General features: G+C 61.1%; 207 protein-coding genes, 2 tRNA genes and 1 pseudogene. 116 read left to right on the top strand and 94 right to left on the bottom strand.

Going from position 1 to position 213,461, the window contains the following annotated elements; all coding sequences use genetic code 11:
• Nucleotides 1-136: 136 nt before the first annotated feature.
• On the bottom strand, nt 137-682 hold the full coding sequence (rplS, locus tag EDE05_RS13045) for a 50S ribosomal protein L19 (RefSeq protein ID WP_105374467.1): 546 nt from the start codon (nt 680-682) through the stop codon (nt 137-139).
• A 262-nt stretch (nt 683-944) separates the two neighbouring features.
• Between rplS and EDE05_RS13040 the strand changes: the two genes are divergently transcribed.
• The gene (locus tag EDE05_RS13040; protein ID WP_105374466.1) at nt 945-1,691 is read left to right on the top strand and encodes a sulfite exporter TauE/SafE family protein; all 747 of its coding nucleotides are present in this window, start codon (nt 945-947) and stop codon (nt 1,689-1,691) included.
• Here the strand turns inward: EDE05_RS13040 and trmD are convergent.
• From trmD to ffh, 5 genes are all read right to left on the bottom strand, one after another.
• Nucleotides 1,673-2,368: a tRNA (guanosine(37)-N1)-methyltransferase TrmD gene (trmD, locus tag EDE05_RS13035; RefSeq protein WP_132410739.1), complete on the bottom strand. Its 696-nt coding sequence runs from the start codon at nt 2,366-2,368 to the stop codon at nt 1,673-1,675. The genes EDE05_RS13040 and trmD overlap by 19 nt on opposite strands.
• Entirely contained in the window at nt 2,365-2,931 is a 567-nt protein-coding gene (rimM, locus tag EDE05_RS13030) for a ribosome maturation factor RimM (RefSeq protein WP_132410741.1), read from the bottom strand. The genes trmD and rimM overlap by 4 nt, the downstream gene beginning before the upstream one ends.
• Nucleotides 2,932-3,048: 117 nt before the next feature.
• A complete protein-coding gene (gene rpsP / locus EDE05_RS13025; RefSeq protein WP_112803462.1) occupies nt 3,049-3,414 on the bottom strand; it encodes a 30S ribosomal protein S16 in 366 nt (121 codons plus the stop codon).
• Between the two features lie 36 nt (nt 3,415-3,450).
• Nucleotides 3,451-3,768, bottom strand: coding sequence for a chorismate mutase (locus EDE05_RS13020; RefSeq protein ID WP_132410743.1), 318 nt, complete (start codon nt 3,766-3,768; stop codon nt 3,451-3,453).
• Nucleotides 3,769-3,782: 14 nt separating this feature from the next.
• Entirely contained in the window at nt 3,783-5,339 is a 1,557-nt protein-coding gene (gene ffh, locus EDE05_RS13015) for a signal recognition particle protein (protein WP_132410745.1), read from the bottom strand.
• Nucleotides 5,340-5,641: 302 nt separating this feature from the next.
• On the opposite strand from ffh, the gene EDE05_RS13010 reads away from it, so the two are divergent.
• Together EDE05_RS13010 and EDE05_RS13005 are read left to right on the top strand one after the other, a co-directional pair.
• Nucleotides 5,642-6,724 (top strand): MBL fold metallo-hydrolase, encoded by a 1,083-nt coding sequence (locus tag EDE05_RS13010; protein ID WP_132410747.1) that lies wholly within the window; start codon nt 5,642-5,644, stop codon nt 6,722-6,724.
• 53 nt (nt 6,725-6,777) lie between these two features.
• Nucleotides 6,778-7,365, top strand: a complete 588-nt coding sequence (locus EDE05_RS13005; RefSeq protein ID WP_132410749.1) for a biliverdin-producing heme oxygenase — start codon at nt 6,778-6,780, stop codon at nt 7,363-7,365.
• A 13-nt stretch (nt 7,366-7,378) separates the two neighbouring features.
• Here EDE05_RS13005 and EDE05_RS13000 read toward each other — a convergent pair whose 3' ends face one another.
• Both EDE05_RS13000 and EDE05_RS12995 read right to left on the bottom strand, forming a co-directional pair.
• Entirely contained in the window at nt 7,379-8,083 is a 705-nt protein-coding gene (locus EDE05_RS13000; RefSeq protein ID WP_132410751.1) for a hypothetical protein, read from the bottom strand.
• A gap of 153 nt (nt 8,084-8,236) precedes the next feature.
• Nucleotides 8,237-10,189, bottom strand: coding sequence for an elongation factor G (locus EDE05_RS12995; protein WP_132410753.1), 1,953 nt, complete (start codon nt 10,187-10,189; stop codon nt 8,237-8,239).
• Between the two features lie 209 nt (nt 10,190-10,398).
• Here EDE05_RS12995 and dapF point away from each other — a divergent pair, with 209 nt between their 5' ends.
• From dapF to EDE05_RS12970, 5 genes are read left to right on the top strand one after another with little or no spacing between them, the layout of a single operon-like run.
• On the top strand, nt 10,399-11,301 hold the full coding sequence (gene dapF, locus EDE05_RS12990) for a diaminopimelate epimerase (protein ID WP_132410755.1): 903 nt from the start codon (nt 10,399-10,401) through the stop codon (nt 11,299-11,301).
• On the top strand, nt 11,298-12,584 hold the full coding sequence (gene mtaB / locus EDE05_RS12985; RefSeq protein WP_132410757.1) for a tRNA (N(6)-L-threonylcarbamoyladenosine(37)-C(2))-methylthiotransferase MtaB: 1,287 nt from the start codon (nt 11,298-11,300) through the stop codon (nt 12,582-12,584). The genes dapF and mtaB overlap by 4 nt, the downstream gene beginning before the upstream one ends.
• 17 nt (nt 12,585-12,601) lie before the next feature.
• On the top strand, nt 12,602-14,020 hold the full coding sequence (gene ftsY, locus EDE05_RS12980) for a signal recognition particle-docking protein FtsY (protein ID WP_132410759.1): 1,419 nt from the start codon (nt 12,602-12,604) through the stop codon (nt 14,018-14,020).
• Between the two features lie 53 nt (nt 14,021-14,073).
• On the top strand, nt 14,074-14,724 hold the full coding sequence (locus EDE05_RS12975) for a septation protein A (RefSeq protein ID WP_132410761.1): 651 nt from the start codon (nt 14,074-14,076) through the stop codon (nt 14,722-14,724).
• A complete protein-coding gene (locus EDE05_RS12970; protein ID WP_134101244.1) occupies nt 14,721-15,311 on the top strand; it encodes a DUF2585 domain-containing protein in 591 nt (196 codons plus the stop codon). The genes EDE05_RS12975 and EDE05_RS12970 overlap by 4 nt, the downstream gene beginning before the upstream one ends.
• Here the strand turns inward: EDE05_RS12970 and EDE05_RS12965 are convergent, their stop codons facing one another.
• Genes EDE05_RS12965 through ccmA form a run of 5 tightly spaced genes read right to left on the bottom strand, consistent with a single transcriptional unit; the run spans nt 15,312 to nt 18,206 of the window.
• Nucleotides 15,312-15,914, bottom strand: a complete 603-nt coding sequence (locus EDE05_RS12965) for a DsbE family thiol:disulfide interchange protein (protein ID WP_132410765.1) — start codon at nt 15,912-15,914, stop codon at nt 15,312-15,314.
• On the bottom strand, nt 15,911-16,096 hold the full coding sequence (gene ccmD / locus EDE05_RS12960) for a heme exporter protein CcmD (protein ID WP_132410767.1): 186 nt from the start codon (nt 16,094-16,096) through the stop codon (nt 15,911-15,913). The genes EDE05_RS12965 and ccmD overlap by 4 nt, the downstream gene beginning before the upstream one ends.
• A 7-nt stretch (nt 16,097-16,103) precedes the next feature.
• Complete coding sequence (locus tag EDE05_RS12955; protein WP_105374452.1) at nt 16,104-16,862, bottom strand: heme ABC transporter permease; 759 nt, start codon at nt 16,860-16,862, stop codon at nt 16,104-16,106.
• A 43-nt stretch (nt 16,863-16,905) separates the two neighbouring features.
• On the bottom strand, nt 16,906-17,565 hold the full coding sequence (gene ccmB / locus EDE05_RS12950; protein WP_132410769.1) for a heme exporter protein CcmB: 660 nt from the start codon (nt 17,563-17,565) through the stop codon (nt 16,906-16,908).
• Nucleotides 17,562-18,206 carry a heme ABC exporter ATP-binding protein CcmA gene (ccmA, locus tag EDE05_RS12945; protein WP_132410771.1) on the bottom strand — a complete coding sequence of 215 codons (645 nt, stop codon included), beginning with the start codon at nt 18,204-18,206 and terminating at the stop codon, nt 17,562-17,564. Before ccmA ends, ccmB begins: the two co-directional genes overlap by 4 nt.
• Before the next feature lie 269 nt (nt 18,207-18,475).
• On the opposite strand from ccmA, the gene acnA reads away from it, so the two are divergent.
• The 4 genes from acnA (at nt 18,476) to EDE05_RS12925 (ending at nt 23,617) form a co-directional block, all read left to right on the top strand.
• Nucleotides 18,476-21,169, top strand: a complete 2,694-nt coding sequence (acnA, locus tag EDE05_RS12940) for an aconitate hydratase AcnA (RefSeq protein WP_132410773.1) — start codon at nt 18,476-18,478, stop codon at nt 21,167-21,169.
• Between the two features lie 90 nt (nt 21,170-21,259).
• Complete coding sequence (locus EDE05_RS12935; protein WP_207914841.1) at nt 21,260-21,997, top strand: TSUP family transporter; 738 nt, start codon at nt 21,260-21,262, stop codon at nt 21,995-21,997.
• Nucleotides 21,998-22,189: 192 nt separating this feature from the next.
• The gene (locus EDE05_RS12930) at nt 22,190-22,939 is read left to right on the top strand and encodes a thioredoxin family protein (protein ID WP_105374449.1); all 750 of its coding nucleotides are present in this window, start codon (nt 22,190-22,192) and stop codon (nt 22,937-22,939) included.
• A 291-nt stretch (nt 22,940-23,230) separates the two neighbouring features.
• Nucleotides 23,231-23,617 (top strand): DUF2794 domain-containing protein, encoded by a 387-nt coding sequence (locus tag EDE05_RS12925; protein ID WP_112803533.1) that lies wholly within the window; start codon nt 23,231-23,233, stop codon nt 23,615-23,617.
• 3 nt (nt 23,618-23,620) lie between these two features.
• Here EDE05_RS12925 and EDE05_RS12920 read toward each other — a convergent pair whose 3' ends face one another.
• The 4 genes from EDE05_RS12920 to EDE05_RS12905 all read right to left on the bottom strand — a co-directional run bounded on the left by EDE05_RS12920 (nt 23,621) and on the right by EDE05_RS12905 (nt 28,528).
• Complete coding sequence (locus EDE05_RS12920; protein WP_132410775.1) at nt 23,621-24,178, bottom strand: GNAT family N-acetyltransferase; 558 nt, start codon at nt 24,176-24,178, stop codon at nt 23,621-23,623.
• Nucleotides 24,179-24,297: 119 nt separating this feature from the next.
• Nucleotides 24,298-25,044 (bottom strand): Bax inhibitor-1/YccA family protein, encoded by a 747-nt coding sequence (locus EDE05_RS12915; RefSeq protein ID WP_132410777.1) that lies wholly within the window; start codon nt 25,042-25,044, stop codon nt 24,298-24,300.
• Nucleotides 25,045-25,277: 233 nt separating this feature from the next.
• Nucleotides 25,278-27,821: an ABC transporter permease gene (locus EDE05_RS12910; RefSeq protein WP_132410779.1), complete on the bottom strand. Its 2,544-nt coding sequence runs from the start codon at nt 27,819-27,821 to the stop codon at nt 25,278-25,280.
• Nucleotides 27,818-28,528, bottom strand: coding sequence for an ABC transporter ATP-binding protein (locus EDE05_RS12905; protein WP_112803492.1), 711 nt, complete (start codon nt 28,526-28,528; stop codon nt 27,818-27,820). Before EDE05_RS12905 ends, EDE05_RS12910 begins: the two co-directional genes overlap by 4 nt.
• Nucleotides 28,529-28,605: 77 nt before the next feature.
• On the opposite strand from EDE05_RS12905, the gene EDE05_RS12900 reads away from it, so the two are divergent.
• From EDE05_RS12900 to EDE05_RS12885, 4 genes are all read left to right on the top strand, one after another.
• Complete coding sequence (locus tag EDE05_RS12900) at nt 28,606-29,256, top strand: arylesterase (protein ID WP_132410781.1); 651 nt, start codon at nt 28,606-28,608, stop codon at nt 29,254-29,256.
• A gap of 65 nt (nt 29,257-29,321) precedes the next feature.
• Entirely contained in the window at nt 29,322-29,912 is a 591-nt protein-coding gene (thpR, locus tag EDE05_RS12895) for an RNA 2',3'-cyclic phosphodiesterase (protein WP_105374443.1), read from the top strand.
• Between the two features lie 13 nt (nt 29,913-29,925).
• Nucleotides 29,926-30,228, top strand: coding sequence for a 4a-hydroxytetrahydrobiopterin dehydratase (locus EDE05_RS12890; RefSeq protein WP_112803496.1), 303 nt, complete (start codon nt 29,926-29,928; stop codon nt 30,226-30,228).
• A 62-nt stretch (nt 30,229-30,290) separates the two neighbouring features.
• Entirely contained in the window at nt 30,291-30,689 is a 399-nt protein-coding gene (locus EDE05_RS12885; protein ID WP_132410783.1) for a YkvA family protein, read from the top strand.
• 11 nt (nt 30,690-30,700) lie between these two features.
• Here EDE05_RS12885 and EDE05_RS12880 read toward each other — a convergent pair whose 3' ends face one another.
• Nucleotides 30,701-31,267 carry a sigma-70 family RNA polymerase sigma factor gene (locus EDE05_RS12880; RefSeq protein ID WP_105374440.1) on the bottom strand — a complete coding sequence of 189 codons (567 nt, stop codon included), beginning with the start codon at nt 31,265-31,267 and terminating at the stop codon, nt 30,701-30,703.
• Nucleotides 31,268-31,602: 335 nt separating this feature from the next.
• Between EDE05_RS12880 and EDE05_RS12875 the strand changes: the two genes are divergently transcribed.
• Together EDE05_RS12875 and rlmN are read left to right on the top strand one after the other, a co-directional pair.
• Nucleotides 31,603-32,106 carry an invasion associated locus B family protein gene (locus tag EDE05_RS12875; protein ID WP_132410785.1) on the top strand — a complete coding sequence of 168 codons (504 nt, stop codon included), beginning with the start codon at nt 31,603-31,605 and terminating at the stop codon, nt 32,104-32,106.
• Between the two features lie 239 nt (nt 32,107-32,345).
• Nucleotides 32,346-33,560, top strand: coding sequence for a 23S rRNA (adenine(2503)-C(2))-methyltransferase RlmN (rlmN, locus tag EDE05_RS12870; RefSeq protein WP_132410977.1), 1,215 nt, complete (start codon nt 32,346-32,348; stop codon nt 33,558-33,560).
• Nucleotides 33,561-33,589: 29 nt separating this feature from the next.
• On the opposite strand, the gene EDE05_RS12865 is transcribed toward rlmN, so the two are convergent.
• The gene (locus EDE05_RS12865; RefSeq protein ID WP_132410787.1) at nt 33,590-34,231 is read right to left on the bottom strand and encodes a LysE family translocator; all 642 of its coding nucleotides are present in this window, start codon (nt 34,229-34,231) and stop codon (nt 33,590-33,592) included.
• Between the two features lie 66 nt (nt 34,232-34,297).
• Entirely contained in the window at nt 34,298-35,155 is an 858-nt protein-coding gene (locus tag EDE05_RS12860) for an SDR family NAD(P)-dependent oxidoreductase (RefSeq protein ID WP_132410789.1), read from the bottom strand.
• 199 nt (nt 35,156-35,354) lie between these two features.
• Here EDE05_RS12860 and EDE05_RS12855 point away from each other — a divergent pair, with 199 nt between their 5' ends.
• Complete coding sequence (locus EDE05_RS12855) at nt 35,355-36,578, top strand: argininosuccinate synthase (protein ID WP_132410791.1); 1,224 nt, start codon at nt 35,355-35,357, stop codon at nt 36,576-36,578.
• Nucleotides 36,579-36,631: 53 nt separating this feature from the next.
• On the opposite strand, the gene EDE05_RS12850 is transcribed toward EDE05_RS12855, so the two are convergent.
• Both EDE05_RS12850 and EDE05_RS12845 read right to left on the bottom strand, forming a co-directional pair.
• Complete coding sequence (locus EDE05_RS12850) at nt 36,632-37,828, bottom strand: multidrug effflux MFS transporter (RefSeq protein WP_245505132.1); 1,197 nt, start codon at nt 37,826-37,828, stop codon at nt 36,632-36,634.
• A gap of 1 nt (nt 37,829) precedes the next feature.
• Complete coding sequence (locus EDE05_RS12845) at nt 37,830-38,333, bottom strand: MarR family winged helix-turn-helix transcriptional regulator (RefSeq protein ID WP_245505133.1); 504 nt, start codon at nt 38,331-38,333, stop codon at nt 37,830-37,832.
• Between the two features lie 115 nt (nt 38,334-38,448).
• Between EDE05_RS12845 and EDE05_RS12840 the strand changes: the two genes are divergently transcribed.
• Nucleotides 38,449-39,090 carry a LysE family translocator gene (locus tag EDE05_RS12840; protein ID WP_132410983.1) on the top strand — a complete coding sequence of 214 codons (642 nt, stop codon included), beginning with the start codon at nt 38,449-38,451 and terminating at the stop codon, nt 39,088-39,090.
• A 16-nt stretch (nt 39,091-39,106) separates the two neighbouring features.
• Here EDE05_RS12840 and EDE05_RS12835 read toward each other — a convergent pair whose 3' ends face one another.
• Nucleotides 39,107-39,529, bottom strand: a complete 423-nt coding sequence (locus tag EDE05_RS12835) for a hypothetical protein (protein ID WP_132410793.1) — start codon at nt 39,527-39,529, stop codon at nt 39,107-39,109.
• A gap of 186 nt (nt 39,530-39,715) precedes the next feature.
• Here EDE05_RS12835 and EDE05_RS12830 point away from each other — a divergent pair, with 186 nt between their 5' ends.
• From EDE05_RS12830 to ppa, 4 genes are all read left to right on the top strand, one after another.
• Nucleotides 39,716-41,806 carry a M3 family metallopeptidase gene (locus EDE05_RS12830; protein WP_132410795.1) on the top strand — a complete coding sequence of 697 codons (2,091 nt, stop codon included), beginning with the start codon at nt 39,716-39,718 and terminating at the stop codon, nt 41,804-41,806.
• Between the two features lie 126 nt (nt 41,807-41,932).
• A complete protein-coding gene (gene typA / locus EDE05_RS12825) occupies nt 41,933-43,753 on the top strand; it encodes a translational GTPase TypA (RefSeq protein ID WP_112803511.1) in 1,821 nt (606 codons plus the stop codon).
• A gap of 202 nt (nt 43,754-43,955) precedes the next feature.
• Complete coding sequence (locus EDE05_RS12820; RefSeq protein WP_105372769.1) at nt 43,956-44,462, top strand: GNAT family N-acetyltransferase; 507 nt, start codon at nt 43,956-43,958, stop codon at nt 44,460-44,462.
• Nucleotides 44,463-44,596: 134 nt separating this feature from the next.
• A complete protein-coding gene (gene ppa, locus EDE05_RS12815; protein ID WP_132410797.1) occupies nt 44,597-45,130 on the top strand; it encodes an inorganic diphosphatase in 534 nt (177 codons plus the stop codon).
• Between the two features lie 3 nt (nt 45,131-45,133).
• On the opposite strand, the gene EDE05_RS12810 is transcribed toward ppa, so the two are convergent.
• Together EDE05_RS12810 and EDE05_RS12805 are read right to left on the bottom strand one after the other, a co-directional pair.
• Nucleotides 45,134-45,448 (bottom strand): DUF167 domain-containing protein, encoded by a 315-nt coding sequence (locus EDE05_RS12810; protein WP_132410799.1) that lies wholly within the window; start codon nt 45,446-45,448, stop codon nt 45,134-45,136.
• On the bottom strand, nt 45,445-45,735 hold the full coding sequence (locus EDE05_RS12805; RefSeq protein WP_245422905.1) for a YggT family protein: 291 nt from the start codon (nt 45,733-45,735) through the stop codon (nt 45,445-45,447). Before EDE05_RS12805 ends, EDE05_RS12810 begins: the two co-directional genes overlap by 4 nt.
• Nucleotides 45,736-45,876: 141 nt before the next feature.
• On the opposite strand from EDE05_RS12805, the gene EDE05_RS12800 reads away from it, so the two are divergent.
• Nucleotides 45,877-47,112: an MFS transporter gene (locus tag EDE05_RS12800; protein WP_112803517.1), complete on the top strand. Its 1,236-nt coding sequence runs from the start codon at nt 45,877-45,879 to the stop codon at nt 47,110-47,112.
• A 2-nt stretch (nt 47,113-47,114) separates the two neighbouring features.
• Here EDE05_RS12800 and EDE05_RS12795 read toward each other — a convergent pair whose 3' ends face one another.
• The 6 genes from EDE05_RS12795 to hemC all read right to left on the bottom strand — a co-directional run bounded on the left by EDE05_RS12795 (nt 47,115) and on the right by hemC (nt 52,993).
• Nucleotides 47,115-47,885 carry a glutamine amidotransferase gene (locus EDE05_RS12795; RefSeq protein ID WP_132410985.1) on the bottom strand — a complete coding sequence of 257 codons (771 nt, stop codon included), beginning with the start codon at nt 47,883-47,885 and terminating at the stop codon, nt 47,115-47,117.
• Between the two features lie 18 nt (nt 47,886-47,903).
• Entirely contained in the window at nt 47,904-48,383 is a 480-nt protein-coding gene (locus tag EDE05_RS12790; protein WP_105372764.1) for a TerB family tellurite resistance protein, read from the bottom strand.
• A gap of 23 nt (nt 48,384-48,406) precedes the next feature.
• Nucleotides 48,407-50,005: a heme biosynthesis protein HemY gene (locus EDE05_RS12785; RefSeq protein ID WP_132410801.1), complete on the bottom strand. Its 1,599-nt coding sequence runs from the start codon at nt 50,003-50,005 to the stop codon at nt 48,407-48,409.
• 14 nt (nt 50,006-50,019) lie between these two features.
• Nucleotides 50,020-51,213: a mitofilin family membrane protein gene (locus EDE05_RS12780; RefSeq protein WP_245505134.1), complete on the bottom strand. Its 1,194-nt coding sequence runs from the start codon at nt 51,211-51,213 to the stop codon at nt 50,020-50,022.
• 138 nt (nt 51,214-51,351) lie between these two features.
• Nucleotides 51,352-52,059: a uroporphyrinogen-III synthase gene (locus EDE05_RS12775; RefSeq protein ID WP_165924168.1), complete on the bottom strand. Its 708-nt coding sequence runs from the start codon at nt 52,057-52,059 to the stop codon at nt 51,352-51,354.
• Between the two features lie 4 nt (nt 52,060-52,063).
• A complete protein-coding gene (gene hemC, locus EDE05_RS12770) occupies nt 52,064-52,993 on the bottom strand; it encodes a hydroxymethylbilane synthase (protein ID WP_105372788.1) in 930 nt (309 codons plus the stop codon).
• A gap of 71 nt (nt 52,994-53,064) precedes the next feature.
• On the opposite strand from hemC, the gene tsaD reads away from it, so the two are divergent.
• The 6 genes from tsaD to EDE05_RS12740 all read left to right on the top strand — a co-directional run bounded on the left by tsaD (nt 53,065) and on the right by EDE05_RS12740 (nt 57,604).
• The gene (gene tsaD, locus EDE05_RS12765) at nt 53,065-54,162 is read left to right on the top strand and encodes a tRNA (adenosine(37)-N6)-threonylcarbamoyltransferase complex transferase subunit TsaD (RefSeq protein WP_105372760.1); all 1,098 of its coding nucleotides are present in this window, start codon (nt 53,065-53,067) and stop codon (nt 54,160-54,162) included.
• Entirely contained in the window at nt 54,159-55,151 is a 993-nt protein-coding gene (locus EDE05_RS12760; protein WP_132410807.1) for an NAD(P)H-dependent glycerol-3-phosphate dehydrogenase, read from the top strand. The genes tsaD and EDE05_RS12760 overlap by 4 nt, the downstream gene beginning before the upstream one ends.
• 26 nt (nt 55,152-55,177) lie before the next feature.
• Nucleotides 55,178-55,471, top strand: coding sequence for a YciI-like protein (locus EDE05_RS12755; protein ID WP_132410809.1), 294 nt, complete (start codon nt 55,178-55,180; stop codon nt 55,469-55,471).
• Between the two features lie 7 nt (nt 55,472-55,478).
• Nucleotides 55,479-55,919, top strand: a complete 441-nt coding sequence (locus EDE05_RS12750; protein ID WP_132410811.1) for an EVE domain-containing protein — start codon at nt 55,479-55,481, stop codon at nt 55,917-55,919.
• A gap of 7 nt (nt 55,920-55,926) precedes the next feature.
• Complete coding sequence (locus tag EDE05_RS12745; RefSeq protein WP_132410813.1) at nt 55,927-56,571, top strand: methyltransferase; 645 nt, start codon at nt 55,927-55,929, stop codon at nt 56,569-56,571.
• 730 nt (nt 56,572-57,301) lie between these two features.
• Entirely contained in the window at nt 57,302-57,604 is a 303-nt protein-coding gene (locus EDE05_RS12740; RefSeq protein WP_112795825.1) for a hypothetical protein, read from the top strand.
• A 23-nt stretch (nt 57,605-57,627) separates the two neighbouring features.
• Here EDE05_RS12740 and EDE05_RS12735 read toward each other — a convergent pair whose 3' ends face one another.
• Nucleotides 57,628-58,077, bottom strand: coding sequence for a hypothetical protein (locus EDE05_RS12735; RefSeq protein WP_132410815.1), 450 nt, complete (start codon nt 58,075-58,077; stop codon nt 57,628-57,630).
• Between the two features lie 284 nt (nt 58,078-58,361).
• On the opposite strand from EDE05_RS12735, the gene sdhC reads away from it, so the two are divergent.
• The 18 genes from sdhC (at nt 58,362) to EDE05_RS12645 (ending at nt 76,616) form a co-directional block, all read left to right on the top strand.
• Nucleotides 58,362-58,754, top strand: coding sequence for a succinate dehydrogenase, cytochrome b556 subunit (gene sdhC, locus EDE05_RS12730; protein ID WP_132410817.1), 393 nt, complete (start codon nt 58,362-58,364; stop codon nt 58,752-58,754).
• A gap of 13 nt (nt 58,755-58,767) precedes the next feature.
• Entirely contained in the window at nt 58,768-59,148 is a 381-nt protein-coding gene (gene sdhD, locus EDE05_RS12725; protein ID WP_134101241.1) for a succinate dehydrogenase, hydrophobic membrane anchor protein, read from the top strand.
• Nucleotides 59,149-59,154: 6 nt separating this feature from the next.
• Nucleotides 59,155-60,999, top strand: a complete 1,845-nt coding sequence (sdhA, locus tag EDE05_RS12720; RefSeq protein WP_132410819.1) for a succinate dehydrogenase flavoprotein subunit — start codon at nt 59,155-59,157, stop codon at nt 60,997-60,999.
• Between the two features lie 49 nt (nt 61,000-61,048).
• Nucleotides 61,049-61,930 carry a glycosyltransferase family 25 protein gene (locus tag EDE05_RS12715; protein ID WP_165924169.1) on the top strand — a complete coding sequence of 294 codons (882 nt, stop codon included), beginning with the start codon at nt 61,049-61,051 and terminating at the stop codon, nt 61,928-61,930.
• Nucleotides 61,923-62,702 carry a succinate dehydrogenase iron-sulfur subunit gene (locus EDE05_RS12710; RefSeq protein ID WP_105372749.1) on the top strand — a complete coding sequence of 260 codons (780 nt, stop codon included), beginning with the start codon at nt 61,923-61,925 and terminating at the stop codon, nt 62,700-62,702. Before EDE05_RS12715 ends, EDE05_RS12710 begins: the two co-directional genes overlap by 8 nt.
• Before the next feature lie 241 nt (nt 62,703-62,943).
• On the top strand, nt 62,944-63,471 hold the full coding sequence (locus EDE05_RS12705) for a protease inhibitor Inh/omp19 family protein (protein WP_132410987.1): 528 nt from the start codon (nt 62,944-62,946) through the stop codon (nt 63,469-63,471).
• 27 nt (nt 63,472-63,498) lie between these two features.
• Nucleotides 63,499-64,662, top strand: a complete 1,164-nt coding sequence (gene zapE, locus EDE05_RS12700) for a cell division protein ZapE (RefSeq protein WP_132410823.1) — start codon at nt 63,499-63,501, stop codon at nt 64,660-64,662.
• A gap of 175 nt (nt 64,663-64,837) precedes the next feature.
• Nucleotides 64,838-65,800 carry a malate dehydrogenase gene (gene mdh, locus EDE05_RS12695; RefSeq protein WP_105372747.1) on the top strand — a complete coding sequence of 321 codons (963 nt, stop codon included), beginning with the start codon at nt 64,838-64,840 and terminating at the stop codon, nt 65,798-65,800.
• A gap of 36 nt (nt 65,801-65,836) precedes the next feature.
• Nucleotides 65,837-67,030, top strand: coding sequence for an ADP-forming succinate--CoA ligase subunit beta (sucC, locus tag EDE05_RS12690; RefSeq protein ID WP_132410825.1), 1,194 nt, complete (start codon nt 65,837-65,839; stop codon nt 67,028-67,030).
• A 19-nt stretch (nt 67,031-67,049) separates the two neighbouring features.
• Nucleotides 67,050-67,955 carry a succinate--CoA ligase subunit alpha gene (gene sucD, locus EDE05_RS12685; RefSeq protein WP_105372745.1) on the top strand — a complete coding sequence of 302 codons (906 nt, stop codon included), beginning with the start codon at nt 67,050-67,052 and terminating at the stop codon, nt 67,953-67,955.
• 221 nt (nt 67,956-68,176) lie between these two features.
• Entirely contained in the window at nt 68,177-71,173 is a 2,997-nt protein-coding gene (locus EDE05_RS12680; protein ID WP_132410989.1) for a 2-oxoglutarate dehydrogenase E1 component, read from the top strand.
• A gap of 12 nt (nt 71,174-71,185) precedes the next feature.
• Complete coding sequence (locus EDE05_RS12675) at nt 71,186-71,512, top strand: YciI family protein (RefSeq protein ID WP_132410827.1); 327 nt, start codon at nt 71,186-71,188, stop codon at nt 71,510-71,512.
• Nucleotides 71,513-71,542: 30 nt separating this feature from the next.
• Nucleotides 71,543-72,787 (top strand): 2-oxoglutarate dehydrogenase complex dihydrolipoyllysine-residue succinyltransferase, encoded by a 1,245-nt coding sequence (gene odhB / locus EDE05_RS12670; protein ID WP_132410829.1) that lies wholly within the window; start codon nt 71,543-71,545, stop codon nt 72,785-72,787.
• Nucleotides 72,788-72,801: 14 nt separating this feature from the next.
• Nucleotides 72,802-73,218, top strand: coding sequence for an MAPEG family protein (locus tag EDE05_RS12665; protein ID WP_132410831.1), 417 nt, complete (start codon nt 72,802-72,804; stop codon nt 73,216-73,218).
• A 4-nt stretch (nt 73,219-73,222) separates the two neighbouring features.
• A complete protein-coding gene (locus EDE05_RS12660; protein ID WP_132410833.1) occupies nt 73,223-73,723 on the top strand; it encodes a hypothetical protein in 501 nt (166 codons plus the stop codon).
• Nucleotides 73,720-74,472, top strand: coding sequence for an SDR family oxidoreductase (locus EDE05_RS12655; protein WP_132410835.1), 753 nt, complete (start codon nt 73,720-73,722; stop codon nt 74,470-74,472). Before EDE05_RS12660 ends, EDE05_RS12655 begins: the two co-directional genes overlap by 4 nt.
• Nucleotides 74,473-74,497: 25 nt before the next feature.
• A complete protein-coding gene (gene lpdA / locus EDE05_RS12650; protein ID WP_132410837.1) occupies nt 74,498-75,904 on the top strand; it encodes a dihydrolipoyl dehydrogenase in 1,407 nt (468 codons plus the stop codon).
• Nucleotides 75,905-76,112: 208 nt separating this feature from the next.
• Complete coding sequence (locus EDE05_RS12645; protein WP_132410839.1) at nt 76,113-76,616, top strand: cytochrome b/b6 domain-containing protein; 504 nt, start codon at nt 76,113-76,115, stop codon at nt 76,614-76,616.
• Here the strand turns inward: EDE05_RS12645 and EDE05_RS12640 are convergent.
• Together EDE05_RS12640 and EDE05_RS12635 are read right to left on the bottom strand one after the other, a co-directional pair.
• Entirely contained in the window at nt 76,600-77,673 is a 1,074-nt protein-coding gene (locus tag EDE05_RS12640; RefSeq protein WP_132410841.1) for a TraB/GumN family protein, read from the bottom strand. The genes EDE05_RS12645 and EDE05_RS12640 overlap by 17 nt on opposite strands.
• A gap of 80 nt (nt 77,674-77,753) precedes the next feature.
• On the bottom strand, nt 77,754-78,689 hold the full coding sequence (locus EDE05_RS12635; protein WP_165924170.1) for a tyrosine recombinase XerC: 936 nt from the start codon (nt 78,687-78,689) through the stop codon (nt 77,754-77,756).
• A 141-nt stretch (nt 78,690-78,830) separates the two neighbouring features.
• Between EDE05_RS12635 and EDE05_RS12630 the strand changes: the two genes are divergently transcribed.
• The 9 genes from EDE05_RS12630 to EDE05_RS12590 all read left to right on the top strand — a co-directional run bounded on the left by EDE05_RS12630 (nt 78,831) and on the right by EDE05_RS12590 (nt 88,868).
• On the top strand, nt 78,831-79,736 hold the full coding sequence (locus EDE05_RS12630; protein WP_132410845.1) for a 1-acyl-sn-glycerol-3-phosphate acyltransferase: 906 nt from the start codon (nt 78,831-78,833) through the stop codon (nt 79,734-79,736).
• 27 nt (nt 79,737-79,763) lie between these two features.
• Complete coding sequence (locus tag EDE05_RS12625; protein WP_132410847.1) at nt 79,764-80,900, top strand: AAA family ATPase; 1,137 nt, start codon at nt 79,764-79,766, stop codon at nt 80,898-80,900.
• A gap of 49 nt (nt 80,901-80,949) precedes the next feature.
• Nucleotides 80,950-83,172, top strand: a complete 2,223-nt coding sequence (locus EDE05_RS12620) for a primosomal protein N' (protein ID WP_132410849.1) — start codon at nt 80,950-80,952, stop codon at nt 83,170-83,172.
• 68 nt (nt 83,173-83,240) lie between these two features.
• The gene (locus EDE05_RS12615; RefSeq protein WP_132410851.1) at nt 83,241-83,624 is read left to right on the top strand and encodes a DUF4345 domain-containing protein; all 384 of its coding nucleotides are present in this window, start codon (nt 83,241-83,243) and stop codon (nt 83,622-83,624) included.
• Between the two features lie 261 nt (nt 83,625-83,885).
• Complete coding sequence (locus EDE05_RS12610) at nt 83,886-84,452, top strand: F0F1 ATP synthase subunit delta (RefSeq protein ID WP_132410853.1); 567 nt, start codon at nt 83,886-83,888, stop codon at nt 84,450-84,452.
• Nucleotides 84,452-85,981 carry a F0F1 ATP synthase subunit alpha gene (gene atpA, locus EDE05_RS12605; RefSeq protein WP_105372732.1) on the top strand — a complete coding sequence of 510 codons (1,530 nt, stop codon included), beginning with the start codon at nt 84,452-84,454 and terminating at the stop codon, nt 85,979-85,981. Before EDE05_RS12610 ends, atpA begins: the two co-directional genes overlap by 1 nt.
• Before the next feature lie 42 nt (nt 85,982-86,023).
• Nucleotides 86,024-86,902, top strand: a complete 879-nt coding sequence (locus EDE05_RS12600) for a F0F1 ATP synthase subunit gamma (protein ID WP_132410855.1) — start codon at nt 86,024-86,026, stop codon at nt 86,900-86,902.
• A 23-nt stretch (nt 86,903-86,925) separates the two neighbouring features.
• Entirely contained in the window at nt 86,926-88,368 is a 1,443-nt protein-coding gene (gene atpD, locus EDE05_RS12595; protein WP_105372730.1) for a F0F1 ATP synthase subunit beta, read from the top strand.
• Nucleotides 88,369-88,460: 92 nt separating this feature from the next.
• Nucleotides 88,461-88,868, top strand: coding sequence for a F0F1 ATP synthase subunit epsilon (locus EDE05_RS12590; protein ID WP_132410857.1), 408 nt, complete (start codon nt 88,461-88,463; stop codon nt 88,866-88,868).
• A 100-nt stretch (nt 88,869-88,968) separates the two neighbouring features.
• Here EDE05_RS12590 and EDE05_RS12585 read toward each other — a convergent pair whose 3' ends face one another.
• Nucleotides 88,969-90,051, bottom strand: coding sequence for a PAS domain-containing sensor histidine kinase (locus EDE05_RS12585; protein ID WP_132410859.1), 1,083 nt, complete (start codon nt 90,049-90,051; stop codon nt 88,969-88,971).
• A gap of 193 nt (nt 90,052-90,244) precedes the next feature.
• Here EDE05_RS12585 and EDE05_RS12580 point away from each other — a divergent pair, with 193 nt between their 5' ends.
• From EDE05_RS12580 to EDE05_RS12545, 7 genes are all read left to right on the top strand, one after another.
• A complete protein-coding gene (locus EDE05_RS12580; protein ID WP_132410861.1) occupies nt 90,245-91,138 on the top strand; it encodes a LysR family transcriptional regulator in 894 nt (297 codons plus the stop codon).
• A 162-nt stretch (nt 91,139-91,300) separates the two neighbouring features.
• A complete protein-coding gene (locus tag EDE05_RS12575) occupies nt 91,301-91,780 on the top strand; it encodes a formate dehydrogenase subunit gamma (RefSeq protein WP_105372727.1) in 480 nt (159 codons plus the stop codon).
• Nucleotides 91,777-93,333, top strand: coding sequence for an NADH-quinone oxidoreductase subunit NuoF (locus EDE05_RS12570; RefSeq protein WP_132410863.1), 1,557 nt, complete (start codon nt 91,777-91,779; stop codon nt 93,331-93,333). The genes EDE05_RS12575 and EDE05_RS12570 overlap by 4 nt, the downstream gene beginning before the upstream one ends.
• 4 nt (nt 93,334-93,337) lie before the next feature.
• Complete coding sequence (fdhF, locus tag EDE05_RS12565; protein WP_132410865.1) at nt 93,338-96,217, top strand: formate dehydrogenase subunit alpha; 2,880 nt, start codon at nt 93,338-93,340, stop codon at nt 96,215-96,217.
• A 223-nt stretch (nt 96,218-96,440) separates the two neighbouring features.
• Nucleotides 96,441-97,268, top strand: coding sequence for a formate dehydrogenase accessory sulfurtransferase FdhD (fdhD, locus tag EDE05_RS12555; RefSeq protein WP_132410867.1), 828 nt, complete (start codon nt 96,441-96,443; stop codon nt 97,266-97,268).
• Entirely contained in the window at nt 97,258-97,617 is a 360-nt protein-coding gene (locus tag EDE05_RS12550; RefSeq protein ID WP_132410869.1) for a formate dehydrogenase subunit delta, read from the top strand. The genes fdhD and EDE05_RS12550 overlap by 11 nt, the downstream gene beginning before the upstream one ends.
• Nucleotides 97,618-97,692: 75 nt before the next feature.
• Nucleotides 97,693-99,351 carry an OFA family MFS transporter gene (locus tag EDE05_RS12545; protein WP_132410871.1) on the top strand — a complete coding sequence of 553 codons (1,659 nt, stop codon included), beginning with the start codon at nt 97,693-97,695 and terminating at the stop codon, nt 99,349-99,351.
• A 93-nt stretch (nt 99,352-99,444) separates the two neighbouring features.
• On the opposite strand, the gene EDE05_RS12540 is transcribed toward EDE05_RS12545, so the two are convergent.
• The 6 genes from EDE05_RS12540 to EDE05_RS12515 form a co-directional block, all read right to left on the bottom strand.
• The gene (locus EDE05_RS12540) at nt 99,445-99,924 is read right to left on the bottom strand and encodes a chemotaxis protein CheW (protein ID WP_105372721.1); all 480 of its coding nucleotides are present in this window, start codon (nt 99,922-99,924) and stop codon (nt 99,445-99,447) included.
• Nucleotides 99,924-101,705 carry a PAS domain-containing methyl-accepting chemotaxis protein gene (locus EDE05_RS12535; protein ID WP_132410991.1) on the bottom strand — a complete coding sequence of 594 codons (1,782 nt, stop codon included), beginning with the start codon at nt 101,703-101,705 and terminating at the stop codon, nt 99,924-99,926. Before EDE05_RS12535 ends, EDE05_RS12540 begins: the two co-directional genes overlap by 1 nt.
• 285 nt (nt 101,706-101,990) lie before the next feature.
• Nucleotides 101,991-102,920, bottom strand: coding sequence for an arginase (rocF, locus tag EDE05_RS12530; RefSeq protein ID WP_132410873.1), 930 nt, complete (start codon nt 102,918-102,920; stop codon nt 101,991-101,993).
• Between the two features lie 39 nt (nt 102,921-102,959).
• Nucleotides 102,960-107,450, bottom strand: coding sequence for a translocation/assembly module TamB domain-containing protein (locus EDE05_RS12525; protein ID WP_132410875.1), 4,491 nt, complete (start codon nt 107,448-107,450; stop codon nt 102,960-102,962).
• 29 nt (nt 107,451-107,479) lie between these two features.
• Nucleotides 107,480-109,402, bottom strand: coding sequence for an autotransporter assembly complex family protein (locus EDE05_RS12520; RefSeq protein ID WP_132410877.1), 1,923 nt, complete (start codon nt 109,400-109,402; stop codon nt 107,480-107,482).
• A 179-nt stretch (nt 109,403-109,581) separates the two neighbouring features.
• Nucleotides 109,582-109,845 (bottom strand): glycine zipper domain-containing protein, encoded by a 264-nt coding sequence (locus tag EDE05_RS12515; RefSeq protein WP_105372717.1) that lies wholly within the window; start codon nt 109,843-109,845, stop codon nt 109,582-109,584.
• Nucleotides 109,846-110,135: 290 nt separating this feature from the next.
• Between EDE05_RS12515 and EDE05_RS12510 the strand changes: the two genes are divergently transcribed.
• The 4 genes from EDE05_RS12510 (at nt 110,136) to hemA (ending at nt 115,336) form a co-directional block, all read left to right on the top strand.
• Nucleotides 110,136-110,624 (top strand): (2Fe-2S)-binding protein, encoded by a 489-nt coding sequence (locus EDE05_RS12510; protein WP_105372716.1) that lies wholly within the window; start codon nt 110,136-110,138, stop codon nt 110,622-110,624.
• Between the two features lie 117 nt (nt 110,625-110,741).
• Nucleotides 110,742-113,087: a xanthine dehydrogenase family protein molybdopterin-binding subunit gene (locus tag EDE05_RS12505; RefSeq protein WP_132410879.1), complete on the top strand. Its 2,346-nt coding sequence runs from the start codon at nt 110,742-110,744 to the stop codon at nt 113,085-113,087.
• Between the two features lie 14 nt (nt 113,088-113,101).
• Complete coding sequence (locus EDE05_RS12500; protein WP_132410881.1) at nt 113,102-113,899, top strand: xanthine dehydrogenase family protein subunit M; 798 nt, start codon at nt 113,102-113,104, stop codon at nt 113,897-113,899.
• A 222-nt stretch (nt 113,900-114,121) separates the two neighbouring features.
• The gene (hemA, locus tag EDE05_RS12495; RefSeq protein WP_105372713.1) at nt 114,122-115,336 is read left to right on the top strand and encodes a 5-aminolevulinate synthase; all 1,215 of its coding nucleotides are present in this window, start codon (nt 114,122-114,124) and stop codon (nt 115,334-115,336) included.
• 32 nt (nt 115,337-115,368) lie between these two features.
• Here the strand turns inward: hemA and dxr are convergent, their stop codons facing one another.
• Nucleotides 115,369-116,556 carry a 1-deoxy-D-xylulose-5-phosphate reductoisomerase gene (gene dxr / locus EDE05_RS12490; protein WP_132410882.1) on the bottom strand — a complete coding sequence of 396 codons (1,188 nt, stop codon included), beginning with the start codon at nt 116,554-116,556 and terminating at the stop codon, nt 115,369-115,371.
• Between the two features lie 134 nt (nt 116,557-116,690).
• Here dxr and EDE05_RS12485 point away from each other — a divergent pair, with 134 nt between their 5' ends.
• Complete coding sequence (locus EDE05_RS12485; RefSeq protein WP_132410884.1) at nt 116,691-117,908, top strand: FAD-dependent oxidoreductase; 1,218 nt, start codon at nt 116,691-116,693, stop codon at nt 117,906-117,908.
• A 6-nt stretch (nt 117,909-117,914) separates the two neighbouring features.
• Here the strand turns inward: EDE05_RS12485 and EDE05_RS12480 are convergent, their stop codons facing one another.
• Nucleotides 117,915-118,445, bottom strand: coding sequence for a hypothetical protein (locus EDE05_RS12480; protein WP_105372710.1), 531 nt, complete (start codon nt 118,443-118,445; stop codon nt 117,915-117,917).
• 177 nt (nt 118,446-118,622) lie between these two features.
• On the opposite strand from EDE05_RS12480, the gene EDE05_RS12475 reads away from it, so the two are divergent.
• A complete protein-coding gene (locus EDE05_RS12475; protein WP_132410888.1) occupies nt 118,623-119,159 on the top strand; it encodes a DUF2937 family protein in 537 nt (178 codons plus the stop codon).
• A gap of 23 nt (nt 119,160-119,182) precedes the next feature.
• Here EDE05_RS12475 and EDE05_RS12470 read toward each other — a convergent pair whose 3' ends face one another.
• The 3 genes from EDE05_RS12470 to EDE05_RS12460 all read right to left on the bottom strand — a co-directional run bounded on the left by EDE05_RS12470 (nt 119,183) and on the right by EDE05_RS12460 (nt 121,444).
• Nucleotides 119,183-119,971 carry a cell wall hydrolase gene (locus tag EDE05_RS12470; protein WP_132410890.1) on the bottom strand — a complete coding sequence of 263 codons (789 nt, stop codon included), beginning with the start codon at nt 119,969-119,971 and terminating at the stop codon, nt 119,183-119,185.
• A 178-nt stretch (nt 119,972-120,149) separates the two neighbouring features.
• Nucleotides 120,150-120,226, bottom strand: a tRNA-Arg gene (locus EDE05_RS12465).
• Nucleotides 120,227-120,280: 54 nt separating this feature from the next.
• On the bottom strand, nt 120,281-121,444 hold the full coding sequence (locus tag EDE05_RS12460; protein WP_132410892.1) for a M20 aminoacylase family protein: 1,164 nt from the start codon (nt 121,442-121,444) through the stop codon (nt 120,281-120,283).
• A 150-nt stretch (nt 121,445-121,594) separates the two neighbouring features.
• On the opposite strand from EDE05_RS12460, the gene EDE05_RS12455 reads away from it, so the two are divergent.
• Both EDE05_RS12455 and EDE05_RS12450 read left to right on the top strand, forming a co-directional pair.
• On the top strand, nt 121,595-122,698 hold the full coding sequence (locus EDE05_RS12455; protein WP_165924172.1) for a D-alanyl-D-alanine carboxypeptidase family protein: 1,104 nt from the start codon (nt 121,595-121,597) through the stop codon (nt 122,696-122,698).
• 15 nt (nt 122,699-122,713) lie between these two features.
• Nucleotides 122,714-123,868 carry a GTP-binding protein gene (locus EDE05_RS12450; RefSeq protein ID WP_132410894.1) on the top strand — a complete coding sequence of 385 codons (1,155 nt, stop codon included), beginning with the start codon at nt 122,714-122,716 and terminating at the stop codon, nt 123,866-123,868.
• A gap of 4 nt (nt 123,869-123,872) precedes the next feature.
• Here the strand turns inward: EDE05_RS12450 and EDE05_RS12445 are convergent, their stop codons facing one another.
• The 5 genes from EDE05_RS12445 to EDE05_RS12425 all read right to left on the bottom strand — a co-directional run bounded on the left by EDE05_RS12445 (nt 123,873) and on the right by EDE05_RS12425 (nt 127,699).
• The gene (locus EDE05_RS12445; protein WP_132410896.1) at nt 123,873-124,106 is read right to left on the bottom strand and encodes a sulfurtransferase TusA family protein; all 234 of its coding nucleotides are present in this window, start codon (nt 124,104-124,106) and stop codon (nt 123,873-123,875) included.
• Nucleotides 124,103-125,386 (bottom strand): murein L,D-transpeptidase family protein, encoded by a 1,284-nt coding sequence (locus EDE05_RS12440; protein ID WP_132410898.1) that lies wholly within the window; start codon nt 125,384-125,386, stop codon nt 124,103-124,105. Before EDE05_RS12440 ends, EDE05_RS12445 begins: the two co-directional genes overlap by 4 nt.
• 180 nt (nt 125,387-125,566) lie before the next feature.
• Nucleotides 125,567-126,520, bottom strand: coding sequence for an acetyl-CoA carboxylase carboxyltransferase subunit alpha (locus tag EDE05_RS12435; protein ID WP_132410900.1), 954 nt, complete (start codon nt 126,518-126,520; stop codon nt 125,567-125,569).
• 63 nt (nt 126,521-126,583) lie between these two features.
• Nucleotides 126,584-127,528, bottom strand: a complete 945-nt coding sequence (xerD, locus tag EDE05_RS12430) for a site-specific tyrosine recombinase XerD (protein ID WP_105372704.1) — start codon at nt 127,526-127,528, stop codon at nt 126,584-126,586.
• A gap of 12 nt (nt 127,529-127,540) precedes the next feature.
• Nucleotides 127,541-127,699, bottom strand: a complete 159-nt coding sequence (locus tag EDE05_RS12425; protein ID WP_105372703.1) for a hypothetical protein — start codon at nt 127,697-127,699, stop codon at nt 127,541-127,543.
• Between the two features lie 144 nt (nt 127,700-127,843).
• Between EDE05_RS12425 and EDE05_RS12420 the strand changes: the two genes are divergently transcribed.
• From EDE05_RS12420 to EDE05_RS12410, 3 genes and pseudogenes are all read left to right on the top strand, one after another.
• Nucleotides 127,844-128,443, top strand: coding sequence for a shikimate kinase (locus tag EDE05_RS12420; RefSeq protein WP_105372777.1), 600 nt, complete (start codon nt 127,844-127,846; stop codon nt 128,441-128,443).
• Nucleotides 128,440-129,582: a 3-dehydroquinate synthase gene (aroB, locus tag EDE05_RS12415; protein WP_205839342.1), complete on the top strand. Its 1,143-nt coding sequence runs from the start codon at nt 128,440-128,442 to the stop codon at nt 129,580-129,582. The genes EDE05_RS12420 and aroB overlap by 4 nt, the downstream gene beginning before the upstream one ends.
• Nucleotides 129,583-129,593: 11 nt before the next feature.
• Nucleotides 129,594-130,466 (top strand): annotated as a pseudogene (locus EDE05_RS12410) (transporter associated domain-containing protein); the annotation flags it as partial.
• A 57-nt stretch (nt 130,467-130,523) separates the two neighbouring features.
• Here EDE05_RS12410 and EDE05_RS12405 read toward each other — a convergent pair.
• Nucleotides 130,524-130,805: a BolA family transcriptional regulator gene (locus EDE05_RS12405; protein WP_105372701.1), complete on the bottom strand. Its 282-nt coding sequence runs from the start codon at nt 130,803-130,805 to the stop codon at nt 130,524-130,526.
• A 103-nt stretch (nt 130,806-130,908) separates the two neighbouring features.
• Between EDE05_RS12405 and EDE05_RS12400 the strand changes: the two genes are divergently transcribed.
• From EDE05_RS12400 to EDE05_RS12385, 4 genes are all read left to right on the top strand, one after another.
• Complete coding sequence (locus EDE05_RS12400; protein WP_105372700.1) at nt 130,909-131,538, top strand: J domain-containing protein; 630 nt, start codon at nt 130,909-130,911, stop codon at nt 131,536-131,538.
• A 62-nt stretch (nt 131,539-131,600) separates the two neighbouring features.
• Nucleotides 131,601-132,593: a cobaltochelatase subunit CobS gene (gene cobS, locus EDE05_RS12395; protein ID WP_105372699.1), complete on the top strand. Its 993-nt coding sequence runs from the start codon at nt 131,601-131,603 to the stop codon at nt 132,591-132,593.
• Between the two features lie 15 nt (nt 132,594-132,608).
• Nucleotides 132,609-134,507 carry a cobaltochelatase subunit CobT gene (cobT, locus tag EDE05_RS12390; protein WP_105372698.1) on the top strand — a complete coding sequence of 633 codons (1,899 nt, stop codon included), beginning with the start codon at nt 132,609-132,611 and terminating at the stop codon, nt 134,505-134,507.
• Nucleotides 134,508-134,515: 8 nt separating this feature from the next.
• Nucleotides 134,516-135,505, top strand: a complete 990-nt coding sequence (locus EDE05_RS12385) for an esterase-like activity of phytase family protein (RefSeq protein WP_105372697.1) — start codon at nt 134,516-134,518, stop codon at nt 135,503-135,505.
• A 21-nt stretch (nt 135,506-135,526) separates the two neighbouring features.
• On the opposite strand, the gene EDE05_RS12380 is transcribed toward EDE05_RS12385, so the two are convergent.
• Together EDE05_RS12380 and rpmB are read right to left on the bottom strand one after the other, a co-directional pair.
• Nucleotides 135,527-136,165: a VUT family protein gene (locus EDE05_RS12380; RefSeq protein WP_132410902.1), complete on the bottom strand. Its 639-nt coding sequence runs from the start codon at nt 136,163-136,165 to the stop codon at nt 135,527-135,529.
• Nucleotides 136,166-136,280: 115 nt separating this feature from the next.
• A complete protein-coding gene (rpmB, locus tag EDE05_RS12375; protein ID WP_105372695.1) occupies nt 136,281-136,571 on the bottom strand; it encodes a 50S ribosomal protein L28 in 291 nt (96 codons plus the stop codon).
• Between the two features lie 249 nt (nt 136,572-136,820).
• On the opposite strand from rpmB, the gene EDE05_RS12370 reads away from it, so the two are divergent.
• Genes EDE05_RS12370 through EDE05_RS12360 form a run of 3 tightly spaced genes read left to right on the top strand, consistent with a single transcriptional unit; the run spans nt 136,821 to nt 139,199 of the window.
• The gene (locus EDE05_RS12370) at nt 136,821-137,591 is read left to right on the top strand and encodes a DUF3108 domain-containing protein (protein WP_105372694.1); all 771 of its coding nucleotides are present in this window, start codon (nt 136,821-136,823) and stop codon (nt 137,589-137,591) included.
• Nucleotides 137,592-137,622: 31 nt separating this feature from the next.
• Nucleotides 137,623-138,510: an EamA family transporter gene (locus EDE05_RS12365; protein WP_105372775.1), complete on the top strand. Its 888-nt coding sequence runs from the start codon at nt 137,623-137,625 to the stop codon at nt 138,508-138,510.
• Nucleotides 138,511-138,545: 35 nt separating this feature from the next.
• Complete coding sequence (locus tag EDE05_RS12360) at nt 138,546-139,199, top strand: lysoplasmalogenase family protein (RefSeq protein WP_132410904.1); 654 nt, start codon at nt 138,546-138,548, stop codon at nt 139,197-139,199.
• Nucleotides 139,200-139,213: 14 nt separating this feature from the next.
• Here EDE05_RS12360 and EDE05_RS12355 read toward each other — a convergent pair whose 3' ends face one another.
• On the bottom strand, nt 139,214-139,630 hold the full coding sequence (locus EDE05_RS12355; protein ID WP_105372692.1) for a cupin domain-containing protein: 417 nt from the start codon (nt 139,628-139,630) through the stop codon (nt 139,214-139,216).
• The gene (gene gloB, locus EDE05_RS12350) at nt 139,631-140,401 is read right to left on the bottom strand and encodes a hydroxyacylglutathione hydrolase (RefSeq protein WP_134101238.1); all 771 of its coding nucleotides are present in this window, start codon (nt 140,399-140,401) and stop codon (nt 139,631-139,633) included. It abuts the gene before it with no gap.
• A gap of 82 nt (nt 140,402-140,483) precedes the next feature.
• Here gloB and EDE05_RS12345 point away from each other — a divergent pair, with 82 nt between their 5' ends.
• Nucleotides 140,484-141,224: a class I SAM-dependent methyltransferase gene (locus EDE05_RS12345; RefSeq protein WP_105372690.1), complete on the top strand. Its 741-nt coding sequence runs from the start codon at nt 140,484-140,486 to the stop codon at nt 141,222-141,224.
• A gap of 15 nt (nt 141,225-141,239) precedes the next feature.
• Here the strand turns inward: EDE05_RS12345 and EDE05_RS26805 are convergent, their stop codons facing one another.
• Nucleotides 141,240-141,668, bottom strand: coding sequence for a nuclear transport factor 2 family protein (locus tag EDE05_RS26805; RefSeq protein ID WP_157949049.1), 429 nt, complete (start codon nt 141,666-141,668; stop codon nt 141,240-141,242).
• Nucleotides 141,669-141,848: 180 nt separating this feature from the next.
• Here EDE05_RS26805 and hisC point away from each other — a divergent pair, with 180 nt between their 5' ends.
• The gene (hisC, locus tag EDE05_RS12335; protein ID WP_132410908.1) at nt 141,849-142,970 is read left to right on the top strand and encodes a histidinol-phosphate transaminase; all 1,122 of its coding nucleotides are present in this window, start codon (nt 141,849-141,851) and stop codon (nt 142,968-142,970) included.
• On the top strand, nt 142,967-143,893 hold the full coding sequence (locus EDE05_RS12330) for a prephenate/arogenate dehydrogenase family protein (protein ID WP_105372688.1): 927 nt from the start codon (nt 142,967-142,969) through the stop codon (nt 143,891-143,893). The genes hisC and EDE05_RS12330 overlap by 4 nt, the downstream gene beginning before the upstream one ends.
• Before the next feature lie 5 nt (nt 143,894-143,898).
• Here the strand turns inward: EDE05_RS12330 and EDE05_RS12325 are convergent, their stop codons facing one another.
• The gene (locus tag EDE05_RS12325; RefSeq protein ID WP_105372687.1) at nt 143,899-144,903 is read right to left on the bottom strand and encodes a DUF2125 domain-containing protein; all 1,005 of its coding nucleotides are present in this window, start codon (nt 144,901-144,903) and stop codon (nt 143,899-143,901) included.
• Nucleotides 144,904-144,957: 54 nt separating this feature from the next.
• Between EDE05_RS12325 and EDE05_RS12320 the strand changes: the two genes are divergently transcribed.
• The gene (locus tag EDE05_RS12320) at nt 144,958-145,506 is read left to right on the top strand and encodes a gamma-glutamylcyclotransferase (RefSeq protein WP_105372686.1); all 549 of its coding nucleotides are present in this window, start codon (nt 144,958-144,960) and stop codon (nt 145,504-145,506) included.
• On the opposite strand, the gene EDE05_RS12315 is transcribed toward EDE05_RS12320, so the two are convergent.
• The 4 genes from EDE05_RS12315 to ftsE form a co-directional block, all read right to left on the bottom strand.
• Complete coding sequence (locus EDE05_RS12315) at nt 145,491-146,282, bottom strand: 1-acyl-sn-glycerol-3-phosphate acyltransferase (protein ID WP_105372685.1); 792 nt, start codon at nt 146,280-146,282, stop codon at nt 145,491-145,493. The genes EDE05_RS12320 and EDE05_RS12315 overlap by 16 nt on opposite strands.
• Nucleotides 146,283-146,372: 90 nt before the next feature.
• Nucleotides 146,373-147,104: a YdcF family protein gene (locus EDE05_RS12310; protein ID WP_105372684.1), complete on the bottom strand. Its 732-nt coding sequence runs from the start codon at nt 147,102-147,104 to the stop codon at nt 146,373-146,375.
• 64 nt (nt 147,105-147,168) lie between these two features.
• Nucleotides 147,169-148,119 carry an ABC transporter permease gene (locus EDE05_RS12305; protein ID WP_162712178.1) on the bottom strand — a complete coding sequence of 317 codons (951 nt, stop codon included), beginning with the start codon at nt 148,117-148,119 and terminating at the stop codon, nt 147,169-147,171.
• 100 nt (nt 148,120-148,219) lie between these two features.
• A complete protein-coding gene (gene ftsE / locus EDE05_RS12300; protein WP_105372682.1) occupies nt 148,220-148,879 on the bottom strand; it encodes a cell division ATP-binding protein FtsE in 660 nt (219 codons plus the stop codon).
• Nucleotides 148,880-149,086: 207 nt separating this feature from the next.
• Here ftsE and EDE05_RS12295 point away from each other — a divergent pair, with 207 nt between their 5' ends.
• The 3 genes from EDE05_RS12295 to EDE05_RS12285 all read left to right on the top strand — a co-directional run bounded on the left by EDE05_RS12295 (nt 149,087) and on the right by EDE05_RS12285 (nt 150,845).
• Entirely contained in the window at nt 149,087-149,746 is a 660-nt protein-coding gene (locus EDE05_RS12295; protein ID WP_208325209.1) for a hypothetical protein, read from the top strand.
• 62 nt (nt 149,747-149,808) lie between these two features.
• A complete protein-coding gene (gene hpt / locus EDE05_RS12290) occupies nt 149,809-150,351 on the top strand; it encodes a hypoxanthine phosphoribosyltransferase (protein ID WP_105372681.1) in 543 nt (180 codons plus the stop codon).
• Between the two features lie 116 nt (nt 150,352-150,467).
• Nucleotides 150,468-150,845 carry a response regulator gene (locus EDE05_RS12285; RefSeq protein WP_105372772.1) on the top strand — a complete coding sequence of 126 codons (378 nt, stop codon included), beginning with the start codon at nt 150,468-150,470 and terminating at the stop codon, nt 150,843-150,845.
• 11 nt (nt 150,846-150,856) lie between these two features.
• Here the strand turns inward: EDE05_RS12285 and EDE05_RS12280 are convergent, their stop codons facing one another.
• The 4 genes from EDE05_RS12280 to argH form a co-directional block, all read right to left on the bottom strand.
• On the bottom strand, nt 150,857-153,571 hold the full coding sequence (locus tag EDE05_RS12280) for a TIGR02302 family protein (RefSeq protein WP_105372680.1): 2,715 nt from the start codon (nt 153,569-153,571) through the stop codon (nt 150,857-150,859).
• A 134-nt stretch (nt 153,572-153,705) separates the two neighbouring features.
• Nucleotides 153,706-154,974 (bottom strand): diaminopimelate decarboxylase, encoded by a 1,269-nt coding sequence (gene lysA, locus EDE05_RS12275; RefSeq protein ID WP_105372679.1) that lies wholly within the window; start codon nt 154,972-154,974, stop codon nt 153,706-153,708.
• A 13-nt stretch (nt 154,975-154,987) separates the two neighbouring features.
• Nucleotides 154,988-155,194 carry a hypothetical protein gene (locus EDE05_RS12270; RefSeq protein ID WP_105372678.1) on the bottom strand — a complete coding sequence of 69 codons (207 nt, stop codon included), beginning with the start codon at nt 155,192-155,194 and terminating at the stop codon, nt 154,988-154,990.
• Between the two features lie 86 nt (nt 155,195-155,280).
• On the bottom strand, nt 155,281-156,684 hold the full coding sequence (gene argH, locus EDE05_RS12265) for an argininosuccinate lyase (protein WP_105372677.1): 1,404 nt from the start codon (nt 156,682-156,684) through the stop codon (nt 155,281-155,283).
• 24 nt (nt 156,685-156,708) lie between these two features.
• Here argH and EDE05_RS12260 point away from each other — a divergent pair, with 24 nt between their 5' ends.
• Nucleotides 156,709-157,377 (top strand): TlpA disulfide reductase family protein, encoded by a 669-nt coding sequence (locus EDE05_RS12260; protein WP_132410911.1) that lies wholly within the window; start codon nt 156,709-156,711, stop codon nt 157,375-157,377.
• A gap of 12 nt (nt 157,378-157,389) precedes the next feature.
• Here the strand turns inward: EDE05_RS12260 and EDE05_RS12255 are convergent, their stop codons facing one another.
• From EDE05_RS12255 to EDE05_RS12225, 7 genes are all read right to left on the bottom strand, one after another.
• Nucleotides 157,390-158,271 carry a 3-hydroxybutyryl-CoA dehydrogenase gene (locus EDE05_RS12255; protein ID WP_105372675.1) on the bottom strand — a complete coding sequence of 294 codons (882 nt, stop codon included), beginning with the start codon at nt 158,269-158,271 and terminating at the stop codon, nt 157,390-157,392.
• A 149-nt stretch (nt 158,272-158,420) separates the two neighbouring features.
• A complete protein-coding gene (locus EDE05_RS12250) occupies nt 158,421-159,350 on the bottom strand; it encodes an electron transfer flavoprotein subunit alpha/FixB family protein (protein WP_132410913.1) in 930 nt (309 codons plus the stop codon).
• Between the two features lie 23 nt (nt 159,351-159,373).
• Nucleotides 159,374-160,120 carry an electron transfer flavoprotein subunit beta/FixA family protein gene (locus EDE05_RS12245; RefSeq protein ID WP_132410915.1) on the bottom strand — a complete coding sequence of 249 codons (747 nt, stop codon included), beginning with the start codon at nt 160,118-160,120 and terminating at the stop codon, nt 159,374-159,376.
• A gap of 177 nt (nt 160,121-160,297) precedes the next feature.
• Nucleotides 160,298-161,062, bottom strand: coding sequence for a rhomboid family intramembrane serine protease (locus tag EDE05_RS12240; RefSeq protein ID WP_132410917.1), 765 nt, complete (start codon nt 161,060-161,062; stop codon nt 160,298-160,300).
• Nucleotides 161,063-161,089: 27 nt separating this feature from the next.
• Nucleotides 161,090-161,662, bottom strand: a complete 573-nt coding sequence (locus tag EDE05_RS12235; protein ID WP_105372671.1) for a cob(I)yrinic acid a,c-diamide adenosyltransferase — start codon at nt 161,660-161,662, stop codon at nt 161,090-161,092.
• A gap of 20 nt (nt 161,663-161,682) precedes the next feature.
• Nucleotides 161,683-161,886: a twin transmembrane helix small protein gene (locus EDE05_RS12230; RefSeq protein WP_105372670.1), complete on the bottom strand. Its 204-nt coding sequence runs from the start codon at nt 161,884-161,886 to the stop codon at nt 161,683-161,685.
• A 17-nt stretch (nt 161,887-161,903) separates the two neighbouring features.
• Nucleotides 161,904-162,737: an SDR family oxidoreductase gene (locus EDE05_RS12225; protein ID WP_105372669.1), complete on the bottom strand. Its 834-nt coding sequence runs from the start codon at nt 162,735-162,737 to the stop codon at nt 161,904-161,906.
• 69 nt (nt 162,738-162,806) lie between these two features.
• Between EDE05_RS12225 and EDE05_RS12220 the strand changes: the two genes are divergently transcribed.
• On the top strand, nt 162,807-163,784 hold the full coding sequence (locus EDE05_RS12220) for a YihY/virulence factor BrkB family protein (protein ID WP_105372668.1): 978 nt from the start codon (nt 162,807-162,809) through the stop codon (nt 163,782-163,784).
• Here the strand turns inward: EDE05_RS12220 and gluQRS are convergent.
• A complete protein-coding gene (gluQRS, locus tag EDE05_RS12215) occupies nt 163,713-164,609 on the bottom strand; it encodes a tRNA glutamyl-Q(34) synthetase GluQRS (RefSeq protein WP_105372667.1) in 897 nt (298 codons plus the stop codon). The two genes, EDE05_RS12220 and gluQRS, sit on opposite strands and share 72 nt — an antisense overlap.
• Nucleotides 164,610-164,641: 32 nt before the next feature.
• Here gluQRS and EDE05_RS12210 point away from each other — a divergent pair, with 32 nt between their 5' ends.
• Nucleotides 164,642-165,283, top strand: a complete 642-nt coding sequence (locus EDE05_RS12210; RefSeq protein ID WP_105372666.1) for a DNA-3-methyladenine glycosylase — start codon at nt 164,642-164,644, stop codon at nt 165,281-165,283.
• A gap of 101 nt (nt 165,284-165,384) precedes the next feature.
• Entirely contained in the window at nt 165,385-165,942 is a 558-nt protein-coding gene (locus EDE05_RS12205; RefSeq protein ID WP_105372665.1) for an HNH endonuclease, read from the top strand.
• Between the two features lie 18 nt (nt 165,943-165,960).
• Here the strand turns inward: EDE05_RS12205 and EDE05_RS12200 are convergent, their stop codons facing one another.
• Nucleotides 165,961-166,476 (bottom strand): disulfide bond formation protein B, encoded by a 516-nt coding sequence (locus tag EDE05_RS12200; RefSeq protein WP_105372664.1) that lies wholly within the window; start codon nt 166,474-166,476, stop codon nt 165,961-165,963.
• A 164-nt stretch (nt 166,477-166,640) separates the two neighbouring features.
• Nucleotides 166,641-166,725: transfer RNA gene (locus EDE05_RS12195), tRNA-Leu, on the bottom strand.
• A gap of 140 nt (nt 166,726-166,865) precedes the next feature.
• Between EDE05_RS12195 and EDE05_RS12190 the strand changes: the two genes are divergently transcribed.
• Nucleotides 166,866-168,500, top strand: a complete 1,635-nt coding sequence (locus EDE05_RS12190; RefSeq protein WP_132410919.1) for an AMP-binding protein — start codon at nt 166,866-166,868, stop codon at nt 168,498-168,500.
• Here EDE05_RS12190 and EDE05_RS12185 read toward each other — a convergent pair whose 3' ends face one another.
• From EDE05_RS12185 to EDE05_RS12175, 3 genes are all read right to left on the bottom strand, one after another.
• A complete protein-coding gene (locus EDE05_RS12185) occupies nt 168,501-169,778 on the bottom strand; it encodes a GNAT family N-acetyltransferase (protein ID WP_132410921.1) in 1,278 nt (425 codons plus the stop codon).
• Nucleotides 169,779-169,780: 2 nt separating this feature from the next.
• Nucleotides 169,781-171,193, bottom strand: coding sequence for a lipopolysaccharide biosynthesis protein (locus EDE05_RS12180; protein WP_132410992.1), 1,413 nt, complete (start codon nt 171,191-171,193; stop codon nt 169,781-169,783).
• 112 nt (nt 171,194-171,305) lie between these two features.
• Complete coding sequence (locus tag EDE05_RS12175; RefSeq protein ID WP_132410923.1) at nt 171,306-172,757, bottom strand: MFS transporter; 1,452 nt, start codon at nt 172,755-172,757, stop codon at nt 171,306-171,308.
• 142 nt (nt 172,758-172,899) lie between these two features.
• Here EDE05_RS12175 and EDE05_RS12170 point away from each other — a divergent pair, with 142 nt between their 5' ends.
• Nucleotides 172,900-173,817, top strand: coding sequence for a LysR family transcriptional regulator (locus EDE05_RS12170; RefSeq protein ID WP_132410925.1), 918 nt, complete (start codon nt 172,900-172,902; stop codon nt 173,815-173,817).
• 19 nt (nt 173,818-173,836) lie between these two features.
• On the opposite strand, the gene secA is transcribed toward EDE05_RS12170, so the two are convergent.
• A complete protein-coding gene (secA, locus tag EDE05_RS12165) occupies nt 173,837-176,548 on the bottom strand; it encodes a preprotein translocase subunit SecA (RefSeq protein WP_132410927.1) in 2,712 nt (903 codons plus the stop codon).
• A gap of 249 nt (nt 176,549-176,797) precedes the next feature.
• Between secA and EDE05_RS12160 the strand changes: the two genes are divergently transcribed.
• The 6 genes from EDE05_RS12160 to EDE05_RS12135 all read left to right on the top strand — a co-directional run bounded on the left by EDE05_RS12160 (nt 176,798) and on the right by EDE05_RS12135 (nt 180,843).
• Complete coding sequence (locus tag EDE05_RS12160) at nt 176,798-177,679, top strand: peptidylprolyl isomerase (RefSeq protein ID WP_112795656.1); 882 nt, start codon at nt 176,798-176,800, stop codon at nt 177,677-177,679.
• Between the two features lie 65 nt (nt 177,680-177,744).
• Nucleotides 177,745-178,986: a bifunctional glutamate N-acetyltransferase/amino-acid acetyltransferase ArgJ gene (gene argJ, locus EDE05_RS12155; RefSeq protein ID WP_112795654.1), complete on the top strand. Its 1,242-nt coding sequence runs from the start codon at nt 177,745-177,747 to the stop codon at nt 178,984-178,986.
• A 5-nt stretch (nt 178,987-178,991) separates the two neighbouring features.
• Complete coding sequence (locus tag EDE05_RS12150) at nt 178,992-179,774, top strand: GNAT family N-acetyltransferase (RefSeq protein ID WP_132410929.1); 783 nt, start codon at nt 178,992-178,994, stop codon at nt 179,772-179,774.
• Nucleotides 179,771-180,184, top strand: a complete 414-nt coding sequence (gene mutT, locus EDE05_RS12145) for an 8-oxo-dGTP diphosphatase MutT (protein ID WP_112795650.1) — start codon at nt 179,771-179,773, stop codon at nt 180,182-180,184. Before EDE05_RS12150 ends, mutT begins: the two co-directional genes overlap by 4 nt.
• Nucleotides 180,185-180,292: 108 nt before the next feature.
• On the top strand, nt 180,293-180,610 hold the full coding sequence (locus EDE05_RS12140; protein ID WP_132410931.1) for a hypothetical protein: 318 nt from the start codon (nt 180,293-180,295) through the stop codon (nt 180,608-180,610).
• 59 nt (nt 180,611-180,669) lie between these two features.
• A complete protein-coding gene (locus EDE05_RS12135; RefSeq protein WP_132410933.1) occupies nt 180,670-180,843 on the top strand; it encodes a Flp family type IVb pilin in 174 nt (57 codons plus the stop codon).
• A 5-nt stretch (nt 180,844-180,848) separates the two neighbouring features.
• Here EDE05_RS12135 and EDE05_RS12130 read toward each other — a convergent pair whose 3' ends face one another.
• Nucleotides 180,849-181,721, bottom strand: a complete 873-nt coding sequence (locus EDE05_RS12130) for a methyltransferase domain-containing protein (protein ID WP_112795644.1) — start codon at nt 181,719-181,721, stop codon at nt 180,849-180,851.
• A gap of 59 nt (nt 181,722-181,780) precedes the next feature.
• On the opposite strand from EDE05_RS12130, the gene EDE05_RS12125 reads away from it, so the two are divergent.
• The 4 genes from EDE05_RS12125 to EDE05_RS12110 all read left to right on the top strand — a co-directional run bounded on the left by EDE05_RS12125 (nt 181,781) and on the right by EDE05_RS12110 (nt 184,176).
• A complete protein-coding gene (locus EDE05_RS12125) occupies nt 181,781-182,557 on the top strand; it encodes a ComF family protein (protein ID WP_132410935.1) in 777 nt (258 codons plus the stop codon).
• Between the two features lie 69 nt (nt 182,558-182,626).
• Nucleotides 182,627-182,884, top strand: coding sequence for a glutaredoxin 3 (gene grxC, locus EDE05_RS12120; RefSeq protein ID WP_132410937.1), 258 nt, complete (start codon nt 182,627-182,629; stop codon nt 182,882-182,884).
• A 12-nt stretch (nt 182,885-182,896) separates the two neighbouring features.
• Nucleotides 182,897-183,751, top strand: coding sequence for a carbon-nitrogen hydrolase family protein (locus EDE05_RS12115; RefSeq protein ID WP_132410939.1), 855 nt, complete (start codon nt 182,897-182,899; stop codon nt 183,749-183,751).
• Nucleotides 183,748-184,176, top strand: coding sequence for a DUF1178 family protein (locus EDE05_RS12110; RefSeq protein WP_132410941.1), 429 nt, complete (start codon nt 183,748-183,750; stop codon nt 184,174-184,176). The genes EDE05_RS12115 and EDE05_RS12110 overlap by 4 nt, the downstream gene beginning before the upstream one ends.
• 184 nt (nt 184,177-184,360) lie before the next feature.
• Here EDE05_RS12110 and ubiG read toward each other — a convergent pair whose 3' ends face one another.
• Nucleotides 184,361-185,107, bottom strand: a complete 747-nt coding sequence (gene ubiG, locus EDE05_RS12105) for a bifunctional 2-polyprenyl-6-hydroxyphenol methylase/3-demethylubiquinol 3-O-methyltransferase UbiG (RefSeq protein WP_132410943.1) — start codon at nt 185,105-185,107, stop codon at nt 184,361-184,363.
• An 18-nt stretch (nt 185,108-185,125) separates the two neighbouring features.
• The gene (locus tag EDE05_RS12100; RefSeq protein ID WP_132410945.1) at nt 185,126-185,545 is read right to left on the bottom strand and encodes a hypothetical protein; all 420 of its coding nucleotides are present in this window, start codon (nt 185,543-185,545) and stop codon (nt 185,126-185,128) included.
• 489 nt (nt 185,546-186,034) lie between these two features.
• Here EDE05_RS12100 and EDE05_RS12095 point away from each other — a divergent pair, with 489 nt between their 5' ends.
• Nucleotides 186,035-186,937: a dienelactone hydrolase family protein gene (locus tag EDE05_RS12095; protein WP_132410947.1), complete on the top strand. Its 903-nt coding sequence runs from the start codon at nt 186,035-186,037 to the stop codon at nt 186,935-186,937.
• Nucleotides 186,938-186,949: 12 nt separating this feature from the next.
• Here the strand turns inward: EDE05_RS12095 and EDE05_RS12090 are convergent, their stop codons facing one another.
• From EDE05_RS12090 to EDE05_RS12055, 8 genes are all read right to left on the bottom strand, one after another.
• Entirely contained in the window at nt 186,950-187,192 is a 243-nt protein-coding gene (locus tag EDE05_RS12090) for a DUF6719 family protein (RefSeq protein WP_132410949.1), read from the bottom strand.
• A gap of 98 nt (nt 187,193-187,290) precedes the next feature.
• Nucleotides 187,291-188,370, bottom strand: a complete 1,080-nt coding sequence (gene ugpC / locus EDE05_RS12085; RefSeq protein WP_132410951.1) for a sn-glycerol-3-phosphate ABC transporter ATP-binding protein UgpC — start codon at nt 188,368-188,370, stop codon at nt 187,291-187,293.
• Between the two features lie 13 nt (nt 188,371-188,383).
• A complete protein-coding gene (locus EDE05_RS12080) occupies nt 188,384-189,436 on the bottom strand; it encodes a carbohydrate ABC transporter permease (protein ID WP_132410953.1) in 1,053 nt (350 codons plus the stop codon).
• Nucleotides 189,436-190,452 carry a sugar ABC transporter permease gene (locus EDE05_RS12075; protein WP_112802940.1) on the bottom strand — a complete coding sequence of 339 codons (1,017 nt, stop codon included), beginning with the start codon at nt 190,450-190,452 and terminating at the stop codon, nt 189,436-189,438. The genes EDE05_RS12080 and EDE05_RS12075 overlap by 1 nt, the downstream gene beginning before the upstream one ends.
• Nucleotides 190,453-190,640: 188 nt before the next feature.
• A complete protein-coding gene (locus tag EDE05_RS12070) occupies nt 190,641-191,909 on the bottom strand; it encodes an ABC transporter substrate-binding protein (protein ID WP_132410993.1) in 1,269 nt (422 codons plus the stop codon).
• 50 nt (nt 191,910-191,959) lie between these two features.
• On the bottom strand, nt 191,960-194,443 hold the full coding sequence (locus EDE05_RS12065; protein WP_132410955.1) for a hypothetical protein: 2,484 nt from the start codon (nt 194,441-194,443) through the stop codon (nt 191,960-191,962).
• 7 nt (nt 194,444-194,450) lie between these two features.
• Complete coding sequence (kduI, locus tag EDE05_RS12060; protein WP_132410957.1) at nt 194,451-195,287, bottom strand: 5-dehydro-4-deoxy-D-glucuronate isomerase; 837 nt, start codon at nt 195,285-195,287, stop codon at nt 194,451-194,453.
• A complete protein-coding gene (locus EDE05_RS12055; RefSeq protein WP_132410959.1) occupies nt 195,284-196,384 on the bottom strand; it encodes a glycoside hydrolase family 88 protein in 1,101 nt (366 codons plus the stop codon). The genes kduI and EDE05_RS12055 overlap by 4 nt, the downstream gene beginning before the upstream one ends.
• Before the next feature lie 148 nt (nt 196,385-196,532).
• On the opposite strand from EDE05_RS12055, the gene EDE05_RS12050 reads away from it, so the two are divergent.
• From EDE05_RS12050 to EDE05_RS12020, 7 genes are all read left to right on the top strand, one after another.
• Entirely contained in the window at nt 196,533-197,588 is a 1,056-nt protein-coding gene (locus tag EDE05_RS12050) for a LacI family DNA-binding transcriptional regulator (RefSeq protein WP_132410961.1), read from the top strand.
• A gap of 137 nt (nt 197,589-197,725) precedes the next feature.
• On the top strand, nt 197,726-198,484 hold the full coding sequence (locus EDE05_RS12045) for an SH3 domain-containing protein (RefSeq protein WP_207914842.1): 759 nt from the start codon (nt 197,726-197,728) through the stop codon (nt 198,482-198,484).
• 228 nt (nt 198,485-198,712) lie between these two features.
• The gene (locus EDE05_RS12040; RefSeq protein ID WP_112802952.1) at nt 198,713-199,987 is read left to right on the top strand and encodes an aspartate kinase; all 1,275 of its coding nucleotides are present in this window, start codon (nt 198,713-198,715) and stop codon (nt 199,985-199,987) included.
• A gap of 79 nt (nt 199,988-200,066) precedes the next feature.
• On the top strand, nt 200,067-202,334 hold the full coding sequence (ptsP, locus tag EDE05_RS12035; protein WP_132410997.1) for a phosphoenolpyruvate--protein phosphotransferase: 2,268 nt from the start codon (nt 200,067-200,069) through the stop codon (nt 202,332-202,334).
• A gap of 31 nt (nt 202,335-202,365) precedes the next feature.
• Nucleotides 202,366-203,448: a peptide chain release factor 1 gene (prfA, locus tag EDE05_RS12030; protein ID WP_105372633.1), complete on the top strand. Its 1,083-nt coding sequence runs from the start codon at nt 202,366-202,368 to the stop codon at nt 203,446-203,448.
• Complete coding sequence (prmC, locus tag EDE05_RS12025) at nt 203,445-204,308, top strand: peptide chain release factor N(5)-glutamine methyltransferase (RefSeq protein ID WP_132410963.1); 864 nt, start codon at nt 203,445-203,447, stop codon at nt 204,306-204,308. Before prfA ends, prmC begins: the two co-directional genes overlap by 4 nt.
• A gap of 303 nt (nt 204,309-204,611) precedes the next feature.
• Complete coding sequence (locus tag EDE05_RS12020; RefSeq protein WP_132410965.1) at nt 204,612-205,403, top strand: DUF4167 domain-containing protein; 792 nt, start codon at nt 204,612-204,614, stop codon at nt 205,401-205,403.
• A 70-nt stretch (nt 205,404-205,473) separates the two neighbouring features.
• On the opposite strand, the gene EDE05_RS12015 is transcribed toward EDE05_RS12020, so the two are convergent.
• Complete coding sequence (locus tag EDE05_RS12015) at nt 205,474-206,505, bottom strand: AraC family transcriptional regulator (protein WP_132410967.1); 1,032 nt, start codon at nt 206,503-206,505, stop codon at nt 205,474-205,476.
• 69 nt (nt 206,506-206,574) lie between these two features.
• Between EDE05_RS12015 and EDE05_RS12010 the strand changes: the two genes are divergently transcribed.
• Nucleotides 206,575-206,943, top strand: coding sequence for a DsrE family protein (locus EDE05_RS12010; RefSeq protein WP_132410969.1), 369 nt, complete (start codon nt 206,575-206,577; stop codon nt 206,941-206,943).
• Nucleotides 206,944-207,065: 122 nt separating this feature from the next.
• On the opposite strand, the gene bla is transcribed toward EDE05_RS12010, so the two are convergent.
• Nucleotides 207,066-208,061 carry a subclass B3 metallo-beta-lactamase gene (gene bla, locus EDE05_RS12005; protein ID WP_245505135.1) on the bottom strand — a complete coding sequence of 332 codons (996 nt, stop codon included), beginning with the start codon at nt 208,059-208,061 and terminating at the stop codon, nt 207,066-207,068.
• Nucleotides 208,062-208,402: 341 nt separating this feature from the next.
• Here bla and clpB point away from each other — a divergent pair, with 341 nt between their 5' ends.
• Entirely contained in the window at nt 208,403-211,003 is a 2,601-nt protein-coding gene (gene clpB / locus EDE05_RS12000) for an ATP-dependent chaperone ClpB (protein ID WP_132410971.1), read from the top strand.
• 68 nt (nt 211,004-211,071) lie between these two features.
• On the opposite strand, the gene EDE05_RS11995 is transcribed toward clpB, so the two are convergent.
• Complete coding sequence (locus EDE05_RS11995) at nt 211,072-213,015, bottom strand: M23 family metallopeptidase (RefSeq protein ID WP_132410973.1); 1,944 nt, start codon at nt 213,013-213,015, stop codon at nt 211,072-211,074.
• Between the last annotated feature and the right edge of the window lie 446 nt (nt 213,016-213,461).

The raw sequence follows: 213,461 nt of genomic DNA, 5'->3' as shown, positions 1-213,461 counted from the left end.
CGCTTTGCCCTCAGCCATTGCGGTGTTGCGATCACCCCAATGACAAACGAGGCCGGAGCATCATAACAGACGCTCCGGCCTCTCAATGTATAAGGCGGCCCGGAGGCCGCCTTTTCGAAATCAACGAGCAGAAAGCTTATTCTGCCGAAGCTTCGGCAGCCTTTGCGGCTTCGGCGGCTTCTGCAGCTGCCTTTGCTTCGGCGGCATCCGCTGCCGCCTTTTCGGCGGCAAGAGCCTGGGCTGCTGCAACCTTTTCGGCTTCGATACGTGCCTTCTCGTCGGCGACTGCCTGACGCTCGGCTTCGTTCAGCTTGCGGGCGCGGGTGCCGGTGTTCTCGACGATACGAGCCGACTTGCCGCGGCGGTCGCGGAGGTAGTAGAGCTTCGCACGACGGACCTTACCGCGACGAACGACTTCGACGCTCTCGACCATCGGGGAGTAAACCGGGAACACACGCTCGACGCCTTCGCCGTAGGAGATCTTGCGGACCGTGAAGCTTTCGTTCAGACCGCCACCGGAACGGGCGATGCAAACGCCTTCATAGGCCTGTACGCGGGTACGGTTGCCTTCCGTCACGCGAACGTTGACGCGGACCGTGTCGCCCGGAGAAAATTCTGGAAGCGTACGCTTGGCTGCAATCTTGGCGGCCTGTTCGGCCTCGAGCTGCTGAATGATGTTCATCGTCTCAAACCTTTGGTTCTTCTGAAACAGCCAGAGCGCTCGATGAATATTCCTTGGTCACGCCTCGGAATTTGCTATTAGGCAGAGCGGGTTCGCCATTCTTTGTTGCTGGTCGACGGGAGTTTTCCCATTTCCGGCTGCGCCAATACACGAAAGAGTCCCGTTTGTCATCCCGTTGATTGCGATTTTGTGACGGAAATGCCGCCTGCTTGCCGCCCGGCACCTCTGCCGTTATGTGGGGCTACGGGATGAGGAAACATCAATGACAATCACAATGATCATATTGCTCGCTGCGGCGGGTTTTCTGTCAGGCGCGGTGAATGCGATCGCCGGCGGCGGTACGTTCTTGACCTTCGGGGCCATGACGCTTGCCGGGGTGCCGCCGATTTCCGCCAATGCGACCTCCTCGATCGTTCAATTCCCGGGCTATATTACCTCGACCATCGCCTATTGGGACGAGATATCTCACCGCTGGCGTAGCGCCCTAATACTCGCCATCATATCCGTCGTCGGCGCATTCGCCGGCTCCTTCCTGCTCCTGTCGCTCGATAATCCATCTTTCCGTGAGATTGTGCCCTGGCTGCTCGCGGCCGCGACGGCCGTCTTTGCCGCCGGTCCGTGGCTGAAGCCGAAGGCATCGGCGGAACGGTCGGCCAACTCGCCGGCCTGCATCATCGGTCAGTTCCTGACGTCGATCTATGGCGGTTTCTTCGGCGCCGGCATGGGCATCATGATGCTGGCTGTGCTCGGCATCACGACCGGCGGCAGCTATCATCATCTCAACGCGCTGAAGAATATGCTGGCGGTATTGATCGCCGCCGTCGCCATCGTGGTCTTCGTCGGCGGCGGGGTCATCGCGTGGCCGGAAGCACTGGTGATGATTCCTGCCGGCGCACTTGGCGGTTACGCCGGGGTCTGGATGGCGCGGCGTATCTCGCAAGCCGTCTTGCGCTGGTGCGTGGTAGCCGTCGGGGTCGGGCTGACGGTCTATTATTTCGCGACCGGCTGATCGGAAAGGAGATCGGGGCGGCGTTCGGCGGTCAGCTTCCGCGCTTCCTCCAGCCGCCATTTCTCGATCGCGGCGTGGTTTCCGGAGGTCAGCACCGAGGGGATCTCGCGTCCTTCGAAGACCTGCGGCCGCGTATATTGCGGATGCTCCAGCAGCCCGTCCTCGAAACTCTCATGGGTGCCGGAAAGCGCATTTCCCATGACGCCGGGAAGCATACGGATCACCGCATCGAGCAGCGTCAGCGCCGCGGGTTCTCCGCCGGAAAGAATATAGTCGCCGATCGAAACCTCTTCGAGATTGCGCGCATCGATCACCCGCTGGTCGACGCCTTCGAACCGGCCGCAGACGATCACCACGCCATCTCCGGAAGCGAGTTCTCGAACTCTTTGCTGTGTCAGCGGTTTTCCGCGCGGGCTCATCAGCAGGCGAGGGCGGTTGTCGCCTCCCGAAACATGGTCGATCGCTTTGGCGAGAATGTCCGGTTTCAGGACCATGCCCGCACCTCCCCCGGCCGGGGTGTCGTCCACCGTCCGGTGCCGATCCTCCGCAAAATCCCGGATCTGGACGGTTTCAATCGACCACTGGCTGCGCTCCATGGCCTTTCCCGCGAGCGAAAAGCCGAGATGTCCGGGAAACATTTCCGGGTAGAGCGTCAGGACCGTCGCGCGAAAGCTCATTTCTTGCCCTTGCGGGGAAGCCCAGGCGCTGAGCCTTCGTCGGGGTTCTCGATGAGGCCCGCCGCCTCCGGGTCGATAAGGATCTTGCCGCTTTCAAGATCGATCTCCAGCACCGCGGCTTCGGAGAACGGGATCAGGGCCGGGCGGAGGCCGGGCCCTTTCAGCTCCAGGAGATCGCCAGCGCCGAAGTCGTATACGCCGCTCACCGTACCATAGCTCTTGCCGTGCTGGTCGACCGCTTCGAGGCCTTCGAGATCGGCATAGTAGAACTCGTCTTCCTCCAGTTCCTCGTCCGGCAGATTGTCGCGCTCGATAAAGAGTTCGAGGCCGTTCAGGCTTTCCGCGGAGCTACGGTCGTTGACGCCGCGAAACCGCACGATTACGACGTTCTTGGCTTCGCGGACCTCGAGAATCTCGAAGGCCCGGCCGTCGGCGCTATGCAGCTTGCCATAATCTCCCAGCGCTGTCGGATCGGCCGTGTAGGAGCGCACGCGGACCTCTCCCCTCAGACCTTGGGCAGCGCCTATCGTCGCCATCAGAACGGGGTTTTCGAGCTTGGTCATGCGGGTCGTTCCGGTTCCATTTGCGTTTCATTTAATCTCTGGGAGGCCAAAAGCAAACAGCAAAAGGGCAGCGCGTTGCCGCGCTGCCCTTTTCACGAAAAAATGGCCCGGAAAAGCTTATGCTTCGGCAGAAGCAGCGGCTGCGTCGGCGGCCTTTTGGGCACGCTCGGCGGCGCGTTCCTGGGCCTTCTTGCCAGGCTTTGCCTTTTCCGGATTGCTGCGGGTGTCGCGCTTTGCAATGCCGGCTTCGGCGAGGAAGCGCAGGACGCGGTCGGTCGGCTGTGCGCCCTTTGCGATCCATTCCTGGATGCGCTCGGCGTTCAGTTCGACGCGCTTTGCGTCGTCCTTGGCGAGCATCGGGTTCCATGCGCCGAGCTTTTCGAGGAAACGGCCATCGCGGGGCGAGCGAGCATCAGCAACGACGATGTGGTAGTACGGGCGCTTCTTGGAGCCGCCGCGGGCGAGACGAATCTTCAGGGACATTTTCTTACTCCTTAGTCTTTCCGTTGTCCGCCGGTGTCAGGCGGATTGTTTGGTGCCGCCATGTTCGGCGGCGATGGCTTCATGATGCCGGATGACTTCCTTGATGACGAAGTTCAGGAACTTCTCGGCGAAATCCGGGTCCAGATGGGCTTCCTTCGCCAGCCGGCGGAGGCGTTCGATCTGAAATTCCTCGCGCGCCGGGTCAGCCGGCGGCAGATCGTATTGGGCCTTCAGAAGGCCCACTTCCTTGGTGCAGCGGAAACGCTCCGCCAGCATGTGCACCAGCGCCGCGTCGATGTTGTCGATCGACTGGCGGTAGCTCGAAAGCCTGGCTTTGACGTCGGGATCAACCACGAACTTCCTCCCTGTCACTTCTTTTTCGGCAAGCCGGGAAGACCCGGAAAACCGCCGCCGAGGCCGGGCAATCCGCCCATTCCGCCGCCTGGAAGACCCGGCATCGAGCCGGGCTTGATACCTGCGGCCTGCGCCTGCTTCTGCAGTGCTTCAAGTTGCTTCGGATCGAGCTTGGACAGATCGGGCATGCCGCCCATTCCACCCATTCCGCCGCCAAGCCCCATCTTGGAGGCAAGGCCGCCCATCATCTGCTTCATCATGCCGCCCTTGCCCTTGCCGCCCATCATTTTCATCATGTCGGCCATCTGGCGGTGCATCTTCAGAAGCTTGTTGATTTCGGCAGCGTCCGTGCCGGAGCCGGCTGCGATACGCTTCTTGCGGCTGTGCTTCAGCATATCAGGGTTGGCGCGCTCGGCCTTGGTCATCGACTGTATGATGGCGATCTGGCGATCGAACATCTTGTCGTTCATGCCCGACGCGGCGAGCTTGTCCTTCATGCCGGCCATGCCCGGCATCATGCCCATGATGCCGCCCATGCCGCCGAGCGATTTCATCTGGCGAAGCTGGTCGGCGAGGTCATTCAGGTCGAACTTGCCCTTGGCCATCTTCTCGGCCATGGCGCGCGCCTTTTCGGCGTCGATATTTTCCGCAGCCTTTTCGACCAGCGAGACGATGTCGCCCATGCCGAGGATGCGGTCGGCGATGCGGCGAGGATGGAATTCTTCCATCTCCGTCATCTTTTCGCCGGTACCGATGAGCTTGATCGGCTTGCCGGTCACGGCACGCATCGAAAGCGCCGCACCACCGCGGCCGTCGCCGTCCATGCGGGTCAGAACGAGGCCTGTGATGCCGACGCGTTCGTCGAAATTGCGGGCGAGATTGACGGCGTCCTGACCGGTGAGGCTATCGGCGACGAGCAGGATCTCGTGCGGATTGGACTTCCGCTTAATCTCCGCCATCTCCTGCATCAGCGGCTCATCGATATGGGTGCGGCCGGCGGTGTCGAGGATGACGACGTCATGACCGCCGAGTTTGGCTGCCTGCACGGCGCGTGCTGCAATATCGGTCGGCGACTGGCCGGCAATGATCGGCAGCGTGTCGACGCCCGTCTGCGTACCGAGCTGACGAAGCTGTTCCTGGGCTGCCGGGCGGCGCGTGTCGAGCGACGCCATCAGCACTTTCTTCTTTTCTCGATCGGTCAGCCGCTTGGCGATCTTGCCGGTCGTGGTGGTCTTGCCCGAGCCTTGGAGGCCGACCATCATGATGACGACGGGAGCTACCGCATGCAGGTCAATGCCCACACCTTCCGAACCGAGCATTTCAACAAGCTCGTCATGGACGATCTTGACGACCATCTGACCGGGCTTGATCGATTTCAGAACTTCGGCGCCGACGGCCTTTTCCCGCACCTTGTCGGTAAAGGAGCGGACGACTTCCAGCGCCACGTCCGCTTCGAGAAGCGCACGCCGAACCTCGCGCAAGGCGGCGGAGACGTCCGCTTCGCTCAATGCGCCACGGCCAGTCAGTCCACTCAAGATGGAGCCAAGACGGTCCTGGAGGCTTTCGAACATCGTTTCTTCCTTTTCCACGTTTCGGGAGTGCCCGAAACGTCGGGTTTCTCCGCGACAAAAACAAGGCGCCACAGGAGGCGCAAAGCCAAAAAGCACCCGAGGGCGCAACGCGCTGTCGGATGTTGACCTCCGGGCTCGGTAAAATCGGCCCCGGTCGGCGGCTCCAAGTTCTCGACTTGTCAGCAGATCGCCGGCTTAAACAGGAAAAGGCGGCGAAAGTCAAGCTACACAGGCGCTGTAACATTTCCGCGACCCGTTACTCGTCGCTTGAAGCCGGCCATTGCCAATCCTATAGCTTTGGCATGAACCGTCGAAAATTTCTCAAATGGTCCGGTATCGGAGCGATCGCAGCGCTTGCGGGCGGCTTTGCGGCAAGGGGAGCCATGGCTGCGAACAAGTATTACTCAGGCCCGATCTCCGATCATTTTGACGGAACGCATTTCTTCAATCCGAACGGGGAGGACCCCGAAGGATTGCTCAATCTCCTTCGCTGGCAGCTCGGTGGCGGCAGGGTCGATTGGCCGGCTGCGTTTGCAAGCCCGCTTCCGCAAGCCATGCCGGAAACGAGGATATCGGGCGAAAGGCTGGTGGTCACCATGGTCGGCCATGCGTCGCTGCTCATCCAGGTCGCCGGGCTGAACATCCTGACCGATCCCGTCTGGAGTGATCGCGCCAGCCCCGTCTCCTTTGCCGGCCCGAAGCGGGTCAATCCGCCCGGCATCCGCATCGGCGACCTGCCGCCGATCGATGTGGTGCTCGTCACGCATAATCATTACGACCATCTGGACCTGGAAACGCTTTGGGTGCTGCAGGGACGCGACAAGCCGCAGTTCATCACCCCGCTCGGCAATGATGCGATCATCCGGTCGCATGTGCCGGATGCGACGATCACTGTCATGGATTGGGATGGGCGTGAAAACATCACGCCTGACGTCACATTCCACTGCGAGCCCTGTCATCACTGGTCGGCGCGAGGCATGGGAGATCGGCGAATGGCACTCTGGGCCGCCTTCGTGATCGAAACGCCGGCAGGCAAGATTTATCACATCGGCGACACCGGCTTTCACCAGGGCATCAATTATCGGGCCGCCAAGGAAAAACATGGCGGATTCCGACTGGCCAACCTGCCTTTCGGGGCCTACGAGCCGCGCTGGTTCATGAAAGCGCAGCACCAAAATCCGGAAGAGGCGGTGGAGGGCATGCTTTTTTGTGGTGCAGCCTCGGTAGCCGGCCATCATTGGGGCACGTTCCAGCTCACCAATGAGGGCATAGAGGAGCCGGTCGCCGCGCTTTACGCCGCGCTTGATGCGCAACGCATTTCCCGCGACCGTTTCCGGCCTCTCCGGCCGGGCGAGGTGTTCGAAGTTCCTGCGGTTTCCGCCTGAGGCCTCGAGGAACGGTTTGACGGCATCTTCGAAAACGCCGATAGGGTCTGCTCATGAACATTCAGACGTCGACTGAACAGCAGACACGCATCCAGCGCCTCAAGGCGCTCACCGATGCCGCCCATCATGGGCTCGACCAGCGCATCATGGCGGCGGAGCCGTTCGCCAGCCGCGAGCGCTACGGATTGTTTCTGGAGGTACAGCATTGCTTTCATGCGGATGTATCGCCGCTTTATCACTCTCCCGAGCTTGGCTCGTTGCTGCCCGATCTCGCCAGCCGTTGCCGGCTCGATGCCCTGCGGCGGGACATAACCGATCTCGCCGGCAGCGCCCCGCCGATTCTGACCCCTCGGACCGGACCGCTCGGCGTACCGGCGGCGCTTGGCTGGCTCTATGTGGCGGAAGGTTCGAACCTCGGAGCCGCGTTCCTTCTGAAGGAAGCCGAAAAGCTCGACCTGTCGGAAAAATTCGGTGCGCGCCATCTCGCCGGCCATCCCGACGGACGCGGCCTGCACTGGCGAACCTTTGTCGCCGCTTTTAACGGCCTCACCCTCTCCGAGGCCGATGAGGCTGACGCGGCTGAAGGTGCCAGAGCAGCGTTTCGGCGCGTCCATGCGCTGGTGGAAGAGACTTTCGCCTGACGCCTGCTTCAGATCAGTGATCCCGTCGAGCTCCGGGTTTTGCGGGATCGGTGGCCGCGATCCAGATGACATGCCGGGCGCCGCCGCGTTTGCCATTGGCACGGATATTGACGACCTCGGTCGAAAAGCCGCTCTGTTTCAGGCGTCGGGTAAAGCCCTCGTCCGGCCCGGATGACCATACCGCCAGAACACCGCCTGGCCGCAAAGCGTCGCGTGCCGCCCGCAGGCCGTAAGCGTCATAGAGGCGGTCGTTCGATGCCCGGGTCAAGCCATCGGGACCATTGTCGACATCCAGGAGGATGGCGTCGAACCTGCCCTGCGCGCCGCGAATGACGTCGCCCACGTCCCCCTGATGGATAAGCGTGCGCGGATCGTCGAGACAGCCGTGGAAAACGCCGGCCATCGGTCCACGTGCCCAGCCGATGACCGCAGGCACAAGTTCGGCAACAGTCACGGAGGCGTCGGGAGGCAATACCGACAACGCGGCCCGCAAGGTGAAACCCATGCCGAGTCCACCAATGAGGATGGCCGGACGTGGGCGGCCTGCGATTTTCTGATGGGCCAGAGTAGCGAGCGCTTCTTCGGATCCGCTCAGCCGGCTGTTCATCAACTCGTTGGAGCCCAGCATGATCGAGAATTCCTGGCCACGCTGCTTGAGCCGCAGTTCGCCGCCATTGCCCGGTATCTCTGCGCGATCCAGCTGAATCCAAGGTAACATCGATCAAAGCCCTGTTTGTGACGGCTCCCCTATCATGAGGGGCGAGGCTGCGCCATCGCCGAGAACCAAGGGAGCATTCGGCATGGGATGAAATATGCAGCAGCACCGACATTCGCGATCCGAGGGCTGAAGGGCCGAACGCCAGAGCCGTCCTCAATGCCCGCCGGAGCCGTGAGCGTTGATGATGGCATCCGCCTCCTTCCCATAAAGTTCCTCGAAATGATCGAAGGTCTTGGAATAGTAGCCAATACCCTGGGTGGCCGACCGCAGCGACCGTGTCAGCTCTTCCAGCGCCCCGCCGGGCACAAGAGCCCTGAAAATGTCCCAGCCTTTGGCATTTTCGTCGCGATCGAAACCCAGGACCTGTCCTTTCAGGGACGACACGAGGGTTACTATGCCTCCCGAAAAGATCGAAGGGATGTGGATCTCGACCCGTGAAACCGGCTGCATCAGCACAGCCGACGCCTGGGACAGGGCCTGGCGTGTGCCCATTTTTGCGGCCGCCCGGAATGCGAAGTCGGAACTGTCCACGGAGTGATACTGTCCGTCGGTCAAGGTCACGCCGACGTCTATGACCTGAAAGCCTAAAGGTCCCTTCTCCATCGCCTCGCGCGCACCCATCTCCACCGCCGGTATATAGTTTCGCGGTACCGTGCCGCCTTTGACGGTTTCGGCGAAGGTGAAACCACCGCCCCGTTCGTTCGGCTTTACGTCCAGATGGACATCGGCGAACTGACCGGCTCCGCCGGTCTGCTTGCGGTGGCGATAGTGCACGGTCGAAGGCTTGGATATGGTCTCGCGGTAAATCGGGTTCGGAACCTCGTCGGTCACTTCCACGCGAAACACCTCCGAGAGAGTGTTGCGTAGCTCGCGCAGATGCACCGGCCCTTGCACGCAGACCAGCATTGCGCCGGTACCCTCTTCCTGCATGACCTTGAGCCCGCGATCCGTCTCGGCAAGTTTCGCCAACGTTGCCGAAAGCTTTGTTTCATCGCGCTCGTTGACGGGAACCAGGATACGCTCCAGCATCGGCGTGGGTGGCGTCGCCCAATTGGGCGGGACAGCGGCTTGTCCGGAAGTCAGCAGCGCCGGAATGGGAATATGGTCGGATTTGACTGCCGCGAAGATGGAGCCTGCCTTGCTGGCGGCGCCGGCCACCTTGCCGTTGCCGTTTTCCTGGATGGGTCCCAGACCGGCGCCGTTTAACGGCGAGCCCTGCTTCAGACCGTCGATCATCGACCGGACGACAATAGTCTTCCCGACATTGGCTCTATGAAATGCATGAAAGCTAACGGCAGAGAGTCTTTCATTCTCCAGTCCCGCTGCCGCGGCAAGCCGAGCCTGAAGGGCGGCGACCTGGGGTGCTTCGTGCCGCAGCGCCTTCATCAATCGCATGACGCCGTTCGTATGAGAGGCTGCACCGAACATGACCGGGATCACCCGGTTTTCCTTCAGGATACGGGAAGCGATGCTGAACAGGGTATCGCTGGCAGGCTCGCGATCCTCGACCAATTCTTCGAGCAACCAATCGTCGAATTCCGAAAACTGTTCCAGCATCTCGGCCCGCGCTTCGTGTTCCCGCTCGAGGATGTTTTGCGGCAGCTCGACCAGCGAGGACGGTTGGCCCTCGCGATAGCGCCAGGCCCGTTCCGAGATCAGGTCGCAGCTGCCGATGACCTTCTCACCTTCGCGTATAGGCACTTGCCGTAGAACGAGCGGATGGTTCGAATAAGCCTGGAGCGCCGCAATCACGTCACGCAGCCGCCCGCGGGGTTCGTCCATTCGGTTGACGAAGAGGATACAAGGCGTGGCCGAAGCCTCGATGGCGCGCAGATAAGGTGCGGCCAGTACAGCATCGTCGGGGGAGGGCGAAACGCAAAGAATGCAGGCGTCACTTGCCAGCAGTGAATCCTGCGCAATCGCGAGCGCCTCGTTGGCACCGGGCGTATCGATCGCGCACCATGGTTCGTTGATGAATTCAAATTCTGCCAGGCTTAGATGGTAAGGAGAGCTGTACTTTCGGGGGGAGCCTTCCAGTGAGGCGAGTTTGGCGACGAGCGTGGATTTGCCCGTCTGCGATGGTCCCAATACCGTAAAGCAGCGCATCGGCGATCCTCCATTGCCAAAGCATGCACCAGAACACCAAGAATGCCTTCAACCGGGATAGCGTTCTAGATGGTTGCATTCATTCTTAAATATGAAGGGCAGTGGCGAGGTCCATAGTCGATCGGTCGATGGTTGGCGCTTTTGGTTCCCACTGGTATTTCTAACGCGTTTCCGCCATATACAGCCCGAACAGAGATGGAACTGATCCAATGAGTGCAATGGTCGAATTCGCGAGGATGAACGGGCTTGGCAACAAGATCCTGGTTGTCGACATGCGCGGCCGCACCGACAAGGTTACGCCCGAGGCTGCGGTTGCGCTCAATGCTGATCCGGCGACCCAGTTCGACCAGATCATGGCGATCCACCATCCGAAGGCCCAGGGCACCGACGCCTGGATCGACATCCTTAATTCCGACGGATCTAAGGCGCAGGCCTGCGGCAACGGCACGCGCTGTGTCGTACAGGCGCTAGCCGCCGAGACCGGCCGCAAGGCCTTCACCTTCCAGACGGTCGCCGGCATCCTCAACGCCGTCGAACACGAGGACGGGACGGTTTCCGTCGACATGGGTCGCCCCGTTTTTGAGTGGAACAGGATCCCGCTCGCCGAAGAGTTCTTCGATACGAGCCGTATCGAGCTGCAGATCGGGCCGATCGACGCTCCGGTGCTGCATTCGCCTTCGGCCATGTCGATGGGCAATCCACACGCTATCTTCTGGGTGGATCGCGATCCGATGGAATTCGACCTGGAGCGTTTCGGGCCGCTTCTGGAAAACCATCCAATGTTTCCGGAAAAGGCCAATATTACGCTGGCTCAGGTCACGTCGAATTCCTCGCTGCGGACCCGCACCTGGGAACGCGGCGCAGGGCTGACGCTCGCCTGTGGCTCGGCCGCCTGCGCATCTGCCGTTTCCGCCGCTCGCACGGGCCGCACTGGCCGAACGGTGACGATCGACGTTGCTTCCAGCCCAATCCGCCAGCCGCTCATCATCGAATGGCGCGAGGACGATCATGTCGTCATGACCGGCCCGGCCGAATGGGAATGGTCGGGCAAGGTCGACCCGGAGACGGGTTCCTTCACGCGGGACGAAGAGCCGGGAGTCCTGGCAAAATGAGCGGCGTCGAGGTCATCACCTTCGGCTGTCGGCTCAACACCTATGAATCGGAAGTGATGCGGGCCGAGGCCGAAAAGGCTGGGCTCAACAACGCGATCCTCGTCAATACCTGCGCCGTCACCGGCGAGGCCGTTCGCCAGGCCCGCCAGGCGATCCGCCGCGCCCGGCGCGAAAATCCGCATGCCCGCATCATCGTCACCGGCTGCGCCGCCCAGACGGAAAAGCAGACCTTTGCTGACATGGCTGAAGTGGATGCCGTGCTCGGCAACGAGGAGAAGCTGAAAAGCACGTCCTATCGCAGCCTGCCGGACTTCGGTGTCTCGGCGGAAGAGAAGCTCCGCGTCAACGACATCATGAGCGTCAAGGCAACCGCACCGCAGATGGTGAAGCACATCGACGGGCATGTGCGCGCCTTCATTCAGGTACAGAACGGCTGCGACCACCGCTGCACCTTCTGCATCATCCCCTATGGCCGCGGCAATTCCCGCTCGGTGCCGATGGGCGCCGTCGTCGAACAGGCCCGCAAACTCACTGAAAGCGGCTACTGCGAGATCGTGCTCACCGGCGTCGATGCCACAAGTTATGGCACCGACCTGCCAGGCCAGCCGTCGCTCGGATATCTTGCGAAAACGCTATTGCGCCAGGTGCCGGAAATCCTCCGTCTGCGCCTGTCCTCCATCGACAGCATCGAGGCGGACAAGCATCTTTGGGATCTCATCGCCGACGAGCCGCGCTTCATGCCGCACCTGCATCTGTCGCTGCAGCACGGCGATGATCTGATCCTCAAGCGGATGAAGCGCCGCCATTCGCGCGCCGAGGCTCTGGCCTTCGCCGAGCAGGCGCGGCGCTTGAGACCTGAGATCGCGTTTGGTGCAGACATGATCGCGGGGTTCCCGACCGAGACGGAAGAAATGTTCGAGAACGCCGCGAGGCTGGCCGAGGAGGCGGGCATCTCCTTCCTGCATGTCTTCCCCTACAGTCCACGGCCCGGAACGCCGGCGGCCCGGATGTCGCAACTCGACCGGGGGTTGATCAAGGATCGTGCAGCGCGTCTGCGTGGACGCGGGGAGGCGCTGCACCGCGCTCATCTCGACCGTATGATCGGGACGGAGCAAGTCATTGTCGTCGAGAACAACGGCAAGGCGCATACGGAAAACTTTTCTCTGGTGGCAGCGCCCGGCCTTGTTCCCCGCGACCTCAAGCGCGTTATCATTACCGGGCACAACGGCAAGCACCTCGAAATGCAGGTCGCGCCGGCCCTTGCCTCATCTCGGGCAGCATAACGGAAGACGGATCTCTTATGGCATTAAGCTTCATCAAACGCGTCTTCACCTTCGGCAAACCAGGCGAAGAGCAGGCACCTGAAGCGGAACGTCCGGAGGATCTGCGTTCGGTTGAGGCCGAACTCGAGCCAAAGTCGCGGCATGAAGACCTGCCGGTTTCGCCCGTCGATCCGGTCGCGCCAACGGAGATCGAAACCGCGGGCGGTCCGTCTGCGGACCGGGCGAGCGAGAATATCACGGAGCCCGAAGCCGATGATGAAACAGCGGCCATTCTTCCGGGCGTCGAAGCGGCACCTGATATCGGCATGGTACCGTTATCTTTGCTGCAGGCGGAAGCCGAAGCTGAGGAAGAAGAGGGTGTCGCATCCGTGGAAACACCGTCCTCTGTCCTGCCGGACATCTCCCCTCCTGTGGGGGATATTGCATCGGAAGAGGTTCCCGCCGAACCCATCCTCCCCAAAGGCTTCTCCACTGCTCGCCACGAACTCCAGCCCGCTCCAGTCGCCCCCGCGCCAAAACTTACCTGGTTCCAGCGACTGCGCGCTGGCCTTGCCCGTACTTCCTCGCAGCTCACAGGCCAGATCACGGCGCTCTTCACCAAGCGCAAGCTTGATGAAGATACGTTGGAGGAGCTGGAAGATCTGCTGATCCAGGCGGACCTCGGCGTGGAGACGGCGATGCGTATTACCGGCGCGCTTTCGTCCGAACGCTACGGCAAGGATGTCACGGGCGAAGATGTGTCCCGTATCATGGCGGCCGAGATCACCAAGGTGTTGTCGCCGGTCGCCAAGCCGTTGCAGCTCGACCTCAACCACAAGCCGCATGTCGTCCTCGTTGTCGGTGTCAACGGAACCGGCAAGACCACGACGATCGGAAAGCTAGCGGCAAAACTCTCCGGCTCGGGGCTCAAGGTCATGCTCGCCGCCGGCGATACTTTTCGTGCAGCGGCCATCGAGCAGCTGAAAATCTGGGCAGACCGGACGGGGTCCGAATTCATCGGCACGAAACTCGGCGCGGACGCCGCCGGCCTTGCCTATGATGCCTACGAGCAGGCACGTGCGAAGAAAAGCGACGTGCTGATCATCGATACGGCCGGCCGGCTGCAAAATCGCGCGGAACTGATGGCGGAACTCGAAAAGATCGTCCGCGTTCTTGGGAAGCTCGATCCGGATGCACCGCATACCGTGCTGCAGACCCTCGATGCCACGACCGGGCAAAATGCCCTGCAGCAGGTCGAAATCTTCCGCAACGTCGCTGGCGTCAGCGGCCTGATCATGACGAAACTGGACGGCACGGCGCGCGGCGGCATTCTTGTGGCCATCGCCGCCAAGCACAAGCTGCCGGTTTATTTCATCGGTGTGGGTGAAGGCGTGGACGATCTGGAGCCTTTTGAGGCGGGAGATTTTGCGCAGGCCATTGCCGGTTTGACGCATTGATGACACAGAAAGACGATTTGGCTTCTCAAACGAAAGCCTCGAAGTTGGGACCCATGCAGAGTATCGAAAGCGACATCACGCCGACCAAGGAAGAAAAGCAGCATCCGATGCTGAAGCTGGCGCTCGAAATCGGTCCGCTACTCGTCTTCTTTTTCGGCAACCTTCGGGGCGAATGGCTGGTGTCGAAATTTCCGGCGCTTTCAGCGATCGGCGGCCCCTTGCTCGTCGCGACGGCGCTTTTCATGATTGCGACCGTTATCTCGCTGGTCATTTCGAAGATCGTCTTCCATCACCTGCCGGTCATGCCTTTCGTTTCCGGCATTGTGGTGCTGGTCTTCGGTTCGCTGTCGATCTGGCTGCAGGACGAGACCTTCATCAAGATGAAGCCGACGATCGTCAATTCGCTCTTCGGCGTGACGCTGCTCATCGGTCTTATGTTCGGCAAGTCATTGCTCGGTTATGTCTTCAACGCAGCCTTCCAGCTCGATGAAACGGGTTGGAAGAAGCTCACGTTTCGATGGGGCCTGTTCTTTCTGGTGCTTGCGGTCATGAACGAGGTGGTCTGGCGCAATTTTTCCGATGCCGTCTGGATCAATTTCAAGGTCTGGGGCACGATGCCCATCACCATCGCCTTCACACTCGCCCAGATGCCGCTCATCATGCGACACACCATTACCGAACCTGTCGCGGAAACCGAAAAGTGACGGCAGCCGATCTTTCCGATTCCGGGTCGTTCTCCAGGCGCTGGCTGTATGCTGCGCTTGCCCTTTTCCTGCTGCAGGTCGCCGTGCTCTATGCAATGGGCCGAATCCCGATTTGCGAATGCGGCTATGTGAAGCTCTGGGAAGGGGGCGTGAATTCCAGCGGGAACTCGCAGCATCTTTCGGACTGGTACACCCCGTCCCACATCATCCACGGATTCCTTTTTTACGGTCTCGGCTGGGTTCTTTTCCGGCGCGTGCCGCTTACCGCGCGGCTGTCGCTTGCCGTGCTGATCGAGGCCGCATGGGAAGTGCTGGAAAACACGCCGATGGTGATCGACCGCTATCGGACGGCGACCATGGCGCTCGGTTATACCGGCGACAGCATCCTGAATTCTGCAATGGACACGGTCTTCATGGCGCTCGGCTTTTTCGCCGCTGCGCGCCTGCCGGTCTGGCTAACGGTCGCGATCGCCATCTTCTTCGAGCTTGCGACCGGATATATCATCCGCGACAACCTGACGCTCAACGTGTTGATGCTCGTCTGGCCGATCGACGCGGTGCGGGAGTGGCAGGCGGCGATGCCCTGATCAGCTGCCGGCGGCGGCCTTCTCGATCGCCGGCATGAGATCCTGGGACATGCTGCGCTCGTCGAAGGGGCCGACCTTCTTGTAGAGGATCGTGCCGTCCGGCCCGACCAGATAACTTTCCGGAATGCCGTAGACGCCCCAGTCGATTGCCGCCTTGCCGTTCGGGTCGACACCGATCGCCTTATAGGGATTGCCGAGCTCACCGAGGAAACGCAGCGCGTTGTCGTTGCGGTCCTTGTAGTTAATGCCAACGATCGTCAGCCGCCCGTCCTTCGCCAGTTCCTTCAGGATGGGATGCTCCTGCCGGCAGGGTACGCACCAGGAAGCGAAGACGTTCACCAGCGTCAGTTTGCCGGCAATCGCGGCATTGGTGAGCGCTGCGGTGTTCGATCCTTCGAGCGGCGGCAGCGCAAGCGAGGGAGCCTTCTTTCCGATGAGCGCCGAAGGGATGGCAGAGATGTCGCGGCCGTTGACGTCCTGATCATAGAGCATCTTGCCGGCGACGGCCGCAAATCCCAAGAAAATTAAAAGCGGAAGAAGAGCGATTGCGTAACGTGTCAGACCCTTGCGCTGTGCCTGTCGGGTTTCGGTCTCGGTGCTCATGGTTTGTCACTCTGGGTCGCATCATCCCTGAGCTGTGAAGAGCGACGACGTATGCCGGAGGCTTCCAGTTCCGCCAGCTCGCCTCGCCGAGCGCGGCCGTCAAGCCAAACCCAGGCGATCAGACAGAGGGCCACCAGGGCCGTCAGGGCATAGGACAGGGCGATGTAGAATGTATGCGTCATCACCCTGTCATGCCTCCCGTCCGGCCGCGCGGGCGGCAAGCCGTCGCTGGGCGGCGACGCGGCGCCGCCAGATCTCGTTACGCATTGCCGCGATGTGCAGCGTGAAGAACAGCAGTGTGAAGGCGATGGCCATCACAAGCAGCGGCCAAAGGAATTCCCCGTCGATGGTGGGTCCGTCCAGACGAATGACGCTCGCCGGCTGGTGCAGCGTGTTCCACCAGTCGACCGAGAATTTGATGATCGGAATGTTGACGAAGCCGACAAGGATGAGGACGGCGGAAACGCGCGCTGCCTTGGACGGATCGTCCATCGCGCGGTTGAGCGCAATAAGGCCTAGATACATCAAAAAAAGCACAAAGACGGAGGTCAGCCGCGCGTCCCAGACCCACCAGGTGCCCCACATCGGCCTTCCCCAGAGCGAGCCTGTCGCAAGCGCAATCAGCGTGAAGGCAGCACCTAGCGGCGCGGCGGCCCGGTGGCTGACATCGGCAAGCGGATGTCGCCAAACCAGAGTCCCGATCGCCGAGAGCGCCATCACCGAGTAACACATCATCGACAGCCAGGCGGCCGGGACATGCACATACATGATGCGCACCGTCTGCCCCTGCTGATAGTCGCCTTCGGTTGCGAAGCTCAGATATAGGCCGATAGCAAACAGAACAGCGGTGACGGTTCCCATCCAGGGCAGGACGCGCGCGGCCAGTGCCAGGAAGCGCGTCGGGTTGGCAAGATCGCTCAGTTTGGTGATCGCGAGGCTTTGGGTCATGAGCGCTTTCTAATCTAAGTCGCGGGCAGCATATTGATTCTAGTCAATCGTTGGCGTTTCTCAAAGCCAGCGCCGCACCCAGCGGTCCTAGTACCGCAAAAAACATCGTGATCGCCACCAATATAAGAAAAGGCGGCATAAAGGGGGCGGGATCCTCGACGGCGGCGTAGGAGGCGCTGACACCGAAGATCAGCACTGGGATCGCCAAAGGAAGGACAAGGATCGAAACCAGCAATCCCCCACGGGGAAGAGCGACGGCAACTGCGGCGCCGACCGCACCGATGAAAGTCAGCGCCGGCGTGCCGATAAGGAGCGTCAGCATGGTTGCGCCGATCGCCGTCTCGTTCATGTTCATGAACAGCCCGAGCAGCGGCGAGGCGATCACCAGCGGCAGGCCGTTGCCCAGCCAGTGGGCCAGGCATTTGACGAGGACCGTCAGAACGAGCGGATGCTCCTGCATCAGGAGAAGATCGAGCGATCCGTCCTCGCGATCGGTCTGGAAAAGACGGTCCAGGCCGAGAAGGGCTGAGAGCAGCGCGCCGATCCAGACGATCGCCGGGCCGATGCGGGAGAGCAGGTTCAGATCCGGCCCGACGCCGAAGGGAATGACGGCGACGACGGTCATGAAGAACAAGACGCCGATCAACGCTCCGCCGCCGGCGCGGACTGAAAGCTTGAGATCGCGAAATAGGAGGGCGGTCACCATCTCTCTCCCATGATGCCGGAAAACCCTGTCATCCGTAACTCCTTCGCATTCTCCAGCCCGAGCGGCTGGTGAGTGGCTGCGAGCAGAATGCCACCTTTGGCGAGATGCGCCTTGATCAATGTCGTGAACACTCCCTCCGCATTCACGTCCAGCGCTGCTGTCGGTTCATCGAGAATCCAGACGGGGCGATAGGCGACGAGGAGCTTTGCGAAGGCCATGCGCCGTTGCTGGCCGGCCGACAGATAACCGAACGGCAGGTGGACGATGCTTCCGAGGCCCACCAGTTCGGCGGCTTCGTGTACCGGCAGGCCATGGCCGCCTTTGACGTCGCCGAAGAAATCTTTCCAGAATGCGAGGTTCTCGGTGACGGAGAGTTCCGCCTTCATGGCGTTGCGGTGGCCGAGGTAGTGACAGGCTTCCGCGGCGCGCATTCCCGATTCGGCTGATTCGGAATGCCACTCCACCCGTCCGCTCTCCGGACGAAGCAATCCGGCCACGACGCGCAGCAGGGTCGATTTTCCCGAACCATTGCGGCCGGTGAGCACGAGGCTTTCGCCCGTTTCCAGAGCAAAGGAGACGTCTTTGAAAATCAGGTCTTCACCGCGTCGTGCGGCCAAACCGTCGGCCGTCAGCCGCATACTCGATGCCTTTGTTAAGATTTTAACCACCCGACTGAAAAATTTTGCGCGATTGCCACTTTAGCAGTCTGGAACCCTTCTTAGAAATTATCTATAAGCACTGCAACCACGCCAGCGGCCGGCGTGATTTCCATCTTGCGCCGAACCTGAAGACCTAAAAGATCTTCTCGTGCGGACAGCGGAAATGGTCGCACCCGCATCCTGATGTGCATGAAGTGCATAGGCGTCCGCACGCGCGTGTTGGCTCTATATCAGCGGGGTTACTATCCGTGGCTAAATCTCTCGACAGTTTCAATTGTCGTTCTGTCCTCACCGTAGGCGGCAAGGACTATGTCTATTACAGCCTTCCCAAAGCCGAACAGAACGGCTTGGCCGGCGTCTCGAAACTCCCCTTCTCCATGAAGGTGCTGCTCGAGAACCTGCTCCGCTTTGAAGACGGTCAGTCGGTGACGAAGGAGCAGATTCTTGCGGTTGCCGAATGGCTGAACAACAAGGGTCTGGCTGAGGCGGAAATCGCCTACCGCCCGGCCCGCGTGCTGATGCAGGACTTCACCGGCGTTCCGGCCGTCGTCGACCTCGCGGCCATGCGCGACGGCATCAAGGCGCTCGGCGGCGATGCGGAAAAAATCAACCCGCTCGTTCCGGTCGATCTCGTCATCGACCATTCGGTCATCGTCGACGAATTCGGCACGCCGCAGGCGTTTGCCAGGAACGTCGAGCTGGAATACGAGCGCAACGGCGAGCGTTACCGCTTCCTGAAGTGGGGTCAGCAGGCGTTCAAGAATTTCCGCGTCGTTCCTCCGGGTACCGGCATCTGTCACCAGGTTAATCTCGAATATCTCGGCCAGACGGTCTGGACCAAGGACGAGGACGGCGAAACGATCGCCTATCCGGACACCTGCGTCGGCACCGACTCCCATACCACGATGATCAACGGCCTTGGCGTCTTGGGCTGGGGCGTTGGCGGGATCGAAGCCGAAGCGTCCATGCTCGGCCAGCCGGTCTCCATGCTGCTGCCTGAAGTGATCGGCTTCAAGCTCACCGGCAAGCTCAAGGAAGGCGTCACCGCGACCGACCTCGTGCTGACCGTCGTGCAGATGCTGCGCAAGAAGGGCGTGGTTTCCAAGTTCGTCGAATTCTTCGGTCCGGGCATGGACAACATGCCGCTCGCAGACCGCGCAACGATCGGCAACATGGGCCCGGAATACGGCGCGACCTGCGGCTTCTTCCCGGTCGACGGCGAAACCATCAACTACCTCACCATGTCCGGCCGCACGCATGAGCGTATTGCGCTGGTAGAGGCCTATTCCAAGGCTCAGGGCATGTGGCGCGAAGGCGACGGTTCCGACCTGGTCTTCACCGACACGCTGGAACTCGATCTCGGCGACGTCGTGCCGTCGATGGCAGGCCCGAAGCGTCCGGAAGGCCGCATCCCGCTTGAAAACATCGCGTCCGGCTTCGCCACTTCGCTCGAAGGCGAGTACAAGAAGCCGGGCCAGCTCAGCAACCGTTACGCTGTCGAGGGTACGGATTTCGATCTCGGCCATGGCGACGTGGCGATTGCCGCAATCACGTCCTGCACCAATACGTCCAACCCGTCGGTACTGATCGCTGCCGGCCTTCTCGCCCGCAATGCAGTCGCCAAGGGCCTTAAGTCCAAGCCATGGGTCAAGACCTCGCTCGCACCGGGATCCCAGGTTGTCGGCGAATATCTTGCCAAGTCGGGCCTGCAGGCAGATCTCGACAAGCTCGGCTTCAATCTCGTCGGCTTCGGCTGCACCACCTGCATCGGCAACTCCGGTCCCCTGCCGGCGCCGATCTCCAAGACGATCAACGACAAGGGTCTCATCGTTTCGGGCGTGCTTTCGGGCAACCGTAACTTCGAAGGCCGCATCTCGCCTGATGTCCAGGCCAACTACCTCGCTTCGCCGCCGCTCGTCGTTGCCTACGCGCTCGCCGGCACGGTGCAGAAGGACCTGACCAAGGAGCCGATCGGCGAAGACCAGAACGGCAACCCGGTCTATCTCAAGGACATCTGGCCGACCTCGCACGAAGTGCAGGAATTCATCCAGAAATACGTCACCCGCGAACTCTACGAAACCAAATATGCCGACGTCTTCAAGGGCGATGCGAACTGGCAGGCGGTCAAGGTTCCCCCGGGCGATACCTATGCATGGGACGACAAGTCGACCTACGTGCAGAACCCGCCCTATTTCGTAGGCATGGGCAAAAAAGGCGCTGGTCTCAAGGATATCAAGGGCGCCCGCGTCCTCGGTCTCTTCGGCGACAAGATCACCACCGACCATATTTCTCCGGCCGGTTCGATCAAGGCGGCATCGCCCGCCGGTGCCTATCTCACGGAAAACGGCGTCGCCGTTGCGGACTTCAACCAGTACGGCACGCGTCGCGGCAATCATGAAGTGATGATGCGCGGCACGTTCGCCAACATCCGCATCCGTAACCACATGCTCGGTCCGAACGGCAAGGAAGGTGGATACACCATCCACTATCCGTCGAAGGAAGAGATGTCGATCTACGATGCGGCCATGAAGTACAAGGAAGAGGGCGTTCCGCTCGTCATCTTCGCCGGTGTCGAATACGGCAACGGTTCATCGCGCGACTGGGCGGCAAAGGGCACTAATCTGCTTGGGGTCAAGGCCGTCATCGCCCAGTCCTTCGAACGTATCCATCGCTCAAACCTGGTCGGCATGGGCGTCGTCCCGTTCGTCTTCGAAGAAGGCACGACCTGGGCTTCGCTCGGCCTCAAGGGTGACGAGACTGTCACCATCGAAGGCCTGGAAGGCGACATCAAGCCGCGCGAGTGGAAGACCGCCAAGATCACCTATGGCGACGGCACGGTGAAGGAGATCAACATCCTTTGCCGTATCGATACGCTTGATGAGGTCGTCTACATGAACAACGGCGGCATTCTGCAGACCGTTCTGCGGGATCTTGCCGCTTAAAGGCGATTGATCTGCACCCGCCGGAGGTTTTCCGGCGGGTGCATTCCGCTCCTGAACTTTCCCGCGTTACCTTCCGAAGGTCCGGCTACCTTGGCCATCGTCATCTTCATCGGAATGGCCGTCACAGTTTTCCTGACATCCCTGCTTTCGGGAATTTTCGGGATGGCGGGCGGGCTGATCTTGCTCTGGGTCCTGCTTTTTCTCTATCCGGTCGGGACCGCGATCGCCATTCATGGCGTTATCCAGATGGTATCGAACGGGTCCCGCGCCTGGTTCTCGCGCGCCTATATCGACTACAAAATCCTTGGCATTCTCGGCTTGGGGCTGATCATCTCAAGCATTTTCCTGTTGATCGTCGACTACCAGCCGAACATCGTCGTCGTGCTGATCGCAATCGGCCTGATGCCGATCCTGGTGTGGCTGCCGGTCTCGAAGCTCCAGCTCGATGCCTCGAAACCGTCCCATGCGCTTTTCTGCGGCCTGATCGCCGGAGCCTTGACGGTCGGCGTCGGCGTTTCCGGACCGACTATCGACATCTTCTTCATCCGCACCATGATGGACCGGCGCAAGGTTATCGCCACCAAGGCGGCGATCCAGGTCGCCTCGCATGCCACCAAGGTCGTCTTCTACTGGAATGCGGCTTCGGTTCTGCCGCCGACCGATTGGATAGCTATTCTGGTCGCGGCGCCGATCGCAATTTTCGGGGCGCGCGCCGGCAATGGCATCCTGCAGCGGATAACGGATGCGAACTTCAGGGCCTGGACGCGCTGGATTGTGACGGGCGTGGGCGCGGTCTATTTCACCCAAGGCCTTTTGAAGCTGATCTGATCGCGGCTGACGGCCGAAAGAAGATCGGATTGGATTGGCGAAACAATGGCGATCAAATATCCGGTCTTCACCCCTTCGTGACTTTCTCTTGACGGGAGGGGGTGGTTACCTTCCGCCGTCCCACGCGTTAGGCTCTTGATCGCCGCGAGCAATAGTGGATAACAGATGCCCTGATAAGGAGGTCCACCGCCGATGCCGTTCCGCTCCATTTCTCTGGTCCTTCTTGCGAGCCTGGTCTCCGCCGGCGCTGCGTTTGGGGGCGAGGTGAGGGCTCCCAAGGGCGTCGTCGAGCTATTTACCTCGCAAGGTTGCTCCTCCTGTCCGCCGGCGGATGGGACGCTGCGCGATCTGGTCGTGCAGGGGGATGTGGTCGCGCTTTCCTATCACGTGGACTATTGGAATTATCTCGGCTGGACCGACACCTTGAGTTCCAGGGAAAATACCGAGCGTCAATATGGCTATGCGAAGACGTTGGGGCGAAGCGGCGTCTACACGCCGCAAGCGATCATCAACGGCCGCGAGCATGTAAAAGGCACCGATCTTGCCCTTATCAACGATAAGGTGAAGGGTCTGAACGACAGCGGCAACGGGCTGAACGTACCGGTGACTGCCGCCATGCGGGGAGACGAGATTGAGATCGAGATCGGTGAAGGCAAGGGTCAGGCGGACGTCGTCGTCGCTTACTTCACCAAGCGTCAGCAGGTGGATGTCACCAAGGGTGAGAACAGCGGCAAGACCATGGAATACTGGCACAGCGTCTACGACGTGCAATCCGTCGGCACCTGGAACGGCCAGAGCATGAAGCTCAATCTCCCGGGTAAACTGATGGGTAAATCGAAGAAGGACGGCTGCGCGATCCTCTTGCAGACTTCGGGTGCCGGAGGGGAGCCCGCGGCCATTCTCGGAGCTACAATTCTCATGGCTGGCCGCAAGAAATACTGATCCGCCGCAGCCGGGCTTCGTCCGTTCAGGGAGAATCGGTCGGCGGCCCGATCCAGGAACATTGGGGGGCTGGGGGTAAGGGTCAATGCACCGGATCGGGCCATATGGCGCTAGGAACGCGCCAACCGATAGGCGCCAATCTCGCTTTGAAATCTGGCGCTGTTTTGTCCGAAATAGGGCGAGAATAAAAAACGCCAAGTCCTCTCCACAGCTCGGCGATCCCCGGGGTTGCATTTTTCGGGCTCTCGGGCAGACTGTCACATCTCCGACATTTGTGATTTGGGAGCCTTGATGACCGATCAGCCGGAATTGCCGGGGGGCGAAAGAACGCAGGAAACCACCGTCGTCAATCTCCACGAATACCGGCAGAACCGCGATCCCGTTCCTGTTACCTTTCACAGACGCGAACTCGACGCGATTCTGAGGATCTACGGGCGCATGGTAGGCGAAGGAGAATGGAAGGACTACGCGATCGATCATCTCAGGGATCGGGCGGTTTTTTCCATCTTCAAGCGGGCGGGCGAGATGCCGCTTTACCGGATCGAAAAGAATCCCAAGCTAGCCGGGAAGCAGGGCGCCTATTGCGTGCTCAACACCCACGGAATGATCCTGAAGCGTGGCCATGAACTGCCGCAGGTGCTCAAGGTCTTCGACAAGGTTTTGAAACTGATTGACTGAGCCTTATCCGGCAAACAGAGTGCCGGGATAGGCACTTGGGTCTGGATCGGTTTCCTTGCCCTCACCGAGAGAGATCTGCATCAGAACCGTATCCAGCCATTTCCCATGCTTGAAGCCGGTGCCCTTGAGCGTGCCGGTCATTTCGAAGCCGAGACTGGCATGCACCGCTACGGAAGCCGGGCTCGCCCCGCCGATGACGGCGATCATCTGCCGGAAGCCGAGCGCCTCGCAGCGGATAAGGAGCTCCTTCAGAAGCGCCTTGCCCACTCCTCTGCCGCGCGCTTCCGGAGCGAGATAAATGGAATCCTCCACCAGCCACCTGTAGGCCGGCCGGGTCCGGAAGGCCGAGGCATAGGCATAACCGAGCAAGGCCCCGTTCTCGCCTTCTGCGGCGATGTAAGGATAGCCCTTCGCTTTGATCGCTTCGAAGCGGCTCGTCATCTCGACTTGGTCCGGCGGGACGATTTCGTAGCTGGCCGTACCGTTGAGGACGCTGTCGCAGTAAATTTCAGTAATGACTGGGAGATCGAAGGGAGAAGCATCGCGAATGCGGAAAGTCATGGAGGGAAATCACTGGCAGGTGAAAGAATGTCGTATCGCCCAGCCTATGCGGCGGCTTCCAGCGGGGCAACAAAAAAGGCGGCTGAGGAGCCGCCTTTTTCTATTCATGCCCTGCAGGCTTATTCGTCGCGGTTGCCCATGAACTGCAGCAGGAACGTGAAGAGGTTGATGAAGTCGAGGTAAAGCGTCAGTGCGCCCATGATTGCCTTGCGACCCATAACGGCAACGTCGTCGCCATCATAGTACATTTCCTTGATCTTCTGCGTATCGTAGGCGGTGAGGCCCGCGAAGATCAGCACGCCGATCACGGAGATCGCGAAGCCCATCGCAGAAGACTGCAGGAAGATGTTGACGATTGAGGCGATGATCAGGCCGAACAGACCCATGATCAGGAACGTGCCGAAGCCCGACAGATCCTTCTTGGTCGTGTAACCGTAGAGCGACAACGCGCCGAAGGAGGCGGCGGTCACGAAGAAGGTCTGCACGATGCTCTCGCCGGTGAAGACCAGGAAGATCGAGGACAGAGACAGGCCCATCAGCGCGGCATAGACCCAGAAGGTTGTCTGCGCGGCCGCGACGCTCATCGAATTGATGCGGAAGCTCAGGAAGAAGACCATCGCCAGCGGAGCCAGCATGACAACCCATTTCAGCGGGCTGGTATAAAGGAGCTGGCCGAAAGCCGTAAGCTGGCCGTCGGCAACCGCCATCTGCCATGTCAGGAAGGCCGCTACACCGGTGATCGCAAGCCCGAGCGCCATCAGGTTGTAAACCTTGAGCATATAGGCGCGAAGGCCTTCATCGATCATCGCGCCCGACTGGGCGCCAGCGCGCGCCATTCGGTTCTGGTAGTTGTTAAAGTCAGCCATTGTTTCCTCTTTAAGCTCCGGAATTATTCACGGTGTCGGGCCCCCTTATCTTCAGACCCAGGCGCCGCTGCGGAGCTCCAGCAAGCCTACCGGCAAATATGATGTGATATTGCTTTACATACAAGAGGTGTGGCGAGCGAAAACGCAAACCACTACGGCAATTTAGCAACCTGAAGACGTTATGACGGCAAGTTTATCGGCGAACATGGGCGTGCAATCATCCCAAGGTTGAATCACAGTTCGCGGAGCACAGGCGCAGCTTTCTGCCCAAGGATACGCCAGGTTCCTGCGAGGCCGATTCCGACCGTCAGAACGAGAGATACAGCGAGCGTAAGGACCGCGACATCCGGGAGGAACGTCGACGGCAGCCTCATGATGCGGCTGACGACGAACCAGGCGGAGATGCCGCCGGCAAGCAGCGCGAAGACGGCGGTTGCTGCGCCGAGCATCATATATTCGTAACTGAAGGCGCGCATCAGCATGCTGCGGGTTCCGCCCAGAGTCTTGAGGATGACGGCGTCGTGGGTTCGCGCCCGATTGCCCGCGGCGAGGGCGCCGGCAAGTACCAGAACGGAAGCGATGAGGGCTACAGCGGCCGCGGCGCGAATGGCTGTGGCGAGCTGGCCGATCAGCTGATCGACAATATCGATCGCATCCTTGACGCGAACGCTGGTGATTGTCGGATAGGCGTTTGTGACGGAGCGAAGGGTCGCGGCTTCCTGCCCAGGTGTCGCAGAAGGGTCGGTAAGGGTGGCAAGCCAGGCGTGCGGCGCGCCGCGGAACGTGTTGGGCGAGAAGACCATCACGAAATTGATGGCAAGCGATTCCCACTCGACGTTTCGGAAATTGGCGATGCGGGCGGTAATGTTGCGGCCGAGCACGTTGACGGTGACGGTGTCGCCGAGTTTCAGTCCCAGTTCGCTCGCCTCTTCGGCGGAAAACGAGACCAGCGGCTCTCCGCTATAGTCGGATGGCCACCACTGGCCGGCGGTCAATGTCGAGTTGGCAGGCAGCTTTTCCTCGTAGGTGATGCCGCGGTCGCCGCGCAACACCCAGCGACCGGCTGGGGGCACGTTCATTTGCGTGACGTCCTGGCCGTTGAAGGCCAGAATCCTGCCGCGAAGCATGGGCACCTGCGTGACGGAACCCTCTGGCGAATGCTGGTTGAGAATGTCCAGGAAGCCTTCGCGCTCGGAGCTCTGGATGTCGACGAAGAAGAAATTCGGAGCCTGCCTGGCGATCTGGCCCGTGAGCTGCCGGCGCATATTGCCGTCAATCAGGGCAAGCGTCACAAGGAGAGCGAGGCCAAGGCCCAGAGAGAGTACAACGGAAGGCGTCAGCGCACCGGGCCGATGGATATTGCCGATCGCAAGCCTCAATGCCGGCGAATTCATGCGCGGGCTCCGGCGCGCAAGGCCGGCAATCAGGACGGCGACGAGGCGAAGCAGAACGAAGGCTGCGGCGACGGCGGCAAGGAACACCGCTGCGACGAACCGGTCTTCGGCGGTGACGATCGACAAGGCTGCAAGAGCTGTCAGCGCAGCCGCCGCTGCTACGAGATAGGGCCAGGAAGGTAGCCGGACGTTGTCGAAGCTCTGCTCGCGAAAAAGCGCTGTTGCCGGTACTTCGCGAGCGTGGCCGAGCGGCAGGATTGCAAAGGCGAAGGTGATCAGCAGTCCGAAGAAGGCAGCATAGAGGAGAGCGGAGGGATAGAATGTCACCTCTTTCGGAACCGGAAGAACGCCCTCGAGAAACTGCAAGGCTATAAAAGGCGCGGCTGCGCCGATCGCCAGCCCGATCGCAATGCCGACGGTGGTCAGCATCAGGATCTGGATGAGGTATATCAGCGTCACCACCGAAGCCGGTGAGCCGAGGCATTTGAACGTGGCGATTGTCGTCCGCTTTGCATCGAGGAAAGCCCGCACGGCATTGGCGACACCGACGCCGCCGACGATGAGCGCGGTCAGGCCGACAAGCGTCAGGAACTGCGAGAAACGTTCGACATTTTCCGTCAGCGACGGTGCTGCGCGGTCGCTCGAACGGATCGACCAGCCGGCGCTCGGGAATTCGCGATTGGCACGGCCGGTCAGTGTCGCGCGAATTGACGGGTCGTTGAGTTTGACTTTGTAGGCATGCTCGACAAGGCTGCCGGTGGTGATGAGGCCGGACGCCAGGAGCGCCTCCCTTCCGATCAGCAGGCGGGGTGCAAATCCGAAACCGTCGGACAATGCATCGGGCTCGGCGGCGATCGTCCCGCGCAGCGTCAGCTTCACATTGCCGAGCAAGATCTGGTTGCCCTGGCGGAGTCCGAGGCGTTCCAGCAGCAAGGGGGCGGCCAATGCACCAAAACCATCGCCGTCTTTGGCGAGCAGATCGGGAAGCGGCGCCGAAGGTTCAGAGCGGAAGGTTCCGTAAAGCGGATAGAGGTCGTCAACCGCCTTGACCTCTGCAAGCGCCTGTTCCGAACCGTCCGGCTTGCGGGCCATCGAGCGCAGGCTGGTTGAAAGGCTTACCTCGCCCAAGCTGTCGAGGAAGGCACGCTCCGCTTGCGTCGCTTCCCGATTGTTGAGTTCGAAGCGAACGTCGCCCGCGAGGATTTCCTGCCCCTGGCTGGCAATGGCGCCCGTGATGGCGCGCGAAACCGAGTTTACCGCAGCAATCGCCCCCGTACCGAGCGCGATACAGGCGAGGAAAATATGAAACCCTGCCAGGCCGCCGCGCATTTCGCGCAGTGCCAGGCGGAAAGAAATGGAAAGGCGGGGGAAGACGCGGTTCATGCAAGAACCGCCTGAACCGGAGGATGGATCGCACTGTCGCCGACGATTTCACCGGAGCGGACCCGGATCTGCCTGGAGCAGCGGGCAGCGAGCGCATTGTCGTGGGTGACGAGCAGCATGGTCATGCCGCGCTCGGCCTGCTTGGCAAACAAAAGGTCGGCAATCTGCCGCCCGGTTTCCGCGTCGAGATTGCCGGTCGGCTCGTCGGCGATCAGCACGGAAGGCGACGGCGCGAGCGCGCGCGCTATTGCCACGCGTTGTTGCTCGCCGCCGGAAAGCTGACCGGGATAATGGCTGAGGCGTTCGCCGAGGCCGACGGCGGCAAGTTCCCGTTTGGCGATGTCGAACGGGTTCTTCACGTTCGCAAGCTCCAGCGGTACGGCGACGTTTTCCAGCGCAGTCATGTTGGCGATCAGGTGGAAGGACTGAAATACGATGCCGATCTTTCGGCCGCGAAATTCGGCGAGGGCGTCTTCGGAAAGCGCATGAAGAGGCGCGCCGTCGATGACGATCTCTCCGCTGTCCAGACGCTCCAGACCGGCGAGCACCATCAAAAGGGTGGATTTTCCCGAACCGGAGGGCCCAACGATGCCGACCGCCTCATTGGCCCGGATCTCCAGGTCGATGTTCTTCAACACATGCACGGAAGCCGCCGCGCTGCCGAGGGTGAGATCAGCCTTCTTCAGCGTGATGATGGTTTTAGTCAAAGCAAAGCTTCCTATATTGGCCTTGAAACGGGCATTCCGTGCCGCATGACAGTGGCGTTCAATCTAGGAGACGAACCGTGAGTTTTAAAGCAAGCGCCCTTCACTTCATCGTCATGTCGGCGCTTTGGCTTATCGGATTGCCGGCGGTCGCTGAGGACCGGTCGATTCAGCTCATCGGCTTCGGTGACAGCCTGATGGCGGGCTATCAGCTTGCGCCTTCGGAATCCTATACCGCCCAGCTCGAGGCGGCGCTCAGGGCAAAAGGCCACAATGTGGCGATAACCAATGCAGGCGTCTCGGGCGATACGACCTCCGGTGGCCTTTCGCGCATCGACTGGTCGGTGCCGGACGGGACAGACGGCGTCATCCTGGAACTCGGCGCCAACGATGCGCTTCGCGGCATCTCCCCGGAACAGTCGGAGCGAAACCTCGATCTCATGCTCGCCCGCCTGAAAGAACGGGGGATTGCGGTTTTTCTGGTCGGCATCCTTGCCCCTCCGAATATGGGCGGCGACTACGCCCAACGCTTCAATCCGATCTACCAGCGGCTTGCCGACAAATATGGCGTGCCGCTCTATCCATTTTTCCTCGACGGGGTGACGACAGTGGAGGGAATGCAGCTCGAAGATGGCATGCATCCCAACGCCAAGGGGGTTGCAGTAATGGTCGAGAAGACGATCCAGCCTGTCGAAAGCTTCCTGGGGGAGATTAAGGATAACGGCAAATAACATCTTGCACGGAACCCCGTTGCATGATTCGCTGTTAACATCTGCAAAGATTCGAGGAGGTCCCTATGCCGAGACTATTCACCGCCCTCGAAATTCCACGCAATGTAGCAATGAGCCTATCACTGCTGCGCGGCGGGCTTCCCGGAGCCCGATGGATCGATGTGGAGAATTATCACATCACCCTGCGCTTCATCGGAGATGTCGATGGCCGCACGGCCGATGAGATCGTCGACCGGCTGGACCGTATCGACCGACCGGAATTCCAGATGACCTTGACCGGGATCGGTTCGTTCGGGTCCAAGAAGCCTCATTCGGTGTGGGCCGGGGTTGCTCCATCGCCGGACATCTACGCACTTCAGGCGGAAATCGAACGGATCTGCCAGCGCATCGGCCTGCCGCCGGATCCGCGCAAGTTCACTCCGCACGTTACTCTGGCGCGGCTCAAGAACTGCCGGCTGGACGACATGGTGCAATATCTTTCCGGCCGCGGCAATTTCTACACCGCGCCATTTACCGTCTCACGCTTCGTGCTGCTGTCATCGAAGGAATCCGTCGGCGGTGGGCCGTATCTGACGGAAGAGGTCTTCCCGTTGCAGGATATCAGCTACGGCAACGCCCATGCCGCAGATCTGGAACCGGTGAAGGGCCTCCTTTAAGGAGCGCTTTCGCATGCACTACGAAAAGCTGGATACGGCCGCTGCTGAACGCGAGCTCGCCTCACTGGATGGATGGGAGCTGAAGGCGGAAGGTGACGCCATCTTCAGGAGCTTCAAGTTCAAGAACTTCATAGAGGCCTTCGGCTTCATGACGGAATGCGCCATGCGCGCCGAGAAGCTCAATCACCATCCGGAGTGGGCGAACGTTTATTCCCGGGTGGATGTGCTGCTGACGACGCACGACGCCGAAGGCCTGACGGACCTTGATTTCAAGCTGGCCAGAGCCATGGACAAGGCATTCTCCCGCCGCAATTGAACTGCATTTTCCGGGCGCCCATATTGGGTACACGCGGCAAATGCCGAGCGAAGGGAGAAACCATGGACAATGTGAAGATTGGTGAGATCCTCCTGCCGGGTGACGAGGAAACGCAAGAACGCCAGGAGCGGCAGGTGCGTGCGAAGTTCTGGCCGACGCTGAAGCGCGCCGTCAGGCAGGTTCCTTTCAGCCGCGACCTGGTTGCCGCCTATTACTGCGCCGTCGACCGTCGTACGCCGGCGCGGGTGCGCGGCGTATTACTTGCAGCTCTTGCCTATTTTGTCCTGCCACTCGATTTCGTGCCCGACGTCTTCGCGCTTGTCGGCTTTACGGACGATGTCGCCGTATTGGCCGTCGCTTTTCGGATGATCCAGGGACATATCGCCGATCGCCACTACGACGCCGCCGACGAGGCTCTCGCGGACAATCCGGAGACGACAGCCGGTGCGGGCGCGAAATAACGGCTCTACCCTCAAACCAGCGAGGCCGGCTCTTCGAGCGCTTTGCGGAGCCGTTCGAAAGCAAGCCTGATGCGCGATTTCACGGTACCAAGAGGGATGCCTGTCGAAGAGGCTATCTCCGAATGGGTCTGGCCGAGGAAAAAAGCCGCGCGCACGAGCTGCATCTGTTCATCGGGAATGTTCTCGAGCGCGGCCCGCACCCTTGCATCACTTTCTGCCCGTTCGAGCAGGATATCCGCACTCGGCACTTCGGGGGGGCAAAACCAGTATTCGCTGATCTCTATCTGCCGATGTTTAGCCCGGCGGTCCCTGTCGATGCGGCGGTTGCGTGCGATCCGATAAAGCCAGGTTGAAAGGGAGGACTGGCTGGGGTCATAAAGATGCGCTCGATGCCAAAGAACAGCCATGACCTCCTGCACCAGTTCCTCCGCCTCGTCCGGCTTCATCGAGCGTTTGACGAGCCATGACTTCAGACGAGGAGCGAAATGGTCGAACAGCGTTGCAAAAGCCGTCTGATCGCGGTTGTCGGCCACCGCCTTGGCCAAATTGGCGAAGTGGTCTTTCTCATCCAGGTCCATCTAATTTACGCAAACTTTCCCATAGGAGGCCCCGTCATATTCGCCCATTCTAATGTCATATAGGGACCGAGGAAAAGGACAAACTCTTGCCCCAATCCTTGTGTCACTGATTGACAAACCACATGAAAAATTCCCCGCCAGATGAGACTTGGAGATAGTTGCGAGGAGGATGTCCACGCAGGGGCGTGGCGGTGGATGGGACATTTACAGTATTTCAACGGTGCGATTGACGCTTTGGTAACCAGGATTAAGTCAAAATGAACCGAATCAGGATCATGCCTGGCAAAGGCTTGCCCGCTCGGGCCGTTGCAAGAAGACAAAACCGGCAGGAGACCATGTCTGTAAGAACAATCGCAACCGCACTGGCACTCACGCTGGCGAGCGCCAGCGTCGTTTTCGCTCAAACCCCAACGCGCATCCAGCAATTCAAGGCGTGGGGTGCCTATTCCTATAAATCGGGCAATAGTACCGTCTGCTATGTACTGTCGGTTCCGACCGCCAAGGAGCCAGCAAGCGTCGACCACGGCGATATCTTCTTCATCGTGACGCAGCGCCCGGGCCAGAACATCTCCTACGAGCCGCAGGTGATGGTGGGCTATCCGCTGCAGTCGAATTCCAAGGTCACCGTCACGATCGACAACAAGAACTTCGTGATGTTCACCAAGGACAAGGCCGCCTGGGTGGAGAATGCTGCCGAAGAGCCGGCGCTGGTCGCAGCCATGAAGACCGGTCAGAACATGAGCGTCAGCGCGGTCTCAGGCCGCGGTACCAAGACCTCCTACGCCTATTCGCTCTCGGGCATTTCCGCTGCGCTGAAGCAGATCGAAGCCTGCAAGTAAGCTCTGTTGCACCGATGGTTGAAGAAAGGCCGGCCTCTCGCCGGCCTTTCGCGTTTCAGCAAGAATGGACGCGGCGGCAATTTAATGATAAAGGCCCTGACAACGAAGGTCAGGCGCCAAAGCGCCCCTATGACCGAGATTGGTTTCACATACAGACATGCGCTCGCCGCTCCGCTTCAGAACCGGGGGCAAGGCCATGTGTTCGATGGGATAAGAGAATGTCGGTATCCGAGGCCGTTATGGCCCCCCTCAAGACGCCGCTCGTGGCGCGTCCGGACCTGATGTCAGGTAAGCCCTCCCTGATCGGGCTGACGCGCGAGATGATGGCGGATGCGCTGAAGGAGAAGGGCGTGCCGGAAAAGCAGGTGCGCATGCGCGTCAGCCAGCTCTGGCATTGGCTCTATATCCGCGGCGTTTCCGATTTCGACGCCATGACTAATGTGGCGAAGGACATGCGGGAGATGCTGAAGACGCATTTCACCATCTCCCGCCCCGAGATCGTCGAGGAGCAGATCTCAAGCGACGGCACCCGCAAATGGCTGCTGCGGTTTCCTCCGCGCGGCGCTGGTCGTCCGGTGGAGGTCGAGACGGTCTATATACCGGAGGAAGGCCGCGGGACGCTCTGCATTTCGAGCCAGGTCGGCTGTTCGCTTACCTGTTCATTCTGCCATACCGGCACACAGCGGCTGGTGCGCAACTTGACGGCAGAAGAGATATTGGCCCAGCTGCTGCTGGCGCGGGACCGTCTCGGCGATTTCCCGGGCACGGACACGCCGCCCGGCGCTTTCGTGCCGACCGGCGAGCGCAAGATCACCAATATCGTCATGATGGGTATGGGCGAGCCGCTCTATAATTTCGGGAGCGTCAAGACCGCATTGCTGATTGCGACCGACGGGGACGGCCTGTCACTGTCGAAACGGCGCGTCACGCTGTCGACCTCCGGCGTCGTTCCGGAAATCTACCGGACGGGCGAAGAGATCGGCGTCATGCTGGCGATCTCGCTGCATGCGGTGCGTGACGAACTGCGCGACATGCTGGTGCCGATCAACAAGAAGTATCCGCTAAAGGAACTCCTGGAAGCCTGCCGTAAATATCCGAGCCTGTCGAACGCCCGCCGCATCACCTTCGAATATGTGATGTTGAAGGACGTCAACGACAGCCTTGAGGACGCCAAGCTGCTGGTGCAGCTCCTGAAGGGCATTCCTGCCAAGATTAACCTGATCCCGTTCAATCCCTGGCCCGGAACAAACTACCAATGTTCCGATTGGGCCCAGATCGAGAAATTTGCCGATTTTATCAACCAGGCGGGTTACGCCTCGCCTATCCGCACGCCGCGCGGCCGAGATATCCTCGCAGCCTGCGGCCAGTTGAAGTCGGAATCGGAGCGGATGCGCAAGACCGAGCGGCTGGCCTTCGAGGCGATGATGATCGCCGGCCACGGCGAGGACGACTGAGAAAAGGCCGGTTCGACCGGCCTTTTTCTCTATCTGGCTTGGGTAAAAAAGATTTTTGCCGCGAAGATCGAAAAGACCCCGGCGAAGGTATAGTCGATGCCGCGCAGCACCTTGGGGTTGGCCTGCAGCCAGCCCGAAAGCCAGTCGGCGGCCAGGACCACGATCAGGTTCACCGGCATACCGATGACGATGAAATAGAAGCCGAAGAAGATCAGCTTGCCGGTGACGTGCGGATCACCCGCGGTGACGAACTGCGGCAGGAAGGTCATGAAGAATATGATGACCTTGGGATTGAGGATGTTGACCCAGAACCCGGTGGAGATATTGGCAAGCGGGCTGCTCATCGTCTGCTCGATCTTGTCCACCTTGAAATTGGAGCCGAAGCGGATCGCCTGGATCGCCAACCAGAGCAGGTAGGCAGCCCCGCCTGTCTTGAGAATGAAGAACGCGGTGGGCGAGGCGGTAATCAGCGCCGAGATGCCGAAGGCGACCAGCAGGGTGTGGCAGACGACGCCGAGGCTGGTACCGAACACGACGAAGAGCGCCGGCCGCCGTCCCTGCGCCAGCGCGCGGCTTATGGACAGCGTCATGTCCGGGCCGGGCGTCAAAGCGAGCAGGAGACCCGCAGCGGTGAAGGCGAGAAGGGTTGCGATGCTCGGTAGAAAATCCATAATGCGCTCGATAGCCGGACAGAGGGAGTTCCCATTTATCCGGCTTTCGAGGTGATGCCAAATCAATCAAGGCCTGGAGATGAAATCTTTCGCGGCGTCGGCGAAATCCGGATGCCAGCGGGAGAGCGGAGGACGGTTTTCGATGATGTCACCGACCGCCCAGGCCATGCGTCGCTCATCGGTGGCCCGGTCGACGTCGTTGTCCGGGCAGAGGATGTAGAAATCGCCGCGCTCCAGGCTCGTCAGCATGAACTCGACCGTTTGTTCCGGCGTCCAGGCGCCGTCGGGTTTTTCGGTGCGGTCGCCTTTCGTCAGACCGGTAAACACGAAGCCGGGGATCAGCAGATGCGCCGAGAGCTTGCAGTTGGGCGTGTTGCGCAATTCGTGCTGGAGCGCTTCGGTGAAGGCTTTGACGCCGGCCTTGGCGACATTGTAGGCCGGGTTGCCGGGCGGCGTGGTAATACCTTGTTTTGAGCCGGTATTGATGATGAGCGATGGTTCGCCATGGGCGATCATGGCCCGACCGAATGTCCGCGTGCCGTGGATCACCCCGAGCAGGTTGACGGCGAAAATGCTGTCCCAGTTTGCCTGTGGCCCGAATATCGTGCTTCCGGGGCTGATTCCGGCATTGTTCATCAGCACATGCACGCGGCCGAAGCGTTGCAGGACGGCCCGTTCGAGAGCCTCGATCTCGGCCGGTTTCGAGACGTCTGTACCGATCGCAGCGACATCTGTCTCGCCGTCCTCGGCAAGGGCGGCGACCTCGCGGCAGGCCTCCGCCAGTTTGTCTCCTTCCAGATCTGCAAGCACGACGGAGAGACCCATGCGGGCAAACTCTTTGGCGGCAGCCAGACCGATGCCGGATGCGGCTCCAGTGACGACGGCGACATTATCCTTTTTCAGAGCGGGATGAGTGATGGTCATTGCAGATCTCCTCTATGGCGCTGCTGTTCAAAGGTCCGGCGGGATATGGAGCCCGCAGCAAAGCGCGTCAACATGACACCATCGTTATGATTGCCCGGTTTTTCTTGCGTGCCCCAAGAAACTCGCTAAAAGTGCCGCAATTCCCGACCTGGCGGTTTTCCGAAAACCGCCACCACCCGCAGACGGACCTGAAATCGACATGGCACTTCCGAAAGACGTTAAGAAAGTCGTTCTCGCCTATTCCGGCGGTCTCGACACCTCGATCATCCTGAAATGGCTGCAGACCGAACTCGGCGCCGAAGTGGTGACGTTCACCGCCGACCTCGGCCAGGGCGAGGAGCTGGAGCCGGCCCGCAAGAAGGCCGAGATGCTGGGCATCAAGGAGATCTATATCGAGGACGTCCGGGAAGAATTCGTTCGCGACTTCGTCTTCCCGATGTTCCGTGCCAATGCCGTCTACGAGGGCGTCTACCTGCTTGGCACTTCGATCGCCCGTCCGCTGATCTCCAAGCATCTGATCGAGATCGCCAAGAAGACCGGTGCTGATGCGATCGCCCATGGCGCCACCGGCAAGGGTAACGACCAGGTCCGTTTCGAACTCTCGGCCTATGCGCTAAACCCGGATATCAAGGTGATCGCGCCTTGGCGCGACTGGGCCTTCAAGAGCCGCACGGACCTTCTCGAATTCGCCGAGAAGAACCAGATTCCCGTCGCCAAGGACAAGAAGGGCGAAGCGCCGTTCTCCGTCGACGCGAACCTTCTGCACTCGTCTTCCGAAGGCAAGGTTCTGGAGGACCCGGCCCAGGAAGCACCCGAATACGTGCATATGCGCACGATTTCCCCGGAAGCGGCGCCGGACAAGGCGACCGTCATCAAGGTCGGCTTCAAGCGCGGCGACGCAGTCTCGATCAACGGTGTCGAGATGTCTCCCGCAACGCTCTTGGCGACCCTCAACAACTACGGCCGGGACAACGGCATCGGCCGTCTCGACCTCGTCGAGAACCGCTTTGTCGGCATGAAATCGCGTGGCGTCTACGAAACGCCCGGCGGCACGATCCTCCTCGCGGCGCATCGGGCAATGGAGAGCATCACGCTCGACCGCGGTGCGGCACACCTCAAAGACGAGCTGATGCCGAAATATGCCGAGCTGATCTATTACGGCTTCTGGTTCTCGCCGGAGCGCGAAATGCTGCAGGCGCTGATCGACAAGAGTCAGGAGCATGTGGAAGGCGAAGTGACGCTGAAGCTCTACAAGGGCAATGTCATGGTCACCGGCCGCGAGAGCGAAAAGTCGCTCTATTCAGACCAATTGGTCACCTTCGAGGACGATCAGGGTGCTTACGACCAGAAGGATGCGGCAGGCTTCATCAAGCTCAATGCGCTGCGCCTCAGAACACTCGCCAAGCGCAATCTCCGTAAGTAGCGATACCGCACAATTCATCAAAGCCGGCCCGCCTCCGCCTGAGGCGGGCTTTTTTATTCGTTCCGGCTGGCCGCGAGGAAGCCCAAATATCCGAGCACCGCGATGATGTGCATGGCCGGGATGACGCTGCCAAACGCTACCAAGGGTGCACCGATCCAGGCGATGAGAACGCCTCCGACAAACCCCGCCCCCATCTGGATGAAGCCCATCAGCGCGGATGCCGAGCCGGCAATGTGCGGAAACGGGGCAAGGCCGGCGGTAGTGATATACGGCGAGATGAAAGCCGTGCCAAAGGTGCAGATTGCAACCGGTCCCATGATCGATAGAAAAGACGGTGGCAGGAAATAAACGGAAAGCGCCATGATGATGCCGCCCCCGCCGCTGAAAGCAAGACCGAAAACCGGCGCTCTGCGACCGGGCAGCCATTTCGACGTCAGGCGCAGGCAGAGCGACCCGATCAGATAGAACCCGGACTGCATCAGCATGCTCATCCCGTATTGGGTAGGGGTGAGCCCCACGTCATCAATCAGGATGAAAGGCAGGGCAGTCGCCTGCGCATAGAGCGCGCCTATACAACCTGCCAGGACGATCGCAGCAAAAAGAAATCTTACCTGCACGGCGATTTCGCAATAGGCGGAGATCAGCCGGAGCGGTCGAAGCCTGCTGCGGTCAGGGACCGTCGTCTCTTTCAGATAGACGGTTGAAAGAAAGACGAGGATTGCACCGAAGCCGACCATCAGCAGGAAAACGGATTTCCAGCCGAAGGCAGCGAGCGTGAGGCCGCCGATGGTCGGCCCTGCGGCGGGACCGATCGCCAGGATGATGCCCATCGTGTTCATGATGCGCGCTGCTTCCGCGCCAGTGAACTGGTCGCGAACGATGGCGCGCGAGACCGTAATGCCAACCGAGGCTCCAATGCCCTGGATCAGGCGGCCCGCGAGAATCCATTCGACCGTCGGAGCAAAGACGGCAAGCAATGAACCGCCGAGATAGATGGCCAGGAAGCTGAGCGCGGCGGATTTGCGGCCGAACGCATCCGATACCGGGCCGGCGACAAGCTGCGCCAGCGCAAAGCCTGCGAAATAGAGCGACAGCGACATCTTGATGGCGGCTTCGGTCGTGTCGAATGCCCGCACCAGCTCCGGCATGGCAGGCGTATAGATGGCCATGGAGATCGGCCCGATTGCCGTCAGCAGGGCGCCAATGACGGTCGTGCGGCGCTCGCTCATAAGCGCAGGCATGGGGGGCATGCTACCGGCTTTCATCGGACGAAAACTGCGGCGGCTGGGAAATGTTGATCGCCTGGAGCTTGGCATTGAAGACTGCCAGGGTGTCCCGTAGGACGCGGTTCTCCTCGCTGCTCAGGCCGTCGGTCGCCTGCGTCAAGATGATATTGAGTTCCTTGCGGATCGCGCAGATCATCCCATCGGAGGCGGGCGTCAGGTTTATCCGTTTCGCCCGGCGATCAGAGGAGCACTGCTGCCTTTCGATGAGGCCGCGCTCCTGCAGTTTATCGAGATAGGAGCAGACCGTCATCGGCTCGATACCCATGCGGGTTGCGATGTCGAGCTGCCGGCTGCCATCGGCGGCAGCGATGCTCATGAGAACCCGTGCTTCGCCGGGTGTGAGACCAAGACCCGCCTCGGCGATGCGACGCTCGAAGGCTGCTCGGAGAAGGCGGGCGCTGTCGACGATCAGAAAACCCAAGGGATCCATCTCAGGGCCAGCCTCCGCAATTGCATCGGAGAATTTCATAAGGCCCCCTTACTATCTTTTAGAGGGAAGGCAAATGAAAAACCCGTGTCCGCTCGCATTGACAGCGGCAAAGGGCGCGGCAAGACTGCGTAGAGCCATTGCATTGGAGCCCGCCATGTCCTCTTCGCTGCTTGCCGGCGCGTTTCTCGCGGCTCTGGCCTACACACTCATTCCCGGCCCTGCATTCCTGGCGCTTCTCGGCATCGGTGCCGGACAAGGACGTCAGGCGGGTGCCTTTTTCATGGGAGGACATCTGGCGGGAGATATCCTGTGGTCTGCCCTGGCGCTGGTGGCTATCATTGGAGCAAAGACTGTTGGCACCGCCGTCTTCGACATCCTCGGCGTTGTTTGCGGCCTCTATCTCGGCTGGATTGGCTGGAGTGCATTGCGGGCAAAGCCGAAAGAAGATGGCGGCGCTTTAATGGCTGTCGAGCGCCCCTTGAGGCGTGGCCTGATCTTCGGGCTGACCAATCCCAAGGGGTATCCAGTGGCTCTGGCGACGTTTACGGCACTGCTTGCCGGGTCGTCAGACGCGCTGGATTTTGCAGGGCTGCCGATCCTGCTGGCCGTCTCCCTTGTCGGATTCCTGACCGCAGACCTCGTGCTGATTGCTATTATCGGTGCAGGTTTCGTGCGGCGCTTCTACCGCAGGCATGAAAGGGTGATCGTGCGGCTTTCCGGGCTGCTGTTCATCGGATTTGCGCTGCAGGCACTCTGGCACTCGGCGCCAAATCTTTTCGGCTTTCGCAGGGCATGAGGCTGCCCCGAGCCGTTCAGATTTCGAGGAAGGCCATGACGGAGCGCAGGACGTCGGCACGGTGCGCATCTCCGAGCGATATCGCGATCTCGAGCTGGTTTCGGTAAAAGTCGTGGAAGTCGAACCCTGTCTCGTCGGTTACTTCAGACAGATCGACAACTTGCCCCTGGGCATCGACGGCATGCGTCGGAAGCTCCTCGGAAAGCGTGATATAGGTATCCTGGTCGATCTTGCCGGCCTGGTAGTTCTCCAGGGCCAAGGCACGCAAATCCCGTGGGGTGATAGCCGAGAAATTGATCGGCAAGTCACCCGCTTCGGGCACCTGAAAGATGATCTGGCCGTGCCGGCTTTCCTGCTGTGAAGGCTTCTCGATCTTGGCGTTTCGAGAATTCTCCCTTTGAAGAAAATGGGTAGACCAGCGCAAGGAACTGATTTCCATGGCTATATCCCGAGTCACCGGATATTGCGTTGAAGGTAGCCGTCCGCGCTGCACTGCGTCAAATAGTTAATATACGTTAATTATTGGGTGTGATTTTTTGCCGGCGGTCAAAAACGTCGGCGCGGATACCCAATTCGGCAAGCTTCTCCTATATGAATGGCGACCCATCTTTCGAAGGATATGCGCATGTCTTCAAATCCTCCCGTGAACCCTGCTTTGGTGGAATGGAACGGCCATTTTGGCCTGCCTCGTTTCGATCTGGTGAAAGATGAGGATTTCGCCCCGGCCTTCGATGCCGCGCTTTCGGCCCATGAGGGCGAGATCGAGGCCATCGCGAACAATCCCGAAGCCCCGAGCTTTGCCAATACCGTGGTTGCGCTGGAAACAGCGGGCGACGAACTCTCGCGGGTTTCGGCGCTTTTCTGGGGTAAGGCCGGCGCACATACCAACGAGACCATTCAGGGGCTCGAACGGGAAATGGCACCGAAGCTTTCCCGCCACTATTCGAAGATCGGCATGAACGCTGCCCTCTTTTCCCGCATCGACACGCTTTGGGAAAAACGCGGGGATCTGGGCTTGACCCTTGAGCAGGAGCGCGTGCTTGAGCGCCATTGGAAAGGGTTTGTCCGGGCTGGCGCCAAGCTGCCGAAGCCGCAGCAAGAGCGGCTGGCGGACATCAACGAGAAACTCGCCGGTCTTGGCGCGAAGTTCGGCCAGAACGTGCTGGCGGACGAAAAGAACTGGTCGCTGAAGCTCTCGGACGAAGCGGAACTCGAAGGGCTGCCCGAGATGTTGCGAGATGCCATGGCGGCAGCGGCCCGCGAGCGGGGGGAGGCTGACGGTTATGCGGTGACCCTGTCGCGTTCGATCATCGAGCCCTTCCTGACATTTTCGACGCGCCGGGATCTGCGGGAACAGGCCTTCAAGGCCTGGCTTGCGCGCGGCGCAAACGAAGGCGAAACGAACAATCTCGGCGTCGTGCGCGAGACATTGGCGCTGAGGGCCGAAAAAGCCAATCTTCTCGGATATGACAGTTTCGCGGCTCTCAAGCTGGACAACACCATGGCTAAAACGCCGAATGCGGTCAACACGCTGCTTCGCCAGGTCTGGGAAAAAGCACGAGCCAAAGCGCTGGAGGAAGAAGCGAGCCTCGGCCGCCTGATTGCAGAAGAAGGCAAGAACCATGAGGTGATGCCCTGGGACTGGCGTCATTACGCGGAAAAGCTTCGGCAGCGGATGTTCGATTTTTCCGAGACCGAACTGAAGCCGTATCTCCAGCTCGAAAAGATCATCGAGGCATGTTTCGACGTCGCGGAACGGCTCTTCGGCATCAAGGCAACAGAGGTAAAGGGCGTCGCTGCCTATCATACCGACGTGCGGGTCTTCGAGATCCGCGCCAAGGATGGCGCGCTGAAGGCGCTTTTCCTGGGTGACTATTTCGCCCGCGCCTCTAAACGATCCGGTGCCTGGATGAATTCGTTCCAGTCGCAGCACAAGCTGACGCTGAAAAACGGTAAGCAGGGCGAGTTGCCGATCATCTATAACGTCTGCAACTTCGCCAAACCTGCGGAGGGCAAGCCGGCCTTGCTGTCGCTGGACGATGCGAAAACCCTCTTCCATGAATTCGGCCATGCGTTGCACGGCATGCTGTCGGATGTGACCTATCCGTCCGTTTCCGGCACCGGCGTTGCGCGGGATTTCGTCGAACTGCCGTCGCAGCTTTACGAACACTGGCTGACCGTGCCCGAAATCCTCGAAAGATATGCCGTTCATTACGAAACCGGCCAACCGATGCCGAAGGCCCTGCTCGACAAGGTGCTGGCAGCCCGCACCTTCAACGCCGGCTTTGCCACCGTCGAGTTCACGTCCTCGGCCCTGGTCGACATGGCCTTCCATACGCGTGATGCCGTGGAAGACCCGATGGCGGTGCAGAAGCAGGTGCTGGACGAAATTGGCATGCCGGCTTCGATCGTCATGCGCCACGCTACGCCGCATTTCCAGCACGTCTTTGCAGGCGATGGTTATTCGGCCGGCTACTATTCCTACATGTGGTCGGAAGTGCTCGATGCGGACGCCTTCTCGGCTTTCGAGGAAACGGGCAACGTCTTCGACCCTGTGATGGCGCGCAAGCTGAAGAACAATATCTATTCGGTGGGCGGCTCGATCGACCCGGAGGATACCTACAAGGCGTTTCGCGGCAAGCTTCCCGACCCGCAGGCCATGCTGAAGAAAAAGGGTCTTGCGATGGTCGAGGAATTGGCCGGCAGCGACGCCTGAGCGTCTTTGCATAGCTGCCATCGACGCGGCCCCCTTTCGCAAATGCGAAAAAGCATGTAATAGCGCGCCAACGAAATTTGGCGCGCCTTGTCATTTTGCCGCGCCGCAGCCTCAGAGATACACCATATGGCAATTCGCAACATCGCGATTATCGCGCACGTTGACCATGGGAAAACGACCCTTGTCGACGAACTTCTGAAACAGTCCGGCTCGTTCCGCGACAACCAGCGCGTTGCAGAACGCGTCATGGACTCGAACGATCTGGAAAAGGAACGCGGCATCACCATCCTTGCCAAGGCGACCTCGGTCGAGTGGAAGGGCGTGCGCATCAACATCGTCGACACTCCCGGCCACGCCGATTTCGGCGGTGAGGTGGAACGTATCCTCTCGATGGTGGACGGCGCGATCGTTCTCGTCGACTCGTCCGAAGGACCGATGCCGCAGACCAAATTTGTGGTCGGCAAAGCGCTGAAGGTCGGACTTCGCCCGATCGTCGCGATCAACAAGATCGACCGTCCGGACGGCCGCCACGAGGAAGTCATCAACGAAGTCTTCGACCTGTTTGCCAATCTCGATGCAACGGACGAGCAGCTCGACTTCCCGATCCTTTACGGTTCCGGCCGCGACGGCTGGATGAACGTCAATCCGGAAGGCCCGAAGGACGAAGGCCTCGCGCCGTTGCTCGACCTCGTGCTCAAGCACGTTCCGGAGCCGACCGTCGAAGAAGGTCCGTTCCGTCTGATCGGTACGATCCTTGAAGCCAATCCGTTCCTTGGCCGCATCATCACCGGCCGCATCGCCTCGGGCTCGATCAAGCCGAACCAGGCTGTGAAGGTGCTTGGCCAGGATGGCAAGCTGATCGAAACTGGCCGTATTTCGAAGATCCTCGCATTCCGCGGCATCGAACGCCAGCCGATCGAGGAAGCGCATGCGGGCGACATCGTGGCGATCGCCGGTCTCTCCAAGGGCACCGTTGCCGATACCTTCTGCGATCCGTCCGTCACGGAAGCCATGAAGGCGCAGCCGATCGATCCGCCGACCGTCACCATGTCCTTCATCGTCAACGACAGCCCGCTTGCCGGCACCGAAGGCGACAAGGTTACCTCGCGCGTCATCCGCGACCGTCTCTTCAAGGAAGCGGAAGGCAATGTTGCGCTGAAGATCGAAGAAGCGGAAGGCAAGGATTCCTTCTACGTTTCGGGCCGCGGCGAATTGCAGCTTGCCGTTCTCATCGAGACCATGCGTCGCGAAGGCTTCGAGCTTGCCGTTTCGCGTCCGCGCGTCGTCATGCACAAGGATGAAAACGGCACCCTCATGGAGCCGATCGAAGAAGTCGTGATCGACGTCGACGAGGAGCATTCGGGCGTCGTCGTGCAGAAGATGTCGGAGCGCAAGGCCGAAATGGTCGAACTGCGCCCGTCCGGCGGCAATCGTATCCGCCTGCGGTTCTATGCGCCGACGCGCGGCCTGATCGGTTACCAGTCGGAGCTTCTGACCGACACGCGCGGCACGGCGATCATGAACCGCCTGTTCCACGATTATCAGCCCTTCAAGGGCCAGATCGGCGGCCGCGTCAACGGCGTGCTGCTCGCCAACGCCGCCGGCGAAGCCGTGGCCTATGCGATGTTCAACCTGGAAGACCGCGGTCCGATGATCATCGAGCCGGGCGAAAAGGTCTACCAGGGCATGATTATCGGCATTCACAGCCGCGACAACGACCTTGAGGTCAACGTGCTGAAGGGCAAGCAGCTCACTAACATCCGGGCTGCCGGCAAGGACGAAGCTGTCAAGCTTACGCCTCCGATCCGCATGACGCTCGACCGTGCGCTTTCCTGGATCCAGGACGACGAGCTGATGGAAGTGACGCCGAAGAACATCCGGCTTCGCAAGATGTATCTCGATCCGAACGACCGCAAGCGCTACGAAAAGTCGAAGCTCGCGGGGTGATCTCCTAACCTCACTTTGCAGACTTGAAACCCCGGTAGAGATACCGGGGTTTTTTCTGTGCCTTCGCACTGCGCAGGCTTGTCGCAAAGGTTAAAAACACGTTAACGTCTGCCTGTCGTCCACATCAGAAGCCTGTGGGCAATCCGTCCTACTCACAAAGGTGGAATAGCGGATTGCCTGCGTGAGGACCTAAAGTAGCGTTATGAAGACGTTGTCGATCGATGTCCGGCGAGCGGAACCGGAAGATGCGCGTGCCATCTCGGATGCACACCGGGAAGCATGGAAGCAGGCCTATGCCGGGCTCATTCCGCACAAGCCGTTGACGCAGATGCTGGAACGCCGGGGAGAAACCTGGTGGCGGAAGGCCGCGCGCGGACCGGCGACGCTTCTGGTTCTCGACGTCGCGGGCGATATTGCTGGTTATGCCACGATCGGCCTGAACCGGGCGCGGGCCTTGCCGCAGGACGGCGAAGTCTACGAAATCTATCTGCGCCCGGAGTTCCAGGGGATCGGCCTCGGCAGGCGGCTGTTCGGCGAGAGTCGCCGGCTTTTGCGCTCCCTCGGCTGCGAGGGATTGGTCGTCTGGTGCCTCGAAGACAGCGAGCACGCGACGCGATTCTTCCGCCGCCACGGCGGTGTCGACGTGGCCGAAGGCATGGAAGACTTCGGCGGGACCCAGCTCAGGAAGATCGGCTTCGTCTGGTCCTGAACCGCAGCCATGCGGTTCGAAAACCCTTCGCTTCGAACGCCCACGCTATCTAATATTCCTCCAATGTCTTGTTGCCTTGCAGCATGATTCCCGCTATCGACGCGTGACTTTGTCCACCTGATCGAGGAAAAAGAATGCGTATCGATGCGATTTCCGTTGGTAAAAATCCGCCTGAAGACGTCAACGTCATTGTTGAAGTGCCTGTCGGCGGCCATCCGATCAAGTATGAGATGGACAAGGAAGCCGGTGCGCTGGTGGTCGATCGCTTCCTCTACACGCCGATGACCTATCCGGGCAATTACGGCTTCGTGCCACATACGCTTTCGGAAGACGGCGACCCGATCGACGTCCTCATCTGCAATACCCGCCCGCTGGTTCCGGGCTGCGTCATCAATGTCCGGCCGATTGGCGTCATGGTCATGGAAGACGATGGCGGCAAGGACGAGAAGATCATCGCCGTGCCGGTGCCGAAGCTGACCCAGCGCTATGACAAGGTCAAGAACTACACCGACCTGCCTGAGATCACGCTGAAGCAGATCGAGCATTTCTTCGAGCACTACAAGGATCTGGAGCCCGGCAAGTGGGTGAAGATCGGCGGCTGGCAGGATGTCGAGGTCGCCAAGAAGCTAATCGTCGAAGCCATCGACCGTTACAAGGCGCAGAAGTAATTCTTACGGCTCAAGTAATTTCTTGAGCTTCTTTTCCAAATCCTCCGGGTCGCCATCGATCCGGAGGATTTTTTTGCGCGCCGTTTCGCCCGACACGATCGAAATGGAGGATTTCGGAAGCCGGAGCGTATCGGCAAGCAACAGGATCAGCGCCTTATTGGCTTTGCCGTCTTCGGGCACTGCAGTGACGCGGGCCTTGAGGTAAGCCTCGCCGGCGGCAGACGTTTCGATCCCCTCGACGCCATTGCGGCCAGCGTTCGGTGTCAGCCGGACTGCGAGCCGCATATGATCAGTATGCCTGCTGTAGGGGAAGCTCACGCAAACAGGGGGTAGATCGACGTCCACATCAGTGAACGGATGAAGAAGATGATCAGAAGCAGGATCACCGGAGAGATGTCGATGCCGCCTAGGTCCGGCATGATACGGCGGATCGGACGTAGTACCGGATCGGTGACATTGAAGAGGAAGCGGCCGACCGCATCGACGAACTGGTTCCTCGAATTGATGACATTGAAGGCATAGAGCCACGAGAATATGGCGCTGAAAATCAGCACCCAGGTATAAAGGTTCAAGGCCAAATCGATGGTCTGAAACAGGGCGAGCATCCACGTCTCCATTTCGTTGTTGACAGACATGTAGACATTGGCGAACTAACGAGCAAGTGCTGCGCCCGTACCTCGTCGGAATCATGTTTAATGGGCGGCGGGTGCAATGCCGGTTTCCGGTTTCGCTGAAAGTGCTGCTTCATGTCCATTCCCGCCTCCGGCGATCGGTTCGCCGCCTTCCGGCATTCCTCTTACTCGCGCTTCTTCTTTTCCCGGTTTCTCTCGGCTTTTGCGATCCAGATCATCAGCGTCGCCGTCGGCTGGCAGATGTATGACGAGACCGGCAACGCGCTCTATCTCGGCCTGATCGGGCTATTCCAGTTCCTGCCTTCTCTGTTGTTGATCCTGGTGACGGGATCGGTTGCCGACCGCTATAACCGGCGTGCGATCATGGCCATCTGCATGGTGGTGGGTGCGCTGTGTGCAGCGGCGCTTCTGGGGCTGACGATCGCGAATTCCTTTTCTCCCTGGCCGGTATTTGCGATCCTGATCCTGTTTGGTATCGAGCGCGCCTTCATGGGACCTGCCGTGCAGTCGCTCGGGCCCAACCTCGTGCCGGAGCAGGATCTGCCGAACGCCATTGCCTGGAATTCTTCGTCCTGGCAGACCGCATCCATCCTTGGTCCGGTAGTGGGCGGTCTGCTCTACGGCGCAAGCGCGGTCGTGGCCTATACCGTTGCCGTGATCTTTCTGATACTTGCCGCCATTCTCGTTTTCATGATCCCGAAGCCGGTCCAGAAAAACCCTGCCAACAAGGTGAGCTGGGGCGAGATCGTGGCCGGCTTCCGCTTCATCTTCGGGGAGAAGGTGGTGCTTGGAGCAATCTCGCTCGATCTCTTTGCGGTGCTGCTCGGCGGGGCCGTGGCGCTGATGCCGATCTTCGCGCGTGATATTCTGGAACTCGGTCCGTGGGGCCTCGGTATGCTGCGTGCCGCCCCGGGTGTCGGCGCCATCATCGTGGCCATCTGGCTGGCCTTTTATCCCATCCGCCATCACGCCGGCCTTGCCATGTTCGTCGGTGTCGCCCTGTTCGGCGCCGGGACGCTCGTGTTCGGGATTTCCGCGACCCCATGGCTTTCCATCTCGGCGCTGATGCTGATGGGGGCATCCGACATGATTTCGGTCTACGTGCGCGAGACGCTGATCGCGCTCTGGACGCCGGACGAGGTGCGAGGCCGCGTCAACGCTGTCAACATGGTCTTTGTCGGCGCGTCCAACGAGCTCGGTGAATTCCGGGCCGGCACCATGGCGTCGATCTTCGGAGCGGTACCGGCCGTAGTCATCGGCGGCGTCGGCACGCTCGCAGTGGCGGTCATCTGGTCACTTGGCTTCCCGAAGCTTCGGAAGATCGACAGCCTCGAGGCGCCGGACCGGTAGGTTCAATCGCCTCGCGAGGCAGGCTGGCGGCGGGCATCTGCCGCTGCGGCCCCTTTATCGGCAAGTTTGCCTTCGAATACCGTACCGAGGAAATTCCACAGCCACTCCTTGAGCGGCGCGTCGAAGATCATCCGCCCTTCCAGATGCTCGCGGCCTTTCTGGGCATTCGGCATGATGAAGCGGTGCTCACCATGCACCACCCACCGCTGCATCATGGCGCGTGTAAGCTCCGCATGGAACTGCAGGCCCCAGGCATTGTCGCCGTAACGAATTGCCTGGTTCGGATAGGCATCGCCCTGTGCAAGCAGTTGCGCACCATGCGGCAGTTCGAAACCCTCGCGGTGGAAATGGTAGACCATTTTCGGCCAATGCATCAGCAGGCGGCCGTGCTCGGTGGCCCGCAAGGGATACCAGCCGATCTCTGTCAGCCCCTCCTTGTCGGGTGCTACCGTGCCGCCGAGATGACGCACCATCATCTGCGCCCCCAGGCAGATGCCGAGATAAGGCTTGTTCTCTTTCAGCGGAACGCCAATCCAGTCTATCTCCGTCCTGATGTAGGGCTCGGGATCGTTGACGCTCATCGGCCCGCCGAAAATGACGGCGCCGGCGTGTCCGACAAGCGTTGAAGGCAGCGGGTCACCGAGCACGGGACGACGGATGTCGAGCGGAAAGCCCTTGTCGATCAGCATCTGCCCGACGCGGCCAGGGGAAGAGCGCTCCTGATGCAGGACGATGAGCACGGGAAGCTTTTTGGTATGGCGGGAAGGCTGCATCAACATGTCGGTACGTCCCTACTGCTCTCCCTCATCTCCTCCCGTTGAACGTGCCGCAGCTTGCTGACGCTGCAGAACCCTGTCGCGCGATGAAACCCCGAGAAGATCTGCGATTCTCCAGATCACGTGATCCTCGATCTCGCTGCGCTGGCCGTCCGCATAGACGATATCCCAGAGGATGCCGAGAAGTTCGACGCGGTCGTCTTCGTCGACAAGGTGTTTTTTAAGATCGGAAGTGAAACGGTAATAGTCAACTGCCTCGCGGCCGGCGTCGTGCCCGGCCTCGATCAGCGCCTTGAGGCGAGCTTCGCTCAGGTCGTAGCGTTCGCGCAGGAGATCGCGAAACGTCTGCTGCTCCTGTTCGGAGACGTTGCCGTCCGCCTCCATGACCTGGAAACAGAGGGCGACGAAAGCCACTCTCGGATCGTCGGGCGCGAATTCCCGGGCAGAATTGGATGATGTGAGAGTTTGGAGAAAGGCCTGAATTCGGTCCAACATTCTTTTTTCAGGCCTCGCCTTCTCTAGAAAAGCCGGAGCCTCGTCGCGGGCTGCCCGGCGTCCGGATCCTTCACGCCGGGATCATCCGGCGGCCGCCCGAAAAATGGAACTGGCTCCTCCTCGGTTTCGGTCAGTTTTTCATCCTTTGGCTTCACATTGGCAGGTGCTGGTGTTTTTGCTGCAACAGCTAACTCGCTTTTTTGTGTTTCCGGAGCAGGGGCTGGTTGAATGACGATCTGTTTCGGCGGCTCTTCCTCCTTTGGCGTCTCCACGGGCGGCAGGCTTGCAATCGCTTTGTCGGCCGCGAGTGTGCCCTCCTCGATCGGGCCTTGGAGCTGGCCGAAGGGCGCCTTCCATTCGAAGGCGTCGAGGCGGCCTGTCACGGGCGAGATGGGCAACCACTTCTCCGAAACGAAGCCATCGGCAACCCAAGCCGGATCCCGCGGAGCCCGCAGTGCCTGTGCCATCCAATGACGAACGCGGCCCTGGTCATTGGTTTCGGCTTCCTCGATGTCGGCGAGAAGGAGATAGACCTCCTCCCGCGGTTCCATGCGGGCTGCAGCTTCCGCTTTTGCCCGGGCCTTCCTGAATTCCTGAGCGTCGAGGGCGGCCTGGGCCACGGCGATGAGGGATTCGATATTGTTGGGCCGCAAGGCCTCCAGCTTTTCGGCGCGCTTCAGCCGGTCGGTGGTGCTGTCGCCGCTACGGGCGCGAACATAGGTCTGGGCGATCTCCGGATGAGGCTCGAGCTTCCAAACGGTTTCGAGAGTGGATGCCGCCTTGCGGATATTGTCCTCGCGCAGCCAAGCTTTTGCTGCAATGACGGCGGCTGGTACAAGATCCTTGGCGAGCTTCAACGCCGCCATAGCGTCGTCCCGGGCGCCTTTCGGGTCCCCTTCAAGCCGGTCGCCGGCTCTCGCGGTCAAGAGCACGGCCTTCCAGCGATCGGCCTGCGCCTTTTCCAGGATGTTGGCCATGCGCTGTTGGTCGAGAAGGCGGAGCGCGTCATCCCAGCGGCCCGACTGGCTGTGGGCCTCGAGCGTCGCTTGTGCCGCCCAGGGCAGATATGGCGCATGCTCCGCAGCCTTTTCCGCGTATTGGCGGGCTGCTTCGTTGGCGCCAAGCCGGCGGGCCTCCATGTAAAGACCCCGCAGGCCGAGTTCCCGCGTTTCCGGATCCTCGACCATCTCCTCGAATTTCTTGCGGGCGTCGTCGTGCCTGCCTTCGATCAGCGCCGTCTGCGCTTCGAGGAGGTGGATCAGCGGCTCCTGGTCCGAGCTGAGCAGGCCACGGGTGCGAAGGCTCATCTTGCGGGCGAGCAGCGCATTGCCGGCGCCAGCCGCGATCAAGCCGGTGGAGAGCGCCTGGTAACCGCGATCGCGCTTGCGGGCGCGGAAATAACGGCGGACGGAATAGGGCGAGGTCCAGATTACGCCGACGATCCACCAGAGGATCATGGCGGCGGCAACAAGCGCGACCACCATTGTGGCCGCGACCATGATGCTGGTCTCGATCAGGTGATCCTGCCAGGTGATGGAGATGAGGCCGGGCCGGTCGGCGAGCCAGGAGAAGCCCCAACCGAGAGCCAGAACGACGAGGAGGAAAATGAAAAGTCTGATCATTCGGGTCTTCGTCCTCAGCCTTGGGTACCGGTCACGGCGCGCGTCAGCGTGCCGCCAACGAGATCTTCCACCTGAATGCGAGCATCAAGCTTCTGCCTGAAGTCGCGGGAGGTGGCCTTTGCCGGCTCCGGCAGGGCCTCCCACTCCCGCACTGAAGCCTTGAGATCGCCGTTGCGAAGAGCTTCCTCGATGCGGGCGACGATAGCCTCGGGTGTGTCGCCCTCGACATTGCCCACCCGCCGCACTTTCACCACCGACATTGCGGAAGAGAGAAGCCGACCAGCAATTCCCTGATCGGGATCTGGCTGGATGGTGGCTTCCAGCATGGCGTCGGCCGCCTTTGGAAACTCCCGCTGCAGCTCGGCGCGCGACGGTACGCCCGTAGCGGCGAATTTCTGCAGGTCGGCAATCGCCGGATCGTCACCGGCAACACTTCCAAATGTCTGGAGCTCGGTTTCAAACGAGCCGCCCCTATCGATCGCGGCTTTGAGCGCTGCCGCCGCAATTGCCCGGGCCACCTGCTGCTCCGGTCCCCGATCGTTCACTTTGGCTTCGACGCCCTCAATCCGATCCTCGAGATGAACATTGTTGCCGGCTGTCGATTCCACGGCGGAACGAAGCAGTGCTATGTCCTCTTTTAGGGCGACAATTGCCTGCTCCGATGCGGCACCGTTCGAATTGCCTGTCGCAGCTTCAAGGGCCGCAACACGATTGGCGAGTCCTTCGTCTGCAGTTGGCGCAGGCCGGGATTGCAGCGCGGCGATCTCCTGGCGGAGTTGGTCGATTTGCGAAGATAGGGCAGTCGTGTCAGTTGCAGGTGCGGCTGGAGAGGCGCCTGGAAGATAGCCGGCATATTGCATGCTGCTCGCAAGCGCCAGTGCGACGATACCGCCGAAAATCCCTGCCGCGACGAGTGTGGATGCCGCAGGGCTCCTTTTCGCTGGCGGGGCGGGGACCGGCTCAGGTTCGGGAGCAACGGTGGCGGATTGCGGTTGTCTTGCATCGTCCGGTTCGGCGTCGGCAAGTGGTGCCTCGTCCTCGATGCCTGACGTTGTCGACACAGGTTCGTCAGCGATATCGGCTTCCACCGGCTTGTCGGTGTCGACGGATGTTTCCGCCTCCAGTTCCGCCGGTGTCACCGGCTCGTCGGAATCGATGCTGCGCACCGGCTCGGCGACGGCCTCCTCTGCCGTGAGGTCGATGGTCACGGGTTCTTTTTCTGCCTTTGACCGGCGCGGCGGTTTTTCCGATACCATCTCGACCTCTTTTTGCATGTGCTCTGGGGAAACTAGTCAGCGGGCGGGCGGAAGAAAAGGGGCGGGCGGGAATTTGCCGCCTCTCCTCGACTAAAGGAGAGCCAGAAGCCCGTTCTCGTCAGCATGCGCGGCGATCTTGATCTTTCTGTGAAATTCGGGAGGCACTGCGGCGGCGACATTGTCGCTGAGACAGATTATCTGCGCATTCGAGAGCGCGTCTGCAAATGGCGCCATAAGCTCAAAGAACAGCCGCGCATTTTCCCGTGAATAGAGAAGGACCGCGTCGACCGGCGGGTCCAGCACAGCGTCGCGGACAGATTCCCGATCATAAGGCAGAGGGGTCATCTCGTAGATTTCCGCTACGGCGAGAGGCATTTTCGCCGTTCGAAGCCCTTTCTCGAAACTGGCCGAACGCGGCCGACCGGCAAGATAGAGCAGGGGAGCGTCGAAGATCGGGGCGTCGGCTAGAACCAGCCGGGCAAGTTCAGAACCGGTCCCAGGTCCCTTCCGGATTTTTCGGAAGCCGGCTTCTTCCGCCGCCCTGGCCGTCGCTTCCCCGACAGCATAAAGCACCTCATCCAGATAGGGCGAGAGGCAGTCCACAGACGAGAGAACTCTGGCCGCTTCCGCACTCGTCAGCGCAAGGGCGGCGTGAGGTTTCTTCAGTGCAGTTTCGGCAATGTCCGGACGACGCAGCGCTCGCGTCAGCGGCAGCAGGATCGGCTGGTGTCCCAGGTTCACCAGCCGATCGGCAGTGCGTCCGGCCGATGGTTCAGGGCGGGTAACGACGACCCGCATGGGGTTAGGACCAGTCTTCGAAGAAATCACTGCCGGCGGTCGCCCGCACCGCCTCGCCGGCCTTGCGGCCAAGCGCTTCCGCATGCGCGCGTTTTCCCTCAACCGCGATCGAATGCTCCCGTTGTCCGTCCGGGGTGAGAATGAGGCCTGAAAATTTCAGGTGGTCTCCGTCGCAGACGGCATAACCGCCGATCGGCGTGCGGCAGGAGCCGTCGAGAGCGGCGAGGAAGGCGCGTTCGCAGGAGACAGCATCATAAGTCGGCCGGTCGTTGATCGGCTCCAGCAATTCATCGATGCGGCTGTCGCCGATGCGGCTTTCGACACAGATCGCGCCCTGCGCAGGAGCCGGCGGAAAATCAGCCGGATCGAGAAGTTCGGTGACGACCTCCTCCTTGGCAAGGCGCTTCAGGCCGGCGAAGGCCAAAAGTGTCGCATCCACCTGGCCTTCATCCAGCTTGCGCAGCCGCGTTTCGACAAGACCGCGGAAGGTTATGACATTGATGTCCGGCCGGATACGCTTGATCAGGGCCTGTCGGCGCAGCGAGGAGGAGCCGATAGTCGCATGGTCGGGCAATGCGGTGAGTGTCGGCGCGGTCCGGCCGATGAAGGCGTCACGAAAATCCTCGCGCGGCAGATAGGCCGACAAGCGGAGACCGTCCGGCAGTTTGGTCGGCATGTCCTTAGACGAATGCACGGCGAAGTCGAGGTCGCCGGAAAGCAGCTGTTCTTCCAGTTCCTGTGTGAAGAGCCCTTTGCCGCCGAGCTCGGTCAAAGCGCGGTCGGTGATGCGGTCGCCCTTGGTGGACAGCACGACGATCTCGAACATTTCCTCCGGAAGACCGTGTGCCGTCATCAGCCGGGCACGTGTTTCGGAGGCCTGGGCGAGCGCCAGCGGGCTGCCCCGCGTTCCGATCCGGAAAGGTTTTGTTTGCATCCGCGTCATTCCATTGTTACCGGAGGCTTTCGTAGACCGGATTATCCGGCATCGCAATCAACGATAGACCCATGGCGACCTTTCTTCGCATCCTCGGCATAGAAACAAGCTGCGACGAAACGGCGGCGGCGGTCGTTGCGCGCCATGAGGACGGACGTGGTGAAATCCTGTCCGATGTCGTTCTGTCTCAACTCGACGAGCATAGTGCCTACGGCGGCGTGGTGCCGGAAATCGCCGCACGGGCGCATGTCGAGGCGCTGGACGGGCTGGTGGAAGAAGCGCTCGACCGGGCAGGCGTTTCGCTCGATGAAATCGACGCCGTGGCCGCGACCTCGGGTCCGGGCCTGATCGGCGGGCTGATCGTCGGGCTCATGACCGCGAAGGCGATCGCGCGTGCGTCGGGCAAGCCGCTGCTGGCGATCAATCACCTCGAAGGCCATGCACTAACGGCGCGGCTGACGGACGGGCTTTCGTTTCCCTACCTGATGCTGCTCGTTTCGGGAGGACACACCCAACTGGTCCTGGTGCGAGGCGTGGGGGAATACGAGCGCTGGGGCACGACCATCGACGACGCGCTCGGTGAAGCTTTCGACAAGACGGCGAAACTGCTCGGCCTGCCCTACCCGGGTGGCCCAGCGGTGGAAAAGGCCGCACAAGCGGGCAATCCGGACCGTTTTTCGCTTCCGCGCCCTTTGGTCGGTGAAGCTCGGCTCGATTTTTCCTTTTCCGGCCTCAAGACTGCGGTGCGACAGGCGGCCACCGAAATCGCGCCTTTGAGCGATGAGGATATCGCCGATATCTGCGCCTCCTTCCAAAAGGCAATCTCGCGCACGCTGCGCGACCGGATCGGCAGGGGGCTGGCGCGCTTCAAGCAGGAGTTCGCAGCGCTCGATGTCGATCCGGCACTGGTGGTCGCTGGCGGCGTCGCCGCCAACCAGGAAATCCGCCGTACCCTGCAGGCTCTTTGCATCGAGAACGGGTTCCGGTTTATCGCGCCGCCGCTCAGGCTCTGCACGGACAACGCGGCTATGATCGCCTGGGCCGGACTTGAGCGGCTTGCGGGAGAGTTTCCGGCAGACGCGCTGGACGTGGCGCCGCGCTCGCGCTGGCCGCTCGACAAGCAGGCGCAGGCCGTTCTCGGTTCCGGAAAGCGGGGCGCCAAGGCATGAGCGGCAGAGAGCGGATCGTCGTCATCGGTGCCGGCGCCTTTGGTACTGCGCTCGCGGCCGTGGTCACTCTGGAAGGTCGCTATCCCGTCACCCTTATCGGCCGCGATCCCTCGCTGATGAGCGACCTTCGCGAGGATCGCGTGCATGACGCGGCATTGCCCGGGGTGCCGCTGCCGGATGCACTGGAATTTTCCGTCGAGCCGGACGCCATCGGTGAAGCGAGCATTGTCCTGTTTGCGATGCCTTCGCAGGCGCAGGCGGATGCGGCGCGGCATTATGGGCCTTATCTGACGAAGGACGCCGTTGTCGTCACCTGCGCCAAGGGGATCGACAGATCGTCCGGCAGTCTGCTCACCGACGTGCTCGAGCGGGAATTGCCTCGCTCTCGAATTGCGGTGCTTTCCGGCCCAGGTTTTGCCGCCGATATCGCGCGAGGCCTGCCGACCGCGATGGTGATTGCCGCTGAAGGCCATGATCTGGCGGACCGGCTTGCGAATGTCCTGTCGGGCCGCGCCTTTCGGCTCTATGCATCGACTGACCGCATCGGAGTCCAGCTCGGCGGTGCGCTGAAGAACGTGCTGGCAATCGCTTGCGGCATTGTCGAGGGTGCCGGGCTTGGCGAATCCGCCCGGGCCGCGCTGATTTCCCGTGGGCTGGCGGAAATGTCGCGGCTGGTCGAGGCCATGGGTGGCCGGGCGGACACGGTCAGCGGTCTTTCCGGCCTCGGCGATCTGGTGCTGACCGGCACGAGCCATCAGTCGAGAAACCTCCGCTTCGGCATTGCGCTTGGGCAGGGCGATCCGGCCGAAACGATCGGCGGCGGGCCTTTGGTCGAAGGGGCCTTTGCTGCCTCCGTTGCCGCAAGGCTCGGGGAAAGGTTTTCGGTCGAACTGCCGGTGACCGACGCGGTTGCAGCGATCATCGACGGAAAGCTCGATGTCATGGCAGCGATGGAACAGCTGATGACCCGGCCGATCAAAGCTGAGTAGAGCACTAGATATTCAAAGGAGAGACCATGCTGTTCGCCTTTCTCTGCACCGACAAGCCGGGGCATCTTGATGTCCGGATGGAGACCCGCCCGGCTCATCTGGAGCATCTAAACAAGCTCAACGAACAGGGAACGCTGAAGATAGCAGGTCCCTTTCTCGACGATGAAGGCAAGCCGAACGGCAGTCTGGTGATCGTCGAAGCCGCCGACATGGCCGCTGCGCGGACGATCGCGGAAGCAGATCCCTATTATCTCGCCGGCCTGTTCGAAAAGGTCGAGATCAAGCCTTACAACTGGGTCTTCAACAAGCCGGCTGAGTGAGGCATCGATGGCGTACTGGCTTTACAAATCCGAACCCTCCTCCTGGTCCTGGGAGCAGCAGAAGGCTGCCGGAGAGAAGGGCACCGAATGGACCGGCGTGCGTAATTATCTGGCACGCAACAACATGCGGGCGATGAAGCTCGGCGACAAGGGCTTCTTCTACCATTCCAACGAAGGGCTGGAGATCGTCGGGATCGTCGAGGTCTGCGCCCTGTCCCATCCGGATTCGAGCGCCAAGGGCGATCCGAAATGGGATTGCGTCGATATCCGCGCGGTCGCGGACGTGCCGAAGCCGGTGACGCTGAAGGATATCAAGGCTAACCCGAAGTTCGAGAAGATGTCGCTCGTGACGTCGATGCGGCTTTCGGTGCAGCCGGTGACGGATGAGGAATATTTCGAGATCTGCAGGCTCGGGGGGCTCGACAATCCTCCGCGTTCGCCGGACTGATCCCGTCTTGAAGACCGATCCCCGGACCTTCATCCTCCAGAACACCGAGCTGATGAGCCCGCCGCATGTGCCGGAAATCCGATTGCATCTGGCGAGCGAAGCGCATGATCTGTGGTTGAAGACGGAAGAGGATCTGGAGGAGATCGGCTTGCCACCGCCCTTCTGGGCTTTTGCCTGGGCAGGCGGGCAGGGGCTTGCCCGCCATATACTCGATCATCCGGAAACGGTAGCCGGCAAGAGGGTCCTTGATTTTGCCTGCGGTTCCGGGCTGGTGGCGATTGCGGCAAAGCTTGCCGGCGCCGAGGATGTGCTGGCTGCGGATATCGATCCGTGGACCCAAACCGCTGTCGCCCTGAACTCTGCCGAGAACGGCGTCGATCTCCGCTTCATCTCAAAAAATCAGATCGGCAAGCCGGTCGATGCGGATGTCATCCTCGCCGGCGATGTCTTCTACGACCGGGATTTTGCCGGGGTGCTGATCCCGTGGTTCACGCGGTTGGCGAGCGAGGGACGTCTGGTTCTGGTCGGCGATCCCGGGCGGAGTTATTGCCCGAAGGACCGCCTGGAGCAGCTCGCCGTCTATGAAGTGCCGGTAACGCGGGTGCTGGAGGACAGCGAGGTAAAGCGGACGACGGTCTGGCGATTCCGGTAGGCGCGCCAGAGTTTTCCCGCGCAGTCTCCTGCCGTGGTTTCAAAGATCGGAGAGCCCACACGAATGCGGAACCTCATGAGTAATATATGTGTGGCTCCGCATTCGCGTGGCCTTCGGCGTTCTCTCGGGACTTCCGGTCCCTACAGGTGATCACCTCGCCTCGCTGCGTGGCTTCATTTGCGATTTCCTTTCGGGAAACCTTGCCACTTGCACGGCTCAACCGAACCTGGCCCGGCAGCCAGGGGGAGGCTTGATAGGAAGAAGCCCGGTTGCCCGGTTCTCTTCCATGGCTTTCACCTCTTCCGCCATCCCCGCACGTTACGGGTCCGATGGAAGCGCCGGCTCCCGCCTGCCCGCGAACGTCTCGCGAAACACTCCGGCGACGGAAGCGGGAGGATTGTAGGCATGGGTTTGGAGGGTGGGGAAAATCCGGCATGCATTTTTTTTGGAAATCGGCGGCAGATGGCCCAATTGGACTGGCGACGAGCATGGGTGTTTTACGCTCACCCCTTGGCTTGGACAACGGCGCCACGACTCGAAACCGGCCAAGAGCTCTTCCCTAGCTTCGTACACGTGCGGAGGCGGTGCCGGTCTTTTGAGACCGGTGATCGCAAGCAAGAACGAGATGATGTGTTCTCATCACTCCAACTCCGGAGCCGGCCGATGAGAGTAGGAGTTGACTGCCTAGATTCGCGAGGTGACACTCGCGTTCATCAAGACGGAGACAACCATGGAAGAGCCAAGCTGGCGGCATATGCGATCCGCACCGAGGGACGGCAGTCGTATTCTCGTCACTATCCGTCCATCCGAACAAGGGCCGGGAGCAGTCGATCTCGTTTACTGGTCAAGAGGGGATCGATTCGGTGGAGAAGCCTGGCGCTCCTCTGATTCCGTCCCGGGCCGGATTATCGAATATGCGGAACCGGAACTGAAGTGCTGGATGCCCATGCCCGCCGCCAATGTCGATCAGTTGGCCTTCCCATCCGCGTGGGAGGGCAAGGACGAAGAGGAACTAGACGGATCGGGGATTTAATTTCCTAAAGGGTGCAGGCATTCTCAATTGCCGCCGCGGATGATGCAGACGCCGGCTTCGAAGGCGCAGGCGGTGGGCGAGGCGGAGACGTTGCCGCCCATTTCCTTTTCGACGTCGATGACTTTCGCTTTGGGCGCCGGAGCGATCCGTTCCTCACCGCGCAGAGGCCAGTAGTCGGCATCGCGCACGAAATAAACCCCGTGGCCGGGAACGCTATAGGCTTGGATGGAGCCTCCATAAAATCCGCCGGTCGAACGAGAGCGCCTTATCCAACGGTCGACAAAGCCGCCCATGCGGTCGATTTCGGGCGGACGGTTCCAGCGGCCATCGCCCTGGCGATCCCAGCGGCTGTTTTCGACGCGATGATGGCGATGGTCGCGGTCGTGCCGGCGATCGCCGGCATCTGCAGTGGAGGAAAAGAGCACGGCGAGGGCGGCGGCGAGAAGGACAGGGTTGATGCGATTCGCTGTCATGGCGAACTCCTGCGGTCAATCGTTAACAGAAGGTTAACACGAAACTGCAGCGGCCGTCGCGTGGGCAACGATTTCTTTGGCAATCGTGGTTAATGTGCAAAGCCCGATCCTGAGGAACCAGCCATGAGAAAGACACAATCGATTAAATTCAAAATCCCCTTGAATTGTTCTTGTCGACCGGCATCCGTCAGATTAAACCACGCCAATGATGCAATGCACATTTCTTTGGCATGCTGCATTGCGGGCAACCGCCCTTATACCGCATACGACGCCGCGAGGTTCTGATGGCGAATGTGACAAATAACCGGCCCCTGTCGCCGCATCTGCAGATCTACAAGTTTATTCCCACCATGGCGATGTCGATCGTCCACCGTATCACCGGTGGCGCGCTCTACTTCGGCACGCTGCTGGTCGCCGCCTGGCTTATCGCTGCGGCCTCGGGCGAGGAAAATTTCAACCAAGTGAACTGGCTGTTCGGATCGATCATCGGTCAGCTGGTGCTCTTCGGTTATACCTGGGCTCTCCTTCACCATCTGCTCGGCGGCCTGCGCCACATCATGTGGGATGTCGGCTACGGTTTCGAGAAGGAATTCTCGACCATGCTGGCCAAGGCCAATCTCGTCGCCTCCATCGCCCTGACCGTCCTGGTCTGGGTGATCGTGCTGATCGCCCGCTGAGGAGACTGAACTGATGGGCATGCGCACTCCTCTCGGGAAAGTCCGCGGGCTCGGCTCGGCCAAGAGCGGCACGGAACATTTCTGGCGGGTCCGGACCACGTCGCTGGCGCTGGTTCCGCTGCTCGTCTTCTATATCGTCTTCCTGATCATCTATGCCGGCAAGCCCTATGCCGAAGTGGTCGGCGCTCTTGCCAATCCCTTCGTTGCGACGATCAACGGCTTGACCGTCATCGCCAGCATCATCCACATGCGTCTCGGCATGGAAGAGATCATCCAGGACTACATCCATTCCGAAATCACGAAGCTCGTTCTTCTGATCCTCAACGCCTTCTTTTCCCTCGCGGTGGGCGGCCTCTGTCTTTTCGCCGTCCTGAAAATCGCATTTGCAGGATAATCCGTCATGGCATCCGTCACACCCATCGCCCAGAACGGCAAGGCCTATACCTATGTCGACCATTCCTATGACGTGATCGTCGTCGGCGCCGGCGGCGCCGGCCTCCGCGCCACGCTCGGGATGGCCGAACAGGGTTTCAAGACCGCCTGCATCACCAAGGTCTTCCCGACCCGCTCGCACACCGTCGCGGCACAGGGCGGCATCGCCGCCTCGCTGCAGAACATGACGCCGGACTCTTGGCAGTGGCACCTTTACGACACCGTCAAGGGTTCCGACTGGCTCGGCGACGTCGATGCCATGCAATACATGGTCATGGAAGCGCCTAAGGCCGTCTACGAACTCGAGCACTACGGCGTGCCCTTCTCGCGCAACGAGGAAGGCAAGATCTACCAGCGCCCGTTCGGCGGCCACATGCAGAATTTCGGCGCCGGCCCGCCGGTGCAGCGCACCTGCGCCGCCGCCGACCGTACCGGCCACGCCATCCTGCACACGCTCTACGGCCAGTCGCTGAAGAACAATGCGGAATTCTTCATCGAATATTTTGCTCTCGACCTGATCATGTCGGATGACGGCAGCCGCTGCACCGGCGTCGTCGCCTGGAACCTCGACGACGGCACGATCCATCGCTTCGCCGCCAAGATGGTGGTGCTGGCGACCGGCGGTTACGGCCGCGCCTATTTTTCGGCGACATCCGCCCATACCTGCACCGGCGACGGCGGCGGCATGGTGGCCCGCGCCGGCTTGCCCTTGCAGGACATGGAATTCGTGCAGTTCCATCCGACCGGCATCTATGGCTCCGGCTGTCTGATCACCGAAGGCGCACGCGGCGAAGGGGGTTACCTCGTCAACTCCGAGGGCGAGCGCTTCATGGAACGCTACGCCCCTTCGGCCAAGGACCTAGCCTCACGCGACGTCGTCTCGCGCTGCATGACGCTGGAAATCCGCGAGGGCCGCGGCGTCGGCAAGAATAAGGACCACATCTTCCTGCATCTCGACCATCTTGATCCGGCGGTTCTGCACGAACGCCTGCCGGGCATTTCCGAGAGCGCCAAGATCTTTGCGGGCGTCGACGTGACGCGGGAGCCGATCCCGGTCCTGCCGACGGTACACTACAACATGGGCGGTATTCCGACCAATTTCTGGGGCGAGGTGCTCAATGCCGACAGCGCTAATCCGGAGCGGCTGCTACCGGGCCTGATGGCCGTCGGCGAAGCGGGTTGCGCCTCGGTTCACGGTGCCAACCGCCTCGGCTCCAACTCGCTGATCGATCTCGTGGTCTTCGGCCGCGCCGCGGCGATCCGCGCCGGGGAGGTGATCAACAAGGCCGAGCCGATCCCGGCGCTCAACGTGGCCGCCTGCGACAAGATCATGGAGCGCTTCGATGGCCTGCGGCATGCGAACGGCTCGACGCCGACCGCGGTGCTGCGCGACAAGATGCAGCGCGCCATGCAGGAGGACGCAGCCGTTTTCCGCACCCAGGAATCGCTCGAATCCGGCTGCCGCCGCCTTTCGGAGATCTGGAAAGAGCTGCCAGACGTCAAGGTCACCGACCGCTCGATGATCTGGAATTCCGACCTTGTCGAGACGCTCGAACTTCATAACCTGATGGCAAACGCTATCACGACGGTTTACGGAGCCGAGGCACGCAAAGAAAGCCGCGGCAGCCACGCCCGCGAGGACTATACCGAAGGTCCTTTCGGCGGCCGCGACGACGTCAACTGGCGCAAGCATACGCTTGCCTGGGTCAACGAGGCGGGCGATGTAAAGCTGGACTATCGTCCGGTCCATACCGAACTGATTGCAGAGGGCATCGATCCGCATAAGATCGAGCCGAAGGCCCGCGTGTATTGATCCAATGACGATGAAGCCGCAAATCGCTGATGTCGCCGAGGGGGCTGCCATGGGCCGCTCCCTCGGCATATTCGCGATCAATCTCGATCGCTCGCCCGACCGGTGGACACAGATCGAGCGGCATTTCGGTCATCTGGCGTGGCCGCTTCAGAGGATTGCGGCTGTCGATGCACGCAAGGATCCTGCTGCCGTTCTATCGGTTCGAGGGCTTTCCCTGCAGTTTCCACCGGACGGGGTTGCCTGGAACAGCCATCGCAACCGGATCTTCATGCTGACGGAAGAGGCTTGCCTTGCCGGGCATGTGTTGACCTGGCGGCAGTTTTTGAAAACCGATCTCGCCCATGCGCTGGTGCTGGAAGATGATGCGGAGCCGCAGGCCGGCTTTGTTGAAACCCTGTCCGAACTGCTGCAGTCGGAACCAAGCGCGGATATCGTGAAGCTCGAAGGGGTGTTCCGGCCAGGTGGGCGGAAAGTTCTTCCGTTGCGGCGGTTCGGCGCCCATAGACTGGTGCGGTCGCTCCGTCCTGCATCGGGCTCGGCTGCCTATCTCGTCACCCGGCGTGGTGCGGAACGCTTGCTGGCGCGTGTCGATCACATCTGCGTGCCTGCCGACGATTTCCTTTGGAATCCGGCCTTTCACGGCTGCGATGTCGCTCATGTTTCGCCCTGGCTGATCATGCAGTCGGGCATGGCGAGCGTCATCGCCACCGATAAATCGGCAAAACGCGCGAGCGTCAGGGCTCCCTTTGGCCGGGCTGCGCTGATGCCGCTGCGCCGTGGCTTCGAGCGCTTGAAGCTCATCTGGGCTGTGACCGACGGCCGGCCCTGGAAACTCCTGAACACGATGGTCGCCCCATGGGCGCCTGATGACTATAACCTGAAAGACAGAATGTCGATTGCTGCCATAGATCGGAAGTCTAGCAATGGTTGAACTCGCTCTCCCCAAGAACTCCCAGATGACCGAAGGCAAGGTCTGGCCGAAACCGGCAGGCGCCAAGAACGTCAGGGAATACCGTGTCTATCGCTGGAATCCCGACGACGGCCAGAACCCGCGCATCGACACCTATTACATCGATGTCGACGACTGCGGGCCGATGGTTCTCGACGGCTTGCTCTACATCAAGAACAATATCGATCCGACGCTGACGCTTCGCCGTTCCTGTCGCGAGGGGATCTGCGGCTCCTGTGCGATGAACATCGACGGCACCAATACGCTCGCCTGCACCAAGGGCATGGACGATGTGACCGGAACGGTGAAGGTCTATCCGCTTCCGCATATGCCTGTCGTCAAGGACCTGGTTCCGGATCTTACGAACTTCTATGCGCAGCACCGCTCGATCGAGCCGTGGCTGAAGACCGTCTCTCCGCCGCCGGCCAAGGAATGGAAGCAGAGCCACGAAGACCGTCAGAAGCTCGACGGCCTCTATGAGTGCATCCTGTGCGCCTGCTGCTCTACCTCCTGTCCGAGCTACTGGTGGAACGGCGACCGTTACCTCGGCCCGGCCACCCTGCTGCAGGCCTATCGCTGGCTGATCGACAGCCGCGACGAAGCCAAGGGCGAACGCCTCGACAATCTCGAAGATCCGTTCCGGCTCTATCGCTGCCACACGATCATGAACTGCGCGCAGACCTGCCCGAAGGGTCTGAACCCGGCCAAGGCGATCGCCGAAATCAAGAAGATGATGGTCGAGCGCCGCGTCTAGGCGTTTCCGACAGCCGATCCGGTCCCCGACTACGGGGATCGGAAGGCGTGCCTTGACCGCCGGGGATCCTTACCTCTCGGCATCCGTTTTGTCGACTTCCTTCAGGGGTCGACAAAGAAGCGTTCGAGGGCGGGCATCATTTGTTCCAATACGACTTGATTAACCAAAGCGAATTACGGTAATTCCGTCTCAATTCGTTGGCATTGGTGGCGGCGTACCAACTGAAAGCGGGAGCTAGATGATGCAGTTCAGATATGTGGCGACGGGCCTTTTCCTCGTAACGGCGCTCGCCGGTTGCCAACGTACCTCCTACAGCCCCTATAGCGATCTTCCTTCGCAGCCTGCTCCGCTTCAGGCGCAACCCGTTCCATCCGTTCAGGGTGGACAGCTTCCGCCTCCCGGCGGCACATCGCAGTTTCCGACTGCGCCGACGGCAAATCCGAACATGGCCGCGGTCGATCCGAATGCGGCTGCCCCGGCGAGTGCCCTCGACATCAAGAAGGAAGCCATGGTCGGCAACTGGCGCGTCTCGAACGCCGGCCAGTCCTGCGACATGTTCCTGACGCTTACCAATCTAGGTAGCGGCTCGCGAGGCGGCACCCGCGGTTGCGCCGGCGAGTTGACCGCCATGGGCTCCTGGGAAGTGTCGGGCAAGATGGTTCAATTCAAGAATCGCGCGGGCGACGTGATCGGACGGGTTTACAAGACGGCCGAAAACCGTTTCGACGGCACCCTGAATTCCGGTCAGGCGGTCAGTTTGAGCCGCTAAAAGGCTTCGACCTTCGAGGACGCCCGGTTGGAACCTATTCCTGAATACACAACGAGCGTCACCGAAGAGCTGAAAGCTCTCACGGCATCAGGCGTGTTGACGGCCGATGCGGCGCAGTTCGCCGTGGCGGCAAAGCTCGATCACATCCTAATATGCCTGCGCGATACGAAGCCGGCCAAGAAGAAGAGCGCTCTCGGCTGGCTGTTCGCCAAGGGCGGCGGGCGTCCGCGGGAAATTCACGGGCTTTATGTGCACGGGAGCGTCGGGCGCGGCAAGACAATGCTGATGGACATGTTCTTCAAGAAAGCGTCCATCCGGAAGAAGCGTCGGGCCCATTTCCACGAGTTCATGGCCGACGTACACAACCGCATCCACGCGCACCGTCAGAAGCTGAAGCGCGGGGAGACGCGCGAGGCCGATCCGGTGCCGCCGGTCGCTGCGGCTATCTACGCGGAAGCGGAGCTCCTCTGCTTCGATGAATTCTCGGTAACCGACATCACCGACGCCATGATCCTGGCGCGCCTTTTTACCGAGCTTTTCGGCCTCGGCTGCATCCTGGTGGCGACGTCCAACGTGGCTCCTGACAACCTCTATAAAGACGGCCTGAACCGCGGGCTCTTCCTGCCGTTCATCGGCTTGCTGGCCAAGCATGTGGACGTGGTCACGCTGGGTTCTCCAACTGATTACCGCCTGCAGAAGCTTGCCACCCTGCCGGTTTACATAACTCCGCTCGATGGGCGCGCCGATGCTGCTATGGAGGCCGCCTGGCATCAGGTGACAGACGGAAAGAGGGTCCAGCCGCTTGAGATACCGATGAAAGGCCGCAGCATCCATGTGCCCGAAGCGACGGGCCGGGCGGCCAGGTTCGATTTCAGGGACATTTGTGGAAGGCCGCTCGGTGCCTCGGACTATCTGGCGATCGCCGAGCGGTTCGATACCGTTTTTGTCGAACGTATTCCGCGGCTTGGGCCAGAGAAGCGCAACGAGGCGAAGCGTCTGATCAATCTGGTCGATGCGCTGTACGATCAGAAGGTCCGTCTCTATGTCTCCGCGGCCGCCGCGCCGGAAGACATTCTTCTTGAACGCCGTGGCACTGAAGGCTTCGAGTTCGACCGCACGGTCTCCCGCCTATTCGAAATGCGGAGCTCGGATTATCTCGCAGCGCACCAGGAACTGCGGGCTCAAGCTTAACGATCTAGTGATATAAATTATTACGTTTACGTAAGAATTTTATGATCTAACCGATTGAAAAACCTGCTTCCAAAATAATCCATTGCCATTACAGCTGGATGAAGGTATGCGGTCTGGCACATTGGCAGGCTTGCCGTAGCTTGCCGTGGATTGGATCTCGAAAGGAAGCTTTTCGATGGCGCGCAAGAAGATCGCACTTATTGGTTCTGGCATGATTGGTGGCACGCTGGCGCATCTCGCCAGTCTGAAGGAACTGGGCGACATCGTCCTCTTCGACATCGCCGACGGCATTCCGCAAGGCAAGGGCCTCGACATCGCCCAGTCCGGCCCTGTTGAAGGCTTCAATGCGAAGCTTTCCGGCGCAAGCGATTACGCAGCCATTGAAGGAGCCGATGTCTGCATCGTCACCGCTGGCGTCGCCCGCAAGCCCGGAATGAGCCGCGACGATCTGCTCGGCATCAACCTCAAGGTTATGGAGCAGGTGGGTGCCGGCATCAAGAAATATGCCCCGAACGCCTTCGTGATCTGCATTACCAATCCGCTGGACGCGATGGTCTGGGCTCTGCAGAAGTTCTCCGGCCTGCCGAAGAACATGGTCGTCGGCATGGCCGGCGTGCTCGACTCCGCCCGCTTCCGCCTCTTCATTTCCGAAGAATTCAACGTTTCCGTTCAGGACGTTACAGCCTTCGTTCTCGGAGGTCATGGCGACACGATGGTGCCGCTCGCCCGTTATTCGACCGTCGGCGGCATCCCTCTGACTGATCTCGTGAAGATGGGCTGGACCACCAAGGAACGCCTTGAAGAGATCATCCAGCGCACCCGCGACGGCGGCGCCGAAATCGTCGGCCTGCTGAAGACCGGCTCGGCCTATTACGCCCCGGCTGCTTCCGCAATCGAAATGGCGGAATCCTACCTCAAGGACAAGAAGCGCGTCCTGCCGGTCGCAGCTCATCTGACCGGCCAGTACGGCGTCAAAGACATGTATGTCGGCGTTCCGGTTGTCCTCGGTGCCGGCGGTGTCGAGCGCGTCATCGAAGTCGAATTCAACAAGGACGAAGAAGCGGCTTTCCAGAAGTCCGTCGGTGCAGTTGCCGGCCTCTGCGAAGCCTGCATCAACATCGCCCCCGCTCTGAAGTAATGGGCGCGCTGAAGTAATAGAAACAGGGACAAACCCATGAACATTCATGAATATCAGGCCAAGGCTCTGCTGAAGGGTTATGGCGCGCCGGTTGCTGAAGGCGTTGCTATCCTGAAGGTCGAAGAGGCCGAAGCTGCTGCCAAGTCGCTTCCCGGCCCGCTCTACGTGGTCAAGAGTCAGATCCACGCCGGCGGCCGCGGCAAGGGCAAGTTCAAGGAGCTTTCTCCTGAAGCCAAGGGCGGCGTTCGTCTTGCCAAGTCGATCGACGAAGTGGTCGCCCATGCCAAGGAAATGCTCGGCAACACCCTGGTGACCGCGCAGACCGGTGAAGCAGGTAAGCAGGTCAACCGCCTTTATATCGAGGACGGCGCAGACATCGCCCGCGAACTCTACTGCTCGCTGCTTGTCGACCGCTCGGTCGGCCGCGTCGCCTTTGTGGTGTCCACCGAAGGCGGCATGGACATCGAAGCCGTCGCCCACGACACGCCCGAAAAGATCCACACGATCGCTATCGATCCGGAAGCCGGCGTGACCGCCGCCGACATCGCGGCGATCTCCAAGGCTCTGGCGCTCGAAGGCGCTGCTGCGGAAGACGCCAAGTCGCTCTTCCCGGCGCTCTACAAGGCCTTCAACGAGAAGGACATGGCCCTTCTGGAAGTCAATCCGCTGATCGTCATGCAGAATGGCCACCTGCGCGTGCTCGACGCGAAGATGTCATTCGACGGTAATGCGCTGTTCCGACACGACGACGTCAAGGCGCTGCGCGACGAGACGGAAGAAGACGCCAAGGAAATCGAGGCCTCCAAGTGGGACCTCGCCTATGTGGCGCTCGACGGCAATATCGGCTGCATGGTCAATGGTGCCGGTCTCGCCATGGCGACGATGGACATCATCAAGCTCTACGGCAAGGAGCCGGCGAACTTCTGTGACGTCGGTGGCGGCGCTGGCAAGGAAAAGGTCGCTGCGGCCTTCAAGATCATTACCGCCGACCCGAAGGTCGAGGGCATCCTCGTCAACATCTTCGGCGGCATCATGCGCTGCGACGTCATCGCCGAAGGCGTTGTCGCGGCGGTGCAGGAAGTGGGACTGAAGGTTCCGCTCGTCGTGCGCCTCGAAGGCACCAATGTCGAGCTCGGCAAGAAGATCCTGAACGAGTCTGGTCTCGCTATCACGGCGGCTGACGACCTTGACGACGCGGCGAAGAAGATCGTCGCGGCGATCGAAGCCTAACCTGGAAGGACCGGAACCAATGTCTATTCTCGTCAACAAAGACACAAAGGTCATCGTCCAGGGCCTGACCGGCAAGACCGGAACTTTCCATACGGAGCAGGCGCTCGCCTATTACGGCACCAAGATGGTGGGCGGCGTTCATCCCAAGAAGGGCGGCGAATCGTGGTCGTCCGGCGTCGACGGCACGTCGCTGCCGATCTTTACCTCGGTTGCGGAAGCCAAGGAAAAGACTGGTGCCGACGCGACCGTGATCTACGTGCCGCCGGCAGGCGCCGCAGACGCGATCATCGAAGCGATCGAAGCCGAGATTCCGTTCATCACCTGCATCACGGAAGGCATTCCGGTCATGGACATGGTGCGCGTCAAGGCTCGCCTCGACCGTTCGAAGTCCCGCCTGCTCGGACCGAACTGCCCAGGCATCCTGACGCCGGAAGAATGCAAGATCGGCATCATGCCGGGCTCCATCTTCCGCAAGGGTTCGGTCGGCATCGTTTCCCGTTCGGGCACGCTCACCTACGAAGCCGTGTTCCAGACCTCCAACGAGGGTCTCGGCCAGACGACAGCTGTCGGCATCGGCGGCGACCCGGTCAAGGGCACCGAGTTCATCGATGTGCTTGAAATGTTCCTCGCTGACGAAGCCACGCAGTCGATCATCATGATCGGCGAAATCGGCGGCTCGGCGGAGGAGGATGCCGCACAGTTCCTCAAGGACGAAGCCAAAAAGGGCCGCAAGAAGCCGATGGCTGGCTTCATCGCGGGCCGTACGGCGCCGAAGGGCCGCACCATGGGTCACGCCGGTGCGGTGGTTTCCGGCGGCAAGGGTGACGCGGAATCGAAGATTGCCGCCATGGAATCGGCAGGCATCAAGGTGTCGCCGTCTCCGGCCCGCCTCGGCAAGACCTTGGTTGAAGTCCTCAAGGGCTGACGCCACATAAGGGACAATCGCTGTCGATAGATAGGCGGCGATTGATCCGGCAAGTTTCAGACAGGCGAAGCAGTCCAAGCCTCGCCTGTCTGTTTCGCGCCTTAGGCGCGCGCCGCCCCGGCGGCTGAAAATAACAGACGAAGACCAGGAAAATGCGGATGCCGGAAGTTGTTTCGGTTTCCGATTACGTCAGGAGGCGGGCGCGGCGCCCGCAGGAAACCATGGCACGGCAAGAAGCCAACGAGCAGTTCCTCATCACTTCCTTCCTCGACGGCGCGAATGCGGCCTATATCGAGCAGCTTCATGCCCGGTATGAGGACGCCCCGAATTCGGTAGCCCCGGAATGGCAAGCCTTTTTCAAGGCACTGGCCGATAACCCGAATGACGTGAAGAGCGCGGCGCGTGGGGCCTCCTGGCAGCGCAAGAACTGGCCGATCGCTGCCAACGGCGAGCTGGTGTCGGCGTTGGACGGCAATTGGCCGGTCGTGGAAAAAGCCATCGAAAGCAAGGTCAAGGCGAAGGCCGAAGCTGCGGCAGTTGCCGCCGACAAGCCGGTCAACGAGGCTGACATCCTGCAGGCAACGCGCGACAGCGTCCGCGCCATCATGATGATCCGCGCCTATCGCATGCGCGGCCACCTGCATGCGAAGCTCGATCCTCTCGGTCTTGCCGCTCCGGTCGAGGATTACAACGAGCTTTCGCCGACGGCATACGGCTTCACGGAAGCCGACTACGATCGCAAAATCTTCATCGACAACGTGCTGGGTCTTGAATACGCGACCATCCGCGAGATGATCGCGATCCTCGAACGCACCTACTGCTCGACGCTCGGCGTCGAATTCATGCATATCTCCAACCCGGAAGAGAAGTCTTGGATTCAGGGCCGTATCGAAGGGCCGGACAAGGGCGTCGAATTCACGCCCGCCGGCAAGAAGGCGATCCTCCAGAAGCTGGTCGAGGGTGAAGGCTACGAGCAGTTCCTCGACGTCCGGTTCAAGGGCACCAAGCGCTTCGGCCTCGACGGCGGTGAATCGCTGATTCCGGCGCTCGAACAGATCATCAAGCGTGGCGGCCAAGAGGGGCTTGAGGAAGTCGTGCTCGGCATGGCGCACCGCGGTCGCCTCAACGTGCTCACCAACGTCATGGGCAAGCCGCACCGCGCCGTGTTCCACGAATTCAAGGGCGGCTCGTTCAAACCTGACGAAGTCGAAGGTTCGGGCGACGTGAAGTACCATCTCGGCGCTTCCTCGGACCGCGAGTTCGACGGCAACAAGGTCCATCTGTCGCTGACGGCCAACCCTTCGCATCTCGAAATCGTCAACCCGGTCGTCATGGGCAAGGCTCGCGCCAAGCAGGACCTGCTGGCGAAGGTGTGGGAAGGTGACGTCATTCCGCTCAAGGAGCGTGCCAAGGTTCTGCCGCTCTTGCTGCACGGCGATGCGGCCTTTGCCGGCCAGGGCGTCGTGGCGGAAATCCTCGGCTTGTCCGGTCTGCGCGGCCACCGCGTCGCCGGCACCATGCACTTCATCATCAACAACCAGATCGGCTTCACCACCAATCCGGCCTTCTCGCGCTCCTCGCCCTATCCGTCCGACGTTGCCAAGATGATCGAAGCCCCGATCTTCCACGTCAACGGCGACGATCCGGAAGCGGTCGTCTATGCGGCGAAGGTTGCAACCGAATACCGGATGAAGTTCCACAAGCCGGTCGTGATAGACATGTTCTGCTACCGCCGCTTCGGTCACAACGAAGGCGACGAGCCGGCGTTCACGCAGCCGAAGATGTACAAGGTGATCCGCGGCCACAAGACGGTTGCACAGCTTTACGCCGACCGCCTGATCTCGGAAGGGTTGCTTTCCGAGGGCGAATTCGAGAAGATGAAGGCCGATTGGCGCGCTCATCTCGAAGCGGAGTTCGAAGCCGGCCAGAGCTATAAGCCCAACAAGGCCGACTGGCTGGACGGCCAGTGGTCCGGCTTGCGCTCGGCCGACAATGCCGACGAACAGCGGCGCGGCAAGACCGCCATGCCGATGAAGCAGCTGAAGGAGATCGGCCGCAAGCTGTCGACGGTTCCGGACGGCTTCAACGCCCACCGCACGATCAAGCGCTTCATGGAAAACCGCGCGCAGATGGTCGAGACCGGCGAAGGCATCGACTGGGCGATGGCCGAAGCTCTCGCTTTCGGTTCGCTTGTCACGGAAGGCACAAAAATCCGTCTTTCCGGTCAGGATTGCGAACGCGGCACGTTCTCGCAGCGTCATTCGGTGCTCTACGATCAGGAGACCGAGGAGCGCTTCATTCCGCTCGCCAATCTGTCTCCCACCCAAGCCCGCTACGAAGTCATCAACTCGATGCTCTCGGAAGAGGCGGTGCTTGGCTTCGAATACGGCTATTCGCTGGCGCGTCCGAATGCGCTGACGCTTTGGGAAGCGCAGTTCGGGGACTTTGCAAATGGCGCGCAGGTGGTTTTCGACCAATTCATCTCGTCGGGCGAGCGCAAGTGGCTGCGCATGTCCGGTCTCGTCTGCCTTCTGCCGCATGGCTATGAAGGCCAGGGCCCGGAACATTCGTCCGCCCGTCTGGAGCGTTGGCTGCAGATGTGCGCCGAAGACAATATGCAGGTCGCCAATTGCACGACGCCGGCGAACTACTTCCACATTCTGCGCCGGCAGGTGAAGCGCGACTTCCGCAAGCCGCTGATCCTGATGACGCCGAAGTCGCTGTTGCGGCACAAGCGTGCAACCTCGACGCTGGCCGAAATGGCGGGCGAATCCTCCTTCCACCGCCTTTTGTGGGACGATGCGGAGGTCATCAAGGACGGCCCGATCAAGCTGCAGAAGGATGCCAAGATCCGCCGCGTCGTGCTCTGCACCGGCAAGGTCTATTACGACCTGCTCGAAGAGCGCGAAAAGCGCGGCATCGACGACATCTACCTGCTGCGCATCGAACAGCTTTATCCGTTCCCTGCCAAGGCGCTCATCAACGAGTTGTCCCGCTTCCGGAACGCGGAGATGGTCTGGTGCCAGGAAGAGCCGAAGAACATGGGCGCCTGGGCGTTCATCGATCCGTACCTGGAATGGGTGCTGGCGCATATCGATGCGAAGTATCAGCGGGTCCGTTATACGGGTCGCCCGGCTGCGGCTTCGCCGGCAACGGGTCTGATGTCCAAGCATCTGGCGCAGCTCGAGGCCTTCCTCGAAGACGCGCTCGGCGGCTAAGGAGAGAGGCCGATGGCCTATTTTCACCTGAAGCTCGTACCGCCAAGGCCGGGCTTTCCGTTCGATGCATCGCCGGAGGAAATGTCGGCGATGCAGCTTCATGCCGATTATTGGCGGGAGCTTGCGGAAACGGGCAGCGCGATCGCCGTCGGTCCGGTCTTTGCAGTGGACGGGGCTTTCGGCATCGCTGTGGTGGAGGCCGCCGACGAGCCCGCTGCCCAGGCGCTGGCGGACGGGGATCCGGTGATCAAGGCGGGCTTCGGCTTCCGGTTTGAAATTTCTCCCATGCCCTCCATCATTCTCCGGAAGTCAGCGGCAACCGCCGCGGCTGCCGAATAAACGAAAACAACCATTCAGGAACTCACAACAATGGCCACTGAAATCCGCGTTCCCACCCTCGGAGAATCCGTCAGCGAGGCAACCGTCGGCACCTGGTTCAAGAAGGTGGGCGACACGGTCAAGGCGGACGAGCCGCTTCTCGAACTCGAAACGGACAAGGTGACCGTCGAAGTTCCGGCTCCGGCTTCCGGCGTTCTGACCGAGATCGTCGCCAACAACGGTGAAACCGTGGGCCTCGGCGCCCTGCTCGGCCAGATTGCCGAAGGTGCTGCAGGTGCGGCTACTGCCACTCCGGCTGCCAAGCCCGCGGAAGCCGCGCCCGCCAAGGCTGCAGAACCCGCAGCTCCGGCTCCCGCTGCTGCCCCGGCCGCCGCATCCTCTATGCCGCCGGCTCCGGCCGCTGCGAAGATCGCCGCCGACAACAACATCTCCACCTCGGACATCGACGGTTCCGGCAAGCGTGGCCAGGTTCTGAAGGGTGACGTGATCGCAGCCGTCGCCAGGGGAGTTTCCGCCCCGGCCCAGGCACCTGCAGCTCCGGCCGCTCCCCGTCCGGTTTCCTCTGCCGACGATGCTGCCCGCGAAGAGCGCGTGAAGATGACGCGCCTGCGCCAGACTATCGCCCGTCGTCTGAAGGATGCGCAGAATACCGCCGCCATGCTGACCACCTATAACGAGGTGGACATGAAGGCCGTCATGGACCTGCGTAACAAGTACAAGGACATCTTCGAGAAGAAGCACGGCGTGAAGCTCGGCTTCATGGGCTTCTTCACGAAGGCTGTCACCCATGCCCTGAAGGAACTGCCGGCAGTCAATGCCGAGATCGACGGCACCGACATCATCTACAAGAACTATTGTCACGTCGGCGTTGCCGTCGGCACCGACAAGGGTCTGGTCGTTCCGGTCGTTCGCGATGCCGACCAGATGTCGATTGCAGAGATCGAAAAGGAGATCGGCCGCCTCGGAAAGCTTGCCCGCGACGGCCAGCTTTCGATGGCTGACATGCAGGGCGGGACCTTCACCATTTCCAACGGCGGCGTTTACGGATCGCTGATGTCCTCGCCGATCCTGAACGCTCCGCAATCCGGCATCCTCGGCATGCACAAGATCCAGGAGCGTCCGGTCGCGATCGGCGGTCAGGTCGTCATCCGTCCGATGATGTATCTGGCGCTGTCCTACGATCACCGCATGGTTGACGGCAAGGAAGCCGTAACCTTCCTCGTCCGTGTGAAGGAAAGCCTCGAAGATCCGGAACGGCTGGTCCTCGATCTCTAAGACGGGAGCCTGACATGGAGACGCTCGGGGTTACGGTCACGCCTTACATGGCGCTGCTTGCCCTGAGCGTGATCCTGCTCGTTTTCCATATCCTGCTCCAGGGTGTGCTTTCGACCCGTGAGCTTGGCTCGGCTTGGAACGCCGGTCCGCGGGACGATGGCCGCGAACCGAGCGGCAAATTTGCCGGTCGTGCCGCAAGGGCGTCCGGGAATTTCCGGGAGACCTATCCGGCCTTTGTAGGCTTGCTGCTCGGCGTCGCCTTTGCGGGCGACGACTCCTCGGGTTCCGGTCTTGCCGGCGGATGGATCTGGTTTGCCGCGCGGATCGTCTACGTGCCTCTCTATCTCGCAGGCATCCCTTATCTTCGATCTTTCGTCTGGCTGATCAGCATGTTCGGATTGCTGGCCATGATGATCGCGCTTTTCTGGTGACGCCATGAGCCTTTGCCTGAAGACATGGCTGCTGCCTTTATGCCTGATGCCGGCCGTGGCTTCGGCCGCAGACAGATGCGCGATCGAAAAGGCGGTGTTTGTCGAGGCGGAGGCCGGAACCGTCCTCTCCTTCAAGCCCGTGGGGTCCGATGCGGCGGCGGTCAGCCATCTGTTCACCGTGACCGGCGGCAAGCTGAAGCTCGACGGCAACGTCATGTATGACGAGGACTCCGCTCGCCCCGCCGGAATGGCAATGAACAATTGCCCTCAGGGAGATGCAACGGGGGCCGAATTGAGAGCCTGCACCGTTTGGACAGGCGTGCCTTATGCTCTGAACGTCGCGAGCGGCCATATCGACATATTAGGCCCCGAGGGCAGCCAGGCGCCGGATGCCGTCCTGATGTCTGGCCTCGGACCTGCAATCCGGCATTCAGGCTTGTGGGAGAAGAGCGGCCTCAAGTCGGTTCCGTGGGATCTCTACGAATTCAAGGAATGTACAAAATGACGGAAGCGTCCGTTCTACTGGTAACCGGCGGAAGCCGCGGTATCGGCGCGGCGGTTTCGCTTCTGGCAGCAAGCCGCGGCTGGCATGTGGCGGTGAACTACACGTCCAATCAGAAGGCCGCCGAAGAAGTCGTCGCCGCCATCGAGGCGGCAGGCGGCAAGGGTGTTGCAATCAAAGCCGATGTCGGCAACGCGGCCGAGATCGTTTCGATGTTCGAGGTCGTGGATAAGCATTTCGGTCGGCTCGACGGGCTGGTGAACAATGCCGGCATTGTCGACATACCGCAGCGCATTGACGAAATGAGCGCGGAACGTGTCGAACGCATGATGCGGATCAACGTGACCGGCTCGATCCTGTGTGCCGGCGAGGCCGTGCGTCGCATGTCCACGAAGCGCGGCGGCAGGGGCGGCGCGATCGTCAACATTTCCTCCATGGCTGCCAAGCTAGGTTCGCCAGGCCAATATGTTGACTATGCCGCCTCCAAGGCTGCGATCGATACCCTGACGATCGGGCTAGCGCGCGAGGTCGCGACCGAGGGCATACGCGTCAACGCAATTCGTCCGGGCGTCATCGACACGGAGATTCATGCGTCCGGAGGCCTGCCGGACAGGGCGCGAGAAATGGCTTCCAGCATTCCCATGCAACGGCCGGGCAGGGCGGAGGAGGTGGCGGATGCCGTCCTCTATCTTCTATCGCCGACGGCTTCCTATATAACCGGCGCTATCCTCGACGTGAGCGGCGGGCGCTAACCGAATAGAGAAAAGGAAAGACACTATGGCTTATGATGTGATCGTAATCGGAAGCGGCCCGGGCGGTTATGTCTGCGCGGTCAAGGCGGCTCAGCTCGGCCTGAAGGTCGCGGTCGTCGAAAAGCGCGCCACCTATGGCGGCACCTGCCTCAATGTCGGCTGCATCCCGTCAAAGGCGCTGTTGCACGCTTCGGAGATGTTCCATCACGCCGCTCATGGCATGGACGCGCTCGGCGTCGAGGTTTCCGCTCCCAAGCTGAACCTCGAGAAGATGATGGCGCACAAGGATGCGACCGTGAAGTCCAATGTCGACGGTGTTTCTTTTCTCTTCAAGAAGAACAAGATCGACGGCTTCCAGGGCACCGGCAAAATCGTTGCGGCGGGCAAAGTCTCGGTCACCGGCGAGGACGGCAAGGTTCAGGAGATCGAGGCGAAGAATATCGTGATCGCAACGGGCTCGGACGTCGCCGGAATTCCCGGCGTCAATGTTGAGATCGATGAGAAGACTATCGTCTCCTCCACCGGCGCCATCGCACTCGACAAGGTGCCGCAGCATCTGGTGGTCGTCGGCGGCGGCGTCATCGGCATGGAGCTCGGCTCCGTCTGGTCCCGCCTCGGGGCAAAGGTCACCGTCGTGGAATATCTCGACAAGCTTCTAGGCGGAATGGACGGTGAAGTTTCCAAGCAGTTCCAGCGCATGATGGCAAAACAGGGCATGGATATCCGCACCGATGCTAAGGTCACCGGCGTCGAGAAAACCGCCAATGGCGCCAAGGTCACTTATGAACCGGTCAAGGGCGGGGAGGCCCAGACCGTCGAGGCCGACGTCGTGCTGATCTCGACGGGCCGCAAGCCCTATACGGCAGGTCTTGGCCTCGAAGAGGCGGGCGTGGCGCTCGATAATCGCGGCCGCGTCGAAATCGACGGCCATTTCAAGACCAACGTGGCTGGCATCTATGCGATCGGCGACGTGGTGAAAGGGCCGATGCTCGCACACAAGGCGGAAGACGAAGGCGTGGCGCTTGCCGAAATCCTCGCCGGGCAACACGGTCATGTGAACTACGATGTCATCCCGGGCGTCGTCTACACCCAGCCGGAAGTCGCCTCCGTCGGCAAGACAGAGGAAGAGCTAAAGGACGCAGGCGTCGCCTACAAGGTCGGCAAGTTCCCGTTCACCGCAAATGGCCGTGCACGTGCCATGCTGGCGACGGACGGCTTCGTGAAGATCCTCGCCGACAGGGAGACCGACCGGGTTCTCGGCGGCCATATCGTTGGTTTCGGGGCCGGCGAGATGATTCACGAGATTGCCGTTCTCATGGAATTCGGGGGCTCTTCCGAAGACCTCGGCCGTACCTGCCACGCACACCCGACGATGTCGGAGGCCGTGAAGGAAGCGGCGCTCGGCACCTTCTTCAAGCCGATCCATATGTAAGCGGCCAGGTTGATCGAAGGTTGAAAGAGGCGGGATGCAAGTCCCGCCTTTTCTGTTCAGGCGGAGTCTGTGTCGGCCTGCTTGGCGCCGCTTTGGCAATCATCAAATCCAGGATTAAATCTTGGACAGGATTGCTGCTTTCGCTTGAGAGTCGGGCGAAGCCTCATAGACTGGCTGCCATGTTCCCGTTTTCCGAAAGGTGGAGACAATGGCAACCTCCTTCTCACTTCCGCAGCGCATCCTGCATTGGCTGATGGCCGGACTGATCCTTTTCAACCTGCTCTTCGCCGAGGCGATGGAGACCTGGGGTCGAGCCTTCTTCGGCGGGCAGACGCCGACGCCCGAGCAGGTGAATGCCGCCAATATCCATGCCTATGTGGGCATCGCGGTGCTGGTACTGGCCCTTGTCCGGCTCTGTCTTCGCTTCATCCAGGGCGCTCCGCCGGAACCGAAGGAAGAGCCGCCCTTGCTGCGCATGGTCGCGAAGATCAGCCACTGGGCCTTTTATGCGCTGTTCTTCGTGATGCCGTTTGCCGGTATCGGCGCCTATTATTTCGGAAACAAGACCGCAGCCTTGGCCCATGCCGGGCCGATGAAACTCTTCATGTGGGGGCTCATCCTCGCCCATATCGGCGGCGCGCTTGTGCACCAGTTCTACTGGAAGACGGATGTGATGAGGCGGATGACCCGCGGCGTTAGTTCGCCGCTGTAACCGTGAAGCCCTGCTTGCGCAGCAATTCGATCAGGCCTTCTTCGCCAGGCAGGTGAAGAGCGCCGACGGCAACGAAGGCGGCGCCCTCTGCAAGTATCGGGGCGGCGCGCTCTGCCATCAGATGGTTGCGCTTGGTCACGACGATCTTCTCGAATTCAGCATATCCTGCTTCGTCGCTGCCATCGGGTGCGACTGCCTTCAGCAGCGGCATCGTGATGCCGATATCTCCGGCAAGATAAAGTTCCGTCATCGTTTCAAAGACGTCATCCATTTTTGGCCCGAGCCGTATGGTCTCAACCAGGGATTTCAAGTGAAACTCGATCGGGATAGCCGCCATCGCCGACAGCTGCTCTGCGAAGGTTTCCAATCCTTTCACGGACTTTCCGGCCGCCATGGCATCACGGGCGATCTGCTTGTCGAGGAAATCGGGATTTTTGGCCTTCCGCGCCATTTCGCAGGCAGGCAGGGAGACGAAGGACATCAGCATCCACGGTTTCATGCGTGAAACGGCAGCCAGCGGAATACCGCGCTTCTTCAACCCGGCTTCAAGAAGCGTGATCTCCTCTTTCGGCAACAGTTTTTCGATCGAGCTGCCGTCCGTGAACATGGTGAGTTCGGGCTTGGTGAGAATGCCAGCCATTGCCTTCTTCTCGTCCAGCACCTCGTCCGATTCGATGACGACGGTCTTGCTGGCAGCTTGAGCTCTCACCGCAGCCGGCGACATGGCGAGCACGCGGGGGTCGGAGACGTGCATGGTCCCAAGCAGGTAGGAAGGCGCAACGCCGTCCTTCTCGATCTTCCACAACACGCCCTTGCCATTGGGAACCTTGGCACCTTCGGCTACGACCTGCTCGTAACGGGAGGGATTTTCGACCTTCATCTCCTCAAGGAGGTTCGTCCCACCGCAACCCGTCACGTCTGCGCGGGCCGGAGACAACGCGCCGAGAATGAGAAGGAAAGACGCAAGCGCGATCACGTGGACACTGGCGATCAGCCAAAGCGTCAGGCTTTGAGCGCGCTGGAAAAAAGCGCCGGCGGTGGGATAGGCGGGGGTCATCATGTCATCCGTCTGAGAGGCAGCGGCATCTTACCCGTGGCGACTGCACAAGCGCTTAACGCCGGTGGTTAAAACTTGGTTCATGCGCGGGGATGGGCGCGGTCGTAGACCTCAAGCAGCCGCGATGAATCCACGCCCGTATAGACCTGGGTGGTGGATAGGCTGGCATGGCCGAGCAGCTCCTGGATCGTGCGGAGATCGCCGCCGCCGGCCAGCAGATGTGTGGCGAAGGAATGCCTCAGGGCATGCGGTGTTGCCGTCTCCTGCAGACCGAGGGCGCTTCTCAGCTTCTGCATCTCGCGCTGGATGATGGCTGGCTGCAGCGGCCCTCCGCGGGCACCCCGGAACAACGGCTCATCGGCGGCGAGATGATACGGACAGAGTTTCCTATAGGTGGCGACAGCTTCGAACACGACCGGAAGAAGGGGCACGATGCGGGTCTTGCCTCCCTTGCCCGTGATGCGCAGGGTTGTCGATTCCGGTGTCAGGTCCGTGGGCTGCAGCCCTAGCGCCTCCGAAATGCGCAGACCGCAGCCATAAAGGAGAGCAAGGACTGCCGCGTCCCGTGCGGCAATCCACGGCTCTCCCTGCAATTGTGCGTCTATCTTGACCAGGTCGAGGGCCTGGCGATCCGTCAGTGGCTTGGGAAGCGATTTCGGCTGCTTCGGCGCACGGATGGCGCCTGCGGCGGCTGCATTTACCAATCCCTTGCGCTCCAGATAGCGCAGAAACGAGCGCAGTCCGGCCAGATGGCGCCCGAGCGAGCGGGCGCCAGAACCCTCGCGACGGCGTGCAGCCAGGAAGGCTCGCAGATCCGCCGGACGCAGCGAATGGATGTCGGAAAGTTTGACGGGGCCGCCCATATGACCTGTCAGGAACGTCAGAAATTGACGCGTGTCCCGCTCATAGGCATCGAGGGTGTTGCTCGACAAACGACGCTCGCTGGCGAGGCTCTCGAGCCATGCGCGGCGCTTTTCCATCAGATCGGGTGCGGCAATAATCAGCAGTTCATTCAATCTACGGCCTGTTGAATTCCGGGAAAGGACGCCCCAGATTGCTACCGACGGCGTTACGGAATTCCTAATCATTGGTAACTATGTCATCGTTCGATCACACGGGGCTGCGATATACCGCAGGTCCTGTCTGCGGGAGTTTCTATGGCGCGCCGTGATTCCATGACAACTTTTGGACAATTCGCGGAAACACTCGCTCTCGTTTCTCAAGGCAGACCCGGTCACATCGTCGACACGCTGATTTCCGAGCGGGGCCAGCGCATCGTCCACAATCCGCTCTGGCCGGTCATGCGGCCCTTTCTCTACACGCTTCTGCGCTACGGTAGAGCAATCGAATTTGCCAACGACATCTCGAACCTCAACGGCTTTCAGTGCTTCGAATACATGAGCGATCTCCTGAAGCTCGATGTCCGGGTACAAAATGCAGAACGTATTCCTGAAAAAGGCGGCTTCATTCTCGTCAGCAATCATCCGACCGGCATTGCCGACGGTGTTGCCGTCTTCGACCTCCTGAAGTCGCGCCGGCCGGACATGATGGTGTTCGCCAACCGTGACGCCGTGCGGGTCAATCCTCGTTTTGCCGAGATGATCATCCCGGTGGAATGGCGGGAAGAGTACAAGAGCAAGCTGAAGACCCGCGAGACCCTGGTTCTGACCAACAAGACGGTGGAAGACGGCAAGGCCATGGTGCTCTTTCCCTCCGGGCGCATCGCCTATTGGGCGGAAGGCAAGCTGAACGAGCGGCCATGGAAGACGTCTGCCGTCGGGCTGGCGCGCAAGTACAATCTGCCGATCCTGCCGATCCACATGCGGGCGCGCAATTCGGGCCTGTTTTACTGGTTTGCCAAATGGTCGACCGAACTTCGCGACATGACAGTGTTCTACGAGCTCCTGAACAAGAAGGGTAATCGCTTCGACTTTACGGTCGGCCAGATGATCCCGCCCGAGGAGCTGGAGGGCGATGTCGTCGATGTGACCAGGGCGCTCGAACATCACACGGTCTTTGATCTGGCAGCCGATCAGGACGCGAAATTCGTTCAGCGCTTTTGATCCGACAGGCATTCGCGGGAAATCGTCATGCTGCTCCGCTCGATGTTCGCCGCCAACTACCGATCGCTTCGGTCGATCCGCATGGATCTGGCCGGCGTCAATTTGTTCATCGGCGAGAACGGGGTCGGAAAATCCAATCTTTATCGCGCGCTGCAGCTCGTGCAGGCGGCTGTTCGCGGCAATCTCGCCTACGAGATCGCCGCCGAAGGCGGCATGGCGTCGGCGCTCTGGTCGGGACCGAGGCGGGATGAGAAGAATTTTCGCATAAAGCTTGAGGTCGAGGTGCTGGACGAGGAGCGGGCGGCAACCTTCCGATACCGGGTGGAGGCAGGACTTCGCCCTCCGGTTGCCGCGGCTGGCTTTGCTTTCGAACCGCAGATCAAGGCGGAAGAGCTTTCGGTGGAAACCGGCTCGCGCCCGGTGACGATGGTGAAGCGGGCGGGGCCAGGCATCATGGTACGCGGCGAGCATGGCCGGATGCAGGAATATCCGGAACAGGCCATGACTTCGGAAACGGCGATCGCCCTGCTTGGGGATGCTGGGCATTATCCGGAAGTCGGCGCCTTCCGCCAACTTGTCGACGGCTGGCGGTTCTTCCACGGGTTTCGGACCGACCGCGATTCACCCTTGCGGCGGCCCTGTCTCGCGGTGACGTCGCCGCTCCTTGATCAGGATGGTGGCAATCTGGCGGCCGTCTTCGCGACGCTTGTGCATACACGCGGAGACACCGTGGATCTGGATCGGGCAATTGCGGCGGCCTTCGGAGGGGCAAAGCTTCATGTGCCGCAGCCGGGAGAATATGCGGAATTCGGACTGGTTTTTCCCGATTTTCCAAAACGGCTTTTTCAGCCGCGAGAGCTTTCCGACGGGCAGATCCGCTTCCTTGGGCTTGCCGCAGCGCTGATGTCCTATCGACAGCCGCCCCTAATTGCACTCAACGAGCCTGAGGGAAGCCTGCATCCCGACATGCTGCCGCCGCTCGCCGACATGATCGCAGAAGCCGCACGCTCAAGCCAGATCTGGATCGTCACCCATTCCGAACCGCTCGCTTCGGCGGTGGAGGAGCGTTGTGGCGTCCGTCCGAAGCGCGTCATCCGCAAAGATGGGGCAACCTGGATCGAGGGGATGCGGCTGACGGGCTTCATAGAGGACGATGAGAGCTGATCCTCTTTAGGGTTCACTTTTGTTCCGCGTTTGGGCATGGTCGCCGCCAATGGGCATAGATTCGTCCGATCTTTTTGGTTCGTTATTGGAGGCGCCTGCGCCAAGAAGCGTGGTACCGGTCCTGGTGCCGCTGCCGGTGCCGGGTGCCTATAGCTATGCTGTGCCGGATGGCATGCATGTGGAGCCTGGTTCTGTGGTTCAGGTGCCGGTCGGGCCTCGGCAACTGATCGGCGTCGTCTGGGATGGCGAGAACGACGAGAAGCTCGATCCCAAAAAGCTACGCCCCATCACGCTGGTCTTCGATTGCCCGCCGCTTTCCAAGGAGATGCGGGATTTTGTCGATTGGGTGGCAAGTTATACCCTCTCTCCGCCCGGCCTTGTGGCGCGCATGGCGATCCGGGCACCTGCCGCGCTCGACCCGGAGCCGATGGTGGAGGGACTGCGTTATATAGGCGGCCAGCCGGAACGTATTACACCGGCGCGTGCCCGGGTGCTCGATCTGATCCGTGAAGAAAGCCTACCGTGGACTCGCAGCGGCCTTGCGCATGCGGCGGGCGTTTCGCTAAGCGTTGTCGACGGACTGACGGGGCAGGGCATATTCGAGACGATTTTCCTGCCGCCGCCGCCAGTGGTGGCGAAGCCCGATCCGGATTATGTCGCGCCGCGCATCGAAGGGCCACAGAAAGACGCGGCGGAGGAAATCGTCGGCTTCATTCGCTCAGGCGGGTTCTCCCCCTCTCTCATCGATGGCGTTACCGGTTCGGGCAAGACGGAAGTCTATTTCGAAGCGATCGCGGAAACTTTGAGACGGGGAAAACAGGTACTGATCCTGCTGCCTGAAATTGCCCTGACCTCGAGTTTCCTCGAGCGGTTCCAGGAGCGTTTCGGCGCCAAGCCCGGCGAATGGCATTCCGATCTTTCACCCCGGATCCGTGAAAAGGTCTGGCGGGGCGTGGTGACCGGCGAGGTGAGGGTTGTCGCAGGCGCCCGATCCGCGCTCTTCCTGCCTTTCGAGGAACTCGGCCTGATCATCGTCGATGAAGAACACGACCCCGCCTACAAGCAGGAGGACCGGGTTTTCTACAATGCCCGCGACATGGCGGTGGTGCGCGCGCGGATCGGTGACTTCCCGATCGTCCTGGTCTCGGCGACGCCTTCGGTTGAAAGCCAGGTTAATGGTCTCGCCGGCCGCTACAATACGGTGCACCTGCCGACCCGCTTCGGCGATGCGGCGATGCCGGACCTGCACCTGGTCGATATGCGGCGGCATCCTCCGGAGCGCGGCGGCTTTCTCTCGCCGGTGCTTCTTCGGGCGATGGCCAAAACGATCGAGAAGGGCGAGCAGTCGCTGCTCTTCCTCAACCGTCGCGGTTACGCTCCGCTGACGCTTTGCCGCGTCTGCGGCCATCGGTTCCAGTGCCCGCAATGTTCGAGTTGGCTGGTAGAGCATCGGTTCAAGAGGCAGATCCAGTGCCATCAGTGCGGTTATTCCGAGCCCACTCCCGAAGCCTGCCCTGAATGCGGAACGTTGGATCATCTGGTCGCCTGCGGTCCGGGTGTCGAGCGCATCGCCGAGGAAGTGGAAAAACACTTTCCGAATGCGCGCACGATCGTCATGTCGTCGGATCTGCTCGGCGGCGTCAAACGCATGCGGCTGGAGCTCGAAGCCATCGCCAAGGGCGAGGCGGATATCGTCATCGGCACCCAGCTCGTCGCCAAGGGGCATAATTTCCCGCTGATGACGCTGGTGGGCATCGTCGATTCCGATCTCGGACTGTCGAACGGAGATCCCCGCGCGGCGGAGCGCACCTTCCAGCTTCTTTCCCAGGTCACAGGCCGTGCTGGACGAACAGGCCGGAAGAGCCATGGTCTCCTGCAGACCTTCCAGCCCCAGCATCCGGTGATGCAGGCGATCGTGTCCGGCGACGCGGGGGCCTTTTACGAACGCGAGATCGCCGAACGGGAAAGGGCAATCCTGCCACCGTTCGGCCGGCTCGCTTCGCTCATCGTTTCCGCCGACAACCGGGCTGATGCCGAAAACCACGCCCGTGGCTTGCGGGCGGCCGCGCCGAGGGTAACGGGGATATCCGTGCTCGGGCCTGCGGAAGCGCCGCTTGCGCTGGTGCGGGGCCGGCATCGGTTTCGGCTGCTCGTCCATGGCCGGCGCAATTCCGACATGCAGGCGTTTCTCAAGGCAATGCTGACGAATGGCCCGAAGCAACGCGGCTCGGTCCAGATCCAACTCGATGTCGATCCTCAGAGTTTCCTTTAGTCGCCCATTTTTGCGACTTGTTTACCGCTTGCGCTAGAATCGGCCGAATCGAACACAGCGAGGATCGAATGGAACTTTATTTCCCAGCCGAGCTCGGCGAGCAGCTGGCTTTCGCCGGCGCCGCGGCGACAGCAGTTCTTGGTCTCCTTCTCCTGCTTTTTCCGGGTCCGGTTTTGCGGCTCATGGCCTTTCAGATCGGCGAGGTGCGGCCGGAGGGTTACGCGGCGGTTCGGGCGGTTGGCGCCCATCACCTCGGTCTCGGCCTTACGGCCATCATGCTGGCCCAGGACTGGATCTACATGACGCTTGGCATAGCCCTCGCATTCGCAGCTGCCGGACGCGTCGTCTCATGTGTCTTCGACCGAGCCTTCACCCCCAGAAATATAGCGATTTTCCTACTTCAGGTTGTGATTTCGGCAGGCCCGCTCGCCTATGTCTTCGGCTATATTTGACGCTCGAATTCGACGCTTTGAACGAAAAGCTCTGAAAATCCTTCCCGTTCCCGGATAAATTCCGGCCCAAGCCCTTGCGTCGCGGGCTTTTTCCTCTATCAGGCGTGTTGCGAGTCCCTACATCCTATGCTAGACGGACCGCGAAAGTCGGAAAGGGTAGAGCGGAAGCTCTGCAGGTTCTGAGAAATAATCAAACGATTTCAAGGTCTTGCTGCACCTCTCCCACAGGGTCTGGCGCTTGGATGGCAATACAGGGAAACTGTGCCCGTGGCTGACACGTCCCAGCTTATTTCCGGTGTAGCGGAGCGTTACGCTTCCTCGCTTTTCGAACTGGCTCTCGAGTCCGGTTCGGTCGACAAGGTCGCCGCCGATCTTGATCGTTTTCAGGCGTTGCTGGATGAAAGCGAAGATCTGCGACGTCTGGTCGCAAGCCCGGTCTTTTCCGCCGACGAGCAGCGCAATGCCGTTTCCGCCGTTGCGGACAGGGCTGGCATCACCGGCCTCGTCGGCAATTTCCTGAAAGTGGTCGCCGGCAACCGTCGTCTCTTTGCTTTGCCAGGCATGATCCGTGGCTATCGCGAAATCGCAGCCGCTCATCGCGGCGAGGTTACAGCCGAAGTTACTTCGGCACATGCGCTTTCCGCAGCGCAGGAAACTGAGCTCAAGTCGGCGCTGAAGGGCGTCACCGGCAAGGACGTGGCAATCGCCGTGACGATCGATCCGTCGATCCTCGGCGGCCTCATCGTCAAGGTCGGTTCTCGTCAGATCGACACCTCCCTTCGCACCAAACTTTCCACCCTTAAGCTTGCACTGAAAGAGGTTGGCTGATGGATATCCGCGCCGCGGAAATTTCCGCAATTCTGAAAGATCAAATCAAGAACTTCGGCCAAGAGGCAGAGGTTTCCGAAGTCGGCCAGGTTCTGTCCGTCGGTGACGGCATCGCTCGCGTTTATGGACTGGACAATGTTCAGGCCGGTGAAATGGTCGAGTTTCCCGGCGGCGTTCGCGGCATGGCGCTCAACCTCGAAGCCGACAACGTCGGCGTCGTCATCTTCGGCTCCGACCGCGAGATCAAGGAAGGCGATACCGTCAAGCGGACTGGTGCCATCGTGGACGTTCCGGTTGGTCCGGAACTGCTCGGCCGCGTTGTCGACGCGCTCGGCAACCCGATCGACGGCAAGGGTCCGATCAACGCGAGCCGCCGCTCGCGCGTCGACGTGAAGGCTCCGGGCATCATTCCGCGCAAGTCGGTTCATGAGCCGATGTCGACCGGTCTCAAGGCCATCGATGCGCTCATCCCGGTCGGCCGCGGCCAGCGCGAGCTCGTCATCGGCGACCGCCAGACCGGCAAGACTGCCATCATTCTCGACACCTTCCTGAACCAGAAGCCGATCCACGACAACGGCCCGGACAACGACAAGCTTTATTGCGTTTATGTCGCTATCGGTCAGAAGCGTTCGACTGTTGCGCAGTTCGTCAAGGTTCTCGAAGAGCGTGGCGCGCTGCAGTATTCGATCATCGTTGCCGCTACCGCTTCCGACCCGGCTCCGATGCAGTATCTCGCGCCGTTCGCCGGCTGCGCGATGGGTGAATACTTCCGTGACAACGGCCAGCACGCGCTGATCGCTTACGACGACCTTTCCAAGCAGGCCGTTGCCTACCGTCAGATGTCGCTGTTGCTTCGCCGTCCGCCGGGCCGCGAAGCCTATCCGGGCGACGTTTTCTATCTGCATTCGCGTCTCTTGGAGCGTGCTGCAAAGCTCAACGACGATCGCGGCGCCGGCTCGCTGACCGCTCTGCCGGTCATCGAAACCCAGGGCAACGACGTTTCGGCCTTCATTCCGACCAACGTGATCTCGATCACCGACGGCCAGATCTTCCTCGAAACCGACCTGTTCTACCAGGGCATCCGTCCCGCCGTTAACGTCGGTCTGTCGGTTTCTCGCGTCGGTTCCGCCGCGCAGGTGAAAGCGATGAAGCAGGTTGCCGGCTCGATCAAGGGCGAACTCGCCCAGTATCGCGAAATGGCGGCGTTTGCTCAGTTCGGCTCCGACCTCGATGCATCGACGCAGCGTCTGCTCAACCGCGGTGCGCGCCTGACCGAGCTCCTGAAGCAGCCGCAGTTCTCGCCGCTGAAGACGGAAGAGCAGGTTGCGGTGATCTTTGCGGGCGTCAACGGCTATCTCGACAAGATCGCCGTCAGCGATGTCGGCAAGTTCGAGCAGGGTCTGCTTTCCTACCTGCGTTCCGAAGGCAAGGCGATCCTCGATACCATCCGTAGCGAGAAGCAGTTGTCGGACGACACCCGCGCGAAGCTCAAGTCTGCTCTCGACAGCTACTCGAAGTCTTTCGCCTGAGAACGGATCAAGTCCAACTAACCCGCAGGGGACCGATAACGGATGCCTTCACTTAAGGATCTGAAAAACCGGATCGCCTCCGTCAAGGCGACGCAGAAGATCACCAAGGCGATGAAGATGGTCGCCGCGGCGAAGCTGCGCCGTGCGCAGGAGGCGGCCGAGGCTGCCCGTCCTTACGCGGAGCGGATGAACAAGGTATTGGCCAGCCTTTCGGCTGCCAACGCCGGCAATGCCGAAGCGCCGCTTCTGCTTTCGGGCACGGGCAGGGATCAGGTTCACCTCCTGATCGTCGCAACCGGCGAGCGTGGTCTGGCGGGGGGCTTCAATTCCTCGATCATTCGCCTTGCCCGCGACCATGCGCAGAGACTGCTTGCACAGGGCAAGACGGTGAAGATCCTGACGGTCGGCCGCAAGGGCAACGATGTCCTGCGCCGCAGCTTCAAGGAAAACATCGTCCACTACATCACCTTCCGCGAAGTCAAGCAGCTTGGTTTCGTGCAGGCGGATGAGGTGGCGCACAAGGTCCTGGAACTGTTCAACGCGGGCGAGTTCGACGTTGCGACGCTGTTCTTCGCGCGCTTCCAGTCGGTGATCTCGCAGATTGCCACGGCACAGCAGATTATTCCGGCGAAGTTCGAAGCGGGCGAGGCGGCGAACGCCTCTTCGGCGCTTTACGAATACGAGCCGAGCGAACAGGAAATCCTCGAAGACCTGCTGCCGAGGAACGTCGCGGTGCAGATCTTCCGGGCGCTGCTCGAAAACAACGCTTCCTTCTATGGCGCGCAGATGTCCGCGATGGATAACGCCACGCGCAATGCCGGTGAGATGATCAACAAGCTGACGCTTTCCTACAACCGTCAGCGTCAGGCGCAGATCACCAAGGAACTCATTGAAATCATCTCGGGCGCGGAAGCGCTCTGACGTAAAGAAAGAGGGTAAGAATCATGGCTATTGCAGCTACCCTGGATACGGGCTCGTCCCTCGGCAAGGTGACGCAGGTTATCGGCGCCGTCGTCGACGTCGCATTCGACGGCGAACTGCCGGCGATCCTGAACGCGCTTGAGACCGACAACAACGGCAACCGCCTCGTTCTGGAAGTCGCTCAGCACCTCGGCGAAAACTCCGTCCGCACCATCGCGATGGACTCGACGGAAGGCCTCGTGCGCGGCCAGCAGGTGGTCAATACCGGTGCTCCGATCTCGGTTCCGGTCGGCGATCAGACCCTCGGCCGCATCATGAACGTCATTGGCGAGCCGGTCGATGAAGCAGGTCCGCTCGATACCGGCGTGCGCCGCGCCATCCACCAGGATGCTCCGGCCTATGTCGAGCAGTCCACGGAAGCGCAGATCCTCGTTACCGGCATCAAGGTCGTCGACCTTCTCGCGCCTTACGCAAAGGGCGGCAAGATCGGCCTCTTCGGCGGTGCAGGCGTCGGCAAGACGGTTCTCATCATGGAACTCATCAACAACGTCGCGAAGGCACACGGCGGTTACTCCGTGTTCGCAGGCGTCGGTGAGCGTACCCGCGAAGGGAACGACCTCTACCACGAAATGATCGAATCGGGCGTCAACAAGCATGGCGGCGGTGAAGGCTCCAAGGCCGCTCTCGTTTACGGCCAGATGAACGAGCCGCCGGGTGCCCGCGCCCGCGTTGCTCTGACGGGTCTGACGATCGCCGAAGACTTCCGCGACAAGGGCCAGGACGTTCTGTTCTTCGTCGACAACATCTTCCGCTTCACCCAGGCAGGTTCGGAAGTGTCGGCTCTGCTGGGTCGTATTCCGTCGGCCGTCGGTTATCAGCCGACGCTCGCGACCGACATGGGCCAGATGCAGGAACGCATTACCACCACGACCAAGGGTTCGATCACCTCGGTTCAGGCCATCTATGTTCCGGCCGACGACTTGACCGATCCGGCTCCGGCAACCTCCTTCGCCCACTTGGACGCAACGACGGTTCTGTCACGCTCGATCGCCGAAAAGGGCATCTATCCGGCCGTCGACCCGCTCGACTCCACCTCGCGCATGCTCGACCCGATGGTTGTCGGCGAAGAGCATTACGAAGTTGCCCGTAAGGTTCAAACGACGCTGCAGCGCTACAAGTCGCTTCAGGACATCATCGCCATCCTCGGCATGGACGAACTGTCGGAAGAAGACAAGCTGACGGTTGCCCGCGCCCGCAAGATCGAGCGCTTCCTGTCGCAGCCGTTCTTCGTCGCCGAAGTCTTCACCGGTTCTCCGGGCAAGCTGGTTGCGCTCGAGGATACGATCAAGGGCTTCAAGGGCCTCGTCAACGGCGAATACGACCACCTGCCGGAAGCTGCCTTCTACATGGTCGGCTCGATCGAAGAAGCGATCGAGAAGGCCAAGAAGCTGGCCGAAGCCGCTTAATTGGCAAACGACGGCGCGCGGGAATTTTCCGGCGCGCCATTTCCGCATAAGACACGCAAGCTCGCGTAAGAAATTCGAGGAAGTGGACCTTCATGGCCGACGCTTTCAATTTTGAACTGGTTTCGCCTGAGCGCCTGCTCGTCTCCGAAAAGGCCACGGAAGTGGTGATACCGGCGACGCTCGGCGAAATGACGGTGCTTGCCAATCACGCGCCGACGATGACGACCATCAAGCCCGGCATCGTTTCCGTGAAGCTCGCTTCCGGCCAGATCAACAAATACGTCGTGTTCGGCGGCTTTGCGGATATTCTTCCGACGAGCTGCACGCTGCTCGCGGAGTCGGCGGTTCCGGCGAGCGAAGTGACCCGCGACACGCTGCAAAAGCGGATCGAGGCCACGCAAGCCGAAATCAATAAGGCGCAGAGCGACGAGCACAAGACCAAGCTGGAACAGTTCCTGGCGGAGCTGACGCATCTGAACGGCATTGTCGTTCCGGCCTGACGAGCGGATTCTCCGAACAAGATCAAGGCGGCTCGGAAGGGCCGCCTTTTCTTTTTCCGTTAGGTTTAAGTAGCGATTTCAAGGGAGCGGCCGGAGTTCGCTACCCATCCAGCTGCCGCGCGTCGGCCAGGATCTCATAGCGCAGGCCGGCGGGATCATAAGCCAGTTGCGCCGTGCCCCCGAAATCGCTGGGCAGGACCCGTTCGATCAACAGCGTACCAAAACCCTTCCTCAATGGTGCCGAGACGGGAGGCCCACCGCTTTCGACCCAGGCAAAGCGGAAGCGGCGCTCGCCTGAACTGCCGAACATGCCCCACCTGATATGCACCTTTCCGCCAGCCTGGCGGAGTGCCCCGTATTTGATCGAGTTGGTGACGAGTTCATTGACTCCGAGAGCCAGAGACAGAGCCTGCTTTTCCGAAAGCCGGAGCGGAGGGCCCTCGATCACGAATTGCTCCGCGGCGGCGTCATGGGGTGAAAGAGCCCCGGCAATGACGTCGCCAATGTCCGCATCGATGCGGCCTTTGCCGGCCAGAACGTCATGTGTGTTTGCAAGAGCGGTAAGCCGCTGCAGCAAGACCTCCTTGACCCCCTCGGCCAAGGGGACGTTGCGCAGGGTCTGATTGGCTATGGAAGTCACGATCGCCAACGTATTCTTGATCCGGTGCCGAAGTTCCGCATTGATGAGGCGAGCCTGTTGTTCCGCCTGCACCTTCGAGGTCGTTTCGATCACCGTGTCCAGCATGCCTGCGATCTGGCCCTGATCGTCCCGAAGCGGGCTGTAGCAAAAGGTGAAATAGGCTTGCTCCGGGTAACCGAAGCGTTCGATCTCCAACGGAAAATCCTCGATGAATGTTGCTTCGCCCTTATAGGCGCGTGCCGCGATATCACCGATCTCGTCCCACGCTTCCTGCCAGACTTCGGAGAACGGGCGCCCCATGGCTTCCGGCTTGTTGCCGAGGATAGGCTTGAAGGCATCGTTGTAGATGGTGGTGAGGTCCGGCCCCCAGACGACTGCGGCCGGAAAGCGGGAATTAAGGATCGTCGAAACGGCTGTCCTGAGCGCTACAGGCCAGCCTTCAGCCGGGCCAAGCGAGGTCGCTGACCAGTCAATCTCCCGAATGACCTTGCCGACCTCGCCGCCGCCTTGAAGAAAGTAAAGAGGGTCGAATTCAGGCGCCATCGATACCGTCACACCGGCCTTTCGTTTTTCCATAAACCTTGGACGGTGACGCTGTTTGACAAGGCCTCGCTCCAAATATTCGTTGCACTTTATAGACGGCTGCGATTGGTTTGAGGGCGAGGATCCATTAGAAGCGACCGCGCAGCTTGTCGTCGCGTCGACTAGAGGTTAGCCCTTTCGGTGGAGGAAGCTGATGATCGACAAGCTCGAATTTTTCATTGCTCTCGCGCGAGAAAGCCATTTCGGTCGCGCCGCCGAGGAATGCGGCATTTCCCAACCGTCACTTTCGGCGGCGATCCGGCAGCTGGAGGAACAGCTGGGCGTGCAACTCGTCGTGAGAGGTTCCCGTTTTCAGGGGCTGACGCCTGAGGGGCAGCGGGTTTTGGAATGGGCTAAGCGCATCGTCGGCGATGCGCGCACCATGCGGGAGGAGATGAAGGCCGCGCGGAAAGGTCTGGCCGGCCACATTCGGCTCGCGGCGATTCCGACGGCGCTTGCGATGATCCCGCGGCTGACTGAGCCCTTTCAGGCGAAACACCCGGACGTCACCTTTTCGGTTGTTTCACGAAATTCGCTTCAGGTGCTTTCCCAGCTCGACAATTTCGAGATCGATGCGGGCATAACCTATCTCGACAATGAACCGCTCGGCCGGGTCACCAGCGTCCCCCTCTATGCCGAGCGGTACAATCTGGTGACGGCGGAAGGGACGCCATTTGCGGACCGGGAAAACGTAACCTGGAAGGAGATGGCGGATCTTAGGCTCTGTCTATTGACGCCAGACATGCAGAACCGCCGGATCATCAATCAACACCTCGCGGAAGCAGGCGTCATCGTAAAGCCGATGCTGGAATCAAATTCGATGGTCGTTCTTCTATCGCATGTCGGAACCGGCCGATGGGCGAGCATCATGCCGCGCAACGTCGCGCGATCGTTCGGGTTTACCAAACAAATCCGTACGATCCCGATCGTCGAACCAGAAGCCAGCCATATCGTCGGCCTGGTTGCCACACATCGCGAACCTTTCACCCCGCTGGTCTCCGCCCTGCTGCACGAAGCCCGCAGCCTGGCTCCAAGCGCCATGGCTTGATAGTTTTTTTCTATCGCGTAACCGATCTCCTTTATTGACGGTTGCGAGACGGGTTGCGAGACTCCGCCACAATAGGTGGAGTGCAGCTGTTGGACACTCCGCCAGCGTTTTGATCTGCAGTGCGGACGAGGCACTCGCCGATCAGCCGGGAGGTTCGACGATATGAATATGCGTATTTCCGCCGGTGAGTTCACCGAGCGGTCGCTTCAGATCATCCGGGATCTGAAGCATCTCGAAGGGCCGATGCTGCCGATCCTGCATGCGATCCAGGCGGAGTTCGGTTATGTGCCGGACGAGGTCAAGCCCATCATCGCGAACGAACTCAACCTCTCCCGTGCCGAGGTCCATGGCGTCGTGACCTTTTATCATGAGTTCCGCGACCATCCGGCCGGCCGGCATGTGCTGAAGCTCTGTCGCGCCGAAGCTTGCCAGTCGATGGGCAGTGACCGCATTGCGGATCGTGTCCGGGAGCTTTTTGGCGTGGACTTTCATCAGACGACGCCGGACGGCGCGGTAACGCTCGAAGCCGTCTACTGTCTCGGCCTCTGCGCCTGCGCGCCGGCCGCCATGCTGGACGGTGAGGTCTATGGCCGGGTGGACGAGCACTGTCTGTCCGAGATCGTCGCGGAGGTGCGCCGATGACCGTTACGATATTCGTGCCGCGCGATGCCGCAGCGCTCGCGCTCGGAGCCGAGAAGGTGGCGAAGGCGATTGCCCAAGAGATCGCAGCCCGCGGCCTCGATGCGAAAGTCGTGCGCAACGGCTCGCGCGGCATGTTCTGGCTGGAGCCGCTGGTCGAAGTGCGGACCGCCCACGGCCGGGTCGCTTACGGCCCGGTTAAGGCAGCCGATGTGGCAAGTCTCTTTGATGCCGGCTTTCTGACCGGCAGCGATCATCCGCTCTGTCTCGGGCTGACGAAGGAAATCCCATTCCTTCGTCAGCAGACACGCCTGACCTTTTCTCGTTGCGGAGTGACCGACCCGCTCTCTCTGGATGATTACCGGCATTACCAGGGCCTAAAGGGGCTTGAAAAGGCGATTGCCCTGACACCGACCGAGATTGTCAAGGAAGTGACCGATAGCGGATTGCGTGGCCGCGGCGGCGCCGGCTTCCCGACAGGCATCAAGTGGAAGACGGTGATGGAGGCGGCAGGTCCGCAGAAATACATCGTCTGCAACGCGGATGAGGGCGACAGCGCTACGTTTGCCGACCGAATGATCATGGAAGGCGACCCCTTCGTGCTGATCGAAGGCATGGCGATTGCCGGGATCGCGACGGGCGCTACCAAGGGCTATGTCTATATCCGCTCGGAATATCCGCATGCGATCATGACGATGACGGAGGCCGTCGAGATCGCACGGACGGCCGGCATTCTTGGGGCGTCTGTCCTGGGATCGGCTCATGCTTTCGACATCGAGATCCGGTCCGGCGCCGGCGCCTATGTTTGTGGCGAAGAAACCTCGCTGCTCAATTCCCTGGAAGGCAAGCGAGGCATCGTGCGCGCCAAGCCGCCACTACCGGCGCTGCAAGGCTTCCTCGGCTGGCCGACCGTGGTCAACAACGTCATTTCGCTCGCCTCCGTGCCTGTGATCATGGACCGGGGCGCCGCCTTTTATCGCGACTTCGGCATGGGCCGCTCTCGAGGCACGATCCCGATCCAGATCGCCGGCAATGTGAAGTACGGGGGTCTTTATGAGACGGCGTTCGGCCTGTCGCTCGGCGAGATCGTCGATCATATCGGCGGCGGCACTGCGACCGGCCGGCCGGTGAAGGCGGTGCAGGTCGGCGGCCCGCTCGGCGCCTATTTCCCGCGCGCCCTGTTCGATACGCCTTTCGACTACGAGGCGTTCGCGGCGAAGGACGGTCTGATCGGCCATGCCGGCATTACCGTGTTCGACGACAGTGCCGACATGCTGAAGCAGGCACGGTTCGCGATGGAGTTCTGCGCCATCGAAAGCTGCGGCAAGTGCACGCCTTGCCGCATCGGCTCGACGCGCGGCGTGGAAACGGCCGACAAGATTGCCCAGGGCATTGAACCGGAGAAGAACAAAGCCTTGCTGGCCGATCTCTGCAACACCATGAAGTTCGGCTCGCTCTGCGCGCTGGGGGGCTTTACGCCCTATCCTGTCATGAGCGCGATGAACCATTTCCCGGAGGATTTTTCTCCGGCATCCCTTATCGAAGCGGCGGAGTAACATCATGTCCCTCGTTCATGAAATCGACTACGGTACGCCGGCTTCCCGATCCGAAGCCCAGGTGACCCTCACCATTGACGGTCGTTCCATTACCGTTCCGGAAGGCACGTCCATCATGCGTGCTTCGATGGAAGCGGGCATCCAGGTGCCGAAACTCTGCGCCACGGACATGGTCGATGCGTTCGGCTCCTGCCGCCTTTGCCTCGTGGAGATCGAGGGCCGCAACGGTACGCCGTCCTCCTGCACCACGCCGGTCATGCCCGGCATGGTCGTCCACACCCAGACAAATCGGCTGAAGGACATCCGCCGCGGCGTGATGGAGCTCTATATCTCCGACCATCCGCTCGACTGTCTCACCTGTGCCGCCAACGGCGACTGCGAACTGCAGGACATGGCCGGCGCAGTCGGCCTTCGCGACGTGCGTTACGGCTATGAGGGCGATAATCACGTCAAGGCGCGCAACAATGGCGAGATCAACGCCAAATGGATGCCGAAGGACGAGTCGAATCCGTACTTCACCTATGACCCCTCGAAGTGCATCGTCTGCTCCCGCTGCGTGCGCGCCTGCGAGGAGGTGCAGGGTACGTTCGCGCTGACGATCGAAGGCCGCGGCTTCGGCAGCCGCGTCTCGCCGGGCATGCATGAACATTTCCTCGATTCCGAATGCGTTTCCTGCGGGGCCTGCGTGCAGGCCTGCCCAACGGCGACGCTCACCGAAAAGTCGGTGATCGCGATCGGTCAGCCGGAACATTCGGAAGTTACCACCTGCGCGTATTGCGGCGTTGGCTGCTCCTTCAAGGCGGAGATGCGCGGCGAGGAACTCGTCCGCATGGTGCCGTGGAAGGACGGGCAGGCGAACCGCGGCCATTCCTGCGTCAAGGGCCGTTTCGCCTATGGCTATGCGACACACAAGGACCGCATCCTCAACCCGATGGTCCGCGAAAAGATCTCCGATCCCTGGCGGGAAGTGACCTGGGAAGAGGCTTTCGCGCATGTGGCTTCCGAGTTCCGCCGCATCCAGTACCAATATGGCCGCGATTCGATCGGCGGCATCACCTCCTCGCGCTGCACCAATGAAGAAACCTTCCTGGTTCAGAAGCTGATCCGCGCCGGTTTCGGCAACAACAATGTCGATACCTGCGCCCGCGTTTGCCATTCTCCGACCGGCTACGGCCTCGGCCAGGCTTTCGGCACCTCTGCCGGCACGCAGAACTTCGATTCCGTCGAACATTCGGACGTGGTGATCGTCATCGGCGCCAACCCGACAGACGGGCATCCGGTCTTTGGCTCGCGCCTCAAGAAGCGGCTGCGCCAGGGTGCCAAGCTGATCGTCATCGATCCGCGCCGCATCGATCTTGTGCGGACGCCGCATGTGGAGGCCGATTATCACCTGCCGCTGCAGCCGGGCACCAACGTGGCCGTGCTGACGGCGCTGGCGCATGTCATCGTGACCGAAGGCCTGTTTGCCGAGCAATTCATCCGGGAGCGCTGCGACTGGTCGGAATTCGAGGACTGGGCCGCTTTCGTCTCCGAGGACCAGCACAGCCCCGAGGCGACCGAAAAGTTTACCGGCGTGCCGGCGGAACTCGTCCGCGGTGCCGCCCGGCTTTATGCCAAGGGCGGCAACGGGGCGATCTATTACGGTCTTGGTGTTACCGAGCACAGCCAAGGCTCGACGACAGTCATGGCGATCGCCAACCTCGCCATGGTGACCGGCAATATCGGCCGTCCGGGCGTCGGCGTAAACCCGCTTCGCGGTCAGAACAATGTCCAGGGCTCCTGCGACATGGGCTCGTTCCCGCATGAGCTGCCGGGCTATCGCCATATCTCGGACGATGCGACCCGCGACATCTTCGAAAAGCTCTGGGGCGTGACGCTCAACAACGAGCCGGGCCTGCGCATCCCGAACATGCTGGATGCAGCCGTTGAGGGCACATTCAAGGGCATCTATATCCAGGGCGAGGACATCTTGCAGTCCGATCCGGACACCAAGCACGTCTCGGCCGGTCTTGCCGCGATGGAATGCGTCGTCGTCCACGACCTCTTTCTGAACGAAACCGCCAACTACGCGCATGTCTTCCTGCCGGGTTCGACTTTCCTTGAGAAGGACGGCACCTTCACCAATGCCGAGCGGCGCATCAACCGCGTTCGCAAGGTGATGAGCCCGAAGAATGGTTATGCGGATTGGGAAGTCACCCAGAAGCTCGCCCAAGCCATGGGACTCACCTGGAACTATGCGCATCCGTCTGAGATCATGGACGAGATCGCCGCAACGACGCCGAGCTTCGCATTGGTGTCCTACGACTATCTGGACCAGATGGGTTCGGTCCAGTGGCCCTGCAACGAGAAGTTCCCCGAAGGCTCGCCGATCATGCACGTCAATGGCTTCGTGCGCGGCAAGGGCAAGTTCATCCGCACCGAATATGTGCCGACCGACGAACGTACCGGCCCGCGTTTCCCGTTGCTGCTCACGACCGGCCGCATCCTCAGCCAGTACAATGTCGGCGCCCAGACGCGGCGTACGGAGAACGTCGCCTGGCACGCCGAGGATAGGCTGGAAATCCATCCGCATGATGCCGAACAGCGCGGTATCAAGGACGGTGATTGGGTGAAGCTCGCCAGCCGTTCCGGCGATACGGCGCTTAGGGCCTTGATCACCGATCGCGTGGCGCCAGGGGTTGTGTACACCACCTTCCATCATCCCGATACGCAGGCGAACGTCATCACCACCGATTTCTCCGACTGGGCGACCAACTGCCCGGAATACAAGGTGACTGCTGTGCAGGTGTCGCCGTCCAACGGACCGACCGAGTGGCAGCGCGATTACGAGGAGTTGTCGCGGCGGTCTCGACGCATCGCGGGCAAGCTGGAGGCTGCTGAGTGATGGAAATCCCGGGCGTGCGCCGCGTTACCCCCCGCTGCCTGCTGGCATCTCCCCCACAAGGAGGGAGATCGGCAAGAGGCGCCCTCAGCATTCCGAGGGATTGGACAGACGCTTCCGCACTCGCTGATGTTGATAGTAGGCGAGGCATGGCCGCATCCGATCTCCCCCCTTGTGGGGGAGATGCCCGGCAGGGCAGAGGGGGGTATTCCTGCCCCGACCTCCGATGATCTCCTTCAAAACTACCGCAACCGCTGCCGAGATCGTACGCCGTAACGGCATGACGCGCGCCGGCTCGCGGGTGGTGCCGGAAGAGGTGCCGATCGCTTTTTCCTATGGCGGATCGACCCATGCGGTGATGATGGGCACACCCGCCGATCTGGAAGACTTCGCCGTTGGCTTCAGCCTGACCGAGGGCATTATCGCTTCGATGGGGGAGATCGAGGGCATTACCGTTGTCGAAGAAGGTGCCGGTCTTGATGTCCAGGTGACGCTCGCCCAAGATAAGGAAGATGCCCTGCGCATGCGTCGACGGCACATGGCGGGGCCGGTCGGCTGCGGGCTTTGCGGCATCGAGTCCATTGAGCAGGCGATACGCCCGGTGCCGGATGTTTCTGCCGTTGACCTCGTGCTGACTGCCAAGAATGTCGCGGAAGTGGTCGCGGAACTCAACGGTGCCCAACCGCTGCACGCCCAAACCCATGCCGTCCATGGCGCTGGCTTTTTTCTGCCGGGCAGGGGGCTTATTGCCGTGCGCGAGGATGTCGGTCGCCATAATGCGCTCGACAAGCTTGCTGGTGCCGTCGTCCGTCAGAGCATCCAAGGTTCGGAGGGGGTCGTGGTGGTCACCAGCCGGATTTCGGTGGAGATGGTTCAGAAAACGGCGATCCTGGGTTCGGCGGTATTGATCGCCATTTCAGCCCCCACGGCGCTTGCCATCCGCACGGCAGAAGCGGCGGGCATGACCCTCATCGCGCTGACGCGGGGCGAGGATTTCGAAATCTTTACGCGTACCGATCGCATAACCACCGGAGTTGTCGCCGATGTCGCATGACCAAAGCCCCGAGCAACTGGTGCTCGACAAACTGGTCCGGATGGTCAACCAGATCGCTACTTTCTTCCTGTCGCAACCGGAAAGCGTGCGCGCCGAAGGGGTTGCGACGCATATCAACAAGTTCTGGGAGCCACGCATGCGGCGGCACCTTTTCGAGCATATCGACAAGGGCGGAGAAGGGCTGCTTCCGCTCGTCATTCAAGCCTCGGTGCTGATCCGCAGACCGGAAGCGAAGGTCGGCTCCGGGGTAGGTGTCGGACAGGATGCGGCGCAAGGGGCACCGGAGGGGAAGGGGCCGTCGGCAGGAGAGTCGCTGTCCGAGCCGAGCATCCCGGAGGGTGCGGCATAAACTCATTCGCCCGGCGGGCAGGGCCGGGCGGGTCGATGATCTTAAGTCGTCATATTCAAGAGGAGGATATTGTTAATGGCATTTGCAGGAACAACGAACGAGGACCTGACAGGCAGTGTCGGGTTCCTCGATAAGGAACGTATTGTCGCCAGACCCGGATTCAACCGGTGGCTCGTGCCGCCGGCCGCACTGGCAATTCACCTGTGCATCGGCATGGCCTATGGCTTCAGCGTTTTCTGGCTGCCGCTCTCCAAAGCCTTGCCAGGAGCTGCCGACCCATCTTGTAGCAGCTTGAATCTGCTTTCCGCTCTCGTAACAACGACATGTAACTGGCGTGTCGCCGACCTCGGCTGGATCTACACGCTGTTTTTCGTGTTGCTCGGTTGCTCCGCGGCGATCTGGGGCGGCTGGCTGGAGCGCGTCGGACCGCGCAAGGCCGGTTTCGTGTCGGCCTGCTGCTGGTGCGGAGGCATCCTGGTGGCCGCGCTCGGCGTCATAACCCATCAACTCTGGCTGATGTGGGTAGGTGCCGGGGTGATCGGCGGTGTCGGTCTGGGTCTCGGCTATATTTCGCCAGTCTCCACGCTCATCAAGTGGTTCCCCGATCGCCGCGGCATGGCCACCGGCATGGCCATCATGGGTTTTGGCGGCGGCGCGATGATCGGCGCTCCTCTTGCCAACCTCCTGATGAATTATTTCAAGACCGACACGTCGATCGGCGTCTGGCAGACCTTCATCGCAATGGCGCTCATCTATTTCTGCTTTATGATGGGTGGCGCTTTCGGCTACCGCATTCCCCCAGCCGGATGGCGCCCGGAAGGCTGGACGCCGCCCGCGTCGAAGAGCACGATGATCACTCACAAACACGTGCATCTGCGCAATGCGCACAAGACCCCGCAGTTCTGGCTGATCTGGGCGGTGCTTTGCCTGAACGTATCGGCAGGTATCGGCGTGATCGGCATGGCCTCGCCCATGCTGCAGGAGATCTTTGCAGGTTCACTGATTGGGCTGCCGGATCTCTCTTTCTCACAGCTCGATGCTGGCCAGAAGGCACAGATCGCCACGATTGCGGCGGGCTTTGCCGGACTGCTTTCGCTCTTCAATATCGGCGGGCGGTTCTTCTGGGCATCGCTCTCCGACAAGATCGGCCGAAAGAACACCTATTATACGTTCTTTGTTCTGGGCATCGTTCTTTATGCGCTGGCTCCGACGCTTGCCGACATGGGCAGCAAGGCCTTTTTCGTGCTGGCTTTCGGCGTCATCCTCTCGATGTACGGCGGCGGGTTTGCTACCATCCCGGCCTATCTCGCGGATATTTTCGGCACGCAGTTCGTCGGCGCCATACACGGGCGTCTTCTGACGGCCTGGGCGACGGCCGGCATCGTCGGTCCGGTTGTCGTCAATTATATCCGCGAAGCCCAAATCGCCGCGGGCGTCGCGCCAGGGCCCGCACTCTATACCGGCACGATGTACATCCTTGCCGGCATGCTGGCACTGGGTCTCGTCGCAAATGCGCTTGTGCGTCCCCTTTCGGACAAATGGTTCATGTCGGACGAGGAGGTCGCATCGCTGCAGGCAAAGTCGGTGGCAGCGAGCATCGGCCCGAGTGGTTCCTTCGGCATCGGCAGGGGCGGTCTGGACGGCAAGGCCGTACTTGCCTGGGCGGTTGTCGGAGTCCCGCTTCTCTGGGGCGTGTGGGTCACGCTGAAGAGCACCTTCGCCCTGTTGGGTTGACGCCCTGATATTGCGAACGAAACCCTCTGAAATGGCAAAAGGCCATCCGGTGATCCGGATGGCCTTTTCAGCGACAAGAAGCTGGTGAGACTGTTAGGCTGCCAATTCGTCGGCTTCAGTTCCCTTGAACATCTTGGAGAGGTTCAGGAAGCAGATCATGCCATTTTCGTTGGCGATGATGCCTTCGGAGAAGGATTTGTCGAAGGAAGCGGAAATCTCCGGCACGGGCTGAACCTGGCTGGATGGAATGGTGAGGATGTCGGAAACCCGATCGACCAGCATTCCGATGACCATGCTGTGAACCTCAGCCACCACGATGGCGCTGCGCTCGTTGGCGACCGTGCTCTTCATGCCGAGCTTGTAGGCGAGGTCGATAATCGGGATCACGGAACCGCGCAGGTTCATGACGCCGATAACGTCTGCCGGCGCGTGCGGGATTGGCGTTGAGGGCGCCCATCCGCGGATTTCGCGGATGGTGGTGGTTTTTACGCAAAATTCCTGATCGTGGAGTCTGAAGGCGATGATTTCGAGCGTCTCGCCGCCGTAGCTCGTGGAGTTAATCGTGGTTGCCATCAGAATTCTTCCCAACTGTCCGTTGCCTGGGCGGAAGCGGCTGCGCCGGAGGTGGCGCGTGCGACCGTAGCCATGAGTTTGCGTGCCGGCGATGCGATGGGCCGTGCATCGGGTCGCGCTTGAACAATCTTATGGGAAGAGTATTGCCCAAATCTAAACCGGGCGAGCAGATTGCGCAGAGTTTCAGCTTCACGGGCCAGGCTGTGGCTGGCTGCCGAGGTTTCTTCGACCATGGCGGCGTTCTGCTGCGTATTCTGGTCCATGGAATTGACGGCGTTGCTGACCTCTTTGAGACCGGTCGACTGCTCGCGGGAAGCCTCGACGATCGCCACGACGTTGCTGTTGATCTCCTCGACCTGCGATATGATTTGCTCCAGCGCCTTTCCGGTTTCCCCGACGAGTGTCACCCCGTGCTTCACGTGTTCGGACGACTTGGAGATGAGCGTCTTGATCTCCTTTGCCGCCGTAGCGGAACGTTGGGCAAGCTCGCGGACTTCCTGAGCGACAACTGCAAAACCCTTGCCGGCTTCGCCAGCTCGCGCCGCCTCGACGCCGGCGTTAAGGGCGAGGAGGTTGGTCTGGAAGGCGATGTCGTCGATGACGCTGATGATATTCGAAATCTCGTGAGAGGAGTTTTCGATCTGGTCCATCGCATTGACGGCGTTGCGGACCACCGCACCTGAATGCTCGGCATTCTTCTTGGCATCGCCGACCAGGGAGCCTGCCTCTTCAGCGCGCCTGGCGCTGTCGGTTACCGCACGGCTGATTTCTTCCAGTGCCGCAGCGGTTTCCTCGACCGCAGCCGCCTGCTGTTCGGTTCGTTTGGCGAGGCTGTCTGAGGCCTGGCGAATTTCGGACGAACCGCCGGCAATGCCTTCGGCGTTCTCCCCGACGGTGCGCATGGCGTCCGCGAGCTTGGTCACCGCGTCGTTGAAGTCGATGCGGATCTGTTCCAGCGTCGGGATGAAGGGCTTCTCGATATGCGTCGTAAGATCCCCGTTTGAGAGAGCGGTAAGACCGACCGCCAAATCGTCGACGGCACGCACGCGTTCGGTAATGTCAGTCGCGAACTTTACGACCTTGAAGACCCGGCCGTCAGCATCGAAGATCGGGTTGTAGGACGCCTGAATCCAGACCACCTTGCCTCCCCTGCCGATGCGCTTGAACTCCTGGGCAATAGCCTCGCCGCCGGCGAGCTTCCGCCAGAACTCCCGGTATTCGGGGCTGTCACGGAAGGCCGGTTCGCAGAACATGCCATGATGCCTGCCGGTGATTTCGGTGAGCTGGTATCCGAGACAGGAGAGGAAGTTCTCGTTCGCGGTGATGATGTCGCCAGTCGGCGTAAATTCGATCATGGCCTGCGTGCGCGAAATTGCGCTGATCTTGCCTTCATCTTCGGCGGACTTCATTTTCGCTGCAGTAATGTCGGTGGCGATCTTGATGACCTTATAGGGCTTTCCGCCGGACAGGACCGGGTTGTAGGAAGCCTGGATCCAGATCTCCCGGCCGCCTTTGCCGATGCGCTTGTAGGCGGCTGCGTCATACTTGCCGTTTCCGAGGTTAGCCCAGAATTCCCGGTAGGCCGGTGATGCGACATAAGCCGGATCGCAAAACATGCTGTGATGCTTGCCGACGATCTCGGACAGCTTGTATCCGAGAGCGTTGCAGAAGTTCTCGTTCGCCGTCAGGATTTTCCCCGTTAGGTCAAATTCGATGATGGCTTGTGATCGGCTTAACGCCGCAAGGACTGCTTTTGCGTCCGCGCTCGGGAGCGAAAAGATGGACATAGCTTCTCCGCCTGCTCTGGATGAAGAGTAAAATTCTTCGGCAGAAACCGCTTCGCCCACCCCCATGGTGATCGGGCAGGAAAGCTTGTGCCTCGCCTTCCTGCTAAATTTAGCCTTGAATGCTTAATGTATCGTCAATAATTCCATCTATTCAGGTACGGGATAATACGTAGGAAATCTTTTATTTTACGGGCCGGATTTTTTACTGCCGATAGTCAGCTATAGATTGGGTATTTATGACTATTGTCAATTTTCTTCTTGGATTGTCATCCGCCGGAATTAACCGGAGCGCGTCGGACGATCCAAGACCCGCCGGCCGAAAAGGCTTGCCGTAAGTTCCACCATGATGCGCGCACTCTTGCCGCGGTCATCCAGGAACGGGTTGAGTTCGACCAGGTCCACCGATGCGACAAGCCCCGTATCATGCAGCATTTCCATGATCAGGTGCGCCTCCCGGAAGGTGGCGCCGCCTGGCACCGTCGTACCGACACCCGGTGCAATGTCCGGATCGAGAAAATCCACATCGAGACTGACGTGCAGAAGGCCATTGGCAGCACTGACGGTATCGATAACCTGTCGCATGATGGCGGCAATGCCGTGCTCGTCTATCGCTCGCATGTCAAAAACATTGACGCCATGCCGGGCGATGAGCTTTCGCTCGATTTCGTCGACGGAGCGGATGCCGACCTGGAAAACGTTGCGCGGGTCCACCAGGGGCCGGTTTCGGTCCAGGATAGGTGCGAATTCCGCCTGCCCGGTAAAGAAAGCAACGGGCATGCCGTGAATATTGCCAGAGGGAGAGGTTTCCGGCGTATTGAAATCCGCGTGGGCATCGAGCCAGAGGACGTAAAGCGGCCGGCCAACTTTATCGGCATAACGTGCCATGCCCGATACGCTTCCCATCGACAGGCTGTGATCCCCACCCATGATCACGGGAATGAAACCGGCCATGGCCTTGTCATAGGTGCGGCCCTCCAGCACCTGGGTGAAGGCACCGACGACGGGAAGGTTTTTGGCGTCCTGTCGTTCGCCAAGGTCAGCCGCGGGTTCCGGCCTCAAGTCGCCGCTGTCTTCGACCCGAAAACCGAGACCTTCCAAGGCTTTTATGATGCCAGCCAGCCGGAAGGCAGCCGGACCCATGGCGCAGCCGCCGCGGCCGGAGCCTTCTTCCAGCGGAACACCAATCAAAGTGATATCTTTGGAGATCATGCTTTTTCTCCCGAAGCAGGCTTGAAGCGGTGGGTGAAGTCAGTATTCGTGCTCGTAGAAGATGCCGGCCTTGCCGCCTTCCGTGCCGGCGCCGGCCTTGAGCTTCACGCCCCGACCGACATCGAGGTTGATCGTGGCCTGGGCTCCGCCCGATCCGCCCTGTTCGATCTGCACATAGGTTCGGTTGTTGATGTAGCGGCCGACCGAGACGGTGGTCTGGCCCGTCTCGTCGGTATTAATGTCCAGGTCGTCAACGCCAAGGTTGCTGCGCAGCGTCTCGAGGAGAGAGGTGGAGCCGCCGCCGGCAAGCTGGGTGACAGCATCGGCCAGCTGAGCAATCTGCAACGGCGAAAGCCGCGACATCGACTGCCCGAAGATCAGGCGCGCCAGCACCTCGTCCTGCGGGAGGGCCGGGGCGGACGAGAAGGTGATGTTCGGGTCGTTCGCCACGCCCGTGACCTTTACCGTGATCGTCGTCTGGGCGGAGGTTGTGCTTGCTTCCATGTTGAGAACCGGAATCAAACCACCGCCAAATGTGATATCGCCATCGGTGAAGTCGAGCCGCTTGGCCAGGATGACGATGCGGCCGCGGCGCATCTCGAAGCCGCCGGAAACGATGGGCGCTATTGCAGTGCCTGTGATGTTAAGATCTCCGCCAAGCTCTGCGTCGATCCCGCGGCCTCGCACAAAGATGCCGTTGGGCGCGCTGATCTGGAGGTTCAGCTCGATCGGATTCGAACTGCCTTTCGGACCCTTCGGACGCAGTTTCTCCATTTGTCGAAGAACGTCCGGTGGAGCGTTGCGATGGCGGATGTCGACTTCGGCAAGCGATGTGGGCAGTCTGGCGGGCACGGTAATCGCCGCCTTGGTCAAGGTGATCCTGCCTCCGAGAACGGGGCCGGATGTCAGGGGGCCGGTGACGGTCAGGGCGCCATCGGCGGTCGCCGCAAACAACGCGCCGTCCGCATAGGTCGCCTGGGCCAGGGTAATTCTCAGATCGGCCGGAAAGCCGGAATCGGGTGTGATGCCGACGGAACCCTCTGCCGATATCGTTCCTCCTCCCGACAGCTTCCCGGACAAACGCGAGATATTGGCTCTGGCGCCATCAAAGGAAACATTGGCGGCAAGGTCGGAAACGGCAAGATTGCGTCGTACGTCGATGAACCGCGCGCCTGACGCGGTCGCCGTGCCGGTGACGTTGGGCGCCGCCGCGGTGCCGCCTATCGCCAAGTCGACATTGCCGGTGCCTTCGAGCACAAAACCCTGGGCGGCAAGTTGGCCGGAGAGGATGGAGAAAGGCAGCTTGCCGTTGAACTTCAGGTTCAGGGGTTTTTCCCCGGCCAGCGAAACGGAGCCGCCGCCGGAGAGCGAGATGCCGCCTCCGCCGGTAAGTCGGGTATCCAGTGTCACCGTGCCCTTTTCGAACGTGCCGGCGGCGGTGACGTCGAGCGCAGAGATGCCGGCCGATGCGGTCTGGCTCACGCCGGCATTGGCCCAGCGAAGGTCATAACGAACGGCCGGCGCCTCGGGCGTACCTGTCGTCGCAACCGTGCCGGAAATCGTTCCGCGGGCGCCGAGGCCGGGTGCAAAGGCGTTGACGAGTTCCGCCGGCACCGCGTTGGCACGGGCGTTTATATCGAGGGCAGGAACGCCGTTTTGAAGAAGGACGCGGCCGGTTGCGGAGAGGTCGAGGCCGCCGGAGCCGGTCAGGCGGGTGGCGTCTAACGTGACTGTCCCGTTAGCGAAGCTTCCACTGGCTGCCACACGAAAAGGACTGATGCCAGCATCGCGCATCTGGCGAAGCTGTGCATCACTCCATTCCAAATCATAACGGATGGCCGGGGCCGACGTGGACCCGGTCGCGCTTATGGTGCCGGTAATCACTCCTGCGGCATTGATCGTCGGTACGAACGTATTCAGCAGACTGGCAGGCAGAGCCTTTATGTTGGCCGTCAGATCCAGCACTGTCCCAGCAGAACCATTGACAGTAACGCTGCCGTTGCCGGTCGCGAGCGTCAGCCCGGAGAGGTTCGCACTGCCATTTGCGATGGCGATGCGGGTTGGCTGCTCGAGCCGGATTGGGATATTGCGCGGCGAGGCCGTGAAGCTCTCGATGCCGACCGAAATGTCTTTTCCGGTTTGAACGTCTCCGACAGCGTTGAGCGGCGCATTGTCATACCGGGCGGCAAGGTTGAAGCTCGTCCTGTTGTCGCCATGGCGGACATCGAGATTGATATCGTCTACGCCGACAGAACCGGCGCCAAGGCGGGTGGCTCGAACAGTACCCTCTGCGGCGATTGCCTTGATGTCGGGGATGGCGAGATCAATATTCGGTTGGGAAATCTGGAGCGAGCCGCGACGAAGCCCGCTGCCGGACGCCCGGATCACGGCGCCGGCCCGGTTATCCGTGTTGCTGAAGACAATGGTGCCGCGAAGATCGCCTTGAGCCTGCTGGGCGGCGAGTGCCGCAAGCAACGCGACATCCGGGAAGTCAAATGTAAGCTGACCTTCCGGCAGGAAGCCTTGCGAGAAGTTCAAGGCGCCGGTGAGCTTGTTCGGACCCACCTCGGCATTGATGGCCTGCGCGCTGGTACGTCCTTCCGCCGAAGCGATATCGGCGTTCACCCGGATCGGCTGACTGTCGAGGGAGCCAGTGGCCGTCAGCTTGCCTTTCGGCGCGTTGGGGTCGACGGTGCCATCGAAGACAAGACTCATATCCTGAAGCTTGCGACCGACAAGCCGCGCTTCTGCAGAATTGATGACGGCCTTCACTGCCATCGCGCTCAGTGGGCCGTTGGCGGCAATGTCGAAGCCGGCGGCCCCTTCCGCCTCCGGCAACCAGCGCCGCAGATCCGGCACGCGACCGGCAAGCCGGCCTGAGATCTTCCGGTCTTCGAGGAGAATGTTGCCATTCGCCTCGACCGCGCTCGACCGCATCACGAAGTTTTCAAGGCTCACGCGGCCGCCGTTGACGACATTGACATAACCTTCGGCCGACAGCTTGCCTTCGAACTTGGATACCAGAGACGGCGGCAGGACCGCCGGATTGGCGAAAATGCGGAAATTGCCGGTTACGGCCTGCTTCGAGGTGTCGTAGGCGCCGGAAAGCGTACCGTTGACATTGGCGCTGTCGAAGGTCGCGGCATCAAGGCCGATCGCCGGCGGGGCGAGGCGCAGGGGGGCATCAAGCGTGAGGGGGCCGCGAACGACCCGATCCAGATCGTCGCTCGTAAAGTCCGTGCGGGCAACCGTCAGGCGGCTACGGATGCTGCCCGATCGGTCGAGAAGGTTGAGATCCTCGCTTTCGGCCTGCAGGCGGATCTGCCCGAAACGGCCCTGCGGCAATTCGGCGGCACTCAGCGCTGCTGTTGCATTAAAGCGTGCGGAAGAGGCCGCGCCCGTCAAGGTGAAGTTTATGCTTTCGAAAGAGAAACGGCTTTCTTCGCCGTTGATCGGCCAGACGAAATCGGCAGGACCGTTCACACCGACAAGGCCTGCGGTCAGGCTGTTGTCGCCTGTCGGATCCCAGGCGCCCTTGGCCGTCATCCTGACCGTTCCGGACGTCAGGTCGCCCCGTTCGATATCGACGCGGCCCGATGGAGCGTAGATGGCGGCAATGTTGATGTCTGTTGTTCCGCCGAACAACTGGCGAAATGCGGGAGGCAAGAGAGTTGCAAGCTGACCACCGCCGGTGATCTCCACTCTATGCCTGCCGTTCTCGACCAGTTTGTGAGTGCCGTTGACAGCGATCACCGGTACTCCGGCGACATTGCCCTGCAGCTTGCCGGCCCAATCGGAAAGCGGGCCTTCGCCGTCCAACGCCAGTTGAACGGCCGGAGCGCCCGGAAGCCGCAGGAGGCGAGCGAGCAAGCCGCCTTGCGGTTCAGCGACAGATGCTTTCAGCGTCAGGCGGTTTTCCGACGGTGCATAGACCACATCGGCAAAGGCCTTGGCATCCGGCTCATCCTTGCGCGTCGCTTGCAGATCCAGGGAAATATCCGGCCCGGTGGCGTCGATCGAGCCTTTGACAGACAATGAAAAATCCCTGCCCGAGAGGGCTTGCGAGAGATTGATGTCGGGCAAGTCGATCTGAGCAACCCGGACCCCCACCGGAAGCGGTGAGCCGGATGACCCGGAACTCGGTTGTGCTGTCGCTTTCGACGGTCTCGGCGGCCTGATCAGATTGACCGTCTCCGCGGAGACGCGCTCGGCGCGGAAAACACCGGTGACCAGCGCCGCCGGCGACCAGTCGATGTTTATACCGCCGATCTGCGCATAAGGGCCGGCATCATCTGAAAGCGTGATCGTATCGAGCCGCAAATTACCCGTTAGCAGACCTTCCGGCCGCGAAAACGTAATCTCGCGATCGGGGGTGGAGACGATCGAGGAAATGCGGTCGGCAGCAACGCGTCCGCCCACCGGCGTCAGCGCAACGAACAGGACAACGCCCAAGGCCATGACGAACAGGATCGCGACTGCGCCAAGCGCAGCCTTCAAGATCCATTTCAACAGGCGAACCATCAGCGTCATGCCTGCAACTTCACCTTTCCAAAAGCCTCTCAGAATGCCTGCCCGATGCCTGCATAAATACCGTATTGGCTGCCGCCGTCATACCGTTGCAGTGGAGTTGCAACGTCCAGCCGAAGCGACCCGAAAGGCGTGGCATATCTTACGCCGATCCCTGCACCAGCACGAATATCAGAAAAATCAGGCACGATTCCGGTCGAAACAGTGCCGACGTCGATAAACGGTACAATGCCCACCTTCTCTGACACTTTTACCCTCACTTCGAAAGATCCAAGTGCATAAGATCGCCCGCCGGTGGCTTCGCCGGCGCTGTTGTAGGGGGAGATTTCGCGATAAGCATAGCCGCGCACCGATCCTCCGCCTCCGGCGAAGAATCTGCGCGTCGCCGGAATAGTTTCAAGACCGTCGCCGCCGACAAGCGTTCCTGCGGCCAGACGGCCTGCAAGCACGATGCTGTCCTCCTCTCCGAAGCCGAGATAGCCGGAGATCGAGCCTTCGAACGAGGAGAAGATGGTTCCGTCGAGAACTTCGTAGCTCGGTTTCGCCGCAAGCGTGGCATGATAGCCTTCGGTCGGATCGAGCTTGTTGTCGCGGGCATCGCGTTCGAAGCTCAGCGGCACGCTGAGGGTGACATACTGGTTTTTGCCGAAGGCGTCATCGGTGTTGATCCACGCCACCTCGCCACCGCCCGTCAGCTTGTCCGTCTCATTGAGCTCATAGGCGATGGTGGCCGAATAGGTGACCGATTGCGCCTCATAGACGTCGGGTGTCTCGCTCTTCGCTTCCAGACGGGATTCGAAGGTAGCTTCCGGCACGAAAGCTCCGGGCTTGGTGAAGATGATACCGGCCGAATAATTGAAGGTGCTGACGTCGGTCGTCGCGCCGATTCCGGAGACCGATCCCTCGATGCGCAGCGATTCCGCCTCACCGAACAGGTTGCGATGCCCCCAGTAGCCTTCCAGGCCTGCGCCGTCGATCGAGGAATATTCCGCGCCGAAGCCAAAATAACGGTGTTTGCCCTCGGAAATTTCGATCGTCAGCGGCAGCGATCCGTCGGGAGCCAGCGCGTCGGCCTCGCGGATCGTCACGCTAGAAAAGACGCCGAGCTCGCGCAGGCGCTCGGAAGCCTTCTTCAACTGTTCGGGCGAATAGCGTTCGCGTTTGTCCAGCCGCGAATAGCGGCTGATGAAGGCGGCATCGACGGTCCGCGATCCCTTGACCGCGACCTCTCCAAAAGGAGCCACAGGTCCACCGACGGCGCCCATCACCACGTCGATCGTTTTTGTCCTGTGATCGGCGGTTACCTTCCGGTCTGTCAGCCTGGCGAGCGGACGCCCCTCGTTTTTCAGGTCGACAAGAAGTTGCTCGCCCGCCTTGAGAATGAGGCGCGAGCCGGCTTCGCCGCCCGGCACAAGGTCATACTTTTCCGGATCCCGCCCCACCGCATCGCCTTCGAAACGGACCGAGCCGAGCTTGAACACCGGGCCGGGATCGACACGCACGGCAACGGGAACCGGTGCGGAGTGATCGAAGGCGGGATTGGGCGGCAAGCGGTCGATGTCGGTGCCGGCGATAGAAATCTGTACGATGCCGCCGTAGCGGGCCTCCTCGAAAAGCACCGCGATGAGGCGCTTACGGTCCTCGCGCGCCTTGATCACGACGCCAAGATCGCCCGAAACGGGCTGTTTTTCATCGGTGACAAGCGAAGCGGCGTTTTCAAGCCGCTCCTTGAGGTCCTTGTCCGCATCTCCGGTCTGCAGGGTCGCATCGTAGCGGACGGGATCGATGACTTCGACGGTATCCTCGTTGTCGCCAAAGAGCGTTATGCCGAAAATCTTGAATGCGTATGCACTCCCCGCAAGCGGCGGACAGAACAGGAGGGCCGCCGCCAGCAGGACGGTGCCTGCTGCCTTCACCCTCGGGTCTTTCATCCGCCCAGTGCCTTTGTTCCGCATACGCAAATTTAACTGTCGCTTCCCCGGCGGAAGGCCCTCATAGCCCCCGACAAAGAAACCTATCTAACCGCAAAAGAGGAGACGGGGTACCCCTTGTCTGCCTTTCGTGATGATTTCATGAAAGAATAAGCCCCGGAAATTGCTCCGGGGCCACAGCCTTGGTTCCTACGGACGCTTGTTCAATAGCGGCGCGGGCAATCGTCAACATAGCGCCGACCGTAACGGTCGCGGTAGTAGCATTGGCCCGGCTGTTCGGCGACTGAGCCGATCAGCGCACCCGAAACGCCGCCGATCGCTGCCCCGACAGCGGCGCCACGTACGTTGCCGGTTGCAAGCCCACCGATTACGGCGCCGGATGCGGCGCCGATGCCGGCCCCCTGTTCGGTGGCAGTGCAGCTCGCGAGGGATACACCCACCATCAAAAGCACCATGGCCTTCTTCATAACTTCCTCCTTGTTTTCTTGTGACCCGGCTGTCGACACGATTGGGCATTTGCCTCGGTCAGTCGCCCGGCAGCCATCGGCGGGAACAATAAAGCGGAGCGCGCAGGAGTCCATACCGGGGCTTGTCGAGGTTCCCGATTTTTTCCTTGCTTCGCGGGTGCTTACCCGGGTTCCCTTACCGGAATCGAGGATCAAATAATTGCCGATCCCGTGGAAAGTAGCAGTTGATCCTCGCGGCAAAAGAGCAAATGATGTTCTGCGTGTCCGGGAGGGATACGAGGAGGAAATCGATGACGAAAGTGACGCTGACCGTGAATGGCCGCACGATGAGCGGCGAGTGCGAAGATCGCACGCTGCTCGTGCATTTCATCCGCGAAAAGCTTGGTTTGACCGGAACGCATGTGGGATGCGACACGACCCAATGCGGCGCGTGCGTTATCCATATGGACGGCCGTTCGGTCAAAAGCTGTTCCATCTTGGCCGTGCAGGCCTCAGGCTCCACGATCACGACAATCGAGGGTCTCGCCGGTCAAAGCGAATTGCATCCCGTCCAGGCGGCGTTCAAAGAGCATCACGGACTGCAATGCGGCTTTTGTACGCCCGGCATGGTGATGACCGCGGTCGACATGATCAACCGCCATGGCGGCAGCCTGACTGAGGAGAAGGTCCGGGCCGAGCTCGACGGCAATATCTGTCGGTGCACCGGCTACCACAACATCGTCAAGGCCATCCTGGCCGCCGATGCTGAAATGGCGTCGGGTCGACAAGCTGCGGAATAACGACGTCGGATTGGAGTAGTGATGCGGCTTCCGGCTCCCTCAGGGGTGCCGCCGCTTACACTTCCTCGCGCGATAAATTGCTAATTCGCTATTCATTCATTTCTGGAGGAGATGAAAATGGGTGTTGAAGGAATCGGAGCACGCGTAACCCGCAAGGAGGACAAGCGCTTCCTGACCGGCAAGGGCCGCTACACGGATGACATGACCGTTCCCGGCATGAAATATGCCTATTTCGTCCGCAGCCCGCATGCGCATGCCAAGATCGTGAACATCGACGTCAGTGCCGCGAAATCCATGCCCGGCGTCATCGATGTGCTGGACGGCAGGCAGCTTCAGGCCGACGGCATAGGCAACCTCATCTGCGGCTGGATGATCCATTCGAAGGACGGGTCGCCGATGAAGATGGGCGCGTGGCGTCCGCTGGCCGTCGACACGGTGCGTTATGTCGGCGATGCCATAGCGATCGTGGTGGCGGACTCTTCCGGGGAGGCAAGGGATGCGGCCGAAGCCGTCGTTATCGATTATGAAGTGCTCCCTGCGGTGGCGGATGTTGCCGCCGCCATGCAGGCAGGCGCTCCCCAAATCCACCCCGAAGCTCCCGGCAATCTCATTTACGACTGGCAGATCGGTGATTCCGATGCGGCAGACAGGGCGATCGCCGCGGCCGCGCATGTGACCGAGATTGACATCGTCAACAACCGTCTTTCGCCGAACCCGATGGAGCCGCGTGCGACACTCGGCATCTACGATTCGGCCGAAGATCACTATACCTGCTACACCACCAGCCAGAATCCACATGTGGCGCGCCTGGTGATGAGCGCCTTTTATAACGTTGCTCCGGAAAACAAGCTGCGGGTCATCGCGCCGGATGTCGGCGGCGGCTTTGGCTCCAAGATCTATATCTACCCCGAAGAGATCGTCTGTCTCTGGGCGTCCAAGAAGACAAACGTGCCGGTAAAATGGACATCGGACCGCACCGAGGCCTTCCTGACCGATGCCCATGGCCGCGACCATATCTCCAAGGTCAAAATGGCTTTCGATGCAGATCACCGGATCACTGCGCTGAAGGTCGATACGATCGCCAACCTCGGCGCCTATATGTCGCTCTTCTCCTCGGCCGTGCCGACCTATCTCTATGCGACGCTGCTCTCCGGGCAATACGCGATCCCGGCAATCCACGCCAACGTGCGCACCGTCTACACCAATACGGTGCCTGTCGATGCCTATCGTGGCGCGGGCCGACCCGAGGCGACCTACCTGCTCGAACGGACCATGGAGACGGCAGCCCGTGAGCTTGGGCTGTCGCCGGCGGAACTTCGGCGGAAGAATTTCATCCGGTCCTTCCCCTACCAGACGCCAGTCATCATGAACTACGACGCCGGCAACTATGAGGCATCGCTTGATGCCGCCATGCAGGCGGCCGACTGGAACGGGTTTGCAGCCCGGCGATCGGAGGCGCAAGCGCGCGGCAAAAGACGTGGCATCGGCATGAGCTGTTACATTGAAGCTTGCGGTATCGCCCCTTCGGCTGCAGTGGGTTCATTGGGCGCCGGCGTCGGCCTCTGGGAATCGGCCGAAGTGCGTGTCAACGCGGTCGGCACGATCGAGGTGCTGACGGGATCGCATAGCCATGGCCAGGGCCACGAGACCACCTTCGCGCAGCTTGTAGCCAGCCGTCTCGGAGTGCCGATCGAAAGCATCAATATCGTCCATGGCGACACGGACAAGGTACAGATGGGCATGGGCACCTATGGCTCTCGCTCCGGTGCAGTCGGCATGTCGGCCATCGTCAAGGCGCTCGACAAGGTCGAGGCCAAGGCGAAGAAGATCGCGGCCCACCTGATGGAGGCGGACGAGAGCGACATCGTCATCGAAAACGGCGAACTCAAGATCGCCGGCACCGACAAGACACTCCCCTGGTTCCAGGTGGCGCTGGCCGCCTATACCGCCCATAACCTGCCGTCGGGCATGGAGCCGGGGCTGAAAGAAACGGCCTTTTACGATCCGTCCAACTTCACCTTCCCGGCCGGCTGCTACATTGCGGAAGTGGAAGTGGATCCGGAAACGGGTGAAACGGACATCATCCAGTTCGTGGCTGCCGACGACTTCGGCAATATCATCAACCCGCTGATTGTCGAGGGACAGGTGCATGGCGGACTGGCGCAGGGGATCGGCCAGGCGCTGCTCGAAGGCGTCCATTATGATGAGAACGGCCAGCTTCTGACCGCAAGCTTCATGGATTACGCCATGCCGCGGGCCGACGATCTGCCGTCGTTCAAGCTGTCGCACCAGAATACGCCATGTCCCAGCAATCCGCTCGGGATCAAGGGTTGCGGCGAGGCCGGTGCGATCGGTTCACCGCCGGCCCTTATCAACGCGATCACGGATGCGATCGGCACCAACAGGCTCACGATGCCCGCCACTTCGATGAAGGTGTGGCAGGCAATGCACGCGGCTCACTGAGGAGGAAGAGAGATATGTATGCAACCAGCTATCATCGCGCTTCTTCCGTGGAAGATGCCGTCCAGCTTCGGTCCGCCCATGAGGAAGGTAAATACCTTTCCGGCGGTATGACGCTGATCTCGACCATGAAGCAGCGGCTTGCCGCGCCAAGCGATCTGATCGACCTTCGCCACATTCCGGCGCTTCGAGGAATTTCGATCGAAGGCCGCCGGGTGAAGATCGGGGCCGCGACGCCGCATGCGGATGTCGCCGCCTCGCGGGAGCTTCGTGCCCTATGCCCCGCAATTTGCGATCTCGCCAGCCATATCGGCGATCCGCATGTTCGTCATATGGGCACGATCGGCGGCTCGATTGCCAATAACGATCCGGCTGCCGACTATCCGGCCGGTCTGCTGGGGCTTGGCGCCACCATCGTCACCGACCGCCGATCGCTCTCTGCCGACGATTTCTTCGTCGGTCTCTTCGAGACTGCATTGGAGGAAGGAGAAATGGTGACGGCCGTCACGTTCGACGCGCCGGAAAAGGCAGGTTATGCCAAGTTCAACAATCCGGCTTCACGGTTTGCGATGACCGGCGTCTTTGTCGCGAAGACCGCTTCAGGTGTACGTGTGGCGGTCACCGGCGCAGGCTCGGATGGGGTATTTCGTCATCCGGGCTTCGAGCAGGCTCTTGCCTCCAACTGGTCGGCCGATGCGTTGGCAAACATTTCCGTCGACCCGTCCAACCTGCTGTCGGATCTGCATGCGAATTCGGAATACCGGGCAAACCTCGTGAAAGTCATGGCAAAGAGGGCAATTGCTGCAGCCGGCTGAGGCGAATCGAGGCGAGAAAATCAGCGAGGAGAAGAGACAAAGCCGCTCTTCTCCTCGCTACTTGACGTGGATCAATTATCACGCTTTCGATATCGCTTAGGTTCTCCTTGGAATAATTCAAAAAAACGGGCCTTTTTGCCGCAGGTCGGTTTTATTCGCGCTTGGCGGGGTTGACGAAAAGCGCGGCTGAAATCAAAACCGAGGCAGGTTCTGGAGTGAGACATGGATTTCGAGGCATTTTTCAAGAGCGAACTGGACGCCCTTCATACGGAAGGACGGTATCGTGTGTTCGCCGATCTCGAACGGCATCGCGGTAATTTTCCGCGCGCGACGCGCCATACTCCGGATGGTCCGAGAGAAGTTACGGTCTGGTGTTCCAACGACTATCTCGGCATGGGCCAGCATCCAGCCGTGATCGAAGCGATGAAAGAGGCGATCGATCACTGTGGCGCGGGTGCGGGAGGCACCCGGAATATCTCTGGTACGACCCACTATCATGTTCTTCTCGAGCAGGAGCTTGCAGACCTGCACGGCAAGGAAGCCGGCCTGATCTTCAATTCCGGCTATATGTCGAACTGGGCGACGCTCGGCACGCTTGGCCAGAAGATCCCGGGGCTTATCATTTTCTCCGATGCGCTGAACCACGCATCGATGATCGAGGGGATTCGGCACGCCAAGTGCGAGCGCGTCATCTGGAAGCACAATGATCTCAACGATCTGGAAGCCAAGCTGGCGGCCGCGGATCCCAATGCGCCGAAGCTGATCGCTTTCGAATCCGTCTACTCGATGGACGGCGATATCGCTCCCATCAAGGAAATCTGTGATCTCGCCGACAAATACGGCGCGATGACCTATCTCGATGAGGTTCATGCCGTCGGCATGTACGGCCCGCGCGGCGGCGGCATCGCCGAGCGCGAAGGTCTGATGGATCGCCTGACGGTCATCGAAGGCACGCTCGGCAAGGCGTTCGGCGTGATGGGCGGTTACATCGCCGCATCGGCCGCGCTCTGCGACTTCATTCGGTCCTTTGCCTCCGGCTTCATCTTCACCACCGCCCTTCCGCCGACGCTGGCAGCCGGGGCGCTGGCCTCCATCCGGCATCTCAAGGCAAGCCCGTTCGAGCGGGTTCGCCACCAGGATCGGGTCCGCAAGCTGCGCACGCTGCTCGACCAGCGCGGTATTCCGCATATGCACAATCCGAGCCACATCGTGCCGGTCATGGTCGGCGATGCTGCAAAGTGCAAATGGATCTCGGATATCCTGCTCGACACCTGCGACATCTATGTCCAGCCGATCAACTATCCGACGGTGCCGCGCAAGACCGAGCGCCTGCGCATCACCCCGACGCCGCTGCATTCGGATGCCGATATCGAGCATCTGGTGGGTTCGCTGCACCAGCTCTGGTCGCGTTGCGCGCTCGCCCGTCACGTCGCCTGACCGATCTGAAGTCTGGATAAACGAATGGCCGCTTATGCGGCCATTTCCATTCCGGCGATGATTTCGCTAGCGCGGCGCCTTGCCTCGTCATCGGCTGCGAAGACCTCGTCCATGCTGCGTGCCGCTCCGTGGCCCTGCATTACCTCCATCACCTTTTCGGCCACATCCGCCATGCTCAGGAAGCCGATACGTCCTGCGCAGAAGGCATGGAAGGCGATTTCCTCCGCCGCGTTCAGCACCGCTCCCTGGACCCCGCCACGCTGCAACGCCGTCCGCGCGAGCCTCAAGGCCGGGAACCTCACCTCATCGGGAGCCTCGAAATCCAGCCTCGCCAGCTTAGCGAAATCCAGCCGCTCGACATCGAGTTTCGGTCGATCTGGATAGGTAAGCGCATAGCCGATGGCAGTGCGCATGTCGGGGCAGCCGAGCTGCGCCAGCACGGATCCGTCGGTGTAGCCCACCATCGAATGGATCACCGACTGCGGATGAACGATCACTTCGATCTGGTCGGGGCGAAGGTTAAACAGATGTTTCGCCTCGATCATTTCGAGCGCCTTGTTGAACATCGAGGCGCTGCCGATCGAGATTTTCAGGCCCATCGACCAATTGGGATGCGCACGGGCAACTTCGGCCGTCACGCCGGCCATCTGTTCGCGCGTCCAGGTGCGGAACGGGCCACCGGACGCCGTCAGCACGATGCGCTCGACAGCGTGATGCTGGTCATCCTCCAGCGATTGAAAAATGGCACTGTGCTCGCTGTCCACCGGGATCAGCCGGCCGCCACCTTCGGCAACCGCTCCGACGAAGAGTTCGCCGGCCGAGACGAGGCATTCCTTGTTGGCGAGAGCGATATCGGCTCCCCGTTTTGCAGCTGCCAGCGTCGGAGCAAGGCCGGCGGTGCCGACGATCGCGGCCATGACCCAGTCGGATTGACGCGCGCCTGCCTCGATCAACGCCTCACGGCCGGCCGCAATCTCGATGCCGGTGCCGGAGAGCGCATCTTTCAATGCGGCATAATGCGTTTCGTCGGCGGTCACGGCAAACTTGGCGCCGCAGCTTTTTGCCTGCGCGGCCAGAAGCGGGATATTGGCGTTGCCGGTGATTGCCACGACCTCAAAAGCGTCGAGCCCGCCAAGCTGATCTACCACGTCGAGCGTGTTGACGCCGATCGAACCTGTCGAGCCGAGGATGCTGATGCGACGTTTGCCGGTTTCGGCCATGATCTTTCCTGTTTTACTAAACTGCCGCTGGTCTACAAGCGAAAGTCGCGGCTCACAAGAGCAGGCTTGATTTCAGGCCCGGCCGCGACCACGTGCAGCTTGATGCTTTCCATACTTTCGGGTGAAACAGGGCGATGAATCAGATGCGAGACATCCAGACGACATGCGTCATTGCAGGGGCAGGGCCGGCGGGGCTGATGCTGGGTTTCTTGCTGGCACGAGCGGGCGTGGATGTCGCGGTCGTCGAAAAGCACGGCGATTTCCTTCGCGACTTCCGGGGCGACACCATTCATCCCTCGACGCTGGAGGTCATGCACGAGCTCGGTATTATCGAAGAGTTTCTGAAGCTGCCGCATACGCGGGCGCCGAAACTTTCCGCGGAAATGGGCGGCCGCACGGTCATCATTGCCGATTTCTCCCGCCTGCCGGTCAGGAACCGCTTCATCGCCTTCATGCCGCAATGGGATTTCCTGAATTTCATGGCTGCCCAGGCGCAGCACTTCCCGAACTTCCGACTGATCATGCAGGCGAAGGTGGCGGGTATTCTGGAAGAGCGGGGCAAAGTCGTCGGCCTGGAAGTCGAGACGCCGGAAGGAAAGTTCAATATTCATTCGCATCTGGTCGTCGGCGCGGACGGCCGCAATTCCGTGGTGCGGGAAAAGGCCGGGCTTGCCGTCGAGAGTTTCGGTATACCGAGCGAAGTCGTCTGGATGAAACTCTCCAAGCAGCCGGGTGATCCGAACCAGGTAATGGGGCATGCCGGCCCGCGCCAGGGTTTTGTGCTGATCGACCGTGGCGATTATTGGCAGTGCGGATATGTCATCCGCCGCGGAGCTTTTGCGGAAATCCGCGAGAGAGGTCTCGAGGCCTTCCGCCAGATGGTGATCGACGTGTCGCCGCTGCCGGCCGATCGCATGCAGGAAATCGGCAGTTTCGACGACACAAGCCTGCTGACGGTGCGGATCGATCGGCTGAAGCAGTGGTGGCGTCCCGGCCTTCTCTGCATCGGCGATGCAGCCCACGCCATGTCGCCGATCGGCGGCGTCGGCGTCAACCTGGCCATTCAGGACGCGGTCGCTGCCGCCAATATCCTATCCGAGCCCCTTCGCAACAGCCGTCTATCCGATGGAGATCTGGCGGCGGTCGAGAAGCGCCGCAGCTTCCCCACCAGGGCGACGCAAAAACTGCAACTGATGATGCGCAGCAGCCGGCGCAGCGATCAGGCGGACGAGCAGAAACGCCAAGGCCCGCCCGCCTTCATCCGCAGCATCGCGCGTTGGCCCGCACTTGCCCATCTCGCCGGCCGTCTGATCGGGCTCGGCTTCCGGATGGAACACGTCCGGCCGCGCTGATGTGGCCTACTTCTTGACGCCCATGACCTCGGCGCAGCGCGAGAGGCTGAAGCCTTCGCCATCCGTATCATTCGTCGCGCGCAGCATGCGGATCGATTTGTCCGGCCCGGTGGTGATCTGAAGTTCGCAGAAGAGTTCTTCCGTGCGGGCCGGGGAAACCAACTGCGGCGCTACCGGCTGACCCGAAATGCCGAAAGACGAGCTTTTGGTGGTCGTGACGGTGCTTCCGTCAGCCTTCTTGTGCGTCTCGGTCGTCGTGCGGGTGACCCGGTTGGCGTCCTGGTTGGCCGGTTGCGGTGTCTGGTATTGAGCTGGGACATAACGCGTCGTCTGACCGCCGACCCAGGTATAGATCGTACCACCGTCATTCAAAGGAAAGGAAGAGACCGGCGGGCCGTAATAGGTAAAGAAGGAATCGACCGGCTGGCCGATCCATTTTGACTGGATCGCCTTATTGGCTTCTTCGGTCGTCGTGCAACCGGCGATGACAACGGCCAGCACACCCAGCGCAGCCGCGCGGGAAAAACTCAGTTTCATTGATTGACAGCCCCCTTGAGTAATCTGCCGCTACCCCACATGCGGCAGCAGGATTTTTATGGTCGGTTAACCTTTCATGCAATCCGGCGCCGGCCAGCTACGGAGGATGTCCACAGGCAGGAGAGCAACCTTTCAACCTGTGCCTCGTTGAGACGAAAGCGAGGTTTGAGGTCCGTCATGTTCATGCTGGGAAGAATGTTAACGATGGCGATGGCGCTCCTCGGCGGCATCTTCTTTTCGCAGGCCCCTGAATTCGCGCAGCAATACCGGCAAAGGATCGGAGGGGCGCTGGACGAACTGAAGATCCTGATTTCCGAGTTCGACGCCCAGGCCAATCATGCCGGTCTGGATCGGCAGGCCGCGCTCAATATCTATTCCGCTTCGCCGGAGACATTTCTCCGGCGTCAGGGCGAGGCGATGCGGCGCACTTTTGCGCGTTATGAGGTGCTGGCAGAGCAGCAGCACGAGCTTATGCTTGCGCCGCCGCTGAGGAGGCCGTTCGTGGTGCTGCAACGGCCGGATTCCACCACTTTCGCCAACGCCTGGCGCGACTTCGTTCCGGCGGTACCGGTAGATATGGCAGGCTTGATCTGGGCGGGCGGGGGATTGTTCTGCGGCTGGGTGGCTGCAATTCTATTCGGCATGATCGGTCGCGGTACGGTGCGGCTGGCGCGACCGAAGCGGATTTCGCAAGGCCCCGCTGCGGTATTCTGACCGGCCACGTGAAAAGCTGCGAATCACTTCCTTGTCGCGGGAAGGGACCATACTTCGGGTGGCGCCATAACCATCTGGGTGCTCGAAACGCTGGCGAGCTGCGGCCGTTGAAGCGGAACGGGGGCTTGCAGCGGCAGCGTCAGATCGTCTGCTTCTGCCACGAGGCTTGCCTGCTGGACATCATTGACGGCCATCAGTGCCGGCGATGTGGAAAGATGAGGCGCGAAGCTCAGGATATATTCATCCGCCGGCTTGGGTGCGGGGGTCTGCAACTCGCCGTCGTCGCCGCGTTTCTCGTAGAAGGCATTCCCGCCGGCGACGGTGACGTAGTGCATGTTGTCATAGGGAAATCTCAGTCCCTCGCGATGAAAGAACATCGCCTCCTTCACCTGAGGATTGCGCTCGCCGCGAAGGATGGCGTCAGCGGCCTCATCCAGCTCGACCGCCGCCTGTTCCTTGAGTGGGCGCGTCATCACGCCGGGTGCAAACTGCCTTTCCTGACCGACAACGCCGCAGATGGTGTCCGGATAAGCTCCCGACGTCAGGCGGTTCATCACCACGGTACCGACCGCCATCAGCCCGTCTCGGCTCGACCGTTTCGATTCGAAATACATGGCGCGTTTCAGGCATTCACGGTCCGATGCCGTGTAATTGTAGAGCTTCTTCTTCGGGATATTGCCAATGGGAGCGGAAGTCTTGACGGTCTCGCTCTTGATCGCGGACGTGGTCTGGGACGAGGTACAACCTGCCAGAAAAACGATTCCGATTAGGAAAACCGCCCTTCGAAAAAGGGAGTATTCAATCGCCGCCATGAGCGTCCCCGCCATCGTATGTTCACAAATCATTTCGGCGTGAAAGATTTGCCTCAAACGCCGCATTCGATCAAGACTAATCTATAGGGGCGGAAAAGGTTAATAAATCCTTGCGCCCGAGGCGGGGACCGATGAGCGGAAGGCCGGGAACGGGGAGATCGCATGGACCGTGTTGAAATGGTGATCCCAGATGGATTCGAACCATCGGCCTCAGGATTAGGAATCCTGCGCTCTATCCTGCTGAGCTATGGGACCACTTGGGGAACTCCATACAAAAGGTGAGGCGTTAAGCCAAGCCTTTTGTCTCACTCATTCCGTAAGCCGCTGTTCGACCAGCCGAACCCAGTAGGAGATGCCGAAGGGGATCGCTTCGTCGTCGAAGTCGTAATGCGGGTTATGAAGGGCAGCCGTATCGCCGTTGCCGATGAAGATAAAGGCGCCGGGCCGGCGCTTCAGCATGAACGCAAAGTCTTCGCCGGCCATGCTGGGGTCGACATTCGCGTCTATGTTGGAAGCACCCACCACATCGGTCGCAACCCGGATCGCATGTTCGGTTTCCTGGTCGTGGTTGACGGTCACTGGGCACCTGCGTTCGTATTCGATGGCCGCTTCCGCGCCATGGGCACTGACGATGCCGTCGACGATCTGTCGGATCCTCGTCTCGGCGAGATCGCGCGTCTCTTCGCTGAGCGTTCGCACCGTACCCCAGAGCGTCGCTTGGTCGGGAATGATGTTATGGGTCGTGCCGGCATCGAAACGGGTTACCGAAATGACGACCGAACGGACTGGATCGGCATTGCGTGCGGCAATCGCCTGCAGACTGCCGACGAGTTGCGAACCGATGAAGATCGGGTCGACGGTCCGGTGCGGCTGGGCGGCATGGCCGCCGCGGCCGTTGATGGTGATGGTAAAGCGGTCGGGTGCTGCCATGATGCCGCCTTTGCGGATGGCGAACTGGCCGAGCGGGATTCCGGGCATGTTGTGCATGCCATAGACTTCCTCGATGCCGAAGCGCTCCATCATGCCGTCCTCGATCATCGCCAGCGCGCCGGCACCGCCTTCTTCGGCTGGCTGGAAGATCAGGGCGACGGTGCCGTTGAAGTTTCGGGTTTCGGCGAGATATTTCGCCGCACCGAGCAGCATGGAAGTGTGCCCGTCGTGGCCGCAGGCATGCATCCTGCCAGCAGTCTTCGAAGCCCACGGCCTGTCGGTCAATTCCTTAAGGGGAAGCGCATCCATGTCGGCGCGCAGCCCGATTGTGCGACCTCCGGGGCCCTTGCCGCGGATGATGCCGACGACACCGGTGCGGCCTATTCCCGTGACGATCTCGTCAACGCCGAATTGCTTCAGCTTCGCGGCGACAAAGGAAGCCGTATTTTCGACTTCGTAAAGGATTTCAGGATTTTCGTGAAGATATCGCCGCCACTCGCTGACTTCGCCCTGAAGTTCGGCGGCCCGGTTCAAAATTGGCATAATGTTCCCTGTTCTAGTTACTCACGCGGATATGAATCGTCCTCCCCCGAAGATAGTGCCCATCGTGATTGACGCAATCAATCTTCTTTGCCATTGCTTGGCCACATAGGCCGCATATGCGCCACACTCGTTAAGCTGTTCGAACGAGGGATGATCTTGCCGATTTCTTGCATCCGCTCCGGGGCTTCCGCCCGGATGATCTCAACTGTGGTGGCCTTCGGCCTTCTTGCGTCCGCCGGAAGTGCCGCGGCCAATCCGAAGATGGTGGTCGATGTCAGGACCGGCCGTGTGATCGCCCACGAGGACGCCTTCCGCAAATGGTATCCGGCATCGCTGACCAAGCTGATGACGGCCTATGTCACCTTCAAGGCGCTGAAGAGCGGGAAGCTTGCGCTGGATACGCCGGTTATCATGAGCAAGAAGGCGACGGATCAGCCGGCGAGCAAGATGTATTTCAAGCCCGGCTCCAAGCTGACCATGGATAGCGCGCTGAAGATCCTGCTCGTGAAATCGGCAAATGATATCGCCGTCGCTGTTGCCGAAACGGTCGGCGGTTCAGTCGATCAGTTCGTCGCTCTGATGAACAGCGAAGCGGCGCGCCTCGGCATGAACTCGACACGGTTCATCAATCCTCACGGCTTGCCGGGCAAAGGGCAATACACCACCGCCCGCGATCTTGCGGTGCTGGCGTTGCAGCTCAAGCGCGAATTCCCCGAATATCAGGGTTACTTCTCCCTGGAGGGGATCAGCACCGGCAAGAAGGACTATCCGAACTACAATACCCTGATCGGGCGGTTCGACGGTGCCGACGGCATGAAGACCGGCTTCATCTGCGCCTCGGGCTTCAACCAGGTTTCCTCTGCGACGCGCGACGGGCGTACGGTGATCTCCGTCGTTCTGGGGGCTGACAGCCTTGCGGGACGTGCGGACGATTCGGCCAACCTCCTGCAGCAGGGGCTCATGGCCTCGTCTGCCGAAGGCGTGCCGCTGTCGTCGCTTGCACCTTACGGCAATACGGCGGCAGTCACCGATGTCAGCGCCGAGATCTGCAACCCGAAAGCAGCCAAGGTGCGGAGCGAGAACCGCGACGACGCCGGTCGAACGGTGCTGCATTCGCCTTATATCCACGAGATGACCCGGCCGCCGGTCTACAGCTTCGCGGGGCTTATTCCCGGAAGCGAGCAGGTCGCCTCGACCGTGGGCGCAAACGAGATCGCGAATGTGCCGATCCCGCAGCCACGCCCGACTTTCTGAGCATTGGAATAGATCATGTCTTCTGCCCGCAACCGAATTCCGGTTTCCATCCTCACCGGTTTTCTCGGTGCCGGAAAGTCGACGCTTCTCAACCGTATCCTGAAGGACCCGGGCACCAGCGGCACGGCCGTCATCATCAATGAATTCGGCGAGGTCGGCATAGACAACTTTCTCGTCGAAGCGTCTGGCGATGCGCTGGTGGAACTTTCCAACGGCTGCCTCTGCTGCACGGTCCGCGGAGAACTCGTCGATACGCTTGCCTATATGATGGACGGCATCCAGACGGGCCGCCTGAAGCTGATCCGCCGGGTGGTGATCGAGACGACCGGTCTTGCCGATCCGGCGCCGGTCATGCAGTCGGTTATGGGCAACCCGGTCATTGCGCAGAACTTCGAGCTCGACGGCGTCATCACGGTAGTCGACGCGGTGAATGGGCTTTCGACGCTCGACCGTCACCCGGAGGCGGTGAAACAGGCCGCCGTGGCAGACCGGTTGGTCATTTCAAAGCTTTCCATGGCCGATGCGGCTGAGATCGGTGCTCTCAAGGCGCGGCTGGCGGCCCTCAATCCGCGCGCGCCGATGATGGATGGCAACAGCGAGGGAGCCGGCGTGGCGGCCATTCTCGAGAACGGCCTCTATGATCCGGCCACCAAGATCGCCGACGTGGACCGCTGGCTGCGCGACGAATTGGCGAACGACGATCACGGCCATGACCACCATGATCACGGTCACCATGAACACGATCATCATCATGGGCACGGTCACCACCATCATCACGATGTAAACCGTCACGGCGACGACATCCGCTCGTTCTCAATCATTCACGACAAGCCGATCGATCCGATGGCGATCGAGATGTTCACCGATCTTTTGCGTTCGGCGCATGGCGAAAAGCTTCTCAGGATGAAAGCCGTCGTGGCGCTGTCCGACAATCCGGACCGGCCGCTCGTGCTGCACGGCGTGCAGAGCGTTTTCCATCCGCCGCAGCGTCTGGCGAAATGGCCTGCGGGATCCGACCGACGCACCCGGATGGTGCTGATTACGCAAGGGTTGCCGGAAACGTTCGTTTCGGATCTCTTCGCCGCCTTCACCGGTCAGCCGCGCATCGACCGCCCCGACCGTGCGGCGCTGGAAGACAACCCGCTCGCCGTGCCTGGTATGCGCATATAGGGCGTCAACCCTTGCGGATCAGAAAGCGATGACCGGTTTCGGTCTTTTCCGAACGGATGATCTGGTGGCCTTCCTGGCTGCAGAAATGCGGGATGTCGATCCCGGCAAGCGGGTCGGTGGTCTCGATCAGGAGTTCGGTGCCGCTGTGCATTTCCTTGAGCCGGCGCCGGGTCTTCAGCACGGGCAGTGGACACTTCAGGCCTCTCAGATCATAGAGGCCTTCGGTCGCCACGCTCACTCCTTGCTCCAGAACTTCCAGAACGGCTTCTTCTTCTCCTCGGTGATCGGGGGAGCCGCATAGGCAAGCGGGTTCTGTGCGGGAATCGGAACCGTGGTTGTGGTGCCCTGAGCAGAAGCGACGGTCGCAGTGGAGGCCGGTGCGTTGTCGCCCGGTACGCGATCCTGCTTCATGCGCTCGGCGGCAGTCGCAGCGCGCGGCGAAGGAGCGGCGGACGCAAGCACGGTATTGGCAGGCTTCGGCTGGGCCGCTGCCATCCGCTTTTCCATCATTTCCTTGAATTCTGCTTCGCTCATCAGCTTGCCGGCCTCAAGCGACGTGCCGGTCGGCGCATAAGCAAGCTCGCGGCCCTTGCGCTTGGCGGCAACCACTGCCTTGCGTTCGGCTTCCGTCGGCTCATACCAGACCTTGCCCTCGAACTTGTCGATGGCTTTCTGGTAGGCGACCTCGTAGGTCTTGCCGTAGGATGTCAGAGCGCTTGCAAGCGCCGGCGGTGTGGACATCGGCGGGCAGGCCGCGGCAGCCGGGCCGAACTTGCCGTCACCGTCAAGCTGCTGGTTGAACACATATTTTTTCTCGCAGACGGCCACTTCCGGCGGGCGTTTGGTGACTTCGAAATGGTCGTAGCCTGCCTTCACCATCTTCCAGAAATCGTAATTCGGATTGTCGCGGTGACGTGCCATGTTTTCCGCCGTCATCCGGAAGGGGAAGGCCTGAAGCTGCACCGTGGTCTGGCCGCCCTTGAACGCATCGCGGGCAAATGCGTAGATTTCCAGAACCTGCTCGTCGGTCATGGAATAGCAGCCGGACGACGAACAGGCGCCATGGATCATCAGGTTCGATCCGCTGCGGCCGTTTGCCTGGTCATAGCGGTTGGGAAATCCGGTATTGATGGCGAGATAATATTTCGAGTTCGGGTTCAGGTGCGCCGGCGTCAGGTTGTAGAAACCTTCAGGCGCCTGACGGTCGCCTTCCTTGACTTTCGGACCCAGCTTCCCGGACCAGGCGCATATCTGATAGCTGGCGATCACGTCGAAGCGATTGTCGGCCTTCGCCTTCCAGACCTCCAGCACCCCTTCTTCCTTGAAGATGCGGATCATGATCGGCGAATTGCGCGGCATGTTCTTCTTCTGCATTTCCGCAACGATGCGGGAAGGCAGAGGCTGTTCGACCTTGTTCTTGACGCTCTTGAGGTCAATACTTGCGGAATCGAGCGTGTCATTGCAGCCCGTTAGGGCGGTCGCGACGAGAAAGGCGAGAGCGATGTGTTTCAGGCGCATCGAGACGGACCACATGAACTTGGAACGTTTACCGGGTTCGGTACTGGCTACAATCAATAAAGCGGTAAGCTTTACATCTTCTTAACCGCTTCGATCCGCCTGTCTAGAGAAACCGTCCCAGTTTCACTGTTATCAGCAATATGGCTAAATTTGGCTGTTTCGGCGAGAAACGTCGACAGATCAGAGGTTGCGGCCGATATCGAGGAACTTTTGCCGGCGTGCGGCTCTCAATTCCTCGCCCGAAAGCCTGCTCATGTCCTGAAGCGCCGAAGCGATCACCGTGCCGGTTGCTGCAATCACCGTGTCGGGCTCGCGATGCGCGCCGCCGACGGGTTCTGGGATGATCTCGTCGATGATGCCGAGAGCCTTCAAGTCTTCGGCGGTTATCTTCATGTTCGTCGCAGCCTCGCGGGCACGGGTCGAATCGCGCCAGAGAATAGAGGCGGCACCTTCAGGAGAAATGACCGAATAGATCGAATGTTCGAGCATGTAGACGCGGTTGCCGGTGGCGATGGCGATCGCTCCGCCGGAGCCGCCCTCGCCGATAACAATGGAAATCATCGGAACCTTGACGGCAAGGCACATCTCGGTGGAGCGGGCGATTGCTTCCGCCTGGCCGCGCTCTTCGGCGCCGACCCCGGGATAAGCGCCGGCAGTATCCACCAGCGTGATCACGGGCAGGCCGAAGCGGTCGGCCATTTCCATGACGCGGATCGCCTTGCGATAACCTTCCGGGCGAGGGCTGCCGAAATTGTGCTTGAGGCGCGTCTTGGTGTCATGGCCTTTTTCCTGGCCGATGACGGCGACCGGCATGCCGTTGAATCGGGCAAGGCCGGACTGGATGGCGGCGTCCTCGCCGAAATTGCGATCGCCCGCAAGCGGCGTGAAATCGGTAAACAGCTTTGCGGCGTAGTCGACGAAGTGAGGGCGCTGCGGATGGCGCGCGACCTGTGTTTTTTCCCAGGCGCCAAGCTTGGCGTAGATTTCCCTGGTCGCTTCCCTGACCCGGCTTTCGAGCCTGCCGATCTCTTCGGACGTATCGATGCTCTCGTCTTCCGAGGCAAGCTTTTTGAGCTCGTGGATTTTTCCTTCGAGGTCAGAGATTGGCTTTTCGAAATCGAGATAGGTCTGCATGAGATCCGGTTTCCGGTTGTTTATCTCGGGAACAAGAGGGTCCCCAATTTCGGTTTGGCGCCTCTAATCCCGGTTTTTGGCCTGTTTTGCAAGAGGGTGATGCGTTTCGACCAGTTCGCGCAGCCGTTCTTCCAATACATGCGTATAGATTTGCGTGGTGGAAATGTCTGAATGTCCAAGCAACTCCTGTACCACGCGAAGGTCCGCTCCGTTCTGCAAAAGATGGCTGGCAAAGGCATGGCGCATCACATGCGGGGAGATTGCGGCGGCTCTAAGTCCCGCCCGCGCGGCGAGCGCCTTGAGATCGCGGGCGAAAACCTGTCGCGGAAGATAGCCTTCCTTGCCGGCGGAAGGGAAAAGCCAGGGGCTGCTGCCGGTCTTTGCGAGGGAGGCCTGGCGGAAACCGCTATAGGTCTTGAGGGCGGCGATGGCGGCGCGGGAGAGCGGGACCAGACGCTCCTTGTTGCCTTTTCCCTTGATGATGAGGAACCGGCCTTCCTGATCCAGGACTTTTGCCGGCAGCGATACCAGTTCACTGACGCGCATGCCGGTGGCATAGAGAAGTTCGAGCAGCGCCAGCATTCTGACGCGGGAAAGCTGATCCGGTGCAGGGTCGGCTGCCTCCTTGGCCGCAAATTCGAGCAGCCGTGTTACCTCGCCCTCGCCCATCGTTTTCGGCAACGTCCGGCCTTTTTTGGGCGCGTCGAGGATTGCCGTCGGATCATCGCCCCGCAAGCCCTCCGCATAAAGGAACTTGTAGAATTGCCGCATGGCGGAGAGCCGTCTTGCCTGGGAGGATGCAGCAAAACCCTGTTTGCTGAGGTGGGTGAGATAGGCTGCGAGGTTATTGCTTGCCGCAGTCAGCGGAGAAGTCCCGATCACCGCCAGGAAGGAATGGAGGTCTTCGAGGTCGCGTTCATACGAAGCCAGCGTGTTGCCGGCAGCCCCCCTCTCGGCGCTCATCATTTCGAGAAAGGCTTCGATGTGGGCGGCGGAGAGATCGACCATCGCTGTCTTTCGCTATTTCTGCGGGGGAGCCGGATTCAGCCGCTCCGAAGGGATGCGCACGGTGACATCACGCTCGCGCGGATCCACCAGGGTCACAAGCGCCACCATGCTTCCATAGACGATGCCCGCAATCACAGCCAGCACGAACAGGAAGCGGAAAAGGGTGGGCATCGAAAACTCCGTGACGTTGCGACGCAATATATCGATAAAGGTTTACCGAACCACAAGAACAAACAATCCTCCATCGTCTTTGGGGGCAATGGCTTGACGCTGCCCAAGCATTTGTCGATACCGTTTTTCAAACGGACTACGATGATGACTGAAGCTGCTACCTCCGCCGGCCCGACACTCAGCGAACAGGCGCGTGCCGTGCTCGGTTCGCGCAATCTGATCTTCGTCGGCCTTATGGGCGCCGGGAAATCGGTGATCGGCCGGCTGGTGGCGCAGAGCCTGTCGATTCCGTTCATCGACACCGATGCGGAGATCGAGAAGGTTTCGCGGATGACGATCAGCGAGCTCTTCGCAGCCTACGGGGAGGTGGAATTTCGCGCATTGGAAACGCGGGTCATCGAGCGCCTCCTGAGGAATGGGCCACGCGTCATCTCCACCGGCGGCGGCGCCTTCATCAACGAAAATACCAGACGACAGATCAAGGCGGGCGGCATCTCGGTCTGGCTGAAAGCCGATCTCGATGTTTTGTGGGAGCGGGTGAACAAACGCGATCATCGACCGTTGCTCAAGACCGAGAACCCGAAGCAGACGCTCGAGAATTTGATGAACCAGCGATATCCGATCTATGCAGAGGCGGATCTGACCGTCCGGTCGGAGAATGTCCGTAAGGATGTGATGGCCAATGCGGTGCTTGCCGCCATTGTTGCCATCGGCAAGCGTCCCAATGAAGGTGAGTTGCAATGAATATGTCGTCCCGATCTCCGGACCGTCCTCTGGAGCGTGTTGTGCACGTACCGCTTGGCGAGCGGGCCTACGATATCCTGATCGGCCCAGGCTTGATTGGCCGCGCCGGCGGCGAGATCACGTCGCGGCTTAGGGGACGCAAAGCTGCGATCATCACAGACGAACACGTTGCGCCGCTTTATCTGGAAGCGCTGATGGACAGCCTGCAGACGGACGGCATCGAGGCGGTATCGCTGACATTGCCGGCGGGGGAGAAGACCAAGAGCCTTGAGCATCTTGCGACAGTCGCCGACATGGTACTGGCAGCGCGGATCGAACGAAACGATGCGGTGATCGCGCTCGGCGGCGGCGTGATCGGCGATCTCGCCGGATTTGCCGCCGGTATCGTGCGGCGGGGCGTGCGCTTCGTGCAGATCCCGACCACGCTTCTGGCGCAGGTGGATTCGTCTGTAGGGGGCAAGACCGGCATCAATACCCGGCATGGCAAGAACCTGCTCGGCGTCTTCCACCAGCCCGACCTTGTCCTTGCCGATACGGCCGCGCTCGATTCGCTTTCGGTGCGGGAGTTCCGCGCCGGTTATGCGGAAGTCGCCAAATACGGGCTGATCGACAAGCCCGACTTCTTCGTCTGGCTCGAGAAGAACTGGAAGCATGTTTTTGACGGCGGCGCAGAGCGGATCGAAGCGATCGCCGCGAGCTGCCAGGCCAAAGCAGACGTGGTCGTGGAAGACGAGCGCGAGAACGGCCGGCGCGCCCTTCTCAACCTTGGCCACACCTTCGGGCATGCGTTGGAAGCGGCAACCAACTATGACAGTAGCCGACTGGTGCATGGCGAAGGCGTGGCAATCGGCATGGTTCTGGCGCACCAGTTTTCTGCACGGCTCAATCTTGCGAGCCCGGACGATGCCCAGCGCGTCGCTGCACACCTGAAAGCCGTCGGATTGCCGATCTCGATGAACGACATTCCCGGCGAGCTGCCGCCTACCGAGAGGCTTCTGGAGGCGATCACGCAGGACAAAAAGGTCAAGAGCGGCAAGCTTACTTTCATCCTCACGCACGGTATCGGCCAGTCGTTCGTTGCGGATGACGTTCCGTCTTCCGAGGTGCTTGGATTTCTGGAGGAAAAGCGGCCGAAATGACATCCAAGGGAGGCCTGCTTTCGCGCGCTGTCAACGCGGTGATCCGCGGGCTGCTTCGTTCGTTCGGCGTTTCTCTTTCACAGGAAACCCTCACGCTCTCCACGCATGACGATCTGCATGCGGCACTCGACGCGATGCACCGCGACCGCAATTTCGACCGTCAGGACCGCGACCGTTTGAGCGGCCTCTTCGAACTCGAAGAACTGGAGGTCTCGGATGTCATGAAGCACCGCACTGCGATGCGGGCGATCAATGCCGACGATCCGCCGGAAGTCGTGGTGCGCACGGTGCTCGAAAGTCCTTATACCCGCATGCCTGTCTGGCGGAACTCGACGGAGAACATCATTGGCGTCGTGCATGCCAAGGATCTGCTGCGTGCTCTTGCAGACCAGAATGTGCATCCGGAAAGCATCGAAATCGTCAAAATTGCGCAGAAGCCATGGTTCGTGCCTGACAGCACGAGTCTTAAGGATCAGCTGAATGCTTTTCTGCGTCGCAAGATGCATTTTGCGGTGGTTGTCGATGAATATGGCGAGGTGCAGGGGATCGTCACCCTGGAGGATATTCTGGAGGAGATTGTCGGCGATATCGCCGACGAGCACGACATCGAGATCCAGGGGGTGCGCCAGGAGGCGGATGGTTCGATCGTGGTCGATGGTTCGGTGCCAATCCGCGACTTGAATCGCGCGCTCGACTGGAACCTCCCCGACACGGAAGCGACGACGATTGCGGGCCTCGTCATCCACGAATCGAAGCTGATCCCGGAAGAGCGGCAGGCGTTCACGTTTTACGGCAAACGGTTCATCGTGATGAAGCGGGAGAAGAACCGGATTACGAGATTGAGGATACGGCCGGCGGAAGACGTCACTCTGCCGGCGGAATAGGGGCTTTCCGCAAGCCATCCCTTGCTGGCGTGCTGTCCTGCTCCTATCTAAGACCCGTCACCAGCGGGTCGGTTCGCCCGGTGCGGCTGTCTCCACCGCGAGGGCGTGGAGCCCGGCGTCAAGTTCAGGCTTCAGAAGCGCATTCACCATCCGATGCCGATCGATCCGGCTCAATCCTGAAAATTTTCCCGAGACGATGCGGACTCGCATGTGAGTTCCCTCCGCTCCCGTGAAATGTGGCTGATGACCGGCGTGCTGCTGGCTTTCATCGATGACATACAGCCGTTCCGGTTCGAGATGTTCGGCAAGCGTGGCTTCGATACGGTCTCGGGCGGACATGGTTGGCTCCGTTGCGATGCGAGAGGGGCATCCCACAAACCAGTAAGAAAGCGCTTTGTCAATTCTTGCCGCGCCCTGTTCGCCACCCCATAATGAGGGCCTTATGAAACTCGACTCCAAATATTTCGACCGTATCCGGACGCGCCGGAAAAGGGAGGAGGACACGCCTCCCCAGGCACCGACTTGCCAATGGGACGGGTGCGACAAACCCGGTGCCCATCGCGCCCCCGTCGGCCGCAACGCCGAAGGGCAGTTTTTCCTGTTCTGCTTCGAGCACGTCAAGGAATACAACAAGGGCTACAATTATTTCTCCGGCCTCTCGGACACGGAGATCGCGCGCTATCAGAAGGAGGCGATCACCGGCCATCGGCCCACCTGGACCGTCGGCGTCAACAAGGCTGCCAAGGATGCGCCGCTGCACACTACGGCGCGCTCGGGAGCTCCGGGCGCGCAACAGCGGTTCAAGGATCCCTTTGGCTTCGTATCTCAGGCACGCGCCGGGGGCGGATCGCGCTTCCAGACGCAGGGGCGCAAGCTCAAGACTCTCGAGGCGAAGGCTTTCGATACAATGGGCCTGGCGGCCAATGCCACGGGCAGCGAGATCAAGAGCCGCTACAAGGACCTGGTCAAGAAGCATCACCCGGATGCAAACGGCGGAGACCGCGGTTCCGAAGAACGTTTTCGCGCCGTTATTCAAGCATATCAGTTGTTGAAGCAGGCGGGTTTCTGCTAAGCCGTAAAAATTATGGCAGTGAGGACGACGGCTCGGGCGGCGGCTCGCGCCTTGGAGAGATGATGAGTAAGATTGATCTAGACATTTCCAATCTTCCCGATACCACCGTTTCGGTTCGGGAAGCTTTCGGCATCGATACCGATTTGAAGGTTCCCGCCTACAGCAACGGCGACCCGTACGTTCCGGACCTCGATCCCGACTATCTTTTCGACCGCGATACCACCCTCGCCATTCTCGCAGGCTTCGCGCATAACCGACGCGTCATGGTATCCGGCTTTCACGGTACCGGTAAGTCGACCCATATCGAGCAGGTCGCCGCCCGCCTCAACTGGCCCTGCGTGCGCATCAACCTCGACAGCCATGTCAGCCGTATCGATCTCGTCGGCAAGGACGCGATTGTCCTGAAGGACGGCAAGCAGGTGACGGAATTCAAGGACGGCATCCTGCCCTGGGCCTACCAGCACAATGTCGCGCTTGTCTTCGACGAATACGACGCTGGCCGTCCGGACGTGATGTTCGTCATCCAGCGCGTGCTGGAATCCTCCGGCCGCCTGACCCTGCTCGACCAGAGCCGCGTCATCCGGCCTCACCCGGCATTCCGCATCTTCGCGACCGCCAACACGGTCGGCCTCGGCGATACGACCGGCCTCTATCACGGTACGCAGCAGATCAACCAGGCACAGATGGACCGCTGGTCGATCGTGACCACGCTGAACTATCTGCCGCACGAGAAGGAAGTCGATATCGTTGCCGCCAAGGTGAAGAGCTTCGGGGCGACCGCCGAAGGCCGCGAGACCGTCTCCAAGATGGTGCGCGTTGCCGATCTTACCCGCTCGGCCTTCATAAACGGCGATCTCTCGACCGTCATGAGCCCGCGTACCGTCATCACCTGGGCTGAAAACGCCGAGATCTTCGGTGATATCGCCTTTGCCTTCCGCATCACCTTCCTCAACAAGTGCGACGAACTGGAACGCACGCTGGTTGCCGAACAGTACCAGCGGGCCTTCGGCGTGGAATTGAAGGAAAGCGCCGCCAACATCGTTCTTGGAGCGTAAGCGCGGAAAAACGTCATGGCAGGTCGCGGAGACAATTCGAAAGCCAAGCCCGGCGGTCCGGTTGATACCGAGCCGCTGCGCCGGGCGATTACCGGCTGTGTGCGCTCGATCGCCGGCGACAGCGAGGTCGAGGTTTCGTTCGCCAACGAGCGGCCGGGCATTGCCGGCGAGCGCATTCGCCTGCCGGAAATCTCCAAGCGGCCTACGGCGCACGAGCTTGCGGTGACCCGCGGCCTTGGCGACTCCATGGCGCTCCGGCTTGCCTGCCACGACACGAATGTCCATGCCAGCATGGCGCCTCAGGGTGCCGATGCGCGCGTGGTGTTCGATGCGGTCGAGCAGGCGCGGGTGGAATCGATCGGCGCCATCAGGATGGCGGGTGTCGCCGCCAATCTGAGTGCCATGCAGACGGAAAAATATGCAAAGGCGAATTTCTCCGGCATCGAGCGTCAGGAAGACGCGCCCGTCGGTGAGGCTATCGCCATGTTGGTACGCGAAAAGCTGACCGGCGTGAAGCCTCCGGCCAGCGCCGGCAAGGTGCTCGATCTTTGGCGGCCGTTCATAGAGGACAAGGCCGCCGGCGATCTCGACAATCTCAGGGGTGTCATCGAAGACCAGCAGGCCTTCGCCAAGCTCGTGCGTCACATGCTCACCTCCATGCAGATGGCGGAGGAGTTCGCGGACGAGGACACCGAGCCGGAGGAAATGGAGAATCCCAGCGAGGAAGACCAGCCTCGCAGCGGCGAGACCGAGAACGAGGAGATCGAAGAGGAGGCCGGCTCCGATGCCGCTCCCGCCGAGCAGAGTGAGGCCGCCGACGAGGAACTCGACGATGGCGAGATGGACGGCGCCGAAATGTCCGACGAGGACATGTCGGAAGACAGCGACGAACACTCGGAAACTCCCGGCGAAACACGTCGGCCCAACAGCCCCTTCGACGATTTCAACGAGAAGGTCGATTACAGGATCTTCACCCAGGAATTCGATGAAGAGGTCACGGCCGAGGAGCTTTGTGACGAGGCCGAACTCGATCGCCTGCGCGCTTTTCTCGACAAACAGCTTGCTCACCTGCAGGGCGCGGTTGGCCGGCTGGCAAACCGCCTGCAGCGCCGTCTGATGGCGCAGCAGAACCGCTCCTGGGATTTCGACCTCGAAGAAGGTTACCTCGATCCGGCGCGCCTCGTGCGCCTGATCATCGATCCGATGCAGCCGCTCTCCTTCAAGAAGGAGCGCGATACCCAGTTCCGCGATACGGTTGTCTCGCTCGTCATCGACAATTCGGGATCGATGCGCGGCCGGCCGATCACTGTCGCAGCAACCTGCGCGGACATTCTTGCCCGCACGCTGGAGCGCTGCGGCGTCAAGGTGGAGATCCTCGGCTTCACCACGAAAGCCTGGAAGGGCGGTCAGTCGCGCGAAAAATGGTTGGCAGGCGGAAAACCCGCCACGCCCGGGCGTTTGAATGACCTCCGACACATCGTCTACAAGTCGGCCGATGCCCCCTGGCGCCGCTCCCGCCGTAATCTCGGCCTGATGATGCGCGAGGGGCTGCTCAAGGAGAATATCGACGGCGAAGCACTGATGTGGGCGCACCAACGCCTGATCCATCGTCCGGAGCAGCGCAAGATCCTGATGATGATCTCCGACGGCGCGCCGGTCGACGATTCGACGCTGTCGGTCAATCCGGGCAATTATCTCGAACGGCACTTGCGGGCCGTCATTGAGCAGATCGAGACCCGTTCGCCTGTTGAACTGCTGGCGATCGGCATCGGCCACGACGTTACCCGGTATTATCGAAAGGCTGTGACGATCGTCGATGCCGACGAACTTGCCGGCGCGATGACCGAGCAGCTTGCCGAACTGTTTGCGGAAAAGGGTGGCAAGCCCGCTGGCCGTATGCGTCGGGCAAGCTGAGGTATCCTTTGAAGCTTGCGCGCTTCACCCTTTGCCTCGGCATTTTTGGCGTTCTGGCGTCGCCGGTTGCGCCGGCAACCCAAACCGTGTCGATTACCGCTCGGGCGATCACCCAGTTCAAGGCGGGGTCGAAGGAGACCCGGTTCGGTGCTTTGGAGTTCCTCGGGGGCATTCAGTTCTCGTCGTCGGATGGGCGGCTGCAATCCTTGTCGGCCATCCGGTTTCGCCCGGATGGAAGCAGCTTCGTGTCCGTCCTCGACACGGGGGAATGGCTGAGCGGCCGGATCGAGCGCGATGCAGCAGGCCGACTTTCCGGGCTGGTGGAGCTTTCGATCAACCCGATCCTCATCCGCGGCGATCGTGCCGGCTCCAAATACAATTCGGATGCCGAGGGGCTAGCCCTTCGGAAAGGGCAGGCGGTCGTCGGTTTCGAACAGCTGCATCGCATCGATGTCTACCCGGATCCCGGCTTCGAACAATCCGGGCCGCGGACGACGCTCGACAATCTCATCCCGCGCCGCGAATTCCGGATGAATGCCGGCATGGAAACCGTGGCGGCATCGCCGGAGGCCGGCGCTCTCAAGGGCTCGCTGATCGTCGTGACGGAGCACAGCCTCGATGACGAGGGCAACCTTTTCGCAGCAATCCTGGAAGGGCCGCTGAAGGGCGTCTTCAAGGTCGTCCGTCACGACCCCTACGACGCGACCGACGGCGCCTTCCTTCCCGACGGCGATTTCCTGCTGCTCGAGCGCCGCTTCAGTTACCTCGGCGGTCTCGGCATGCGCATCCGGCGGATCAAGGCAGAAACCATTCGTCCGGGCGCCGTAGTCGACGGCGAGGTGCTCATCGAGGCCGATATGGGCTATGCGATCGACAACATGGAAGGGCTCGACGTGATCCTGGGGGCGGAGGGCAAGCCGCACCTTATCCTCGTGTCCGACGACAACGGCAACATCCTGCAGCGCAACGTGATGCTGGAATTCCGGCTGGACCAGTGAGATCAGCCGGAATCTCTGCGCTTAGCGAGCGGCTGCGACCTGCGGCATCGGCTTCAGCACGTTCATCAACGCGCCATAGGGGAGCAGCAGCACCACTCCGACCAGGATCTTGACGACGAGATCGCCGAGCGCCCAGGAAATCCACCGCGGAGCTTCGGCTGCGAAGACGCCGAGGATCGGAGCCGAGGAGATTGCAAAATCCTCGTTCGGGCCGATGAAGGCGAAGATCGGAGCGAAGGCCAGCGAGAAGAAAAGCAGGGTATCGAGTGCGGAGCCGAGGAGGGAGCCGGCCAGCGGCGCACGCCACCAGGTCTGCCGGCGGAGTTGGTTGAAGACCGAGATGTCAAGAAGTTGGCCAATCAGAAAGGCGGTGCCCGATGCGACGGCGATCCGCGAAGGGGCCGCGACAAAGGAAAGCGTCACGCCGACGACGAAGCCCACGAGAACCACACGGCGGGCAACGCCCGCACCGAATTGCCGGTTGGCCAGATCGGTCACAAGGAATGCGACGGGATAGATGAAGGCGCCCCAGGTGAGGAGATCGCCAAGTGCGATGCCCCACAGCGTCCCCATGACAGGGAACTGGACGAGGAAATTGGAGGCGACGACAACGGCCGCCATAAGCAGGGCATAGATAAAGGTGTAGCGGGAGCTCAGCATTTTTTTTATCCTGGGTGATGCCACCAGTTGGAGGGATATGAAGGCAAGAGAAAAGGCTTGTACGGTGCTAGCCGTTCAAGCCTTCCTCAAGCCGGATGATGAAATGGCGAAGCTATTAAGCGGCTTCGGCAGTCTTCTTGGCGATCTGCCGGCGCAGCAGACGAGCGCGCATCGACAGTTCGGTTTCGTCGGACTTGAGCAGGAAGGCGTCAAGGCCGCCGCGATGTTCGACCGAACGCAGGGCATGCGCAGAAACACGCAGGCGGAAGCGCTGGCCGAGAGCGTCGGAGATCAACGTGACCTGGCAAAGGTTCGGCAGGAACCGGCGGCGGGTCTTGTTGTTGGCGTGGCTTACGTTGTTGCCGGTCTGAACGCCCTTGCCGGTCAGTTCGCACACACGAGACATGGATACACCTTTGTTCTTCTGCAATCGGATGGTACTTCCGGACAATGCCCGGCGCGCCGATCCAACTGGTCCTGATTGGAAAGTTGCGGTTCTATAGTCAGTGAGCCCCGTCCAGTCAAGCCAAAACCTTGCCCCGTGCGCAAGAGATTCCATAGGCGCTCGCATAAGGCGGCTATTTTCTTGCCATTATGGCCAGTCTATATGTTCGCGGGACGGCGCTTTCGGCGTCCCCGTCGTTCAGGGCAAATCATGATCCTTCTAGGCCGTTTCAGTGCATCCATACTCATTTTCGGCTTTGGAACCGCCTCGCTCGGCTCGGCCGAGATCCGGCATGTCAGCGAATACGACATCAAGCTCGGCATTCTGCCGATTGCCAGGGCTTCCTTTGCCAGCGAATTCGATGAGAGCGCCTACCGGATCACTGGCACTTTCAAGTCGGCGGGAATCGTCGATATCATCAGCCGAATTTCCGCCGAGACCAGCGTGAACGGACGCATGCTGGACGACAAGCTGCAGGCGGACCGTTACAATCTGGTCTACAGCGCCGGCAAGCGCACCCGCGTCTATGACGTGGAATATCGCAATGGCGACGTAACCGAAACTACGGTCAAGCCGGAGCCGAAACGCAACCCGAAAAACTGGATCCCGGTGACGGATAACGATCTTAGATCCGTGCTCGATCCACTGAGCGGTCTCATCTTTCCGGCCAGTGCCACGGTCTGCCCGAGCCGACTGCCGATCTATGACGGCGAGTCGCGCATGGATCTCGTTTTGACGCCGAAGGGCACCAAACCATTTTCGACCAAAGGGTTCGACGGTGAGGCAATCGTCTGTTCGATCCGTTATGTGCCCAAATCCGGTTTCCGGCGCGGCCGCAGCGATATCGAATATCTGAAGAAGACGCCGATGGAAATCTGGTTTGCCAAGGCACAGTCCGCAAATGTATATGCTCCCGTCTATGCCCGCATCCCGACGAGGATGGGGCAAGTCTACGTGACCGCTGTGAAATACGGCGGCTGAGGTGACGCCCGGCGGCGTCGAGGGGGCAGGAGTGAAAATCCGGGGAACACTGATCGGCTTCGCGGCGATCCTGATGTGGTCGCTTCTTGCCCTGATGACGGCTGCATCCGGCAAGATGCCGCCTTTCCAGCTTTCTGCCGTCACCTTCGCCATCGGCAGCCTGCCCGGCATCGTCCTCTTCATCTTTCGCCCGCAGCGTATCCGGCTGCTCAGGCAATCGCCGAAGGTCTGGATTACAGGGATCGGCGGCCTCTTCGGCTATCACTTTCTCTACTTTACCGCACTCAGGAATGCTCCCGCCGTCGAGGCTGGTCTGATCGCCTACCTCTGGCCGCTTTTCATCGTCGTCGGCTCGGCTTTGCTGCCGGGCGAGAAATTGCGCTGGTATCATCTGGTCGGCGCAATTTCCGGGCTTCTCGGTACGATCACCATCGTTTCCCGCAATGGCCTCTCCTTCGATGGGGCCTATACCCTCGGTTATGGCGCTGCGTTCCTCTGCGCCTTTACCTGGTCCGGTTACTCGCTGTTGACGCGGCGGTTCGATCGGGTATCGACGGATGTGGTGACCGGCTTCTGCCTCGCGACGTCCGCGCTGTCGCTGATCTGCCATCTGGCAATCGAGACGACGGTCTGGCCCGCCAGTACCGGCGAGTGGGCGGCGGTCGTCGGCCTTGGGCTTCTGCCGGTTGGCGCGGCTTTCTATGCTTGGGATTACGGTGTCAAGAACGGCGACATCCAGATCATCGGAGCGGCGAGTTATGCGGCGCCGCTTCTGTCGACGCTGATCCTCGTCGCGTCCGGGTTTGCGGAACCCGACTGGCGCATCGTGGTTGCCTGCCTGCTGATCACGGGCGGAGCGGTGCTGGCGGCGCGCGATATGCTGCGGCCGAAGCCGGTTGGAGAAGCTATTGCTGAATAGGCGTCCCCGGAAGTCCGGGGGCGTTGGGGGGAGAAATGTTCATCTTTTTATCTGGGGTGCTAGCCGCGTCCGTGGCGTCCGCACTTTTCTATTTCCGTTGGCTGGAGAAGCCGGCTGGCCAGTTTCGCGCTGTACTGAAGATGTTTCCGGTCGCACTGCTGGCGGTTTATGCCTTGTCAGCCGGCGGGCCGCTGCTTCTCGTGGCCGCACTTGCTCTGGCGGCCCTCGGCGACGCCTGCCTCGCCTATGACGGGCGATCGCCTTTCCTTGCCGGCCTGGCTGCCTTCCTTGTCTCGCATCTCGCCTTAGTCGTGCTCTTCTGGCCCTCGATCGAACCTTCGCTGATCACCGATAGCGCTTGGCGTTACGCAGCGGCCTGGTTCTTCGTTGTTCTCGCGGCCATGATGCTTCTCCTGCTTTGGCGGCCTGCCGGGCCTCTCGCAGTACCTGTCATGGTCTACGCCGCGGCGATTGTCGCGATGGCGCTCTCCGCGCTTTCGCTGAAGCCAGTCCTTCCCTCTGTTGGAGCAGCGCTTTTCGTCCTGTCGGACGCAGGGCTTGCAATTCAGAGGTTCCTGCTGAAGCCGCACGATCCGGTCACGAAGAGGCTGAAAGGCTTTATCTGGGCCACCTATTACACAGCCCAATTGGTTTACACTCTGGCCTTTACCGGGTTGCCCATTTTCTGAACCAAGGCCTCATATCAGCCCGGCTCCCAGCCGGGTTCGGCCATCTCGAAGCTCGAAAATTCGAAGCCGGGCGCGACGGTGCAGCCGACGAGCGTAAAGCTGCCGAGCGGCTCGGCCGCCTGCCACGCATCCGCCGGCACGACTGCCTGCGGCCGTTCGCCTTTGCCCAGATCGATGCCCAGCGTTACCGACCGTATGCTCGTTCCATCTGAAATCCGCAGCAGCAGCGGATCTCCAGCATAAAAGTGCCAGATCTCGGCGGCATCCCGCACCCGGTGCCAATGGGACCGTTCGCCCGCCTGCAGCAGATAGTAGATCGCCGTCGAATGGCCGCGAGCACCGCCGTCTGAATCGCGGAAGGTCTCCACATACCAGCCGCCCTCCGGATGCTCCCGCATGCCGAGCGCTTCGATGATCTCCGCGGCACCCACCTAGAAATTATCCTTCCGCTTGCGGATTTCGGCAAAGACCTCCTCGTTGCTCTTTCCTTCCATCAGCAGGTTTCTGCGGATGGCCGGATCGGCAGCCCGCAGGAAGGGATTGGTTTCCTTCTCCAGGCCCATCATTGTCGGGATCGTGAATTTGCCGGCGGCCCTCAGTTCTTCGATCTCCCTGGCCCGGGTGCGCAGGCGTGGGTTGTCGGGATCGATGGTCAAGGCGAACTTGGCGTTGGTGAGCGTATATTCATGGCCGAAGTAGATGGCAGTCTCGTCGGGCAGGACGGCAAGCTTCTGAAGCGAATGCCACATATCGGCAGCGGGGCGTTCCAACAGCCTGCCGCAGCCGAGCGCAAAGAGCGTGTCGGCCGCAAAGAGGATCTTGTCGTCGGGAAAATGATAGCAGATGTGGCCGGCCGTATGTCCCGGTGTTTCAAAGACACGCACCAGATGCTCGCCGAAGAGAAATTCGTCGCCGTCCGCCATCGTCTTGTCGAGGCCCGGGATTGCGACCGCCTCGTTGAAAGGGCCGATGATCTCAAGCCCAAATCTTTCTTTCAACGCCAGATTCGCTTCCACATGGTCGGTGTGGTGATGGGTCGTGAAGATGTGGGTGATTTTCCAGCCGCGGCGGGCGGCGGCGTCGAGAATGGGTTTTTCCTCGGGCGCGTCGATCGAAGCCATGAGACCGCTTTCCGGATCGTGAACCAGAACGCCGTAATTATCGCTTCGGCATGAAAAAACTTCGAGTTCCAGTGGTTTCATACATTGCCCCTATTGCTCAAATCTCTTTGCGGAACAATGTAGAGACTGCGCAACCGAAGTCCAACCGTCATAGGCCAGCATTTTGTCCGTCGACATCGTCGATCTCCGTGAATTCTATCACTCGCCCCTCGGTCGCTTCGCCGAACAGTCGATCGTGATGGCGCTCGCTTCGCTTTGGGCGCGTCTCCCGGAGGAGCGGCTGGTCGGCCTCGGTTACGCGGTTCCCTATCTCGATCGCTTCCGCGCCGATACGGAGCGGACTTTCGCTTTCATGCCGGCGGGGCAGGGCGCGGTGAACTGGCCGGTCGGAGAACTGTCCTCGACGGCGCTGGTCTTTGACGAAGAACTGCCTTTGCCCGATTCATCGATCGACCGCGTTCTTATGGTGCATTCGCTGGAGTTTGCGGAAAATCCGCGGGAGACGCTGAAGGAAGTCTGGCGGGTGTTGGCGCCGGGGGGGCGGCTCGTCATCGTCGTCCCAAACCGGCGCGGCGTCTGGGCGCGCATGGAGCACACCCCGTTCGGATCGGGCAGGCCCTATTCGAGGGGGCAGCTTACCTCGCTGCTGCGCGAGGCGAATTTTACGCCGGGAGCGAGCGCCGAGGCACTGTTCTTTCCGCCGTCCAAGATCGCGACCGTGCTGAGGCTTCGTCACGTGTTTGAGCGCCTGGGCCGGCGCTTCTGGCCGGTCTTCTCCGGGGTCATCGTGCTGGAGGCTCAGAAACGTCTCTATCAGGGACTGCCGGTCGCAGCGCGCGCCTCCCGCCGTGTTTTCGTTCCGGTGCTGGCGCCGCAGGGCGTACCGACGACCAGAACGTGTTAAGGCGTGCCTTGGGCTTCACGGCTTAAGGTCCAAAAGCGCAAGCGGTTGCCCCTCCATCGCGAAGGGTACGGACTCGTGCGTATGAGCAATCTTCCAGCGGCCGTCCTCGCGCGCGAAGGCCACGGTCAGGCGAAACCAGAGGCCGCTTTCTCCCGTGCCGATCTTCCTGCCGGCGAGGCGCGCAAGCGCGCTGCACCATGCAATGTCGCCTCCGACGCGCAGATCGGTATTCCGGATCTCAAACTCCAGTCCACCTTCCCAGGTGTCCAACCATGCCTGCAAACCGGCTCTGTCGTTCCCGATCGTTTCCAGAGGCGCAGCAAGCGAGAATGCGCGGATGTTGGGGGATTCGCAGGCGATGATCGCATCGGCATCCTTGTCACGCAGGGCCTGGGCCCAATCGTCCAACAGCACTCTGATATCGTCATGATCTCCAACGCTCATGTTTTTGCTCCTTGAGGTTTTGGTCTTTGTGGAAGACGTATGGCCGGCGGGCATTTCCGACAACCGGGCATCAAGAAATCGAATGGGTGGCAGAAACCGGCCTCTCTCGACAAAGGCCGTTTTCGGCTTTAATGCCACTGGATCACCCGCCGCGTAAGGCATTCCGAAGAGGTCGATCCGATGAACATCGTCACCAATGAGCCCGTTCCTCGTCCAGGCATTCTGGATATCGCCGCCTATGTGCCCGGCAAGGAACATGCTCCGGGCGTGGCGCGGGTCTTCAAGCTGTCCTCCAACGAGACTCCTCTCGGGCCGAGCCCGAAGGCGATCGAGGCGTTCAAGCAGGCCGCAAGCCATCTCGAGCTTTATCCTGATGGTCAGGCACTGGCGCTGCGCGAGGCGATTGCCTCGGTGCATGGCTTGAATGTCGCCAACATCATGTGCGGCAATGGTTCGGACGAATTGCTCGGCCTGCTCTGCCACGTCTATCTCGCCGCGGGCGATGAGGCGATCATCACCGAGCACGGTTTCCTGGTCTACAAGATCCAGATCATGGGCGCCGGTGCCACTCCTGTGACCGTCAAGGAAAAGGAAGGCACTGTCGATGTCGATGCCATCCTTGCGGCGGTGACGCCGAAGACGAAGATGGTCTTCATTGCCAATCCTGGCAATCCAACCGGGACCTATGTTCCCGTCGCCGATATCCGGCGCCTGCATGCCGGTCTGCCAAAGCACGTCATCCTCGTGCTCGACGCAGCCTATGCCGAATATGTGCGGAAAAACGATTACGAAGCGGGCCTGGAACTGGTTTCGTCCAACCGCAACGTCGTGATGACCCGCACTTTTTCGAAGGTCTATGGCCTTGCCGCGCTCCGTATCGGCTGGATGTACGGTCCTGCCGGCATTCTCGACGCGCTGAACCGCGTTCGCGGCCCGTTCAACATGAATGCGCCGGCGATTGCCGCCGGTGCGGCCGCGATCCGCGACCAGGCCTTCGTAGAACAGGCCGTCGAACACAATCAGTTGTGGCTCGACAAGCTCACGCACGCCTTCGAGGCGCTTGGCCTGAGGGTGACGCCATCCGTCGCCAATTTCGTGCTGATCCATTTCCCCGATATCGACGGCAAGCGTGCAACCGACGCAGACGCCTTCCTGACGAGCCGCGGCTACATTCTCCGCGCGGTGAAAGGATATGGTTTCCCGAACGCGCTGCGCATGACTGTCGGTTCGGAAGAAGCCAATCGCGGCGTTATCGAAACGCTTGGCGAATTCATGGGCCAAGGGCAAGGCAAGAGCGCATGACTGTGCATTTCGACCGGATCGCCCTGATCGGCATCGGCCTCATTGGATCGTCGATCGCACGTGATGTCCGGGAACTGGGCCTGGCAGGCGAGGTGGTCATATCAAGCCGAAGCGGCGAGACGTTGCGGCGGGCCGAGGAATTGAAGCTTGGCAACCGTTATACGGCGTCTGCGGCGGAAGCGGTCCGGGATGCCGACCTGGTGATCGTTTCCGTGCCGGTCGGCGCGTCGGAAGAGGTTGCAAAGCAGATTGCCGCCAATCTCAAACCGGGCGCCATCGTCACGGATGTGGGTTCGACCAAGGCCTCCGTCATTGCACAGATGGCGCCGCACATACCGGAGAACGTGCATTTCATCCCCGGCCATCCGCTCGCCGGAACGGAAAAATCCGGCCCGGATGCGGGTTTTACCGGTCTGTTTCGTGATCGCTGGTGCATCTTTACGCCATTGCCGGGAACGGACCAGGCGGCGCTCGACCGGCTCAAGTCGTTTTGGATGGCGCTTGGCTCGCTGATCGACGAGATGGATGCGCAGCATCACGACAAGGTGCTGGCGATCGTCTCGCACCTGCCGCATATCATCGCCTACAACATCGTCGGGACGGCAGACGATCTCGAGACGGTCACCGAATCGGAAGTGATCAAATATTCCGCCTCCGGCTTCCGCGATTTTACGCGTCTGGCGGCATCCGATCCCACCATGTGGCGCGACGTCTGCCTGCACAACAAGGACGCGATCCTGGAAATGCTGGCGCGGTTTTCGGAGGACCTTGCCTATCTGCAGCGGGCCATTCGCTGGGGAGAGGGTGACAAGCTGTTCGAGCTCTTCACCCGCACCCGCGCCATTCGCCGTTCCATCGTCCAGGCCGGTCAGGATGTGGACGCGCCGGATTTCGGTCGCCACGCGCTCGACCAGAAGAAATAGCCAGTTCAGATCGGCGGAATTTCGCCGATCTGGATAAAGCCGCCGGCAAAGACCTTGCCCCGTTTGATGGTCAGGTCCAGCGAGGCGCTGCGACCCCCGCCGAGCGCGGAGAGCATGTTGGCGGCGGTATCGAGCATCGGTGCTATGTCAGGGAAGGCCTCTGTGAGGCTATTGCGCCATCCGTCGACCTGCTCGATCCGGAATTTCAGCTTGCCCGACAGGTATCCGTCTCCATCGAATGAAAACGGGCCGGAAACCGTGATCACCCGTCCTTGACCGAGATCGGCGGAGAAGCTGCGCAATTCTCCTTCGGTCTCGTAGAGCACGAGCCCGTTCGCGTCGCTGCCGTCGATCATGCCGGCGCGGCCGACCAGCGTCACATCGGCATTCGCAGACAGGCTCGGCAGGATTTGCGGCATGTCCTTGATCGTCGTGTCGGTGTTTTCCAGGGTGATCGCCGCATCGAGATCGCTGCCGTTCTGGCGCAGATGGATCTCCGTATGCGCCGCACTGATATCGACGGCCTGGCCGGTCGCGGAAGAGACGACGCTGGTCCTGGAGTTCTCGATCACCGTCGAGGCGCGTTCCACGCCCCGAAGTTTGGTTACGAGACTCGATTGGAAGTTTTCCCAGTTTGTTGACACCGAAAGGCCATGGCCGGTGCGAATTTCGACGGGCGAATCGAGCTCCCAGACGATATGCCCGGGATTGTAGACCTGGGCGGCGGAGCGCAGCGCGCCGAAATTGGCCGAAATCCCGTTCACCTGATCGTCGACCGAAACCTTGGAGCAGAACAGTCCGATTCGGAAAGGATAGCCCCGGTAGTCGGCTTCACTGCATTCGGCGGCAATACCCTTGTTGCGCTGGCTGCCGAGGAGGGCCAGGGTCTGCTCCTTGAGCACCGAGGCGGCATAGAACCAGCCGGCGGTGTAGAGGGCGATCGCCACCACCACACTGCAGGCGAGTAGCCACAATTTTCCGCTGACGCCGGATCGGCTTGACGCTGCCATGATGTTCTCCAATGGTGCTGGAAATTTGGTGCAGAACGCTTCGGTTGATTTGGTGTGGCGCGGGATATGGACGAATTTTGGGTGTTTGGCTACGGTTCTCTCATGTGGAATCCGGGTTTTGCGTTCGAGGAGCGAGCCGATGCACGCGCTTTCGGCTTTCGTCGTTCCCTTTGCGTCTGGTCCCATGTGCATCGCGGCACACCCGAAAAACCTGGTCTCGTGCTCGGTCTTGATCGCGGCGGTTCATGCCGGGGCGTGGCTTTTCGGGTCAACGACAACGATCGCGCCGATGTGCTGGATTATCTTCGCCGGCGTGAGCTCGTCACCAATGTCTACAAGGAAAGGATCCTGCCGATTTCGCTTTCAGACCAGCGGCAGGTGAAAGCCGTCGGCTATATCGTGGATCGCGAGCATGTCCAGTATGCCGGCGCGCTCAGCATCGATCATGCTGCTAAAATCGTCCGGCATTCCGTCGGCCAGTCGGGTCCAAACGATGCTTATGTCTTCAACACGCTCGACCATCTCAAGCAGATGGGCATCCGGGACCTTTGGCTTGAAGGTGTCGGCGCCTCCATTGCGGCCGGGCTTCAAGCGGCCGTTTGAGACCTCAGTTCGGCAAGCCGCTTCGCCGCTGTCGGCGGCAGCGGCAGATGCGGGTTGGCCTCGACGGTCTCGATCAGCAGCTTGTCGCTTTCCCGCTCCATCGTTTCGATAAGCTTTGCATAGAAGGCATCGGGATCCATGCCGGGCGTGATTGGCGGCAGGATGCGTACCTTGAAACGGCCCGGATATTTCACGAGCTTGCGGCGGCCCCAGAAGAGGCCCCAATGGGCGATCACCGGTACGACCGGAACCTGGATGTCGCGATAGATGCGGGCAATGCCGTAGCGGTATTGCGGCTCCGCGCCCGGTGCGCGCCGCGTTCCTTCCGGATAGATAATCAGCTGGCGGCCGGCCTCCATCTCTTCCTTGGTGCGGACCATGACATCTACCATGACCTTGCCGCGGGCGCCGCGATTGACCGGGATCATCTTCTGTTTCGCCACGTACCAGCCAAACAGCGGGATCCACATCAGCTCCCGCTTGAGGATATAGACCGGGTCGCGCTGGTAGGGCAGCAGCGCAAACGTGTCCCAGGCCGACTGGTGCTTCGGGGCAAAGATGCAGCCCCCTTCGGGAATGTTTTCCATGCCCTCGATTTCGAAGGTCGCGCCGACGATCTTCGCCATCAGCCAGTTGTTGGACCGGGCCCAGGCTTTAGGAATACGATAGGCGGCCTTGCGCGGCAACAGGAAGTAGATCGGGCTCAGCACGATCATTCTTACGATGATGTTTACGTAAAAGGCGGTGTTGAAAAGAACCGAACGCAAAAGCAGCATAAAGACGACTTCCTTCTGGACGCACGTTGCCTACACGAGATCGGTTCTGGAAAAAAGCGCATTGTGCCGACGGCCGGGTGCAGCGGCTTTTCAGGGTTTCGGGCTGCCCGCGGTTTTGGGTGCGTCTTCGGTGCGAAGGCCTGTTCCGCGCTCGATGCCGATCCAGTCACGCATCGTTGACAGGACCACCTTGCCATATTCGGACAGCATGGTGCGCACCACGTCCGGCTCGGTAAACCAGGCTTTGCGGGTGAGGTCCGAGTTGATCACGGGATAAGCAATGAATTCCGTCACCGGGTCGGCGCGGCGCAGTTCATGAAGGCTGCGCAGCATGTGATAGTTGTTGGTGACGACCAGGACCGATTTGTAGCCGTGATCATGGATCCAGCGGGTGATCTCGTTGGCGTTGCCGATCGTGTCGATCGCATCATAGCCGATGTCGACGCAGCAGGAGAAAAGGTCTGGCGATGCCTGCGTGACCTTGCGTATCTGATTGGGCGTCGTGGAGGGATGCGCGCCCGAGATCAGCAGGCGCTGGCCGGCGCCGTCGCGCAGCAGGCCGAGCGCCTGTTCGACGCGAAGATAGCCGCCGGTGAGCACAACGATGGCGTCGGCTTTGACGCCGTCTGGCGTCCTGAGCGAGGTCACCGAATCGGCAAACCAGAGGAAGCCCCCGAAAAGCAGGCCCACCAAGAACACGCAGGACATGATGACGCGGCGGGCAAGCCAGCGCAGCCGGCCCTGGCGTGAAAACAGGCCGCGGGTCAGACGCCGCGGCTTGCGGCCTGCTCCATCGTCGGGTGTCATTTGGGCCGGTGTCATCACTGTCCATAGCCGGAGATTCGTGGCGAGAACAGGGCCACACTATAGGGGGACGATGGCGGCTTCAAGAAGCGGGCAACCCGTCGGAACGAGCCGGGTCGGAACGAATCAGATCGATCTCGTCGATCGTGCGCATGACCGTAAACCGAGCCGTCAGCGTCGTCAGCAGCGCGATGACGATCATCGTTGCGAAGATGCCGACATAGCCGGTCACGCCGATGGTGAAAGTGCCGAACAGCGCCATCGCCTGGTCGCTCTCCGGGGTGGCCAGCGAGTTCGCCTGCCAGATGTTGGCGAGCGCGAAAAGGGCCGCCGCCAGCGCGCCGCCCGCCGCCGAACCCTTGATGCTGATCTTCAAGAAGTGCTTCTGGAATTCGCTCGCCACGAAGGAGCTTTCCGCGCCGACGAAATGCAGCACCTCGACGATATGGCGGTTGCCGGAAAGCGCTCCGCGTGTGGCGAAGATCACCGTGAGGATCATGGCGGTAAAGACGAGCACCAGAACGCCGGTCCCGATCAACACTGTCGTATGAGCCATGGAAACCAGCCGATCCACCCAGGTCCTGTGGTCGTCCAGAAACGCCTGGGGTATCTCCGTCTTCAGAAGATCCCGCATGGCTGCGAAGTCCGGCGGATTTTGCTCGTCGATGGTAATGATCACGAGGCGCGGCACGGGCAGGTCGTCGAGGTTAAGGCCCGCTCCAAGCCATGGTTCCAGAAGGCGTGCGGTGGCGCTGTCGTCCATGATCGTGCCTTCGCGGGTACCGACGAAGGTAAGCGCCAGATCCCTGGCCTTCCTAAGTGCCGCATCCATGTCCAGCCCTTCTTCCGGCTTGATCTGGATGGTGATTTCGCGGGAAATCTGGCTCTGCCAGCTGGCCGCCGTGGCCCTTACCATGCTCACCGCGCCGAGCGTCAGGCAGGCAAGGAAGGCCATGATGGCGATCACCACCATCAGCGCATTGCCCTGGATGTTGGATGGCGGAAGGATTGGTGCGGTGGGCCTGACGCGCATTTCGGCACGCCGCGGTGGCTGCTGGGACGGCTGCGGCGCCTGCTGCTCGGTCGCACGTTTTTTGCTTTTTGCGGCGCGTGCCGCTTCCGGGCGGCTCAGCTCATTCATAAAGGTCAAGCCGCCCTTCGGTGAGGATCATCCGACGCGCATCCACCTGGTCCATCAGGGCCAGATCGTGGGTGGCGATCACCACGGCGGTGCCGAGCCGGTTGAGTTCCAGGAACAGGTTGAGGAGCCGCCGCGCCATCGGCGGGTCGACATTGCCGGTTGGTTCGTCGGCGAGAAGGATTTCTGGGCGGTCCATCAAAGCGCGGGCGATCGCGGCGCGCTGTTTCTCGCCACCGGAGAGCACGGGCGGCAGCACATTGATACGTTCGCCGAGCCCAACCCATTTCAGGAGTTCGATGACATCGTTGCGGTAGGAGCTTTCCTCCTTGCCGCGCACGCGCAGCGGCAGCGCGACGTTCTCGTAAGTCGTGAGATGATCGAGCAGCCGGAAATCTTGGAAGACGATGCCGACGCGCCTGCGCAGCATCGGGAGCTCGTTGCGGGGAATCTGAGACAGGTCACGGTCGAACATGCGAATGATGCCGCGCGTCGGGTGCAGCGACATGAAGAGCAGGCGCAACAGCGTCGTCTTTCCGGCCCCCGACGGTCCCGTCAGGAACTGGAACGATCGCTTCGGGATATCGAAGGTCATATCGCGGAGGATCTCCGGGCCCATCCCGTAGCGCAGGCCGACATTTTCGAAATGGATCAACGGATGACCAGTCCTTACTCTTCAAGACTTTCCGGTGCCGTTATCTCTTTAACGATCCGAGTAAACGAACGGTAAATCGCGCGCGGAAAAGGGCTAATTTCGGGCCGCATTTGCGAAGCATTAACCATTTGAATTTACGACTGAGCGGGATTCGTTTCAATGCCCGCCGTCCTCAACACCGGGGATAACGGGCCGAAGAGGCCCCCAATGAGCACGTTTCGCAGCCAGCAGGGCAAAACCGTCATCCGAATGGACATCCTGCCGCCGGAGCCGATCGGCCGGAATGGGCGTGTGGCTCATCCGCGCGGCGAGGTGGTCGACGCCCAGTTCGTCACCGTCGGCAATGCTGCCCGACGCGCGGCAAAGCCACGCTCCCACAACGACAACCATCATGCGCGTACTTTCTCCCGTTCGGAGGAGCCGGCATTCATCGAGCGGATCGTCGCGAGCGGCGAGCGTGCCCTGATGCGGCTTTCTGCCGATTTCTTCGCCGCGGTGGTTGCGGCCGTCTTCGTTGCGGTCTTCAGTTTTACAGGCGGGTTCTCGTTTCTCTTCAGCGGTTCGGCCGCGGCGGAAGCGGGAACTTCGCTGGACATAACGCATGTGACGATGACACCTCAGGATGCCAACGGCATGCGCGTGCTGCTGATCAACGGTATCGTCGAGAACCGTAGTGGCGGCAGCGTTGCCATGCCGTCCATCCGCGCCGATCTGTTGTCCGGCCAGGAGGTTATTGCGAGTACGCTGATTTCGCCGCCGTCCTTTGCCATTGCCGGCGGCCGCAGCCGCGGGTTCTCCGCACGGGTGCCCCATCCCGGTGGAAAACTGCCGGACTTGCGGCTTTCCCTCGCGGGCAAGGGCGCCTAAGCCTTTCTCTTCTGTTGTCGACTGTGCTATCGCACATTTTTACGGACACGCAGGAGAACCTCATGCCCGTCGTGCGCGGCAAGGTCATTGAGCCGCTTTTTACCGCAGAGCAGATAGCCGAACGCAACCGGGCGATGGCAGCGGACATTGCCGCCGGTCCGACCAAGGATCTGCTCGTCATCGCCATCCTCAAGGGCTCATTCATCTTTGCCGCCGACTTGTTGCGCGCACTGCATGATACCGGCCTTGCGCCGGAGGTCGAGTTCATCACGCTTTCGAGCTACGGTACCGGAACCGTTTCGCAGGGCGTGCGCATCGTCAAGGATATCGACAGCGACGTGAAGGATCGCGACGTTCTCCTGATCGACGATATCCTGGAATCCGGCCGTACGCTGAAATTCGCAAAGGAAATCCTTTACGAGCGCGGTGCACGCCATGTTTCGGTCGCCGTGCTGCTCGACAAGCACGTTAAGCGCAAGGAGCAGCTCGAGGCGGACTATGTCGGTTTTGAATGCCCGGATTACTTCGTCGTCGGTTATGGCATGGACGTGGCCTATGCCTTCCGCGAGCTTCCCTTCGTCGGCGTCGTCACCGGAGACGCCTGACCGCCGGTGTCAAGGTGTTAACCATGCCGGCCTCGCAAGGGCCGGCGTTTACTCCTCGACAAGAAAACTCTGATGATTTGCTCCCGATATGAAACAGACAGGGAGCGATGATCGCTATGGCAAAAATCCTGATTACCGAGGATGAGGATTCGCTTCGCAGCTTCGTTGCACGCGCGCTCCGCCTGGACGGCCATGAGACGCACGAGGCCGGCGACGGCGCAGAAGGCCTCGAAAAGCTCGCCCAGGGCCCGTTCGATCTGCTTCTTTCCGATATCCGCATGCCGGTCATGGACGGCATCGAACTGGCCCACCAGGCTTCCGAACAGTTTCCGGGGCTCAAGATCCTGCTGATGACAGGTTATGCCGAGCAGCGTGAACGCGCCGACGACCTCGCAACCAAGATTGTCGACGTGGTGCAGAAGCCATTCGCGCTTCCGGACATCCGCAGGGCGGTTGCCATGGCTCTCTCGGAGGAAAACCCACGCGCCGCCTGATCGATCATCGATCAGCGGATATCCAGGAGACGCTCCAGATATTGCCGCTCGGCCTCGCCTGACAGCGCATTGCCGAGTTTTTCACGGATGGTTTCGAGGATTTCCCGTGCCCGCTGCACGTCGATTTCATCGGGCACCTTCACCTGCTCACCGAAGTCAGGCCCTGATGTGGCGCGGGGCCGGCCGAGCGGGTCACGGCCGTTCTGCCCCCCCTGGTTGGCCATTCCCTCGCCGGGGCCTTCGCGGCCCTGACCCTGGCCTTGACCCTGCTGCTGCATGGCCTGCATCATCTGCTGCATCATGTTCTGCGCGCCCTGACGCAGCGCGCTGAGCGCATTGCCCTGGCCTTCCACGGCCTGTTCGCCCTGGCCTTCGCCGAGCGCCTTGCCGGCATTGCCCATTTCGCGCTGCGCATCTCCAAAACCCTGGCCAGGCTGCATGCCGAGTTCCTTCAGGCCTTTCTGCAGCTCTTCGAGCTTCTTGCCGAGACCTTCCTGCTGGGCGCGTAGGTTCTTCAATGCCTCGCGAAGCTGTTCGGCGGTCATCTGGTCGGTGTTCTGCTGGCCCTGTTGTCCTTGTTGACCCTGCTGCTGCTGGCCTTGCTGCTGCTGGCCCTGCTGCCGCTGACCCTGCTGGTTCTGTTCATAGGGCCGTTCATTCGGATCGCCGCGCTGCATGCGGTCCCGCAGCGCCTGGTCCAGCTTGAAGGTCTGATCCATCAGCCGTTGCTGTTCCTGCATGATCTCGCCAAGCTTGTCGATCTGCTGGCGCATCTGGCTGTTCTGCTGCTGTCCCTGCTGGCCGCGCTGCATCCGCCCGGCCTGGAGGTTGTTCATCATGCGCTGCAGCTCGTTGAGCATCTGCTGTGCCGCGTCGCGGTTGCCGGACCGGGCGAGATTTTCGATCTGGTCCATCATGTTCTGCAGGTCACGTTGGCGAATGACATTCTGGGCCTGCATGTTGTTGGGCGCCTGCGGGGCGTTCTGCATCCGCTGCGCCAGTTCGTTCATGAACTGTTGCATGGCTTCGCGCAGTTCCTGCATCAGCCGCGCAATCTCCTGGTCGGAAGCCTTGTTTTCCAGAGCTTCTGCCAGATTGCGCTGCGCATCCCGCAAACGCCGCTCGGCAAGCGAAAGATCGCCGTCCTCGATGCCGAGTGCGATTTCCCAGAGATAGTCGGCCGTGTCCTTAAGCTGCTCGTTGGTGCGCGAAAGCTTCATGCGCTCGAGCGCCGAGCGGATCAGCAGGAAGTGGCCGAGCTTTGGTATGGTCTCGTCGGGACGGATCGCCAAGGCTTCGTTGAGCGTGATCGCGCGCGGCATCTGGCGGGTGTCGAGCGCAAAGACCTGACGCTCCTCCGCAACAGCCGCCGCAAGCAGTTCGGAGAAGCCGCGGGATGGCAGCACCATCTCGTGGGAGGGGCTGTGCCCGGTCTGACCGGCGCCATCCTTGGCGACCAGCGTGATCTTTACGCGCTTGCCGGCCAGCGGGTGTTCGACGAGATTGCGGCTCGTGAGGCCCTTAACCTCCCGGCCGTTCTGGCGCGGCATGTCGAGCCGGTATTCCGGCGGCGGATAAAGCGGAGTGGCGCCTGGATCGCGATCCTCGACGGGCTCGATCAAGGCATGCGCTTCGCGGATGCCGTAGTCATCCTTGCCGGTGAAGCCGATTTCAAGCGCGCCGTTAACGGAGCGCCGCGGCTGGCCATCGAAGGCGATTTCCGGCGCCCGGTCGGGAACGACATCGAAGGCCCAGGTCTGGCCGTTTACCGTAAGGCTGCCGCTTTCGGCGACATTGAGCGTATATGTGCGGGGCGGCAGCGGCTGGTCGGCCTGCTGCGGTGCTGCAGTCTGAGGTCTCTCAGCTGTCTGTGCCGCGGTCTGCGCAGGCTGCTGCGCCGCCTTTTCCGCGGCTTTCTTGGCTTCCTCGGTAATCAAAGTGACCGGGTCTTCACCGGTTTTCGGTGCGAAGACCACGGCTTCGCCCCCTTCGCCACCGGTCACGCGAACCGTGAGCGCAGAATTCTCGGGTATGGATACGGTGACTGCTTTGGCCATCGCCTGTTGGCCGGTCAGGAAAACCGGAGCGCGGCCCGTATAGGACGGCGGCGTCAGCCATGCGTCGATGCGCAGGTCCGGATTGATGCTGGGGGCAGGCGGTGCCGGGCGGAAGGCATCAACGGGCGAGCCACCGCCGTTCGAAAACGAATAACCAAGCGCGATTGCGACGACGAGCGCCGGGATTGCGCGCAGGGCCAGCCGATCATGTCTGGCGATGTCCGGCTGCGGTAGGCCGGCATCGAGTTCGGCGATGCGTTTGGCCATGCGGAGCTGGTGCTCCTTCCACAGAGCACGGGCGAAGGGCGTTTCGAAGGCCGGTTCGTCTTCCTGCACGGCGACCGGCTGGTGAGGAAGGTTGTTGCGGTCTTCGAGCAGCCGATCGGCATCCTCGGCTGCCGGCCAGCGCAATCGGCCGAAGGGCAGAAGGGAATATACAAAGGTTAGGGCAAAGCCGCCGACCAACACCCACCGCAGCCAATCAGGCGCTATGCGGAAAATGCTGAACCACGCGGCCGAAAGAAATAGAGCCACGATGCCCAAGGGGGCCAGCAGAAGTGGCAAAATCCGCTCGAAAAACAGGACGATCCGCGCAAACGACCGTTTCAGCGCGACGCGACGCGCAAGCTCGGGATGCGACTCGAAGGCACCTTTGCGGATAAGGCTCATGCGGTCCGTCTCCAGTCGTGGCGGCGCAAATCAAGCCTCAAGATAACAGTCTTTGTGGCGAAGACGAGGGCGAGGGGCTTTTCGCCCCCATATTTTCGGGGCTTTCCCGCAAAAGTGAACGGCGCGTCAGGGGCTCAGGCAAGCCATGCTGGCACGGAATCGAGACCGATCAGATCCTCGTAGCTGCCGCGCGGACGCACGATATGGAAATCGCTGCCCTTGACCAACACCTCCGGCACGAGCAGCCGGGTATTGTAGGTGCCCGCCTGGACGGCGCCGTATGCACCGGCCGAAGCGACGGCGATAAGGTCGCCCGGCTTCGGCGCCGCCATCTCGCGCTCGAGCGCCAGATAATCGCCCGTCTCGCAGACCGGGCCGACCACGTCGGCCTTGATCCGCGGTGCATCGGTCGCGGGCACAACGACCGGGCGGATCATGTGATAGGCGTCGTAGAGCGTCGGGCGGATGAGGTCGTTCATCGCGCCGTCGACGATGACGAAGCTCTTCTCTCCGCTCTCCTTGACGTAGATGACCTCCGTTACCAGGATGCCTGCATTGCCGACGATTAGACGGCCGGGCTCCGTGACGATCCTGCATTCGAGCGAGCGGAGCTGGCGCTTCACCGTTTCGGCATAGGCGTCGGGCAGCGGCGGCGGGTTGTTGTCGTCTTTGTAGGGAATACCCAGCCCGCCGCCGATATCGACGTGGTCGATGCGGTGGCCGTCGGAGCGAAGCGCATCGACAAGCTCGCGCAGCAGCCTGAATGCATCCTCGAAGGGCTGCAGCTCGGTGATCTGGCTGCCGATATGCATGTCGATGCCGGTCACCTCGATACCATCAAGCGTGGCTGCATGGGCATAAACATCGCGGGCGCGTTCATAGGAGATGCCGAACTTGTTCTCCTTCTTGCCGGTCGAAATCTTTGCGTGGGTGCCGGCGTCGACGTCGGGATTGATGCGGAAGGAAACGTGCGCTTTCTTACCCATCTTCCGGGCGCGGAGGTTGAGCACCTCCAGTTCCGGCTCGGATTCGACGTTGAAGCAGTAGATACCGGCCTCAAGTGCCAGGTCCATTTCATGCGCGGTCTTGCCGACACCGGAGAACATGATGCGGCCTGCCGGGATGCCGGCGGCCAGCGCCCGGCGCAATTCGCCGCCGGAGACCACGTCGACGCCGGCGCCCAGCCGACCGAGGGTCTTGAGCACCGCCTGGTTGGAATTGGCCTTCATGGCATAACAGACCATCGCATCCACATCGGCGAAAGCCTGGGAGAAGACCTTGTAATGGCGCTCGAGCGTTGCCGTCGAATAGACGTAGAACGGCGTCCCGACGACCTTGGCGATTTCCGGGATCGGCACGTTTTCGGCGTGCAGCACGCCGTCGATGTAATGAAAATGGTTCACGTCGGTGCTCGAATTACAGAAGCGGGTCCAGAACGAAGGGCTTATCGGCGACAGGCTCGGGTTTTCGTTCGCCCGGTTTGCCCGGCTTTCGGATGTTCTGCTGCTCCACCGGCGTGCCCGGACGGTCGAGATCGCCCTTGCGGCCGCAGCCGACGGCAACGATGCCGGCGAGGCTCAGCACAAAAGTGATGCGGGCGATGTTTACCAGGGATTTCGACATTCTCACACCTATATCCGGCACTGCTGCGGATCCTTCATAGCGAAGTTCCGCACCCTTGTGCAGTCATTTCCGGGAACAATTCGTCTTCAGTTTCTGCCGCGCCACCAGGCGATCTGTTTCCTGACTTCCGAAGGTGCCGTGCCGCCGAAACTTGTGCGGCTGGCGACCGAGGCGTCGACCGAAAGTACGTTGAAAACCTTGTCGGTGATGGCGGCGTTGATCTCCTGGAGTTCAGCGAGTGAAAGCTCGGAGAGATCGCAACTCTTGCTTTCGGCCAATGCCACCGCGCGGCCGGTCACGTGATGAGCGTCGCGGAAAGGCAGGCCGACTTCGCGAACCAGCCAGTCGGCAAGGTCGGTCGCGGTGGAATAGCCTGCACCGGCCGCGGCCCGCATCTTGTCGGCGCGGACTGTCATGTCGCGGACCATGCCGGTCATGGCCGCAATCGCCAGTTCCAGGTTTTCGGCAGCGTCGAAGACCTGTTCCTTGTCTTCCTGCATGTCCTTGGAATAGGCGAGCGGCAGGCCCTTCATGACGGTCAAGAGCGCCACCAGCGAGCCATTGATGCGGCCGGTCTTGGCGCGAACCAGTTCGGCCGCATCCGGGTTCTTCTTCTGCGGCATGATTGAGGAGCCGGTCGAAAAGGCGTCCGACAGGCGCACGAAGCCGAATTGCGGCGTCGACCAGATGACGATCTCTTCGGCGAGACGCGACAGGTGAACGGCACAGATTGCCGCGACGGAGAGGAATTCCAGCGCGAAATCGCGGTCGGAGACGGTGTCGATCGAGTTGCGGGTCGGCTCGCGGAACCCGAGCGCCGTTGCCGTCATGTGGCGGTCGATCGGGTAGGGGGTTCCTGCCAGAGCCGCGGCGCCGATCGGGCTTTCGTCGAGGTGGTCGATGGCGTGCCGCACGCGGGCGCGGTCACGGCCGAACATTTCCACATAGGCCATGCAATGATGACCGAAGGTGACCGGCTGGGCGGTCTGGAGATGCGTGAAGCCCGGCATCACCGTGTCGGCATGCTCTTCGGCACGATCAAGGAAGGCGGCGATCAGGTCGGTCAGCATGCGCTCGGCCTTTGCGAGCTCTTCCTTGACCCAGAGACGGAAGTCGAGCGCCACCTGATCGTTGCGGGAGCGGGCGGTATGCAGGCGTCCAGCGGCTGGTCCGATCAGGGTCGCCAGCCGCGCCTCGATATTCATGTGGATGTCTTCGAGCTGTCTTGAGAATTGGAACTGCCCGCTTTCGATCTCTGACATGATCGTGTTCAGTCCAGACAAGATCTTGTCTTTATCTTCGCCCGAAATGATGCCTTTCTCAGCCAGCATGGTCGCATGCGCTATAGAGCCGCGGATATCCTGGGCATAGAGCTTCTTGTCGAAACCGATCGAGGCATTTATCTCCTCCATGATCGCGTCCGGCCCGGAGGCGAAGCGCCCGCCCCACATCTGGTTGGAGGATGTCGCGTCCTTCGTGCCGTCGGCCATGATGCAAAAGTCCTGGAGTAGTTGATGACGACCAAAAGACCCTTCGGCCTTCCTTCCGTCCGATTGATCGTGATTGCCGCCGTCGCGGGGATCATCGCCGGCGCCGTGGCGGTATACGTGAGGAATGTGGGGTCTGGCAATGGCGGGGACGTTCTCCTCGCTCAGTCTTCCGGGGCTTGCGAGGGCGCGGTAGAGACGGTGAAGTCCGTCTCGGAGTTTTCCAAGGGCCAGGTTGCCGCGATGGTGGCCGCACGGCCGCCGAGGCCGCTCGATCTTTCCTTCAAGGGACCTGATGGAAAGGACCTGAAGACAGCCGATTTCGCCGGCAAGACCGTGCTTCTCAATCTTTGGGCCACCTGGTGCGGCCCCTGTCGCGAAGAAATGCCGGCGCTGAATGCTCTTCAGAAGGAGATGGGCGGGCCTGACTTCGAAGTGGTAGCCGTCAACATCGACACCGGCACGGACGAGAAACCCAAGGCGTTTCTCGCTGAGTACGGCATCGACACGCTTGGCTATTACCGCGACAGCTCGATGGGCGTCTTCAACAGCCTGAAGAAGGAAGGACTTGCCTTCGGCCTGCCGGTGACCTTGGTGATGGATGCAAAGGGCTGCCTGATCTCGGCCATGAACGGCCCCGCCGTCTGGGACAGCCCAGATGCCAAGGCGCTGATTACGGCCGCGAAGGCGCCTTAGGTCCCAAAGCAGTCACCGCGTCGGAACCGGTACTTCGCCGCGATAGTCGTAGAAGCCGCGGCCGGATTTGCGTCCGAGCCACCCGGCCTCGACATATTTTACGAGAAGCGGGCAGGGGCGATATTTGCTGTCGGCCAGCCCGTCGTGCAGCACCTGCATGATCGACAGGCAGGTGTCGAGGCCGATAAAGTCCGCCAGCTGCAGCGGCCCCATCGGATGGTTGGCGCCGAGCTTCATGGCGGTGTCGATGGCTTCCACCGAACCGACGCCTTCATAGAGCGTGTAGATTGCCTCGTTGATCATCGGCAGCAGGATGCGATTGACGATGAACGCGGGAAAGTCCTCGGCGACCGTTACAGTCTTGTCGAGCGTGGCAACATATTCTTTGGCAGCCCGGAAGGTCGGCTCATCGGTCGCGATACCGCGCACCAACTCGACGAGTTTCATCACCGGCACCGGGTTCATGAAATGAATACCCATGAAACGTTCCGGCCGGTCGGTGGCGGAAGCGAGCCGGGTGATCGAAAGCGAAGACGTGTTGGTCGCCAGCAGGGCTTCCTGCTTCAGAACCGGACAGACCTGTGCATAGATCTTTCGCTTGACGCTTTCATCTTCTGTCGCGGCCTCGATCACCATGTCCATGGGGGCAAGGTCGTTGAGATCGGCGGAACCCGAGATGAGGGAAAGCGCAGACTTGCGCTCGTCATCGGTCAATTTGCCGTGACCCACCTGGCGGGCAAGATTGCCGTTGATCGTGGCAAGCGCTGCCTCGATCCTATCCTGGGAAAGGTCGTACATCTGCACCTTGTAACCGGCCAAGGCCGAAACATGGGCTATGCCGCAACCCATCTGACCTGCTCCGATGATGCCGATATTCTTCATGACCGAACTCATTATTGGTTTCCCTGGGTTTCGCTCCCGAGGCGCTGCGCTGCGCCTATCTTATAAAAAATGCCGGGCTGTGTGGAGACAGCCCGGCAGATTGTTATTCCGCCACTTGGCATTTTGCCAGCATTTTTCGCGCTTGCGAAATGGACAAAGGTCTAAAGCGCCTTTTCGAGCTTCGGCAGGATTTCGAAGAGGTCGCCGACGAGGCCGTAATCGGCGACCTGGAAGATCGGCGCCTCTTCGTCCTTGTTGATCGCGACGATGACTTTCGAGTCCTTCATGCCGGCCAAATGCTGAATGGCGCCGGAAATGCCGGCCGCGATATAGAGGTCAGGGGCCACCACCTTGCCGGTCTGGCCGACCTGCCAATCGTTCGGGGCATAACCGGCATCGACGGCGGCGCGGGAAGCGCCGACAGCAGCGCCAAGCTTGTCAGCGACGGGCAGAATGACCTCTTTGAACTTTTCCGCAGAGCCGAGCGCCCGGCCGCCCGAGATGATGATCTTGGCGGAGGTCAGTTCCGGACGTTCCGACGAGGACAGCGCATCCGAGACGAAGGTGGAAACGCCCGCATTGCCCGCCGCCGGCACCGTTTCCACGGATGCAGAGCCGCCTGCACCGGCCGCCTGGAACGAGGCGGTCCGAACCGTGATGACCTTCTTGGCGTCGGTCGCCTGCACCGTCTGAATCGCGTTGCCGGCGTAGATCGGCCGCTTGAAGGTATCCGCAGAGATCACCTCGACGATTTCCGAGACCTGGGCAACGTCGAGCAGGGCCGCAACCCGCGGCATGACGTTCTTCGCAGAAGCCGTCGCAGCGGCGATAATCGTGTCATAGGAGCCGGCAAGCGAGACGATCAGTGCCGCCAGCGGTTCGGCGAGATTGTTGGCTAGGCTTGCGTCGTCGGCGAGCAGCACCTTGGATACGCCGGAAAGCTTGGCGGCAGCATCGGCCGCAGCTTTGGCGCCCGAGCCGGCCACCAGCACATGCACATCGCCGCCGATCTGCGCGGCAGCGGAGAGCGCCTTGGCGGTCTGGTCGGACAGGGTTGCGTTGTCGTGTTCTGCCAGAAGAAGAATGGCCATTGTCGTAATCCTTATCCGTCGCTTTAGAGAATGCCGGCGGTCTTCAAGTTGGCGACGAGTTCCTCGACGCTCTTGACCTTGATGCCTGCCTTGCGGCCACCCGGCTCCTCGGTCTTCAGGACCTTCAGGCGCGGTGTGGTGTCGACGCCGAGCTCGGCCGGCGTCTTTTTGTCGAGCGGCTTCTTCTTGGCCTTCATGATGTTCGGCAGCGATGCATAACGCGGCTCGTTCAAACGGAGGTCGGTGGTGATGACAGCCGGCAGCTTGACTTCGATCGTCTGCAGGCCGCCATCGACTTCGCGGGTGACTTTAGCGGAACCTGCACCTATCTCGATCTTGGAGGCGAAGGTTGCCTGGGCCGTACCGAGGAGCGCTGCCAGCATCTGGCCGGTCTGATTGCTATCGTCATCGATCGCCTGCTTGCCGACGATGATCAGTCCGGGCTGCTCGGCGTCCGCGACACCCTTGAGGATCTTTGCAACGGCCAGCGGCTCGACGATGTCGTCCGTCTCGACCAGGATTGCACGATCGGCGCCCATCGCAAGGGCGGTCCTGAGCGTCTCTTCCGCCTTGGCAGGTCCGATCGATACAACCACAACCTCTTCCGCCTTGCCCGCCTCCTTCAGACGCAGAGCCTCCTCGACGGAAATCTCATCGAACGGGTTCATCGACATCTTCACATTGGTAAGCTCGACACCCGTGCCATCCGGCTTGACCCGGATCTTCACGTTGTAATCCACCACTCGCTTAACCGGCACCAGGATCTTCATGGGGTCCTTCCTCGACTTGTCTCAGCGGCAAATTGCGACATTTGCCGTTCCCTCATTTGTCAGTGGGCGACATCGATACGCATTTTTTTCTCGAATACAACGCCGTCTCGCCGCCCGCAGCGCTTTTGCGGTCGCAAAAATTACTTTTACGTACACGTCAATGTCAAGGCCTTGTCGTCAATGCGGGCTGCTGCCGGGTTCAGCCACAGCAATTGGAACCTTGGGAGTAGGCTCGGCTCGCACGGCCTTCGGCGTGACGATGGTGCGGTCGAAGAGCGGCACGCCCTTGCGGCGCATGAGGATGACCAGGATGGCACCTGCGATGATACCGCCGACATGGGCACCCCAGGAGACCATGCCGTCGAGGTCGAGTGCCAGCATGGCAAATTGCTGAACGATCCAGAGCGCCAGTGGAATGAAGGCCGGCAGCGGCAGCGGAATACGGAAAAGCACCAGCACCCAGACCCGCACCCGCGGGTGCAGCAGGAAGTAGGCCGCCACGACGCCAGAAATTGCACCGGAAGCGCCGATCAAAGGACCTTCCGAGGACGGCCCGACAAACCCATGGAGGGCGGCGCCGGCCGCGGCGCAGATCAGGTAGAAGATCAGGAATCTCACATGCCCCAGCGCATCCTCAACATTGTCACCGAACACCCAGAGAAACAGCATGTTGGAGGCGAGGTGCCAGAAGTCGAGATGCAGGAAGGCATAGGTTATGAAGGTGGCGTCGTCGGGGACGATGATGAGCGACGGATCGAGCACCGCGTAGTCGAAGATCACAGCTGGAATGAAGCCGAGGCCAAGCGAGGCGTGTTCCACGATTTCCGGGCTCGCGAGCGTGGTGAACAGCCAGACCAGCACGTTGACGGCGATGAGGCTGATTGTGACATATTGTACGCGGATATATTTCAGTTCGACGGCGTCGTGCAGCGGGATGAACATTGGTGACCCTCCTACCCCGCTAACGTTCTACCGGTTTTTCCCCGGAACCCAAAGCACGTCCGACTTGCCGCCGTCATTGGCCGAACGGGCGGCTACGAACAGGAAATCGGAAAGCCGGTTGATGTATTTCAAGGCCGCGGTTCCTACCGTTTCCTGCCGGGAAAGCTCGACCATCAGCCGCTCAGCGCGACGCGCCACGGTGCGCGCAAGGTGCAGATGGGCGGCGGCAGGGGATCCACCCGGCAAAACGAAGGAGGTGAGGGGGGCGATGTCGGTATTCAGCGTGTCGATCTCGCTCTCAAGCCGGGTCGCCTGGGCTTCGATGATGCGCAGCGGCTCGTAGTCCAGCTGTTCCCCCGTATCGGGCGTCGCGAGGTCGGCGCCCAGGTCGAACAGGTCGTTCTGGATGCGGAAGAGCATCGCATCGAGCTCAGGCAGGCCGGAGGTGTGGAGCCTTGCCATTCCGACGGCAGAATTCGTTTCGTCGACCGTGCCGTAGGCTTCTACCCTCAGGTCGTACTTTTCCCGTCGTGGACCCGAGACCAGGGCGGTGGTGCCCTTGTCGCCGGTGCGCGTGTATATCTTGTTGAGCTTTACCATTGGTCCCTCGGTCGCCGGAATCAGCTCGGGCGTCCGCCGCCGGTGATCCAGAGCGTAAGCATGATGAGAAGGATTGCGACCGCCTGCAAGAGGACGCGCAACTGCATCAGCTTGTTGGATTTGTTCGCGTCGCTTCCCTTCAGCATGTTGAACAGCCCGCGGATCAGGACGAGCACGACAAGCCCCATGACGATCAGGGTAAGCAGAGTGGTGAAACTGGACATTTTCCGATTGCTTTCGTTCAGTCGAGTCGGCGCATGAGCTTATAGAAAAGCGCGGCCGGCAATATTCTTTTCAGGAAGGCGCCCTGCTTGGCGGGCTTCGTGACCAAATAATGTGGTCGGGGACGAGGTGCGGTCAAGGCATGCGCCAGGACATGATAGACGGCTTCAGGGCCAAGCTTGTGACGGCTGATCTGCCCCCTTCCGTCGAGACGTCTGAGCTGGCGCTTGTATTGCTCCGCATGGACCGACGCTTCCTGATCGATGTGCTCGTTGAATTTGACAAGCGCATTGGCGGTAAAGCGTGAGGTGATCGGCCCAGGCTCGATGAGGCTCACTTCGATGCCGCTGCCCTGGAGTTCCATCCGCAGGGTGATGGTCAAGCCTTCGATGGCATATTTGGAAGCCGTGTAGGCGCCGCGGTAACGATAGGGCAACAGGCCGAGGATGGAGGAGCAGTTGACGATGCGGCCATGCCCTTGTGCGCGCATGATCGGGATCACAAGGCGCGTCAGTTCGTGCCAGCCGAAGACGTTGGTCTCAAACTGTTCGCGCAGCACGTCGGTGGAAAGGTCCTCCACGGCTCCCGCCTGTCCATAGGCGCCGTTGTTGAACAATGCGTCGATCCGGCCGCCGGTGCGGTCTCGAACGGTTTGAACCAGGGTGGCGATGGTTTCTGGCTTCGTATAGTCCATCATCAGCGCTTCGATGCCATCGGCCTCCAGCGCGGTGAGATCAGCCTCTTTGCGCACCGTGGCGAAAACCCGCCAGCCGTCAGCCTTCAGGGCGCGGGCGCAGTGCGCGCCGATACCGGAGGAACAGCCGGTGATGATGATCGTTCTTTTCTCGTTCATTTGATCTCGTCCCTGTACAACAGGAAGGGTTCCTCCCATATTTCGCACCAAGTCACAACGGAGTCGCCATTGTCCGAAGAAAACCGCCCCTTTCGGTGGTACAGGCTCGCCTATAAGGTATTTTGGGACGCCTATTGTCACTTCAACGAGGATGATGGCTGGGCGATGGCAAGCCATGTGGCGCTCTCGGGTCTGCTGGCGCTCTTTCCCTTCCTGATCTTCGGGACCGCTCTTGCGGGTTTTCTCGGTGCCGGCGGATTTTCAGATACGGCGATCCATCTTCTGTTCGATACCTGGCCGGCGGATATCGCCGCGCCGATCGCCTCGGAAATCCAGCGTGTGCTCACCATGCCGCGGGGCGGGCTGCTGACCGTTTCCGTATTGGCGGCCGCCTATTTCGCCTCCAACGGTGTCGAGGCGCTGCGTATTTCTCTCAACCGTGCCTACCGGATGTCCGAGACGCGGGCGTGGTACGTGACGAGGCTCGCGAGCCTTGGTTATGTAATCGTCGCAGTGGTGATCTTTGCCCTGATCAGCATCGTGCTCGTGGCCGTCCCGGTCGCGATGCGCTTTGCCGAAACGCGATTTCCCTGGCTGATCCCCGATCTGACGACGGCCGCCAACTGGGGTCTTTACGGCACTGCGCTGGTGCTGATGGCCGGGCTTCTGCTCTCGCACAAATGGCTGCCGGCCGGAGACCGGCGCATCATCGACGTCCTGCCGGGCGTGACGCTGACGATTGTCCTTTGGACCGCCTTCGGCCTGGGTTTTGCAGCCTATCTCTCGACCTTTGCCAATTATGCCGCGACTTATGCGGGGCTGGCGTCGATCATGATCGTGCTGGTCTTTCTCTACATGGTCGCGGTGATCTTCATGCTGGGTGCGGAGCTCAACGCGGCGCTGATGAAGTACCGGGTCTATTCGGTGGTGTCGCGGCTCCAGAAAGAGCGGCGCCGGCGCGAGGAGGAAGAGGCCTCAAAGGCCGACCAGCCGGCGGATGTCGCTGGGCAGGAGGCCTTGGTCGCGAAGGGCCGCAAGTCCCGTTGATCCCTCGCTTTTTGCAAGCTTCCTGCCGTCCTCTCCCAGGATAAGCCGATGGTGATGGTAGAGCGGCTCGGGCAGTTCCAGAAGTTCCTGCAGCAGCCGGTGCACCGCGGTCGCGTCGAAGAGATCCAGCCCGCGCACCACATGCGTGATGCCCTGCGCTGCATCGTCCACCGTCACCGAGAGATGATAGCTCGACGGAGCGTCGGAACGGGACAGGATGACGTCTCCCCAGACGGCCGGATCGGCGGAAATCCGCCCGCGCTCGCCGTCGCCAGTTTCGATCCATGTCAAGGGATGGCCGATGAGGCTCAGCGCCTTTCGCATGTCCAACCGGTGGGCGTGCCGCAGGCCCCTTGTGATCAGCTGCCGCCGTTCCGCCTCGCTTCGATGCCGGTCGTCTTCCGGATAGAGTGGTGAGCCGTCCGGGTCGCGGGGCCAGGTCTTTCCGCCGGCTTCATAGGCTGCCACTTTAGCCTTTACGTCGCCGCGGGTCATGAAGGCGGGATAGGCGAGACCCATCTCCGTCAGCCGGTCGAGTGCGGCGTGATAGGTGGCAAAATGCTCTGACTGCCGCCGCACCGGCCTTTCCCAGTCGAGTCCAAGCCAGGCAAGGTCGCGATAGATCAACTGCTCGAATTCCGGCGTGCAGCGGGCGAGGTCGATATCTTCGATGCGCAGCAAAAACCTCCCATCCCCCGCCCTGGCCATATCGTGGTTCAGGAGGGCGGAGAGCGCATGGCCGAGATGAAGCAGCCCGTTCGGGCTTGGCGCGAACCGATAGACCGGTTTATCAGAGGATGACGCAGGCATGGCTTCTTCTGGCATGCTTTTTGCGAAACAGCCATGGGAGGCAGGTTGTGCGGATCATCCGCGGCCCTTCGGATATCCAGGCGGGACTCGAGGCTCTGGTCGAGCTCGATCCGCGGCTCGTGTCGATCGTCGGGGCCGCCGGGCCGGTGCCGCTCAGGCTCAACGAGCCTGGATTTGCCGGCCTTGCCTCGATCATCGTGTCGCAGATGGTCTCGCGGGCAAGCGCGGAGGCGATCTGGGGGCGAATCACCGCTGCCGGGCCGGTCACCGCTGCGGGTTATGCAGCGCTTGATCCCGCCGTTGTCGCCACCTTCGGCCTCTCACGGGCGAAGGCTGCGACGCTTCTCAATCTCTCCACAGCAATTTCGCAAGGCCTCATCGACCTGGAGTCGATCTGTGAACTGGAAACGGGCGAGGCCATCCGGACGATGACGGCGCTCCCGGGCATCGGGCCGTGGACGGCGGGGGTCTATCTGATGTTCTGCGGAGGGCACCCCGATATCTTTCCGTCCGGCGACGTGGCTCTGCAGGCGGCCGTTGGGCACGCGCTGGGGCTGGAGGCGCGGCCTCAAGCGAAAGATCTCGCGGCAATGGCGGAAGCCTGGCGGCCGTGGCGGTCCGTCGCGGCGAGGCTCTTTTGGGCCTATTACGCGGCGAAGATGCGCCGGGACGCCACGCCGCTTGCGTGAAGCTGGGGCAAAGTATCTCACTGCATTTATTGGGCTTCACAATCCTGTAACAACGGACCTAATATAGAAAGTACAGATGCCGAATCGGGTAGGAGCGTCACTTGACGATTGCAGTCTCCCCGCAGGCCCTGCCGGCGCTCGTTCTGAACGCTGACTACCGGCCGCTGAGTTATTATCCCTTGTCGCTGTGGTCCTGGCAGGACGCGATCAAGGCGGTTTTCCTCGACCGGGTCAATATCATCGCCGAATACGAACACTCGGTCTGCTCTCCAAGCTTCTCCATGAAATTGCCGAGCGTCGTCAGCCTGAAGACCTATATTCAGCCGACCCGCAACCCTGCCTTCACCCGGTTCAACGTCTTCCTGCGGGACAAGTTCGAGTGCCAGTATTGCGGTGAAAACGATGATCTGACCTTCGACCACGTCATCCCGCGCGCCCATGGCGGAGAAACCACCTGGGAAAATGTCGTGGCCGCCTGCTCGCCCTGCAATCTCAGGAAGGGCAGCAAGCTGCCGAAGCAGGCCGGCATGTTCCCGCATCAGAAGCCTTATCAGCCGACGGTACAGGACCTGCACAACAACGGCCGGCTTTTCCCGCCGAACTACCTGCACGAAAGCTGGATGGACTATCTCTACTGGGATACGGAACTGCAGCCGTGATCTCGGCCGGAGGCCGCCTCAGGCGGCCTTTTTGGCGCCCAGAAAGGCGATCCCGGCAAGAATGACGCTGGCAAGGACATTCCAGCCGGCAAATGACAGGCCAAGCACGCGAAGGGCTGCTTCCGTGCAGGAGGGGCCGTGGACGGTGTTGAGGTCCGAAAGCAGGCTGCCGGCATTGGTTGTGACGCCGGCCCCGCCACCGCAACTCGCCGGTCCCTCCCAGAAGGCCCATTCTACGCCGGAGTGATAGACGCCCATGCCAGCGCCGACCAGCATCATCACGCCAATGACAAGGAGGGTTGCGCGCGTGATCCAGCCCGGCAGGCTAAGAGCCGACGCAATGATCCCGAGGATGCCGACCGGAATGCCGTAGTAATAGGGATCGCGCTGCAGCAGGCAAAGCGCGCAGGGGATATAGCCGCCGATATACTGAAAGGCGAGCGCGCCTCCGACAGTTGCTGCCATGCCCACAGTGACGGCAACGGCGTAGCCCATTCCGGCGTGGGATCGAGGGGCGGAAGCTGTCAGCGCCATAAACTTTTCCTCACTGATGTTGGCTCACTTAGAGCAGATGCAGCCGCGCTGTAAATGATCGCACAGGAGACAAATTGTCTCCGCTCCGCCACTTTTTCGTGAGTTTGCGGAGGATTTGTGGTGCCCGCTTTTCTCAAGTGGGTCGAACGACATCTCTTGGAGAATGGTGCCCCGTGCCGGAATCGAACCAGCACTCCTTTCGGAACCTGATTTTGAGTCAGGCGCGTCTACCAATTCCGCCAACGGGGCACTTCGGTAGTGGCAAGCGCTCTATCACGAGGCCGTAGCGTCTTGCAAGATTGAAGTGCTCATTGCGTGGTGGGTTTGTCCCTCTTGTATTTCAAACTTCGAAGATGTTAGCTGGTGCAGCAAAATGAGAAGCACTGCACATGAAACTGCCTGCCGGCACCTCCTATGAGGAGATCTATCGCAATTTCGCCTGGGACATCCCGCCAAGGTTTAACATGGGCGAGGTGGTCAGCGATGACTGGGCGGCGAAACATCCGGACCGCATCTGCCTGCAGCACTTCAGCCCCGATGGCGCGCATTCTTCTCTCACCTATGGCGAACTTGCGGCGCGCTCCGCCTCGCTTGCGAATGCCTTTGTTTCGCTCGGCCTGAAGGCCGGCGATCGGGTCGCGCTTCTGCTGCCGCAGAGCTTCGAGACGGTGATCGCGCACGTCGCTATCTATAAGATGGGCGCAATCGCGCTGCCGCTCGCTCTACTCTTCGGCGCCGAGGCGCTCGAATATCGCCTGAGGGCATCGAGCACGGCGGCGATCGTCACCAATGCCTTCGGCCTCTCGCGCCTCACCGAACTGCGCGAGCGGCTGCCCGATCTGAAGCATGTCATCGTCACGTCGGATGTGGCCCCGCAGGGGAAGCTTGTTTCGCTTGCGGAGTTGATATCAGCCCATCCGTCGGATTTTGCCGTTGCGCCGACCGGGCCTGACGATCCTGCACTGATGATCTTCACCTCCGGTACCACAGGCCCGCCGAAGGCGGCGTTGCACGGACACCGGGTGCTGGCCGGCCATATTCCAGGCTTTCAGCTGGCGCATGAATTTGCACCGCAGGCGGGCGACCGGATCTGGACGCCGTCCGATTGGGCCTGGGCAGGCGGTCTGCTCAACGTGCTGATGCCGGCGTTGATGCTCGGCATTCCCGTCGTCTCCTCGCCGGCCCAGAAATTCGACGCGGACATGGCCTTCCGCATTATGGCGGAAATGGATGTCCGCAACGCCTTCATCCCTCCGACGGCCCTGCGTCTTCTGAAGGCGGTCGAAAGACCGCTGGAGAAATACGATCTGAAGCTGCGCACGATCGCCTCAGCCGGTGAGGCGCTTGGCCGGGAGACCTACGACTGGGCCAAATCGGCACTCGGGCTCACCGTCAATGAGTTCTACGGCCAGACGGAATGCAATTTCGTGCTCTCCTCGGCCGCCTATCTCGGCGTGTCGCGAGGCGGCGCGATCGGCCGTCCGGTGCCCGGGCATATCGTCGGCGTCATCGATGAAAAGGGCATGGAGCGTCCCGTCGGACAGATCGGGCAGATCGCCATCCGCCGGCCGGACCCGGTGATGTTCCTCGGCTACTGGAACGACGAGGCGGCGACCGAATCCAAGTTCATCGGAGATTGGCTCGTGACGGGCGACCTCGGCCGCCGGGACGAAGAAGGTTATGTGGAATTCATCGGCCGCGACGACGACGTCATCACCTCGTCCGGCTACCGCATCGGCCCGAGCGAGATCGAGGACTGTCTGAGCGGCCATCCCGCCGTTCGTCTGGCGGCGGTGGTCGGCAAACCCGATCCGGTCCGCACGGAAATCGTCAAGGCCTATATCGTCGTCGCACCCGGCTATGATCCGAGCCCGGAACTGGCGGCGGAGATCCGCGAATGGGTGAAGACGCGGCTTTCCATGCACGAATATCCGCGCGAGGTCGCCTTTGTGGACGAGATACCGCTGACGACCAGCGGCAAGGTCATCCGACGGCTGCTTCGTGAAAAAGCCGCCGCGGAGTGATCATTCCGAGCGGCCGGCGATCGACAGGATCTTCTCCCTGAGGATGCGGGCCATGTTGCGGGTGTTGCGGTAAAGGTGAAGCTGCGCCGCCACCTGGCGCACGTCGCGGTCGCCGTTCTGTTTCAGCCCGATCACCAGCGTACCCATCTCCTCGCGTTCCTCCCAGAAGCGGCTCATGATCGGGTGATCGGGGACGGCGCAGCTGTCAGTGCGGGTGATGTTGGCGTCTTCAAGATGCCATTCCGTCAGCTTCATCATCAGAAGCTTGCCGGGCGAATAGGAGGAGAAATTCTCGTCATAGGCCGTTTTCCAGGTATAGGCTTCGCCGGCCATCAGGAAGACGACGAGAGAGGCGATGGCGCGGCCGTCGAAATCGACCGTATGGATGCGCACGGCATCGACTTCGGCAAGATTGGTGATCGCTTCGCGGGCAAAAGCCGAGCGGAAGCGGTCATTGATGAGTGCGGAACGCCTGCGCCCCTTCCAGCCTTTCGCCTCGAGCAGCAGGAATTCCTCCATGCGCAGCCGGACCTCCTCCGGCTGGCGGGCCACCGAATAGGCAAGGGTGCCGCGGGCTGCCAGGTTGCGCCAGACGCGGCGCATCTCCCGGAAATGATGCGGAGAGACCGCATGTTTCAGATAGGCTTCGCCATCGAGCAGACTCTCCAGCATCGGCCGCCGGAACGGATCGGTGACCGCCACCGGCAGGTTGCGTCCGATGGCGACAGCCTTGGCTAACTGGGCGAAATGGCCATTGAGGCGAACGTCAGGCAATACCAGCACGCCCGGAAGCCGCGCTTCCCTGAGGATGAGGGCCTCGAAGAGATTGTCGATCGTTTCGGCGGCATCTTCGGCATCGACGAGCGGGGTGCCGAGCGGGCCGAAGGGATTGGCCCAGGTGCGGAGGATCGATGCACCCATCGAGAAGCCGGGTTTTTCGATGGTGAACGGCATCAGCAGTCTGAGACGGCTGCGCGCCCCGCTTTCATCGCGGATCAGCGCCAGGCGAACCTGCTTGTCCTCCACCCGCGGCATGGCGGGCGCCAGCAACCTCGCTGAGAAGAAGATATTGGGCTCCATGGCCCGATTGGAGAGGAACTCTAGTTCTTCCTGGAGATCGTAGCCGAAGGCAGCCGGATAGAGGCAGAGTTCACGGCCCGACCGGCCGATCGGCAACCGGGTGTCGGCGTCGGGGCGTTCGACACGAAATCTCTGTATCGGCGGAAAATGTCCGCCGCCATTGCCTTCGAATTCGCCGCTGATCGGTGGTTGAGCCATGGTCAGGAAGCCTTTGAAGGAACGGAGGGCATAGGCTCGGCAAATGCGAAGAGCACGATGCCGAGCGTGCGGCGCACGGCGATATGCAGCAGCACCGCCTCGATCATCATTGCCGATGCCGTTGCCGCCGCCGCGCCGACAAGTCCGAAATGGGAAATGAGCGCGATGTTGAGGCCGATGCTGGCCGCAAGGGTGATGGCATAGAGCAGGACACAGAGGTTCTGGTGTCCCGCCATGCTGAGCAGCACCTCGCCAGGCCCGACCATGGATTTGGCGAGGATGCCGGCAAAGAGGATCGCCATCAGCCAGTAACCGGCGGTGAAGGCGCTGCCGAAGAGCGAGAGCAGCAGATCGCCTGCGGCAAGTGCCAGAAGACCGACGGCAAGCGACGGCCAGAAACTCCAGCGAGCCATCTGTCCGGCAAAGGCTGCGAGCGCCGCCATGTCCCCTTCCGCCAGGATGGCGGAGAACCGGGGGCCGGCGGCGGCCTTGATGGAGAAATAGACGAACTGGACGAGCACGATCGTCTTGGCGGCGGCGTAATAGATGCCCACCTGGTCGGGCGGCAGGTAGAGGCCGACGACCACGACATCCGCATTGGTCAGCAGGAAGCCGATGCCGTCCACCAGAAAGAGCGGCAGCGAATAGCGGAACCAGGCGCCCATTTCGAAACGCCTGGGGCCGATCCCGTAGAGCCGGCGCAGGCGAAGCGTCAGGCGCAGAAGCTGCAGGAGCGTCGTCACATAGGTTGCCGCAAGTGCTGCCTCCATCGCCGTCACGGCGGTGCGTGGAGCGCCGAACCACAGGGCGGCTAGCATAAAGACGAGGATCAGGGTCGGACGGATGAGGTAGGTGGGGCTCAGCGCAGTCACCGTCCAGCCGTTCGAACGCGCGGTCCCGTCCAGCACGTCTCCGAGCGCGATCATCGGCATGGTGAAGAAGGCAAGCGAGATTGGCACCAGGTAATAGGCCTCGAGCCTGCCCTCGAAGACCTGCAGGAAGACTAAGCCGACAGCGCCGATGAAGCTCGCCGAGCCGAAAGCCACCAGGCGGACGGCCAGATTGAGACCGCGCACGGTCTCCACTTCGCCGCGGGCCTTGTGCTGGTGCAGGAAACGGATCACGGAGGTGTGGAAGCCGAGGCAGGAGAGGTTGCCGGCAAGCACCACGACAACCCAGACGAAGGCGAAGATGCCGTATTCGAACTCGCCCATCAGGCGGGCGAGGATGATCTGCGAAACGAACGCGATTGCAGCACTGAAAATGCGGATAACGAAGGCGATCAGCGCCCGGCGCTGGGCACGTGCCGTCTCGTCCTCATCGGTCAGGATCGTCTCGAGCTTGCGCGTCAGCGGATGAAGCCGGGCGCGTAAGCCTGGCGGCAGCAATCTCTCCGCTGTTTCGATGACCGCCATGATGGGCACGCAATACTCGTAGCGACGACGGGAACAATTGCGAAAGTGTTGCCACAGCAGGGTTAAGAAAGGGTTCGTCGGATGGCTAAAAAGCCCGGCGGCGCCGGATAACTCAAGGTGTTTCGACGGGTGAGGCGGGGCGGCTCGCTGCTATATGCTTTGCTGCCGCGACCGCAAGGGCGACGACGACCAATCCGGCAGCGGTTGCGAAAGCGGCTTGCATCCCGACGGCGGTCGCATCGGCGGATGCCGCCGTTATGTCGCCTGCTCCGGACATCGCCGCGAATATGGCACCCATGACGGACGCCCCGGTGGTGAGGCCGAGATTGCGCGACAGGTTCAGCAAGCCCGCCGTCAGGCCTCGCTGATCCGGCGGGATATCCGCCATGACGGCTGTGTTATTGGCAGCTTGGAATAAAGCATAACCGGCGGTCATGACGGCCAGCGGTGTTACATAGGCCCATATGCCAAACGTTCTCGGCAGCATCGCCAGCGCGACGGAACCCGCCATCATCGCCAGGAGGCCAGCAACCGTCGCGCGGGCGGAGCCGAAGTGGTCTACCAGGTGGCCGGCTGGCCAGCCGGTCAGGGCGGAGACCACGGGGCCGGTCGACATGGCAAACCCCACCAAAGCCGCGTTGAGCCCAAGCGATCGGGAAAGGTAGAACGGGCCGACAACAAGCGTCGCCATGATCACCGTCGAAACGAGCGTGCTCATCGCAAGGCCGGCAGCCAGCGATGGATCGCGCAGCATTGCCGGCCGGACCAGGGGGGATACCGTTCTGGTTTCGGCGAATAGAAACAGGCAAAATCCGACGATCGCTGCTACGAGCAGCGCGGCGTTCAGTGGCCCGAAGCTGCCATGTCCGAGCGTTGTGGCGAGTGCGTAAGCCAAAAGCGCCAGCCCCAGCAGCGCCGTCCCCCGGATGTCCAACTGCGGTTTGCCCTGACGCTCCGTTGCCGGCGCATGGGAGGGTAGATAGCGGTAGGCAAGAACGAAGGCGAGCGCCGCAAGCGGAACGGCAACCAGAAAGATCGCTCGCCATCCGCTTGCCGCGATCAAAGCACCCCCGAGCGACGGGCCAAGGGCCGTACCGACTGCCGACATGGTTCCGAGCAGCCCCATGGCGCTGCCGGCTCTCTCCTTCGGCACGATCTCCCCGACAATCGCCATGGAAAGCGCCATCATGATCGCCGCTGCAAGACCCTGCGCCGCCCGCGCAGCAATGAGCACGGCGAGCGTGGGCGCGGCGCCGCAGGCGATGGAGGCGAGCATGAACAAGCCGAGCCCAATGAGCAGCAACCGCCGCCGGCCGACAATATCGCCGAGCCGCCCGACACTGACGATCAGCACGGTGATTGCAAGGAGGTAGGCCAGCACGACCCATTGTACCTGCTGGAAGGAGGCGCCGAACGCCGGCCCCATCGCCGGGAGACCGACATTGGCGATGCTGGTTCCGAGCGAGGAGAGCAGCATGGCAAGGGAAACGGCCGCGAGTGCGCCGCGCGGGGCACGCAATTTCTCGCCGCTGGCGGCTACGGCTCGTTTTCTATCGCTTTGCATGGTCACACCTTCCGTTTCTGCAGCTGGGATCAGCGCAGCAAACGTAGCTCGTTCTCGATATATGGCAGAAGGCGCATCATTTGCACTCAATTCGTGCGTTTTACGCCATGTCAGGCCGAAACCGTTGTGCTATCTTCGGCGCATGTCGCATCCCGATCTGAACCTGCTCGTCACCCTCGATGTGTTGCTTGCCGAAGGCAGCGTGGCCCGCGCGGCCAGGCGCCTGCGTCTCAGTCCGTCCGCCATGAGCCGGGCACTGGCGCGACTGCGGGACACGACGGGGGATCCGCTTCTGGTCAGGGCTGGTCGCGGCCTGGTGCCGACACCCCGCGCCCTTGAACTGCGCGAACGGGTCGGTCAGCTCGTGCAGGATGCCGAAGCGGTTCTGCGGCCTGCCGAAAGCCTCGATCTCAAAAAACTCGTCCGGACGTTCACGCTTCGCAGCAGCGATGGTTTCGTCGAGAATTTTGGACCGGAACTCATTGCGTTGGTCGGAGAACAGGCTCCTGGCGTTCAGCTGCGTTTCATACCGAAGCCGAACAAGGAGAGCGGCCCCTTGCGTGATGGCACGGTCGATTTGGAAACGGGTGTGATCGGGGCGGCAACTGGTCCGGAAGTCCGCGTCCAGGCGTTGTTCAGGGACCGTTTCGTCGGAGTGGTGCGGATGGGCCACCCGCTGAGCCAGGGCGAGATGAACCTTTCCCGCTACGCGGCGGGCAGGCATGTGCTGGTGTCACGACGGGGTTTCGACAAAGGCCCGCTCGACGAGGCGCTCGAGGCCCAAGGGGCGAGGCGGGAGATTGTCACGATCGTCGGGGGTTTTTCCGCGGCTCTGGCTCTGGCGCGGGCTTCGGATCTCATCGCCACGGTTCCCGAGCGTCATACCGGCAATCTGCGCAAGGGGCTGTTCAGCTTCCCGCTTCCAGTTCCGATGCCGGAGATAACGGTATCGCTGCTCTGGCACCCCCGGATGGATGCCGACCCCGCCCATCGATGGTTGCGCAGCTGCGTTCGGGATGTCTGTGCGGCTTCGGCGCGGGAACAACGCGCCGAAGCCTGACGCCAGCTTATCTCAAGTCTCAGACCTGTTCGAACGCGCCGTGGCAGTGCTTGTATTTCTTGCCCGAGCCGCAGGGGCAGGCTTCGTTGCGGCCGACCTTGCCCCAGGTGGACGGGTCTTCCGGGTGACGGTCCTGCGGCGCGGCGATGAAGTTTTCGCCATCCTGGCCGGTAAACTGGTCTTCGCCCGTGGTCGGATCGATATGATGTCCTTCGAAGACCGGCGGCGGTTCCGGCGGCTCGGGGTTCTGCACGAGTTCGACGCGCATCATCTGGGCCGTCACTGCTTCGCGCAGGTTAGCGAGCAAGGCCTGGAAGAGCTCGAAGGCCTCGGCCTTGTATTCCTGCAGCGGATCGCGCTGCGCATAACCGCGGAAGCCGATGACCGAACGCAGGTGGTCGAGATTGACGATATGTTCGCGCCACAGGTGGTCGAGCGTCTGGAGCAGCACGGAGCGCTCCACATAATTCATGATATCGGCGCCGAAGCGTTCGCGGCGATCGGCGGCAGCCTTGTTTGCCGCCTCGGTAATGCGCTCGCGGATGTCGTCCTCGCCGATGCCTTCTTCCTTGACCCAATCCTCGATCGGCAGATCCAGGTTTAGCTGGCGGCCGACGTCTTCGCGCAGCCCCTGCGCATTCCACTGTTCGGCATAGGCGCGCTCGGGAATGTGCTTTGCGACGAGAACTTCGATCACCTCGGTGCGCATTTCCTCGACGACTTCCGAAACGTCTTCGGAGTCCATCATCTCGAGGCGCTGCTCGAAGATAACCTTGCGCTGGTCGTTGGTGACGTCGTCGTATTTCAGAAGGTTCTTGCGGATGTCGAAGTTGCGGGCTTCCACCTTCTTCTGGGCACGTTCCAGCGCCTTGTTGATCCAGGGATGGACGATCGCCTCGCCTTCCTTTAGGCCGAGCTTCTGCAGCATGCCGTCCATGCGGTCGGAGCCGAAGATGCGCATCAGGTCGTCCTGGAGCGACAGGTAGAATTTCGAGCGGCCCGGATCGCCCTGACGGCCGGAACGGCCGCGCAGCTGGTTGTCGATGCGGCGGCTTTCGTGGCGCTCGGTGGCGATGACGTAGAGGCCGCCGGCGGCAAGCGCCTTTTCCTTGAGCTGCCTGACCTCTTCGCGGATGGCGGTTTCCTTGGCAGAGCGTTCTGCCGGATCCTCGATCCCCTCCAGTTCGCGCTCAAGGCGCATCTCGATATTGCCGCCAAGCTGGATGTCGGTGCCGCGGCCGGCCATGTTGGTGGCGATCGTCACCGCGCCCGGCACGCCGGCCTGGCTGACGATATAGGCTTCCTGTTCGTGGTAACGAGCGTTCAGAACCTGGAAGTTGTCGAAGCCGGACTGGCGCAGCATGGTCGCCAGCAATTCCGACTTCTCGATCGAGGTCGTGCCGACGAGGACCGGCTGGCCGCGCTCGTGAGCATCCTTGATCTCTGCGATGATCGCCTTGAATTTCTCGTCGAAGCTCCGGTAGACCTCATCGTCTTCGTCGATACGCTGGATCGGCATGTTGGTCGGCACTTCGACCACTTCCAGCTTGTAAATGTTGCCGAATTCCTCCGCTTCCGTCGAAGCCGTACCGGTCATGCCGGCGAGCTTTGCGTACATGCGGAAATAGTTCTGGAAGGTGATCGAGGAGAGCGTCTGGTTCTCCGGCTGGATCTGCACCTTCTCCTTGGCTTCGAGCGCCTGGTGCTGGCCTTCCGAATAACGGCGGCCGGGCATCATGCGGCCCGTGAATTCGTCGATGATGACGATCTCGCCGTTGCGGACGATATAGTCCTTGTCGCGGGTGAAAAGCTTGTGAGCCTTCAGCGCGTTGTTGATGTGGTGGACAATCGCCACGTTCTCGACATCGTAGAGGCTTTCGCCCTTCAGCAGACCCGCCTGGCGCAGCAGGTTTTCGAGCTTTTCGGTGCCGGCTTCGGAGAAATTGGCCGAGCGCTGCTTCTCGTCGATCTCGTAATCTTCCGGCGAGAGCAGCGGAATGAAAGCGTCGATCGTGTTGTAGAGTTCGGAGCGGTCATCGAGCGGGCCGGAGATGATCAGCGGCGTGCGCGCCTCGTCGACCAGGATCGAGTCCACTTCGTCGACGATCGCATAGTTGTGGCCGCGCTGGACCATCTGGCTGCGCTCATATTTCATGTTGTCGCGCAGATAGTCGAAGCCCAGTTCGTTGTTGGTGGCGTAGGTGATGTCGCAGGCATAGGCCGCGTGACGCTCCTCGTCGCTCAAGCCGTGGACGATGACGCCCGTGGTCAGGCCGAGGAAGCCGTAGAGCTTGCCCATTGTCGTCGCATCGCGGCGGGCGAGGTAATCGTTGACCGTGACCACGTGAACGCCCTTGCCGGAGAGCGCGTTGAGGTAAACGGGCAGGGTTGCCACCAGCGTCTTGCCTTCGCCGGTCTTCATCTCCGCGATTGCACCGTCGTGAAGGATCATGCCGCCCATCAGCTGCACGTCGAAGGGGCGCATGCCGAGGACCCGGCGGGACGCTTCCCGCACGACGGCAAAGGCCGGGATGAGGATGTCGTCGAGCGTCTTGCCTTCGGCAAGCAGTTTCTTGAATTCCGCAGTCTGGGCTGCGAGCTGCTCGTCGGAAAGAGCCTTGGTCTTTTCCTCAATTGCATTGATGGCGTCTATTTTCGGCTGGTAGCCGCGGAGGCGACGGTCGTTTGCCGAACCGAACAATTTGCGGGCGATGCCGCCAAGGCTGACCATACGAATGGTCCTTTCTGATCTCAGTTCTTGGGACGGCGGGCCGGGCTGCCGGTGTCGGCTTGATGACGGCAAAATGACCCGCCACGCCCGGAAACTCTTCTGGACGCGAAGTTGCGTGACAGATAAGAGGGGGGTCGAATTATGTCAACGGTGGCGGCCGATACAGAATGGCCACAATCCGGTGTTTGTGAAGGTTTTCCGGCCGGATTCAGACGTTCTGAAGCCGGCGCCCTATTGAAAGGTAAATCGATGTTGCGCCACAAATTCCTCGTAACGGCTGCGCTTGCCGCTGCGATCTTCTCCCAGGCTCCGGCATTTTCGGCGGAAGATGCCGTTGTCGCAAAGGTGGGGAGCCTGGAAATCCGCCAGTCGGAGCTCGACCTCGCAATCCAGAATCTTGACCCGCAGCTTGCTCAGCTTCCGGATGAGCAGAAGAAGGTCGCGGCTCTTTCGGGCGCCATTGACGTCAAGCTTCTGGCCTCCGGCGCGCTTGCCGAAGGCATCAAGGATACCGAAGATTTCAAGAAGCGCATGGCCTATATCGGCGACCGCGAACTCCACAATGCCTATTTCCGCAAGCACGTCATCGACGCGGTCACCGCGGAAGAAGTGAAAGCCCGCTACGACAAGGAAATCGCGGGCATTCCGAAGCAGGAAGAGGTACATGCCCGCCACATTCTCGTGAAGACCGAGGAAGAGGCAAAGGCTGTCATCGCCGATCTCGACAAGGGCAAGGACTTCGCCGAGATCGCCAAGGAAAAGTCGCAGGATTCCAACAAGGACGAAGGCGGTGACCTCGGCTGGTTCGGCCGTGGCCGCATGGTGCCGGAATTCGAGGAAGCGGCTTTCACTCTCGAAAAGGGCGCCTATACCAAGACCCCGGTTCAGTCCCAGTTCGGCTTCCATGTCATTAAGCTGGAAGACAAGCGCGACGCTCCGCCCCCGGCTCTCGATCAGGTCGAGGATCAGGTCCGTCAGCTCGTAATGCGCGACAAGTATGTGGCGCTGATCGAGAAGGCCAAGGCCGATCAGAAGGTCGAGATCATGGATGAAGCCTTGAAGAAGGGCTACGACGACGTCAGCAAGATGCGCGATGGCGGCGACGCGCCGGCCGTTCCGGCACAGCAGTAATCGTCCGAAGAGCCACCCTGAGGCCCGGATTTTCCGGGCCTTTCCTTATTGCCAGGTTGTTTCCGATGTCCGCTTCCGTTTCTCCGCTCGCTCCGAAATCCTATCCAGACATGCCAGCTCTGCGCGGCCTGCGTATGGCGACTGCCGCCGCCGGCATCAAGTACAAGAACCGCACCGACGTGCTTCTGATGGTTTTCGATAAGCCGGCTTCAGTTGCGGGGGTCTTCACCCGGTCCAAATGCCCCTCGGCTCCAGTCGATTTCTGCCGCGCCAATCTGCCGCACGGATCGGCCCGGGCCGTTGTGGTCAATTCCGGCAATGCCAATGCGTTTACGGGCGTCAAAGGCAAGGCTGCGACCGCGCTCACTGCCAGGTCGGCCGCAGAGGCCGTGGGTTGCGAGGAAACGCAAGTCTACCTTGCCTCGACCGGCGTGATCGGCGAACCGCTGGATGCGACGAAATTTGCAGGCGTGCTCGGCGAAATGTACGGCCAGGCGTCGGGCGACTTCTGGATCGAGGCAGCCAAGGCGATCATGACCACCGACACCTATCCAAAGGTGGCGACCCGCACCGCCGAGATCGGCGGCGTGAAGGTGACGATCAACGGCATCGCCAAGGGTGCGGGCATGATCGCGCCCGACATGGCAACCATGCTGTCTTTCGTGGCGACCGACGCGGATATCGCCTCGCCGGTGCTTCAGACTCTTTTGGCTGCCGGCGTCGGCCCGACGTTCAACTCGGTCACCGTCGACAGTGACACGTCGACCTCCGACACGCTGATGCTGTTTGCGACCGGTGCCGCGGCTGAGGACGGGCAGGCCCGTGTCGAGAGCGCTGACGATGTCCGCCTGGAAGGTTTTCGTGCCGCGCTCAACGATCTGCTCAGGGATCTTGCCCTGCAGGTGGTGCGCGACGGCGAAGGCGCCCGCAAGATGGTCGAAATCACCGTGACCGGGGCCGAGAGCGATGCGGCTGCCAAGAAGATCGCGCTTTCGATCGCCAATTCCCCTCTGGTCAAGACGGCCATTGCCGGTGAGGACGCCAACTGGGGCCGCATCGTCATGGCCGTCGGCAAGTCCGGCGAGATGGCCGACCGCGATCGTCTGGCGATCTGGTTCGGCGGTGTGCGGGTAGCCGTCGACGGCGAGCGTGATCCGGCCTATTCGGAAGCCGCCACCACGGCGGTGATGAAAGAGGAAGACATTCCGGTCAAAGTGGATATCGGTCTCGGCAGCGGTACCGCCACCGTCTGGACCTGCGACCTGACCAAGGAATATGTCGCCATCAACGGCGACTATCGGAGCTGACGGGATTGATACAGTCATCATCTCCGCAAGGCGACCTGCCGCTGGTGCGACGCCTCGAAGCCGTCGGCTTCCGGGCCTGGCCGGCGGCGTCCGTCGTCTATGACGGAAGCTGGCAGGTGCGACTCACCGGTGGCCATCCCTCGAAGCGCCTCAACTGCATCGTGCCGCTTGACCCTTCCGATCATCGGGACATGGCGACGCGGCTTCAGAAGGCGCGCAAGCGGTTCGAAAGCTACGGCCGGCCGCTTCTCGTCCGCGAGACGCCGCTTGCCCCGCCTCTTCTGCTCGACCATCTTAAGGCGGAAGGATGGCGGGCCTTCGAAACGGTCGACGTGCTGACTGTCGATCTTACCGCACTCGAATTGCCCGACACGCTCGACTACCTGCCGAGCCACGATGTCGGCCGGTTCACCGATGCGACGCTTGCGGTCAATGGCGAGGATGCCGCGCTGAAGCCGGCGATGGCGGAAATTCTCTCGGCGATCAAGCCGCCATCGGGCTTCTTCATCAAGGAGAGTGCCGTCGACGGGCCGATCGCGATGGCGCTCTGTGTGCAGGACAACGATCTGGCCGGGATTATTTCCTTTGCCGTCGTCGAAGCATATCGGCGAGAGGGTATAGGCACGGAAATTCTCTCCTCGGCCCTGCGCTGGGCACGTATCAGCGGCGCGCGTTCGGCCTGGCTTCAGGTCGTTGCCGACAATGCGCCGGCGCTGGCGCTCTACCGCAAGTTCGGTTTCCGCAAGGCCTATGAATACCGCTACTGGCGGCAGGACATGCCGGCATGAACGAGACCCCTCGCAAGCTCCTGCTGGTTGCCGCCTGCGCCCTCATCGATACCGACGGGCGAATCCTGCTCGCACAGCGTCCCGAAGGCAAGACGCTGGCAGGCCTCTGGGAATTTCCGGGCGGCAAGGTCGAGCCCGGCGAAACGCCCGAGGAGACGCTGGTGCGCGAACTCCACGAAGAGCTTGGCATCGTGACGAAAATCCCGTGCCTGGCGCCGCTCACCTTCGCCAGCCACACCTACGAGACGTTCCACCTCCTGATGCCGCTTTATATCTGCCGGCGTTACGAGGGCATTCCGGTCGGGAGGGAAGGTCAGGCGATCAAATGGGTGCGGCCGAATGCATTGCGGGATTATCCCATGCCGCCGGCCGACGAGCCGTTGATCCCGATCCTTCAAGACCTGCTTTGATCGTTAAAATTAGCAGAATCGAATTCATTCTGCGTTAAGGGTTCGTTTAGCCGATTGTGGCACCTTTTGGGCTCACCAAGTAACCGCGTTTTACGAGACTTCGAAGGCATGGACGAGGAATTCTGGAAGACTGCGCGGATTCGACAGCGGGCGGCGCGTGGATCCGGCAGGACCGGAGCGCTCAATATCGCGCTCCTGTTCGGCACGGCTGCCATCGCACTCGCTTTGATCGTGACGCCGATGCTGGCAGACCGCAGCGACGAGCGGATGGCGCATGTCCAGGAAGATTTCGACCGGATCACGACGGGTTCGATCAGGCCTGCCGAAAAGGGCACGAAGGTCTATACAATTCGCCGCAGCGTGCTGCAGGAAACGCCGGGCTCCATATGCATCGTGGAAGGCTACGGCTCCGGTGATGACTGCTAATTAACGATTCTACCTTAAGGTGGGGCAGATCAGAGACTTCTCGTCGAAAAGGGCTGCCCATGCGTCTCCTCCGGTTCTTCATGCGCGACGAAGGCGGGGCGACGGCGGTGGAATACGGCCTGCTGATCTCGCTCATAGCTGTCGCGCTTTTTGCCGGTTTGGGTCAGTACTACGAGGCGATGGACGCCCTTTTCGGCGGGGTCGCAGACACCTATAGCAGCGCCATGGACTAACGGGTCTACTCTGTTTCCTTACGCAGGGCATCGGCCAGCCGCATCTTCGCGGACCCTGGTTTCAGCGGTTTCTGCTGGCTTTCATGCGGTGCCCAGCCGGATGCATATATGATCGAGAAGGTCGCACGGATGCGGCCGTCCGGATCGGAATAACGTTCCGCGTAAAGTTCTGCAGCCCGCATGAAGAACGCCTTCGTCACCGGCACCCGGCTGCGGCCCGAAAGCGGGTTCGTCATGCCCATGGCGCGAAGGTCACGCATCAGCCCGAAAAGCGAATCGTAGCGGACTGTATAGGTTTCGATATCGACGACCGGCAGTGCGAAACCCGCGCGCTGCAGCAGTGCCCCGACATCGCGGACATCCGCAAAGGGTGCGACACGGGGGCTTGCGCCGCCCGTTAACTCCGCCTCGGCAGACAAGAGAACGTCGCGCAGTTCGCTGAGCGTGCCGGCACCGGGAATGGCGGCGAGGAACAGGCCATCCGGCTTCAGGGCGCGGCGAATGCGGATCAGCGCGCCCGGCGTGTCGTTGACGAGATGCAGAGCGAGCGGCGAAAGCACCAGGTTGACGGATTCCGGTTCGAGAGGCACGTCTTCCCAGGGCGCGGCCTCAATCGTCTCTCCGGGCTCAGCGAAAGCCAGGCTCGTCTCGACACGGCGCATATTGCCGATCTTCCCGGTAGCCATGGCTTCATGGGCGGCTGCGCCGATGCCGCCGTGCAATTCGACGGCCGTTTCGAAACGGCGTTCGACGACGGCAAGGCGGTCAGCCATCTCGCGCCCGGCGATCTCCAAGAGGAAAGCCGCCTTGCGGTCCGCCTTTGCCAGGGCACGCTCGCGTCTGGCCTTCACCAGCTGTTCGTCGAAGAGAATTTCCATGTCTTGCACACTCACATTCCTGCTTCGCAAAGGCGCGCTCCCTGCGTTATTGTCAAGACATGTCCGGAGAGCCAAGCACCAGCATTCTTCGTTTTGTACCACCGTTTGCCCTGACGTGGACGCGGCGGCTCGGCGATCTCGTCTATCCCCCCGCCTGTCCCGGCTGCGGCATTCTCACCGGCCGGCATGGAGGCCTCTGCCCGTCCTGCTGGCGCGAAATCCGTTTCATCGAGCGGCCGTTTTGCGAAGCCCTTGGCTTGCCGTTTTCCCACGATCCCGGGGCAGGCATGCTTTCGGCCCAGGCAATCGCCGATCCGCCGGTTTTTGACCGGCTGCGGTCGGCTGCGATCTTCGACGGAGCGGCACGCGACCTCGTACACGCGCTGAAGTATCGGGACCGCACCGATCTGGCCCCGATGATGTCCGGCTGGATGCTGCGCGCGGCCGAAGGCCATGTCGATCGCTGTGACGGCATTCTTCCGGTTCCCCTCCACCGCTCGCGCCTTGTTTTCAGGAAGTTCAACCAGGCGGCAGAACTGGGGCGGCATCTGGCCGAGAAAAGCGGCAAGCCGTTTCTGTCGTCGACGCTGGTGCGCATCAAACGCACGAGCCGACAGGTGGGGCTTTCGGCCCGCGCCCGGCAGGATAACGTTCGGGCCGCTTTCGCCATCGCGCCCGGCCGTGAGGCGGATATCTTCGGCAAGCGGCTGGTGCTCGTCGACGATGTCTATACCACCGGAGCGACGATCTCCTCCGCTACCCGCATCCTCAAGAAGGCCGGGGCCGCGGAGGTCACGGTTTTGACCTTTGCAATGGCTATTTCCACCCCTATATGACAATAGATGACAGTTCATGCGCGGCCGTCCTCCGGCTTTTCGCCCAATGGGGCTGCGCCGGAGAAAACGATGGCAGACGTGACTATCTATACCCGTGAATATTGCGGCTACTGCGCTCGTGCAAAGGCTCTGCTGGAGTCCAAGGGCGTCCGATACGTCGAACACGATGCGACCTATTCCAAGGAATTGCGCGAGGAGATGATCGGCAAGGCGAACGGCCGCTCGACGTTTCCGCAGATCTTCATCAACGGCGAGCATGTCGGCGGATGCGACGATCTTCACGCGCTCGATCGTGCGGGCAAGCTGGATCCGATGCTGGTGGCTTGAGGAGAGCAAGGGATGACATTCAAGGCAGCAGCGATCCAGATGTGTTCCGGCGTCGATCCGGAAAAGAACGCTCTCGACATGGTGCGGCTGGTACGTGAAGCCGCCGCGCAGGGGGCAATCTATATCCAGACGCCGGAGATGACCGGGGCGCTGCAGCGCGACCGGCAGGCGATGCGTGCCGCGCTGCGCGACGAGACCGGCGATATCATCGTTTCTACGGCCCGCAGCCTCGCTCAGGAACTCGGCATCCACCTGCATATCGGTTCGACCGCCATTGCGAGAAATGATGGCAAGATCGCCAATCGCTCCTTCCTCTTCGCTCCCGGCGGCCGGCAGATCGCGAGCTATGACAAGATCCACATGTTCGACGTCGATCTCGACAACGGCGAAAGCTGGCGCGAAAGCTCCGCCTATGAGCCGGGCGCGGAGGCACGCGTTGCCGATCTGCCGTTTGCCAGGTTGGGTTTTGCGATCTGCTACGATGTGCGCTTCCCCCAACTCTTCAGAACGGAAGCGCTGGCGGGTGCGGAAATCCTGACGGTGCCTGCGGCCTTTACCCGTCAAACGGGCGAAGCACATTGGGAAGTGCTGCTCAGGGCGCGAGCCATCGAGAACGGCGCGTTCGTGATAGCTGCCGCTCAAGGCGGGGTGCATGAAGACGGCCGGGAAACCTTCGGCCACTCCATGATCGTCGACCCCTGGGGCAAGATACTCGCCTCCGCCGGCGGTACAGGCGAGGCGGTCGTGCTTGCCGACATCGACATCGCCGCGGTGAAGGCCGCGCGTGGAAAAATCCCGAACCTCAAGAATGCCCGCGAATTCACCCTGGACACCGTGTCCGATGCGGCGGGAGGTGTTGCCGCTTGATCAAGTATTCTCTCAGTTGTGAAAATGCCCACACGTTCGAAGGCTGGTTTTCGACGAGCGCGGAATTCGATCGCCAGAGACAAAGCGGATTTCTCACCTGTCCGGCCTGCAACTCCGCGTCGATTTCCAAGACGCTGATGGCGCCGTCGGTTTCGACCGCGCGCAAAAAGGAAGAGAAGCGCGAGATCGTCATGGACATGGCCCGCCAGGAGATGATTGCCAAGGTCAAGGAAGCCGTCGCTGCGATCAAGGCCAGTGCCGAGGACGTGGGCGAGAAATTTCCGGAAGAAGCCCGCAAGATCCATTACGGGGAGGCGGATGCCCGCGGCATCATCGGCCAGGCGAGCCTCGGCGAGGTGAAGGATCTTCTCGACGAAGGCATCGAGGTGGCCCCGCTGCCGGTGCTGCCGGAGGATGCGAACTGATCGCACTTAGCAAAGCAATATTTCAAAGAACCCGATAGGGCTGGAGAGGTTCAACACCGCTTCGGCCCCTTCGCTTTTTTGAAGTGTAGCAGAGGTTCAGGGAATGGGCACGGTCCGGGGCGGGATTGCCAACGCTGTCAATGGATGTCTTCAACCTATGATGAAGCCCAGGCCATAGAAGCCCTCACTCCGCGCGCTTCGCCAGCAGCATATAGTTGACGTCCATGTCGGGGGAGAGGTTCCAGCGGTCCTGGAGCGGGTTGAAGAAAACGCCGGTGCGGTGGATGATTTGCATGCCGCTTGCGGATAGCGGCTTTTCCAGCTCTTCCGGACGGACAAGCTTTTCGTATTGATGGGTTCCGCGCGGCAGCCAGCGGAGGATGTTTTCGGCTGCGAAAATCGCCAGCGCGCCGGCCTTGAAAGTGCGGTTGATGGTGGCGACGAACATCAGCCCGCCGGGCCGGACCATTTTTGCGCAGGTGGTCATGAAGAAATCGACATCGGCGACATGCTCCACCACTTCCATGTTGAGAACAATGTCGAAGGTCTCGCCGGCTTCCGCCAGCTGTTCGGCGGTGACGGCGCGGTAGTCGACCGTGGTGCCGGTCTCGGCGGCATGGGTCGAGGCGATGCCGATGTTCTTTTCCGAGGGATCGGCGCCGACGACGGTCGCACCCATGCGGGCGACCGGTTCCGACAGAAGACCGCCGCCGCAGCCGATATCGAGGAAGCGCAGGCCGGAGAGAGGCAGATGGCTTCTCGGATCGCGGCCGAAATTCTCGCAGACGCGGTCGCGGATATAGGTGAGACGCACGGGGTTGAACTTGTGGAGGGGCTTGAACTTGCCCGTCGGATCCCACCATTCAGCGGCCATGGCGGAGAACCGGTCGACTTCGCTCTGATCGATGGTGCTGCGGACGGCTTCGGTCATGGTTTCATCCCCTTGGTTTCATCGTTTGAAGTCGGATGAGCGGGGGAAGAAGTCAAGAGGTCTTCGCTTCAAGGGCGGCTTGGCTGCAACCTCTCTGCAAGCCTGGAGCAGATCCAGCTCTGGAACGTCGATTGCCACCTGCTGAAGGTCGCTTCTGAGCTTGCTGTAGCGGCCGAACAACTGTGCCGCCATGTTCGCCACGCAGAATGGAAGCTCGGCGCAGGCCTTGCCGCTGAGGCCGATTTCCCGCTGGGCACGGACCGCTCCCGCCTGATGAGGCGAGGGACGCATTGGGCCACTACACATGCGTTTGCGATAACAGGCGCGCAGGTGGCAGATCCGATGGTCCAGGCACATGAGCAATGCGGTAGCGCGGCACAGTTTCTCGTGTTGCTCGGCGCGGCGTTTTTCGTATTCACTGAAATCCTGCTTATCCACCTTGCGGTTCCTTTGTGCGGGCAGACTCGTCCCTTGGTGCTGTCGCGGTTTTCCTCGGGTCAGGCCCGAGGACAGGCTATCGGCCGGGACACGTCGAGTGCCTCGTAAGTAAATTTATAGGTGACACGCGACGTGTCCCGTTCGGTGTGTTTTTCCGCGCAACTCCGGTTCCTCTGCGGCGGCCCGTTTGTCGATTGATGTTTATCAGGGCCGGTTTGTGTGCGACACACGCACGCCCCGCCGGTTCCGGCGAGAGGGGAACCATTTTCTGCGCAGCCCCTGACGACCCGCTTGCATAAGGGCGGTTCGCCAGATCACCGGTCCCGCCTCGCCGGTTATGCGGGCCGGTGTAGCCGAAGCGGGACAGGGAAATTGTAGGCGGGACTTGCTTGGACGGGGATGCGAGGGGATGGAATTTCGTCTATGTCTTTGAAAAACGGGCGGGGATGGAAGAAAATCATCCCCGGACAGCCGATGCCGGGGGAAGGAATGGGCAAGGGGACAATAACCGTTGCGCGCTTGAAGGAGCTGCTGGTTTTCGAAGACCTCACGTTGAATGTTGTCGAGAACCGGACCGAATTTCTCGACGGTTATGTTATCGAACGCCTCCAGTTCCAGCTGTCGGACGGGACGCCTGTGCGTGGCTTCCTGACGCGTCCAAGCAAAGCTTCCGTCAGGCCCGGGCCTGCTATCGTCTACGCTCATGCGCATGGCGGCCGCTACGATATCGGCGCGTCCGAATTGATCGACGGCAGGCAGGCGCTGCTTGACGCCCCCGGGCCAATGTTGGCGCGGGACGGCTATGTGGTGCTTTGCATCGACATGCCGACCTTCGGCGAACGGGCGGATCTAACGGAGGACGCGGCGGCCAAGGCGGCGCTCTGGCATGGCAAGACGCTATTCGGGCAGATGGTTTCGGAGCAGGCGGCGGCGCTTTCCTGGCTTGCGACACGGCCGGAGGTGGATCCGGCGCGGATCGGCGCGACGGGCATTTCCATGGGCGCGACGCTTGCCTATTTTCTCGCCGCGGTCGATCCGCAGGTGAAAGCGGCGGCGCATCTCTGCTGTTACGCGGATTTTGCAGCGCTTGTCAGAACCGGCGCGCATAACCGTCACGGACATTACCTGACGGTGCCGGGACTATTGAAAGAGACGTCGACCGGAGAGATTGCGGGCCTCGTGGCGCCGCGACCGCAGCTGATCTGCGTGGGCTGGGATGATCCGCTGACACCGCCGGAGGCGGTCGACATCGCCTTCGCGGAGACCGAGGCAGCCTATCTGAAGGCCGAAGCGCTCAGCGCGTTCGTCTTTCTGCCGGAGGTCGGTGTCGGGCATCAGGAGACGCCGGCGATGCGCCGGGCGGTACTGAGTTTTTTCCAAGGGTATCTTTAAACGTGTGAGCCGCTATTTGCCGAAACCGGTGATATGGACGCACTTTCTCCCCATCTGCTCCTTGTACCGGGACTTGGTATAGCGCGCGATCTGGCCGGCCGGGCATTTCCCGTCATTGTAGAGAACCGAACGACCTGCCGGGATGCTGTCTACCGTCGGCTTTGTGGTCACGGTCTTGTTTTGGGCATAGACAGGCGACAGCGAAAGCGGCGCGAGAATTGCCGTCGAAAGCAGCATCATGAACAAGCGGGTCATTGAGGCCTCCTTTTACATGGACGCCGTCAAATTATCCTATCCCTATCGGAGCGGCCATTAGCCCGTCCGATAGGGGAGTTAGCTCGGAAGGAGCTGATCTACCCCTTTACCCTCGACCCGTTTCCGTCAAACAGGTGCAGCGGAGCACCGGCGACGGAGAAATGCGCGTCGTCGCCGGGGGAAATCTGTCGCTGGCCGGGGACGACGGCGAGCAGCTTTTCACCGTTAAGATCCGCATGAATGACGGTTTCGGACCCCAGTGCCTCGACGAGCCGAACCTTGACCCTCAGGCTGCCGGGGTCGTTTGCGAGCGTGATGTGCTGCGGACGGATGCCGATGGTCAACTTGTCGCCGACGGAGAGTTTTCGATCGGACATCGGCACCAGCAGGCGATGGCTGCCGCCGATCAGGAGAGTCGCGTTGCCCGCTTCCTTTTCCACGACTTCGCCGGAGAGGAAGTTCATGTGCGGTGCGCCGATGAAGCCGGCGACGAAACGGTTGGCAGGTGTGTTATAGAGTTCGAGCGGCGTGCCGACCTGCTCGATCTTTCCGGCGCGCATGACCACGATGCGATGGGCGAGGGTCATCGCCTCCACCTGGTCATGGGTGACATAGATCATCGTCGAGCCGATGCGGGCGTGGAGAGCGGCGAGTTCGGCACGGGTCGAGACGCGCAGCTCCGCGTCGAGGTTGGAGAGTGGCTCATCGAGCAGGAAGGCGGTCGGGCGGCGGACGATGGCGCGGCCGATCGCGACGCGCTGGCGCTGGCCACCGGAGAGCTGGCCGGGACGGCGCTCGAGATAGGGCTCGATCTCTAGCATGCGGGCAGCTTCCCCGATGCGTTCGGCGACCTCCGCCTTCGGCATGTTCGAGTTTTCAAGCCCGAAGGCGAGGTTCTGACGTACGCTCATATGCGGATAAAGCGCATAGGACTGGAAGACCATGGCTAGCCCGCGGTCGGCCGCGGTGACCTCGTTCACCCGCTTGCCGTCGATCTGAATCTCGCCGCCGGTGACCTTTTCGAGGCCTGCTATGGTGCGCAGAAGGGTCGACTTGCCGCAGCCCGACGGTCCGACGAAGACGACGAATTCGCCGTCCTTGATGTGGAGGTCGATGTCCTTCAGGACATGGACGGAACCGAAGGACTTGTTAACATCGGTGAGTTTGATTTCGCCCATCGATCGGTATTCCTTACTTCAGACCGGTGCCGGCAATGCCGGTGGTGATGAAACGCTGCAGGAAGATGAAGACCAGCACGACCGGGATCATGGTCACCACGGTCATCGCCAGGATGAAATGCCACTGGACGTTCAGCTCGCCCGAATAGATGCTGAGCCCTACCTGCAGGGTATAGAGCTCGCGGCGCGACAGCACGATTAGAGGCCAGAGGAAGTCGTTCCAGCGCCAGACGACCGAGAAGATAGCGAGCACGGCGAGTGCCGGCGCCGTTAGCGGCAGGACGATGCGCCAGTAGATCTGCCATTCCGACGCCTTGTCCATGCGCGCCGCGTCGATCAGTTCATCGGGGATGGTCAGCATGTACTGGCGCAGGATGAAGACGCCGGTCGGGGTGGCGACCGTCGGCAAGATGACGCCCCACAGGCTGTTGAACAGGCCGAGCGACGAGATGATCGAATAGAGCGGCACCATGATGACCGAGAGCGGCACCATCAGGGTGGCGAGGATGATCAGCATCGCAAGACTGCGGCCCCTGAACTCATATTTCGACAGCGCGAAGGCGGCCATGGAATTGACGATCAGTGTGATCAGCGTCGCGGTGACCGTGACGAAGACGGAATTCCAGAGGTAGCGCAGGAAGTCAAAGTGCACGAAGGGTTCGGTATAATTCTCCGTCGCGAAGGAGAGGGTTCGCACCGGCGTGCGGTTGTTCATATTGACCTTGATGATTTCCCCGGGCGTTTTCGGATCGACCATCTGGCTCATGACGCCGATACGGCGGACTTCGGCGAGCACCCGCGTCGAGCCGTCCGGAAGCTTGGCCTCGAAGAGTTGCAGCGGCTTGTCATAACCTTGGACCGTCGCCTGCTGGGTGACGTAGGGCAGGATGGACGGGGGGAATTCGGCAAGCGCTGCCGGCGTCTTGAAGGACGAAAAGGCGAGCCAGACGGCTGGACCGAACATGATGATCAGGCCGCCGACGAGCCAGAGCCAGGTCACGATATCCGTCCAATGCCAGCCCTTGCCGCCACGGCGGCGCAGAATGAAGCGGGAGGCGACACCCATCAGCGTTTCCCCTTCTTTTCGCCACGCTGGCCGATGCCGAGCTGGACCAGAGTAAGCACCACGAGCACGAGGCCCATCAGGATCGAGGCGGCAGCGGCGAGCCCCGGATTGCGGAGCGCCGAGGCAAAGCCGGTCTCATAGATATACTGGGTCAGATAGAGCGTGCTGGTACCTGGACCGCCGCCGGTCAGCACGTAGACCTCGTCGAAGATCTGCACGGCCTTGATCAGGGCGAGGACGACGACGACGAGAAGATTGGGCGCCAGCAGCGGCAACGTGATGCGCCGGAAAACGCGCTCCGGTTTGGTGCCGTCCATTTCGGCGGCCTCATAGAGGTCCTTCGGGATCGCCTGCAGGCCGGCGAGCAGGATCAGCGTGTAGAGGCCCATATGCGCCCAGATCGAGACGCCGATCGTGGCGGCGAAGGTCCAGTTGCGGTCCGTGAGCCAGGTATAGGGCTCGATACCGAACTGGTAGAGGCCAAAATTCAGGAGGCCCTGGCGCTGCAGGATCCATTTCCAGATCAGGCCGACGACGACCGGCGACAGGAGGACGGGGAAGAAAAAGACGGCGCGCCAGAAGGAGCGGGCGGCGAGATCGCGGTTGAGGATCAATGCCGTAATCAGCGAAACGCCGATCATCAGCGCCACCTGCAGGATCACGAACCAGAACGTGTTGCCGACCGCCGTCCAGAAGGCATCCTCCTGGCAGGACATCGGATCGAGATAGCTACCGCAGGTAAAGAGGCGGGAATATTGCTCGGCGCCGACGAAATTGCGCTCGGCAAGGAAGAAGGCCGTGCCTCCGGTCATCGAATAGACGAAGTTGATGACGAGCGGCAGGAGCACGAAGATGCCGAAGATCAGCATGTTCGGCGCAAGGAAGAAGGCCGCCATGCCGCTGATGCCGGTCGCTTTCTGAACGGCGCGCAGGGGCACGTCGATGATGCGCATCAGAAGATGCACGGGCGCCATGAGGAGGCTGCCGAGGCGGTCGCTGAGAGACGTCGTGCTCATCTTGGTATTCCATCCCTCCTTATCTTCTTATCCGGATGGCGCGGCTTGCCCTCATCCGCCTGCCGGCACCTTCTCCCCGCAGGCGGGGAGAAGGACTTGCCGCGCCGTCGCCGTTTCCCCTCACCCCGCTTGCGGGGAGAGGGTGCGCTGAGCGGAGGTGGGGTGAGGGGTTCACGCCAATGCAGCTATCACTGGCCGCTGTCCTTCACCTTCTGGGCGATGTCGGCATCGATGCGCGTGAAGGCATCGTCGACCTTCAGTTCGCCGGCCAGCGTCTGACCAATGCGGGTGACGATCGCGGCATAAACCGTGTCGGACCAGCGCCAGCCGGGGAGCTTCAGAGCCGTCTCGGCCGTGGTCTTGGAGGCTTCGACATATTTGGTCAGAGCAGCCTTGGCCTGGGCGTTGTCGGTCTTGAAGTTAAGACCGCCCTTTTCGACCACTGCCTTGTGGGCGGGCAGGAAGAGGGTGCGTTCGGAGAATTCCTTGACGACCGCCTCGCTTGCCATCCAGTCCATGACCTTGGCGACTTCCGTCGGGTTCTTGGTGTATTTCACCGCAACAAGGCCGGCGCCGCCCGGCATGCCGGTGCAGGCTGCGGGGCCGCAGGGGCTGCCGGTGGCTACCCAATCGAAATTGCTGCCGATCTTGGTCGCAAGGTTCGCCACCTGCCAGGAGCCGGAATAATAGAAGGCGAGCTGGCCGTTGATGAAGTCTTCGGCGGCGGCACGGTAGGTGTTGCCGGCAGCTGAAACCCAGACGTCCTTGGAGAAGGTGCCGTCGGCCGTCCAGTTGACGAACTTGGTCAGAAATTCCTTGGCGCCCTTGTCGAGCGGGGCGGGCTTGCCGTCCTTGCCGACGTAATTTGCGCCATAGGAAAGGTTCGGAGCGGTGATGCGGTGGCCGGAGCGGTCGATCGCCATGGCAAACGGAATCTTCTGGCTTTCGGCAACCTTCTTGGCTGCAGCCGCCCATTCGTCCCAGGTGGCCTTCGGGCCCGGGATTTCGACGCCGGCCTGTTCGAACAGCGTCTTGTTGGCATAACCGCCGGTCAGCGTGAGCTGGGTCATGAAACCGGAGATCTGGTTGGAGCCGTCCGGACGCATCCAGTCGGCCTTGTCGCCAAAATTCTCGTCCCAGTATTTGGCGTCCTTAACCAGCGGGCGCAGGTCGAGCCAGTGCTTGGACAGGTCCTTCAACGCGGTGACGCGGGCAATGTCCGGGCCGTTGCCGGCTTCGAGCTGAACCGGTAGCTGCTCCTTGATGACACTATAGGCGACGTTGTCGAGGATGACGTTGATGCCGGGATTTTCCTTCATGAAGCGACCGACGAGGTCTTTCATGACGTCGCCTTCGACGCCGTCCGAATACCACATGATGCGCACGTCGCCGGCGTGTGCCGCAGTCGACATCAGAAGGGCGAGCGTTGTGCCTGCCAGAAGCGATTTCATTTTCATGTTCATTTCCTCCTCCTTATGGACAGGGCCTCCTCCCGTCCGGTTTCTTCTCAACTCGGGTTCAGCAGACTTGCCTCGCCCTTGACCGTAAAATCTGCCCGCGCGATGACGCGGCCTTCGGCTTCCACGCTGCCGTCGGCCCTGAAGCGGACGCTACCATATTCCGGATCTTCGACAATGAATGAGCCTTCGGAATCCCGGCTGGCGGCAAGCGCGCTGAAGCGGCTTTCGACAGAGGCCAGATCGCCGGCCTCGCAGACGCGGACGATCCAGCGGGTCTTCTGGCCATATTGACGCAATTCGGCTCCGGCCGACGGGCCTTCGGTCGTCGGCACCAGATCGGAGCCGGCGCGCAGCAGAACAGCACCATTGCCGGAGCGGGCGAGCGCCAGCGTGCCGGAAACACGGGTTTCGTCGAATTCCGCCTTCGGGAACCAAGCGTGGGTGAAATCCGGCTGTTCCTCATAGGTAGTGAATTCAAGCATCGCGAGACCGCGATACTGCTGCACGCGCGGGATGGTGCCGCAGCCGCCCCAATAGGAGGGCCGGCCGTAGCCGAACTGGATGGTTTCGCCGGGATGGTTGATCCAGATCGCCGCTTCGGGCTTCTCGCCGATGCGCAGGTGCAGGACGGTTTCCTGGTAACCCCATTCGTCCCACCGGTAGTGGACGGTGGAGCCCATGGCGAAGTGTTCTCCCTTGTAGTGATAAAGCGCGGCGAAGGAATTTTCGCCTTGGGCAAAACGCCATTCCTGATGCTTTTCATCGCGATGGTCCGCAATTGCAGCAAAGGATGCCGGAATTTCAAGGCCATGGTCGCGGAGGCAGACGGCCATCTGCGGCAGGCAGTGCACGCGGCGGCCATACCAGCCCTTGCCCCAGAGCAGGCGAGCGACGGCGGAGAGCTCAAGCGAGCGTCCGGCGCAGAGCGTGTGTTCGTAGGAACGTCCCTGAGCTGCAGTGACCATGCCATGGTGGGCCGAACGGGCGATGACTTCGCAGAGCCGGACGATGCCGGCCTTGGCGCGGTCGGCGATGTCCCTGTCCGGCGAGAGCGCCGCAAGCGCCGTCAGGCCCTTGAGATCGATCGGGAAGTAAGGGGCGGAGTTGAATTCCGCCATCTCCCAATGCTCGAAATGATCAAGCCAGGCACGCACGCGCTCCGCGCCCACCTTCGCCTGCTCCGAACCTTTACGGCCGGAACGGACGAAGGTGGCCTCTGGGAGAAGATGGCCGGCAAGATAGGCGGAGGTGTGGAAAAGCAATGCGTGGTTTTCGGAGAAATACCACTGAACGTCATTGCCCGGCTCATCCATCCAGAAGCGATAGTTCAGGATCGCCGCATCGATGCGGGCACGGGTCTTTTCATTGATGTCGCCGCCCCAGGCGGTGCGCGACCAGATGAGCGGCACAAGAGAGAAATCCGCGCAATCGTGGCAGTCCTCGATCGAGGGCAGGATTTCCTCGATCATTGCGTCCGTATCTTCGCCGGCGCGGCCGCTTGCCAGGCGCGCAAAGGCGCGGACGGTGTCGCGCTCGGAATATTCCGACACTTCGCTGAGCGTTTCAGCAATGCGGTCCGCTAGAGAAGTGGGAGCCTTACCCTGACGCTCGGCGTGGCAGATCTCGACACCGAGCGAACGGGAGGCGACGAAGCCGCCGGCATTCAGCGTGACGCGCAGGTGACGGAAATCGGCGGGCGCTTTTTCGGATGGACCGACATTGAGGCTCCTGGCGCCGGCCGGCAGGACGAAGTCGAAATCGAAACGCTCACGCGACATGAAATCGCCCTCGATCGCGACATTGACGTCGACCTCGACCGGCAGTGCCTCCGCGAAGAGAAGAGTGATGTCGCCACCGAAATAGTGCGGGCGGTCGAGGTGCATTCCGTCGAGCGCCGTTTCAAGGCTTTCGGCGACGTGGCCTGCGACGGGCACAGGCAGGGCGACGCTCGCCGCCGGACCGGACAGATAGTCGAACTGATAGAAATAGCGGGCGTCGCGCTCGGCGAGATCGTCGAAGAAGAGGGTGATTTCATTGAGGCCCGCCACAAGCGGCAGTTCGAACTCCTGCTTGGCTTCGAGGTTGCGGCTATAGGGCGCCATCCAGCCGATTTCCTGGCCGTTCAGCCAAAGGACGGCGCCGCCACAGGTGCCGAGGCGAACCTTCGCCGTGCCGGCGGCTTCCGCTTCGACATAGGTGCGGGTCCAGGTGGCAAGGCGGGTGGGGCGGAACCAGAAACCGGAAAGATCGAGCCGCGGCGACCCGAAGGGCAGCCACCAGCGGGCGGCTTCGAATTCTCCGCGAACCTCGGGCCGTTTGCCGCGATAGGTTTCCGCAAAGATGGTGCGGCAGGGATATTCGTGAGGGATGAAGTTCTTCACCTTGGTGAGGAAGAAGAACGGGTCCATCTCGCCCTTCATCGGAGCGTCGGGTACGTCGAAACGCTCTTGCGCCGTGCGGCCAAGCTGCCAGTAGCGAACCGCTTCGCCCGGCTTCAAGTTTTTCCGCATCCAGTTCGCTTCAGGATTCATGGCAGTCTTATCTCAATTCGCTGAGGGCCACGGGGGCCACGTCGTTATATTCCTGGTTTTCGCCGGTCATGCCCCAGACGAAGGCGTAAGGGCCGGTGCCGGCGCCCATATGGATCGACCATGCCGGAGAAAGCACCGCATCCAGGTTCTTGACGAGGAGGTGGCGGGTTTCTTCAGGGCGGCCCATCAGATGGACGACCCGCTCCTCAGGCGCGAGGTCGAAATAGCAATAGGCTTCCATGCGCCGTTCATGGAGGTGGGGCGGCATGGTGTTCCAGACGCTGCCCTCGGCAAGGTCGGTAATGCCCAGCAGAAGCAGGCAGGAGGGTGCGACTTCCGGATGGATGTACATCCGGAGATTCCGCAGATTGGCGCGCTTGGGATCGCCGAAAGTCAGCATCTTCGATTCCGCCCGCTTGATCAGGCGGTGCGGGATATCGGCGCCTGCCGGCACCGAGTTCATGTAGAGGCGAGCGGGCTTGTCTGCGGAGGCGCTAGCGACCGAAATCTCGCGTGCACCGCGGCCGATATAAAGAACGTCGCGGTTTTCAAGCGTAAAGCTCTTGCCGTCGACAGAGACGACGCCCGTGCCGCCGAGATTGGCCACGCCCATCTCGCGGGCCGAGAGAAGGAAGGGTGTGCCGATATCCTCACCCGAACAGAATGCCAGGGTGCTCGACGTGGGGACAGCGCCGCCGAGGATCAGGCGGTCGACATGGGTGTAAGTAAAGGAGACCTTGCCTTCCTGGAACAGGTCTTCCATCAAGAATTCGGCGCGCAGCCGGGCCGTATCGTAGGTCTTGATGTCGTTCGGGCCGGCGCCGTAGAGAATTTTCATCGTCATGCCGCCTGTTCTCCCGTTTCCACATGGCGAAGAGCCTCGGAGAGGCAGAGGATCGCCAGCGCCTGGCCGTAACCCGTCGGCTGGATCGGGATGTCTTTGTAGAATTGCAGGTCATGGCCCATGCGCGTGCCGTAGGAGACGTTGAGCACGGTGCCTGTAGCGTCGATATTTGCGAGGATCGCGTCGACGGCTTTCAAGCCGGCGGCCCGCCACTCGGGCGTTCCGAGGCCGAGGCGGTAACCTTTCAGGAGGCCGTAGCCGAAGCCCGCGGTCGCGGAGATCTCCTCGTAGGACGAGGGATCGTCCAGGAGGGTGCGCCAAGCGCCCGAGGCAGTCTGCAGCGGCAGGAGCGCGTTGACCTGCGCCACCAAGACGCCGAGCAGGTAATCTTTCACCGGCTTTGCCATATCCGCGAGGTCGAACAGATCCAGCATGCCGGCGGTAATCCAGGCATTGCCGCGGGCCCAGCGCGCTTCAGCGAAATTGTGATGGCCCTTGAAGGTCCAGCCGTGGAACCAGAGGCCGGTCTTGCGATCGGCAAGATAGCGGGTGTGGACGAGGAACTGCCTTGCAGCCTCATCGACAAGTTCGGGCCGGCCGCTCGCTTGCCCATAGGAGGCGAGGAAGAGGGCGACCATATAAAGGGTGTCGTCCCAGAGTTCGTCGTCATTGACCTTGTCCGAGACGTGATGTTCGAAGGCGCCTTCCTCGGTGCGGCCCATCTCCGTCATGACGCGGCTTGCCCAGGCGTCCAGGACCGGCTGCCAGCGGGGATCCTTCGTTTCGCGCCAGAGAACCGACAGGCCGAGCATGGGCGCCGTCGTGTTGACGTTGAGGGACGGCAGGCCTGCTTCGATCTGCTTCGAGTACCAGTTTTCGATCAGTGTCTTGAGGTCGTCGCGGCCGGTGAACAGCCAGAGCCGGATGAGGCCATAAAGACCGACGCCCTGCGGCCATTCCCAGCTGTCGAAGGAGATGTAGTCGCCGGCGGTGCCGTCGAGATTGGGTTCGTGAAAGCGGCCTTCATGGCGAAGTCCGGTAAAACCGGCCACCAGGCGATCAAGCTTTTCACGGATGTCCCGGGCTGACAGGCCCATCAGTCACTTCCTCCCATAGCTGCACCATGCGACGGCGCACACAGTCTCAATCCGCTTCTCCCGAGCGGCAATCTCATGAAAACATCTGAAAATTGATTGCGCAATCTGAAAATTTTTTGCAGTTTGCATTTCGTGGAGGACAATAATCATGGTGGTGAAGCCTACGGCGGGAAAGCGCGGCAAGAAGAGCCGCAGGGTGCGGCTGGAGGACATAGCCGAGAAAGTCGGCGTCTCGCTGAGCACGGTTTCGCGAGCGCTTGCCGGGGAAAAGGGTGTGCGGGCGGATGTGCGAGAGCGCATCCTGGAGGCTGCCAAGGACGCGAACTACACGGTGCCGACGCCCGTGGCGGGGAAAAAGGTGATCCTTGCCGCCTCGAGCGCGGCGATGATCGACTATGTGCGCAACCAGTTCACGCTCTACGTGCTGGAAGGCCTCAGAGACCGTGCCCAGGCGCTCGGCCTGGAGATCGTCACCCGCGCGGTGGCCGATCAGGCGGAAGAGAAGGTCGTGCTGGAGGAGGCACGTATCGATCCGGATGTCGCCGGACTGCTGTTTCTGACGGTCGACGACGAGGGAATGCTGGCGGCCACCCGCGGCTTCGGCAAACCGGTGGTGCTGATCAACGGCGACGACCCTTACATGTGGCTTTCGAGCGTCACCCCCTGCAACCGGTCGGCGGCGCATGTGGCGACGGATTATCTGATCCGCCTGGGACACAGGCGCATCCTCTTCCTGATGCGCCCCGGACGGCGCACCATAGAACGGCGCCGGGAAGGCTGGCATGACGCATTCCTGCAGCACGGCCTGCCGTGGTCCGACGACCTGGTGATGCCCGTCGATGACTGGCTGCCGGATCTGGCGGCGCAGGCTGTCAGCGAGCGCTTACGCAGCCGAGGCCTCGACTTTACTGCGGTTCTGGCCGCCGGCGACAGCCTTGCGGTCGGGGCGATGATGGGCGTGCAGCAGATGGGCTATTCGGTGCCGCAGGATGTTTCCGTCATGGGGATGGACGACCTGCCGCAGGCAGCCTTCCTGAACCCCCCGTTGACGACGATGCACATTCCCATGCGCGAGCTCGGCGGCGTGGCGCTGGACCTGTTGCGCGACGCGCTGTCCGGATTTGCCAGCCCGGTGCGGCGGGTGGAGCTCGCCTGTCACATCGTCGAGCGGCAATCGACGGCGCCAGCGAAGATAAAAGCTTAACAAAACCAAACTAAATCATTCATGCGCCGTTCAGCGGCGCGCGGGAACAATAGCAATGTCTTGCACATTAACGTAGTGAGACAGTCCGCCCGGCAGATGGTCGGTCCGGCGACAATAGGTTTCTCAGGAGGAAGCCCGTGAAGAAAATTCTGATATCCGTTGCAGCACTCTGCGCCATGTTTACGGCGCCGTCGCTGGCGGAAGCGGCAGTGCGCGGATTTGCCACCGCAAACGTCAACATGCGGTCCGGACCGAGCACCGGTTACCCCGCCGTAACGGTCATCCCCGCCGGGGAATCCGTCGTCATCAACGGCTGCCTGAGCAGCGTGAATTGGTGCGACGTGTCCTTCTACGGCGGCCGCGGCTGGGTTTCGGGCAATTATGTTCAGGCCAGCTATCGTTCCAACCGCGTTTACGTCGGGCCGCAATATTATCGGCCCCTGGGTATTCCGATCATCACCTTCGACGTGGACAATTACTGGGGGCGCTATTATCGCGACCGCGACTTCTATCGCGAACGCGACCGGTGGCGGCGTTATACCTGGGACCGGTATGATCGTCCGGCCCCACCCCCGCCGCCGCGTTGGGACCGCGACCGTGACCGTGACACCTGGGATCGGGATCCGCCGCGCTGGGAGCGTGAGCGCTGGGATCGTGATCCGCCACGCTGGGATCGCGACCGTGACCGCGATCCGCCGCGTTGGGACCGCGACCGTGACGACCGCCGTCCGCCAGCCCCGCGTGTAGATCGGGACGAACCGAGACGCCCGCCGCCGCCGCGCGTCGAACGGCGGGACGACGATCGACGGTTTGCGCCTCCGATCGTACCGGAAGGACGCTGCGGGCCGGATCAGCCGGTCGGGCCGGGGTGCCCGGCGCTTCCCAATCCGGGTTAAACCTCACAGACAGGAGCCGCCCTCGAGGCGGCTTCTACATTTCAGGGGGAAGCGACTTTTTCCCGACCGTAACGCAGCCCCCATTCTTGCCATTGCGCCTTTCCCCCCTTTTCGATAAGAGACCGCGCAACTTGACGATCCAGCCGCGGACGGCCGGGTTTTGAGGTGGTTCGAAAGCAGACGCCCGGGCATTCCAAAGGCCCGGGTTGGAACAGTGGTTTTTGTCGTATGGCTCGCATCGTCATGAAGTTCGGCGGCACTTCCGTCGCTAATCTCGAACGCATTCACAACGTCGCGCGCCATGTGAAACGGGAAGTCGAAGCCGGCCATGAGGTGGCGGTTGTCGTGTCGGCCATGTCCGGCAAGACCAACGAACTTGTCGGCTGGGTGCAGGACATGCCGAAGGTCTCGGGCGCCAATTCACCATTCTACGACGCACGCGAATACGACGCCGTCGTCGCATCCGGCGAGCAGGTGACTTCCGGCATCCTTGCGATCGCACTGCAGTCGATGGGCATCAATGCACGTTCCTGGCAGGGCTGGCAGATCCCGATCCGCACCGACAATGCCCATGGCGCTGCCCGCATCCTTGAGATAGACGGCTCCGACATCATCAAGCGCATGGGCGAAGGCCAGGTCGCCGTGGTCGCCGGTTTCCAGGGACTTGGCCCGGATAACCGGATTGCGACGCTCGGCCGCGGCGGTTCCGATACGTCCGCCGTTGCGATCGCGGCGGCGGTCAAGGCCGACCGCTGCGACATCTATACCGATGTGGACGGGGTCTACACGACCGATCCGCGCATCGAGCCGAAGGCGCGCCGCATGAAAAAGGTGTCCTTCGAAGAAATGCTGGAAATGGCATCGCTCGGCTCGAAGGTGCTGCAGGTGCGCTCGGTCGAGCTTGCCATGGTCCACAAGGTCCGCACATTCGTGCGCTCCAGTTTCGAGGATCCCGATGCGCCGGGCATGGGCGACCTCCTGAACCCGCCCGGCACTTTGATTTGCGACGAGGAAGAAATCGTGGAACAGGAAGTCGTCACCGGCATCGCCTATGCCAAGGATGAAGCGCAGATTTCGCTCCGCCGGCTTTCCGACCGGCCGGGCGTTTCGGCAGCGATCTTCGGCCCGCTCGCCGAGGCTCATATCAACGTCGACATGATCGTCCAGAACATCTCGGAAGATGGCTCGAAGACCGACATGACCTTCACCGTGCCCTCCGGCGACGTGCAGAAGGCCATGAAGGTGCTGGACGACAACAAGGCGAAGATCGGCTTCGACGTGGTCCAGACCGAATCAGGTCTCGCCAAGGTGTCGGTCATCGGCATCGGCATGCGCAGCCATGCCGGCGTCGCCGCGCTTGCTTTCAAGGCACTTGCCGAAAAAGGCATCAACATCAAGGCGATCACCACCTCGGAAATCAAGATTTCCATCCTTATCGACGGCGCTTATTCCGAACTTGCGGTTAGGACTTTGCATTCCGCCTACGGTCTCGATAAGAGTTGAGGATGAGCCGGTTTGGCGCGTCGGTTGTCCGGCGCGGCGTCCCGGATAGGGTGATCTGGGTTCGGGAGCATTGATGCCGATGAGAGACCTGTCGGCAGGACCGCGCGTTCTTTTGAAGCGGCTGCGCGAATTGATGGCGGAGCCGCTCGAGCCGCAGGAGCGCCTCGACCGGATCGTCCGGCAGATCGCCAGCAACATGGTGGCCGAAGTCTGCTCGGCCTACGTGCTGCGCTCCGACGGGGTTCTCGAGCTTTACGCCACCGAGGGCCTCAAGAAGGAAGCCGTCCACCTTTCGCAGCTGAAGATGGGGCAGGGCCTGGTCGGCACGATCGCCGCCTCCGCCCAGCCGCTCAATCTGTCCGATGCCCAGGCGCATCCGGCTTTCCGCTATCTCCCCGAGACGGGCGAGGAAATCTACCACTCCTTCCTCGGCGTTCCGATCCTGCGTGCCGGTCGCACGCTGGGCGTTCTCGTCGTCCAGAACAAGGCGAGCCGGAACTACCGCGAGGACGAAGTCGAGGCGCTCGAAACCACCGCGATGGTGATCGCCGAGATGATCGCCACCGGCGAGCTGAAGAAGATCACCCGGCCGGGGCTCGAGCTCGACCTGACCCGCGCCGTGACGATCAATGCCGACGGCTATAACGAAGGCATCGGGCTCGGCCATGTGGTGCTGCACGAGCCGCGCATCGTCGTTACCAACCTGCTCAACGAAGATGCCGGCCAAGAAATCGAGCGGCTTGCCGAGGCGCTCGGTTCGCTGCGGATCTCCATCGACGACATGCTGTCGCGCCGGGAGATTTCCCAAGAGGGCGAACACCGCGAGGTTCTGGAAACCTATCGCATGTTCGCCCACGACCAGGGCTGGGTGCGCCGCATGGAAGAGGCGATCCATAACGGCCTGACAGCAGAGGCTGCCGTCGAAAAAGTGCAGAGCGATACGAAGGCGCGCATGATGCGTCTCACCGACCCGTATCTGCGGGAGCGGATGCACGACTTCGACGACCTGGCAAACCGGCTGCTGCGGCAGCTGACCGGCTTTTCCGGCCGTGCCTTCGACGAAGGTTTCCCGGTCGATGCGATCATCCTGGCGCGTGCCATGGGCGCGGCGGAGCTTCTGGATTATCCGCGCGAACGCCTGCGCGGTCTGGTGCTCGAAGACGGAGCCGTGACGAGCCATGTGGTGATCGTCGCACGCGCCATGGGCATTCCGGTTGTAGGACAGGCGGCCGGCGTGGTGGCGCTTGCCGAAAACGGCGATCCGATCATCATCGACGGCGACGACGGCCAGATCCACCTGCGGCCAATGCTTGATCTGCAGAAGGCCTACGAGGAAAAGGTGCGCCTGAGAGCTCGCCGGCAGGAGCAGTTCCGGGCCTTACGCTCCGTCGAGCCGGTCACCAAGGACGGCAAGCGCATCAGCCTGCAGATGAATGCGGGGCTGATGGTGGATCTTCCGCAGCTCGCCGAGTCGGGCGCGGACGGGATCGGCCTCTTCCGTACCGAACTGCAATTCATGATCGCTTCCACCATGCCGAAACTGGAGGAGCAGGAGAATTTCTACCGCAATGTGCTGAAGCAGGCGGCGGGGCGGCCCGTCACGTTCCGGACGCTCGACATCGGCGGTGACAAGGTCGTTTCCTATTTTCGGGCCCATGAAGAGGAAAATCCGGCGCTCGGCTGGCGGGCGATCCGGCTGTCGCTCGATCGTCCCGGACTCTTGCGCACGCAGTTGCGTGCCCTGCTCAGAGCTTCGGCGGGTGCCGAGCTCAAGATGATGCTGCCGATGGTGACCGAGGTTTCGGAAATCCATGCGGTGCGCGACCTGCTGCAGAAGGAAGTCCAGCATCTTTCGAAATTCGGCCACAGCCTGCCACGCAAGCTGCAGTTCGGGGCGATGCTGGAAGTGCCGGCGCTGATGTGGCAGCTCGACGAGCTGATGGCGGAAGTGGATTTCGTCTCGGTCGGGTCGAACGACCTCTTCCAGTTCACCATGGCTGCCGACCGCGGCAATGCGCGCGTCTCCGACCGGTTCGACAATCTCGGGAAACCCTTCCTGCGCATTCTCCGGGATATCGCGCGGGCAGGTGAACGCAACAAGACGACAGTGACGCTGTGCGGCGAAATGGCGAGCAAGCCGCTTTCGGCCATGGCGCTGATCGGTGTCGGTTTCCGTTCGGTCTCGATGGCGGCAACCTCGATCGGGCCGGTCAAGGCGATGCTGCTCAGCCTCGATGCCGACAAGCTGGCCGAGGAATTGAACGCCGCGCTCGACGATACGCGGTCGTCGGAAAAGATCCGCGACCTCCTTGTCCGGCATGCCGAAAAGAACGACATCCCTCTCTAGCGGAACAGACAAAGATACGGAGTAGATCAGGTTGGCGAAGCTTCCTGTTGAAAAGATGCGCGAGCTGGAGCGCCGTTTCGGCGAGATCGAGGCGCGCATGTCGGAAGGCCCGGCCGCGGATGTCTATGTGAAGTTGGCGTCGGAATATTCCGAGCTGCAGCCGGTGGTGAAAAAGATCCGCGAGTATGAAAAGACCGTCGCGGAAGCGGCCGATCTGCGTGCCATGCTTGCCGACAAGGCGACCGACCGGGAAATGCGGGAGCTCGCCGAAATGGAGCTGCCGGAGGCGGAGACCCGGATCGAGGCGCTCGAAAAGGACATGCAGATCCTGCTGCTGCCGAAGGATGCGGCGGACGAGAAGAGCGCCATCCTGGAAATCCGGGCGGGGACCGGCGGCAACGAGGCGGCGCTTTTTGCCGGCGACCTGTTTCGCATGTACGAGCGTTATGCCAGCGCGCATGGCTGGAAGGTGGAGGTGCTTTCGGCCAGCGAAGGCGAGGCGGGGGGTTATCGTGAAATCATCGCGACGGTTACCGGGCGAGGGGTCTTCTCCAAATTGAAATTTGAATCCGGCGTTCATCGCGTCCAGCGCGTGCCGGATACGGAAACGCAGGGGCGCATCCATACCTCGGCGGCGACCGTCGCAGTGCTGCCGGAAGCTGAAGAGATCGACATCGAAATCCGCGCGGAAGATATCCGCATCGATACCATGCGGTCGTCAGGTGCCGGCGGTCAGCACGTCAACACCACAGATTCCGCCGTGCGCATTACGCATCTGCCGACGGGCATCGTCGTCACCAGCTCGGAAAAGTCGCAGCACCAGAACCGCGCCAAGGCGATGCAGGTGCTGCGGTCGCGGCTCTTCGACATGGAGCGGCAAAGGGCCGACAGCGAGCGCTCGGCCGACCGCAAAAGCCAGGTCGGTTCCGGCGACCGTTCCGAGCGTATCCGCACCTACAACTTTCCGCAGGGGCGCATCACCGACCACCGCATCAACCTGACGCTCTACAAGCTCGACAGGATGATGGAGGGCGAAATCGACGAGGTGGTCGATGCTCTGATCGCCGATTACCAGGCCGGTCAGCTTGCCCAGCTCGGCGAGCAACAGGGATGACGACGCTCGCCGCAGCCGTCGCGGAGGCGAAGAGCCGGTTTTCCGAGGCCGGCCTGCCGGATGCGGCCATCGAATCGAGGCTTTTGGTCGGCGGATTGCTCGCCCTAACCAGCACCGAAGTTTTCACCGGTGGAGAACGCGTCCTGACGGATGCGGAATTGGTGAGGATCGCAAAAGCTGTCGAGCGGCGGTTGAAACGCGAACCGGTGCATCGCATATTAGGATCACGTGAATTTCACGGGATGGACCTCAAGATCTCAAAAGAGACGCTGGAGCCTCGTCCGGACACGGAAGTCCTGGTGGATTGCCTGCTTCCCTATGTGAGGCAGATTGTCGCAGTAAAGGGCGCGGCACGCATCCTAGACCTTGGCACGGGCACCGGCGCGATCGCTCTGGCGCTGCTAAAGGAGGTGCCGGAGGCCTATGGAACGGGCAGCGACATCTCCGAGGATGCATTAAAAACGGCGGCGGAGAATGCAGCGCGATTGGGGCTGACGGAGAGGTTTGCCACGCTTACCAGCCACTGGTTCGACAAAATTCAGGTGCGTTTCGACATAATCGTGTCAAATCCACCTTATATACGTAGCGACGTTATCCCCGCACTGGAACCGGAAGTTCGGGATTTCGATCCCCCAGCGGCATTGGACGGAGGCCCTGACGGCCTTGAAGCTTATCGAGCGATTGCCGCAGGTGCAGGAGATTTTCTGGAAAAGGATGGCGTAATCGGCGTCGAGATCGGTTTCGATCAGAGGCAAGCAGTAACCGGGATTTTCCGCTCGGTCGGGTTTACCCTGGCGCAAGCCAGGCGTGATTACGGTGACAACGATCGCGTCCTTGTGTTTACCCGGAGCGACCTTTGATTTTGAACGCAAAAGAAAAGGCTTGGATTCACGCAGGAAGCGGGATAGCTTGCAAGGAACGCACTGGGGCGGCTGGGAATGAACAGCGATTCGTTCGGGTTTAAGGTCAACCCTTGATCCTGCTCTTTTCGGAGAGTTGCGAAGGTTGAGCAATTCCCGGTGCGTGATTCAGTTAATTTAAATGAGACAAGCGGCGGGACGCTTTGTTCGTCCTGTGCGCGGCACGCGAAGTCTTGCTCCGGCCTTTGACCGGCGGACCGCGTGGCCCCTTATCAGCGAAGACAGAGAGTTGGTGAACGATAGATGAGGCCAGGACAGCAGAACAAACGCGGTCGAGGGCGCGGCAGCAACAATAACAACGGCGGCGGCGGCAACAACTTCAACCGCAAGGGCGGTAACCCTCTCAGCCGGACGTATGACAGTTCCGGCCCCGACGTGAAGATCCGCGGCACAGCCCAGCATATCGCCGAAAAATACGCAGCCCTTGCCCGGGATGCGCAGAGCTCCGGCGACCGCGTGATGGCCGAGAACTATCTGCAACACGCAGAGCACTATAACCGCATCATCGCAGCCGCCCAGGCGCAGATGCAGGACCGCTTCCAGCGTGACGATCGCGGCGACTTCCAGGAACGCGACGGCAATGCCGCCGACCAGGATGATTTCGAAGCCATGGACGCAGAAGAAGCCGGTTTCGGGCAGCAGCCTGCGATGGCCGGCGAAACCGCGCAGCCGCAGCAACAACAGCCACGCCGCGAACCCCGCGAGCAGAATGCTCAGGGTGGGGAACAGCAGCCGCGTGAAAACCGCCGCGACCGCGAACAGCGCCGCGACCGCCGCCAGGAGCGTCCTGCTCCGCAGGTTGCCGAAGCTGCTCCCGTCGTCGACGACGGATCCGGCCCACAGCCGGTGATCGAAGGTACTCCGGCGGAAGTGGCTGTCGAGGAAGAGGCTCAGGCCGAGGGCGCGCCGCGCGAGCGCCGCCGCCGCAACGCCGGCAGCCGTCCGCGCAGACCGCGCCGCGGTGAGGGCGCCGAGGAAGGCGAGGCTTCGAGTGAAGAGGCGCCGCCGGCGCTGGTGGAAGCAGCCGGCGAATAAACCCTCCGTCAACAGGCGGAACATCCAAGAACTCCGGTCCGATGGGCCGGAGTTTTTGGTTCCAGGGATGTCATGATGCGGCACCTTCACCTGGGCTTCCGGCCCATGCCCGCGCAACGGCACGCCAGGTTGCTGGTGGGCTGCCGAAGGCTCTCGAAAAGGCGCGATTGAAAGCCGCCTCCGTCGCATATCCGGCTTCATAGGCGATGACGGCGATCGCCTGTCCCGTCGTCGACAGCTTGACGCTCGCCAGATAGAGCCGCCAGTCGCGCACATACCGGATGGGCGAGGTGCCGAGCACCGTCTGGAAGCGCTCCGCCAGCACGCTGCGCGACATGCCCGATGCCGCCGACAAATCCTCCAAGGACCAGTCGCGTTTCGGATCGTCGTGGATGAGCGACAGGCAGCGGCAGAGCGCCGGGTCGGCAAGCGCCGCCAGCCAGCCGGTGGCCCGCGGTTCCGCCATCATGATCCGGTGACGCAGAATCTCGATGAAGATGATTTCAGTCAGCCTTGGCAGCATGGAAATCCCACCTGCGCGCGGGCTGTCGACTTCGTCCACCATCTGGCGGATTGTGGCCCGCAGCCAGTCGCCGTCGTTTGCGCCGCGCGTCCTTACATGGATCAGCTTCGGCAGAGCCCGCTTGAGCGGTGCAAAACCCAGCGCGTCGCATTGAAGGTAACCGCAGAGCAGCCTGACGCCCTGGCCGTCGCCACCATGCCGGATGACGGGAATTTGCCGCCATGGCTTCGGCGGCAATTCGCGGGTCGGGTTGATGAGCGAGCCGTCCGCCCCCGCGCCCAGCTGATGCCCGGTGCCGAAAGGAAAAACGACCACGTCGCCCGTTTCCAGCAGGGCCTCTTCCGCTTCCATCTTCAGCCAGCAATTCCCGGCGACGACGATGTGAAACGGTATCGTACCGCTCGGCCTTCCGGAGAGGCCTGCCATGGAGGGGGTTGCGTCCGTCTGCCAGTTTCCAGAGGGCATGAAGCAGAATTGAAGCGACCCGGAAAGGCGGATCGTCGACAGCAGTGCCGAGAGCACGTCGTCCCGCGCAACACCCAGAGTGTGATCAGGATTTTCGGACAAAGCTTCACGCATTTCGGCCAAAGACGGGTGTGGCCCGCCTTCCTACAGTGAAGAGGTTCAATTCAACTGTGGGAGGATACTATGCAAGCAGCAACTGACAAACTGGTGGTGCTGGTCACCAAGGGCATCGATTCCGAACTTTCGTCCGTCGCCTTCACGATCGCCAACGGCGGCATCACCGCGGGGCTCAAGGTCTCGGTCTTCCTGACCAGCGCCGCGATCGACCTGGTTCGCAAGGGCGGGCAGAAGATGACCCATGTCCCGCCGCTCGATCCGCTTGCGCAATCGATCGCCGATTTCCAGAGCCGCGGTGGCACCATCTGGGCCTGTCCGCCCTGCGTAAAGTCTCGCGGCTACGAGCAGGACGACCTTCTCGACGGCGTCGTCGTGGTCGGCGCGAGCGCGATGCATGCCGAGATCAAGGAGGGAGCGGCGACACTGTCGTTTTAACGGCGGCTAGTGCGGGGAAGGATGTTGGCACGGTCTTAACGTCGCAGGATTTGAAGCCTGCTTTCTTGTCCGCTTCTACCCGAAGCAGGCACTTCCCCGCCATCCTGGCGACGAGCAAACCGCTATCGTGAGGCAGATAGTTCCGCATCAAACTCCTGTTCGAACGCTTGTTTCTTGCCCACAACAAATTTCCGGTATCCCTCGGGATCAACCCAAGCGGCAGGGCCATCGGAAGCAACCTTCTTTAACTTACCCTGCATGTCGAAATACTCTGTATGGTGCCCGAACCACATATCGGGCTCCAGCATTTCCTGGAAATGATGGGTCTTGCGATAGTCCCGAGATATTCCCGGGTAGCTTGGACGGTCAGTCGATACCCTGTAGCCGGGATTGAACCCACCGCCATCGGGAAAAACCACCTTGTATGCCTTGCCGCCCTCAACGATCTGTGTGACCCAAGTTGTCGATCCTCGGGTGTGGCCGGGGGTATTAAAAGCAGTTAGAACGACGTCCCCTAACGCAACGGTATCGCCGTCTCGCAATATGCGATCTACCTTGACCGGTTCGAACCCCATGATCTGCCAGTCGGCGCCGTAGTGAAAATCCGACTTTCCACCGTCCTCCATCTGAGCGATATCCGGCTCCATTACAGCCAATTTTGCGTTGGAAAGCTTCTTGAGGTGTGCGAATCCGCCCGAGTGATCGGAATGTGCGTGGCCATTAATCATGATCTTGATATCTTCGGGTCGAAAGCCGAGCTTTCGTATCGATCCTTCAACCATGGGACCGGAAGTCGGATCGCCGGTGTTCAACAAAATGTTGCCTTCGGTTGTGACAAACAGGAAGGAACTCAGGCCCTGTGTTCCGACGAAATAGAGGGGGCCGGCGATATGGAATGGCTCCTGGGGATCACGCCAGCGGAGGAATTTCGTCGCCAGTTGGATGAAGAGATTGTTGTCCTTCGCGAGCGTCTCCTTGGTGATACCACTCTTGGCTATTTCCTCTTTGGTGAGGTTCATTTCAGTCGAAACGCTTTCTTGTGCCAGGACGGAGCCGTTGACGCTGGAAAGGCAGCATACGGTTGCTAGAGAGAGGAACAAGGATCGGGACGGGTGCATTGCACGGGCTCCTGATTGGCCGGTGAAGTTGCACCAGCAATATATCACACGCGCGGTCTCACAGCTACCGGAGCCGTTTTATGAATTCCGCGCTTAGAAGAATGCTGATGGCTTAGGCCCGAAGCCGTCTCCTTCTGCCGACCAAGTCGTTACGGTGGTTCCTCGTCCTCTTCTCGCGAGGGACGATGAAAAGCTCCTCCGCAGGTCCTTTAAATCGGAAAAAACGCTTACCATATCTCCAGCAACGCCGAGCGATCGGCAGGGCTCGCCTTTGAGGGAGCTCAATCTCAATCATCGGCTTGTGCCTTATAAAGGGCAGGTCGATCACTGGAGGTCAGAGAATGAACATCGAAAAATATTCCGAGCGCGTCCGCGGTTTCCTGCAGTCGGCCCAGACACAGGCTCTGGCTTCGGGGCACCAGCAATTTGCCCCCGAGCACGTGCTGAAGGTCCTGCTCGACGACGATCAGGGCATGGCGTCCTCGCTCATCGAGCGCGCAGGCGGCAATGCCAAGGAAGCGCGCATCGCCAACGATGCCGCCCTTGCCAAACTGCCGAAGGTTTCCGGCGGCAGCGGCGAGATCTACCTTTCCCAGCCGCTCGCCAAGGTGTTCTCGACCGCCGAGGATGCCGCCAAGAAGGCTGGCGACAGTTTCGTGACCGTCGAACGCCTGCTTCTTGCGCTTATCATCGAGAGTTCGGCTTCCACCGCCGCGACGCTGAAAAAAGCGGGGGTGACCGCCCAGGGCCTGAACCAGGTCATCAACGATATCCGCAAGGGACGGACGGCCGACAGCGCCAATGCCGAACAGGGCTTCGAGGCGCTGAAGAAATATGCGCGCGACCTGACCGCGGAAGCCCGCGACGGTAAGCTCGATCCGGTCATCGGCCGCGACGATGAAATCCGCCGCACGATCCAGGTTCTTTCCCGCCGCACTAAGAACAATCCGGTCCTGATCGGCGAACCGGGTGTCGGCAAGACCGCGATCGCCGAGGGCCTGGCGCTCCGGATTGTCAACGGCGACGTTCCCGAGAGCCTCAAGGACAAGAAGCTGATGGCGCTCGACATGGGCGCGCTGATTGCGGGCGCGAAATATCGCGGCGAATTCGAGGAACGGCTGAAGAGCGTTCTGAACGAGGTGCAGTCGGAAAACGGCGAGATCATCCTGTTCATCGACGAGATGCACACGCTGGTCGGCGCCGGCAAGTCCGAAGGCGCGATGGATGCGTCCAACCTCCTGAAGCCGGCGCTTGCCCGCGGCGAGCTGCATTGCGTCGGGGCGACCACGCTCGACGAATACCGGAAGCATGTGGAAAAGGACGCAGCCCTTGCCCGGCGTTTCCAGCCGGTCATGGTCGACGAGCCGACGGTCGAGGACACGATCTCGATCCTGCGCGGTCTCAAGGAAAAATACGAACAGCATCACAAGGTCCGGATCTCGGATTCGGCGCTTGTCGCGGCTGCGACGCTTTCCAATCGTTATATCACCGACCGTTTCCTGCCGGACAAGGCGATCGACCTGATGGACGAAGCCGCCTCGCGGCTGCGCATGCAGGTGGATTCGAAGCCCGAGGAACTGGACGAGCTCGACCGGCGCATCATGCAGCTGAAGATCGAGCGCGAGGCCCTGAAGAAAGAAACCGACAGCGCCTCGGCCGATCGGCTGCAGCGTCTCGAAGGCGAGGTAACTTCGCTTGAGGAGCAGGCGGATGCGCTGACGGCCCGCTGGCAGGCGGAAAAGCAGAAGCTCGGTCTTGCCGCCGACCTGAAGCGGCAGCTTGACGAAGCCCGCAACGAGCTGGCGACCGCCCAGCGCAAGGGTGAATACCAGCGCGCCGGCGAACTGACCTATGGCGTGATCCCGGATCTGGAAAAGCGCCTCGAGGATGCCGAAGCCAAGGACAATTCGACGAATGCCATGGTGCAGGAAGTCGTGACGCCTGATGCGATCGCCCATGTCGTTTCCCGGTGGACGGGGATTCCGGTCGACAAGATGCTGGAAGGCGAGCGCGAAAAGCTGCTTCGCATGGAAGACGAACTGGCGAAGTCCGTCGTCGGCCAGGGCGATGCCGTGCAGGCCGTTTCGCGCGCCGTCCGCCGTTCGCGCGCCGGTCTGCAGGATCCGAACCGGCCTATCGGGTCGTTCATCTTCCTCGGTCCGACCGGTGTCGGTAAGACCGAGCTGACGAAGTCGCTCGCCCGCTTCCTGTTCGACGACGAGGCCGCGATGGTGCGCATCGACATGTCGGAATACATGGAAAAGCACTCCGTGGCACGCCTGATCGGTGCGCCTCCCGGTTATGTCGGCTACGAAGAAGGCGGCGCGCTGACGGAAGCGGTCCGCCGCAAGCCTTACCAGGTGGTGCTGTTCGACGAGATCGAGAAAGCGCATCCCGACGTCTTCAACGTTCTCCTGCAGGTGCTCGATGACGGGCGGCTGACGGACGGGCAGGGCCGTACGGTCGATTTCAAGAACACGATCATCATCATGACCTCCAACCTCGGCGCGGAATATCTTACCAGCCTGCGTGAGGGCGAAGATGTCGACAGTGTTCGCGACCAGGTGATGGACGTGGTCAAGGCTTCTTTCCGGCCGGAATTCCTGAACCGCGTCGACGAGATCATCCTCTTCCACCGCCTGCGCCGCAGCGAGATGGGGGCGATTGTCGATATCCAGATGAAGCGGCTTCTCAATCTGCTTGCTGAGCGCAAGATCGGTATCGATCTCGGTCAGGATGCCCGCGAATGGCTGGCCGAGAAGGGTTACGATCCGGTCTATGGCGCGCGGCCGCTGAAGCGGGTGATCCAGAAATACCTGCAGGATCCGCTTGCCGAGCAGATCCTCGGCGGCCAGATCCCGGATGCTTCGACCGTAGCGGTCGGTTCGGGTTCCGACCGGCTTCTGTTCCGCGTCAAACGGGACGTTAGCGAGGCGGCGTAAGGCCAAGCGAACAGACAAAAAGCAAATGGCGGCTTCGGCCGCCATTTTCATGTCCGGGATCGGGAGGATTACCGGCTGGCGACTTCGTCTGGCGGCTGGGTGTTGAGGAGGGCGTCGATACGCTTGCGTTCCTCTTCGAAACGGACGAGCGCCTTGCCGCTCAGCGAGCTGCCGCCGGGAAGACGGACCTTCATCGGGTCGACCTTGGTGCCGTTGACGATCAGCTCGTAGTGCAGATGCGAACCGGTGGATTGGCCGGTCGAGCCGACATAACCAATCACCTGGCCCTGGGTTACCTTCGCACCTTCGCGAATACCGGACGCGATCGCGCTCTGGTGGTTGTAGGAGGATTCATACCCGTTCGCATGCCGGATGATGGTCTGGTTGCCGTAACCGCCGGAATCCCAGCCGGCTTTTTCCACCACGCCGTTGCCGGCGGCGATGATCGGGGTTCCGCGGGGGGCTGCCCAGTCTACGCCGGTATGCAGGCGCGCGTAACCGCCAAGAAGCGGATGGCCGCGCATACCGAAGCCGGAGGTCATGCGGCCGTTGGGGAGCGGATTGCGCAGCAGGAACTGCCGTATGCTTTTTCCGTTCTCGTCAAAATAGTCGATCGAATTGTCATCGGTATTCTGGAAACGATAAAAGCGCGTCGACGTTTCGCCGAAATGGGCGTCCACGAAGAGAAGTTCAGAATTCTTGTCCGCCTGGCCCTTTTCGTCGGTGACGGAGAAGAAGGCTTCGATCCGGTCGGTCGGCTTCAACTGTGCCTGAAGATCGACATTGCTCGCTAGCAGCTTTACCAGCAGGCCGGTCATCTCCTTGCTCATGCCGTAGGAGAGGGCGGCGCGATAGATGCCGTCATAGACACGCGGCAATTCCCGGCCGGTGACGATCTGCGGCGGCTGCTCGCTGAAGGCAGAGGCGACCGCATCCAGCATCGGCGGCTCTTCGCCATCCACGAACCGACCATGGTCATCAAGCGCCACGGTCACCTCATGCCGGCCTTTCCGGTAAAGGCTGGCGCGGACGACCAGAACCATGTCGCCTTGCTGGATCACGCCGATGCGCAGCACGTCGCCCGGGCCAAGATCGGCTTCGCCGAGGCGGGACTGCAGGTAACCGGATATTTCGCGAGCCTTGCCCTCGGGGTAACCGACCTCGGTCATCGCCTGGGTTACGGTTTCGGGCTTGCGGACGGGAATGATGTCGTCGGCATATTCGCGTGTACGGGAGGTGATCGGTTCCGGCGCCGAAACCGATATGTTCTCCTCGACGATCCGCGCCGAAAGCCCCGCCGTTATGTCGACGCCGCCATCATCGTCCTTGGAAGAGAAACGCTGGGGGTCGACATAATAGAGGGCGGAAAGCTGGGTATTGCCGTCGGTGAGGACGGAACCGTTAGAGCGGACGTTTTCCTCCACTTCCTCGAGCGTCATCGTCGGCGCATAGGCATAGGCGCTGCCCTTTACCGGAAAGGCGATGGTCTGAAGGCTGACTTCGGATTCGACGTTGGAGCCATAGATGGTGCCGGCGCGGGCCGCTGGCGGAGGAGGGGTTTCGCTGGAGGAGAAGATCGTCAGCGGATCGAAGTTCGGATAATCCTCCTGCGCCACGTGATTGGCGGCAAGCGTCATCTTCACATGGGCAAAGGGCCGCCGGCGCACGACCTCCTTGCTTCCCTCATGGGCGACGGTGGAGACCTCCAGGATCTTCCGGTCGGTCGGCATTGCGACGATATTGCCGGCAAGAAGCCGTTTGCCGCGGGAAGCGCTGTCGGAGTCATTGGTCGGGATCGAGGCGGAAGCCTCCGCGGGGATGGCAAGCTGCTGGCGCCCGTCGAGGGCGGCAAACAAAGCGACACCCATCAGGATCGAAGAGGTTATGCCGGTCAGAAAGGTGCCCGACAGCCAACGGAGCGAAATCTCCCGGCGATCCGGAGCACGACGGCCGTCGGCGAGGATCGGCGGTTCGTTGCCGAGTGAGCGGAGCATGCTGCGGGCCGTGATCATGCCAGTCTTAAGCCAGTTCCCTGATACTCGTTAATACCGCATGCAGAATAGACATTCTGCCTTTGGAACCTTGGGCCAAACATGTGCCCGTTTCAAACAGGAGAGTCAAATCGGCCAGGTCGCAAAGGCGTGCATTGCTTGAAATCGGCCTGCGAATCCCCATCTACTCTCTGGTAACCATGAGATTGTGATCTTGTCGGGGCAAATTTGGGGCGCCCGCCCATTGGCGGCCGTCTCGCGGGCTTTGCGACGGCATTGCAGTTCCAAAGGGGATAGGGTTTTTTCGGCGTTTTCCCGAAACTTTCCAGAGAAATCAGCAGGTTATGATTTTTCTGGAAAATTCCAAATCAAGCCTGTTGACTTGTTTGTGGGCATGGATTTATAACCCCGCTCACTGACGAGGGCGGCGGCGCTGCTGGCGACGACGACTTTCGTTCTGAAGAAAT

This window comes from Neorhizobium sp. R1-B (genome assembly GCF_004368875.1).
Classification (GTDB): Bacteria; Pseudomonadota; Alphaproteobacteria; order Rhizobiales; family Rhizobiaceae; genus Neorhizobium; species Neorhizobium huautlense.
The sequence above is the reverse complement of the archived record's forward strand: the minus strand, read 5'-3'. Positions and strand labels throughout refer to the sequence as shown.

Bases quoted from the DNA above. Each gene is read 5' to 3' on its own strand.
- EDE05_RS12570 (WP_132410863.1), top strand. From the start codon at position 91,777: ATGACCGTTACGATATTCGTGCCGCGCGATGCCGCAGCGCTCGCGCTC.
- EDE05_RS12760 (WP_132410807.1), top strand. From the start codon at position 54,159: ATGAGCGGCAGAGAGCGGATCGTCGTCATCGGTGCCGGCGCCTTTGGT.
- EDE05_RS12260 (WP_132410911.1), top strand. From the start codon at position 156,709: ATGACGACCAAAAGACCCTTCGGCCTTCCTTCCGTCCGATTGATCGTG.
- EDE05_RS12715 (WP_165924169.1), top strand. From the start codon at position 61,049: ATGGGCCGCTCCCTCGGCATATTCGCGATCAATCTCGATCGCTCGCCC.
- EDE05_RS12710 (WP_105372749.1), top strand. From the start codon at position 61,923: ATGGTTGAACTCGCTCTCCCCAAGAACTCCCAGATGACCGAAGGCAAG.
- EDE05_RS12915 (WP_132410777.1), bottom strand. From the start codon at position 25,044: ATGGCTGACTTTAACAACTACCAGAACCGAATGGCGCGCGCTGGCGCC.
- EDE05_RS12065 (WP_132410955.1), bottom strand. From the start codon at position 194,443: ATGAATCCTGAAGCGAACTGGATGCGGAAAAACTTGAAGCCGGGCGAA.
- EDE05_RS12805 (WP_245422905.1), bottom strand. From the start codon at position 45,735: ATGCTCGCCCTGTTTCAGACCATCGATTTGGCCTTGAACCTTTATACC.
- EDE05_RS12860 (WP_132410789.1), bottom strand. From the start codon at position 35,155: ATGACCATCACTCATCCCGCTCTGAAAAAGGATAATGTCGCCGTCGTC.
- gluQRS (WP_105372667.1), bottom strand. From the start codon at position 164,609: ATGCCAGAAGAAGCCATGCCTGCGTCATCCTCTGATAAACCGGTCTAT.
- EDE05_RS12360 (WP_132410904.1), top strand. From the start codon at position 138,546: ATGTTCATCTTTTTATCTGGGGTGCTAGCCGCGTCCGTGGCGTCCGCA.
- EDE05_RS12470 (WP_132410890.1), bottom strand. From the start codon at position 119,971: ATGGCGGCGATTGAATACTCCCTTTTTCGAAGGGCGGTTTTCCTAATC.
- clpB (WP_132410971.1), top strand. From the start codon at position 208,403: ATGAACATCGAAAAATATTCCGAGCGCGTCCGCGGTTTCCTGCAGTCG.
- hemA (WP_105372713.1), top strand. From the start codon at position 114,122: ATGGATTTCGAGGCATTTTTCAAGAGCGAACTGGACGCCCTTCATACG.
- EDE05_RS12800 (WP_112803517.1), top strand. From the start codon at position 45,877: ATGTCCATTCCCGCCTCCGGCGATCGGTTCGCCGCCTTCCGGCATTCC.
- EDE05_RS12680 (WP_132410989.1), top strand. From the start codon at position 68,177: ATGGCACGGCAAGAAGCCAACGAGCAGTTCCTCATCACTTCCTTCCTC.
- gloB (WP_134101238.1), bottom strand. From the start codon at position 140,401: ATGAAACCACTGGAACTCGAAGTTTTTTCATGCCGAAGCGATAATTAC.
- mutT (WP_112795650.1), top strand. From the start codon at position 179,771: ATGAACGAGACCCCTCGCAAGCTCCTGCTGGTTGCCGCCTGCGCCCTC.
- EDE05_RS12015 (WP_132410967.1), bottom strand. From the start codon at position 206,505: ATGCGTGAAGCTTTGTCCGAAAATCCTGATCACACTCTGGGTGTTGCG.
- EDE05_RS12855 (WP_132410791.1), top strand. From the start codon at position 35,355: ATGGCACTTCCGAAAGACGTTAAGAAAGTCGTTCTCGCCTATTCCGGC.
- fdhD (WP_132410867.1), top strand. From the start codon at position 96,441: ATGATCTCCTTCAAAACTACCGCAACCGCTGCCGAGATCGTACGCCGT.
- EDE05_RS12660 (WP_132410833.1), top strand. From the start codon at position 73,223: ATGAGCCTTTGCCTGAAGACATGGCTGCTGCCTTTATGCCTGATGCCG.
- EDE05_RS12930 (WP_105374449.1), top strand. From the start codon at position 22,190: ATGCCGTTCCGCTCCATTTCTCTGGTCCTTCTTGCGAGCCTGGTCTCC.
- EDE05_RS12875 (WP_132410785.1), top strand. From the start codon at position 31,603: ATGTCTGTAAGAACAATCGCAACCGCACTGGCACTCACGCTGGCGAGC.
- EDE05_RS12775 (WP_165924168.1), bottom strand. From the start codon at position 52,059: ATGCGGGTCGTCGTTACCCGCCCTGAACCATCGGCCGGACGCACTGCC.
- hemC (WP_105372788.1), bottom strand. From the start codon at position 52,993: ATGCAAACAAAACCTTTCCGGATCGGAACGCGGGGCAGCCCGCTGGCG.
- EDE05_RS12750 (WP_132410811.1), top strand. From the start codon at position 55,479: ATGGCGTACTGGCTTTACAAATCCGAACCCTCCTCCTGGTCCTGGGAG.
- EDE05_RS12880 (WP_105374440.1), bottom strand. From the start codon at position 31,267: ATGGACCTGGATGAGAAAGACCACTTCGCCAATTTGGCCAAGGCGGTG.
- tsaD (WP_105372760.1), top strand. From the start codon at position 53,065: ATGGCGACCTTTCTTCGCATCCTCGGCATAGAAACAAGCTGCGACGAA.
- EDE05_RS12055 (WP_132410959.1), bottom strand. From the start codon at position 196,384: ATGGGCCTGTCAGCCCGGGACATCCGTGAAAAGCTTGATCGCCTGGTG.
- odhB (WP_132410829.1), top strand. From the start codon at position 71,543: ATGGCCACTGAAATCCGCGTTCCCACCCTCGGAGAATCCGTCAGCGAG.
- EDE05_RS12890 (WP_112803496.1), top strand. From the start codon at position 29,926: ATGCACTACGAAAAGCTGGATACGGCCGCTGCTGAACGCGAGCTCGCC.
- rpsP (WP_112803462.1), bottom strand. From the start codon at position 3,414: ATGTCCCTGAAGATTCGTCTCGCCCGCGGCGGCTCCAAGAAGCGCCCG.
- EDE05_RS12185 (WP_132410921.1), bottom strand. From the start codon at position 169,778: ATGGCTCAACCACCGATCAGCGGCGAATTCGAAGGCAATGGCGGCGGA.
- EDE05_RS12240 (WP_132410917.1), bottom strand. From the start codon at position 161,062: ATGTTCATCCCGCTGCACGACGCCGTCGAACTGAAATATATCCGCGTA.
- EDE05_RS12975 (WP_132410761.1), top strand. From the start codon at position 14,074: ATGCAGAGTATCGAAAGCGACATCACGCCGACCAAGGAAGAAAAGCAG.
- EDE05_RS12550 (WP_132410869.1), top strand. From the start codon at position 97,258: ATGTCGCATGACCAAAGCCCCGAGCAACTGGTGCTCGACAAACTGGTC.
- EDE05_RS12485 (WP_132410884.1), top strand. From the start codon at position 116,691: ATGAATCAGATGCGAGACATCCAGACGACATGCGTCATTGCAGGGGCA.
- EDE05_RS12735 (WP_132410815.1), bottom strand. From the start codon at position 58,077: ATGACAGCGAATCGCATCAACCCTGTCCTTCTCGCCGCCGCCCTCGCC.
- EDE05_RS12020 (WP_132410965.1), top strand. From the start codon at position 204,612: ATGAGGCCAGGACAGCAGAACAAACGCGGTCGAGGGCGCGGCAGCAAC.
- sdhA (WP_132410819.1), top strand. From the start codon at position 59,155: ATGGCATCCGTCACACCCATCGCCCAGAACGGCAAGGCCTATACCTAT.
- argH (WP_105372677.1), bottom strand. From the start codon at position 156,684: ATGGCCGACGGCACGAAGGACGCGACATCCTCCAACCAGATGTGGGGC.
- cobS (WP_105372699.1), top strand. From the start codon at position 131,601: ATGAGTAAGATTGATCTAGACATTTCCAATCTTCCCGATACCACCGTT.
- EDE05_RS12865 (WP_132410787.1), bottom strand. From the start codon at position 34,231: ATGGATTTTCTACCGAGCATCGCAACCCTTCTCGCCTTCACCGCTGCG.
- EDE05_RS12620 (WP_132410849.1), top strand. From the start codon at position 80,950: ATGGGCATAGATTCGTCCGATCTTTTTGGTTCGTTATTGGAGGCGCCT.
- EDE05_RS12075 (WP_112802940.1), bottom strand. From the start codon at position 190,452: ATGAGCACGACGTCTCTCAGCGACCGCCTCGGCAGCCTCCTCATGGCG.
- EDE05_RS12785 (WP_132410801.1), bottom strand. From the start codon at position 50,005: ATGATCAGACTTTTCATTTTCCTCCTCGTCGTTCTGGCTCTCGGTTGG.
- EDE05_RS12840 (WP_132410983.1), top strand. From the start codon at position 38,449: ATGTCCTCTTCGCTGCTTGCCGGCGCGTTTCTCGCGGCTCTGGCCTAC.
- EDE05_RS12325 (WP_105372687.1), bottom strand. From the start codon at position 144,903: ATGGCAGCGTCAAGCCGATCCGGCGTCAGCGGAAAATTGTGGCTACTC.
- EDE05_RS12440 (WP_132410898.1), bottom strand. From the start codon at position 125,386: ATGCGCCTGAAACACATCGCTCTCGCCTTTCTCGTCGCGACCGCCCTA.
- EDE05_RS12515 (WP_105372717.1), bottom strand. From the start codon at position 109,845: ATGAAGAAGGCCATGGTGCTTTTGATGGTGGGTGTATCCCTCGCGAGC.
- ubiG (WP_132410943.1), bottom strand. From the start codon at position 185,107: ATGACCGAAGCCGTCCGCAGCACCATCGATCAGAGCGAAGTCGACCGG.
- ppa (WP_132410797.1), top strand. From the start codon at position 44,597: ATGCGTATCGATGCGATTTCCGTTGGTAAAAATCCGCCTGAAGACGTC.
- EDE05_RS12460 (WP_132410892.1), bottom strand. From the start codon at position 121,444: ATGCCAATTTTGAACCGGGCCGCCGAACTTCAGGGCGAAGTCAGCGAG.
- EDE05_RS12640 (WP_132410841.1), bottom strand. From the start codon at position 77,673: ATGACCCCCGCCTATCCCACCGCCGGCGCTTTTTTCCAGCGCGCTCAA.
- argJ (WP_112795654.1), top strand. From the start codon at position 177,745: ATGTCCGCTTCCGTTTCTCCGCTCGCTCCGAAATCCTATCCAGACATG.
- fdhF (WP_132410865.1), top strand. From the start codon at position 93,338: ATGTCCCTCGTTCATGAAATCGACTACGGTACGCCGGCTTCCCGATCC.
- mdh (WP_105372747.1), top strand. From the start codon at position 64,838: ATGGCGCGCAAGAAGATCGCACTTATTGGTTCTGGCATGATTGGTGGC.
- dxr (WP_132410882.1), bottom strand. From the start codon at position 116,556: ATGGCCGAAACCGGCAAACGTCGCATCAGCATCCTCGGCTCGACAGGT.
- EDE05_RS12500 (WP_132410881.1), top strand. From the start codon at position 113,102: ATGTATGCAACCAGCTATCATCGCGCTTCTTCCGTGGAAGATGCCGTC.
- EDE05_RS12675 (WP_132410827.1), top strand. From the start codon at position 71,186: ATGGCCTATTTTCACCTGAAGCTCGTACCGCCAAGGCCGGGCTTTCCG.
- EDE05_RS12270 (WP_105372678.1), bottom strand. From the start codon at position 155,194: ATGTCGAAATCCCTGGTAAACATCGCCCGCATCACTTTTGTGCTGAGC.
- EDE05_RS12330 (WP_105372688.1), top strand. From the start codon at position 142,967: ATGACTGTGCATTTCGACCGGATCGCCCTGATCGGCATCGGCCTCATT.
- EDE05_RS12160 (WP_112795656.1), top strand. From the start codon at position 176,798: ATGTTGCGCCACAAATTCCTCGTAACGGCTGCGCTTGCCGCTGCGATC.
- atpD (WP_105372730.1), top strand. From the start codon at position 86,926: ATGGCTATTGCAGCTACCCTGGATACGGGCTCGTCCCTCGGCAAGGTG.
- EDE05_RS12795 (WP_132410985.1), bottom strand. From the start codon at position 47,885: ATGCAGCCTTCCCGCCATACCAAAAAGCTTCCCGTGCTCATCGTCCTG.
- EDE05_RS12600 (WP_132410855.1), top strand. From the start codon at position 86,024: ATGCCTTCACTTAAGGATCTGAAAAACCGGATCGCCTCCGTCAAGGCG.
- hisC (WP_132410908.1), top strand. From the start codon at position 141,849: ATGAACATCGTCACCAATGAGCCCGTTCCTCGTCCAGGCATTCTGGAT.
- EDE05_RS12280 (WP_105372680.1), bottom strand. From the start codon at position 153,571: ATGAGCCTTATCCGCAAAGGTGCCTTCGAGTCGCATCCCGAGCTTGCG.
- EDE05_RS12630 (WP_132410845.1), top strand. From the start codon at position 78,831: ATGGCGCGCCGTGATTCCATGACAACTTTTGGACAATTCGCGGAAACA.
- EDE05_RS12885 (WP_132410783.1), top strand. From the start codon at position 30,291: ATGGACAATGTGAAGATTGGTGAGATCCTCCTGCCGGGTGACGAGGAA.
- ffh (WP_132410745.1), bottom strand. From the start codon at position 5,339: ATGTTCGAAAGCCTCCAGGACCGTCTTGGCTCCATCTTGAGTGGACTG.
- EDE05_RS12965 (WP_132410765.1), bottom strand. From the start codon at position 15,914: ATGAGCACCGAGACCGAAACCCGACAGGCACAGCGCAAGGGTCTGACA.
- EDE05_RS12170 (WP_132410925.1), top strand. From the start codon at position 172,900: ATGTCGCATCCCGATCTGAACCTGCTCGTCACCCTCGATGTGTTGCTT.
- EDE05_RS12790 (WP_105372764.1), bottom strand. From the start codon at position 48,383: ATGTTGGACCGAATTCAGGCCTTTCTCCAAACTCTCACATCATCCAAT.
- EDE05_RS12580 (WP_132410861.1), top strand. From the start codon at position 90,245: ATGATCGACAAGCTCGAATTTTTCATTGCTCTCGCGCGAGAAAGCCAT.
- EDE05_RS12755 (WP_132410809.1), top strand. From the start codon at position 55,178: ATGCTGTTCGCCTTTCTCTGCACCGACAAGCCGGGGCATCTTGATGTC.
- EDE05_RS12830 (WP_132410795.1), top strand. From the start codon at position 39,716: ATGTCTTCAAATCCTCCCGTGAACCCTGCTTTGGTGGAATGGAACGGC.
- EDE05_RS12645 (WP_132410839.1), top strand. From the start codon at position 76,113: ATGGCAACCTCCTTCTCACTTCCGCAGCGCATCCTGCATTGGCTGATG.
- EDE05_RS12315 (WP_105372685.1), bottom strand. From the start codon at position 146,282: ATGCTGCTTTTGCGTTCGGTTCTTTTCAACACCGCCTTTTACGTAAAC.
- EDE05_RS12070 (WP_132410993.1), bottom strand. From the start codon at position 191,909: ATGAAAATGAAATCGCTTCTGGCAGGCACAACGCTCGCCCTTCTGATG.
- EDE05_RS12405 (WP_105372701.1), bottom strand. From the start codon at position 130,805: ATGTCCGCCCGAGACCGTATCGAAGCCACGCTTGCCGAACATCTCGAA.
- EDE05_RS12850 (WP_245505132.1), bottom strand. From the start codon at position 37,828: ATGCCCCCCATGCCTGCGCTTATGAGCGAGCGCCGCACGACCGTCATT.
- EDE05_RS12510 (WP_105372716.1), top strand. From the start codon at position 110,136: ATGACGAAAGTGACGCTGACCGTGAATGGCCGCACGATGAGCGGCGAG.
- rpmB (WP_105372695.1), bottom strand. From the start codon at position 136,571: ATGTCTCGTGTGTGCGAACTGACCGGCAAGGGCGTTCAGACCGGCAAC.
- dapF (WP_132410755.1), top strand. From the start codon at position 10,399: ATGAGTGCAATGGTCGAATTCGCGAGGATGAACGGGCTTGGCAACAAG.
- EDE05_RS12135 (WP_132410933.1), top strand. From the start codon at position 180,670: ATGCGTCTCCTCCGGTTCTTCATGCGCGACGAAGGCGGGGCGACGGCG.
- rocF (WP_132410873.1), bottom strand. From the start codon at position 102,920: ATGATCTCCAAAGATATCACTTTGATTGGTGTTCCGCTGGAAGAAGGC.
- EDE05_RS12310 (WP_105372684.1), bottom strand. From the start codon at position 147,104: ATGACACCGGCCCAAATGACACCCGACGATGGAGCAGGCCGCAAGCCG.
- EDE05_RS12705 (WP_132410987.1), top strand. From the start codon at position 62,944: ATGCAGTTCAGATATGTGGCGACGGGCCTTTTCCTCGTAACGGCGCTC.
- EDE05_RS12540 (WP_105372721.1), bottom strand. From the start codon at position 99,924: ATGGCAACCACGATTAACTCCACGAGCTACGGCGGCGAGACGCTCGAA.
- EDE05_RS12820 (WP_105372769.1), top strand. From the start codon at position 43,956: ATGAAGACGTTGTCGATCGATGTCCGGCGAGCGGAACCGGAAGATGCG.
- EDE05_RS11995 (WP_132410973.1), bottom strand. From the start codon at position 213,015: ATGATCACGGCCCGCAGCATGCTCCGCTCACTCGGCAACGAACCGCCG.
- EDE05_RS12140 (WP_132410931.1), top strand. From the start codon at position 180,293: ATGGACGAGGAATTCTGGAAGACTGCGCGGATTCGACAGCGGGCGGCG.
- EDE05_RS12525 (WP_132410875.1), bottom strand. From the start codon at position 107,450: ATGACGCTGATGGTTCGCCTGTTGAAATGGATCTTGAAGGCTGCGCTT.
- ptsP (WP_132410997.1), top strand. From the start codon at position 200,067: ATGAGAGACCTGTCGGCAGGACCGCGCGTTCTTTTGAAGCGGCTGCGC.
- EDE05_RS12255 (WP_105372675.1), bottom strand. From the start codon at position 158,271: ATGAGTTCGGTCATGAAGAATATCGGCATCATCGGAGCAGGTCAGATG.
- EDE05_RS12545 (WP_132410871.1), top strand. From the start codon at position 97,693: ATGGCATTTGCAGGAACAACGAACGAGGACCTGACAGGCAGTGTCGGG.
- sucD (WP_105372745.1), top strand. From the start codon at position 67,050: ATGTCTATTCTCGTCAACAAAGACACAAAGGTCATCGTCCAGGGCCTG.
- EDE05_RS12420 (WP_105372777.1), top strand. From the start codon at position 127,844: ATGACTGAAGCTGCTACCTCCGCCGGCCCGACACTCAGCGAACAGGCG.
- ccmD (WP_132410767.1), bottom strand. From the start codon at position 16,096: ATGACGCATACATTCTACATCGCCCTGTCCTATGCCCTGACGGCCCTG.
- aroB (WP_205839342.1), top strand. From the start codon at position 128,440: ATGAATATGTCGTCCCGATCTCCGGACCGTCCTCTGGAGCGTGTTGTG.
- cobT (WP_105372698.1), top strand. From the start codon at position 132,609: ATGGCAGGTCGCGGAGACAATTCGAAAGCCAAGCCCGGCGGTCCGGTT.
- EDE05_RS12910 (WP_132410779.1), bottom strand. From the start codon at position 27,821: ATGAACCGCGTCTTCCCCCGCCTTTCCATTTCTTTCCGCCTGGCACTG.
- grxC (WP_132410937.1), top strand. From the start codon at position 182,627: ATGGCAGACGTGACTATCTATACCCGTGAATATTGCGGCTACTGCGCT.
- EDE05_RS12190 (WP_132410919.1), top strand. From the start codon at position 166,866: ATGAAACTGCCTGCCGGCACCTCCTATGAGGAGATCTATCGCAATTTC.
- lpdA (WP_132410837.1), top strand. From the start codon at position 74,498: ATGGCTTATGATGTGATCGTAATCGGAAGCGGCCCGGGCGGTTATGTC.
- EDE05_RS12380 (WP_132410902.1), bottom strand. From the start codon at position 136,165: ATGCTGAGCTCCCGCTACACCTTTATCTATGCCCTGCTTATGGCGGCC.
- EDE05_RS26805 (WP_157949049.1), bottom strand. From the start codon at position 141,668: ATGAGCGTTGGAGATCATGACGATATCAGAGTGCTGTTGGACGATTGG.
- EDE05_RS12080 (WP_132410953.1), bottom strand. From the start codon at position 189,436: ATGGGTGTCGCCTCCCGCTTCATTCTGCGCCGCCGTGGCGGCAAGGGC.
- ccmA (WP_132410771.1), bottom strand. From the start codon at position 18,206: ATGCGGCTGACGGCCGACGGTTTGGCCGCACGACGCGGTGAAGACCTG.
- typA (WP_112803511.1), top strand. From the start codon at position 41,933: ATGGCAATTCGCAACATCGCGATTATCGCGCACGTTGACCATGGGAAA.
- EDE05_RS12370 (WP_105372694.1), top strand. From the start codon at position 136,821: ATGATCCTTCTAGGCCGTTTCAGTGCATCCATACTCATTTTCGGCTTT.
- EDE05_RS12400 (WP_105372700.1), top strand. From the start codon at position 130,909: ATGAAACTCGACTCCAAATATTTCGACCGTATCCGGACGCGCCGGAAA.
- EDE05_RS12095 (WP_132410947.1), top strand. From the start codon at position 186,035: ATGGGCAAGGGGACAATAACCGTTGCGCGCTTGAAGGAGCTGCTGGTT.
- EDE05_RS12585 (WP_132410859.1), bottom strand. From the start codon at position 90,051: ATGGCGCCTGAATTCGACCCTCTTTACTTTCTTCAAGGCGGCGGCGAG.
- EDE05_RS12665 (WP_132410831.1), top strand. From the start codon at position 72,802: ATGGAGACGCTCGGGGTTACGGTCACGCCTTACATGGCGCTGCTTGCC.
- EDE05_RS12450 (WP_132410894.1), top strand. From the start codon at position 122,714: ATGTCTTCTGCCCGCAACCGAATTCCGGTTTCCATCCTCACCGGTTTT.
- EDE05_RS13040 (WP_105374466.1), top strand. From the start codon at position 945: ATGACAATCACAATGATCATATTGCTCGCTGCGGCGGGTTTTCTGTCA.
- EDE05_RS12090 (WP_132410949.1), bottom strand. From the start codon at position 187,192: ATGACCCGCTTGTTCATGATGCTGCTTTCGACGGCAATTCTCGCGCCG.
- EDE05_RS12920 (WP_132410775.1), bottom strand. From the start codon at position 24,178: ATGACTTTCCGCATTCGCGATGCTTCTCCCTTCGATCTCCCAGTCATT.
- EDE05_RS12175 (WP_132410923.1), bottom strand. From the start codon at position 172,757: ATGCAAAGCGATAGAAAACGAGCCGTAGCCGCCAGCGGCGAGAAATTG.
- EDE05_RS13005 (WP_132410749.1), top strand. From the start codon at position 6,778: ATGAACATTCAGACGTCGACTGAACAGCAGACACGCATCCAGCGCCTC.
- rlmN (WP_132410977.1), top strand. From the start codon at position 32,346: ATGGCCCCCCTCAAGACGCCGCTCGTGGCGCGTCCGGACCTGATGTCA.
- EDE05_RS12285 (WP_105372772.1), top strand. From the start codon at position 150,468: ATGGCAAAAATCCTGATTACCGAGGATGAGGATTCGCTTCGCAGCTTC.
- EDE05_RS13000 (WP_132410751.1), bottom strand. From the start codon at position 8,083: ATGTTACCTTGGATTCAGCTGGATCGCGCAGAGATACCGGGCAATGGC.
- EDE05_RS12245 (WP_132410915.1), bottom strand. From the start codon at position 160,120: ATGAAGATCCTGGTGCCGGTTAAGCGAGTGGTGGATTACAACGTGAAG.
- EDE05_RS12925 (WP_112803533.1), top strand. From the start codon at position 23,231: ATGACCGATCAGCCGGAATTGCCGGGGGGCGAAAGAACGCAGGAAACC.
- hpt (WP_105372681.1), top strand. From the start codon at position 149,809: ATGCCCGTCGTGCGCGGCAAGGTCATTGAGCCGCTTTTTACCGCAGAG.
- EDE05_RS12200 (WP_105372664.1), bottom strand. From the start codon at position 166,476: ATGGCGCTGACAGCTTCCGCCCCTCGATCCCACGCCGGAATGGGCTAC.
- EDE05_RS12835 (WP_132410793.1), bottom strand. From the start codon at position 39,529: ATGGAAATCAGTTCCTTGCGCTGGTCTACCCATTTTCTTCAAAGGGAG.
- EDE05_RS12125 (WP_132410935.1), top strand. From the start codon at position 181,781: ATGTCCGGAGAGCCAAGCACCAGCATTCTTCGTTTTGTACCACCGTTT.
- ugpC (WP_132410951.1), bottom strand. From the start codon at position 188,370: ATGGGCGAAATCAAACTCACCGATGTTAACAAGTCCTTCGGTTCCGTC.
- EDE05_RS12235 (WP_105372671.1), bottom strand. From the start codon at position 161,662: ATGGTAAAGCTCAACAAGATATACACGCGCACCGGCGACAAGGGCACC.
- EDE05_RS12480 (WP_105372710.1), bottom strand. From the start codon at position 118,445: ATGAAACTGAGTTTTTCCCGCGCGGCTGCGCTGGGTGTGCTGGCCGTT.
- EDE05_RS12115 (WP_132410939.1), top strand. From the start codon at position 182,897: ATGACATTCAAGGCAGCAGCGATCCAGATGTGTTCCGGCGTCGATCCG.
- kduI (WP_132410957.1), bottom strand. From the start codon at position 195,287: ATGACGATGAAAATTCTCTACGGCGCCGGCCCGAACGACATCAAGACC.
- secA (WP_132410927.1), bottom strand. From the start codon at position 176,548: ATGGTCAGCCTTGGCGGCATCGCCCGCAAATTGTTCGGTTCGGCAAAC.
- rimM (WP_132410741.1), bottom strand. From the start codon at position 2,931: ATGACCAAGCTCGAAAACCCCGTTCTGATGGCGACGATAGGCGCTGCC.
- EDE05_RS12845 (WP_245505133.1), bottom strand. From the start codon at position 38,333: ATGAAATTCTCCGATGCAATTGCGGAGGCTGGCCCTGAGATGGATCCC.
- trmD (WP_132410739.1), bottom strand. From the start codon at position 2,368: ATGAGCTTTCGCGCGACGGTCCTGACGCTCTACCCGGAAATGTTTCCC.
- EDE05_RS12520 (WP_132410877.1), bottom strand. From the start codon at position 109,402: ATGCGGAACAAAGGCACTGGGCGGATGAAAGACCCGAGGGTGAAGGCA.
- mtaB (WP_132410757.1), top strand. From the start codon at position 11,298: ATGAGCGGCGTCGAGGTCATCACCTTCGGCTGTCGGCTCAACACCTAT.
- EDE05_RS12425 (WP_105372703.1), bottom strand. From the start codon at position 127,699: ATGCCCACCCTTTTCCGCTTCCTGTTCGTGCTGGCTGTGATTGCGGGC.
- prmC (WP_132410963.1), top strand. From the start codon at position 203,445: ATGACGACGCTCGCCGCAGCCGTCGCGGAGGCGAAGAGCCGGTTTTCC.
- ftsY (WP_132410759.1), top strand. From the start codon at position 12,602: ATGGCATTAAGCTTCATCAAACGCGTCTTCACCTTCGGCAAACCAGGC.
- EDE05_RS12590 (WP_132410857.1), top strand. From the start codon at position 88,461: ATGGCCGACGCTTTCAATTTTGAACTGGTTTCGCCTGAGCGCCTGCTC.
- EDE05_RS12050 (WP_132410961.1), top strand. From the start codon at position 196,533: ATGGTGGTGAAGCCTACGGCGGGAAAGCGCGGCAAGAAGAGCCGCAGG.
- EDE05_RS12740 (WP_112795825.1), top strand. From the start codon at position 57,302: ATGGAAGAGCCAAGCTGGCGGCATATGCGATCCGCACCGAGGGACGGC.
- EDE05_RS12475 (WP_132410888.1), top strand. From the start codon at position 118,623: ATGTTCATGCTGGGAAGAATGTTAACGATGGCGATGGCGCTCCTCGGC.
- EDE05_RS12505 (WP_132410879.1), top strand. From the start codon at position 110,742: ATGGGTGTTGAAGGAATCGGAGCACGCGTAACCCGCAAGGAGGACAAG.
- EDE05_RS12615 (WP_132410851.1), top strand. From the start codon at position 83,241: ATGGAACTTTATTTCCCAGCCGAGCTCGGCGAGCAGCTGGCTTTCGCC.
- EDE05_RS13010 (WP_132410747.1), top strand. From the start codon at position 5,642: ATGAACCGTCGAAAATTTCTCAAATGGTCCGGTATCGGAGCGATCGCA.
- EDE05_RS12655 (WP_132410835.1), top strand. From the start codon at position 73,720: ATGACGGAAGCGTCCGTTCTACTGGTAACCGGCGGAAGCCGCGGTATC.
- EDE05_RS12180 (WP_132410992.1), bottom strand. From the start codon at position 171,193: ATGGCGGTCATCGAAACAGCGGAGAGATTGCTGCCGCCAGGCTTACGC.
- sdhD (WP_134101241.1), top strand. From the start codon at position 58,768: ATGGGCATGCGCACTCCTCTCGGGAAAGTCCGCGGGCTCGGCTCGGCC.
- EDE05_RS12625 (WP_132410847.1), top strand. From the start codon at position 79,764: ATGCTGCTCCGCTCGATGTTCGCCGCCAACTACCGATCGCTTCGGTCG.
- EDE05_RS12040 (WP_112802952.1), top strand. From the start codon at position 198,713: ATGGCTCGCATCGTCATGAAGTTCGGCGGCACTTCCGTCGCTAATCTC.
- EDE05_RS12455 (WP_165924172.1), top strand. From the start codon at position 121,595: ATGATCTTGCCGATTTCTTGCATCCGCTCCGGGGCTTCCGCCCGGATG.
- EDE05_RS12575 (WP_105372727.1), top strand. From the start codon at position 91,301: ATGAATATGCGTATTTCCGCCGGTGAGTTCACCGAGCGGTCGCTTCAG.
- sdhC (WP_132410817.1), top strand. From the start codon at position 58,362: ATGGCGAATGTGACAAATAACCGGCCCCTGTCGCCGCATCTGCAGATC.
- bla (WP_245505135.1), bottom strand. From the start codon at position 208,061: ATGCACCCGTCCCGATCCTTGTTCCTCTCTCTAGCAACCGTATGCTGC.
- thpR (WP_105374443.1), top strand. From the start codon at position 29,322: ATGCCGAGACTATTCACCGCCCTCGAAATTCCACGCAATGTAGCAATG.
- EDE05_RS12955 (WP_105374452.1), bottom strand. From the start codon at position 16,862: ATGACCCAAAGCCTCGCGATCACCAAACTGAGCGATCTTGCCAACCCG.
- EDE05_RS12010 (WP_132410969.1), top strand. From the start codon at position 206,575: ATGCAAGCAGCAACTGACAAACTGGTGGTGCTGGTCACCAAGGGCATC.
- EDE05_RS12230 (WP_105372670.1), bottom strand. From the start codon at position 161,886: ATGTCCAGTTTCACCACTCTGCTTACCCTGATCGTCATGGGGCTTGTC.
- EDE05_RS12435 (WP_132410900.1), bottom strand. From the start codon at position 126,520: ATGCAGACCTATCTCGATTTCGAAAAGCCAATCTCTGACCTCGAAGGA.
- EDE05_RS12305 (WP_162712178.1), bottom strand. From the start codon at position 148,119: ATGCGCGTCAGGCCCACCGCACCAATCCTTCCGCCATCCAACATCCAG.
- EDE05_RS12995 (WP_132410753.1), bottom strand. From the start codon at position 10,189: ATGCGCTGCTTTACGGTATTGGGACCATCGCAGACGGGCAAATCCACG.
- EDE05_RS12250 (WP_132410913.1), bottom strand. From the start codon at position 159,350: ATGGCCATTCTTCTTCTGGCAGAACACGACAACGCAACCCTGTCCGAC.
- EDE05_RS12130 (WP_112795644.1), bottom strand. From the start codon at position 181,721: ATGGAAATTCTCTTCGACGAACAGCTGGTGAAGGCCAGACGCGAGCGT.
- rplS (WP_105374467.1), bottom strand. From the start codon at position 682: ATGAACATCATTCAGCAGCTCGAGGCCGAACAGGCCGCCAAGATTGCA.
- sucC (WP_132410825.1), top strand. From the start codon at position 65,837: ATGAACATTCATGAATATCAGGCCAAGGCTCTGCTGAAGGGTTATGGC.
- xerD (WP_105372704.1), bottom strand. From the start codon at position 127,528: ATGGTCGATCTCTCCGCCGCCCACATCGAAGCCTTTCTCGAAATGATG.
- EDE05_RS12225 (WP_105372669.1), bottom strand. From the start codon at position 162,737: ATGAACGAGAAAAGAACGATCATCATCACCGGCTGTTCCTCCGGTATC.
- EDE05_RS12295 (WP_208325209.1), top strand. From the start codon at position 149,087: ATGAGCACGTTTCGCAGCCAGCAGGGCAAAACCGTCATCCGAATGGAC.
- atpA (WP_105372732.1), top strand. From the start codon at position 84,452: ATGGATATCCGCGCCGCGGAAATTTCCGCAATTCTGAAAGATCAAATC.